Genomic DNA, 230,686 nt, shown 5'->3' on the forward strand with positions numbered 1-230,686 from the left:
AGATCGCACCGGCCTGGCCGTTGGCATAGGTGGGGTTGTTGTAGCTGTCGAGCACCTGCAACTCGTACCGTTCCTGCAGGAAGATGCCGCTGTTGCCCCGCTGCTGGCCTTCGAATCCGCGGGTCGCGGTGGGCGTGCGCCACTCGACGTGCAACTGAATGTCGCAGAAGCGCTGTTTGGTGCGGATGCCCTTGCTGCCCGGCACCACGGTCATCGCGCCGTCGGCGACGAGCCAGGGCGCGCGTCCGCCCTGCTCCGACTCCCAGGCCGACAGATCCTTGCCGTCGAACAGCACGATCGCATCGGAGGGCGCGCTGCCCGGGGGCGTGGCCACGACCGCGGGCACGGGCTTCCACACTTCGGTCTTGGCCGGATCGCGTGCGGGGTCACCGTCGGCCTGCGCGAACGCAGGCGCCGCGACCAGCAGGCAGGCCGCCATCAGCAAGGGTCTGGTCATCGTGTTTCCAGGAAAGGAAGGAATGGCGAAGCGAGGCGTTCCATCAGCTGGTTGCCCAGGCCGGTGTGCCGGGAACATAGGTCACCTCTTCGAAGCGGCCCGGTACGGCGACATAACGCAGCACTTCGGTCGCGCCGACCTTGGAGGTGAAGAAGCCGAAGATGGTCAGCTGCTTGAGCATCGTGAAGGGATGCGGCATCGCGTCCGCCGCTTCGGCGGTGCCGATGTCGGTCACGTCGACGACGTGTGTCCTGGCTTCCGCATCCAGGGCGCGCAGCAACTCGGTGCGGGCCTGTGGCGTGAGCGACACGAATCGACCGCCGGCACGTTTGTCGATCTCGGCCAGGCCGGCGCGGAACGTCGACTGTTGCCGGGGGGTGTAGCAGTCGGTGACGAATTTCGCCATGAACGCGCCGGCGCCGGCGTCCTTGGCCCCCGGCGTCTTGGTCCGCGGCAGGATGGTCTCGGCGATCTCGTCCAGCATGCCGATATCGACGGCGGAAAAAAGGGCCTTCGCCCCGGCGGCCGGCGCCTGTGCAGAGGCGAGCGCGGGCAGGCCGACCATGGCCGCGCCCGTGGCGGCGAAGATCATCTTCAGCAGTTCGCGACGTTCCATCACAGGTTCCCCGCTTTCAGTTCGCGCACGGCATGATCGGCGGCACGCGCGGTCAGCGCCATGTAGGTCAGCGAGGGATTCACGCAGGCGCTGGAGGTCATGCAGGCGCCGTCGGTCACGTAGACGTTCGGCGCGTCCCACACCTGGTTGTACTGGTTCAGCACGGAGTTCTTGCGGTCCCGGCCCATGCGCGCGGTGCCCATCTCGTGGATGCCCTTGCCCGGCGCGTAGTCGGCATCGTGCATCTTCACCTCTTTGACGCCGGCCGCCTCCAGCATCTCGGCGGCATCGGCGGCCATGTCCTTGCGCATGGCCTTTTCGTTCTCGCGCATGGCGACGTCCATCGCCAGCACCGGCAGCCCCCATTTATCCTTGCGCTGCGGGTCCAGGCGAATCGCGTTGTCGTGGTGCGGCAGCATTTCGCCGAAGCCGGTCATGCCGATGCGCCAATCGCCCGGCACGGTCAGCGCCTCCTTCAGGTCGGCGCCGATGTTCAGCTCGGCGATCTCGCGCGACCAGCCGGTGCGGCTAGCGCCGCCCTGGTAGCCGAAGCCGCGCAGGTAGCCGCGCTTGTCTCCGGCGACGTTGCGGAACCGGGGGATGTAGAAGCCGCAGGGACGACGGCCGAAGTAGTACTTGTCGTCATAGCCTTCGACCCGGCCGGAGGCGCCGGCGCCGAAATGATGGTCCATCACGTTGTGCCCGAGTTCGCCGGACGAGGACCCCAGGCCGCCGTCCCAGACGTCGGTGGCCGAGTTCATCAGCAGCCAGGTCGAATTGAAGGAGGACGCGTTGAGGAAGATGACATTGGCCGTGTACTGGTAGGTCTGTCCGCTCTCGGCGTCGATGATCTCCACGCCGCGCGCACGCTTGCGATCCTTGTCGTAAAGCACCTCCTTGACGATCGAGAATGGCCGCAAGGTCAGGTTGCCCGTCTTCATCGCCGCCGGCAGCGTTGCCGCCTGGGTCGAGAAATAGGCGCCGAAGGGACAGCCCAGGATGCACTTGTTGCGGTACTGGCAGTTGACCCGGCCCTGCTCGACCTTGGGCTGGGTGATGTTCGCGGTGCGCGAGTGGATCAGGTGCCTGGTGCCGCCAAAGGCCTTCTTGATCCGCGTGGCGACGTCCTTCTCGACGATGTTCAACGGGATCGGCGGCAGGAACTCGCCGTCCGGCAACACGTCCAGTCCCTCGCGCGTGCCGGCGATGCCGGCGAACTTCTCCACGTGGTCGTACCACGGCGCGATGTCGGCGTAACGGATCGGCCAATCGGTGGCGATGCCGTCCTTGAGGTTCGCCTCGAAATCCAGGTCCGACAGGCGATAGCTCTGCCGTCCCCACATCAGCGAGCGACCGCCCACGTGATAGCCGCGGAACCAGTCGAATCGCTTGATCTCGGTGTAGGGCGATTCCTGTTCGTTGGCCCACATGCCCTGCAGGTTCTCGACCAGGGCGTAGTCGCGCATCAGCACCGGATAAGCGGCCTTCATCGCCTGGGTCGGACGGTTGCGGTGCGGAAAATCCCACGCCTCCTTCATCGCGTTGACGTAGTCCTTGACGTGCTCGATATTGCGGCCGCGTTCCAGCATCAGGACCTTGAGCCCCTTCTCGGTCAGCTCCTTCGCCGCCCAACCGCCACTGATTCCCGAGCCGACGACGATGGCGTCGTAATGATTGTCTGCCATGGGTTCTACTTCACCTGGGTGGATAGCGTTTCAGACGTCGCAGAGGCGGATCGCCTCGCGCAGCGAGCCGACGGGATCCGGCGTGGTAGGAATGAATTCCTGCGCCAGATAGCCATCGAAACCGGTATCGCGAATCGCGCGACAGATGGCGGGATAGTGGAGCTCCTGAGCGTCCCCGATCTCGTGCCGGCCCGGTACGCCGGCGGTGTGGTAATGCTTGAAGCACGCGTGATGCTTGCCGATGGTGGCGATGATGTCGCCCTCCATGATCTGCATGTGGTAGATGTCGTACAGCAGGCCGAAATGGTCCGAGCCGATCCGCCGGCACAGCTCGACGCCCCAGGCAGAGTGGTCGCACAGGTAGTCGGGATGATCGACCTTGGAGTTCAGCAGCTCCATCACCAGCACGACGCCGCGCTTCTCGGCATGGCCGAGGATGCGCTTGAGCCCGACTTCGGCGTGGGCCATGCCGTCCTGCGGATCCATGCCATTGCGGTTGCCGGAAAAGCAGATGAGGTTGCGATAGCCGGCATCGGCCACCAGATCGATGTGCCGCGTATAGCGCTCGACCAGTTCGTCGTGGAACTGGCTGCCGGCAAAGCCTTTGTCCAGGCCGAGTTCCGCGCCGTTGCACATCGCGCTGTACACGGCATGCGCCTTCAGCGTGGGCCAATCCGCCGGGCCCACCAGATCGATGGCGGCGAACCCCATGCCCTTCACCACCTGGCACAGCTGTGCGGTCGACAGCTGCGGAAACGTCCAGCGGGCGACGGACTGCTTCAGGTTGCCCTTGAGCGGCGTGGCAATGGCACGCGCCGGCAGCACGCCCGCCGCCCCAAGGCCAAGGCTCCCGGCGACCGCCATGCGCAGCGTGTCTCGCCGCGTGAACCCCGAAGCCGGCGCCGGTCCGTTCGAATGGATAGACATCCACCTTCCGGCCTCCCAACCGGTGTCAAACGCTGATGAATCGCCGCGATTCAATCGATTGCACCATAGAGGAGTGAATCGCTGTTTTGCAAGACGCACTGCACGACGACCCATGCTGCAGGGCACAACGCCTGTGGCGCCGATGGCCGCATCAACGTGATGGAATTCGCGCGGCGCGCTGAAGCTTCGGCTCGCCAGTCAGCCAATCGATCACATTGGCGCGCATGGCAGTGCAACCGAAGACCTATGAATCGAGATCTTGCGCACCAACTTGCCCGATCACAAAGGTCGAAACGGGGTTTGCGATCGACACCGCAGCCTGCCGCAGCGAACAGATCGGCCTCATCGTCTTCGAACGCAATTCACGTCCGCACCGCCCGCCCGACGTCGGCATCGCGACGCCCCCCAGCCGACGCGATGTACGCGGCATTCCAGTACGAGCGCCCTTCGGCAGGCACGACTTCGGATTCGCGGGGCGCAAGGGCCGCATCGGTACGCGAGCTTTCGCGCACCCTGGTGCCCCTCGCCTATCGTGTACGTCCGCTACAGACAGAAGACAGATGTCATGCCGTCAGCAAGGGAAACACCCGCATAAAAGAAAAACCCCGGTAAGCGCACTGGCTTACCGGGGTCCATTTGCATCGCAGGAACTACGAAAAATCAGAACGGGATATCGTCGTCCGCGAAGTCGTCCATCGGCGCGGACTGCTGCGGGGCCGGCTGCTGCCGGCGCGGCGCGTAATCCTGCCCGCCACCACCGCCACCGCCGCCCATGCCGGAGCGCTCCTGGCGCGGCGGCGCCGAGCGCTGCGGACGGTCGCCACCGCCCATGCCGCCACCACCGCCCTCGCCGCGGCCGCCGAGCATCTGCATCTCGTCGGCGACGATGTCGGTGGAGTACTTCTCCACGCCGTCCTGGCCGGTGTACTTGTCGTAGCGGATCGAGCCTTCGACGTAGACCGAACTGCCCTTGCGCAGGTACTCGCCGGCGATCTCACCGAGCTTTCCGAAAAACACCACGCGATGCCACTCGGTGCGTTCCTGCTGGTTGCCGTCCTTGTCCTTGCGCACGCTGGTGGTGGCCAGGCTGATCCGGGTGATGGCCATGCCGGCCTGGGTGTACTTGGTGTCGGGATCGTTGCCGAGGTTGCCGACGAGGATGACTTTGTTGATGCCGCGGGCCATGAGCTGCTTCCGTCTGGGGTCTCCGCGGCCGGGGGCACGCAGAGCGGTAAAGAAGATTTCGGGGAGCAATCCTAACATCGCCGGGATGGGCCGGCCTGCGCCAGGCGCCCGCGGGCATGCCGGAAAACGCCGCATTGGCCTGTCGGAATCCTGCCGGGGCGAGACCCGCAGGGCGCTCCGGACCCAGGCGTGGCAAGCCCTCCGGCCCGGGCCCCGCCCCACCGCGGGACGGATGTGGCCGCGCAGCCTATACTTTGCGCACGTTTCCAGTCCTGTCCGCATGAGCATCGCCGAATCCCCCAGCACCGCCCTGGGCCTGCCCCAGATCCAGATGCTCGCCGCGCCGGACATGGCCGAGGTGGACGCCCTGATCCGCCGTCGCCTGGCCTCGGACGTCGTGCTGATCAACCAGATCGCCGACCACATCGTCTCCGCCGGCGGCAAGCGCCTGCGGCCGATGCTGGTGGTGCTGGCCGGCCGCGCCTGCGGCGCCGGCGGGCCGATGCAGCACCAGTTGGCGGCGATCATCGAATTCATCCACACCTCGACCCTGCTGCACGACGACGTGGTCGACGAGTCGGACCTGCGCCGCGGCCGCAGCACCGCCAACGCGCTGTGGGGCAACGCGCCCAGCGTACTGGTCGGCGACTTCCTGTATTCGCGCAGTTTCCAGCTGATGGTGGAGCTGGACAGCATGGCGGTGATGCGCCTGCTGGCCGACACCACCAACCGCATCGCCGAGGGCGAGGTGCTGCAGCTGCTGCACGTGCACAACCCGGACACCGACGAGGGCGCCTACCTGCGGGTGATCGAGCGCAAGACCGCGGTGCTGTTCGCCGCCGGCACCCGCCTGGGCGCGCTGGCCTCCGGCGCCAGCGAGGCGGTGCAGGCGCGCCTGTACGACTACGGCATGCAACTGGGCTATGCGTTCCAGATCGCCGACGACGTGCTCGACTACACCGCCGATGCTGCCGACCTGGGCAAGAACCTGGGCGACGACCTCGCCGAGGGCAAGGCCACACTGCCGCTGATCCACGCCATGGCGCACGCCGACGACGCCACCCGCGCACGCCTGCGCCAGATCGTCGAACAGGGCGATGCCAGCGCGATGCCGGAAGTGCTCGCCGCGATCGAGGCCAGCGGCGGCATCGACTACAGCCGCCGCCGTGCGGCCGACTACGCCGCCGCCGCCGAGCGCGCGCTGGACGGCCTGCCGGAGAACGAGGCCGTAGCCGCGCTGCGCGGACTGGCCCGCTACGCGGTCTCGCGGAAGCATTGATCCGGCGCGCTGTGCGCGCCGGATTGGGATTGGGGAGTCGGGATTGGGGATTCGCAACGGCGGCTTGGCTGACGCCTGAAGCGCTGCGAGGCTCGCCACACCAACCGGTCAGTTAGGCGGCGCCGACGGACCGCTTTTGCCAATCCCCAATCCCGCCAAGCGCGCAGCGCGAGGCACCTCCCTAATCCCGCCCAAAGCGCTCCTCGAAGAAATCCTCGAGCATCCGGTAGGCGCGCTTGGCTGCGCGCGGGTTGTACTGGCAGCCCGGCGGGCTGTTGGCGTCGGCTTCGGCGAAGCAGTGCACGGCACCGCTGAAGTTGACGAACTGCCAGTCGGCGCCGGCGCGGTTCATCTCCTGCTCGAAGGCAACGATGTCGTCGCGGCTCACGCTCGTGTCGTCGGCGCCGTTGAGCACCAGCACCGGCGCCTTGGCACTGCCTTCAACCGCCGGGGCCGCGGTCGCCAGGCCACCGTGCAGACTCACGATGCCGGCCAGCGGCGCCCCCGCACGGACAAGTTCCAGCACCGTGGTCCCACCAAAGCAGAAGCCGACCGCGCCGATCCGGGTCGGATCCAGCGGCGCCTTGCCGGCCTGCGCCTTCAGCGCCGCCACCGCCGCCAACGCCCGCGCGCGCAGCGTGGCCGGATCCTTCTTCAACGCGCCGGCGAACTGTCCGGCCTCGGTATCGTTGGCCGGTCGCTTGCCCTTGCCGTAGACGTCGGCCACCAGCACCACGTAGTCGTCGCCGGCCAGGTGCTTGGCCTTTTCCACCGCGGAGTCGTTCACACCGCGCCAGTTCGGCACCATCACCAGGCCGGGGCGCTTGTCGTGGTCGGCATCGTCGTAGACCAGCACGCCGCTGAAACTGTCCTTGCCGACCTGCCACTCCACCGGCTTGGCCTGCATCGCCGCCCAGGCCTGCAACGGCAGCGCCAAGGCCAGGCCGAGCAGACCGGTCCACCGCATCATCGAACGTGTGCGCATCGCCCTTCTCCCGTGGGAACCAGCGCGGGAGTGTACGCAAGGCGCCGCCAGCGCGATGTGTGCGCCCACGCGACGCGGCTCAGGCGATGCCCAGCCCCGGAATGGCGCTGATCGCGTCCGGGTCGAACCCGGCCAGCGCGGCGAAATGGCGCCCGCGGGCCACGTAGTCGCGATAGGCACCGAAGCTGGGCGCACCGGGCGACAGCAGCACCACGCCGCCCTGCTCGCCCAGCGCCGCGCGCGCCAGCGCCACCGCCTCCGCCAGGTCGGCCGCGGCATGCAGGCCGAAGCCGGCCTCGGCGGCCAGCGGCGCCAGCAGCGCATGGATGCGCGGGCCATTGGCGCCCATGGTGACGATCTCCAGCGGTGCGCCGTGGCGCATCTGCTCGGCGAAGTCCTGCCAGTCCAGGCCGCGGTCGTGGCCGCCGACCAGCAGCGCGATGCGCCGCCCGCGGAAGCACTCCAGCGCCGCGAGGCTGGCGTGCGGCGTGGTGCTGATCGAGTCGTTCACATAGGTCACGCCGTCGCGCGTGCCCAGGGTCTGCAGCCGGTTCGGCAGCGGTCGGAAGCGATCGGCCGCCGGCGCCAGCGCCGCCGCATCCAGGCCCAACACCTCGATCGCCGCCAGCACCGCGCACAGGTTGCCGCGGTTGTGCCGGCCCGGCAGCGGCGCCTGCGCGCTGTCGTACACCGCGGTGTCGCCGCGATAGACCACTTCGCCGCGCATGTGCCAGCCGTCCTCGCGGTTGAACCAGCGCACCTCACTGTCGGGCAATTGCAGGGCCGCCAGCTGCGAATCGGCGGCATTGAGCAGGGCGATGCGCGGCCGCGCATGGGTGACCAGCTCGAGCTTGTCGGCGATGTAGCGCGCCTGGCTGCCGTGCCAGTCCAGGTGCTCGGGGAACAGGTTCAGCACCAGCGCCAGCTGCGGCCGCGCGCCGCTGCGGGCCACGTCGCCGGTCTGGTAGCTGGACAGTTCGATCGCCCAGTATTGCGGCGGCGGCATCGGCGCCAGCACTTCCAGCAGCGGCACGCCGATGTTGCCGACCAGGCCGGTGCGATGGCCGCCGGCACGCAGCAGGTGCGCCAGCAGCGCGGTGGTGGTGCTCTTGCCCTTGGTGCCGGTGACGCAGACGCTGCCGGGCACCACGCCGTCAGCGCCAGCGTGTTCGGCGAACCACAGCGCGGTGCCGCCGACGAAACGCGTGCCGCGCGCCGCCGCGGCCTGCGCCTCGGGCCGGTACGGACTGATCCCGGGCGACTTGATCACGACATCGAACGCGGCCAGGCGCTCGGCGCTGGCCTCGGTTTCCACCCGCAGCGCAGGATCGCCAAGCATTGCGACCTCCTCGGCTTCGGCCGGCGTGCAGAACAGGGTTAGCGGCGTGGACGCCGCGTTCCGGGTCCCGGGTCCCGGGTCCCGGCTATCGCGCAGCGCGCGGTAGGCAGCACGGCCTTCGCGACCCCAACCCCACAGCGCGACGCGCTGCGACTCAAGCTGCGAAATTCGCACGCACGCGTTCCCACAGGTCGGCCGGGATGCGGTGCTGCGTGTCCAGTTCCAGCAGCGGCTCCACGCGCAGGTCGACGGGGTCGAGCTGCGGCTGGATCTCGCGGATGAAGCGCGCCACCAGCGCGTCCTCCTTCCATTCCGCACGCGCGGCCAGCGCCGCCATCGCCGCCCGCGACTCGCGGCCCTCGCCCACGCACTCGAACGGCTTGTGGTCCTGGAACTCCAGCAGCGCATCGAAGCCACCGGCCTGGCCGGCATCGTCGAGCAGGTTGCGGCCGAAGATCCGCACCAGCCGCGTCTTCGGCATGAACGGCGCCAGCGCCAGGAACACGAAGTGGCACTTCGGGCAGACCCCGCACCAGCGGTGCGCCGGACGCTCGCCGAGGATGTGGAAATTGCGGTTGCAGCTGGAGAAATGCGCGTCGTAGTGGTCGTTTTTAGCGAACTGCCGCGCCACCGCCAGCTCCGACAGCGGGCGCAGCAGCGAGTAGTAGCGCAGGTCCGCGGCCACGTAGCGCTGCACCTGGGTCCCGAACGCCTGCTCGAAGGCCCAGCCCTTGGACCACTGGTGGTTGACCTCGCCGGTGCCGGCGATCTGGCTGCCGTAGCTGGCCGAATGTTCGTTGGAGAACACCACCTGGCCCGCGTCGTGCAGCACCGCGGCGAACACCAGGATCGCCGAGTTCACCGCCGTCACCGGGATATGCCCGTTCCACGCGCCCTGCCGGTTCAGTTCGAACAGCTCAGGCGCCAGCGTGCGGCCGATGTTCAAGGTCGGCAGCCCGGTGCGCTCGGCGCAGGCGCGGATCAACTGCGATCCGCCGATCCAGGTCACCGTCTGCGCCACGCCGGCCGCGCGCAGGGCCTCGATGCTGACCAGCGAATCCTTGCCGCCGCCGATCGCCACCAGGGCCTGGTCGCGCAGCCCCAGCGCCGCCGCGTCGGCGGCACCGGCCTCCGCGGCCGGGAAGCGGATGCGTCCGCGCAGGTCCAGGCCGTTGCGATAGGCGAACTCGCCCAGGCCATGCAGGTACACGCTGTCCAGCAGCGCGGCGGTCTCGGCATCGATGGCGTAATCGTCGATGACGATGCGCGGCGGCACCGCCGCCTTGTAGTAGCTGACGCCGGCGATCAGGTGCAGCAGGCGCAGGGCGCGCTGCGCCGCCTGCGCGCGCGCCGGGTCGAGCGCGAACGGCGCGCCGGGCACGGTGATGGTCTCCACCAGCTCCGGGCCGTCGTCGAACGCATAGACCAGGCGCGCCACGCCGCTGTCGGCATCGAAGCCGCAGCGCACGAAGCGGAAGGTGGCGATCTGCTGTTTGTCGAAAGCGGTCATGGACGTCCTGCAAGCACACGGGTGTGCCGCAGGTAGCGGCGGCACAGAAGAAATTCGATCATCGAAAACGGCAAGGCCGCCCACAGCAGCGGCAGGCAGCCGAACACGAAGGCCATCAGCAGCAGTTGCCAATGCTGTCCGGCCGGCACCGACGCGGCGGAGGCCAGGACGGCCACCAGCACATACAGCGCCAGCGCCGGCAGGTAGGCCAACACGGCCAGCAGCAAGGTGCGCACGGCCAGCGCACCGGCGCTGGCAACGGGCACGCGGCGCGTCCAGCGCAATGCCAGCCACGCGCCGGCCGCCGCCGCGGCCAGCGCCGGCAACGCCCACTTGAGGCTGTCGGTCCACGGCAGCGACGTGCCGGACTGGTCCAGCGCGGTGGCCGCCGCCATCGCCACCGCACCGGCCGCTGCGCTGCCCGCGACGAACTCAGTCCGCGCGCCCATCGATCGCCTCCTCGCGGGGCAACTCGCGCTGGTTGTAGGTGCTGGCCATGCTGTAGCCGTAGGCGCCGGCGTCGGCGATCAGCATCACGTCGTCGGGCGCGGTGCCCGCCGGCAGACGCCGGCGCTTGCCGAACACGTCGCTGGATTCGCAGATCGGCCCGACCACGTCGAACACGGTCTCGGCCGGCTGCTCGAGCCGGCTCAGGTTCGCGACGTCGTGCCAGGCGTCGTACAGCGCCGGGCGGATCAGCGTGTTCATGCCGGCATCCAGGCCGACCCGGCGGATGCCGTCCTTCTCGATCACCTGGGTGGCACGGGCCAGCAGCACGCCGCATTCGGCGACCAGGTAGCGGCCCGGCTCGATCGCCAGGCGGAATGCCGGATGCACCGCCTTGGCCTCGGCCAGGCCCTGCGCGAAGGTGTCCAGGTCGAACGGTTCGTCGTCGGCGCTGTACGGGATCGGCAGGCCGCCGCCGATGTCGATGACCTCGACGCTGCCGATGCGCCGGGCGAATCCGGCCAGTTCGTCGCACATGCGCCGCCAGTGCTGCGCCGTCTCCACGCCGCTGCCCAGGTGCGCGTGCAGGCCGACGATGCGGATGTCCAGCGCGCGCGCGGCCTCGACGAACTCGTCGACGCGGGTCGCCGACAGGCCGAACTTGGAGGCCTTGCCGCCGGTGTTGACCTTCTCGTGGTGGCCGTCGCCGTGCCCCAGGTCGATGCGCAGCCACAGGCTGCGGCCGCGGAACAGCTCCGGCCAGCGCTGCAGCGCCTCGACGTTGTCCACGGTCACGGTCACGCCCAGCGCGAACGCGGCCTCGTACTCGGCCCGGGGCGCGAAGCTGGGGGTAAACAGCACACGGCGCGGCGACAACTCCGGCACGATCTCGAACACCCGGCGCAGCTCGCCGTGCGACACGCACTCCAGGCCGAAGCCCTCCTCGACCAGGGTCTGCAGGATCGCCGGATGCGCATTGGCCTTGATCGCGTAGTAGCGCTGGTCCACCGCGGCGATCGCCTTGAGCGCGCGCGCGCGTTCGCGCAGGGTCGGCAGGTGATAGATGTAGCGCGGCGTGCCGGCCTCGGCCAGGCGCAGCAGATGCGCGCGCTCGCCCTGCCACCACGGCACCGGCCGCGGCCGCACCGTGCCGGCGATCTCGCGCCAGCGCGGGCCGAACACCTCGGTCTCCTCCACCGGCATCGCGCCGCTGTCGATCAGCTCGGCGTGCAGGATCGGCAGCAGCCCGTCGGCATCGGTCTCGTCGATGACGAAGGTCAGGTTCAGGTCGTTGGACGACTGCGAGATCATGTGCACGCGCTCCTTGCCGAACGTGGCCCACACGTCCGAGAGCTTGTGCAGCAGCGAGCGCATGCCGCGCCCGACCAGGGTGATCGCCGCGCACGGCACGATGATCTTGACCCGGCAGATCTCCGCCAGGTCGGCCGACAGCGCCGCCAGCACGTCGGTGTTGACCAGGTTCTCGCTCGGGTCCAGCGACACGGTGACGTTGGTCTCGGCCGAGCCGATCAGGTCCACCGACAACCCGTGCTTCTTGAACAGCGTGAACACATCGGCCAGGAAGCCGACCTGCTGCCACATGCCGATGCCTTCCATCGACACCAGCACGATGCCGTTGCGGCGGCTGATCGCCTTGACCCCGGGCACGGTGCGGGCGTTGCCGTCGATGCTGGTGCCGGGCAACTCCGGGCGCTCGGTGTCCAGGATCGCCATCGGCACGCCGCCGTCGCGGCACGGCTTGATCGAGCGCGGGTGCAGCACCTTGGCGCCGGTGGTGGCGATTTCCTGCGCCTCGTAGTAGTCCAGGCGGGTCAGCAGGCGCGCATCCGGCACCTCGCGCGGATTGGCGCTGAACATGCCCGGCACGTCGGTCCAGATCTCCACCCGACTGGCGCCGAGCAGCGCGCCGAAGTACGCCGCCGAGGTATCCGAGCCGCCGCGGCCGAGGATGGCGGTGCCGCCGTCCTCGTGTCGGGCGATGAAGCCCTGGGTGATCAGCATGCGTGTGGGCTGGGCGACGAAGCGCGCGCGCCAGGCCGGATCGGACTGCCACTGGCACGACACCGACAGGCGCCGCGACCAGGCGCTCTGGTTCGGCTGCGGCGGCAGCGCGTCCAGCCATTGCCGCGCATCCATCCAGCCCATGTCCAGGCCGTTGGCGCGCAGATAGGCCGCACCCAGGGTCGAGGACAGCAGTTCGCCCTGCCCCAGCACCTCGGCCTGCCAGTCCAGCGTGCGCTCGGCCGCGCGCGGATCGGCGAGCAGGCCACGCAACGCCGCCAGGCGTTCGCCCAGCACCGCCTCGGCATCCAACTCCAGTTCGGCCAGGAACTCGCGGTGGCGCTGCTCCAGCGCGGCGACGCGTTGCGCGCTGTCGGCGCTGCCGTCGGCGATCGCGGTCAGTTCATTGGTAACCCCGGACAAGGCCGACACCACCACCAACACCCGCGCGCCGGTCTCGTCCGCGCGTTTTTTCGCCAGCCGTCCAATCGTGTCCCAGCGATGACGACGCGACACCGAAGTGCCGCCGAACTTGAGGACGATCCAACGATCGGCAGGAGAGGAAGCTGACATGGAGTGGGGGTGTCTGGAATGTGGGGAAAACGCCGGCATGCGCGGGCGCAACCCCCGATTCTACTGCCAACCGAGCGCCGATGAGCGAGCGTTGCCACCTGCAACTGGACCTCTTTTCCGCCAGCCGGGACTGGGCAATCCGCTCGGCGCTACGTCGCCAGCCAGGAACGCGAACTCGGGCGCGACGGCCGCGTCGAGCTGCTGGTCGACGGGGAAGCGGTGTGGATCGGCGGACTGGTGCACGCGGTGATCGCTGACAAGATCGCTTGGTAAGCTCCCGCCTCCCCCACCGCAGTCCGGAGTTTCCCGCCATGGCCGCACGCCGTTTCTTCCAGGTCGATGTCTTCTCCGCCCACGCCGGCAACGGCAATCCGTTGGCCGTGGTGCTCGATGCCGATGGCTTGGACGCCGCCACGATGCAGGCCATCGCGCGCTGGACGCGCCTGCCGGAAACCACCTTCGTGTTCGCGCCGACGCGGCCGGACGCCAGCTACGGCCTGCGCATGTTCAGCCCGCAGAAGGAGGTGCCGTTCGCCGGCCACCCCAGCGTCGGCACCGCGCATGTCGCGCTGGAAGCGGGCATCGCCACGCCGCGCGACGGCGTGCTGACCCAGGACGGCATCGCCGGCCTGCTGCCGTTGCGGGTCGATGTGGATGCCGGAGTGCGCAGCATTGCCATCCGCACGCCGCGCGCGCAAGTGGCCGAGATCGCCGATGCCGCGGATCCGCGCCTGCAGTCGGCGCTGCGCGGCTGGACGCTGGGCGCGCTGCCGCCGGTCCGCATGGACGGCGGCCGCTGCTGGTGGCTGGTCGAAGTGGCCGACGAAGCCACGCTGCGTGCGCTGGCACCGGACTGGGACGCGATCGCCGCCCTGGCCGAAAGCACCGCCAGCATGGGCGTGTTCGCCTACGCGCGGGCCAGCGAACCGGCCTACGCGCTGGCCGTACGCGCGTTCGTCGGCAATGGCCGGCGCTTCGAGGACGCCGCCTCCGGCGCGGCCAATGCGGTGCTGGCGGCATGGCTGGATCACAGCAAGGCCCTGCCCGGCCACGGCGGCCGCTACGTCGCCAGCCAGGGCCGCGAGGTCGGCCACGATGCGCTGCTGACCCTGCGCGTGGACGAGGCTGGCGAGGTGTGGTCGGGCGGCCAGGTACAGACGGTGATCGAAGGCCGCATCGACTGGCCCTGATCGCCTGCGTCTGCTGTTCCGCGCCGCGGGCGCGAACGAACGTGCAAAAAGAAAGGGCGCCTCGAAGGAGGCGCCCTGCAGGTCAGTCGGGCAATACGTCGACGCGGACGCGGATGCGGTCGCCCGGAGGCGAGGCGGTGCGGGTGTGGTAGTAGCGACCGCCGTACTCGTAGGTCACGTCGTAGCCGTCGACGCGGTCGTAGCGTTCGGTCCGATACGACACCGGGTCGCATTCGCGGACCACGCCGCCACCATAGCCGCCGCCGTAGCTGCGGGTATTGGTGTCGTAGATCGAGCGACCGGCCAGGCTGCCAAGCATGGTGCCGACCGCGGTGCCGACGAAGCGACCGCTGCCGCCGCCCACGCGGCTGCCCAGCACGGCGCCTGCGATGCCGCCGACCACCGACGAGGCAGTGCGGCCGCCGTCGGTGCCGCGGTAGCCGTAGTCGCTGGCGTAGCTGCCCGAAGCCGGACGGTCGTAACAGCGCTCGGTGGTCTCGCGCGGGCCGTTGACCTGCACCATGATCGGATCGGCGCGTACCACGCGCGCATATTCGTAGGTGCCGGACGCGTAGCCGCGGTCGCGGTAGTCGTCGTAACGGGTGTAACCGTAGTCCTGCGCGGCGGCGGAGCCGATGACGCCGACAGCGAGCGCAGCGGTCAACAGACGGGTCGAGAGCTTGTTCATGGCGATGGTTCCAAGCGCGTGGATCGCGCGATTGCATGCTCGATCCGAGGCGGTGAAACCAGACTGAATAGGGACGGCTGTGGCGCGCACATTTAGTGGCGCGACAGCTATCGGGCAATCAACCCATGCGGGCCGGTGCGAGACGCACGCTGGACTGCGCTGCGGCGGCGCCGCGGGTGCGCTGCACCCACGCGCGGCCCGGCATGCCACCGGGCCGCGCAAGGTTCAGCCCAGTTCGGCTTCCAGGCTGATCGGCACCGCGCTCAACGCCTTGGACACCGGGCAGTTCTGCTTGGCGTCGTCGGCCAGTTCGCGGAAGCGCGCGGCCTCGATGTTCGGCACCACGGCCTTGACCTTCAGGCGGATCTGCGACAACTGCGGACCGCCTTCCATCGACAGGTCGACATCAGCGCGGGTGTCCAGCGCCGTCGGCGGGAAGCCGGCTTCGGTCAGCTTGGCCGACAGCGCCATGGTGAAGCAGCCTGCATGCGCGGCGGCGATCAGTTCTTCGGGGTTGGTGCCCTTCTCGTCGCCGAAACGACTGTTGAATGCGTAGCGGGTGTTTTCCAGCAGGCCGCTCTGCGGCGTGTTCAACCGGCCCTGGCCGGTCTTGAGATCGCCTTCCCAATGCGCGGTGGCGTGACGCGAAATGCCCATGCGAGGCTCCTGTCGGTGAGTGGAGCGCCGACCTTAGGACAGGCGGCGTTACGCACGTGTGCTGCTGTGTGGCCGGCGCGTTCGCCGCGCGCGCAGCGGCAAAAGACCTGCGGCATCCCGCGGATTTGCCGGTGCCGGCGCCGGCCGCCAGCAAAAAAGTCCGTGGTTGCGGCGGATATTCGCGCTTTTTTGCTTCCGGCCTATTGGCGCGGCGTAGCACATGCCCTACATTTCGCCATGCCGACGGGGTCGGCGCGACCCAAACCACCAAATACGGAATCAGGACATCATGGCAAAGACCGCAAAAAAGGCTGCCCCGAAGAAGGCAGTGAAGAAGGTAGCGACCAAGGCTGCCGCCAAGCCGGCCGCTCCCAAGCCGATCAAGGACGTGCTGAGCAAGTCCGCGCTCGTGGCGCACATCGCCGAGACCAGCGGCGTGATCGCCAAGGACGTGCGCGCCGTGATGGCCTCGCTGGAGCACGCCGTGGCCGGTTCGGTCAGCAAGAAGGGCGCGGGCTCGTTCACTCTGCCGGGCCTGCTGAAGATCACCGCCGTCAGCGTGCCGGCCAAGCCGAAGCGCAAGGGCATCAACCCGTTCACCAAGGAAGAGCAGTGGTTCGCTGCCAAGCCGGCCACCACCAAGCTCAAGGTGCGCCCGCTGAAGAAGCTCAAGGACGCCGCGCTCTGAGCAGCGTCGCCTGATCCAGGCAAGCACACCGACGAGACGGCCCCGGCCGTCTCGTTTTTTTTGGGGCCGCCTGCGCAACCGGGTTGACGGCCCGCTAAGGCGGCTGCCGCTATACCGGTGATTCCCTTCGACAGGATCACCTGCATGAAACTACAGGGCTTTCTCGACCAACTGCTGCAATCGGCGCAGGGTGCCGCCGGCCAGGCCATGGGCAAGACCGGCACCACCGCTCCTGCCGCACCGGCGCAGACCGCCGGCGGCCTGGGCGGCCTGCTCAACGCCGACTTCGGCAAGGGAGCCCTCAGCGGCGGCGCGCTGGGCCTGCTGCTCGGCAAGCACCGCACCACGCGCAAGCTGGCGACCTACGGCGGCCTGGCCGCGCTGGGGCTGATGGCCTATCGCGCCTATGGCGACTACCGCCGCCAGCAACTCGGTGCCGCCGCACCCGAACCGCAGACGCTGGACCGCCTGCCGCCGCTGGAAGTCGAGCAGCACAGCCAGGCGGTGCTGCGCGCGCTGGTCGGCGCGGCCAAGGCCGATGGTCATCTGGACGAGCACGAACGCAGCCTGATCGAAGGCGAGTTCGCCCGCCTCCACGGCAACGATGCCGACGTGCAGCAATGGCTGCATGCGGAACTGGAAAAGCCGCTGGATCCGGCCGAGGTGGCGCGCGCATCGACCAGTCCCGAGATGGCCGCGGAAATGTATCTGGCCAGCTTGCTCGCCGCCGACGAACAGGGCTTCATGGAGCGCAGTTACCTGGACGAACTGGCACGGCAACTCGGCATCGACGACGCCCTGAAGCAGCGCCTGCAGGAACAGGCGGCCTCCCTGCACGCGGACTGAGCGAGTGGCCGCCGCGCCCACGCCGTCGCCAGCGCAGCGCCTGCGTCGCGGGCTGCTGCGCCTGGCGCTGCTGGCCGGGCTGGCGGTGACCGCGGCCTGGGCCTGGCAGCATCCGTGGGCGCAGCGCCTGCGCGTCGGCTGGGAGTTGGCGCGGGCACCGGCGCCGACGGCGCTGCACATGCCGGTCGAAGGCGTGGATCCGCGGCGCGTCGCCGCCACCTTCGGTGCGCCACGCGGGCGCGACCGCCAGCATGCCGGCGTGGACATCTTCGCCAAGCGCGGCACGCCGGTGGTGTCGGCGACACGCGGCATCGTCGTCGCCATCGCCGACCGCGGCCTCGGCGGCCGCCAGGTCTGGGTGCTGGGCCCGGCCCGGCAGCGGCATTACTACGCACACCTGGAAACATGGGCGCCGGGGCTGCAGGTCGGCGACCTGGTACAGCCCGGCGACCTGCTCGGCGCGGTCGGCGATAGCGGCAACGCGCGCGGCACCCCGCCACATCTGCATTACGGCATCTATGCCGAGGGCGGCGCCTACGACCCATTGCCGTTGCTGCGCGCCGCACCCTGAACGGAAGCACTGGAACAGAGCGTCGCGGGCAGCAGGCTCGTGGCGGCGGCCGGCCGCGCCTATCTTGGACGCACACCCCGCGTGCGCCACTGCCATGACCGCCTCCCAACGCTACCGCGTCACCGTCACCCCGATCCAGGACGACGGCCTGCCCTGCCAGGGCCGCTGCACCATCGAACTGGAGGCGCGCTGCCGGCAGGACTGGATGCGCCTGCTCGAAGCAGCACAGCGCCAACCCGGACTGCGCGGCGACGAACGGGCCGCACTGATCGTCGGCGCGCAATTGCTGCGCAGCCTGGGCGAGCGCAGCGACAGCGAGGCGCGCGCACTGCTGGCGCCGTTGCAGCCGGCGCTGGACGCCCTGCTGGCCCGGCTGGCGCCTGCGCCTGCTGCGTAAGTATCGGGGCGGGGAATGCAGCGATTCCGCTAATCGCGCATTCACCGCCCACGGTTATGGTGAAACCCTCTTCGTTGCCAAGGCCCGCTCGATGACCTTCCGCCAGCTCACCCTGCGCACCGCAGCGTTGCTGCTGCTTGCCACTGCCGCCCAGGTCCAGGCCGAGCCGACGATCCAGGGCCATCAGGTCAGCGTCGGCGCCGCCGACGTGCAGCACTACCTCGACGGCAGCTTCCCGCAGACGCACAAGGCGCTGGGCGGGCTGATCAAGATGACCGTGCGCGACCCGAAGCTGAGCCTGCCGCCGGGCGATCGCCTGAAGATGCAGTTCGACCTGAGCATGGCCACCGGCGGCGGTGCGGCGACGCCGCTGGGCCAAGTGCTGCTGACCAGCGCCCTGCGCTACGACCAGCAGAGCCAGAGCTTCCACCTGCAATCCCCGACCATCGACGATTTCCGCCCGGCCGCCAATGGCGGCAAGCTCGACGCCAATACCCGCGAGCTGCTCAATGCTTGGCTGGAGGACTACGCGCGCAAGGAGCCGATCTACAAGCTGGATCCGCGTCTGACCGCGATGCTGGGCGACGTGCAGATTCAGTCGGCCGGCGTGGAGAACGGCACCCTGGTGGTGCGTTTCAACCAGGACATCGGCAAGCTGGTGCCGGCGGGCATGCTCCCGGCGCAGTAACCCATGCGCCAGCCAGCGTGCGGCATCCGCCGTCACTAGGCGACGCGCACAGAGAAACGGCGGCCGAGGCCGCCGTTTCTACTTTTGCCCTGTCGTCTTTCGCCTGCGCCGACGTCGCGGCGGCGCAGGCGAATCGCAGCCGACTCAGCCCAGCGCCTTGGCCACGGCCTGCGCGAACGCCGGGATGTCGTCCGGCTTGCGACTGGTGATCAGATTGCCGTCCACTACCACTTCCTGATCCTCCCAACGCCCGCCGGCATTGGACAGGTCGGTCTTCAGCGACGGCCACGAAGTCACCTGGCGATCGCGCACCAGCCCGCTTTCGGCCAGCAGCCAGGGACCATGGCAGATCGCCGCCACCGGCTTGCCGGCGCTGGCGAAGGACTGGATGAAGGCGATCGCGGTCGGCTCCGTGCGCAGACTGTCCGGATTGATCACCCCGCCCGGCAGCACCAGCGCGTCGTAGTCGCCGGCCTGGGCCTGCTGCAGGCGCTTGTCCACCGGCACGCTGTCGCCCCAGTCTTTCTTGTTCCAGCCGCGAATGCTGTCGGCATCGCCCGGCGCGATCACGTCGACCTTCGCGCCCCAGGATTCGAGCAGGCGCTTGGGTTCCTGCAGTTCCGACTGTTCGAAACCGTCGGTGGCCAGGACAGCCACCTGCTTGCCGGCAAGGGAAGGCATTGCGCTCATGGGGTCACTCCTCGAGTAGGGGGGAGTCCCACCGTAGAAACGCGTCGGTGGCAGGGCCGTGAACCGCGTGTCGGCGCGGCGTGCACGGCCTGCACGCTAGGGCGTGTCACCCATTCCCGAGTATGCCGCGTTGGGTCTGGCAGGCGCGCGGCCGGCGTTGCGTGGCGCAGCGCCTGACTGGCCGTCAGGTCAAGCCGCGCGGCGCCGGCAGCGCGCCTGCCAGGCCCAACCCGAAGGGCCGCGGTTGCGCCCCCCATGGCCGCGTCATCGCTCGCGCGTGGACGGACGTCCACTTCCTCCCTCTTCCTTGCCACAGGCGCGCGCAACCGCGGCGCGGCATGCTCGGGGATTGATGACACGCCCTAGCGTTTGGGCTGCAGCATGGTGCCGGTGCAGTTCTTGGCGCCGCAACGGCATTCCCAGATCTTCTTCAACCGCGGCGTGTGCCGCTCGCCCAAGGTGATGCCGTAGTTGTAGGTAAGCTCCTCGCCGGGCTTGATGTCGCGCAGCGCCTCGATCACCACCTTGTCCTTGCGACGGTCCTCGCCTTCGGCCTCGACGATCACCGCTTCGCAGTTCGGCGCGCAGCTGTGGTTGATCCAGCGCGCGTCGTTGCCCTCGTAGTTAGCGTCGATCACGTAGTCGTCGCTGAGGGTGAACAGGAAGGTATGCCCGGTCTCGACGTCGCCGGCCTCGTCGCGGTCGACCTCGGCGTGGGTGCGGCGGCGGCCCTTGTACTCGATGACCCGCTCGCCTTTCTTGAGCGGCAGCACGGCGAACACGCCGTTGCCATGGATGCGGGACTTGCGGGCGGCGATCTTGCGGGGCATGCGGCGATCCGGACAGGAAAGCCTAGATTCTGGCGCACATCGCCCGCGATCCCAAGCCCGCGCCGTCCGGCGCAGCGACCGCAGCCGGCGCAATCCCCGATCACGGCGATCGAAATAAAAGATGAATGGCGCGGTTGGACCCCGCGTCGCAAAAGAGTACAATTTCGGTCCGCATTGAAAAACCACTGTGTCGCCATGCTCCGCGTCACCAAGCTCACCGATTACGCCACCGTCGTGCTGACCGTGCTCGCCGCGCGTCCGAACGAAGTGCTGAGCGCGACCGAACTGGCCGAACAGGCCGGGCTGGAGCCGCCCACCGTCAGCAAACTGCTCAAGCCGCTGGCTCAGGCCGGCCTGGTCGAAGGCCTGCGCGGCGTACGCGGCGGTTACCGGCTGGCGCGGCCGGCCGACGCCATCACCCTGATCCAGATCGTCGAAGCGATGGAAGGCCCGCTGGCGATCACCGAATGCAGCCATCACGGCAGCCAGTGCAGCATCGCCCAGACCTGTGGCGTGCGTTCCAACTGGCGGCTGATCAACGACGTGGTCGCCGATGCGCTGCGCGGCGTGACCCTGGCGCAGATGCTCCACCCCCTCCCCCCCTCCGGCGATCCGAAACGGCGTCCCATCGCCGTGCGGTTCGCGACCACCTGACCTGTAGGCAGCCCCATGGCCACCGAAAACGCTGAAATCCTGGAACGGCTGGGACGTCGCTACGACGCCGGCTTCGTCACCGACATCGAATCCGATTCGTTCCTGCCCGGCCTGAACGAGGACGTCGTGCGCGCCCTGTCCGTGAAGAAGGACGAGCCGGAATGGATGACCGAATGGCGCCTGGCCGCCTACCGGCACTGGCTGAAGATGCCGATGCCGCACTGGGCCAAGCTGGACATCGCGCCGATCGACTTCCAGGCGCTGAGCTACTACTCCGCGCCCAAGGGCCCGAAGTACGCCTCGCTGGACGAGGTGCCGAAGGAACTGCTGGACACCTACGACAAGCTCGGCGTGCCGCTGCACGAGCGCGCCAAGCTGGCCGGCGTGGCGGTGGACGCGGTGTTCGACTCGGTTTCGGTCGGCACCACCTTCCGCAAGGAACTGGCCGAGAAGGGCGTGATCTTCTGCTCGATGTCCGAGGCGATCAAGGAACATCCGGAGCTGGTCAAGCAGTATCTGGGCAGCGTGGTGCCGGTGGGCGACAACTTCTTCGCTGCGCTCAACTCGGCAGTGTTCTCCGACGGCAGCTTCGTGTTCATCCCCAAGGGCGTGCGCTGCCCGATGGAACTGAGCACCTATTTCCGCATCAATGCCGGCCATACCGGCCAGTTCGAGCGCACCCTGATCGTGTGCGAGGACAAGGCCTACGTGTCCTATCTGGAAGGCTGCACCGCGCCGATGCGCGACGAGAACCAGCTGCACGCGGCGGTGGTCGAACTGGTGGCGCTGGAAGACGCGGAGATCAAGTACTCCACCGTGCAGAACTGGTACCCGGGCGACGAGGAAGGCCGCGGCGGCATCTACAACTTCGTGACCAAGCGTGGCGAATGCCGCGGCGCGCGCAGCAAGATCACCTGGACCCAGGTCGAGACCGGCTCGGCGATCACCTGGAAGTATCCCTCGTGCGTGCTGCTGGGCGACGACTCAGTGGGCGAGTTCCACTCGGTCGCGCTGACCCATCACCGCCAGCAGGCCGACACCGGCACCAAGATGATCCACGTCGGCAAGCGCACCAAGAGCAAGATCGTCAGCAAGGGCATCAGCGCCGGCCGCGGGCAGAACACCTATCGCGGCCTGGTCAAGGTGGAGCGCAGCGCCGAAGGCGCGCGCAACTACACCCAATGCGACTCGCTGCTGATCGGCAAGCAGTGCGGCGCGCATACCTTCCCGTACATCGAGGTCAAGCACCCGACCGCAACCGTCGAGCACGAGGCCACCACCTCCAAGATCAGCGACGACCAGCTGTTCTACTGTCGCGCGCGCGGCATCGACCAGGAGAACGCGGTGTCGATGATCGTCGACGGCTTCTGCAAGCAGGTGTTCCGCGAACTGCCGATGGAGTTCGCGGTGGAAGCCAAGAAGCTGCTGGAAGTGTCGCTGGAAGGCAGCGTCGGCTGACAGCGTCGCCCTTCTCCCATCGGGAGAAGGTGGCGCGCAGCGCCGGATGAGGGTACGGGCGCAGCCTCGTGCACCCGAACCCCGCGAGATGCTTCGCACCGACCCTCACCCCAACCCCTCTCCCGGTGGGAGAGGGGCTAATCAAGAATTCTGATGGACTACCCCATGCTCACCATAGAAAACCTCCACGCCTCCGTCGCCGGCAAGGACATCCTCAAGGGCCTGTCGCTGCAGGTGAAGCCCGGCGAAGTGCACGCCATCATGGGCCCCAACGGCGCCGGCAAGTCCACCCTGGGCAATGTGCTGGCCGGCCGCGACGGCTACGCCGTGACCGATGGCAGCGTGCGCTTCGACGGCGCCGACCTGCTCGAACTGGAACCGGAGGAGCGCGCCGCCGCCGGCCTGTTCCTGGCCTTCCAGTACCCGGTGGAAATCCCCGGCGTCAACAACACCTACTTCCTGCGCGCCGCGCTCAACGCGCAGCGCAAGGCGCGCGGCGAGGCCGAGCTGGATTCGATGCAGTTCCTCAAGCTGGTCCGGCAGAAGCTGGCGGTGCTGCACCTGAAGGACGAGCTGCTGCATCGCGGCGTCAACGAGGGCTTCTCCGGCGGCGAAAAGAAGCGCAACGAGATCTTCCAGCTGGCGGTGCTGGAGCCGAAGCTGGCGATCCTCGACGAGACCGACAGCGGCCTGGACATCGACGCGCTCAAGACCGTGGCCGAAGGCGTCAACGCGCTGCGTTCGCCCGAGCGCGCGTTCGTGGTGATCACCCACTACCAGCGCCTGCTCGACTACATCAAGCCGGACGTGGTGCACGTGCTGGCCGACGGCCGCATCGTGCAGACCGGCGGCCCGGAACTGGCGCTGGAGCTGGAAGCGCACGGCTATGCCTGGTTGAAGGAGCGCGTGGCGCCCGAGGCGGCAGTGCAATGAGCGCTCTGCTCGACTCGCTGGCCGCCGCATTCCACGGCGATGGCGCGCGCCGCGCGCCGCTGGAGCAAGCGCTGCGCGACGGCCTGCCCGGCACGCGCAGCGAAGCCTGGAAGTACACCTCGCTGCGCGCGCTGGAACGGCGCAGCTTCGCGCCCGCGCCGCAGACCGCACCGGCGGTGGACGCCTCGCTGCTCGACGGCATCCCGGCGCCGCGCCTGGTGTTCGTCAACGGCCGCGCCAGCGACGCGCTGTCGGACCTGACCGGCCTGCCGGCCGGGGTGGAATTGCAGCGCCTGTCGACGATCCTGCGCAGCGGCGACGATGCGATGCGCTTCCTCGGCCGCCGCTTCGAGCGCAGCGACGAGGTGTTCGCGCAGCTCAACGCTGCCCTCGCCGACGAAGGCTGCGTGCTGCGGGTGGACGCAGGCGTGCATGTGGAACAGCCGCTGCACCTGGTGTTCGTCTCCACCGCCGCCGAGGCCGACCTGGCCTGGCACCACCGCCACCTGATCGAACTGCGCCAGGACGCCACGCTGGCGCTGGTCGAGCATCATCTGCACGCCGGCGATGCCGCGCACCTGAGCAACAGTCTGGCGCACGTGCATCTGGCCGCCGGCGCGCAGCTGAGCCACGCGCGCGTGCAGGACGAGGCGGCCGGCGTCACCGCGCTGCTGCGCACCGACGCGGTGCTGGCGCGCGACGCGCAGTACCGGCGCGTGGACCTGGAACTGGGCGGCGCGCTGGCCCGGCACGAACTCAACGTGCGCCTGGAGGGCGACAACGCCCGGCTGGTCGCCAACGGCGTGCTGCTCGGCAACGGCCGGCGTCAGCTCGATACCCGCCTGGGTATCGAGCACATCGCCCGCGACACCGCCTGCGAGCTATTGTGGCGCGGTGTCGCCACCGGCCGCAGCCGCGTGGCGTTCCATGGCGGCATCCAGATCCGCCACGGCGCCGATGGCACCGACGCGGCGCTGTCGAACAAGAACCTGCTGCTCTCCGCCGACGCCGAGATCGATACCCAGCCGGTGCTGGTGATCGATGCCGACGAGGTCAAGGCCGCGCACGGCGCCACCGTCGGCCAGCTCGATACCAATGCGCTGTTCTACCTGCGCTCGCGCGGGCTGCCGCAGGAACGCGCACAGCAACTGCTGACCGCCGCGTTCTGCCGCGAGCCGCTCCGCGTGCTGGACCCGGCGCTGGGCGAGTTCCTGTTGGCGCGGCTGGAGCGGGCGCTCAGCGCCGCAGGCGTGGCATGAACGGGCCCGCCGCGCACACCGCCACGCCGCAGGCGCCGGACTGGGACGCGGTCCGCCGCGACTTCCCGCTGCTGATGCGGGAAGTGCACGGCAAGCCGCTGGTGTACTTCGACAACGCCAACACCGGGCAGAAGCCGCTGCAGGTGATCGCAGCGACCGACGCCTTCTACCGCCGCCACAACGCCAACGTCAGCCGCGCGGTGCACGCGCTCGGCAGCGAGGCCACCGAGGCCTACGAAGGTGCGCGAACCCGGCTCGCCCGCTTCCTCAACGTGCGCGCCGACGAGCTGGTGCTGTGCAGCGGCGCCACTTTCGCCCTGAACCTGGTGGCGTACTCGTGGGCGCTGCCGCGACTGCGTGCCGGCGACACCATCCTGGTGTCGCGCATGGAGCACCATGCCAACATCGTGCCCTGGCAACTCGTCGCGGAGCGTACCGGTGCCACGGTGAAGGTCGCCGAGATCACCGCCGATGGCGCGCTCGACCTGGACGCGCTGCGCGCGGCGATGACCGCCGACGTCAAGCTGCTGGCCCTTGCCCATGTCTCCAACGTGCTGGGCACGGTCAACCCGGTGCGCGAGATCTGCCGCGAAGCGCGCAAGCGCGGCATCGTCAGCGTCATCGACGGCTCGCAGGCCGCGCCGCACCGGCCACTGGACGTGGCCGCGATCGGCTGCGACTTCTACGCCATCACCGGCCACAAGATGTGCGGCCCGACCGGCACCGGCGCGCTGTGGGCGCGGCGCGAGCATCTGCAGGCGATGCCGCCGTTCCTGGGCGGCGGCGAGATGATCAAGGAAGTCAGCTTCGACGGCACCGTGTTCAACGACCCGCCGCACAAGTTCGAGGCCGGCACCCCCAACATCGCCGGCTTCGTCGGCCTCGGCGCGGCGGTGGACTATCTGCAGACACTCGGGCTGCAGCACGTGGAAGCGCGCGAAACCGAATTGCTCGCGCATCTCACCGAGGAACTGCAGCGGATCGACGGCCTGCGCCTGTTCGGTACCGCGCCGGGCAAGGCCGCGGTGGTCTCGTTCCTGATCGAGGGCGCCCACGCCCACGACCTGGCCACCCTGCTCGATCTGGAAGGCATGGCGGTGCGTTCCGGCCAGCACTGCGCACATCCGCTGCTGCAGTTCTACGGCGTCGCCGCCACCTGCCGCGCCTCGCTGGCGTTCTACAACACGCACGAGGAAATCGAGCGGTTCGTGGCAGCGCTACTGAAAGTGCGCAAGCTGTTGGGCTGAAGCGCCGGGATTGGGCATTCGGGATTCGGGATTGGTAAAAGCGCCGCTTTGACGAATCCCCAATCCCCACTCCCGAATCCCCGCCTCCGGCATAATCGCCCCATGCACACCCTCACCTTCCGCACCGCCACCGTCGACGATCTCGACGCCATCGCCGCCCTGGTCACCTCGGCCTATCGGGGCGACAGCAGCCGCGTCGGCTGGACCACCGAAGCCGACCTGCTCGACGGCAACCGCATCGATCGCGAGGTGCTGCGCGCCGACATCCTGCGCCCGCGCAGCCTGGTGCTGCTGGCCGAGCGCGACGGCGAGCTGATCGCCTGTGCGCACGTCGCCGACGACGACGGCGCCGGCTATTTCGGCATGTTCTCGGTGCAGCCGCAGGCGCAGGGCAGCGGCCTGGGCAAGACCGTGTTGGCCGAGGCCGAGCGCATCGCCTGGCAGGAATGGCGGTTGCCGCTGATGCGGATGACGGTGATCGACCTGCGCGAGGAACTCATCGCCTTCTACGAGCGCCGCGGCTACCGCCGCACCGGGATCAAGAAGCCGTTTCCCTACGGCGATGCGCGCTTCGGCCAGCCCCGCCGCGACGACCTGCGCTTCGAGGTCCTGGAAAAACCACTGGGCGGTGCCGCATGAGCGAGACCTGGACCTTCGTCTGCGCCGATGGCGAACTGCTGCCAGGCGAAATGAAGACGGTGTGGGACGAAGTGACCGACACGCCGATCGTGGTGTTCAACTTCGATGGCCAGTTCTATGCGCTGGAAGACCGCTGCAGCCATGAGGACTACGAACTGTCGCCGGGCACCTTCGACCCCGCCGCCGGCAGCATCGAGTGCGTGCTGCATGGCGCCCGCTTCGACGTGCGCGACGGCCGCGCCCTGTGCGCGCCGGCCTACGGTCCGGTACCGAAGTTTCCGGTGAAGGCCGAACACGGCGGCCTGTGGACCCGCGACGACCGCGGCTGAGGTCGCGCGCTTGTTTACTGTCCGTCGTTAGCCGTCCCTTGCCGGATGATCGCGACACCTGCCGCGGTGCTCCCGTTCGCAATGGCCGGACCTGGTCGGCTGATCGGCCGCGCCCCGACCTCCGACGCCACTGCCGATGGCGGCACGAAGACGCACCGCTGCAACTATCCTGAGCGCCCCGGCGCAAGCCGTCGCTCACAAGGAATGCGCATGCGCCCGCTCGCCCTGGTCTTCGCCGCACTGGCCGCTGTCGTGGCATCGCACGCGTCGGCTGCCACCTGGCAACCGACGCCGGGGCACACCCAGGTACCGATCTGGCCAGGCGAGCCACCCGATGCGGTGGCGCTGTCCGGTCCCGAGACGACGACCACGCGGCCCGCGGTCGGCGGCCGCCCCTGGTTGTCCGTGGAGCGGGTCTCCCAGCCCACGATGATCGTATATCCCCCCAAGGGCCACAACACCGGTGCGGCGGTGGTGGTGTTCCCCGGTGGCGGCTACTGGGTGCTGGCGATGGACCTCGAAGGGACCGAGGTGTGCGACTGGCTCACCGCGCGCGGCATCACCTGCGTGCTGTTGAAGTACCGCGTGCCGGGCGATCGGCAGCAGCCGCAATCGGGCCCCTATCCGAAATCGCCGATGGCGCTGCAGGACGCCCAGCGCACCGTCGGCCTGGTGCGGCAACACGCCGCGCAGTGGCAGATCGATCCGCACAAGATCGGTGTGCTGGGCTTCTCGGCGGGCGGCCACCTGGTGGCGGCGATCAGCACGCATTTCGAGCGACGGCTGTATCCCGCCGTCGATGCCGCGGACGCCCAGAGCTGCCGGCCGGATTTCGCCGTGGCGCTGTATCCGGGGCACCTGTGGATCGACGACGACAAGTTCGAACTCAATCCGGACGTGCCGGTCAGCAAGCACACCCCGCCGACCTTCCTGCTGCAGGCGCAGGACGATCACGTCGATGGCATCAACCAGGCGCTGGTCTACTACATCGCCCTGAAGGACGCCGGGGTGCCGGTGGAAATGCATCTGTATCCCGACGGCGGACACGCGTTCGGACTGCGCCCGACCAAGTTCGCGATCACCCGCTGGCCGGCGCTGGTGGACACCTGGCTGCACACGATCGGGATGACGCCCGACTGAGCGCGGCCGCCAGCAGCACGGCGCCCTGGCGGCGCCGGAGCCGGCTGCGGCACACTGTGCGCCTCCCCCTCGCGAGCGCGCCCATGAAGATCGTCGAAGTCCGCCACCCGCTGGTACAGCACAAGATCGGCCTGTTGCGCGACGCGGCGCTGAGCACCAAGGGCTTCCGCGAGCTGGTCACCGAACTGGGCACCCTGCTCGGCTACGAGGCCACCGCCGATCTGGAGACCGAGACCCACACCATGGCCGGCTGGGCCGGCCCGACCCAGGTGCAGCGCATCGCCGGCGCCAAGATCACCCTGGTGCCAATCCTGCGCGCCGGGCTGGGCATGCTGCCCGGCGTGCTGGCGCTGATTCCTGCGGCACGGGTCAGCGTGGTCGGCCTGCAGCGCGACGAGGAGACGCTGCAACCGGTGCCCTACTTCGAACGCCTCACCGGCCGCTTGGAGGAGCGCGATGCGCTGATTCTGGACCCGATGCTGGCCACCGGCGGCACCCTCATCGCCACCGTGGACATGCTCAAGCGCGCCGGCGCGCGGCGGATCAAGGGCATCTTCCTGGTCGCCGCGCCGGAAGGCCTGCAGGCGCTGCAAGCGGCGCATCCGGACGTGGAGGTGTACACCGCCGCCATCGACGACCATCTCAACGAGAAGGGCTACATCCTGCCGGGCCTGGGCGACGCCGGCGACCGCATCTTCGGCACCCGCCTGGGCTAGGGCGTGTCATCCATCCCCGAGCATGCCGCGCCGCGGTTGCGCGTGCCTGTGGCAAGGAAGAACGAGGAAGCGGACGTGCGTCCACGCCCGAGCGATGACGCAGCAGCGGGCGCGCGCAACCGCGGCCCTTCGGGTTGGGCCTGGCAGGCGCGCGGCATACTCGGGAATGGGTGACACGCCCTAAGCGGCGCCGCCATCGCGCCGCGGCCGCGGATCAGCGCTGCAGCACCTGCAGCGCGGCGCTCACGTACACCAGCGGCGCATTCCAGTTGATCGCCACTTCGTTGGTGGCGTAGCTGCATTCCTTGTCCAGGTACGACAGCGCCGGCAGTGTCGATGTGTAGGCGTGCTTGCACGCATCGGCGTCCTGCTGCCCCGGCTGCGGGCCGCCGACCAGCCATCCCGGCACCGGCGTGGCCACGCCGTCGGCAATGGAGATGCGATGGTGGATGTGCATCGGCGAGCGCGCGCCGATGCCGGTGACGAAGGACATGCCCAGCGGGTTGCGGCCGAGCACGTAGTCCAGCTGCGACTGCGCGGCCTGCAGGTATTCGGGCTTGTGCTGCAACTGGTAGGCCTGCAGCAGCATCATCGCCTGGTTCATCGCCGTGGCGTTGCTGCCCCAGTGGAAGTCGGCCTCGCGCATCGTCACCCGCCAGGCCGAGCCCTGCCACACCTGCACCAGATGATCGGCCAGGCCCTCGATCTCCTCGGCGATGCGCGCCTGGTCGGCGCGCGGGGTCAGCCGTGCGCGGTGCTGCGCCAGCGACATCCACGCCAGCCCGCCGACCTGACGCCAGTCGGGCACGCTGGCCGGCACCTTGCGCGCCATCGCCGCCTCGTAGAACGCATCGTCGGCGGTGGCCAGGTACAGCTCGGTCGCGGCCCAGGCGAACTCGTCGTCGAACTGGGTGTCCTCGTAGGCGCCGGTATGCACGTCGGCCGGTTGCTTGTAGGCCACGTCCGGATGCGCCTGCGCCCAGGCCCAGGCGCGCCGCGAGGCTTCCAGCATGCGCGTGGAGATGCCGCCGAACTGCGCGTCGTACGGTGCGTAGATGCGACTGGCCTGGGCCATCACCGCGGCGAAGTCGAGCGTGGCCGCGGTGCTCTTCTGCACCACGTAGCGCGGCGCGCGCGCCTGGTCCGGCATCTGCATGCCGGCGAAGTCCAGGTTGGTCAGCTTGTGGTACACGCCACCGTCGTGCGGGTCCTGCATCGCCAGCAGCCACTGCAGGTTCCAGTCGACCTCGCGCAGGATATCCGGCACGTCGCCGCCGCTGTTCGGAATGCCTTCGGGATGCTTGGCGAAGTAGGCGGGGAACTGCTCGTAGGCGGCCAGCAGGGTGTAGACGGTGATGCCGGAACTGACCACGTACTTGTTGTAGTCGCCGGCGTCGTACCAGCCCTTGGGCGCGGCGATCACGGTGCCGGCCGGGCGCTCCGGCGACGCCGCCGAGGCATGCACCAGCACGTGGTCGTCGGGGTGGCCGGCGGCGCGCGCGTGGCGGCCGGCGTAGTCGCCGTCCAGCGCGGTGCTGGCGCGGTTGTAGTAGTAGGCCTTGAGCGCGGCGCGCGACAGCGCGTTGTAGGCGTCTTCGCCGATGGCGAAGCTGTCCGACGGCGGCAGGCCGTCGACCTGCAGGCGATAGCGGCCCGGCGTGCGCAGCGCGGAGAAATCGGCGATGCGCACGGTCTGCTGCGCCGGCGGCCACGCCGCGGCGGCGCCGAGGGTGCCGCGCAGCACCACCTCGTCGCTGTCGGCGCGCGCGATCGAGAACGCGTCGCCGTGGCCGTCCGGCACCACCGCCAGCTTGCTCGCGGCAGGCAGGAAGCCGACCTGGTTCAAGCGGATCGGCGATGGCATGGCAGTGTCGGCATGCGAGGTGCAGCCGCCCAGCAGCAGGCAGGCGAGGAACAGGCAGGACAGGGCATGGGGCAGCTTCATGCGCCGATACTGGCGGGCCATGATGACGGCTGCAAGCGCCACGTTGCGGACGCGCCGAGGGCGGCCCAGGACGCGGCGCGGGACGGCCGCATGCGGCGTTCCTGACAGCGCCGTCAGCGAGGCGTCAGCGTGGGGTCGCCATGCGGCGCCTACGGTGAAGACCTGTTCCCGCTGCCGGCGCCGACCCCGTGACCGCCCTGCCCCCACCGCCCGTTTCCCGCCGCCTGGCGCCGCTCGCACCGCTGCTGAGTGTGCTGCTGCTCGGCGGCTGCATGGCCGGCCCGGACTACGTGCGCCCGGCGCCGCCGGCCAGCGCACAGCAGCCGTTCGCCGAGGCCGACGGCCACTGGGCGCCCGCCGCACCGGCCGCGGCCGACCCGGCGGTGGCGTGGTGGACCCGCTATGGCGATCCGCAGCTGAATGCCTTGGTAGAGCAGGCCGATCGCGCCAACCAGACCCTGCGCCAGGCCGAAGCACGCTATCGGCAGGCACAGGCGCTGGTCGGCAGCGCGCGTGCGGCCGAAGCGCCGACGCTGGGCGTGCAGGCCGCGACAACGCGCGAACGCACGGCGACTCCCAAACCCGGCCTGCGCACCACCGATACGCTGGGACTGAGCGCCAGTTGGGAACCGGACTTCTGGGGCCGGATCCGACGCAGCGTCGAACAGGCCGGCGACAACGCCCAGGCCAGCGCCGCCGACCTGGCGCAGGCGCGGCTGTCGCTCCAGGCCGCGGTCGTGGCGGATTACCTGCAGTTGCGCTTCGACGACCAGACCCTGGCGCTGTACCAGCGCACCCTGGCCGGCTATCGCGATGCGCTGCAGCTGACCCAGGCGCGGGTCCGCGCCGGGGTCGCCAGCGCCGCCGATGTGGCCGCGGCCGAGGCCACCCTGCACAGCGCCGAAGCCGCGTCGACCGATCTGGCGCTGTCGCGGCGGCAACTGGACCACGCGCTGGCCGTGCTGCTGGGCCATACCCCCGCCGAGTTCTCGCTGGCGGCCAGCGACGCGCCGCTGCCGGCGCTACCACCGACGCCGGACGCCCTGCCCTCGGTGCTGCTGCAACGGCGCCCGGACATCGCCGGCGCCGAACGGCGCATGGCCGCGGCCAACGCCGGCATCGGCATGGCCGTGGCGGCGTGGTTCCCGACCCTGTCGCTGAGCGCCAGCGGCGGCTACGACGGTGCCGGGCTGGCCTCGCTGCTGAGCGTGCCGAACCGGGTCTGGGCGGTGGGCGCGGCGCTGGCCGGCACGCTGTTCGACGGCGGCGCCCGCCACGCGCAGCGCGCGCAGGCGCAAGCCAGCTTCGATGCGGCCGCAGCCAGCTACCGGCAAACCGTGTTGAGCGCGTTCCAGGGCGTGGAGGACCAACTGGCCGCCACGCGCGAACTGGCGCGCGAGGCGCAGCAACAGCGCAGCGCCGCAGATGCCGCGCAGCAGGCCGAACGCGTGCTGATGGACCAGTACCGCGCCGGCACCACGCTGTACAGCGCGGTGATCACCGCCCAGGCCAACGCGCTGGACGCGCAACGCAGCTTGCTGCAGGTGCAATCGCGCCAGTTCGGTGCCCAGGTCGCGCTGCTGGTCGCGCTGGGCGGCGACTGGGACAGCGCCCGTCTCCCCGCCGTGCGCGGCGCCTCGCCGGGCGCCACGCCGGCTCCCGTCGTCCCGGAGTAACCCATGTCCATCGCCGCTCCCACCCGCCCCGCTGATCCGCCAGCGCGCCATGCCGCGCCGCGGCGACGCTGGCCGTTCGTCGTCGCCGCGTTGCTGGTCGCGCTGCTGCTGGTGCTATGGCTGCGCCCCCGCCACGCGCCCGCCGCGGCCACGCCGCCGGTGCCGGTGACCAGTGCGCCGGTGCTGCGCAAGGACGTGCCGATCCGCCAGACCGGGATCGGCACCGTGCTGCCGATCGCCTCGGTGACCGTGCACTCGCGCATCGACGGGCAACTGATCGACGTGGGCTTCGGCGAGGGCCAGGACGTCAGGGCCGGGCAGGTACTGGCGCGGCTGGATCCGCGCACCTACCAGGCGCAACTGGCCGCGGCCACCGCGCAACTGGCCAAGGACAAGGCGCAGTTGGGCAATGCGCAGGCCGACCTGCAGCGCTACACGCAACTGCTGCAGGACAACGCCACCACCCGCCAGACCCTGGACACGCAGAAGGCGCTGGTGACGCAACTGCGCGCCACCCTGCAGAGCGATGAGGCGGCGATCGACAGCGCGCGGGTGCAACTGGACTTCACCACCATCCGCGCGCCGATCGACGGCCGTGCCGGCGCGCGCCTGGTCGATCCAGGCAACATCGTCCACGCCAGCGACGCCGGCGGCCTGGTGGTGCTGAACCAGATCGACCCGATCGCGGTGCAGTTCACCCTGCCGGAAAGCGCGTTCCAGCAGATCAACCGCGCGCTGCATGCCGCGCCGGCCAGCGTGGGCGTGGACGCGGTCGACCACGGCAGCGGACAGGTGCTGGCGCACGGCACGCTGGCCCTGCTCAACAACCAGATCGACACCAGCACCGGCACCATCGCGATGAAGGCGCACTTCCCCAATCCCGGACACACGCTGTGGCCGGGACAGACGGTGGATGCGCGCATCACCCTGGGCATGCGCGCCGGCGCGCTGGTGGTGCCGAGCGCGGCCGTGCAGCGCAGCCAGGACGGCGAGTTCGTGTACGTGGTCGGCAGCGACGGCAGCGTGCGCGACCAGCCGGTGCAGGTCGTGGACGATGCCAACGGCGAGACGGTGATCGGCCAGGGCCTGCAGGCCGGCCAGCGGGTGGTGGTGGATGGGCAGTACCGGCTGCATCCGGGGGCGAAGGTGGTGGAAGCCAAGCCGGCCAAGCACGCCAGGCCGGCCGCGGCGGGAGCGCACGCGTGAGCGTCTCGGCCGCCTTCATCAAACGCCCCATCGGCACCTCGCTGCTGGCCATGGCGCTGCTGTTGCTGGGCCTGGTGGCCTGGCCGCTGCTGCCGGTGGCGCCGCTGCCGCAGGTCGATTTCCCCACCATCCAGGTCTCGGCCAGCCTGCCCGGCGCCAGCCCGCAGACCATGGCCTCGAACGTGGCGCAGCCGCTGGAGCGGCAGTTGTCGCTGATCCCGGGCCTGAGCCAGATGACCTCGACCAGCGCGCTCGGCTCGACCCAGGTGACGCTGCAGTTCGACCTGGACCGCAACATCGACGCCGCCGCGCTCGACGTGCAGACCGCGATCAACGCCGCGTCCGGGCAGTTGCCGAGCGCGCTGCCGAGCGCGCCGAGCTTCCGCAAGATCAACCCGGCCGAGTCGCCCGCGCTGATCCTGGCGGTGCAGTCGCGGGTGCTGCCGCTGACCCAGGTCAACGACTACGCCGACAACGTGCTGGCGCAGCAGATCTCGCGCATCTCCGGCGTGGGCCTGGTCAACCTGTACGGCGCGCAGAAGCCGGCGGTCCGCGTGCAGGTGGATCCGGCCAAGCTGGCGGCGCTGGGGCTGAGCCTGGAGGACATCCGCGCGGTGATCGCCACCACCACGGTGAACGCGGCCACCGGCTCGATCGACGGCGCGCGCCAGGCCTTCACCGTCTCCACCAACGACCAGTTGCTGCAGAGCCAGGCCTGGAACGACGCCGTGCTGGCCTGGCGCAACGGCGCGCCGATCCGCGTGCGCGACGTCGGCACCGCGGTGGACGGGCCGGAGAACGCCAAGATCGCCGCCTGGGGCTTCGCCGGCGCCGCCGCGCCGGCCGACAGCGGCATCGTCAACGGCCGCGCGATCATGATCGCCATCACCAAGCAGCCCGGCGCCAACGTCATCGACACGGTGGAACAGGTCAAGGCCGCGCTGCCCAAGCTGATGGCGTCGATTCCGCCCAGCGTCAGCGTCAAGATCCTCGCCGACCGCACGCAGAACATCCGCGCCTCGGTCAGGGACGTGGAATTCACCCTATTGCTGTCGATCGTGCTGGTGGTGGCGGTGATCTTCGTGTTCCTGCGCAGCGCCGTGGTCACCCTGATCCCGAGCCTGACCGTGCCGCTGGCCATCCTCGGCACCGCGGCGCTGATGTACGTGCTCGGCTACAGCCTGGACAACCTGTCACTGATGGGCCTGACCATCGCCGTCGGCTTCGTGGTGGACGATGCCATCGTGATGCTGGAGAACATCTACCGGCACATCGAGGACGGCATGGCGCCGCTGCAGGCGGCACTGCAGGGCGCGGCCGAGATCGGCTTCACCCTGGTCTCGATCTCGGTGTCGCTGGTGGCGGTGTTCATCCCGCTGCTGCTGATGGGCGGCATCGTCGGCCGCCTGTTCCGCGAGTTCGCGGTGACGGTGAGCCTGACCATCCTGGTGTCGTTGCTGGTGTCGCTGACCCTGACCCCGATGCTGTGCGCGCGCCTGCTCAAGCCGCACGCCGAGCAGGCGCAAGGGCGTCTGGCGCGCGCGTTCGAGCGCGGCTTCGAGGCGATGCTGGCGGCGTACCGGCGCGGCCTGGAGACGGTGCTGCGGCACCCGCGGCTGACCCTGGCCAGCTTCCTGCTGACCGTGGCCACCAGCGTGGCGCTGTTCGTGGTGATGCCCAAGGGGTTCTTTCCGCAGCAGGACACCGGCTTCATCTCCGGCACCGCCGATTCGGCGCAGGATTCGTCCTCGGCGGCGATGCGCACGCGCATGCTGCAACTGGCCGACATCATCCGCCGCGATCCGGACGTGCTGTCCTTCGGCATGCAGAGCGGCGCCAGCACCTTCAACTCCGGCACCTTCTCGATCGCGCTCAAGCCCAAGGACGACGGCCGCACCGCCAGCGCCGACCAGGTGATCGCGCGGCTGCGCAAGCGCCTGGCGCACGTGCAGGGCGTCACCCTGTTTATGCAGGCCGGGCAGGACATCAACGTCGGCGGCCGCATGGCCCGCACCCAGTACCAGTACACCCTCACCGACGCCAACCTGGACGAACTCAACACCTGGGCGCCGAAGCTGCTGAAGGCGTTCCGGGCCTTGCCGCAACTGACCGACGTCGCCTCCGACCAGCAGAACGCCGCGCCGATCGCCAGCCTGACCATCGACCGCCAGCGCGCGGCCAGCTTCGGCATCACCCCGCAGCAGATCGACGCGACCATCAACGATGCCATCGGCCAGCGCCAGGTCGCGCAGTACTTCACCCAGCTCAACAGCTACCACGTGGTGCTGGAAGTGACGCCGGCGCTGCAGGGCGATCCGTCGCTGTTCCAGCGGCTGTACCTGACCTCGCCGTTGAACGGCAAGCAGGTGCCACTGTCCACCTTCGCCACGCTCGACACCGGCAAGACCGGCTACCTGTCGGTGAGCCACCAGGGCCAGTTCCCGGCGGTGACCATCTCCTTCAACCTGGCGCCGGGCGCGGCGCTGGGCGATGCGGTGGACGCGATCCAGCAGGCCCAGACGCAGCTGCGGGTGCCGGCCACGCTCAGCGGCAGCTTCCAGGGCACGGCGCAGGCGTTCAGCGCCTCGCTGCGCACCCAGCCGTATTTGATCCTGGCGGCGCTGATCGCGGTCTACATCGTGCTCGGCCTGCTCTACGAGAGCTACATCCATCCGCTGACCATCCTCTCCACCCTGCCCTCGGCCGGCGTCGGCGCGCTGCTGATCCTGATGGCCGGCGGCTACGACTTGAGCGTGATCGCGATGATCGGCATCATCCTGCTGATCGGCATCGTCAAGAAGAACGGGATCATGATGGTGGACTTCGCCCTGCATGCCGAACGCGAACGCGGGCTGTCCTCGCGCGATGCGATCTACGAGGCCTGCCTGATGCGCTTCCGGCCGATCATGATGACCACCCTGTGCGCGCTGCTCGGCGGCCTGCCGCTGATGCTCAGCCACGGCGCCGGTTCGGAACTGCGCCGGCCGCTGGGCTATGCGATGGTCGGCGGCTTGCTGCTGTCGCAGCTGCTGACCCTGTTCAGCACGCCGATCGTGTACCTGTACCTGGACCGCCTGCACGGCTGGTACATGCAGCGGCGCCAGGCACGCCGCGCACGCACCGCCGCACCGGGGGCGCTGCAGCCATGAAGGTGCTGATCGTCGAGGACGAGCGCAAGACCGCCGACTACCTGCAGCAGGGGCTGAGCGAACAGGGCTGCACGGTCGACGTGGCCTACGACGGCATCGACGGCCAGCACCTGGCCCTGCACTACGACTTCGACGTGATCGTGCTCGACGCGATGCTGCCGGGCCTGGACGGCTTCGCCATCCTGCGCTCGCTGCGTTCGGTGAAGAGCACGCCGGTGATCATGCTCACCGCGCGCGACAGCGTGGAGGACCGGGTCAAAGGCCTGCGCGAAGGCGCCGACGACTACCTGATCAAGCCCTTCTCCTTCATCGAACTGCTGGCGCGGCTGCAGGTGCTGGCGCGCCGCGGCCGCGCCCAGGAAAGCACCCTGCTGCGCGTGGGCGACCTGCAGATCGACATGATCAGCCGCAAGGCCGTGCGCGGCCGGCAGCGGCTGGACCTGACCGCCAAGGAGTTCGCGCTGCTGGCGACGCTGGCCCGGCACCAGGGCGAGATCCTGTCCAAGACCGCGATTGCGGAAATGGTCTGGGACATGAACTTCGACAGCAACACCAACGTGGTGGAAGTGGCGATCAAGCGCCTGCGCGCCAAGATCGACGTGCCGTTCGACGCGCCGCTGCTGCACACCGTGCGCGGCATGGGCTACGTGCTGGAAGAACGCGAGGACGCGGCCGGGTGAGCGCGCCGGCGCGGCCCTCGATCGCGCTGCGCCTGGCCGGCCTGTTCGCGGCCACCGCGCTGCTCGGCTTCGCCCTGATCGGGCTGGTGTTGCACCAGGTGCTGGAACACGAGTTGCGCCGCCACCAGCGCGAGGAACTGCGTTCGCGCATGGACGCGGTGCAGTACATGCTGGTCAACAGCCGCTCGCCGGACCTGGCCGCGCATGCGCGCACGCGGCTGGCCAGCGTCTCCAGCGCACCGGACCTGCGCTTCTGGCTGTGGAGCGAGGACCCGGCGTTCCGCTACGGGCGTGGCGCCGAAGCGATGGCGCAGGCCACGCGCGGGCGCAGCGGCCTGGTGCGCATCGGCGATCCGCAGGCGCTGGGCATCGCCGACGCGCATCCGCAGGCATGGCAGGCCATCGGCCAGACGCTGCCGGCCACGCCGGTGCGGCCGCCGGTGCAACTGATCGCGGCAATGGACAGCGCGCCGTTCGCGCTGACCCGGCGCCGCTTCGACATCGCCCTGGCGCTGGTCACGCTGGCCGGCACCGCGCTGGTCGGCGCGTTGGGCTATTGGACCGCCAAGCTCGGCCTGCGCCCGGTGCAACGGCTGTCGGCCGATGCCCAGCGCATCGGTCCGCACGACCGGCGGCGCCTGGACCTGCCGCGGTTGCCGCGCGAACTGGAGGACCTGGGCGCGTCGTTGAACGCGGCGTTCGATCGACTCGACGCCGCCTACGCGCAGCAGGAAAGCTTCAATGCCGACGTCGCCCACGAACTGCGCACGCCGCTGGCCAGCCTGATCGGCCAGACCCAGGTGGCGCTGACCCGCCACCGCGACGCCGAGCAGTTGCGCCAGGTGTTGCAGTCGAACCTGGAGGAACTGGAGCGGCTGCGCGCGATCGTCGCCGACATGCTGTTCCTGGCGCGCGCCGAGCAGGGCCAGCGCGCGCGCCAGTGCGAGGATGCGTCGCTGGCCGAGGAGGTCGGCAAGACCGTCGAGTTCTTCGAAGTGCTGCTGGACGAGGCCGGCTTGCGCGTGGAGCTGCGCGGCGATGCGGTCGCCCAGGTCGAGAAGTCGCTGCTGCGGCGCGCGCTGTCCAACCTGCTGCACAACGCGATCCAGCATTCGGCGGGCACCGCGCCGATCGTGGTGGAGATCGTGCAGCGCGGCGGGCAGGCGTTGATCGCCTTCTCCAATCCCAGCGTGGCGCTGGCGCCGGAACATCTGGAGCGCCTGTTCGACCGCTTCTACCGCGGCGACGCTGCCCGCGCCAACAGCCGCGAAAGCCACGGCCTGGGCCTGGCGATCGTCAAGGCGGTGGCGACCATGCACGGCGGGCGCGTGTTCGCGCAGCACCGCGACGGCATCACCACCATCGGCTTTTCGGTGGCGCTGGACGGCGCCACTGCCGGCGCGCTCCCGCACGCCGACTTGCGCTGGTAGCGCCGGAACGCCGCGCTCAGGCGGCGAGCGCGCGCGCCTGCAGCGCCGGCACTTCGTGCGCGGTGACGAAGCGGCCCTTGGGATCGCGCTGCACCTGCGCCAGCGCGCAGTCCGGGTCGTGGGTGAAGAACAGGCGCACGTCGCGCGCCAGCGCGTCTTCCAGGAACGCACGCTTCTCGTCGATCAGCAGCTCGGCGTTGCGGTCGTAGCCCATGGTGATCGGCACGTGCACCCACGACCGGCCCGGGATCAGGTCGGCGCAGAACGCCACCCCGCCGTGCGCCTGGCCGTCCTCGCCGTGGTGGGGGCCGACGATCTCGGCCAGCATCAGCCCCGGCGTGTGGCCGTCGCTGAAACGGAATCGCACCGCCTCGCCGAGGGCGCGCGAGTAGTCGCCCTCGACCAGTTCCAGGCGGCCGCTGGCCTCGAGCAGGCCCGGCAGTTCCGGGATGAAGCTGGCGCGGTCGCGCGGATGCGGGTGCAGCGCGCGCTGCCAGTGCGCCGCACCGACCAGGAACTGCGCGTTGGGGAACAGCAGCTCCGGCGCGGCGCCTTCGCGGTACGGCGCCAGCAGGCCGCCGGCGTGATCGAAGTGCAGATGGCTCAGCACCACCACGTCGATGTCGGTATGCGCAAAGCCCGCAGCCTGCAGCGAATCCAGCAGCACGTGCCGCGCCTCCTGCACGCCGTAGCGCTCGCGCAGCGCCGGCGGGAAGAACGCGCCGATGCCGGTCTCGAACAACACCGTCTTGCCGGCCAGCGGGCTGGCCAGCAGCGCGCGGCAGGCCAGCGCGATGCGGTTGCCGTCGTCGGGCGCGGCCCACTGTTGCCACATCGCCTTGGGCGCGTTGCCGAACATCGCGCCACCGTCAAGTTTCTGCGAGTTGCCTTGGATGGACCAGAGCTTCATGAGCGGGGATTCGGGAGTGGGGAGTGGGGAGTGGGGATTCGCAGAAGCGGGCGTCGCGCGGCTCAGCGCGCCGGCGCGGTCTGCAGCACTTCGGCGCTGCCGACCTCGTTACGCGGGTCGCTGCCGCCGCTGAGCACGTTACGGCGCTTGTCCCATTCCACCGTCTGCAGGTTGCCCCAGACGTGGCTGGACCCGTGGCCATCCTCGGCGCTGTCGCCGGGCAGCTTCAGCGCATGCCCCATCGCTTCCAGGCCCTTGGCCGTGGCCGCGTCGAAGGTGCCGGTCTCGGCCTCGATCACGTCCGGCAGCCACTGGTGGTGGTAGCGCGGCAACGCGGCGACCTGCTGCGCAGTGAGGCCGTCGTCGTAGCCGAGGATACCGAGCAGCACCATGGTGATGATGCGGCTGCCGCCCGGGGTGCCGAGCACGATGGCCTTGTCCGCGTTCTCCATGAAGGTCGGCGACATCGAGCTGAGCGGGCGCTTGCCCGGCTTGGGCGCGTTGGCCGCGTAGCCCATCACCCCGAACGCGTTGGGCGTGCCCGGACGCAGCGCGAAATCGTCCATCTCGTTGTTGAGCAGCACGCCGGTGCCCTTGGGGATCAACCCGGAGCCGTACAGCAGGTTGACCGTCTGGGTCGCGCCGACGCGGTTGCCTTCGCCGTCGATGATGGAGAAATGCGTGGTCTCGTCGTCTTCCAGCGGAGTCGGCTGGCCCGACAGCAGATCGCTGGGCGTAGCCTTGTCCGGGTTGATGGTCGAGCGCAGGCCCACGGCGTAGTCCTTGCTGAGCAGGATGCGCTGCGGCACATGTGTGAAATCCGGGTCGCCCAGGAAGAAGGTGCGGTCGCGGTAGGCGCGGCGCATCGCTTCCACGGTCAGGTGCACGCGGTGCACCGGGTCCATGGTCTTGAGGTCGTAGCCCTCCAGGATCTGCAGCATGCTGGCCAGGGCGATGCCGCCGGAGGACGGCGGCGGCGCGGTGGTGATGGTCCAGCCCTTGTAGTCGAAGCGGATCGGCGTGCGTTCCTTGACCGTGTAGCCGGCCAGTTCCTGCGCGGTCCAGCGGCCGCCGGCCTGCTTGACCCCGGCCAGCAGCTTCTTGGCGGTGGCGCCGCGGTAGAAGCCATCGAAGCCCTTGTCGGCCAGCAACTGCAGCGTGTTGGCCAGTTCCGGCTGCTTGAACACGTCGCCCTCGGCGATCGGCCGGCCGTTGCGCAGGTAGACCTCGCGCGTGCCGGGATAGCGCTCCATCACCTTGCGCCGCGACTGGTAGCCCTCGGCCATGCGCGCGTACACCGGGAAGCCTTCGCGGGCGATGCGGATCGCCGGCGCCAGCGACTGCCGCAGCGGCAGCCGGCCGTGCTTGGTCGCCAGCTCCACCAGCGCCGCCGGCAGCCCGGGGATGCCGGCCGACCACGGGCCGTTGATCGAGCGGTCGCGGTCCAGCTCGCCCTTGGCGTCCAGGAACGCGGCCGGCGTCGCCGATTCCGGCGCGGTCTCGCGCGCGTCCAGCATCACGTCCTTGCCGGTCTTGGCGTCGTGCAGCAGGAAGAAGCCGCCGCCGCCCAGGCCCGAGCTGATCGGCTCGACCACCGACAGCGTCGAGGACACCGCCACTGCGGCGTCGAAGGCATTGCCGCCCTCACGCAGGATCTGCAGGCCGGCCTCGGTGGCCAGACGGTGGCCGCTGGCGATCGCGGCACCGGGCGGATGCGCGGCTGGGGCGGTGGCAGTCGCTTCGGCGACCGGTGCCTCGGCCCACGCCGACGGCGTCAGGACCAGGGCGAGCAGCAGGACACGGCGGACGAGGCTTCTCATGCGGCGGGGGGCTCCAGTGGGTACAACTCGGGGTGGTCGCGCTGCAGGCGCTGCAGCTTGGCCAGCAATTGCGCGTGCGTCTCCGGAATGGCCGGGTCCGGGTCGATGCATTCCACCGGGCACACCACCACGCACTGCGGCTCGTCGAAATGGCCGACGCATTCGGTACAGCGGGCCGGGTCGATCACGTAGATCGTCTCGCCCATGGCGATGGCTTGGTTCGGGCAGGCCGGCTCGCAGACGTCGCAGTTGACGCAGAGCTCGTTGATCTTGAGGGACATGGGGCGCACTTCGGCACTGACCCGGGCAGTTTACCGGATCGGGACGGGACGGCCCCGCGAAGGCGGCGCCATGGCGCGGAACGCTGTATCGCCATTGCCTCGTCGTGAAGGAGCGCGTCTGCCCCGCGATCGACGCCGGACACACGGCGCCTGGCATCGCCGCATCGAAAGATGGCACGCCTGGTCTCGAGGGCCAGGCCCTTCTCCGCTGTGGCGGAGAGACTGGGTTCGCGCCGTGCGGCGCGACATGGCGGGACCGGCGCGCATCGGCGCGCCGGCCCTGCGGGCTTACTTGGCTTCGACGAAGATGTAGTCGGCGCCGGTCGGCTTGACCACGGCTTCGACGCGGGCGCTGTCGGCCGGGGCGCCGATGTAGACCACGCGCACGCCCTTCATGGTGTTCGGCTCGACCTTGGCGAAGGCCGCGGTGATCAGGTCGGCCATCTTGGCCGAGGCCGAGGAGCCGAACGCCAGCATGTTGCCCGGCTGGATGCCGCGGCCGATGGCGGTGGTGGCGCTCTCGACCTGGCGGTCGTACTTGGCCTGGAACTCCGGATCCGACTCCGGCGGCAGGTAGTACAGGAACGGGCTGTTGGTGACGTTGCCCATGTTCTGGATCGCCACTTCCTGCAGGTACTTCTTCCAGCCGGCGTCGTCGTCCTTGGCCGGGGCGGTCAGCGCGGGCTGCGCGTCGGCGGCCGGCTTGGCGGCCTCTTCCTTCTTGCAGGCGGTGAAGCCCAGGGCCAGCGAAGCGATCAGCAACGCGCGTGCGGTGGTGTTCATGGAACGGCTCCCTCTGTGTCGTCAGTGAATGGTGGACGGCTCAGCGCTGCGCGGCGGCCTGGCGGGCCTGGACCAGCGCCTGCACCACCGACGGCGGCACGAAGCCGGAGACATCCCCGCCCAGGCGCGCGATCTCGCGCACCAACGAGGACGAAATGAAGCTGTGTTGCTCGGCCGGGGTGAGGAACAGCGTCTCCACCTCCGGGATCAGATGCCGGTTCATGCTCGCCATCTGGAACTCGTATTCGAAATCGGACACCGCGCGCAGGCCGCGCAGCAGCACGCCGCCGCCGACCGAGCGCACGAAATGCGCCAGCAAGGTGTCGAAGCCCAGCACTTCCACGTTGCGGTGCCCGGCCAGCGCCTCGCGGGCCAGCGACACACGCAGCTCCAACGGCAGTGTCGGACCCTTGGACGGGCTCTGCGCCACGCCCACGATCACCTGCTCGAACAGCGGCGCCGCACGGTTGACCAGGTCGATATGGCCGTTGGTGATCGGATCGAAGGTGCCGGGATAGACGGCGATGCGGCTATGGGCCACGGTCATGCGTCGGGTACCGCGTGAAGGTCGCCGGGAAGTGTAGCAGCGGTGCGCCGGTACAGGGCAGCACGCACCTCGCGGCTGCCGCCCTCGCGGTACAGCGCCCAGGGCGCAGGCGGCGCCGGTCCCTGCCCGGCCGGCGACTCCAGGTACAGCCAGGCGTCGGCAGCCAGCCGCGCCGGCAGGCGTTGCAGCACCGCGTCCCACAGCCCGGCGGCGAACGGCGGGTCGACGAAGGCGATGTCCGCCGGGGCATTGGCCGGCGCCTCGGTCAGCCAACGCAGCGCATCGCCCTGCACCACCTCCACTTGGTCCTGGGCCTGCAGCCGCGTGACCGTGGCGCGCAGCTGTGCCACCTGGCCCGGGTCGCGTTCGACCAGCACCGCGCCAGCCGCGCCGCGCGACACCGCTTCCAGCCCCAGCGCGCCGCTGCCGGCGAACAGGTCCAGCACGCGCGCCCCGGGCAACACCGGTTGCAGCCAGTTGAACAGGGTCTCGCGGACCCGGTCGGAAGTCGGGCGCAGCCCGGCCAGGTCCGGCACCGGCAGCCGCGTGTTGCGCCAGCGCCCGCCGATGATCCGCACCTGCCCGCCGCCGGGACGGCTCATCGGCAGCCCCGCAGGGGCCTGGACAGGCAGGACATGAAACGCAAGGACGGCATCGGCGACGGGCGGCGGAACGGGGTCCGGATCATAGACCAGCGCGCCGACCGGCGTCTGCGCGGCCCGGTGCTTGAAGCCGGCCGCGGCCGCCACCATGTCGGCCGGCAGAGCCGTGCCCTCCTCCGCGCGGCCGCCCATCCTTCATGGAGCACCTACCGATGAGCGTGGAAACCCAAAAAGAAACCCTGGGCTTTCAGACCGAGGTCAAGCAGCTGCTGCAGCTGATGATCCATTCGCTGTATTCCAACAAGGAGATCTTCCTGCGCGAGCTGATCTCCAATGCCTCCGACGCCGCCGACAAGCTGCGCTTCGAGGCGCTGGTCAAGCCGGAACTGCTGGACGGCGACGCGCAGTTGCGCATCCGCATCGGCTTCGACAAGGACGCCGGCACCGTCACCATCGACGACAACGGCATCGGCATGAGCCGCGAGGAGATCGTGGCGCACCTGGGCACCATCGCCAAGTCCGGCACCTCCGAGTTCCTCAAGCACCTGTCCGGCGACCAGAAGAAGGATTCGCACCTGATCGGCCAGTTCGGCGTGGGCTTCTACAGCGCCTTCATCGTCGCCGACCAGGTCGACGTGTACAGCCGCCGCGCCGGGCTGCCGGCCAGCGAAGGCGTGCACTGGTCCTCGCGCGGCGAAGGCGAGTTCGAGGTCGCCACCGTCGAGAAGGCCGAGCGCGGCACCCGCATCGTGCTGCACCTGAAGGACGACGAGAAGGATTTCGCCGACGGCTGGAAGCTGCGCGGCATCGTGCGCAAGTACTCCGACCACATCGCCCTGCCGATCGAACTGCCCAAGGAACATCACGGCGAGGACAAGGACAAGCCGGAAACGCCCGAGTGGGAAACCGTCAACCGCGCCAGCGCGCTGTGGACGCGCCCGCGCAACGAGATCAAGGACGAGGAATACCAGGAGCTGTACAAGCACATCGCCCACGACCACGAGAACCCGGTGACGTGGAGCCACAACAAGGTCGAGGGCAAGCTGGAGTACACCTCGCTGCTGTACGTGCCCGGCCGCGCCCCGTTCGACCTGTACCAGCGCGACGCCTCGCGCGGACTCAAGCTGTACGTGCAGCGCGTCTTCATCATGGACCAGGCCGAGCAGTTCCTGCCGCTGTACCTGCGCTTCATCAAGGGCATCGTCGATTCCAGCGACCTGCCGCTGAATGTCTCGCGCGAGATCCTGCAGTCCGGCCCGGTGATCGACTCGATGAAGTCGGCGCTGACCAAGCGCGCCCTGGACATGCTGGAAAAGCTGGCCAAGGACGACGCCGAGCGCTACCTGGGCGTGTGGAAGAACTTCGGCCAGGTGCTGAAGGAAGGCCCGGCCGAGGACTTCGGCAACCGCGAGAAGATCGCCGGCCTGCTGCGCTTCGCCTCCACCCACGGCAGCGACGGCACGCAGAACGTGTCGCTGGCCGACTACGTGGCGCGGATGCAGGAAGGCCAGGACAAGCTGTACTACCTGACCGGCGAGAGCTACGCGCAGATCAAGGACAGCCCGCACCTGGAGGTGTTCCGCAAGAAGGGCATCGAAGTGCTGCTGCTCACCGACCGCATCGACGAGTGGCTGATGAGCTACCTCACCGAGTTCGATGGCAAGTCCTTCGTCGACGTGGCGCGCGGCGACCTGGACCTGGGCAAGCTCGACAGCGAGGAAGAGAAGCAGGCCAAGGAAGAGGCCGCCAAGGCCAAGCAGGGCCTGGTCGAGCGCATCCAGAACGTGCTGAAGGACGAGGTCTCCGAAGTGCGCGTCTCGCACCGCCTGACCGACTCCCCGGCGATCCTGGCCATCGGCCAGGGCGACCTGGGCCTGCAGATGCGGCAGATCCTGGAAGCCAGCGGCCAGAAGTTGCCGGAGAGCAAGCCAGTGTTCGAGTTCAACCCGGCGCACCCGCTGATCGAGAAGCTGGACGCGGAAGCCGACGGCGAGCGCTTCGGCGATCTGGCGAAGGTGCTGTTCGACCAGGCCGCCCTGGCGGCTGGCGACAGCCTCAAGGACCCGGCGGCGTATGTGCGGCGGCTCAACAAGCTGTTGTTGGAATTGTCGGTGTAGGCCTGAGACGTTTGATTGCGAAAAGAACGAAGCCGGCATCTGCCGGCCTCGGTTTTACATAAGAATAATAATTGCGCAAAACTAAGGCGTGGACGACCACAGCCTTTAACTTCCTCACGATAACCACCCTGGCTTTGCGTAGGGGAGGCAGCCAAGCGAGAGCACAGCCGACATCCATGACAGGCAGCGTAATAAAATACCAAAATAAATATAAACTATTTTCACATCATTTTAAAATAAATATCAATTCTTGTTCATTTTCTTCAACAACATACCACAAGCAACCAGAAGCAAAAAACCAATAGCTGTCGCAGCATTCATTAAAAATAAATCAAGCCAACTTAAAAATACAACATAGCCATGCTGGCTATATTCATAAACCTTGCCAATCGAGTCATTTGCAACCATAGGACTACTTGAAATTATCACTTGAACAACATAAGGCCTGACAAAAAAAATCATAGCCATCCCAGAAAGAAAGCTCGGGATTACTAATACTCTTGCAAACCCATTCTTCATTAATCACCAAACCTATAAATTTGCGTTTCAGTATGCATTGCAGTACCTCCCGCTCCGGCTCCAAGCCCCACAGAAAGTGAGCCGCTATAAATAGTCGGCGAACCTGGAGAAGCATCCGACACTCCCCCTCCTAGCGAAGCATGGCCCAACATACCTCCACCTACATTCGCAGAAGTTCCACCTCCTGCCAGCTGATTAATTGTACTAGCATTAGACCAAGTAACAACCACGCTCAGGTTGGCATCTTCAGATGGTCCCGCTCCATAAGCTGCCGTGGAGTAAGTCCCTACTCCACCATTTGTATCAGCAGCAAATCCTACACCCGCCTCGGTAGCCGCCAAGGCTGAGACAGAGGCATGAATTCCCACTTGCAAAACACCATTTGGAACGCTGACTACATAAGGAAAACCCTTTGCCTTAAGCGGGCTAACGCTTGAACCTTTTGGAACAACGGAAAATCTGGATTGAGCCGCATTGGCTGCCGGCCCTGATGGCGCAACTTTAACTGCCAGCAAATCAACAATCTTAGGACAACGCAAGTAGTCACCGCATCCGTACGGATCACGCCCATCGGGATCACTAAAGAGATAAGGATTACCGAACGCGTACACGTAGCGATTAAAGTGACGGAAATCACTTTTCTGCGGAGCAACGGGATCAACCGACAAAAAAAGCCCGATTGCCGGATCATAGTATCGCTGCTGCATATACGTCAGACCTGTAGCCGCGTCCATGACGTGACCCGTATAGCCAGGCCCATCCATCACCGGCTGACTTACTACACTCCCGTAAGGCTCGTACTCTCTGCGCTCTAAGACGTTACGATCCTTGTCCGTCACCAACACAACAGACCCCAATCCATCCGTATGGATATAGCGGACTGTCTGCGCCGAGACGCCAAAGGCGACGAACAATGAAAGAGCGACCGTAGCCATCAGGCGCAGTGCCGCACGAATCCCCTGGAAATTTGACATCACTCGTCCTTGCGAGTTGGAACCATCGATGCGCGATGTAGAATCTACTTTCTGAATAGAAGTTAGATCATCAGCGCTTCCCCTACCAATATTACGGTGCAACTTATATAACGAAATCTAAGGTGCAGACTCCACCAGAGCACGCTTACTTGTAATTTTAAAAAAAAACCATCATCAGGCGAGTAACGCCCTACCTGGCTGGCCGGCATGAAAACGCAGGATTTTTGTTTCCTGAAGTGGCCTTACATTCCACTGCTCTGACTGCAGCCAGAGCCTCTTCGGATTCCGGCTGAATCCAGAGCGATGAAAATAAATTAACAAAATCTGTCGGACCCTCGCATCCTGACAGCCAACGCTGCCGCGCACCATAAAACTTTAGTTCTGCACGAACCTTATCGCAATTACCTTAACGCGACCTCCGAAGAGGCATACCCCCGGATCAACCACGAGCCCAACATCCATATTTTTCGTATACGCGGTCAACGCCATCGCGATGAGCTCTTGATACGACGGATGATTTTTATCGATTGCCAAATCATTCAGTGCTGCAGAACATCCAGGCGGGCCGTCAATGGACATATGGATCGCCACACCCTCTCCATACCATCCGTTTTCCACATACGTGATTTTAGCCGACGGCATCACTTGCACGGCCCACGCTTCCTGACAAAAACACAGGACTAGGATCAGCGACAGCAGGCTCATCATTCTAATTTTCATTAAAAAACCCTCTTACTCAATACATCATTAAGTTCATAACCACCCAAAGATCACCTTTAGATAGCTACGCTCATATGCTTAATTGATCGACAAGAACTAATCGTTCAATAGCATTTGATACAGCAACGGCACAATATCCACCGCGGGCCGCTGGTCATGCGTCACGTTCGAAGCCGCGGTGCAGTTATCGTCCGCTGTGCACGCAGTCACGCGATAAGAATACGTGCCTGCCGGCCTAGCCAACGAAGTCCAGCTCCCCTGGCTGCCGTCGTACACTGCAGTCCAGGTAACGCCATCCACGCTCTCTTCCAACACATAGCGGGTCGCACCGGAGACCGGGTTCCAGTTCACGTAGTCCTTGACCGATGCAAGCTGGCCCAGTGGCCAGTCGGCTTCGGCCACCAGGCTGCCGCCCAGCAGGATGTAGTCGGTGGACTTGGACTGGCGCTGGTTCTTCTGGAAACGTAATGCACCGGACTGGTCGTACAGCGAGCCGATGTTGCCTGCGCTCTGCAGCGCCAAAGTGCGACGGCCGTTGCCGTCGTAACGATACGTCTCCTTGCCGGTCGCCTGGCGCAGGCGGTTGCCATAGTCAAATACGAGGACCTGGCCATTCTTGTTGCCGAGGTTGCCCTGCGGGTCGTAGCTCATGCCGATGACAGTGCTGCCGCCGCAACTCCCGGTCTTGACGTTGGTGAGCTGCCAGTTGCTGTCGTAGCAGTAATAGTGATCACGGCCCGGCGCGGCGACGTGAGTCAGGTTGTCGAGCACGTCGTAGCTGTAGCTCGCAGGCGTGGAACCGAACATCGCCGACTTGGTGGAAATCAAGCGATCCAAGCCGTCGTAAGTCATGTCGCGGTTACCACGACCACCGCGACCGGTGGCGCCGTCACTGATCGCAGCAACGTTGCCGTTCGCGTCGTAGTCGTAGCCGTCGCTGAGGAACGCAGTGTCGCCGTAGGCATCGCGGCTGGTATCCGGCAATTGACGCGCGTTCTGCGTCATAGTGTGGACGATGCCGTTGCCGTAGGTGAACTGCTTGATCGCACCATTCGGGTAATAGCTCACGCCCATGGCGTAGCTACCGGCCTGGGTGGGCTGCCCCAGGGCATTGGGCGCATAGTCCACTGTCTGCCCAGACGGATAACGATGCGCGGCCAGGTTACCATTGGCATCGTAGGCATAGCCCAGCGCCCAGGTCTCTCCATCGGCCTGGCCCTGGCTTTCGGCGATCAACAGGCGGCGCTTGTTGTAGGCGTAGCTGTTGTAGGTGGCGACGCCGTTGTTGGTGGTCGTGATCTGCTTGACCGCCCCATCCGGCCAATAGGTCCAAGCCTGGTTGCCGTTGCCATCCGGGAAGCTCAGCGTCTTAATGCGATTGCGCACGTCATAGCTGCGATCGACCCGGCGCCCGGAAGCAAATGCTGAATCTGCGTCGCACGACGTGGTGCTGGGCAGCGACAGGCCAGCCGCACTCCAGACCAAGTTACCGGCGGCGTCATAGCCATTGGCGGTGGCGCCGGTTTCCGGTTCCACCGTCTTGCACAGCTGCTGATAGCTGTCGTAGACATAGCTGCGCGTCATCGACACGGTGCCGTTGCCGTCGTGGCGACGGATGAACAGCGGCTTGCCAAACAAGTCTCGACTGATATCCGTGTTGGCACCTTCCGGATGCTGGATCCAGACCGGGTTTGTGTAATCGGGCTTGTCAAAGACTTGGTAACCGGTCACCGTCTGATTGCCGCGCGGATCGGTAACGCGGGTTTGATTACCTGCCAAATACTCTGTCAAAGTGGTCAGCGCCCCACCCTGTTCGATGTTCTGGGAAACCGAGGTCTTGCGCCCCAGTGCATCGTAATTGGTCCAGGTTCCGGTAGTCAGTGCGTCGCTGGTCCCGCGGTACGAGGCGAATGTGGTGCGACCGTCTTGATCGTAGGCGAACCTATGGAGCCGCTGGGTAGCTGCTTCGTTGCCGGCATCGAACTCGCGCGTCAGCAGCGGCTGCCACAATGCGTCGAAGTAGGTCACCTTGCGCCCGTTGCCGGTGGCAACAGTCTGTCGCCAGTGCCCCGCGGCCAGCCCATACTCAGTGACGTTGATCTGCTCGAATGCCTGCGTGGTAGAAGCCCAGGCCACGGTGTCGTTGGCGGGATAGGCGATGCTCGCCAGTCGACCCATCGCGTCATAGCCATAGTTGGTGGTGTAGCCGTTCTCGTCGGTGGTCGCGGTGATCCAGCCGCTGTCGTTGACCGTGGCGGAGTCGGTTGTGCCGTCCGGATAACGGATCGATTGCGGAACGCCGCGCTTCCAACTGGACACGGTAGTCGTGCTGTTGTTGCCATCCTTGACCGTCGCCAGCGTGCCATCGCCGTTATAGCCCAAGGTCAGGCGCAGCTTGCCGAACGACCAGCGCTGGGACGGCATCGCGTTGGTGTCGTAGCTGGTCTGGGACTCCACCAGCCCGGTATCGGTGTTGATGCTCCTGGCGCGCTGCCCGATGATCCACTTACCCAGGTCGTCGTAGTACTCGGTCGCATCCGTGCGCGAATGCCAGGGGCTTGAGCGTGTGACGCTGAGCGTACGTGCAAACGCATCAAAGCCATTGGCAGTCCAGGTATAGGTCGTTCCGTCCTGCTGCACGGTCTTGCTGCGCAGCGGGCGCAGCACGTTGGTCAACGGATTGGGAATCCCGAGCAGCGACTTACCCATTTCGGCCGGGAACGGCTGAGAGGCAACGTCACCATCGGCGAAGTAGGTATTAGTAGTCTTTGAAACCGTATTTCCGCTGGCGTCCAGTACGGTGGTGCTCAAAAGACGGCCGTCGTTGAGACCGTACATGAAGCCGAACTCGTAGGAAGTCGCGGTGCCGTCAGGATTGACGACTTTGACGATCTTGCTTGGAACGCATGTCGGGCACGGATCGGTCGCTTGACCCGACGTGTAGAAATTGTTGGAACGCGGGGCATCCGCCCAATAGTTCCAAACCTGTTGTGGCAGGCCAGGACCGGTGATGGTCTTCGACCCCAGTGCATAGTTATCGAGGTAGCCAGGCACGTATGGGGTTGGCGTTGGCTTCCCAACGTAGTCGCAGGGGTGGATCGGGGTGTGGGTGCGATACTGCCTCGTGTACGTGAAAGCAAACAATCCGACAGCACCCGAAGGATGGTTGATCTGCAGGGATACGGCGCCGTTCATCGCGTCCGGCTCTGAGATGCATTTTTTGGGGCCGCCACCAGCCGGCGGCTCACGCGTGGGCAGCATGTTGCCGCTAGCGATGCTGTAGATCCACTGCGATCCATCCGGCTGGGTCACGGTCTTCAGGCGATAAGCGCCCTGCTGCGACGGGTAGGCAGTGCTGAATTCGTAGCCATACGTCCAGGTCTGGCCACTGGCCTGGATGCTGCTGATCAAATCGCCGTTGTAACTGAGCGCGATCGATCGACCATCGCTTGCTTGGATCGAGGAAAGCTTGTCGCCCGAGTAGCTGTACGTCACCCAGTTGCCGAAGCGATCCTCGATGCGACTGGCCATCAGCGCAATACGCGCCCGAGCAACTACGCTCCCGAACTGGGGCACAGAGTAAGGTTTGATCGGAGTCGCAATGGCATAGTCGAAGTAGTACTTTACCCCCGACGGGGAGATGGCGAGAAACCCCTCCCCTGCGTAGTTGCTGACATTGGTCAGGCAGCCCAAGCGCCATCCATCCCTGGTGATCCAGGGACGAGTTGCGCCGTCGGTGGGGCGCGGCGTCTTGGCTTGATTGTCGACGAGAAGTTCCTGCTCGCCAGCGCCGGGCACATGCAGGTAATAGCCATGCCAAACGTCATCGGCAGTACCGGCATAGGTGATGCCGTTGACCGTCATCGCCGCGTCGGGCCGACTCGGTATTGAGCAGCGCGCGGTAGGCGAACTGCTGGTCGTCACCCATCCCCTCTCAGCCGAAAATTCACCGTATACACGCGGCGTATCGATTTCCCAGTCACCAAACCCTTTAGCCACATATTCCTGGCGCCGATTCATGACTTTGAACTCGCGCCCGATCGCGACCGGCAATGCATTGTTGCCAGGTACATCTACATCTGTAGCACGGAAGCTAACGCTGCGGTCGTACAAACTAATGTTCTCGCCGAAGATGTCACCTTTCAGCGGGCCGACTACTTGCGATGCTTTGATCTTCTTTTCGTATTCCTCGTAGGGTGTTACGTCGTTAGACGCGTGCGCACGCGTGCCCAGGCATAGCAACACCATGCCGATCAACAGCCTTGCCTTGAACATCGCTTGCCTCTTTCCTTCCAGCCCGTTGCCGGCCGAATTCCACGAACGAACGCGATGCTCAAAGGAAGTATCGCGATGACGAGATTGCAAAAAAAATGAAACAAACCGCTCGCGCGAAGCACGAGTGGGGTCGACTGAAGGAAATCCCCTAAAGGTCAGATGACCTCGCCGAATTATCGGATCATTTCAGGGATAGCTGTCAAGAAAATTTTCAGATGTCCGATGAGCGGCGTCGCCTCTTACAGAGGTGAAAGCCGCCAAGCTGCCGACTGAGCAAATCTTGAGTAGCCAGTCATCGCACTGCTTCAAGCTTGGGCGCTGCATGCTTGCCACTTGGCCAGTAAGCGGATGAAATCGACAATTAAGGCCTAACTCCTAGCGTTCTCACAAACAACGTCCGGGCGAAAATCCGAGGCGTCCCAGCGCCGACTTTTCTCGATGACCGCCAACACCACTTCGACACTATCCCTGGACCAGGCCACCGCCCTGGTCGAGCGCATCCTGTCCCACGCCGGTTTCAGCCCAGCCCATGTACACGCCCTCACCAACACCATCGTTGCCGGCGAACGCGACGGCTGCGCCTCGCACGGGCTGTACCGGACGCTGGGTTGCGTGGCGACGCTGCGCAACGGCAAGGTGCTGGGCGACGCAGAGCCGGTCGTGCACGACCATGCGCCCAGCATCGTCCGGGTCGATGCGTGCGGCGGGTTCTCGTTGCTGGCGTTCGAGCGCGGCCTGCCGTTGTTGATCGAAAAGGCGCGCGGCAATGGCCTGGCGGCGCTGGCGATCAACCATTGCGTTCACTTCTCCGCGCTATGGCCAGAGGTGGAACGGCTCACCGAGGCCGGTCTGGTCGCGCTGATCTGCAACCCCAGCCATGCCTGGGTCACGCCGGCCGGCGGTCGCACGCCGCTGCTGGGCACCAATCCGTTGGCGTTCGGCTGGCCACGCGTGGACGCGCCACCCTTCGTGTTCGATTTCGCCACCAGCGCGGTGGCACGCGGCGAGATCGAGCTGCGCCGCCGCGCCGGCCAGCCGATTCCCGAAGGCTGGGGCGTGGATGCGACAGGCGCGCCGACCACCGACCCGGCCGCGGTCGCCGACGGCGGCGCGATGCTGACCTTCGGCGGACACAAGGGCTCGGCGCTGTCGGTAATGATCGAACTGATCGCCGGCCCCTTGATCGGCGACCTCACCAGCGCCGAATCGCTGGCCCACGACGCCGGTGCCGGCGCGGCGCCCTACCACGGCGAACTGATCCTGGCACTGGATCCGGCGCGCTTCCTCGGCGCCGACCGTGCGACGCATCTGGCCCGCGCGGAAGCTTTCTTTGCCGCCTACGAGGCCACCGGGGCGCGCCTGCCGTCGCAACGCCGCTACCAGGCGCGGGCACGCAGCCGCAGCGAAGGTGTGCGGATTCCACAGGCCTTACATCAGGATCTGCTGGCCTTGCTCGATTGAGGGGCGCCGCTAATAGCCCGCTTTGCCGTAGCTCAGCGGGACATGGCGTCGTCGTGTAGGAGCGGCTTCAGCCGCGACGCGGCGTTACCGGTGATGCCTGTCGCGGCTGAAGCCGCTCCTACGAGTGGCCTTCCGTCATCGCTAGGTACGCGGCGCAATCGTGCGATGCGCCGCGCCAGATGCGGCAGCCAACCCGCAATCCGCACGCCGTGACGGCTCGACGCCACCGGTGCGGAAGCGCACCGGCCGAGCGCACCGCGGCGGGCTCCACCCGCCACGGCACCGGCACCCTGCTCGCCTGTGCAAACAGCATTCGGCTCAGAACTTCACGGTCGCGCGCGCCCAGTAGTAGCGGCCAAGCAGATCGTAGGTGGCCACGTCGGTGTTGGCGTTGGTGACGTTGTTGGCGTAGTACAGCGGCGGCTGGCGGTCGGCCAGGTTGTCCACGCCCACTTCGAAGCGCGTGTTCCACGGCTTGACCTGATAGCCCACCTGCACGCTGTGGTAAACGTAGGCACCGATGTCGCGGACCACGGCGGGCTGATCGGCGTCAGCCGACAGGCTCTGCCGCGTGTCGGCGCTGCCGATCTCGGTGCGGCCGATGTAGCGGACGCGCCACGACGCGCTCCAGTCGCCCAGGTTCCAGTTCAGCGTGCCCAGCGCGCGCCAGCGCGGGAAGTTGCCGTAGGCGTAGGTGTACTTGCCGGCGTTGTGGATGGTGACGGTGCTGGGGTCGGTGGTGTCGGGGTTGATGTCGTAGCGGATCACGTAGGTGCCGTTGAGGCCGGCGCTGAAGCTGCCCCAGGCGGTGTCGGGCAGGCGGTAGTTGAGGCTGAAGTCCGCGCCGCTGGCCCACAGCTTGCCCAGGTTCACGGTGGGCTCGGCGATGTAGTTGACGGTGCCGTTGTCGTTGCGGTGGATCAGCGCGCAGAACGCGCTGGCGTCGTTGGCATAGCACTGGTTGAGCACCGTCTGCGCCGAGACCTGGGTGATGGTGTCCTTGAGGTTGATCTTCCACAGGTCCGCGCTCATCGACAGGCCCTCGACCCAACCCGGGTCGTAGACCACGCCGAAGTCGTAGGACATGCCGGTCTCCGGCTTGAGCTGGTAGCCGGCCACGGCCGCGCCGGAGGCCTTGGCGCCGACCTGGTTGTCGGCCTGCTGGTAGCTGCCGTCGGTGGGCACGTTGGCGCAGGCCGCGGCATGGCCGCCGGTGTAGCCGTTGCACGGGTCGGTGACCGACGGCGAGTCGCCGGCCACGCCCGCATACAGTTCGTTGATGTTGGGCGCGCGGAACACCTGCGAGGCGGTGCCGCGCAGCAACAGGTTCTCGATCGGGCGGTACTCCAGCGAGACCTTGCTGTTGGTCTTGCTGCCGACGGTGTCGTAGTCGGAGAAGCGGGTGCCCACGGTCAGGTTGAGCGAGTGCACGCCGGGCAGCCCCGCCAGCAGCGGGAACAGCGCTTCGGCATAGGCTTCCTTGACGCTGAAGCTGCCGCCGAGCACCGACGCGCAGTACTCCAGCACCCCACACATGCCGTTCTCGTCGCCGGTCCACAGCGGATCGGCGGCGGTACTGGTGCTTTCCTTGCGGTAGGACACGCCGGCGGCCAGGCTGACGGTACCGGCCGGCAGCGCGAACAGCTCGCCGTTGGCATTGGCCTCGAACTGCTTGACCGTGTAGACGTTGGTGACGATCGGGTTGACCACCAGCGCCTCAAGCGCGGCCTTGTTGCTGGCGGCGTTGAGGTTGAACACGTCGATCGGGGTGCAGCCGGCGATCACCGCGCCGGCGCTGCCGCACTTGACCGTGCCGTCGGCGGCGAGGAACGACGGCCCCACCGCGGCGTTGAAGCCGGCGTAGTCGAGGAAGCCCTGGTTGATCGACTTCTGCTTGACCTTGCCGTAGTTGAGGCTGGCATCCCACTGCCAGGAACTGTCGCCGAAGCTGCCGCGCAGACCCGGATTGATCTGGAAATTGTAGGTGTCGTACTGGTATTGCCGGTTGCCGAGCACCGTGGCGCGCGTGTTGAAGTTGTTGTACGAGGTGCCGGTGCTGCGGTCGGTGCCGAAGTTGACCCCGAACGGGTTGTAGTAGCTTGCGGAGGAGACCAGGAAGTTGTCGCCGTTGGCGAAGATCGGGATCGGCGCGATGATCGAGGACGAGGTGGTCTTGCTGAAGTAGGTGTTGACGTAGCCTTCCAGATGGTCGTTGAAACGGTAGCTGCCGAGCACGAAGGCGTTGGTGCGTTCCTGCGGGGTCTGCAGCAGGTTGTAGGGCTGGTAGTTGTAGGAATCGGTCGAGGCGACGTAGCAGTGGTACTGGCTGGCGTTGGTCGGGCTGCTGCTGCCGCCGTTGAAGGTGACCCGCGAACAGCCGTTGCTCGCCGCCAGCGCCTTGGCCGCGGCCGAGCCGTCGTTGAAGCTGATGCTGCCGGTCGGGGTGGCCGAGGAGCCCTGCTTCACCCCGACGCCGTCGATCAGCGACAGCGCATCCTTGGAATAGGCGCGCTCGCCGGCCGAGACCGGATCGATGTCGTGGTAGGACAGGCCGGCGACGATGCTGCCGCGCTCGCTGGTCTTGCCGGCGGTCAGCGAGAAGTTGCGGCGGTTGCCGTCGCTGCGCGAGCTGGTGCCGAAGTCGGCGCTGGCCTCGATGCCGTCGAAGCCCTTGCGCAGGATGAAATTGACCACGCCACCGATCGCGTCCGAGCCGTACACCGCCGAGGCGCCGTCGCTGAGCACTTCCACCCGCTCGATCATGGTCGCCGGGATCGCGTTGACGTCGTTGCTGGCCAGGCGCGTGCCGTTGACCAGGACCAGGGTGCGCTTGTCGCCGAGGCCGCGCAGCGAGATCACCGAGGCGCCGGTGCCGCCGCCGTTGTTGGTGTTCGGATTGGTGGCGTTGCCGGCGATCGACGGCAGCTCCTGCACCAGATCGCCGAGCGTGGCCTTGCCGGTGGCCTCGATCTGCGCGCGGCTGATGGTCACGACCGGGTTGGCGGTCTCGGTGTCGACGCGGCGCAGGCGCGAGCCGGTGACCACGATGCTGTCCAGGGTCTGGGGAGCGCTGTCGGCGCTCGCCTCCTGCGCCTGCGCCGTCCCCGCGCTGCCCAGCGACAAGGCGGTGGCGACCGCCAGCGCCAGCGGCGTCGCGGCATGACGGAAGGAGGGGCGTGGCGGCGAAAACGACATGGGCGAGCTCCAGGAGTGATGACGAGACGGGACAGTGAGAAACGCAGGCCGAACGACGCCATGCCGGCGCCATGCCGACGGACGGACCTGCTGGACGGTGGCGCCTGCGCGGCGCCTGCGATGGCATGCCTGCGCCCGGCCTTGACGGCCTGGCGCACCGCGGGGATGGCGATGTCCTGCGCGCACGGCCGGTGCGCGGCTCCCCGCTACTGCGATGACGTCCGACGACGACGGCGGCGCTCCGGTGGCGCGCGCCGGCGCCACGGCCGGTACGACGATGCGATCAGAATTTCATCACGCGGTCACACTGTGCCGTGGATGCATGCCCGCGTCTTGTCGCGATTCGCGGTTTCACGTGCGGAATCATGCATGGTCGGGTGCGAGTCGGCGCCTGTGCGCGACGGCCGTGCTGCGGCATGGCGCCGTGTCGCGCAGACGCCGCCACGACAGGCACACGCTGCAATCGGTCGCACGAGGCGATGCCGATGTTCGTGCCGGGCCGCATCACACCGGAATCAGCCAGCCGCCGAACAGCGGGCCGGCGGTGTCGCCGTGCTGCGGCTCGATGCGCACGGTCAGCGGCTGCGCGTCGCGGGTCAAGGCCGGCGGCAGCGGGTAGTCGCGGTCGACGAAATCGATCACCTGGCCGCGCTCCACCGCCACTTCCACGGCCAGCTTTCCGTTGACCAGGATGTTGAAGCGGCCCTTATCGCTGCCCCAGAAGCGCAGGCGCAGCGCCAGCGGCTGCGCGCTGCCACGCATGCGGAACTCGACGAAGCCCTTGCCGCGCACGTCGCGGCACTGCTGGCGGCGGTAGGCGCCGCCGAAGGACGTGTCGCTGCGCAACTGGTGGGCCTGCTCGGAGGCTTCGTCGCCGAACTGGATCATGTCCACCGCGGTCGCACGCAGGCTGTCCTGCTCGGCCTGGCGGCGCGCCCGTCGCTGCGCTTCCTGCGCCCATTGGGCCGGACCCATGCGCTTGAAGTACAGCGCGCTGCGCCGCTCGTACTGCGCATAGAACGGCACGAAGGTCAGGCCAGTCGGCTGCGTGCTGCTGGCCAGGAAATGGCCGGGTTGCGGCAGCTCGGCGAAGCCGCGCAGCGGATCGGCCGCGGCCACCAGCGCCGGGTCCGGCGCGTCGTAGGGCGTGCTCACCGGGCCCAGGTCGGCGGCCAGCGCCAGCGGCCCGCGCATCACCACCACCGTGTCCGCATCGCCGGCCGCGTGCTCCAGCCGCAGCGGTGTGGCCAGGTCCAGGTCGATGACGTCGCCGGCGCGCCAGTCGCGCTCCAGCGTCAGGTAGCCGTCGGCCAGCGCCGCGCGTGCGGGCTTGCCGTTGACGCGCAGGGTGTAGCGGCCCTGGCACCAGGCCGGCACCCGCAACAGCAGCCGCCGCGGCGCGCGTGCGCCGGCGCGCAGCATCTGCAGGCGCACCTTGCCGTTGTCGGGCACGCCGCTGTCCAGTTCCAGCGCTAGGTCGCGCTCGCTCCAGTCCAGCCGCGAGGGGATGTAGAGATTCACGTACAGCGACGTGGCGTCCTGCCAATAGATCGCATCGCCGAACTGCGCATGCGCTTCCATGCCGCTGCCGACGCAGCACCAGAACGAATCGAACTTGTCGGAGAAACCGCGTTCGCCGCCGCTGATCATCGGCGTCATGTAGGTGAACATGCCGGTGGCCGGATGCTGCGCGGCCATGGTGTGGTTGTGCAGCGTGCGCTCGTAGTAGTCGAAGTAGCGCGCCTGCGGCGTCCACTGATACAGGTGCCGGGTCAGCTTGAGCATGTTGTAGCTGTTGCAGTGCTCGCAGGTCTGCTCGGTGAGGAACGCGGCGATGGTGTCCGGCTCCTGGAAATACTCGCGGTCGGCGTTGCCGCCGATCACGTAGCTGTAGTGCGCGGTCACCGTCTCCCAGAAGAAGCGCGCCGCCGCGGCCGCATCGGCGTCGCCGGCGACCTCGAACTGGCGCGCCTCGCCGATGAACTTGGGCACCTGGGTGTTGGCGTGGATGTGCGGCAGCGCGTCGCGCCCGGCCGCGGCCGGGTCGATCACCTTCTCGTGGCGCAGGCGCTTGCCGATGGCGATCCAGCGCGCATCGCCGGTACGCGCGCCCAGCTCGATGTAGGACTCGTTGAGGCCGCCGAACTCGGTGTCCAGCAGGGTCTGCATCTGCGCATGGTCGAGCGCGTCGAACACCCCGCCCAGATAGCCGGCCAGCGGCAGCAGCACCTGCAGCGCTTGTGCGTTGCCGGCCAGTTCGTGCGCGTCGAGCAAGCCGGCGAACAGTTTGTGCACCGTGTACAGCGGCGACCAGCTGCCGTTGAGATTGAACTTGCTGCCCTTGATGACGCCGCGGCGCACTTCCTCGAACACCACCTTGCCGCTGTCGATGGCGCCTTTGTCGTTCTTGCGGGTGAGCCCGCCGACGTAACCGTCCGCGTCCTTGGCCTGCGCGCGCGCCAGTTCGGCGACGATGTAGTCGATGCGCTCGCGCAGCACGGGATCGCGCGTCTGCGCATGCATCTTCGCCAGCGCGCTGAGGTAGTGGCCCAGCGTGTGGCCGGCAATGGTGTCGCCCTCCCAGCCGCCGTAGACCGCGCCCTTCGGCGGCAGGCCGGCGTTCTGCAGGAAGTTGTGCAGCAGACGGTCCGGCTCCAGTTCCAGCAGGTAGCGACGGTTGGTCTGCAGCGAATCCAGGAACAGCGACGGCTTCAGCGTGACCTGCTGCAAGGGCAGCGCCTGCACCCGCCCGGGCGTGGACGCGGCGGCGTCGAGCGGGAAGCGCAGCATCCCGGCCGCCACCGCCAGCGCGCTCCACTGCAGGAAGCGGCGCCGCGAGGGATCCAGTGCGGCGCCGGCCGCCTCCCCGGTGACATGCGCGCACGCGGCGCCATGCCGATGCATGCCCTGCCCGCTCATGGCCGGCTTCCCGCGTGCGACGCGGCATGCGGGAAAGAAACGCATCGAGGCATGGACTGCTCCTGTGTGAGATGTCGGGACGCCGACTCCGCAGGGCAACGACCAGCGGATCCATGGCCACTGTGTCATCCGGGTGACAGCGCGTCTTGTCCCCACTGATGCGTGCAGATGCGGATTTCTGCCGAATCGCCGCTTCGGCCGGCCGCAGGCGACCAAGCACTGCGCACGCCGCAGGCGAACGCGGCCGACACACCAGTGCCCTGCGTCTCATGAGCCACCTACACGACACGTCGCGTCATGCAGCCATCAGGAAAACTGCGACGGTGTCGCGGCGAATGCACAGGCATCCGCCGCGACGCCGCCGGCCAGTCATTGCCGGTCGATCAGCGTGGCCGCGCCGTGACCTCTGGCACCGCGTCGGTCAGGTCGGCGCCATAGTCGGGATTGGTCACCGTGTCCGCATCCACGTAACCGTAGAACACGCCCTTGCTCGCCGAAGCGCCGCGCTGCTCGACGTCGCCACGCATCTGCGCGGCGCCGGACAGCGTGAACCCACCGAATGCCCCTGCCGGCTTGAACACCGTCTGCAGCTGGGCGCGATCCTTGATCGTCACTCCGTCTTGCAGCACGCTCAAGCCGCCGACCACGGCGCCGTCCTGCACCTGCCCGCCCAGGATCGTCGCGTGATCCTCGATCCGCGCATCGCCCAGCACCTTGCCGCCAAGCACCCGCGCCTGCGGGCCGACATAGGCCGTCGACGCGACATACGCATGCTGCGCGACCCAGCCACCGCCGTTGGGGTGGCGACTGCCGACGCGCGTCGGGGTCGGCGCACCGGGCTGGCCGCCTGACGGATAGGCGTTCTCCAAGGTGACGCGCCACGGATAGCGGTAGACCGAATAGTAGGACTGATCCCACTTGATCTTCTGCATCTTGCTCGGCGTACCCATGACCACCAGATACAGGTCGCTGTCATCGCTGCGCACCTGGAACGACAGCGCGGCATCGGCGCCACGCTGCAATGCGCTGTAGCGCGGCTTGCCGTTCGCATCGATCGCGACCAGGCCCCAGCGCCAATCCGAGTCCGGCACGCCGATCGTCTCGGGATCGTTCGCCAGCCCCGGCAACGTGTCGACCGCCGATCGCTGCTGCACGTTGCCATGGAACTTCACCACGACCGCATCCGCCCCCTCGGCGGGAACCAGCCGGACCAGGTTGTACCCCCAACGCTGCGGCGCCCAGTCGAACGGTACCTGGTAGCCGCCGGCCTGGCCCTGCACCGGATCCAGTTGGGTCAGGCGCAATGCACGATCGCGATTGGTCTCGTCGGATGGGTTTTCCGGATCGAACGCGGTATTGCTGCCGTATTGCTGGCGCATCACGGCGCCATGGTCGCGACCATCGGGGTCGATGTAGTCCCACTGCACGTTGTGCATGGCCCAGTCGCCGAACACGTCGTTGAGCTGCGACTGGCTCCAGCCCATGTTGTCGCGGAGGATCGTGAACGGGTCGGCATCGGCCTGGCCGGCATCGCCGGCCTTGGGCGCCTTGCTCCACAGATCGTTGACGATCGCGTAGCCGAAGCGATCCTTGAGGTACTCCATGAACTGCCAGTTGCAGTAGCGGTCGCGCGTCGAGCCAAGGTAGAGATGCGGGTAGTTCACCAGCATTTCCGAGCATTGCACATCGTCGTGGAAATACTGATGCGCCATCCAGTTGGCATGGGATTCCCAGATCCAGCCCACGTACGGCGAGTCACGCAAGCCGCCGGTACTGCCCTGCAACCCATGGGTGAGTTCATGCGCCAGGCCCCAGTGATATCCCAACTGATCCGGATTGATCCACATGCCCATGCCGCCGCTGGCGGAGGTACCGCCGTTCAGGGCGAAGTCGTGGTCCAGGTAGACGCTGACCTTGTACTTCTTTCCCGTATTGCAGTAAGGCTCGGGAAACCCGACGCGCCCCATGTAGTCATCCCAGATCAACTCCAGTTCCTTGGCTGCCGAGGTCACGTCGTCCTGCGAAACGGTTTGTCCGTCCTTCCAGCGGAAAGCGAAGTGTCGGGTTTCGTAGCGGACCGCCGGCATGTCGGTGTCGTCGGGATTGGCGATCCATTGGCCGGCGGTGCAGACGGCCGCAGCCGCCGCATGCGCATGCTGCGCAGCCAGCACCAGAATGGCCGACAGGCACACCGTGGAGACCATACGCATGAATCGAGAAGCAGCAATTTTCACGGCTCTAAACTCCTCTTGTCCGACGACATTGGATGGATAGGACGATCGACGCGCGATCCGCCGCAACAGCTCCGGTGATGGATGCATGCCGCCACCCCGACGGCATGCCGGTACAAGAACGCTTCCGGCGGAACCCCGACAACATCCGGCGCGTCAGCCACGCGCGCATCGGCGACGCGTCGCCAGACTAGTCCAGTAAAACGCAATGCACCCGACGGTTCTCTTCATGGAATCGGGATAATTCCGCACAGAGTCCGAAAATCAAACGATCGTCACGACAGGAACATGATGCGGCCGGCAACCGGCCGAGGTCAGCGGCAGGCGTTGCAACTGCAACGCCTGCCAAGGTCGGCGAGGTTGGCTCGGTCAGCATGCGCGCCTCGCCTCAACGTGCATCGCAATGCTGCGCATCGGCGGTGCCGGCCTGCGGCAGACGCTGCGGCTGCGGCGCCAGCATTTCCCACTCCTGCACAGCTAACGCGGCGTAGCGCTCGCCACCGCCGGAAGCATCCAGCACCGCGCGCACGCAGCGCGTGGTCACCGGCGCGAAGCGCAGTGTCTGCCAATGGCCGGCAACAGGCGTGTGCGTGCTCTGCGCCAGCGGCCACCAGCGCCCATCGCGGCGGTATTCCAGCCGCCAGCGCGCCGGCGGCGCCACGCCGGTGTCCGCGCCCGGCGGATGATCGGCCCAGAACAGGATGCGGCTGCGCTGCAGCGTCACCGGTTGCGCCCAGCTGTATTGCAGCCACTGCTGCGGCGGGTTGTGCGCGGTCCAGCTACCCCATAGCTGCGGCGGCAAGGGATTGCGCTTGACCCGACCGTCGTTGAGCGCGGCGATCCAGTACTGGTGCGGGATGTCCGGGCCGTTGGACGCGCTGGCCTGCGCATAGCGGGCGACGTTGCGCTGCGGCGGCAACGGCGGCTGCAGCCGCCGCGTGGCCACCACCGGCAGGATCCGCGCCGGCTGCCGGGTGTCGTCCCACTGCAATCGGTCGATCGCCACGCTGCGGCGGAAATGCCCGCCGCCCTTCGCATCGGCGGTGTGGTAGACCAGATACCACTGACCCTTGAATTCGACGATGCCCGGGTGCGAGGTGGTCGAGGACACCGGCGGCAGGAGGACCCCGCGGTAGGTCCACGGCCCCAGCGGCGACGGCGCGCTGCCGTAGGCGATGCAGGCGTGGTACAGCGTCGGCGTGCAGTCCGAATCAGGCCCGGCGCGGTTGCCGGCGTAGGCCATGTAGTAGGTATCGCCGCGCTTGAACAGCCAGGGTGCCTCGAAATAGCCGTCCAGCGTGGTCACCGCCACCGCCTGCCCATTCGGCGTGACCATGTCGCGCTCCAGCTCGATGCCGAACAGCTTGCCGAAGGTGCCCCAGTACAGGTACACGCGGCCGTCGTCGTCGACCAGCACGGTCGGGTCGATGTTCTGGATCGCATTGGGCACCGGCAGCGATTGCGACAGGATCGGTCCCTGCGGATGCGCGTCGCGCCACGGCCCCAGCGGGCTGTCGGCCACCGCCACGCCGATCGCGAACGGATCGGCATTGCGCGAGTGCGCCTCCTGCACCGGCGCATACAGGTAGTAGCGTTTGTCTGGACCCTGCACGATCTGCGCGGCATAGGCGTGGCCGGGCGCCGCCCAGGCGAACACCTGCTGCGGGCGTAGCAGCGTCGGGTAATGGGTCCAGTTGCCGCGGCCGACGTCGTCGGTGACCAGCAGTTGCCAGCGGTCGATCACGAAGTCGTTTTGCTCCGGCGCAGCATCGTCGCGGCCGGCGATGATGTAGAGCTTGCCGTCGGCGACCAGCGGCGCGGGATCGGCCGAATAATCGCGGCCATCGGCCAGGATCGGATTGCCAGGCGCATGCACCTGCCGCGACCACGGCACCGCCGGTGCGGCGGCTGCGGTCAGGCCGATGCAAGCAGCGCATGCCGCAAGCAGCCAAGCGACTGTATTGCGTACGGGCTGCCCGCTCATGGCGCTGCCTCCGCCTCGATCACCAGTTCCAACCGCACCGGCAGCGTTCCGGTGCCATCGCGGCCCTGCGCCTGCCCGACCACGCTCGTGCGACCGGGCGTCGCATAGGAAGCCGGCGCCAGGGGCGACCACTGCACCGGCACGCGCTCGCGCGAGCCGTCGTTGTACTGCACGGAAACCCGCTCCGGCAGCGCCGGCGCTTGCCCGGCGCGCACGTGCAGTGGCGGCGGCGCCTGCACCGTGGTGAGCTGGCCCGGCGCGGTCGCGCGGACCCAGACGCTGGCGCTCACCGGCACGCCGCCATCGGCCAGGCCCTGCACCTGCACGCGGCCTTCCCCGGCCAGTGCGGCCGCATCCGGTGCCGACCAGCGCACCCCCAGCCAGGCCCAGCTGCCGTCGGCGAAGGTGCCGGCAATGCGATCCGGCAACGCCGGCACCTGCCCGGGCGCGATGCGCACGTCCACCGGTTCGGTCGCCACCGCGCGCTCGGCGAATACCTGCCATTCGTCCAGGCCGACCGCGTAGTGGCCCTCGCCCTGCGCCGCGGTCTGCAGCACCGCACGCAAGGCCGTGGTCACCACCGGCGCGAATGCCACCCGGCTCGGTGCGCCGTCGCCATGCACCGGATAGCCGCCGCGCACGGCAATGTCGCGCCACTGCGTACCGTCGAGGTACTGCAAGGTCCACGCGCGCGGCAACGCCACCCCGCCCTGCGGCTGGTCGTCCCAGAAATACAGCGCCGCCGCGCTCAGCCGCTGCGCTTGCGGCCATTGGTACTGCACCCAGACCGAGGCAGGCTGCGCGCGGCCCCAACTGCCCCAGCGGCGGTCGGCGGCCGGCACCTGGTCCGGCGCCGGCAGCAGCCCATCGTTGAGCGCCTGCAGACGGTGGTGGCCGGCGGTGAACTGCGCGCTCGGTGTGGCCTCGCCTTGCACCTGCAGCGTCTGCCCGGCCGGCGTCGGCGCAGCGACCACCGCGATCTCGGCGTGCCCCCGCAAGGCGCCATCGTCGGCCTGCAATTGCAAGGTGTAGGCACCGGGCGCAGTGAAGCGCACCTCGGTCGTGGCCGCCTGCGGCTGCTCGAACAGCGCCGCGCCGCCCGGCGGCGCCTGCAACGTACGCCAGTGCAGCGCCAGCGTGCCGTTCGGCAGCGCGTCGTCGCCGACCCGACCGACCAGGCGCACCACGCCGCCCGCGGCACTGCCGTCTTCCTGCCAGGCCTCGACCTGCGGCGCCTGGTTGCCGTGCGCGGCCGGCACCGCGGCACCGCTGGCATAGGCCTGGATCTCCTTGATCCCGGTGCGCAACGCGCCGGCATGCGTCACCTGCACCCGCCAGTGCTGCGCGCGCAGCGGTGGGAAGCGGATGCGGTTGCGGTTGCCTTGCGCGATCGGCATATCGCGCACCTGGCCCGGAACGGTCTTCCAGGCGTTGCCATCGCGATACTGCAGCACGTACAGCCACGGCGGCGCGTAGCCGGCGCGCGTGCCCGACGCAAAGCCGTGCTGTTCGCCCGGTGGCGATGAACTGCGATAGAAGTACACGCGCACGTCGTCGAGGGTCTGTGGCCGATGCAGATCCAGTTCCAGCCAGTCGCTGGCGGCGGGCGAACCGGCCGTGCCCCAGAACGGCTCGTTGGCGGTGCTGCCATCGACCGCCGCCGTGGCCGGAAACCCATCGGTCGTGTAGCTGGCGCTGACCGCCGCACCCTGCGCCAGGTTGCGCGCGCCGGGCGGCAGCGCGATGTCGAGCCCGGCGTCGGCGAGGACCGCCCCGATTCGCGCCGCGCCTGGAAAGCGCACCTGCTGCGGCACCTGCAGCGCCAGCCGGTGCGTGGCCAGCACGCGCAGCGACGCTGCATCGGCATTGACCGCGTCCGGCAAGGCCTGCACGCGACCGCTGGCCGGGTCGTACAGCACGTGCGCCAGGCGATCGATGGTGAAGGCCAGGCGCCCGTCCAGGTACAGCGAATAGCCCTTCGGCGCGGCGCCGCCGTAGCGGCGACCGTCGCGGTCCCAGACGATGCTCAGGTCGCGGTCGCGATAGCGCAGGCGGTCGGCGGCGAAATGGTCCCAGCCGATGTCGATCGGATACAGCTCGATCAGGGCATCGCTGCGCGGCCGCAGGCCCATCGCATCCTCGATCACGGTGAAGTTGGTGGCGCCGAGCTGGGTGTGGTGGATCCACGAGCGATAGCCGATGCGGCCGCCATCGGCGGCGCTGCCCTGCGCCCAGAATTCGTTCTGGTCCGGGTAGCGGTTGTCGCCGTCGATGTAGTGCGCCCACGCGTTCCAGTACAGCAGCTTGCGGTAGCTGGACGCGTCCAGGTACGGGCTGGGGTAATCGCGCAACACGCTGCCGAGCAGACGGAACGCCACGGTGGAATTGATCACCGAGAAATTGTTGCTGCCGCCCTCGCCGCGCGCCTGCTGGTCGGCCTGGTTGGCGGTGTAGAACGGAAACAGCGGGAACTGCCGGGCGTCGGCGAACAGGCGCAGCGCGCGCACGTACTTGGGATCGTCGTCGGCATCGCCGTGCCTGGGCATCAGGCCGACGCTGAAGGGGTAGTAGTTGTTGGTTTCCTTCCAGTCCACCGGCAGGCGCGGTCCGTCGGCCTGGCGCTGCTTGAGCAGGTCGCCGTGCAGGCCCATGCCGTCGGCCTGCGCGCTGCGGTCCTGCCACAGCACCTCGAGCACGGCGCGACGGATCTTCGCCGCCAACGCCTGCATGCGCACCGCGGTGGCGGCGTCGCCGGCCAGCTGCGCGGCCTGCGCGGCGGCCAGCGCATTGGCGTACACGTACGCGCTCTCGCTGCGGTCCATGCGCGGCGCGCCATGGCGCTTGGCCCAGTCGAAGGAGACCGCGTCGGCATCGTTGCCGGTCATCGCCGCCCAGTCGTATTCGATCAGGCCGTTGCCGTTGCGGTCGTAGGCGCGCAGCAGCGCCTCCACGTCGTCGCTGGCGTAGCGCGCCAGTTGCCCGGCGATCGCCGGCGGCCCGCCATGCACCTGGTAGGCGCGCCAGGCCGCTGCACTGAGGTACTGCGCGTAGGAGTTGGACCAGTTCTCCGGCGCGCCGGGGTTGTCCACGTACTTGCCGCCGCCGGCGGTCTCGCCGGCACCGAGCCAGGAGCCGTACGCGTAGAGTGGATCGCGCAGGTACTTGAGGTCGTCGATGAACATGCCGGTGGTGAGCACGATGGCGTTGTCGTAGCCGAGCACGCCTTCGATCGCCACCGGGAACTGGTAGTCGTTGCCGGGCACCGCCGCGTCGAGGAAATTGAAGCGCAGCAGCCACCAGCGGTAGAACAGGGTCTTGTCGAGATTGTCCTCGGGCGTGTCCAGGTACGGCAGGTTGTCGGCCCACCAGCGGTTGTAGGCGACGACGTGCTCGCGATAGGCCTGCTGCGGCGACTGCGCGGCGATGCGCCGGTACTCCTGCAGCGACGCCGGCAGTTCGCGTGCGACCAGCCCCAGTTGCACCTTCAGGGTCGGCGCAGGCGCGCGTGCCGGCACCACCAGCGGCCGCACGATGCTCGCGCCATCGACGGCGAAACCATCGCCGGACAGCCGCGGGAACAGCGTGGTGATGGCGTTGTGGGTGACGAAGGCGCCGGTCAGTTCGGCGCCTTGCGCATGCGTGGCCATCGGCGAGACCGCGCGCAGGGTCAGCGTGTGCGCCACGCCGTCGGTACTGGACACGGTGGCCTCGGCCACCGCCACGTTCTGCTCGCTGATGAACTTGACCAGTTGCAGGCGCACGCCAGCGCCGGCATACACGCTGCTGAAATAGCTCGGCGTCTGCCGCCGCTGCGCACTGTCCTCGATCAGGGCGATCGGCACGCCGTCGCGCTCCAGTTGCAGACGGAACAGCGCGTCGTGTCCGGTCTTGTGCACATAGGCCACGTCGCCGACGAAGCCGGGCTCCTCCGGCCGGTGCGTGTACAGGTAGGCGGCGCGGCCGCGGGTGAACAGCCAATTGTTGCTGTCGCCGAAACCGCCGCCGGTGCCCTGCCGCACCAGCAGGCGATCGATCCAGAAATCGCGACCGGGCGCGCTGCCGGCGCCCGCCGCCAGATCGGCGGCGAACACCCGCTGCAACTGGCCCTGTCCCTGCCCCGGCGCGAACGCCACGCCGCTGTCCGGCAACGGGTGCGCAGCGCCTTTGAAGCGCGGCATGCCGATCGCGGCGTTGCTCGGCTGCAGGCCTTCGCCGTCGCTGTCGAGCGGGTCGCCAGCGTCGGCCGCTGCCGACACCGCAGCGGCCACGAACAGCAGGCTGCCAAGCAGGGCGATGGCGCCACGCCGCACGCGCGACGCGGCGCCACCGGGTGCAGGCGTACGAATCAAAACTCGGTCCTGATCCGCGCCCAGAAGTAACGCCCGAGCGTGTCGTAGGTATACGCATCGGTATTGGCCGCACTGGCGTAGCCGTAGTACTGCGGCGGCTTGCGGTTGCCGACGTTGTTGGCGCCGGCCGACAGCGTGGTGTGCAGGCTCTCGAACTTCCGGCTCAGCGAGACATCGTGGTAGGTCACCGTGCCGACCTTGAAGTAGACGCAGCTGCCGTCGGCGGCGGTGTTGATGCAATAGTCCTCGTAGGCGCTGCCGACCGTGGTCGGGCCGATCAGGCGCGTGTTCCAGCTGGCATGCCATGGGCCGTTGTCCCAGCCCAAGTTGAAGTTGGCGCGCCAGCGCGGCATGTTGCCGTAGCTGGAGGTCTCGCCGACGTAGTTGTGGCTGTCGCCGCTGAACGTGTAGCTGGACAGGAACGTGGCGTCCACGCCGGCCTGGAAGTTGCCCCAGGCGGTATCGCGCAGCGCGTACTTGATGCCGATGTCGTCGCCGCGGATGTCGACCTTGCCGCTGTTGATCGCGAACGGCACGGTGACGCTGACCAGTTGCCCGGTGGGGCCACGCTTGATCAGCGGGCAGTAGGCGCTCTGGCCGTCGTAGCAGTTCTGCAGCACCTGGTCCAGGCCGGTACCGTTGATCATGTCGTCCAGGGAGACGCGCCAGCTGTCCAGGTTCAGCGACAGGCCCTCGGCCCAGCCCGGGTCGTACACCGCGCCGATGTTGTAGGAGCGCCCCTGCTCGGGCTTGATCGCGAAGCCGGCGTTGGCCGAGCCGGTGGTGAGCACGGTGAACGAGGAGGTGTTGACGAAGCTGCCGTTGGTCGGCACGTTGGCGCAGGCCGCGGGATTGCCGCCGCCGGTGTAGCCGTTGCACGGATCGGTGTAGGTGCCGACGTCGTCGACCACGCCGTTGTACGGCGAGCCGTACAGGTCGCCCAGCGCCGGTGCACGGAACACCTGCGAACCGGTGGCGCGGATCAGCAGGTTGTCGATCGGCCGCCATTCCAGCGCGACCTTGCTGTTGGTGGTGCTGCCCCAGTAGTCGTAGCGCGAGTAGCGCGTGCCCAGGTTGAGGTTCAGCGCCTGCGCACCGGTCACACCCTTGAGCAGCGGCACCAGCACTTCGGCATACGCCTCCTTGATGGTCTCGTCGTGGCCCTGGTTCATGATGCAGCCGTCGTTGTAGTCGCAGTTGCCGTCCGCATCGGCGGCCGCCACCGGGTTGCTGGTGCCCTGCGAGAAGCCGTTCCTGCGGAACGACAGGCCGAACGCGGCCTGCACCGCGCCGGCCGGCATCGCGAACAGGTCGCCGTTGACGCTGGCCTCGGCGAATTTCATCGTGCTCTCGTCGATCAGGTCGACCGCGCTCTGGGTGGCCTTGATGCCGGCGATGGTGGCCGGATCGTCCGGATTGAACACGTTGATCGGGGTACAGCCGGCGATCACGTTGCCGGGCGTGCCGCATTTGATGGTGCCGTCGCTGTCGCGGAACGAGGCGCCCACCGCGTTGTTCAGTGCCGAGGTGATGGAGAAGCCGTTGCGCACCAGGGTGTCCTTGTAGTGCGCGTAGCCGGCCGCCGCATCCCACTGCCAGCTGCTGTCGCCGAACTTGCCGCGCAGCCCGGCGACGATGTTGGTCTGGTACATCGTCGAGGTGTAGACGCGGGTATTGGCCGGCACCGAACGCAATAGGTAGCGGGTGAGCTGGCTGCCGAAGGGGTTGTAGTAGTTCTGCGCGGCGTTGGGCAACTCCAGGCCGTAGGCGGTGAGCTGCGAGGTGGTCTCGCTGCGAGTCCAGAACATGTCCAGGTAGCCCTGCACGTTCGGGGTGAAATCGAAACTGGCGTGCGCGGAGGCGTTGGTGCGCTGTACGGGGGTGACCAGGTACTGGCCGGTGTAGGCGTCGTAGCCTTCCACCGCCTGATTGTAGGTGTGGAAGTCACCCGCATTCACCTGGCCCGGCGCCAGGTTGGCATTGGGCGTCAGCACGCTGCCATTGCTGAGGAAGGCGCGCGTGCCATTACCGCGGCGCTCCACCACCTGGCCGTTGAGGTAGTTCTGCGCGGTGCGCGCGTAGTCGCGGTCGCTGTCGTACAGCGCGTTCATCGAACTGCGGCTCACGCCGAGGATCAGCCCGCCGCGCTCCCAGGTCTTGCCCCACTCCAGGCCGAGCGAGCGCCGGTTGCCGTCGCCGTGGGTGCTCAGGCCGTAGTCGGCGGTGGCGGCGAAGCCGTCGTACTTGTCCTTGAGGATGATGTTGATGACGCCGGCGATGGCGTCGGAACCGTACACCGAGGAGGCGCCGTCGGTGAGCACCTCGATGCGCTCGACCATCGCCGCCGGAATCGCGTTGACGTCCACGCCGGGCGCGGCGGCGACGCTGCTGGCCGGCCCGGCCATGCGGTGGCCGTTGACCAGCACCAGGGTGCGCTCGGGCCCGAGGTTGCGCAGCGACACCAGCGCACGGCCGTGGCTGAAGCCGGAGTTGAGCGCGACGTTGGGCATATTGCCCGCCATCGCCGGCAGCTGCTGCAGCAACTGGCCGAGCGTGTCCTGGCCGCTGTCCTCGATGCGCTGGCGGTCGATGGTGATGACCGGGCTGGCGGTCTCCGCATCGACGCGGCGCAGGTGGCTGCCGGTGACGCTGATCCGTTCCAGCGTGGTCGCCTGGGTGTCCTGGGTCGGCGCATCCTGCGCCTGCGCCGCCGGCGCGAGCAGGGCCAGCGCGGTACAGATCGCCGCGGCCAATGGACCGGGCTGCGGCGCGGCGCGCCAGGAACACGGGAGCAGCGGCGCAACGCGTTCGAGCAAAGACGGCATCGGAATCTCCTGAGCGGCGGCCTGGCGATCGCCGGAGCGCCGCCCTTCCCCAGGCGGCCGCTCCGTCACCAGCGCGTGTGGCGGATACGAAAACGGACGTGTCCACGCATGCGCCGCCGGACGGGACGATCCCGACGCCGCCTGCACGGCGACGCGCACGACTCATGCGCTGCGTCCCCGGTGGCGTGCAGGAATCTCCCCCTGGACATTCACTGCACGGCCACAATGTGCGCGTAGGCTGCGTGCGGCGTCTTGTCGTATTTATCGGGAAAACGTGCGGAATACCGCACTGCCCCGCCCGCGACCGGGACGTTTCCGACTTTTTCGCCACTCAGCCGTAGACGGCCGAAATCGACACCATCGCCGCGCTGCCGGCCGGGACCAGCACGCGCTCGTTGCGCGGCCCGGACAGCGCCGCCGGCTGCCCGTCCAGCCGCACCTCCTGCAGGCGGGTGCCGGCCGGCACCCGCAGGGTCAGCCAGGTGCGCGCCGGCCGCTGCGCCGGCAAGCGCACGCTGCCCTCGATGCGGCGCTGCGCCGGATCGGCGCGCAAGCGCAGCGACACCGCACCCCAGCGGGTCGGCGCGGCGTCGATCGCGATCGTCTCGCCGCTGCCCAGCCAGTCGCGCGGCACCGCCCGCGCCAGGAACAGTTCCTCGCCGGCGCTGTCCTCGAACACCAGCATCCAGCGCAGCAGCAGCGGAATGGTCATCTGCGCGGGGATGCAGAACAGCGGCATGCCGCCGGTGATGCCGGTGACCTCGCCCGCGGTCCAACTGCCGCGGGTATGTACGTGGTAGCGGTGCGCGTACAGGAACAGCAGGTATTCCTCGATCCGGTCCAGGCGCAACAACTGCTGCGCGTAGCCATAGGAGATGAAGCCGAGCAGGTCGCGCGCCTCCGGCGCCGGCGCGGTGATGTTGCCGACCACGCCGAGGCTGGTGCCGCCGTGGCCGCGCACGCAGTCGATGACTAGGTTCGCCAGGTCGTCGGGCAGCACGTCGGCCTGCAGCAGTTCGGCGTAGGCGCGATGCGGCCAGCCCTGCTCGCTGGGGTGCTCCTGCTGCAGCGACTGGCGGAAGGTGAGCTTCACTCCGGGCAACGGGCCGATATAGGGCGGCTGCAGATCGCGGCGCACGTTGCCGCGCAGGGCGCGCAGCAGTTGTGCCGACAGTTGCTGCGCGCGGCGCTGCCACTGCGCCGCGGCGGCCTGCCCGCCAGGCCCGGCGATGCCGCTCCACACCAAGGCCAGGTCCTGCCAGCCGCGCACCGCCAGCGCGCTGTTGGCGTAGTACGGCTTCCACCACACCTGCGGATCGGGGAACAGGCAGGCATCGGATTCGTTCCAGCCGTGGATCAGGCCGTGCCCTGGCGCCGACGCCGGCAGACGCAGGCTGGCGTCGTGCAGTTCGGCCAGCACCTGCGCGGTGGCGGCGATCTTGTCGCGGTGCTTGCGCAGCAGCGCAGCATCGCCGGTGTAGCGCAGATAGCGCGCCAGCAGCGACAGGGTCAGTCCGAACTGGCCGGTCTCCGCGCCGCGCATGTTGACCATGCCGTCGGCCTGCACGAAATCGCTGAAATAGCCGTCCAGCACCGCCGCCGCCTGGGCGAAGCGGCCCCACTCGAGGTTGGCGTACAGCGAACTGGTGAAGGTGTCCTGGAAGCCGTCGTACTCGTTGCCGTAGTAGTCGCGATCCACCGCGCCGTACTTGGGATAGGTGCCGCCCGGACGCACCACCAGCTCGCGGGCGAAGGCGAAGTGCGCCATGTCGCGCCAGCTCGGGTCCGGGGTCTGCGCCTGCACGGTGTCGGCGAGTTGCGCCTGCCAATAACCGGCGAAGGCCAGCAGGCCGCGGTAGAAGTCCTCGGCGCTGCGCGGGCCGCGCCGCGGCGGGTAGTCGGGATAGCTGTAGCCGTACACCACCTTGCTGACCTTGCCGTGTTCGACCAGCGCGCTGCGGTGCCAGGTCTGCACCACGAAGCGGTCCTCGGCCAGTACGTCCGCGAACAGCAGGATGTCGTAGTAGCGGCCCTCGCCGGCCGGCACCACCTTGCGCACCGCCGGCATCCAGCCGCCGAGCAGGCCTTCGCTGCGGCGCCGCACCAGTTCGTCCTTGCCCAGCTCGGGAAACGACTGGATGGCGCGATAACAGCGGGTGCGCCCGTCCGGGTACACCGGCATGGTGTCGGCGCATTCGCGGGTGCCGACGAAGGTGGTCCACGGCAGGCGCCCGTTGTAGTCCTTGGGATCCAGTTGCGAGGCCGGTGGCGGCGCGACGTCGCGCACCTCATCGGCCCGCGGGTCGCCGTCGCGCAGCAGGCGATCGGCGAGCAGGTCGGCGTCGGCCATCGCCACCTCGGCCAGGGCCATGCCGAAGTACGGCGCCTGCGCGGCCGGGAACACCGCTTCGGTGCGCTTGCCCAGCACCAGCGCCCCGCCCGGCCCGCGCAGGGTCAGATCGCCATCGGGCTGGCGCAGGTCTTCGTACACCTCCCAGGTCGCGCCGGCCTCGACGAAACGGCACTGCAAGGTATGCCCGGCGAGCGCATCGGCCACCAATGGCTGCAGTTGCGGCGGCGCTGTCGCACGCGTGGCGCTGGCCGCCGCCGGTGCCGCGGCGGCACGCCCGGCCAGTGCTTCCACGCCGGCGACCGCACCGACCGCCAGGCCCTGACGCAGGAAATCTCTCCGATCCATCTACCGTCCCCGATGCAATGCGATCGTTGCATCGTGCGCTGCGCACGCCGCAGCGTCTTGTGTGCTGTGCCGAGGATCGGTGCGGAAAATCGCATAGCCGCGTGGTCGCGGCGGTGCTGCGCTGCGGGAATGCGATGGACCGGGGCGGCTTAGGCGAGCACGTCGAGCAGGCTGCCAATAGTGTCGTCGGCCGCGCGCAAGACCCGCGCATTTGCCTGGAACGCGGTGCGCTCGGTCAGGGTGCCGACCATGTCGTCGACCAGATCGCTGCCCTGCCCGTCGGCCTGCTGCACCTGGCCTACAACGCCGCCACCGGCGGTGGCCTGGTTCACCGGCACGGAACGCTGGAAGCCATCGGTGGAGAGATTGGCGATGTTGTTGGCGCGCACCTGCAGCCCGGACGTCGCGGCGCGCATGCCGGACAGCGCGATCGAGGAACTGGGAGCGATGGCGGTCATGGCGGGCCAGGGTGCAGGGAGACTTGCCGGGATATCGGCTGGTTTGGCGAGGTCTTTAGTTTGGGGATTTGGGAGTGGGGATTTGGGATTCGCAAGAGCGGATGCGTCAGCGCTGATAGCGAAAGCGCCTCTCCCCTAGGGGCGACGGGGCACGGCTTGCGCGCCACTGGCGCGCAAGCCCTGGAGCGCCCGCGCCGCAAGCGCGGGCCGGGGCGCGGAGCGGGGGTTGGGGTGAGGGTACGTGAGCACCGCGCCGCTTCCGGACTCATTGCACCACCCGCACCCTCATCCGCCCCTGCGGGGCACCTTCTCCCACAGGGAGAAGGAATCATCGCGGGAGACCAAAGCCCCTCTCCCACCGGGAGAGGGGTTGGGGTGAGGGTCCGGGAGCACCGCGCCGCTTCCAGACTCATTGCACCACCCGCACCCTCATCCGCCCCTGCGGGGCACCTTCTCCCACAGGGGGAAGGAATCATCGCGGGAGACCAAAGCCCCTCTCCCACCGGGATAGGGGGCGGGGTGAGGGTCCGGGAGCACCGTGCCGCTTCCGGATTCATTGCACCACCTGCACCCTCATCCGCCCCTGCGGGGCACCTTCTCCCACAGGGAGAAGGAATCATCGCGGGAGACCAAAGCCCCTCTCCCACCGGGAGAGGGGTTGGGGTGAGGGTCCGGGAGTACCGCGCCGCTTCCGGACTCGGTGCAGCACCCGCACCCTCATCCGCCCCTGCGGGGCACCTTCTCCCGGAGGGAGAAGGGAAAAGCCGAGCCCTGAAGGAGCAGGGATCCCACGCCTTTGCCAATCCCCAATCCCAACTCCCCAATCCCGCCCCCTACAGCCGATTCCACGCCGGCGTCGGCTCTCCAAGCAGATGCCGCACGAAGAAGTCGTACTGCCGCCGCTGGACGTAATCGATGGGACCGGTGGAGCGGCCGACGGTGTGCTCGCCGCCAGGCACGACCAATAGGTCGAAATCCTTGCCGGCCTTGATCAAGGCGTCCACCACCTGCGCGGTCGAGGCCGGGTCGACGTTGCTGTCCTGCTCGCCGACGATCAGCAGCAGGTCGCCGCGCAACTTGGCCGCGTTGTCCACGCCGGAGGCAAGCGCATAGCTGGCGTCCACCGGCCAGCCCATCCATTGCTCGTTCCAGCTGATCTTGTCCATGCGGTTGTCGTAGCACCCGGCATAGGCCACGCCCACTTTGTAGAAGTCCGGGTGCCGCTCCAGCGCGCCCAGCGTGCTCTGCCCACCGGCCGACGCGCCGTAGATGCCGACACGGCCGATGTCGTAGGACGGATCCTGCGCCGCCAGCGCCTTGTGCCAGGCGATGCGGTCGGGGAAGCCGGAATCGCCGAGGTTCTTCCAGGCCACGTCGTGGAAGGCCTTGGAGCGGTTGGCGGTGCCCATGCCGTCGATCATCACCACGATGAAGCCCAAGTCGGCCTGCGCCTGCATGCCGATCTGCTTGTCGCCGCCGGAGTGGTAGCCGAACGGCCAGAAGGTCTTGGGCACGAAGGAATCGTGCGGGCCGGCGTAGATGTTCTCGATCACCGGGTACTTCTTGTGCGGGTCGTAGTCGCGCGGCCGCACCACCATGCCCCAGATCTCGGTCTTGCCGTCGCGGCCCTTGGCCACGAAGGTCTGCGGCGCGCGCCAGCCGGCGGCCTGCAGCTTGCGGATGTCACCGCGCTCCACCACCTGCAGCAGCTTGCCGTCGATGGCATGCAGCTCCATCACCGGCGCCATGTCCGGACGCGAGTACACGTCCACGTAATGGCGGCCGTCGGCGGCGATGGCCACGTCGTGGTCGGCATCGGCCTCGGTCAGCCGGGTCAGGTGGCTGCCGTCGAAATCCACCGCGAACAATTGCCGATAATAGGGATCCTTGCCCGCATCCATGCCGCTGGCGGTGAACCAGATGCGCCGCTGCGCATCGTCCACGCGCAGCACGTCGCGCACGATCCACTCGCCCTTGGTGATCTGCGCCTTGATGCGGCCGTTGCTGCCGTCGAACAGGTACAGGTGGCGCCAGCCGTCGCGCTCGGAGATCCAAAGGATCTCCTTGCCCAGGCCATCGACATCGTGGTGGTAGCTGCGGTCGGCGTAGACGAAGGTCTTCGCGTCCTCGCCCACCGCCACGTGCGCCTTGCCCGTGGCCGCGTCCACCGCGATCGCGCGCATGCGCTGGAAACCGCGTTGCACGTAATCGAACACGAAACTGGCGCTGTCGCGGCGCCACTGGATCGGCGAGAGCTGGTAGGGGTTGGCGAACAAGGCATCGTCGATGGCCAGCCGCTTGGGCGCGCCGCCGTTTGCCAGCGCGCCGAGGTCGAACAGCACCGGCCGCTCGATGTCCACCGCGTCGCCGGGCTTGGGATACAGTTGGGTGCGCACTACCGGCTGGCCGCCGCTAGGCGGTGCCGCCTCCACCCGGGTGACGCGGCGGGCGAAGCCGGGCCGCACCCGGTACAGCGCCAGCCGCTGCGAATCCGGCGCCCAGGCGATGGTTTCCGGATCGTAGAAATCGTCGCTGCGGCCATCGTCGGCCAGGCGCAGCGTGTGCCCGTCGGCCAGCGCACGCAGCATCACCGCGTTGCCGTCGACATAGGCCTCCCAACGTCCGTCAGGCGAGCGCCGCGGAGTGGCGTCGGCCGGCACGCTGAGGTCGCGCACCACGCCAAAGCCCCGCGGTCGCGGCTGCGGGCCGCTATCGGCGCGGGCGCAGACGTAGGTGGTGAGGGTGCAGCGCCACGGCGCTTCGTCGAGCTCGAAGGCGATCGCCGCCTGCGGCTGGCCGCCCTCGGCGGCATAGGCGAAGCGTGCGAACGGCAGGCGTAGCGCCGAATAGGCGGTGCCGGTCGCCGCGCTCAGCGCGCGCGCCACTCGCTGCTGGTCGAACGCCGGCTGCTTGCGCTGGCTGGCCACGTCCTCGCCCACGAAGGCGAAGCCGCCCGGCACGGTCTTGCGGTAGTAGAACGCGCCGTCGTCGCGCCATTGCGCTGGCCAGGTCACGTTCTCGGTCAGGCCGATCCAGGCCTCGCGCAGGCCCAGCGAACGCTGGTAGTCGGCGACGCTGGGCGCGGCCTGTGCGGCGCCGGCGCAGCACGCCAGGGCGACGATGAGAGAGGCGACGAACTTGTTCATGCGGTTTCCGAGAGTTTCGATGGCACGCTTCTTTTTTTGTAGGAGCGGCTTCAGCCGCGACCGGGCGTTACCAGGAAAGCCTATCGCGGCTAATCCCACAAAAGGGGACAAGAGCCGCTCCTACGTACATCCACAACGGGCTATTCCCCATCATCCTCTTCCAACGCCAACTCCTCAGAGCGCAGACCGCTGCGCGCACCCCAGTGATAGCAACCCAACGCGATCGCCGCCACGCACAGCGTGTCCCAGGGATGCGTGATCCAGCCGCTGCCGCCGAAGGTGCCCAGGCGCGACACCACCAGCACCAGGGCAAAGAACACGATCAGCCACAGCACGCCGCGCACCTGCCGCCACAGCCGCGCACGGCCGGCGGCGTTGGGTAGCCGATACAGCACGTACAGCACGAACATCGCGATCTGCAGACCGAGCAACCACGACAGCGTGCTCCAGGTCGACCAGTACACGATCAGGCCCGCGACGATGAACGACAGTGGGCCGAGCAGCGCCATGCCGCGCAGCCGGAACGGCCGCGGCAGCTCCGGCGCACTGCGCCGCAACGCGGCCACGGTCACCGGCGCCACCGCATAGCTGAGCACCAGCGCCGCCGACACCACCTGGATCAGGGTCTCCCACGACGGGAACGGCAGAGTCCAGAACACCGACAGCCCCAGGCTCAGCCACAGCGCCGGGCGCGGGATGCCGGAGGCGGCATCGACGCGCGTCAGCACCGGCAGGAAGCCGCCGCTGCGCGCCCAGCCGTACACCACCCGCGGCGTGGCGTTCATGTAGATGTTGCCGGTGCCGCTGGGCGAGATCATCGCGTCGCAGATCACCAATGCCGCCAGCCAACCCATGCCCAGCGCCAGGGCGATGTCGTGGTATGGCAGCGAGAACGCCTTGTCGATGCCGCCCCAGCCGTTGGCCAGGTGCTGCGCCGGCACCCCGCCGAGGAAGGCGAGCTGCAGCAGCACGTAGATCACCGTGGACAGCGCCACCGACAGGATCAGCGCGATCGGGATATTGCGCTGCGGATCGCGCACCTCGCTGGCCACCGACACGATCGGGGTCAGCCCGAGGTAGGCGAAGATGATGCCGCCGGCGGAGATCGCCGCCTCCACTCCGGCCGCGCCGAACGGCGCGAAGCCCTGCACGTGCAGGTTGCGCGCATCGAAGTGCGCCATCAGCAGCACGATCACCAGCACCGGCACCAGGAACTTGAACACGCTGACGATGTTGTTGGCGGTGGCGAAGGTCTTGACGCTGTAGTAGTTGAGCAGGAAGAACGCGACAAGCAGCGCCAGTTGCAGCAGCCAGCCGGCGACGCTGGGATGGGTGCTGCCGGCCTGGTTGAGCCAGGGGAACCACGCCGCGGCATATTGCCGCGCTGCTTCCACTTCGATCGCGATCAGGCTGGAGAAGGCGATCAGGGTGATGAAGCCCATCAGCCAGCCGAGCAGCACGCCATGCGAGTACTCCGGGTAGCGCACCACGCCGCCGGCGCGTGGCAGCGCCGCGCCGAGTTCGCAGTACACCAGGCCCAGCAGCAGCACCGCCACGCCGCCGGCGATCCACGACACGATGCCGGCCGGCCCGGCGATCGCCGAGACGTGGCTGGCGGAGAACAGCCAACCGGAACCGAAGATCGAGCCCAGACCGATGAAGGTCAGATCGGTGAGGCTCAAGCGCTTGTGGAACTTGCCTTGTGCGGCCATGGCGTCTCCCGCTGGATTGGTGTCACTGGCGAATCAACGATCTGCGATGCTTCCTACCCTCACCCCAACCCCTCTCCCGGAGGGAGAGGGGCTCACGCAAGCCAGCCGAAGCCAGCTCTCCCTTCTCCCTCCGGGAGAAGGTGCCCCGCAGGGGCGGATGAGGGTACGGGCGCAGCCTCGTGCAGCTGAAACACCGCATGCGCTTCGCGCCCGACCCTCACCCCAACCCCTCTCCCGGAGGGAGAGGGGCTATTGCTTCGCCGCCTCCCGCGCCCAAGGCGACTTCCCACCCTCGGCGATGAAGCGATCGATGCGCTGCTCCAGCACCGGCAGCGGCACCGAGCCGGTTTCCAGCACCGCATCGTGGAACGCGCGCAGGTCGAACTTCTCGCCCAGCGCCTGTTCCGCCTTGCGCCGCAGCTCCAAGATCTTCAGCTCGCCCAGGTAGTACGACAGCGCCTGTCCGGGCCAGGCGATGTAGCGGTCGACCTCGGTGGTCACCTCGTGCTCGCTGAGCGCGGTGTTGTCGCGCAGGAACGCCTGCGCCTGCTCGCGCGTCCAGCCCTTGTGGTGGATGCCGGTGTCGATCACCAGCCGGCACGCGCGCCACATCTGGTAGGTCAGGTAGCCGAAGCGGTCGTACGGGGTGTCGTACATCCCCATCTCCTGCCCCAGGTACTCCGAGTACACCGCCCAGCCCTCGCCATAGGCGGAGATGTAGCTATAGCGACGGAAGTCCGGCAGGCCTTGCTGCTCGGCCGCAAGCGGCATCTGCAGCGCATGGCCGGGCGAGGATTCGTGCAGGGTCAGCGCGGTGAGGTTGTACAGCGGCCGCGACGGCAGGTCATAGGTGTTGACCAGGTAGATACCCGGGCCGCCACGGCCGCCGGTGTAGAACGGCGCCAGATCCGCCGGCACCGGCTCGATCGCGAAGCGCTGCCGCGGCAGCCGGCCGATGTAGTCGCCGATCTTGCCGTCCACGCGCTTGGCGATCCAGGCCGCGTCCTTGAGCAGTTCCTCCGGAGTCTTGGCGTAGAACTTCGGATCGGTGCGCAGGTAGTGCAGGAACGCCGGGAACGTCTGCTGCCCCGGCGGGGTCTTGAAGCCGCTGTCGGCGATCGCCTGGTCCATCTCCTTGCGCAGCCGCGCCACTTCCTTCAGGCCCACCGCGTGGATCTGCTCGGGGCTGAGGTCGAGCGTGGTGTATTCGCGGATCTGCGCACGGTAGTACGCGGCGCCGTCGGGCAGCGATTCGGCGGCCAGCGCCGGGCGCGCCTTGGGCAGGTATTCCTCGCGCATGAAACGCAGCAGCTTGGCGTAGGCCGGCGCCACCTGCTGGGCGATCGCCGTGCGCGCCTGCGCGCGCAACTGCGCCTGCAGCGGCGCAGGGATCGTCGTCGGCATCTGCTTGAACGGGGTGTAGAACAGATTGCTCTCGCCGGTCGCCTGCGCGACCTCGGCGATCGACTGGTCGCGGCCCTGCAGGGTCACCGCCGGCTGCGCGAAACCACGTGCCAGGCCGGCGCGCATGTTGGCGATCTGTTCGTCGAAGTAGCGCGGGATGTCGGCAAGCTGCCCCAGGTAGCGCTGGTACTCCTCGCGATTACGCAGAGTGGCGCGCGCGGTGAAGCCCAGGTCGCTCCAGAACGCGCTGTCGCTGTTGAACGGCATTTCCCAGACGCGGAACCGCTGCTGGTCGAGCAGCACCTGCAGTTGCTGGCGATAGACCTGATAGTTCACCTGGTCCTGCGCCGACAATTGCGCCGGGTCGATCGCGTCCAGCTCGTGCAGCACCTGCTGCCAGTACGCGGTGCGCTGCGCCTGGGTGGCCGGATCGACCTTGGGCAGGTGATCGGCGGCCTGCCCTTGCGCATCTTCGTCGTCGGCACCGGCGAACTGCTCCTGGCGCCATTTCCACTCGCGCTGGTACAGCGCCTTGAAGCGCGCGTCGGTATCGCCGGCGGTTGCCGCGGCGGCCGGCGTGGAGGCCTGTGCCGGCGCGGCGCCGGCAGCGCCCTGCCAGGCCAGGGTGCAGGCGATGGCCAGGGCCAGCGCCGTGCGCAATCGGGAACGGGACATCATCGTGGGGTCTCCGGAGTGGCGGGGGCGCCGGCCTGGACCTGGGCGATCCAGGCGTCGATGCGCGCGTCCAGCAGGTCCAGCGGCATCGCGCCGCCGCCGAGCACGGCATCGTGGAAGGCGCGGATGTCGAAGCGCTCGCCCAGCGCGCGCCTGGCCTTCTCGCGCAGCGCCAGGATGTCCAGTTCGCCGAGCTTGTAGCCCAGCGCCTGGCCCGGCCAGACGATGTAGCGGTCGGTCTCGGACTGGATGCTGGGTTCGTCGTCGGACGGATGCGCGTGGAAGAAGTCGATCATCTGCTGCCGGGTCCAGCGCTTGTAGTGCACGCCGGTGTCCAGTACCAACCGGTTGGCGCGCAGCAGTTCGCCGGCCAGGCGGCCGTAGTCGCTGTACGGATCGCGGTAGAAGCCCACTTCCTTGCCCAGCCGCTCGGCGTACAGCGCCCAACCTTCCACGTAGGCGTTGTAGCTGGATTGCTGGCGGAACGGCGGCAACGGCAGGCTCTGCGCCAGCGAGATCTGCAGATGATGGCCGGGCACGCCCTCGTGATACGCGGTGGCCTCGATGTTGACCAGGGTGCGGTGCGCGTAGTCGCTGGTGTTGACCATCACCAGCCCGGGCTTGCTGCCCTGCGCATCGCTCTGCCAGTACTCGGCACCGGGCGCGGTGGCGCGGAACGCGGGCATCGCGCGCACCTCCAGCGACGTCTTCGGCAAGGTGCCGAACAGCTTGGGCAGTTGCGGTTGCATCTGCGCGATGTCGTCGCGGTAGCGCTGCAGGATCTGCTCGGGCGAGCTGGCGAAGAAGCGGCGCTGCTGCGCCACCGCCTGGCGCAACGCCGGCAGATCGGCGTAGCCGAGCTGCTTGGCGATGGCGCCCATCTCGCCTTCGATGCGCGCGACCTCGGCCAGGCCAGTCTGGTGGATCTGCTCGGGCGACTGGTCGGTGGTGGTCTGGGTGTGGATCGCAAAGCGGTAGCGGCGCTCTCCATCGGGCAGCGACCACAGGCCTTCATGGGCGCGGCCCTGCGGCGCGTATTCGTTGGCGACGAAATCGGCCAGCTTGCGATAGGCCGGGCGCACCTGCTGGTCGATCGCCGCGATCATCGCCGCGCGCAGGCGCGGCCGCTCCGCCTCCGGCACCGCCGCCGGGAACTGCTGCAGCGGCGCCGCGAACGGACTGTCGGCGCCGGCCGGCGCGGCGATCTCGCGCACCTGCGCGGGAATGCGTTCGAGCAGGTACTTCGGCTGCACCAGCCCATCCTTGGCGCCGGCGCGCGACAGCGCCACCACCTGGTCGAGCAGCGCCGGGATCGCCTGCAGGCGCTTGATGTAGTCCTCGTAGTCCTTGACGCTGGCGAACGGAAACGCCTGCGCGTAGCCCGGCAGCGCCACCTGGATGCCGCCGACCGGCTCCAGCGGCATCTCGTCGTTCTTCAGCGCGATCGCCTCGAGCCGGTCGCGCAACTGGCGCTGCATCATCTGCAGGCTCAACCGCTCCTGCGCCGACAGCGCCTTGGCATCGATCGCATCGAAGCGCGCCAGGAACCCGGCGGTGGCCTGGCGTTCGGCCTCCAGCGCTGCAAGCGAATAGTCGCTCCAGCGATCGTTGTAGCGGCTGTCGCCGATGATGCTGGCGAACTCGGGATGGTGGGCGAGCTGGTACTGCCATTGCGCATCGAGCAGCGCGGCGAAGGCCTGCGCTGGCGGCACCGCGGCCTTGGCCGGTGCCGCCGCGGCCGACGCAGAGGACGTCGGCGCTGCGGACGGTTGGCAGCCCGCCAGCAGGCTCAGCAGCAGCACGCCGGCGGCGGGCAGAGGCATGCGTCTCATCGATGGACTCCGCAGGGCGGCACGCGCCCGTGGCACGCCGCGGCGGCCGCCGCGCAAGGGTCGTGGGCGGCCGCCCTGCGCATCAGGCGAACGGCCGGTCGATCGCCGGCGACGGCGGGGTGAACCACTGCGCGCCGTCTTCGGTGACGTAGAAATGATCCTCCAGGCGCACGCCGAACTCGCCCGGCACCACGATCATCGGCTCGTTGCTGCAGCACATGCCCGGCGCCAGCGCCAGCGCATTGCCGCGCACCAGGTACGGCGCCTCGTGGATGCTCATGCCGCAGCCGTGGCCGGTGCGGTGCGGCAGCCCCGGCAACTGGTAGTCCGGGCCGAGCCCGGCGCGCTGCAACACCTTGCGTGCGGCCTCGTCCACCACCGCGCAGGCCACGCCCGGCCGCACCGCGGCGAAGGCCGCCGCCTGCGCCTCGTGCTCCAGTTGCCAGATGCGCCGCTGCTTCTCGCTGGGCTCGCCGAAGATGTAGGTGCGGGTGATGTCGGAGTGGTAGCCCTGCACGGTGCAGCCGGTGTCGATCAGCACCAGTTCGCCCGGGCGCAGCGCCTGTACGCCGGGAATGCCGTGCGGATACGCGGTGGCGTGGCCGAACTGCACGATGCAGAAGGTCGAGCCGTTGTCGGCGCCGAGCGCACGGTGCGCCTGGTCGATGAAACGGGTCAGTTCCGCGGTGGTGATGCCTTCGCGGATCAGCCCGGCGGCCAGCCGCTGCACGTGCAGGGTCATGTCGCAGGCCTGCTGCATCAGCGCCAGTTCCGCCGGCGACTTGCGCATGCGGCAGCCGTCGACGATGGCCGCGGCATCGCGGATCGCGATGCGGCCCAGCACCGCGGCCAAGCCGGTATGCACCGCGAAGGCTACGCCCGGGTCCAGCGCCAGGCTCTGCGCGTCCAGCTCCAGCAAGGCCTCGGCGACCAGCGCGTGCGGGTCCTCGTGTTCCTGCCACAGGCGCTTGCGCACCGGCACCGACAGCACCGCGTCCAGCGAGCCTTCCTCGAACGCCGGGCAGATCAGCAGCGGATCGCCTTCGGCGGTGAGCAGCATCGCCACCAGGCGCTCGCTGGCGCCCCACGGCACGCCGGTGAAGTAGCGCAGCGAGGCACCGGCGCCGATCAGCAGCGCGTCGGCGCCGTGCGCGCGCATCAGCGCACGCGCGTTGGCCAGGCGTTGCCGGTACTCCGGCTCCTGGATCGCCGGCGCCCGCTGCGGCCACGGCGCCAGTTGCGCATGCGCCTGCTCCAGGGTCAGCCCGCCGATCTGGGACTGCTCGCTCATGCGCTGCGCTCCACGTCGGCGGTGCTCCAGCAGCCATCGATCAACCGCTGCACGCCGCCGGGATTACGGTCGCGCAGCAATGCCGGCAACAGCGCGTCGGGCACGCCGTCGTAGCTGTGCAGCGCGGCGAAGCGACGGATCGCCGCGGGCATGCCGACCGCGGTGAAGCCAGGATGGCCGGTGCTCGGGTACGGGCCGCCATGATTCATCGCCGGGCTCACCGCCACGCCGGTCGGCATCTTGTTGCAGATCAGCCGCCCCACCCGCGGACGCAGCGCCGCGGCCAGCACGGCGAAGGCCGGATCGTCGCTGCCATCGGCGGCGCGATAGAGGGTCCCGGTGAGATTGCCTTCGAAGCTGCGCGCCAGGGCGGTCAACTGCCCCACCCCACCGCCGCGGACGATCAGGCTGACCGGCCCGAACGCCTCGGTCTGCAGCGCCTCGGGCTGCTGCAGGAACGCCTCGGCCGACACCTCCAGCAGGGTCGGCGCATGCCGATAGCCCGGCCCGGCATCGGCCTCGCCACCGGCCAGCACCGCGGCGCCGGCATCGCGCAGCGTGCCCACGCTGCGCTGCAGGTGCTCCAGCACCCCGCGCGAGAACAGCAGCGCCGGCGCGGCCGCGGCGAAATGCGCGGTGGCCGCGGCGACGAAGGCATCGCCGGCCTCGCCCTCGGGCACCACCACGATGCCCGGGTTGGTGCAGAACTGGCCGCTGCCCATGGTGCAGGAGGCGAAGAACTCCTGCGCCAGTGCCGCGCCGCGTTCGGCCAGCACACCCGGCAGCAGGAAGACCGGATTGACGCTGGAAAGCTCGACATAGGCCGGCACCCCGGCACGGTCGGCGGCGGCCTTCAGCGCCAGCCCGCCGGCGCGGCTGCCGGTGAAGCCGATCGCGCCCAGCCGCGGATCGCCGGCCAGTTCCAGGCCCAGCGTGGTGTCGAAGTGGTACAGCAACTGCACCGTCGCCGCCGGCAGGTCGTTGGCCAGCAGCGCCTGGTGCGCGAGCTGCGCCAGACGCTGGCTGGTGGCCGGATGCGAAGGGTGCGCCTTGGCGATGACCGGATTGCGCGCGACGATGGCCGAGGCGAAATCGCTGCCGGCCACCGCGTTGAACGCGAACGGGAAATTGTTCGGGCCGAACACCAGCACCGGCTTGTGCAGCGGTCCCAGCTGCGCGCGCAGGCCGGCCGCAGTGTCGATCACCGGCTGCGCCCAGCTGTGGCTGCGCGCCGCCTGCGCGGCCTGGCGCAACTGCCCGCTGGCGCGCGGCAGTTCCACCTTGGCCAGGCGCGGCTCCACCGGCAGGCCGGTTTCGGCATGCGCCAGCGCCACCAGGCGCTCGACGTCGGCGTCGATCGCGTCCGCATACGCATCCAGGAACGCGGCGATGCGTTCCGGCGCGGCCGCGGCCAGCGCGTCGGCGCTCAGCGCCGCCGCGCTCAGCGCCGCTTCCAGGTCGGCGGCGCCGCTGATCGGGAACGACGGGCCGAATTCGCTCCCGTCGCGCGGATCCTCGGCGCGGAAGCTGCCGCGCTCTTCCAGCGAGGCCTGCCAGTGGCCGGCCAGCAACAGCGGTTGCATGCTCATCTCAGTGCCCGGGATGGGTGGCGATGGCGTGGTCGATGACCTTCAGCGCGGCCTCGCGCTCGGCGCCTTCCAGTACCAGCCGCGGTGCGCGCACGCGCTCGCTGCCCAGGCCGACCTTCTCCTGCACCAGCTTGATCAGCTGCACGAACTTGGGCACGGTGTCCAGGCGCAGCAGCGGCAGGAACCAGTCGTACAGCGCCTTGGCCGCCGGGTAGCCGCCGTCGCGGGCCAGTTCGAACAGCTTCACCGACTCCTTCGGATAGGCATTGACCAGGCCGGCGATCCAGCCCTTGGCGCCCATGCTCAGGCCTTCGACGATCGCATCGTCCATGCCCACCAGCAGCACCAGGCGGTCGCCGAGCAGTTCGCCCAGCGCGGCGAAGCGGCGCACGTCGCCGGAGGATTCCTTGACCGCCTGCAGGTTCGGGAATTCGGCAGCCAGCTCGGCGATCTGCGCCGGGCTGAAATCGGTCTTGTAGGCGATCGGGTTGTTGTACAGGATCGCCGGCAGGTCGGTGGCGGCGATCACCGCGCGCATGTGCGCACCCATCTCGCGCCAGTCGGTGGAATACACGTACGGCGGCAGCACCATGAGGCCACCGCAGCCGATCTGCTTGGCCGCCTGCGCCAGGCGCACGGCCTCGTCGGTGGACAGCGCGGCGATGCCCGGCACCACCGGGATGCGGCCATCGACCGCCTGCACCAGGGTCTTCAGGATCGCCAGCTTGTCGTCGAAGCTCAGCGTGGCCGCTTCGCCCAGCGAACCCAGCGGCACGATCGCGGTGCAGCCGGCGTCGATCATCAGCTGCGCATGCTTGGCCAGGAACGCATGGTCGATGCTGCCGTCGGCGTTGAACGGGGTGGTGATGGCCGGCAGCACGCCGTACCAGAAGGAAGCCTTGCTCATGGATGTACACCTTGTGGAGAGTTGCGAAGGGATGCCGCGCGCGACGGCGCGGCGCAAGCGGTGTCCGGACCGGAGTCCGGACAGGGATGGGCCAGCGCGTCCAACCGCGCCGGGAACAGCGGCGGCCGGCGGCCGTCGTCGGAGAAATCGTCGGCGCGCACGGCCAGGCCAAGTTCGGTCAGCGCACTGCCGCAGATGCGGCCCTGGCAGGCGCCCATGCCGCAGCGCGAGGCCAGCTTGGCATCGCGCAGGTCGGCGTGGCCCTGCAGCGCGGCCAGCGGCACGTCTTCGCAGCGGCACACCAGCGTATCCGGCGCGGCCAACGCATGGATGCGCGGATCCAGCGCGAACTGCCGCTGCAGCAGCGCGGCGAAGGCGCGCGCGCGTCGCCGCTGCGGCTGCAGCGCCTGCGCATCGGCGTCCTGGCCGGCGGCCAGGTGGCCGGCAATGGCGCCTTCCACCCGCGCGCAATCGCGCCCGCCGATGCCCAGCGCCTCGCCGGCGGCGTACACGCCGTCGATGCTGGTACGCAACTGCGCATCCACCGCCACGCACGGATGCGTGCCACTGCGGCCCAGACGGCAGCCCAGCAGTTGCGCCAGTTCCACGTTCGGCACCAGGCCGTAGCCCACCGCCAGTTGATCGCAGGCGAGACGGCGGCGACCGCGCGGGCCGTCGATCTCCACCTCCTGCACGCGGCCCTCGCCATGTGCGGCCAGTACCACGCTGCCGGCGTGGTAGCCGACCCCGGCCAGTTGCGTGCGCAGCGCCAGCGCCTGCAGCGCCTTGTCCGGCCAGCGCAACGGCAGTTGGGCGGCGAATGCGGCCAACGCACGCCATGGCGCCTGTTCGACGATGCCCAGCACCTGCGCGCCGTGGCGATGCAGGGTCGACGCCGAGGCCAGCAGCAGCGGCCCGCTGCCGGCGACCAGCACGCGCCGTCCGCGCAGCGGCCAGCCCTGCTTGGCCAGCGCTTGGGCGCCGCCGGCGCCGGTCACCCCGGGCAGGGTCCAGCCCGGGAACGGCAACAGCAATTCGCGCGCGCCGGTGGCCAGCACCAGCGCGTCGTAGCCCAACCAGCGCGGACCATCCGGGCCATCGGTAAGCAACTGCCGGTCCTGCGCCAGCAGCACCTGGGTCTGCGGCAGGAAGGTCACCGCACTGGCCGCCAGTTGCGCCAGCGCGCGCGCGGCCAGGCGTGGCGGCGCGTGGGCGACATCGTGGCGCCAGATCTGGCCGCCGGCACGCGCCTGCAGATCGACCAGGCCGACCCGGCGGCCGTGCCCGGCCGCGGCCAGCGCCGCCGCCAGCCCGGCCGGACCGGCGCCGATCACCAGCACCTCGTAGTGGGCGCGCGACTCAGCCATCGGTCCACACCTGCATGCCGTCGCGCGCCGGCGTGATGCAGGCGCGCAACTGACCGACGCGGTCGATGCGTACCCGGCACTCGGCGCACACGCCCATGCCGCACAGCGGCGCGCGCGGCTGGCCGCTGCGCGAGCGGCGGAAATGCGTGGCGACCTGCGCCACTGCCGCGGCCACACTGCTGCCGTCGACCACTTCGACGTCGCGTCCGTCGACCTGCAGGCGCAGCATCCGCGCGCTCATGCCAGCGCCCGCGCCGGCGCGTACGGCGCCGGGTCGATGGCCGTGGGCCGCTGCAGCAATTGGTCCAGCAGCAGGCGCGCACTGCCCAGCGCGGTGGTCACGCCCAGGCCCTCGTGGCCGGCCGCGACCCACACGTCGCGCCGCTCCGGCACTGCGCCCAGGTAAGGCCGCCCGTCCGGCGTGGCCGGACGCAGGCCGGTCCACACCCGGATCGCCTGCAGTTGCCGCAGGCCGGGCAGGAACACGAAGGCGCGCTCCAGCATCCGCTGCAGCATCGGCATGGACACCGCGCGGTCGGTCGCGTCGAATTCGCGAGAGGAGCCGATCAGGATCTGCCCGGTCGGCCGCGGCTGCACGTTGAACGCCACGCTGCTGCCGTCGCTGCCATGCGCGCTGTCGGCGTAGCTCAATTCCAGCAATTGATGGGCGACGAAGCCCGGATAGCGGTCGGTGATCACCAGTTGCCCCTTGCGCGAGCGCATCGGCAGTTCCGGCAGCAGCTCCGGCACGGCGCAGCCGGTGGCGACCAGCACCGGGCCATGCAGCGCACTGCCGTCGTCCAGGCGCACGCCGGCATCGAGCAGCGCGGTGGCGCGGCGTCCGGCGTACAGCTGCGCGCCAGCGGCGCAGGCGCGCTCGACCAGGTAGCGCGCCATCCGCGGCGGATACACCACCGCCTCGGCGGCCACGCGCATGCCGCCGGCCAGGCCCGGCACCAGGGCCGGCTCCAATTGATACAACCGCTGCGCATCGAGCGCTTCGGCCTGCACGCCGGCAACGGCCAGGCGCTGGATCTTGGCCGGAATCGCCTCCAGCTCGCGCGCCTCGCGCGCCACCCACAGCGTGCCGCAGCGGCTGAACTCCGCCTCCGGCAGCGGCGCGAATTCTTCCCACAGGCGCAGCGAATACGCCGACAGCGCCAGTTCCGCCGGATCGTCGTCCATCGCCACCAGGTGGCCCATCGCCGCGGCAGTGGAGCCGCCGCCGATGCTGCCCGACTCGACGATCGCCACGCGCAGGCCGGCGGCCGCCGCCGCATCTGCACAGGCCGCGCCGACGATGCCGGCGCCGACGACGATCAGGTCGAAACCGCTCATGCGGCGCCGATGCCCCAGGCGAACGGATCCTGCGGATCGATCAGCAATTGCGAACGCGCGGTGATGTAGGCCTGCCCGGTGATGCGCGGCAGCACCCCGCGGGTGCCGGCCGCATAGCTGCCCTCGAACACACTGCCGAGGATGCCCTGCTGGCGCCACACCTGGCCCGCCGCCAGCTTGCCGTCGGCGGCCAGGCACGCCAGCTTGGCGCTGGTGCCGGTGCCGCACGGCGAACGGTCGTAGGCCAGGCCCGGGCACAGCACGAAGTTGCGCGCATCGGCGCTGGCGTCCGGCGCCGGCCCGTTGATCTCGATGTGGTCGATCTCACCGCCGTCGGCGCCGCGGATGCCCGCCGCCTCCAGCGCCAGCCGCACCGCCTCGGTATAGGCCGTCAGCGCGCGCTGGTGGCGCAGTTCCAGCGCGCACGGGGTCTGTTCGGTGATGAAGAACCAGTTGCCGCCCCAGGCGACGTCGCCGCGCACGCGCCCGTACTCGGGCACCTGCACGTCGACGCCGGTGGCATGGCGATAGCTCTCGACGTTGTCGACCGACACGCGGCCGTCGGCGTGCAGTTCCACGCCGACCGTGCCCACCGGCGTCTCGATCCGGTGCGTGCCCGGGCTCAGCCGTCCCAGTTCGGCCAGCGTGCGCACCAGGCCGATGGTGCCGTGGCCGCACATGCCCAGGTAACCGACGTTGTTGAAGAAGATCACTGCCGCGCAGGCGTCGGCGGCCACCGGCGGCAGCAGCAAGGCGCCGACCATGGTGTCCGAGCCGCGCGGCTCGCAGGCGATGGCGCTGCGCCAACGGTCGAAGCGCGTGCGGAACAGCTCGCGGCGCTCGGCCAGGGAACCGGTTCCCAGATCGGGGAAGCCGGAGACGACGACACGGGTGGGTTCGCCGGCGCTGTGCGAGTCGATGACATCGAGTGTATGCATGGGGCCATGCTCACATTCGGCACCGCCGCCGGCTAGCAGCGTTTGCCTGTCGCCAATGCGGAAGTTCGCACAACCCGGCGACGCCCGACGGCGCCGACTTAGGCTAGCATCGGCATTCAGGGGGACGCGCGGCGGCGCGCCCGCACCGCCGCCCACTCCCGCAGGTGAACGCCATGGACACTCTGATTTCGGCACTGGAACTGCAGACGCTGTTCGACGCCTTGCCGGACGTGGTGTTCTTCGTGAAGGACCGCGACGGCCGCTACACCCACGTCAACCTGACCCTAGTGCGGCGGCTGGGCAAGAAGTACCGCGCCGACCTGATCGGCAAGTCGGCCGCAGACGTGTTTCCGCTGCCGCTGGGCGGCAGCTACCTGATGCAGGACCGGCGCGTGCTGTGCGGTGAGGTGATCGAGAACCAGCTCGAAGTGCACCTGTTCCCGAACCGCACCCCGGGCTGGTGCCTGACCTTCAAGCGCCCGCTGTGCGAGGGCGAGGAGGTGATCGGCGTGGTCGGCATCTCCCGCGACCTGGGCCAGCCGGACAGCCGCCATTCCGCCTACGAGCGCATCAGCCGCGCCATGGAGCACATGCAGGCGCACTACGGCGACAACCTGCGCGTGCAGACCCTGGCCGACCTGGCCGAGCTGTCGGTGGCGCAACTGGAGCGGCACTTCCGCCGCGTGTTCCAGCTGACCCCGCAGCAACTGCTGACCAAGATGCGCATCGAAGCGGCGATGCGCCTGCTGCACGGCGACGACAGCATCGCCAGCATCGGCCAACTGTGCGGCTTTGCCGACCAGAGCGCCTTCGCCCGCCAGTTCAAGGCCACCGTCGGCATGACCCCGCGCGACTACCGGTCGATGAAGGGCAAGCTGTGAAGAGACGGGATTGGGGATTCGGGAATGGGGATTCGTTTCCGAGCTGAATGCGCGCGTTGAGATCGTGACGCTGGATATGCAAGAGCCCCTCTCCCTCCGGGAGAGGGGTTGGGGTGAGGGTCCGGCGCAGCCGATCGCATCGAAATGCCATGACACATCCGCACCTACGCTACAACCTTGCTGCACTAGGGATGCCCGGTCGCAGTTGGTCCGGTGATTGGATAGGCGCCGCGCCAACGCGTGCATACACGTTGGTGAGGGACGAATTCCACCCAGGCATCCCGGCTCGCCCCCGCTGCACAGGCCGCTCAGGTCGCAAGTGGTAGCATTCCGCGTTTCCGGTCCACGCGTCATCCATGGTCAGCCTATTCCGCCGTAACAAGCCCCAGGACAACGCCGGCGAGAGCCGCACGCAGCGCTACAGCATCGAGGAACTGGCCGCCGCCTTCCCCAAGCCGGCAAGCGCCGAACCCGCTGCGACTGCGCCGTCGGTGCCGCCTGCCGCTGAGGCGGCGCCTGCCGCCCCAGCACCCGTTCCTACTCCGGAGCCAGCACCCGCGCCGGTCGCCGAACACCCCGTCCAGGCGCCGGCCCCGGTCGCTGTCCCGCAGCCGCAACCGACGCCGCTGCCGCCCGCAGCGCCCACACCGCCGCCGCAGGCCTATGTGCCACCGCCAGCCGCCGCGCCGGCACCGAGCGTGCCGCACCCGACGCCCGCCCCCGCCCAGCAGCCCGCTGCGGTACCCGCGCCGACACCTAACGCCGCGTCCGTGCCCGCCGCCGACGCCGACCTGGTACGCAGCGACGCCCTGCCCGCCGCGCCGGCCGGCAAGCCCGGCTGGCGCGAGCGCCTGCGCAACAGCAGTTTCGCGCGCAGCGTCGGCAGCCTGTTCTCGCGCAATCCCAAGCTCGACGACGACCTGCTCGACGAGATCGAGACAGCGCTGATCACCGCCGACGTCGGCATCCCCGCCACCACCGCGCTGATCGAAAACCTGCGCAAGCGCATGAAGGCGCGCGAGTTCGTCGACGCCAGGGCGCTGCAGCAAGCGCTACGCGCCGACCTGCTGGCGATCCTGCAGCCGGTGGCCAAGCCGCTGCAGATCGATCGCAACGCCAAGCCCTTCGTGGTGCTGACCGTCGGCGTCAACGGCGTCGGCAAGACCACCACCATCGGCAAGCTGGCCAAGCGCTTCAAGGACGAAGGCCACAGCCTGATGCTGGCTGCCGGCGACACCTTCCGCGCCGCGGCGGTGGCGCAGTTGCAGGCCTGGGGCGAGCGCAACGGTGTGAGCGTGATCGCACAGGGCCAGAACGCCGACGCCGCCTCGGTGGCCTTCGATGCGCTGCAGGCCGGCAAGGCGCGCGGCATCGAGGTGCTGATCGCCGACACCGCCGGCCGCCTGCACACCCAGACCGGGCTGATGAACGAACTGGGCAAGATCCGTCGCGTGCTCGGCAAGCTCGACGCCAGCGCGCCGCACGAGGTGCTGATGGTCATCGACGGCACCACCGGCCAGAACGCGCTGTCGCAGCTGCGCCAGTTCCATGCAGCGGTCGGCGTCACCGGCCTGGTGGTGACCAAGCTCGACGGCACCGCCAAGGGCGGCGTGGTGTTCGCCCTGGCCCGCGAGTTCGGCATCCCGATCCGCTTCGCCGGCATCGGCGAACGCCCCGAAGACCTGCGCGTGTTCGACGCCGAAGCCTTCGTCGACGCGTTGCTGCCAGAAGCGCTCGGCGGCTGACCGCTGAAGCCCCTCTCCCTCCGGGAGAGGGGTTGGGGTGAGGGTGCGGCGCGAAGCGACTCGCGGCATCAAGTTCACCAGGCTTCGCCCGTACCCTCATCCGCCCCTTCGGGGCACCTTCTCCCGAAGGGAGAAGGAACAGCACAACCCCTCATCCGCCCCTGCGGGGCACCTTCTCCCGCAGGGAGAAGGAACCAGTCAGCCAGCATGCGCCAGCACTCCGACACCTTCCCCGCCCGCCTGCTCGCCTGGTTCGATCGCCACGGCCGCCACGACCTGCCCTGGCAGCATCCGCGCAGTCCGTACCGGGTGTGGCTGTCGGAAATCATGCTGCAGCAGACCCAGGTGGCGGTGGTCATCCCCTACTTCCTGCGCTTCCTGCAGCACTTCCCGACCCTGCCGGCGCTGGCCGCCGCCGACAACGATGCGGTGATGGCGCAATGGGCCGGGCTCGGCTACTACGCCCGCGCGCGCAACCTGCATGCCGCCGCCAAGCGCTGCGTGGAACTGCACGGCGGCGAGCTGCCGCGCGATTTCGATGCCCTGCATGCGCTGCCCGGCATCGGCCGCAGCACCGCCGGCGCGATCCTCAGCCAGGCCTGGAACGACCGCTTCCCGATCCTCGACGGCAACGTCAAGCGCGTACTGACCCGCTACCACGGCATCGCCGGCTACCCCGGCCTGCCGGCGGTGGAAAAGCCGCTGTGGGCGCTCGCGCAGTCGCATGTGGACGCGGTGCCCGACGGGCGCATGGCCGACTACACCCAGGCGCAGATGGATTTCGGCGCCACCCTGTGCACCCGCGCCAACCCGGCATGCGTGCTGTGTCCGCTGCAGGACGACTGCGTGGCGCGTCGCGACGGCCTGGTCGAGGCGCTGCCCACGCCCAAGCCGGGCAAGACCCTGCCCGAGCGCGAAGCGCTGGCCCTGCTGCTGGAGAACGCCGCCGGCGAACTGCTGCTGCAGCGGCGTCCGCCGACCGGCATCTGGGCCTCGCTGTGGACGCTGCCGCAGGCCGACACCGACAGCGAACTGCGCGCCTGGTATGCGCGCTGGATGCGCGGGCGCGCCTACGACGACGCCGAAGCGCTGCCGCCGATCGTGCACACTTTCAGCCATTACCGCCTGCATCTGCAGCCACTGCGCCTGCGCAAGGTCGCCATGGGCGATGCGCTGGGCGACAATGACGACCTGCGCTGGGTGGCGCGCGCCGACCTGTCGACGCTGGGCCTGCCCGCACCGATCCGCAAACTGCTCGACGGCCTCTGACGCACCAGCGCGGGGCCGTGCGCGCATCGCCAGGAATTGCCATGTCCCGCACCGTCTTCTGCCAGTACCAGCAACGCGACACCGAAGGGCTCGACTACGTGCCGTATCCCGGCGAGCTCGGCAAGCGCGTGTTCGCGCATATCGGCAAGGCCGGCTGGCAGGCGTGGCTGGCGCACCAGACCATGCTGATCAACGAGAACCGGCTGTCGCCGCGCGATCCCAAGCACCGCGCGTTCCTGGAAGCGGAACTGGAGAAGTTCCTGTTCCAGGGCGGCGCCGACAAGCCCGACGGCTACGTGGCACCCGATCAGGCGTCCTGAGCGGCGCCGCGTCGTGACGTCACGCGCATGCACCACGCTAAGACTCCGCCAAGCGCCGGCTTTCGTCGCGCCTTACGCGATCTCGTAAGAGCGGCTTCAGCCGCGACAAGGCCTTACCAGGAACGCCCGTCGCGGCTGAAGCCGCTCCTACGCGTGCGCCCTGCGGCTATTTGGCCTTGCCGCACACCGCAGTGCAGCCGCACCTAACGCGACAGGGCGCAACCTGTAACGCCAGGCAGTGGCGGTGCAACATCGCACTCGCCCCGCCGCCGCCTCGCGAATCCCAAATCCCGATTCCCGAATCCCGATTCCCGGCACTGCCTCAGCTCCCCGGCGCCTGCTGCGCCCGCTCCTGCACCTTGGCCTCGCGCAGTTCCTTCTCCGAGGTGCGCAGCGCCTTGACGTCCAGCGGCCGGATGCTGTCGATGCGGCACGGCAGGCGAATCGCGGCCGGACCGCCGCCGAGCACCAGCACGTCGTCGAACTTCGCCGAGACCTGGCTGCCGAAATGGGTGATGGCGATGCTGGGGGCGAAATCCAGATCCTGGCAGGTGCCGGCGAATTCCAGCAGATAGGCCTGGTTCGGACGCGTCCACACCGCCAGCGCGCTGTCGCCTAGCGCGGTCCAGCCGCTGAGCTGGTTGAAGTACTGGAAGTCGCGCACCGGCGCACCGGCGTGGGCGCGGTACAGGGTGAGACGCTCGTCGTCGCTGAGGCGGTTGGTCGCGCAGCCGGCCAGTACGGCCGTGGCGACGAGGGAGGACAGCAGCAGGCGTTTCATGGCAATGCTCCTGGTGGTGTGGAGCGCATCATGCGCCCGCCACCGTGCACGCTGCCGTGTACGCACGCAGAGTCGTTCAGCGACAAGGCAGCCAACGATCGCGGCGCGATGGCACCACTTACTGCGAGGGACTGCGCGCCGACTCGCAGAAGCGCTGCCGGTACTCCAGCGCCTTGGGCATCAGCGCCTGCAGGTTCTGGATGCGGGTACCCGGATTGGGATGGGTGGAGGCGAACTCCGGCGGCGCCTGGCCGCCGCTGCTGGCGCTCATCCGTTCCCACAACGGCACCGCCTCGCGCGGGTCGAAACAGGCCGCGGCGGCGAGCATCAGCCCGACTTCGTCGGCCTGGGTCTCGTGGCTGCGCGCGTACGGCAGCAGGTAGCCGTACCCCATCGCCGCCATCGCCATCTGCTGCTGTTGCGGATCCAGCCCGCCGGCGGCGCCGGCCATCTGCCCGATCTGGGTCAGCTTCTGCTGGGCCATGCGCTGCGCGCCATGCCGCAACAGCGCATGCGCGATCTCGTGGCCCATCACCACCGCCATCGCATCGGCGTTCTTGGCCACCGGCAGCAGCCCGGTGTAGACCGCCATCTTGCCGCCGGGCAGGCAGAACGCATTGGCCTGTTCGGACTCGATCACGTTGACGTCCCAGTCGAAGCCGCGCGCGTAATGCTTGGCCTGCATGCCGTGCTCGGCGGCCAGCGCGTCCTCGACCACATCGACCTTCGCGATCAACCGCTGCGCGATCGCACGCACCTGCTGCGCTACCTGCGACTGCGGATCGACCGGATGTTCCTGCGCCAGGATCTCCTGGTACGCCTGCAGACCCAGTGCCTTCTCGTCCTCCACGTTCAACGAGCGGTCGATCAGCACCTGCTCGCCGGTGTACGGGTCCTCGCTGCGGTTGGAGAACCAGTAGTACCCGGCATACACGGCAAAGCCCAGCAGCACCAGCCAGCGCACCCCGCCCAGCGGCCCACGGCGGCCACCGCCCGGTTCGCCGCCCTGGCGGCCGAAGACTTGGTTCATCGGGTTCCCCTCGTTGACTGGTGAGGCAATATAGGGCGTTTGATCCATCCCCGAGCATGCCGCGCCGCGGTTGCGCGTGCTTGTGGCAAGGAAGAGCGAGGAAGTGGACGTCGGTCCACGCCCGAGCGATGACGCGGCCACGAGCGCGCGCAACCGCGGCCCTTCGGGTTGGGCCTGGCAGGCGCGCCGCCGACGCCGCGCGGCTTGACCTGACGCCCAGTCAGGCACTGCGCCACGCAACACCGGCGGCGCGCCTGCCAGACCCAACGCGGCGTACTCGGGGATGGATGAAACGCCCTCGCGCCGGCACCGGCGCGGCGGCGTCAAATGCCGCGCACCAGGCGGAAGCCGACGCGCGCGCTGGTGCTGTCCGAATCCTGCATCAGCCGCCAGGCCGCGCGGGTCTGCTCCGGCGCATTGGCCCAGTTGCCGCCGCGCACCACCCGCGAGCGGCAGCCCGGGTTGTACCAGGCCGCACCATCGGCGGGCGCACGGCGGTAGCTGGCATGCCAGCAGTCGGCGACCCATTCGCTGAGGTTGCCGGCCATGTCGTGCAGGCCCCAGGCGTTGGCGGAAAAACTGGCCACCGGCGCGGGCCCCCAGAACCCGTCGGTGTAGCCGACGAAGGCGTTGCGCCAGTGCCGACCGCTGGGCGAGACGTCGCCGCCGCCGGTGAAGTTGCCGCTGCCGCGCGGCGGCGTGCCGGCGTTGCCCCAGGGATAGCGGCCGCGGCCGCCGGCGCGCAGGGCGTATTCGAACTCGGCCTCGCTGGGCAGCCGGTAGTGCCGCCCGGTCTGCTGCGACAGCCAGGCCGCGTAGGCTTCGGCGTCGCGCACGCTGACGTGCATCACCGGGCTGTTGGGCGCCGCCCGCGCGCCCTGGTAATCGGACTGCCAGTCCACCCCGTTGCGGCGCACGAAGTTGCCACTGCGCTCGTCGTAGACCGTGGAATGGCCACGCCGGGTGGCGCGCGGACGCGCATTGGTCGCCTCCACGAAGCGGCGGAACTCGGCCACCGTGACCTCGGTGATCGACATGGCGAAACCGCGGTCGAAGCGCACGTAATGCTGCGGCATCTCCGCCGGCGAGGCGCCGGGTTCGGTCTCGGCCGCGCCCATGCGAAAGCCGCCGTGCGGCACCACGATCATCTGCGGGCCGCGCCCACCGTCGTGCATGCCGTCGGTGAACACCTGGCCGGGACGGAAACTGCCGTAATGGGTGGCCAGGTCGATGCGTTCGCGCAGCATCGCCGCCACCGGATCGCCGGGATCGGCGATGCGCAGCACGTCGCCCAGGCGCTCGCGCGCCGACTTCAACCCGGCCGGTGTGGCCAGATCGCGCAGGCCGGCATCGCGCAAGGCGGCGATGCGCGCCACCCGCACCTGCTCCACGCGCACGCGCGCATCGCGCACCGTGGGCGCGTCCTCGCGCACCCGCGCCGCACGCGCCAGCCAGCTGCCGGCAGCGGCGAAATCCGAGGCCGCCGCCGCCGTCTCGGCGCGGCGGATCAGCGCGCTCTCCACCGCCGCCACGCCCTGCCGCGCGCGCGCATCGTCCGCATCCAGCAGCAGCGCCTCGCGGAAATTGGCCAGGGCGCCGTTGCCGTCCTCGCCCAGGCGGCCACCACGCAGGTCGTCCTCGCCGGCGCGGTTGTAGGCCAGCACCCGCGAGGCGGTCTCCACCCGCTGCTGCAGGCGCCGCACCGCCGGATCGTCCGCATCCAGCCACAGCGCCACCATCGCGATGCGCGCAGCCTGCTCCAGCGTGCGCTCGGACCGCTCCGGATCGCCCAGCGCCTGCGCGCCCAGCTGCAGCAGGCGTCGCCGCGCCTTGCGCAGGCCGTCCTGGGCGACGCGATCGTTCGGCGCCAGGCTGCGGATCGCCAGGTACAGCGGAATCGCCGACTGCGCGTCCTCGAACAGGCGATCGGCGGCCAGCGCGCGCGCCGCCTCGCGCCGCGCCTGCGGCAGGCCGCCGCGGGTCAAGGTCGGCAACGGCGGCTGCCAGCGCGCCACGGTCTCGGCTGCGTCTTCGCCGCCGATGGTCACGCTGGGCGCCTGCACCGGCCTGGCCGGCGCCGACCGCGCCGGCACGGCGGCAGCGGCGGCCGCAGGCGCGGGATCGGCGGCCGGCGCCGGCGGCTGCCGCGCACAGCCGACCAGCACTGCCGCCAGCATGCTCCAGACCATCACAACGCCGCTGCTGCGCACCTTTCCTCCGAACCATGGTCCTAGGGCGTGTCACCAATTCCCGAGTATGCCGCGTTGGGCCCGCGCGCCTGTCAGGCCCAACCCGAAGGGCCGCGATTGCTCGGGGATTGATGACACGCCCTTGCGACGCCGCCCCACCCGGCGCGCCGTGCGGCCGGCGGAGCGACGTTAGGCTATTCTCGCCTGCCTGAGCAAACCCTGCAGTCAACGGAAATCACGTGCCTTACTGGATCAAGCAACCCGCCGAGCTGAGCGAACGGCTGGCGCAGCGGCCGGCCCGCATCGGCCTGGATACCGAATTCGTCCGCGAACGGACCTACTGGCCGCAACTGGCGCTGGTGCAGATGGCGGTGGGCGACGACATCCTGCTGATCGACCCACTGATCCCGGGCATGCCGCAGGCGCTGGCGCCGTGGCTGAGCGATCCGGGCATCCTCAAGATCATGCACAGCGCCAGCGAAGACCTGGTCGCCTTCAAGTGCGCCTGCGGCACCCTGCCGCGGCCGCTGTTCGACACCCAGATCGCCGCCGGCCTGGCCGGGCTTGGCGCCGGCATGGGCTACCAGAAGCTGGTGCTGGAGATCACCGGCGTGCACCTGGCCAAGGGCGAGACCCGCTCGGACTGGCTACGCCGCCCGCTGTCGCCGGCGCAGCTGGAATACGCCGCCGACGACGTGCGCCATCTGTTCGCGCTGCACGACCACCTGCAGGCGCGGTTGCAGACCCTGCAGCGCAGCGACTGGCTGCACGAGGACGGCGAACGCCTGCTCGGCACCGTCGAGCACGACGATGGCGAGCGCTGGCCGCACCTGAGCATGCGCTCGGCGCAATTCATGGACCGCCCCGCGCAACTGCGCCTGCTGCGCCTGTTGCGCTGGCGCGACGCCCAGGCCCGGCACAGCGACAAGCCGCGCAGCTGGATCCTGGACAACGAACTGGCCGCCACCCTGGCGCGGTTCCCGCCACAGGACCAGCCGGCCATGCTGGCGCTGTTCGACAAGCACCCCAAGGCGCCACGCAAGCTCAGCGATGCGCTGTGGCAGGCGCTGACCACGCCGCTGGCCGACGAAGCCGACGCGCCGCAGGCGCTGGCCGCCAGCGACGACAACAAGGCAGCGCTGAAGCGACTGCAGGACGCGGTGGCCGCACGCAGCGCCGAACTCGGCCTGCCCGACGGCCTGCTGGCCTCGCGCAAGCACCTGGAAGCCCTGCTGGAAAGCGCGCAATGGCCCACGCCGCTGGCCGGCTGGCGCCGACGCGAACTGGAGCCGCACCTGCAGCCGCTGCTCGCCAGCGCACGTTGAACGCCTGCGGCCGCGCGGCCAGGCCGCGATCGCCCCGCCATGCACGCCCACGCCATCGGGCATAAAAAAAGGCCAGGAAATCCTGGCCTTTTTTCGTCCGCTCAATACTTGACGAGCGGGAACTTCAGATCCGGATGGCGCGCCTTCCATTCGTTGTAGGCGGCGGTGCCTTCCCAGGCGGCGAACGCCTTCGGCGTGCGGCCGCGGCCGGACCAGGTTTCGCCGGTGTGCGGCAGCTGGTACTTCGGCTTGACCTCGCTGCGGCCACCGGCGGACTTGCTGCTGGCCGGCTTGGACGCCGCGCTGGTCACGTAGGCCGCGATCTCGTTGCGCTGCTTGGCGCTGAAGAACTCGGCGAACTGCTCCAGCAGCGACAGCACGTTGGCGTGCGCCGCATTGGTTTCGCCCTCGCGCGCCTGCCGCTCCTGCTCTTCCAGCTTGCGCATTTCTTCCTGCAGCTTGGCCTTGGCTTCGGCGATCTGTTGCAAGTTGCGAACTTCCGTCATGTGTAAAAGACCCGTCTTTAGTAAAAGGTATGAAGCGGACGGTTTATTTCGTCCGGAACGAAATCACCGCGGGAGATTTCGGCCGCCGAGTATATCGACTCAATGCGCGCGCTGTAGACAGAATGCTGAGCGCGTTCCCGCTTCCCTTCGGCCGGCCCCCTGCCCGGCGCCGGGGATGTTGCATTGCCCCCCTTGGCACGCGGCCCCGTGCCCAGTTACACTACGCGTCTGATGTGGGGCGGTAGCTCAGCTGGGAGAGCGTCGCGTTCGCAATGCGAAGGTCGAGGGTTCGATCCCCTTCCGCTCCACCATCTTTCCGTCCTCGACGGTGCAACAAGGCCAGACAGCCACCAGGCTCTCTGGCCTTTTTGTTGGCCGCTCCTGAAGCTGAGCGCATCCGACCAGGACGGTCCGGTCATGCGATGCCCAGTGGCGATGGCGTGATCGGAGGCCCTCGGCTTCCGTACTGACGGGGCGGGAAGCGGTCGCAGTGCGCGCTCCCCACCGCATCATCGGTCAGTTGTTGTCGTCCTGCGCGGCCTCGTCCTGTCCGGAGCGCGGGCCGCGCTCGTGCGCCTCGCGCAGCTTCTGGTCTTCCAGGCCGGGCCGCTGCTTGGCGGTATCGTCCTGGGCACGGTCCTGCCGGCCCTCGTGGATGCCCTGCTGCTTGCCGGACTGGGTGGTCTCGTCTTTTGCCATGGTCTGCACCTCGCTGGGGCGGATGCCCGCTCGCCGCCACCCTAGCGAGGCCGCCGTGATGCACGGATCACGGCGTGCCAGGCATCACGCCGCCAGCGCGCGTGCGCCGGCCTCGGCGATGTCGTCGCTGCGCAGCAGCCGCGCGCGGTCGAGCAGGATCACCAAGCGGTCCTCCAGCTTGCCCATGCCCTGCAGCAGGTCGCGGCGGATATCGCTGCCGAAGGCCGGCGGCGCCTCGATCTGCTGTGGCGGCAATTCCAGCACCTCGTTGACCGCGTCCACCAGCAGGCCGAAGGACTGCGCCGCGCCCCCCTCTTCGCTGGTGGCGGTGGCGATGACGATGCAACTGCGGCGGGTGACCTGGCTGGGCCCGCGGCCGAGCCGCGACTGCAGATCCACCACCGGCACCACCGCGCCGCGCAGGTTGATCACGCCGCACACGCAGGCCGGCATGGTCGGCACCGGCGTGGGTGGGCGGTACTCGATGATTTCGTGGATACCGGCGATGTTGAGCCCGAACAGTTCGCGATCCAGTTGAAAGGTCAGGAACTGCCAGGCGTTCTGCTGCGCGAGCCCGGTGACGGCATCGATGCGATCGTTGTGCATGGTCTTCCCCTTCAGAAGTTGACGAACTGGCCTTCGTCCGGCGCATCCGCCAGCGCGTAGGCCGGCACCTGGCGTGCACGCGGGCGCAAGGCCTTGCCGGCGTTGCGCAGCGGGCGCGTGGCCGCCGGCCTGGGCGCCACCGGCGCGGCGCGGCGTGGCGCGGCCAGGTCCTGCTCGCGGTTGAGGCGGAAGAAGCCCATCGCCTGCTGCAGCGATTCGGCCTGGGTGCTCATCTGTTCGGCGGTCGCCGCCAATTGCTCGGAGGCCGCCGCGTTCTGCTGCGTGGCCTGGCTGAGCTGGGCCACCGCCAGGTTGATCTGGGTGACGCCGGAGGACTGCTCCTGCGAGGCCGAGGCGATCTCCTGCACCAGATCCGAGGTCTTCTTGATGCTGGGCACGATGGTGCCGAGCAGGTTGCCGGCGCGATCGGCCAGGCCGACGCTGCTGGCGGCGACCTCGCCGATCTCCTGCGCGGCCACCTGGCTGCGCTCGGCCAGCTTGCGCACTTCCGCCGCGACCACGGCGAAACCCTTGCCGTGCTCGCCGGCGCGCGCGGCCTCGATCGCCGCGTTCAACGCCAGCAGGTTGGTCTGGTAGGCGATGTCGTCGATGATGCCGATCTTCTGCGCGATCTGCTTCATCGCATGGGTCGAGGCCAGCACCGCTTCGCCGCCCTCCACCGCTTCCTTGGCCGCCTGCGCCGACATGCCCTCGGTGACCTTGGCGTTGTCCGTGTTCTGCGCAATGGACGCGGTCATCTGTTCCAGCGAGGCGCTGGTCTCCTCCACGCCGGAGGCCTGCTCGGTGGCCGCCTGGCTCAGCGACTGCGCGGTGGCGCTGACTTCCTCGGACGAACCGGCCAGCGATTGCGCGCTGGCGTTGACCTCGCCCACGACATCCGCCAGACGCTCGACCATCGCCTGCAGCGCCACCATCGCGCTGGTGGTGTCGTTGGGGCGGGTCGGCACCTGCACGGTGAGATCGCCACGCGCGATCCGCGAGGCCACTTCCATCACCGTGCTCGGCTCGCCGCCGAGTTCGCTCATCAGCGAACGCGCGATCAGAAAACCGATAAACGACGCGCACAGCGCCGCGACCAGACTGCCGACGATCAGGGTGAGGTTGGTGCGCTGCTGCAGCTGCTCCGCCTCGGAGGCGCGCACAGCCAGCAGTTCGCTTTCTGCGCGGCGCACTTCGGCCATGCGATCACGCATCGTATCCATGTAGGCCTTGCCCTTGGAGGCACGCACCGCGGCGGCCAACGCCTCCATCGTCGCCTGGCCGTCGTTGACGTTCTTGCGCAGCGCGATCTGCGGATGCACTGCCTGGCTGAGCCATTGCGCCTGGGTCTGCTTCAGCGCGTTCAGGCGCTCCTGCTGCTTGGGATTGTCCGCGGTCAGTTCCTGCGCCGTGCGCAGGTGGCTGTCGAAGCTGGCGACACCGTCGCGATAGGGCTGCAGGAAGGTGTCCTCGCCGGTCAGCGAGAAGCCGCGCGTGCCGGTCTCGATGTTGATCAGGCTGCTGAGCGCAGCATCGACTTCGGCGATCACCTTGTAGGTGTGGGTGTTCCAGTAATTGGCCTGCGACAACGCGGAGACGTTGAAGTAAGCGACGCCGGCCAGCGCCAGCAGGATGCACAGGACCACGGCGAAGCCGCCGTAGAGTTTGGTTGCGACTTTCAGATTCTTCAGCATGGCACTCTCCCGACACTGGGGCAGTTGTGACAACGACATCGACATGGAACTGGCGGCGCGACCTGCGCCGCCAGGGAATGGATCAGGCGCGGCCCAGCAGCGCTTCGTTGCGGTCGCGATTGCCTGCACCGGGACGGCGCGCGGCCGCGGAGGGCGCACGCGTCGCCCAGCGCGAGCCGGCCGCACGCAGCGACAGCGGCGCCTCGCCTTCGTCCGGCATATGCGTGGCACGCCGCGTGGCAGCGGACAACTGGAAGAACGCCATGCTGTCCTGCAACTGCACGGCCTGCGTGCTCATCGATTCGGCGGTGGCCGCCAGCTCTTCGGAGGCGGTCGCGTTCTGCTGGGTGATCTGGCTCAGTTGCACAACCGCCACATTGATCTGTGCGACGCCGGAGGACTGCTCCTGCGAGGCGGCGGTGATTTCCTGCACCAGATCCGAAGTCTTCTTGATGCTGGGCACGATGGTCTCCAGCAGCTGCCCGGCGCGTTCGGCCAGTTCCACGCTGGAGCCGGCCACCTCGCCGATCTCCTGCGCGGCCACCTGGCTACGCTCGGCAAGCTTGCGCACCTCCGCGGCGACCACGGCGAAGCCCTTGCCGTGCTCGCCGGCACGTGCGGCCTCGATCGCCGCGTTTAGTGCCAGCAGGTTGGTCTGGTAGGCGATGTCGTCGATGATGCCGATCTTGTCCGCGATCTGCTTCATCGCCGCCACCGTGGCCACCACCGCCTGGCCGCCTTCCAGCGTCTCGCGGGCGGCTTGCGCGGCCATGCCGTCGGTGACCTTGGCGTTGTCGGTGTTCTGCGCAATGGAAGCGGTCATCTGCTCCAGCGAGGCGCTGGTCTCCTCCACGCCGGCGGCCTGCTCGGTCGAGGCCTGGCTCAACGACTGCGCGGTGGCGCTGACTTCTTCCGAGGCGCCAGCCAGGCTCTGCGCACTGGCGTTGACCTCGCCGACCACCTGCTGCAGCTTCTCGACCATGCGCTGCATCGCCAGCAGCAGCTGCGCGGTCTCGTCGCGACCGCGCACGTCGATCGACATGCTCAGGTCGCCCTCGGACAGCGCATTGGCCACGCTGACCGCCTTGTCGATCGGCCGGGTCACGCTGCGGCTGATGAACACGCCCAGGCCCACGCCGAGCAGGACGCCGCCGATCACGATGGCCAGCAGCGTGTGGGTGCTGCTGGCGTAGATCTCGTCGGTGGCGTCGTTGGCCTTGGACGCATTCGCCTCCTTGATCTCGCTCAGTTCCGACATCAGCGCATCCAGTTCGTCGGAGCTGCTGCGCACGCCCTTGGACAGGTCCGCCAACTGCGCATTGCCTTGCGGCAGCGGCTCGCGCATCACCGAGTCGACGAACTGGCCGCGCCGCTCCAGATAGGTCTTCCACACCTGGTCGAAGCGGGCCAGCTTGGCCAGCGTGTCCGGGTCGTCGAACGAGGCCCTGGCCTTGTCCATGTGCTCGACCACCTTGGCGGTGTACTTGTCGAGGCTGGCGACATGCTTGGCGCGATCTTCCTCCGTGCTGGCCAACTGCAGGTTGGCGCGCGAACGGCCGGCGTTGATCAGATTGATGTTGGCCTCTTTCAGGTGCGACAGGCCGAGCAACTCGCGCTCGTACAGCACCGTGGCGTAATCGTTGATGCGACCCGAGTTGCGGATGCCGATCCAGCCGATACAGGCGCCGATCGCCGCCACGATCAGGAATGCCCCCGTCAGCCTGACCCCGATTTTCATATTGCCCAACATGGTGTACCTCGATTCTTTGTCTGCGTCCGGTTGCGCCAGCAGCGCTTCCGGCCGTCTTCCGCAGCGCCCCGCGGAGTGGACACACTCGCTCGTTCGTGAGCGAGGACGCTGCGCCGCAACGTCTGTGCGTGAGAGCTATCGGCGTCATTGATGGCGCCTTTAAAAGGCGTGAAAACTGCAGAATTCCGCATATCGGCCGCACGGCGGCGGCGCTGACTGAATGCGCAACAGGCGTTGCGCCGCAGCACTCGACGCATGTGAAGAAGCTCGCCGGGCGCCGACGGCGTGGATGCCGCAGTTTTTCTGCAATGGCAGATGACCCCTGTTTTGCACCAAGGGCGAAGTGGGATGCCAACCCCTTTAATTTGTAGACAGAATGTGAAAGCAGCGCCGATATGCCCGCCATCGCCGTGCGCGAGCGCGTCCATGGCCCAGCGCCTTCACACCATCGGCAGTGCCGCGACCGTTTGCCGTTGCGCCGCAGTGCCGCCACGCAACAGCCGCTGCGCGCGCGCGAGTTCCTCGGCCTCCATGTCCTGCAGCGGCTCGAAGCGCTCGCCGGCCCAGCTCGCCATCGGCACGCCGTCGCGGTACAGCACGCGCGCCCCCGCGACCCGCGGCACCCGCGTGCCGGACAGCACGCTGCCGAGCAGATTGGCCGGATCGGCGGCGGCCACGCACACCCAGGTGCCGTCGCCGGGCTCGCGGCGCAGTTGCCGCAGCAGGCCGATCGCCTCGGGCAGAGCGAACTGTTCGCCGGACAGGCCATCGATGAAGCGTCCGCCACGGATCTCGCCGCGCGCCTCCAGGCGCTGGTAGACCCGCAACACTTCGCGCCACGGCGGCAACCAAGCCGCCTCGCGCTCGAGCAGGCGCCAGCAGACCACGCCGTAGCGGCGCAGCAGGGTCCGTGCGACGTGCTCGACCGCCTCGCTGCGTGCGGCCGGGTCGTCGGCCTCGGGGCCGGCCCGCAACAGCGCCCAGCGCCCGGCGTCCTGGATGCCGCCGTACAGCGCCATACGCGGCCGCCGCCGCGACAGCGCCGACGGCCGCTTCGATGCCGGCACCAGCAAGGCGCGCAGGCCGGCGTAGCTGTCGCAATGGACCCGGCCGGCGGCGACCAGTTCGGCCAGCGCCGCCTCCAGTTCGGTGGACAGCAGGCGGGTGGCTTCGGCGATCTCGTCGAAGAAGGAGGCACCGTGCGCCTCGAGATGCTCGGCGACCTTGCGCGCGCGCGAGCCCAGCGCGCCGGCTTCCGGAGCGGGCGACAGCCGCGACCACTGCCCGGCGCTGCGCCGCGGCAGCAACAGGATCGGCGTGCTGCGCAGCGTCGGCGCGGCGCCGCCGGCGCCGGGGCGCAGCCGCGTCCACAGCGTGCGGCCGGCGCTGCAGGCCTCGTCCAGCCAGGCCGGGCGGTAGTCGCGCACCCGCGCCGGCAACAGCTCCGCCTCCCACAGCGGCGCCGCGGCCTCCACGCCCTCCAGTTGCGCCAGCACCGCGGCCAACGCCTCGGCGCTCTCCACCTGGCCCTGCGTATCCAGGTGCTGCCAGCGGAACAGGAAGCGCGCGTAGTCGCGCGGCGCCACCGGCTCGATCTCGCGACGCAGGCGGCCGAGGGTGTAGCGGTGGATCCGCGCCAGCAGGTGGCGCTCGCACCACTCCTCGGCATCGGCGTCGGCGCTGAACCGTCCGCCCAGCACATAGCCGTCCTGTTGCAGCGCCAGCAACCCGGCCTGCACCTCGCGCAGCGGCAGCTGCAGCGGCGCCGCCAACGCCTCGGCGGTGACCGGCCCTAGGCCGGCCAAGCGCCAGCGCAGCAACTCGCGCAACGCGCTGCCGCGGTCCCAGTCGGCGACCGCGTAGCCCTCGGGCACGGCGATGACCGGTTGCGCGCTGGCCTGCGGGTACAGCGGCGCCACTGCCGCCAGTGCTTCGGCCGCCACCCACAGCGCCGCAGCGGCGCCGTCGACGCCGTGCAGGCAGGTGGCGCGCGCATCGGCGGCCAGTTCACCCAACCAGTGTCGCCACTGCGGCTGCGCGGCGGCCTCGTCCGCGCTCACCACGCCGAGCGTGAGCAGCGCCTCGTGCATCTCGTCGCGGCTGCGCGGCTGCGGCCAGGCCTCCTCGCGCACGGCGGCGATCGCCTGCGGGTCCAACTGGCCGAGATCGTCGGCGCTGTCCGGATCCTTGTAGCGGCGGCTGTGCACCGCCTGGGTTCGCCGTTCTTCCAGCGGGGCATCGTCGAGAAAGGCATAGGGCCGCGCATCCAGCGCCTCGGCCGCCAGCGGCGACGGCGCGGTCAGTTCGCGCGCCAGCACGCGCACCTCGCCGGCCTCGATGCCGCGCAGCAGCTGCAGCCAGCCGGCGCTGTCCATCGCCTCGTCCAGGCAGTCGCGCAGGGTCTGCGCCACCAGCGGGTGCTCGGGAATCTCGCGCTCGCCGACCAGGTTTTCCGCACAGGCCACCTGATCGGGGAACACCGTGGCCAGCAGATCCTCGGACTTCATCCGCTGCAGTTGCGGTGCGACCTTGCGCCCGCCGGTGAAGCGCGGCAGCGCCAGCGCGTTGGTGGCGTTCCAGCGCCAGCGCACGCCGAACAGCGGCGCGTCCAGCAGCGCCTGCACCAGCACGTCCAGCGCCGATGCGGCGCGCAGGTAGCGCGCCACCTCGTCCAGGGCGAAGCTGTGCCGGGTCGACAGCGACAGCACGATCGCGTCCTCGGTCGCGGCCGCCTGCAACTCGAAATTGAAGGTGCGGCAGAAGCGCTTGCGCAGGGCCAGGCCCCAGGCGCGGTTGATGCGGCTGCCGTAGACGCTGTGGATCACCAGTTGGGTGCCGCCGGTGGCGTCGAAGAAGCGCTCCAGCACGATGCACTGCTGGGTCGGCAAGGCGCCCAGCGCCGCATGCGCGCGGCCCAGGTAGTCGACGATCTGCTGCGCGGCGGCGGCGTCCAGCGCCAGCGGACCGCACAGCCACTGCAGTGCCTGCGCCGTCCCGCCCTGCTCCAGCACCTGCTCGACTTCGGCGCGCAGCCGCGACACGCCCAGCGACAGCGCGTCGCTGCGCCCGGGCGCTTCGCCGATCCAGAACGGGATGTTGGGCGGCGCGCCGCGCGCGTCCTCCACCCGCACCCGCCCCGCTTCCACGCGCAGGATGCGGTAGCTGGCGTTGCCGAGCTGGAACACGTCGCCGCCCAGGCTCTCCACCGCGAAATCCTCGTTGACCGTGCCGATGGTCTGCGCCTGCGGCTCCAGCACCACGCTGTAGTCGCCAGTCTCGGGAATGGTGCCGCCGGAGGTGAGTGCCGCCATCCGCGCACCGCGACGCTGGCGCACGCGGCGATGCACCGCATCGCGATGCAGGTAGCCGGCGCGCGGCCCCAGCCGCGTGCTGAAGCCTTCGCTGAGCATGCGCAGCACCGCGTCGAACTGCGCGCGCGGCAAGGCCGCATACGGCCAGGCGCCACGCACCAGCGCGTACAGCGCGTCTTCCTCCCACTCCTGGCAGGCCACCTCGGCGACGAGTTGCTGGGCGAGCACGTCCAGCGGCGCGTCGAGCATGCGCAGCGCATCCAGTTCGCCGCGGCGCACGCAGTCCAGCAGGGCCGCGCATTCGACCAGGTCGTCACGCGACTGCGGAAACAGCCGCGCCTTCGGCGTGCCGCCCACCGCATGCCCGGAGCGTCCCGCGCGCTGCAGGAACGCGGCGATCGAACGCGGCGAACCGAGCTGGCAGACCAGGTCGACGTCGCCGATGTCCAGGCCCAGCTCCAGCGACGCCGTGGCCACCAGCACCTGCAGCTCGCCAGCCTTGAGCCGGCGCTCGGCGAGCAGCCGGGTCTCGCGTGCCAGGCTGCCGTGATGCGCCGCCACCGCCTGCGTGCCGAGCAGTTCACCCAGGTGCCGGGCGGTGCGCTCGGCCATGCGCCGGGTATTGACGAACACCAGGGTGGTGCGGTGCGCGCGCACCAGCTCGGCCAGGCGCGTATACGCCTGCTGCCACTGGTCGGCGGACATAGTCACGCTGAGCGGCGTCGGCGGCACCTCCAGCGCCAGGTCGCGGGCGCGCGCATAGCCGATGTCGACGATGGCGCAGTCCGCCTCGCCGTCGTGCACCGCCGCGCTGCCGACCAGGAAGCGCGCGACCGCATCGATCGGCTTCTGCGTCGCCGACAGGCCGATGCGCAGCGGCGGCACCTCGCAAAGCTGCTGCAGGCGCTGCAGCGACAGCGCCAGATGGCTGCCGCGCTTGTTCGCCGCCAGCGCATGGATCTCGTCGACGATCACCGTGCGCACATGGCGCAGCGTCTCGCGCCCGGACACCGACCCGAGCAGCACGTACAGCGACTCCGGCGTGGTCACCAGCACGTGCGGCGGACGCCGCCGCGCCTGCGCGCGCTCGCGCTGCGGCGTGTCGCCGGTGCGCACCGCGGTGCGAATGTGCACATCCGGCAAACCCAACGCCGCCAGTTCGGCGCGAATGCCCTGCAGCGGCGCCTCCAGATTGAGCTGGATGTCGTTTGAAAGCGCTTTCAGTGGCGAGACGTACAGCACCTGGGTGCGGTCCTGCAGGCCGCCTTCGCGCAGACCTTCGCGCACCAGCGCATCCAGCGCGGCAAGAAACGCGGTGAGGGTCTTGCCGGAACCGGTCGGCGCGGCGACCAGCGTGTGTCGTCCGGCCTGGATCGCCGGCCACGCCGCCGCCTGCGCCGGCGTGGGCGCAGCGAAACGCTGTTCGAACCAGCGGGAAACGGCAGGATGAAAGCGCGTTTGCGCCAAGGACATGCGATCTCCTATTGCGCCGGCGTGCGGCGCGCCGGCGATGCCACCCGTGCGCACTGTCCACGCGACTGTCTCGCGCCATCGCCTCGACAATGAAAATGGTGACGTTATCCAAGCGATCAAGCGCATTTGCACGCGAGCCCTTTTTTTAGGGGCTTTTCCATTAAGCGTTCATCGAACGACATAATGTCTACAACTCGCTCCGCGCAGCGCGGTTATGTTGTCGACGGCATCACGTATCTCGGCCTAGCGTTTGCGAAACACACGCGAGCTTCGCTTCTGGGAACGGAATGCGGCACGGCAACACCAGCGAAAAACGGCATCGCCCATCACGTGCGCGGGACGCTCCACGACCTGCGCACGCGACTGCGGCGGCGTGCGTTCGCGTCGCCTCCGCACCGTTCCCCTTCGATGTCGCACTGCCGTCGCCTTGTCGCGTACGGCAGCGGGTGGCGGCGGCATCTGCCATCGGGTCCTGCATTGCTGGGCTGCGTATGCGTTGTATCACTCCATCCGCCATCGCCAAGGAGCATCACCAATGGCACAGAGCAGACCGTACCTCACCACCAGTAACGACCCGAGCCAGCAGCGCAACCGCGACGCGCCACAATCGCTCGGCGTCGCGCCGGCCGTCTTCGAAGGCCACGACCCGGCCGCGATCGCACGTGCACTCAAGCAGTCGGCCGACCTGCATGCACGCCGCCGCACCGGTCCGTATCGCTCGGCCATGTCGATGCTGACCTTCTACATCAATCGGGCCGGCGATCAGCTGCCGGCGCAGCGCCGCCAGATCCTGGAGCAGGCCAAGGACGAGTTGCGCAGCCTGTATGGCAAACCACGCAAAGGTGACGCAAGCGACAGAACGTAGACGATTGTGCAGCGTGATGGAGCGATCAGTTCCGTACGCTGCCTACGCCACGCGCGCGCCGCCCGATTGCCGTCCTCCAACGCATTGCACATGATGCGGACATGGCCAAGGCATCCGACATTTCGGATCTCATCCAGCACACCGCCGCCGCGACGCAAGACGACGCGGCGCTGCTGTCGCGCATCATCCTGGCGCAGGGCGAGATCGCGGCGGCCGGCAGCGATCCGTTGCAGGTGGTGGATGTCGTCACCCACCGCGCGCAGGAGCTGACACGCTCCAACGGCGCCGTGGTGGAGATGTGCGACGGCAACGACATGCTGTACTGGTCGGCCAGCGGCGTCGCCGAGCGCCACCTCGGCCTGCGCCTGCCCAGCAATGGCAGCTTGTCCGGCCTGTGCATGCGCAGCGGCCAGGTATTGCGCTGCGACGATTCGGAAATCGATCCACGGGTGGATCGCGCAGCCTGTCGTCGCATCGGCCTGCGCTCGATGCTGGTGGTGCCGCTGCGCTACGGCGACCGCAGCATCGGCGTGCTCAAGGTACTGGCGCCACAACCCGACGCCTACAGTGCACAGGACGTGCGCACGCTGGAACTGCTGGCGACCCTGGTCGGGGCGACGCTGGCGCTGGCCATGGACCGCGCCGCGCTGCAGACCGACATCGCGCGCCGCCAGGACGTGGAGAAACACGCATTTCGCGAGAAGGCGGCGATCGCCACCCGCATCCGCGAAACCATCGCCGATGCGCGCCTGCAGATCGTGACCCAGCCGGTGCTGGCCCTGGCATCGCAGCACATCGTTGGCGTGGAAGCGCTATCGCGCTTTCCGGCCAATCCGGCGATGCCGCCGCTGCGCTGGTTCGACGACGCAAGCCGGGTCGGGCTGGGGCTGGAGCTGGAACTGGCCGCTGCGTGCAAGGCACTGGAACTGTTGGCGCAGTTGCCGGCGCCGCTGTACCTGGCGATCAACGTGTCCGCGCCCACGCTGCTGCATCCGCGACTGCAGGCGCTGCTGCACGGCCACGACCTGTCGCGGATCGTGCTGGAAATCACCGAGCAACTGCAGGCGCCGGACTATCCGCGCCTGTCCGAGCACATCGGCCTGCTGCAGCGGCAGGGCCTGCGCATCGCCCTGGACGACGCCGGCACCGGCTTCGCCAGCCTGCGCCACCTGCTGCACCTGGCGCCGGACATCATCAAGCTGGACCTGACCCTGACCCGCGGCATCGACGCCGAGCCGCGTCGGCAGCGGCTGGCGATGGCGATCCTGTCCTTCGCCGCGGAAACCAATGCCGACGTGGTCGTCGAAGGCATCGAGACCGAGAGCGAACTGGCGACGCTGCAGGCGCTGGGCGCGCGCTACGGCCAGGGCTACCAGCTCGCCCATCCCGGGCCCCTGTCGGCGCACCTGGCGCGCTATCCGGCGATCGGCGACGGCAGCGGCTGAAGCGCGCGCGATCGAGCGTTGCGTTCCGGCCACGCCCGCCACGGACATCCTGTGTAGGAGCGGCTTCAGCCGCGACCTGGCATCACCGGTGGCGCGCTGTCGCGGCTGAAGCCGCTCAGACGATGCCCCGCCCCCACCCTGATCCACACGAACGTCGACCAACACGGCACGTTCGCCAGTTGCTGCGCCTGCGCAAACGCCAGGCAAGAAAAAAGCGGGCCGAAGCCCGCTTTTTCCTGGAACGGCAGTGGACGCGCGCGGCTTATTCGGCCGACACGCCCTCGCCTTCCTCGACGGCCTTCATCGACAGGCGGATGCGGCCCTGCTTGTCGACTTCCAGCACCTTGACCTTGACCACGTCGCCTTCCTTCAGCTTGTCGCCGACCTTCTCCACGCGCTCGCTGGAGATCTGCGAGACGTGCACCAGGCCGTCCTTGCCCGGCAGGATGGTCACGAACGCGCCGAAGTCCATGATCTTGGCGACCTTGCCTTCATAGATGCGGCCCGGCTCGACGTCCGAGGTGATCTGCTCGATGCGCGCCTTGGCGGCCTGCGCAGCGATCGCGTTGACCGAGGCGATGACGATGGTGCCATCGTCCTGGATGTCGATCTGGGTGCCGGTTTCCTTGGTGATGGCCTGGATGGTGGAACCACCCTTGCCGATCACTTCGCGGATCTTGTCCGGGTGGATCTTGATCGTCAGCAGGCGCGGCGCGTAGTCGCTCAGCTCCGCACGCGGGGTGGTCAGCGCGCTGGCCATCTCGCCGAGGATGTGCAGTCGGCCGGCCTTGGCCTGCGCCAGGGCCTGCTTCATGATCTCTTCGGTGATGCCTTCGATCTTGATGTCCATCTGCAGCGCGGACACGCCCTCGGCGGTACCGGCGACCTTGAAGTCCATGTCGCCCAGGTGATCTTCATCGCCCAGGATGTCCGACAGCACCACGAAGTCGTTGCCTTCCTTCACCAGGCCCATGGCGATACCGGCCACCGGCGCCTTCACCGGCACGCCCGCGTCCATCAGCGCCAGCGACGAACCGCAAACCGAGGCCATCGACGAGGAACCGTTGGATTCGGTGATTTCCGAGACCACGCGGATGGTGTACGGGAACTCTTCCATGGTCGGCATCACTGCCAGCACGCCGCGCTTGGCGAGGCGGCCGTGGCCGATCTCGCGACGCTTGGGCGCGCCGAAGCGGCCGCACTCGCCCACCGAGTACGGGGGGAAGTTGTAATGGAACAGGAAGTTTTCCTTGTACTCGCCGGAGACCGCGTCGATCACCTGGCCGTCGCGGGCGGTGCCCAGCGTGGTGACCACGATCGCCTGGGTCTCGCCGCGGGTGAACAGCGCCGAGCCGTGGGTACGCGGCAGCACGCCGGCCTTCACGCTGATCGGGCGCACGGTGTCCAGCGCACGGCCGTCGATGCGCACCTTGGTGCTCAGCACCGAACCGCGCATGGTCTGGTATTCCAGCTCGCCGAACTCCTTGGACAGGTCGGCAGCGACCCAGCCTTCGGCAGCGGCGCGCGGCGCCAGCTGCGCCATCACGTCCTTCTTGATCGCCGAGATCGCATCGCGGCGCTGCAGCTTGTCGCGTACCTGGAAGGCCGACGCCAGCTGATCGCCAACCGCTTCCTTCAGCGCGGCGATCATGGCCTCGTTCTTGGCCGGGGCGACCCAGTCGGACGGCTTGGTGCCGGCTTCGACGGTCAGCTCGTTGATGATGTTGATGACCTTCTGCATCTCGCGATGACCGAAGGTAACCGCGCCCAGCATCACTTCTTCCGACAGCAGCGCGGCTTCGGATTCGACCATCAGCACCGCGTTGGCGGTACCGGCGACGACCAGCTCCAGCTGCGAGTCCTTCAGCTCCGACACGGTCGGGTTGAGGATGTATTCGCCGTTCTTGTAACCGACCTTGGCGGCGCCGATCGGGCCGTTGAACGGGGTGCCGGCCAGCGACAGCGCGGCCGAGGCGCCGATCAGCGCGGCGATGTCGCCGTCGATGTCCGGGTTCATCGACATCACCGTGGCGATGATCTGCACTTCGTTCTTGTAATCCTCCGGGAACAGCGGACGGATCGGACGGTCGATCAGCCGCGAAATCAGCGTCTCCTTCTCGGTCGCACGACCCTCGCGCTTGAAGAAGCCGCCGGGGATGCGGCCGCCGGCGTAGAACTTCTCCTGATAGTCGACCGTCAGCGGGAAGAAGTCCTGACCTTCGCGCGCGCTCTTGGCGGCGACGGCGGTGACCAGCAGTACGGTGTCGTCCATCTTGACGATGACGGCACCGCCGGCCTGGCGTGCGATCTCGCCGGTTTCGAGGGTGACGGTGTGCTTGCCGTACTGGAAGGTTTTGGTGATTTTTGCCACGGGGTTTCCTTGGATGATGCTGTCTGCAAATGGACCGCTGACGGCCCATGCCGCTGGCGGGTGGCCGGGAGAATCCGGCCGGTGGCGCGGAGCAATCTCCGCACCACGGTACTACCCAAAACAAAACCGCGGCGCATCACTGCGCCGCGGTGGGGTTCGTTTGCCTCAGCGACGCAGGCCGAGCTTCTCGATCAGCGCCTTGTAGCGCTCGCCATCCTTCTTCTTCAGATAGTCGAGCAGGCTGCGGCGGCGGTTGACCATCTGCAGCAGGCCACGGCGGCTGTGGTGGTCCTTCTTGTGGGTCTTGAAGTGGCCGGTCAGCAGTTCGATGCGGGCGGTCAGCAGGGCGACCTGGACTTCCGGCGAACCGGTATCGGCAGCGCCGCGCTTGTTTTCTTCGATGACTTTCTGGGTGTCGATGGACATGGGATGTTTTCTCTGAGATGCGGGGCCGGCAGGAACGTGCAGAGGACGCACCGCCTGGCTCGCCGATTGCGAAGGATTGCGCCGGAGCGCAGCGTGCCGGAAAGGCCGCGAAATTGTACCGGTCCCGGCCTGCAGGAACAAGGCGTTAAGACGGCGTCATGACTGAACGACGGTCAGGTAACACCCGGCGCGACCGCTGCGCGGTCACGGATTGAACATGCGCTGCGGCGCCAACAGCCCGCTCGCATCGACCTGGCCCAGGCCCAGCGGGACGCCCTCGGCGTCGAACACCGCGGCCAGGCCGGGCGCCCAGGCCGGATCGCGCAGCCGCTGGCCCATGCGGAAACGCTGCGCCGCAGCAGGCTCCAGGCGCACCGGCGGGAAATCGGCCAGGCCGGCGGCCAGCGGCAGCACCAGCGCCTCCAGTGCCGCCGGATCCTGCGCGGCCAACTGCTGCAGGTGCTCCAGGGTGACCATCTGCGGGTTGCGGAACGGCTCCACCCACAGCCGCCGCAGCGCGGCGATGTGCGCGCCGCAGCCCAGCGCCTCGCCCAGGTCGCGGGCCAGACTGCGGATGTAGGTGCCGGACCCGCAGGCCACGTGCAGGCGCAGACGATCGCCGGCGTGGGCGAGTACGTCGATCGCATGCACCTCGACCTCGCGCTCCGGCGCCTCGATCGCCTCGCCGCGGCGCGCCTTGACGTACAGCGGCTCGCCGCCCTGCTTGAGCGCGGAATAGATCGGCGCGCGCTGGCGGATGCGCCCGCGCAGCGGTGCCAGCGCCGCCTCCAGGGCGGCCGCGTCCAGCGGCGGCACCGGCCGGGTCCGCAGCACCGTACCCTCGGCATCGTCGCTGTCGGTGGTGACGCCGAGCACGACCTCCGCTTCGTAGGCCTTGGCCGAGCCGAGCAGCAGCCCGGCCAGCTTGGTCGCCTCGCCGAAGCACAGCGGCAGCAGCCCGGTGGCGAGCGGGTCCAGGCTGCCGGTGTGGCCGCCCTTCTCGGCACGGAACAGCCGCCGCGCCGCCTGCAGCGCCGCGTTGGAACTCATGCCGATCGGCTTGTCGAGCAGCACGATGCCATCGAGGCGACGGAAGACGATACGGGGCAGACGCGGACCGAAGACAGGCATGGGATGCGGACGGAGATTTGGGATTGGGGATTCGGGATGGGCGAATCCGGCATCTGCCGGGCGCGTGCGACCGACACAGGCAGATAGCGAAGGCACGCACAACAGCGGGCCGGTTGCGGATGAGGCAGCGCCGCGATCGCGGCCGAGACGAAACGTCCGCGCTCGACGCGTCCGTTCAAACAGTGGGCGCCGATGCCGGGGCATCGGCGGCGGGCTCAGTCCTTGCGCGGCGATGCTTCGCCGTCGTCGGCGGCACGGCTGTCGTCGTCCTGATCCTGCTGCAACTCCGGCATGTCGCGCAGCAGATTGTCGATGCGCTCGCCGCGATCGACCGAATCGTCGTAGTGGAAATGCAGCTCGGGCACATGGCGCAGCTTCATCGCCCGGGCCAGTTCGCTGCGCAGCTGCGGCGCCAGTTCCTTCAGGCCCTTGACCGCCTCGGCCGAGCGCTCCTGCATCAGCGCGGTGACGAACACCTTGGCATGGGCCAGATCGCGGGTGACTTCGACGTCGGACACGCTGACCGACGGCAGGCCGTGATCGCGCACGGCCGCATGCACGATCGTGCCGAGGTCGCGACGGATCTGCGCGGACACGCGATCGGTACGGTGAAAGGATTTGGTGGGCATATCGAAAATCTCGTTGTTCGGAACAAAGGAGCCGGGAAGGAGCTGGGACGAGCGACGCGCCTGCAGCGCCCCGCTCTTCCCATTCCCCAATCCCGATTCCCGAATCCCGGCTTCTTACAGCGTGCGCTGCACTTCGATGCGCTCGAAGCACTCGATCTGGTCGCCGGCCTTGACGTCGTTGTAGGCCTTCACGCCGATACCGCACTCGGTGCCGTTGCGCACTTCGTCGACGTTCTCCTTGAAGCGACGCAGCGATTCCAGCTCGCCCTCGAACACCACGGTGTTGTCGCGCAGCACGCGGATCGGCTTGTTGCGCTTGACCACGCCCTCCACAACCATACAGCCGGCGACGGCGCCGAACTTGGAGCTGCGGAACACGTCGCGCACCTGGGCGACACCGATGATCTCTTCGCGGATCTCCACGCCCAGCAGACCGGACGCCACCTGCTTCACCTGGTCGATCACGTCGTAGATGATCGAGAAGTAACGCAGGTCGATGCCGTTGGTCTCGATGATGCGACGCGCCGAGGCGTCGGCACGCACGTTGAAGCCGATCACCGTGGCCTTGGACGCCAGCGCCGAATTCGCATCGGACTCGGTGATGCCGCCCACACCGGAGTGGATCACGTTGATGCGGATCTGCTCGTTGGACAGCGCGGTCAGCGACTGCTTCAGCGCTTCCACCGAACCCTGCACGTCGGCCTTGATCACCAGGTTCAGCGACAGCTGGCCTTCGCCCTTGCCGAGCTGCGACATGATGTCTTCCATGCGGCTGCCCGCCGAGGACACCAGGCGCGACTCGCGGCGCTTGGTCTCGCGCTGCTGCGCCACGTCCTTGGCCAGGCGCTCGTCGTCGACGACCACGAAGTCGTCGCCGGCATCCGGCACGCCGGACAGGCCGAGCACCTGCACCGGGATCGACGGACCCGCGGAATCGGGCTGCTTGCCGGTCTCGTCGAACAGCGCACGCACGCGGCCGTACTGGATGCCGCACACCAGGTAGTCGCCCTTCTTCAGCGCACCCTGCTGCACCAGCACCGTCGCCACCGGGCCGCGGCCCTTGTCCAGCGAGGACTCGATCACCACGCCGCTGGCACGGCCTTCGGCCACCGCCCGCAGTTCCAGCACTTCGGCCTGCAGCGAGATCGCGTCCAGCAGCACATCGATGCCCTGGCCGGTCTTGGCCGAGAGTTCGACGAACTGGGTGTCGCCACCGAATTCTTCGGCGACCACGTCCTGCGCGAGCAGTTCGTTCTTGACCCGCAGCGGATCGGCACCGGACTTGTCGATCTTGTTGACCGCCACGATCAGCGGCACGCCGGCCGCCTTCGCATGCTTGACCGCCTCGACCGTCTGCGGCATCACGCCGTCGTCGGCCGCGACCACCAGCACCACGATGTCGGTGAGCTTGGCGCCGCGCGCGCGCATCGAGGTGAACGCGGCATGGCCCGGGGTATCCAGGAAGCTGATGACGCCGCGGTCGGTTTCGACGTGGTAGGCGCCGATGTGCTGGGTGATGCCGCCGGCTTCGCCCGAGGCGACCTTGGTGCGGCGGATGTAGTCCAGCAACGAGGTCTTGCCGTGGTCGACGTGGCCCATGATGGTGACCACCGGCGGCCGCGACAGCTTCTCGCCCTGCGCGTCCTCGGTGTGCGCCAGCAGCGCGTCCTCGGCGTCGGCGCTGCCTGCGCGCACCGGCTTGTGGCCGAGCTCTTCGGTGATCAGCGCCGCGGTGTCGTGGTCGATGGACTGGGTGATGGTGGCCATCACGCCCATCTTGAACAGCGCCTTGACCACGTCGCCGCCCTTCAGCGCGAGCTTCTGCGCCAGGTCGGCCACGGTGATGGTGTCGCCGATCGCCACTTCGCGCACCACCGGTGCGGTGGGACGCTCGAAGCCGTGCGCGCCGCCGCCGCTGCGCAACGGTTCGGCCTGGCGACGGCCGCCGCTGTGGCTGCCGCCGCGCGGCTTGCCGCGCACGTTGGAACGGCGCGCGCGATCGGCCGCGGACAGGTGCAGCTGGCCGGCGAAGCGGCTGGTGCTGTCGTCGTCCTCGACCCCGGCGACCATCACGTGCGAGCCGCGGGTCTTGTGCTTGTTGTTGGCATTGTTGCGGTCGTCGCTGCGCGGCGCCGCCGGCTTGGCCGGATGCGCTGCACCGGCCGGACGCGGCGCGCCACCAGCCGGGCGCGGCGCGACGGCCGGACGAGCCGGGCGCGGCGCCGCAGCGGCGTTCTGAGGCGCCGACGCAGCCGCGGCCGGCGGCGCCGACTCGGCGTCCAGCGCGGCCTGCGCGGCGCGTTGCTCGGCCTCGGCGCGCTCGCGCGCGTCCTGCTCGGCCTTGCGCTTGCGCTCGATTTCCTCGGCGCGCGCACGGTCCTGCTCGGCCAGCTTCTGCTGTTCGGCCAGGTTGCGCTGCTTGGATTCCTCCAGCTTGCGCAGGATCTCGGCGCGCTCGTCATCCACCCGTCCGCCCGCGGACGGCGCCGCACGCTCGGCGGCCAAGTCCTCGGCCGACTTCACGTAGGTGCGCTTCTGCCGGACCTCGACGTTGACCGTGGTCTTGCTGCGCCCGGCGCTGACCGTCACTTCCTGCAGCTTGCGCCGGTTCAGGGTGATCTTCTTCGGCGCCGCCTGGGCCTCTTCCTCGACCGGCTTGTCGGTCTTGCCGTGGGTACGGCGCAGGAAGCCCAGCAGCTTCATCTTTTCGGTGCTGGTGACGACTTGGTCGGGACCGCTGAACTTCATCCCGGCGTCGGCCAGTTGAACCAGCAGTTTCTCGACCGGCGTGTTCACCAGTTCGGCCAGCTTGCGGATGGTGGTTTGCTGCGACATTCGGATCCTATGATCTGGTTGGCGCCCCCTCGCCGCGTGCGAAGGTAGCGCGGATTCTAAGCCCTGATCGGGTCAGGGCGGCATTCATCGCTGACTCATTCGCCGCGCTCCAGGCGGGCGATCTCCTCGGCGCGGGCGGCCAGGATCAGGGCCGCGGCGCGGTCCTTGTCCAGGTCCTCGATGCCGAACTCGAGGATTTCGTCGGCAGCCAGATCCGACAGGTCCTCGCTGGTACGCACACCATGGCCGGCCAGCGCGTAAGCGGTGGCTTCGTCCATGCCCGGCAGCGACAGCAGGTCCGCCGCCGGCACACCATCCTCGTCGCTCTCCTCGGCGGCCAGCGCCTCGTTGAGCAGCGCGTCGCGGGCACGAGCACGCAGTTCCTCGACGATGTCCTCGTCGAAACCTTCCACCGCCAGCAGCTCGCCGACCGGCACGTAGGCGATTTCCTCGACCGAGTTGAAGCCCTCGGCGACCAGGATCGCGGCGATTTCTTCGTCCACTTCCAGCTTGTCCATGAACAACTGGCGGGCGACGGCCTGCTCGGCCTCGGACTTGGCCGCGACCTGCTCGGCGGTCATCACGTTGAGCTGCCAGCCGGTCAGGCGGCTGGCCAGGCGCACGTTCTGGCCGCCCTTGCCGATCGCCTGGGCCAGGCGATCTTCCGCCACCGCCAGGTCCATCGAGTGCTTTTCTTCATCGACGATGATCGACTGCACCTCGGCCGGCGCCATCGCATTGATGACGAAGTTGGCCGGGTTGTCGTTCCACAGCACGATGTCCACGCGCTCGCCGTTGAGCTCGTTGGACACCGCCTGCACGCGCGAACCACGCATGCCGATGCAGGCGCCGATCGGATCGGTGCGGGTGTCGTGCGCCAGCACCGCGATCTTGGCGCGGTCGCCCGGATCGCGCGCGCAGGCCTTGATCTCGACCAGGCCCTGGCCCACTTCCGGCACTTCCAGCTTGAACAGCTCGATCATGAATTCCGGCGCGGCGCGGCTGATGAACAGCTGCGGGCCACGCGGCTCCGAACGCACTTCGGCCAGATAGCCGCGCACGCGATCGCCGGCGCGCAGCACGTCGCGCGGAATGCCCTTGTCCTTGGGGATGAAGGCCTCGGCGTTGCCGCCCAGGTCCACGTAGATGTTGCCGCGCTCGGCGCGCTTGACCACGCCGGTGACCAGTTCGCCGACGCGATCCTTCCACGCGTCCACCACCTGCTGCCGCTCGGCCTCGCGCACGCGCTGCACGATCACCTGCTTGGCGGCCTGCGCGGCGATGCGGCCGAAGTCCGGATTCTCGATCTGCTCTTCGATGTAGTCGCCGACGTCCACGCCCTCGGCCTCGTCGACCGCGTCCATCAGGCGGATCTGCCGGTCGGGCGATTCCATCACCACGTCGTCGGCCACCACTTCCCAACGGCGGTAGGTTTCGTAATTGCCGTCCTTGTGGTCGATGGTGACGCGCGTCAGCACGTCCTGGTCGGGGTAGCGCTTCTTCGCCGCCGACGCCAATGCGGCCTCGATCGCGTCGAAGATCACTTCGCGCGGCACGCCCTTTTCGTTGGCCACCGCGTCGACTACCAGCAACAGTTCCTTGCTCATTCTTTCGCTCCGCGCGCAGCCTCGTCGGCCGCCGGTTCGTTGGATGGTTTCTTATTGGATTTTGCGTTCTTGCCGGCCGGCTTCGGACCCTTGCCCGGCTTGGTCGGGGCCAGGCCCAACGCGGCCCAGTCGGGCATGATCCGCGCCTTGTCGATGTTGTCGAAGTCCACTGCCAGTTCGGCGCCGTCGACCTCGAAGTTGATCCGGCCGGCATCCGCGTCGGCCTGCACGATGCGCCCCTGCAGGCGCCGACGGCCCTGCTGCGGCAACTTCAACACCACCTTGGCCGATTCGCCCAGGTGGCGGGAAAACTGTTCGGCGCTGAACAGCGGCCGGTCCACGCCCGGCGAGGACACTTCCAGCGTGTAGTTGCCGCTGATCGGGTCTTCCACGTCCAGTTGCGCCGAGACCTCGCGGCTGACCCGCTCGCAATCGTCGATGTTGACGATGCGCTCGGGCTGCTCGGCCAGCGGCACGTCGATATACAGGCGCAGCGTGGCGCCGCCAGGGGCCGGCAGATATTCGGCGCCCAGCAGTTCCAAACCCAACGCGTCCACGGTCGGGCCCAGCAACGTCGCGATTTCGTTTGCCTTGTCGCTCACAGCCTGCCTTGCATCTGAAGGGTTGAAGAGTCGGTTGCGTGATATTTCCCGGACCCCGGAAACGACAAAGGGCCCTCTGGGCCCCTTGTCCGGTACGACTCCGGTCACGCTGGATTCCGGTTGCGACGACGGGAACATGCGTCATCGCGAAGCCCAAACTTCCCTGCCGCAGACAACCGATGAACTGGTTGCCGCTGCAGACAAATATGGTAGCGGGGGCAGGATTTGAACCTGCGACCTTCGGGTTATGAGCCCGACGAGCTGCCAGACTGCTCCACCCCGCAGCAGAAGCGGAATTATGAAGAATCAGTGCGTCAATTGCAAGCCCTGATTTTCATCTCGATGCGGTAGCGACGCTGCCGTTCGAAGGACGCCATGATAACCGCACGCGATGGAAAACGAAACACCAATCGCATCGCCGAATGCAAAAAAGCCAACGCCGCCTTGCGGCGGCGTTGGCGTAAAACAGCGGGAAAACCGCCCTTTCGCGATCAGGCCAGGTGCGCGAAGGCGCGCTGGCACCACGCCATCAGCGGGCTCCAGGCCAGGCCGAAGGCCAGCAGGCCGAGCGCGTTGACGCCCAGCGCCACACTCAGCACGCGGTCGTCGTTGGCCGGCAGCGGCGTGCCGACCGGCTCGTCGAAGTACATCACCTTGATCACGCGCAGGTAGTAGAAGGCACCGATCACCGCGCACAGCACCGACAGCACGGCCAGGCCGGTCCACCACAGATTCTGGTCGGGCACTGCGACCACCGCGCCCAGCACCGCCAGCTTGGCCCAGAAGCCCAGGAACGGCGGCACGCCGGCCAGCGAGGCCATGATGCACAGCACCAGCAACGCCATCCACGGGTTGCGCGCGTTCAGGCCCTTGAAGTCGTCGATGTTCTCGGCTTCGAAGCCCTTGCGCGACAGCGCGATGATCGCGCCGAACGAAGCCGTGGACATCACCGCGTAGCAGATCGCGTAGAACAGCGCCGCCGCGTAGCCGCGCTCGCCACCACCGGCCACGCCCAGCAGCAGGAAGCCGATGTGCGAGACCGTGGAGTACGCCAGCATGCGCTTGAGGTTGCTCTGCGCCACCGCCATCAGGTTGCCGACCACCAGCGACAGCGCCGCCAGGCCGCCGATGACCCAGTGCCACTGCGCCGCCAGCGGGCCCACGCCCACTTCCAGCAGGCGGTAGGCCATGCCGAACGCGGCCAGCTTGGACGCCGAGCTGATGAACAGCGCGATCGGCGCCGGGGCGCCCTGGTAGACGTCCGGCAGCCACATGTGGAACGGCGCGGCGCCGAGCTTGAAGGCGACGCCGGCGATCATGAACACCGTACCGGTGAGCAGCAGCATGTGCTCGCGGCCGTTGCCGATCGCTTCGTGGATGCCGCTCAGGCTCAGCGTGCCGGTGGCGCCGTAGATCAGCGACATGCCGTACAGCAGCAGGCCGGAGGCCAGCGAACCGAGCACGATGTACTTCATCGCCGCTTCGGTGGCCATGCCGTTGTCGCGGTTGGAGGCGACCAGCGCGTAGGAGCACAGCGCCAGCAGTTCCAGGCCCAGGTAGACCATCAGCAGGCTGCCGGCCGAGACCAGGATCATCATGCCGACCGTGGCGAACAGCACCAGCACCGGGATCTCGCCCTGGTACAGCTTGCGCTCGCGCAGGTAGCTCCAGCCATAGATCAGGGTCAGCGCGCTGAGGCCGACGATCACCGTCTTCATCACGTCGGCGGCGGCGTCGCGCACGAACATGCCGTTGAACACCTCGCCCTGCCCGCCCACGCCGGCCAGCAGCATCGCGAACACCGCGACCAGGATCGCCACCGAGACGATGTGGGTCCAGGCCTTGTTGCGCTCGCTGATGAACAGATCGAGCATCAGCAGGAAGAAGGCACCGGCCGTCAGCACCAGCTCGGGCAGCAGGGGCGGCAGGTCGACGGTGGTCAGAGGCAGAAGCGCAGGGGTGGTCATCATCAAATCTCTGGAATCAATACGCTCGACGGCCGCTTACAGCTTGCTGGTGGCGATCTGCGCCGCCAGCTTCGCGATCGAGGGCTCCATCAGGTCGGTCAACGGCTTCGGATACAGGCCCAGGGCCAGCACGCCGAGCGCGAACACGCCCAGCACCAGCGCCTCGCGGCCGTTGATGTCCTTCAGCTCGGCCACGTGCGCATTGGCGACTTCGCCGAAGAACACGCGCTTGTACAGCCACAGGGTGTAGGCGGCGCCGATCACCAGCGTGGTAGCCGCCGCGAAGGCCTGCAGCGGATGCGACTGGAAGCTGGCCAGAATGACCATGAACTCACCGACGAAGCCGCTGGTGCCAGGCAGGCCGGCGTTGGCCATGAAAAACAGCATCGCGAACGCGGCAAACCACGGCATCACGTTGGCCACGCCGCCGTAGTCGGCGATGCGGCGGGTGTGCATGCGGTCGTACAGCACGCCGACGCAGGAGAACATGGCGCCGGACACGAAACCGTGCGAGATCATCTGCACCATCGAGCCCTGCAGCGCCAGCCGGGCGGCATCGCCACTACCGGAGGCGACCAGCGCGAAGGCGACGAAGGTACCGAGGGTAACGAAGCCCATGTGCGCGATCGACGAGTACGCGATCAGCTTCTTCATATCCTCCTGGACCAGCGCGACCAGGCCGACGTAGATCACCGCGATCAGCGACAGCGCGATCACCAGCCACGCCCATTCGTTGCTGGCGTCGGGCAGGATCGGCAGGTTGAAGCGCAGGAAACCGTAACCGCCGATCTTCAGCGCGATCGCCGCCAGGATCACCGAACCGGCGGTCGGCGCTTCCACGTGCGCGTCCGGCAGCCAGGTGTGCACCGGGAACATCGGCACCTTGACTGCGAAGGCGACCAGGAAGGCGAAGAACAGCCAGGTCTGTTCCTTCGAGGTCAGCGACAGCTGGTACAGGTCGGCGAGCTGGAAGCTGCCGCCCTTCAGGTACAGGTAGATCAACCCGACCAGCATCAGCACCGAGCCGAGGAAGGTGTACAGGAAGAACTTGACCGCGGCGTAGATGCGGCGCGGGCCGCCCCAGATGCCGATGATCAGGAACATCGGGATCAGCATCGCCTCGAAGAACACGTAGAACAGCATCGCGTCGGTGGCGGAGAAGATGCCGACGGTGACGCCTTCCAGGATCAGGAACGCGGCCACGTACTGGTTGACGCGCTTGTCGATCGAGGTCCACGCGCCGATCAGCGCCAGCACCGTGACCAGCGTGGTCAGCACGATCAGCGCCACCGCGATGCCGTCGGCGCCGAGGTTGTAGCCGATGTCGTACGCCGGGATCCAGGCGTGGGTCTCGACGAACTGCAGCGCGTCGCTGGCGTAGTCGAAACCGGTGAGCAGCGGCAGGCTGAGCGCGAAGGTCAGCAACGCCACCAGCAGCGACGCCCAGCGCGCCGCACGCGCATCACGCAGGGCGAGCACCAGGGCGCCGCCGATGATCGGCAGCCAGATCAGGATGGAGAGTAGAGGCCAGTTCGACACGTGTTCTTATTCCGTACAGGTCAACGCCAGAAATGCATCAGCACGCCCAGCAGGGCAATGAGACCGACGATCATCGCGAAGGCGTAGTGATAGAGGAAACCGGATTGCGTGCGACGCAGCAGGTTGGCCGCCAGGTCGATCACGCGTGCGGTGCCGTTGACCATGACGCCCTCCACGACATGCGTATCCACCGCGCGCGACACCTTGCCCAGGCGCACGCCGCCGCCGGCGAAACCGCCGATCCAGAGCTTGTCGAAACCGTACTTGTTCTCGAGGATCCACACCGGCAGCGAGAAGGTCTTGCGCGCCTTCGCCGCCAGTTCCGGCTTCCACAGGTACAGGATCCACGCCAGGGCGAAACCGGCCAGGGTGAGGAAGAACGGTGGCTGGGTCAGGCCGTGCAGCGCGAACGCGACCGGGCCGTGGAACTCCTCGGCCAGGGCGCCGACGGTGTCGCGTGCCGGATCGTAGAAATCGACGATGCCGGTGAAGAAGCTGACCGCCTGGCCCTTGATCGCCGCCGCGGCATGGTGCCCCGCCCAGTCGGTGCCGAACAGCATCGGGCCGATGGTGAAGAAGCCGATCGCGATCGACGGGATCGCCAGCAGGATCAGCGGCACCGTCACCACCCACGGCGACTCGTGCGGTTCGTGCGCGCCATGATGGCCGTGGTGGTCGTCATGCGCATGCGCGTCGTGCGCATCGTGTGCGTGGGACTGCGCCTCTGCATCGGTGTGGGCGCTGTCGTGGTGGGCGTGCACGTCGTGCGCATGCGCATCGCGGAAGCGCTCCTGGCCGTGGAAGGTCAGGAACAGCAAGCGGAAGCTGTAGAAGCTGGTGATCAGCACGCCACCCAGCACCGCCCAGTAGCCGTAGCTGGCGATGCTCCAGAACGGCGCACCCTCGGCGTGGTGCTGGGCCGCCTCGATGATGGTGTCCTTGGAATAGAAGCCGGCAAAGAACGGGGTGCCGACCAGCGCCAGGGTGCCGATCACGCTGGTCCAGTAGGTGATCGGCATGTACTTGCGCAGGCCGCCCATCTTGCGCATGTCCTGCTCATGGTGCATGCCGATGATCACCGAGCCGGCCGCCAGGAACAGCAGCGCCTTGAAGAAGGCGTGGGTCATCAGGTGGAACACCGCCGCCGAGTACGCCGACACGCCCAACGCCACGGTCATGTAGCCCAGCTGCGACAGCGTCGAGTAGGCGACCACGCGCTTGATGTCGTTCTGCACGATGCCGATCAGGCCGGTGAAGAACGCGGTGGTGGCACCGATGAACAGCACGAAGTTCAGCGCGGTCTGCGACAACTCGAACAGCGGCGACATGCGCGCCACCATGAAGATGCCGGCGGTGACCATGGTCGCGGCATGGATCAGCGCCGAGATCGGGGTCGGGCCTTCCATCGAGTCCGGCAGCCACACATGCAGCGGAACCTGCGCCGACTTGCCCATAGCGCCGATGAACAGGCAGATGCAGATCATCGTCGGCACCGACCATACCCACGGATCGGTGAGATGGATGACGTTCTCTGCGAACGGGATGGTGATGGCGCCGGTCCACACGGTGATGGTGCCGCCGACCATGGTCGTGGCGTTCGAGAACACCAGCGAATAATCGAGCGTGCCAAACACATACAGCACCAGGGCGATGCCGAGCAGGAAGCCGAAATCGCCGACGCGGTTGACCAGGAACGCCTTCATGTTGGCGAACACCGCGGTCGGGCGCTTGAACCAGAACCCGATCAGCAGGTACGACACCAGGCCCACCGCTTCCCAGCCGAAGAACAGCTGCAGGAAGTTGTTGCTCATCACCAGGCTCAGCATCGAGAAGGTGAACAGCGAGATGTAGCTGAAGAAGCGCTGGTAGCCCGGATCGTCGGCCATGTAGCCGATGGTGTAGATGTGCACCAGCAGCGACACGAAGGTCACCACCACCATCATCATCGCGGTCAGGCGGTCGACCATGAAGCCGACGTGGGCCGAATAGTGGCCGACCTCGAAGAAGGTGTAGAGGTTCTGGTTGAACGGCGACGCGCCCTGCCCGACCAACTGGTACAGGGTCCAGCACGACAGCGCGCAACTGACCGCCACGCCGAGGATGGTGGCGAACTGTGCGCCCTTGCGACCGACCTGACGGCCGAACAGGCCGGCGATGATGCTGCCGACCAGCGGGGCCAGCACCACCGCGATCAGCAGACTCTTGGAGAGCGTAATTTCCATCTGCAGGTCAGCCCTTCAGCGAATCGACTTCGGCCACGTTGATCGTGTGGCGGGTACGGAACAGCGTCACCAGGATCGCGAGGCCGATGGCGGCTTCGGCCGCGGCCACGGTCAGGATGAAGAACACGAACAACTGGCCGGCGGCGTCGCCGAGCTCGCGCGAGAAGGCGACGAAGTTGATGTTGACCGACAGCAGCATCAGCTCGATCGACATCAGCAGCACGATGACGTTCTTGCGGTTGAGGAAGATGCCGGCCAGGGCGATGCAGAACAGCACCGCGCCGAGCGCCAGCAGATGGCCTAGGGAAATCATGGCTGGCCCTCCTGCGATGCCGGCGGAGTGTGGAGCGTGGGCTTCTCGGCGTCCATCTTGACGATGCGCAGGCGGTCGCTGGCCTTGACCCGCGACTGCTCGCCCGGGTTCTGGGTCTTGATGCCGGTGCGCTTGCGCAGGGTCAGCATCACCGCGGCGACGACCGCCACGGTCAGGATGATCGCGGCGAACTCGAACGGCAGCAGGAACTGGGTGAACAGGGTCTTGGCCAGCCAGGTGATGTTGGAGGTGTCGGCGGCCTGGGCCGCGGCGTTGTCGGCCGGGAACGGCGCCGCACTGCGCGCCTTCACGCCGATCAGGGTGACCATCTGCACCAGCATCGCCACCGCGACCACCAGGCCGACCGGCAGGTAGCGCACCCAGCCTTCGCGCATGCGGGCGGTGTCGATGTCCAGCATCATCACCACGAACAGGAACAGCACCATCACCGCGCCGACGTAGACCAGCACCAGGGTCACGCCGAGGAATTCGGCGCCCACCAGCAGCCACACGCAGGCAATGGAGAAGAACGTCAGGATCAGGCACAGCACCGCGTACACGGGGTTGCGCACGCTGATCACCGCGCCGGCGGCGACCGCGGCGATGGTGGCGAAGATCCAGAAAGCGATATTGACCCAATCCATTTCGGAACCTCAGCGGAAGGGAGCGTCGGCAGCACGGCGCTCGGCGATCTCGGCCTCGAGCCGGTCTCCGATCGCCAGCAACTGCGGCTTGGTGACGATGTTCTCGCCGCGCTTCTCGAAGTGGTACTCCAGCACCTGGGTCTCCACGATCGAATCCACCGGGCAGCTTTCCTCGCAGAAGCCGCAGTAGATGCACTTGAACAGGTCGATGTCGTAGCGGGTGGTGCGGCGGGTGCCGTCCTCGCGCTTGGTCGAGTCGATGGTGATCGCCAGCGCCGGGCACACCGCCTCGCACAGCTTGCAGGCGATGCAGCGTTCTTCGCCGTTGGGATAGCGGCGCAGCGCGTGCAGGCCGCGGAAGCGCGGCGACTGCGGGAACTTCTCCATCGGGTACAGCACGGTGTACTTGGGACGGAACGTGTACTTCAAGGTCAGCCACAGGCCGCCGAGCAGCTCGAGCAGCAACAGGCTCTTGAAGTAATGGGTGACTTTATTCATCGCTTACACACCCCTGTGGATCACACCGTAGAACACCATCAATGCCGTCACCGCGATCCACACGATCGTCAACGGAATGAACACCTTCCAGCCCAGGCGCATGATCTGGTCGTAGCGGTAGCGCGGGAAGCTGGCGCGGAACCAGATGTACGCGCTGGCGAAGAACAGCACCTTCATCAGCAGCCACGGCCAGCCGCCGGTCCAGATCCAGTTGACCCACGGCGACACGTCCGCGGTGACCCAGCCCTGGATCGGGCTCAGCCAGCCGCCCAGGAAGAAGATCGAGACCAGGAAGCTGACCAGGATCATGTTGGCGTATTCGGCCAGGAAGAACAGCGCGAACGCACCGCCCGAATACTCGACCATGTGGCCGGCGACGATTTCCGACTCGCCTTCGACCACGTCGAACGGCGCGCGGTTGGTCTCGGCCACGCCGGACACCCAGTACACGATGAACAGTGGGAACAGCGGGATCAGGAACCAGCTGAAGAACCCGGAGCTGCCGGCCTGCGCCTGCACGATCGTGCTCAGGTTCAGGCTGCCGGCGGCGATCATCACACCGACCAGGGCGAAGCCCATCGCGATCTCGTAGCTGACCACCTGCGCCGCCGAGCGCATCGCGCCGAGGAAGGCGTACTTGGAGTTGGACGCCCAGCCGGCGAGGATGATGCCGTACACGCCCAGCGAGGTCATCGCCAGCAGGTACAGCAGGCCGGCGTTGGCGTTGGACAGCACCAGCTTGGCGTCGAACGGCACCACCGCCCAGGCGGCGAAGGCCGGCGCCAGGGTGATCAGCGGCGCGATCACGAACATCGCCTTGTGCGAGCTGCTGGGCTGGATGATTTCCTTGAACAGCAGCTTGAACACGTCGGCGAAGGCCTGGAAGATGCCCATGCCCACGTACATCGGCCCGTGGCGCACGTGCATCCAGCCGATCAGCTTGCGCTCCCAGACCACGTAGAACGCCACCGAGATGATCACCGGCATGGCGATCAGCAGGATCTTCAGCACGATCCACAGGACCACGCCGAGGGCGCCCAGGCCGAGGAACCACTGGTGCAGCGGGTCGACCACGTTCAACAGCATCTCGTTCATGCAGCCACCACCGTCACCCGACCGGCGCCCAGCGGCGCGGTCGCGCCGTGGCCCGTTTCGATCCAGGCCGCGCCCGGCGCGACCCGCTTGTCCGTCGCCAGCGGCAACGTGGCGCTACCCGCCGCGGTGCCGACCTTGACCATCTGTCCGTCGCTCAGGCCCAAGCGCGCCGCCTCGTCCGGATGCAGCGCGATGCCCGGCGCGCGGTTCAGCGGATGCTGCTGCAGCGCCTGCGCGCGGCGCACCACCGCATCGGTGCGGTAGATCGCCGGACTGGCGGCCAGTTCCAGGCCCTCGTCCTGGCGCGCCGGCTGCGCCGAGCTTGCCGCGGCAACCTCGCGCGGCTGCAGGCCATCGCGCAGCCCGGCCAGGTCGATGAACTCGAAGCCGGGCAGGCCCAGCTCGCCGCCGAGCGCGCGCAGCACGCGCCAGCCCTCGCGGGCCTCGCCCGGCAGCTTGCCACCGGCGCGGGTGCGCTGGTCGCTGCCGTTGAGGTTGGTCAACGTCGCCTCGATTTCCGGCAGCGCGCCGATCGGCAGGATCACGTCGGCCACGTCACGGGTGGAGGCGCAGGCGAAGTGGCTGAACGCCACCACCTTGGCACCGGCCAGAGCGCTGCGCGCGGCCGCGGCGTCGGCGAAGTCCAGCCCCGGCTCCAGGCCGTAAAGCACATAGGCGCTGCGCGGTTCGGCCAGCATCGCCGCGGCGTTGCGGCCGCGCGGCAACACGCCGTAGCGCGACAGGCCGAGCGCGTTGGCGCCCTGCGGGATGCGGCACAGCGCCGCGCCGGTGGCGGCGGCGAAGTCGCGCGCACCCGCACGCAGTGCGGCGGCCTGCGGATGGTTCTCCACCAGCGCGCCGACGATCAGCACCGCACGGCCGGCACCCTGCACCGCTTCGCGCAGCGCGCCATCGGCCAACGCTTCGGCGAACTTCGACGGCGCCACGATCTGGCGGCCGGCCTGGTCGAAGGCCACATCGAAATCGACCGGATTGATCGAATACACCTTGGTCTGGCGCTGCATCCGCGCCTTGCGCAGGCGTGCATGCAGCAGCGGCAGTTCATGGCGCAGGTTGCTGCCCAGGATCACCACCACGTCGGCCTGCTCGATCTCCGCCAGCGGCAGCGCGAACGGCTCGACCAGCGCGGCATCGGAGAAGTCGCGGTTGTACACGCGGTGATCGAGGTTGCCGCTGTCCAGGCCCTCGGCCAGGCGCGCCAGCAGCGCGCCCTCCTCGTTGGAGGTGGACGGATGCGCGAGCACGCCCAGCGCGTCGCCACGGTTGGCCTTGAGGATCTCGCTCGCGGCGGAAAGCCCTTCGGCCCACGACACCTCGCGCCACTGCCCGTCGACCTTGCGCATCGGCCGCAGTGCGCGGTCCTCGGCGTACAGGCCCTGGTGCGAGTAGCGGTCGCGGTCGGACAGCCAGCACTCGTTGACCGCTTCGTTGTCGCGCGGCACGGTGCGCAGCACTTCGCCGCGGCGCACGTGCAGGAACAGGTTGGAGCCCATCGCGTCGTGGTAGCCCAGCGACTCGCGCGCCACCAGTTCCCAGGGGCGCGCACGGAACTGGAACACCTTGTTGGTCAGCGCGCCCACCGGGCACACGTCGACCACGTTGCCGGACAGCTCGGTGGTCAGCGGCTTGCCGTCGTAGGTGCCGATCTGCAGGTTCTCGCCGCGGTACATGCCGCCCAGCTCGTAGGTGCCGGCGATGTCAGCGGTGAAGCGCACGCAGCGCGTGCACTGGATGCAGCGGGTCATCTCGGTGGCGACCAGCGGCCCGATGTCCTCGTCCGGCACCACGCGCTTGCGCTCGTTGAAGCGGCTGACCGAGCGGCCATAGCCCAGCGACACGTCCTGCAACTCGCACTCGCCGCCCTGATCGCAGATCGGGCAGTCCAGCGGATGGTTGATCAGCAGGAATTCCATGACGCTGCGCTGGTACTTCAGCGCCTTGTCGCTGCGCGTCTGCACCTTCATGCCGTCCATGACCGGCGTGGCGCAGGCCGGCGACGGCTTGGGCGACTTCTCGACGTCGACCAGGCACATGCGGCAGTTGGCCGCGATCGGCAGCTTCTCGTGGTAGCAGAAGCGCGGGATCGGAATGCCGGCCTTGTCGGCGGCCTGGATGATCATCGAGCCCTTCGGCACGACCAGCGACTGGCCGTCGATCTCGACGGTCACATGGCCTTCCGGCACGACCGCGGGGGTCGCGCCGGGATTGTTGGGTTGCGCGCTCATGCGGCGGCTGCCTCCACCTTCTTGCCGTCAACCATCGAATGACCGTTGACGATGTAGTACTCGAATTCGTCCCAGAACTGGCGCAGGAAGCCCTGGATCGGCCAGGCCGCCGCCTCGCCGAAGGCGCAGATGGTGTGGCCTTCGATCTGCCCGGCGACGGTGCGCAGCTGGTGCAGGTCTTCCATCGTCGCCTTGCCGGCGACGATGCGCTCCAGCACGCGGTGCATCCAGCCGGTGCCTTCGCGGCACGGGGTGCACTGGCCGCAGGACTCCTTGTGGAAGAACTGCGAGATGCGGCAGGCGAACTTCACGCAGCACACGCTGTCGTCCAGCACCACGATCGCGCCCGAGCCCAGGCCGGTGCCCAGCGCGCGCAGGGTGTCGTAGTCCATCTGCAGGCCCTTGAGCTGCTCAGCCTTCAGCACCGGCATCGACACGCCGCCCGGGATCGCGCCCTTGAGGGTGCGGCCCGGCTTCAGCCCGCCGGCCATTTCCAGCAGTTCGTCGAAGGTGGTGCCCAGCGGCACCTCGAAGTTGCCGCCCTTCTGCACGCATCCGGAGACCGAAAAGATCTTCGGGCCGCCGTTCTTGGTCTTGCTCAGCCCCAGGAACCATTCCGGGCCGTTGCGGATGATCGCCGGCACCGAGGCGTAGGTCTCGGTGTTGTTGATCGTCGACGGCTTGCCGTACAGGCCGAAGTTGGCCGGGAACGGCGGCTTGTAGCGCGGCTGGCCCTTCTTGCCTTCCAGCGACTCCATCAGCGCGGTCTCTTCGCCGCAGATGTAGGCGCCGGCGCCCAGCGCGCCATAGATGTCGATGTCGATGCCGCTGCCGAGGATGTCCTTGCCCAGCCAGCCATTGGCGTAGGCATCGGCCAGGGCCTGTTCGAAGTTCTCGAACGGCTCGTGGTGGAACTCGCCGCGCAGGTAGTTGTAGCCCACGGTGGAGCCGGTGGCGTAGCAGGCGATGGCCATGCCCTCCACCACCGAATGCGGGTTGTAGCGCAGGATGTCGCGGTCCTTGCAGGTACCCGGCTCGGACTCGTCCGAGTTGCACAGGATGTACTTCTGCGGCGCGCCCTTGGGCATGAACGACCACTTCAGGCCGGTCGGGAAGCCGGCGCCGCCACGGCCGCGCAGGTTCGACTGCTTGACCATCTCGATCACCTGCTCCGGCGGGATCTTCTCTTCGAGGATCTTGCGCAGCGCAGCGTAGCCACCGGTCTTCAGGTAGCTTTCGTAGGACCACGGGGTGTCGTAGTGCAGCGTGGTGTACACCACCTGGTGCGGCTGCGGCGCGGGGCCGACCGGACCGGTGGGAGCGTGGGGATGCTGTGCCATTGCCGTTACTCCAACCCGTCCAGCAATTCGTCGACCTTGTCCTTGGTCAGATGCTCGTGGTAGTGGCCGTTGATGACCATCATCGGCGCGCCTGCGCAACCGGCCAGGCATTCTTCCTCGCGCTTGAGGTAGACGCGGCCGTCGGCGGTGGACTGGCCCAGCTTGCAGCCGAGCTTCTTCTCGGCGTGCGCGACCAGGTCCTCGGCACCGTTGAGCCAGCAGCTGATGTTGGTGCAGAACGCGACGTTGTTGCGGCCGACCTTCTCGGTCTCGAACATCGAGTAGAAGCTGGCGACCTCGTAGGCCCACACCGGCGGCAGTTCCAGGTACTTGGCCACGCCGGCGATCAACTCGTCGGTCAGCCAGCCCTGGTTCTGTTCCTGCGCCGCGTGCAAGCCCTGCAGCACCGCCGAGCGCTTGCGGTCCGGCGGGAACTTGGCCAGCCAGTGATCGATGTGCGCGCGCGTCTTGTCGCTCAGCACCACCATCGGATCGACGTCGCGCGCCGCTTCGAAATTACCTGTCGCCTTCATCGGTCGACCTCACCAAACACCAGATCATAGGTACCAATCATCGCCACCACGTCGGCCAGCATGTGGCCGCGCACGATCGCGTCCATCGACGACAGATGGGCGAAGCCCGGCGCGCGCAGGTGCACGCGGAACGGCTTGTTGGCGCCGTCGGACATCAGGTAGCAGCCGAACTCGCCCTTCGGCGCTTCGACCGCGCAGTAGGTCTCGCCGGCCGGCACGCAGTAGCCTTCGCTGAACAGCTTGAAGTGGTGGATCAGCGCTTCCATGTCGTCCTTCATATCGGCGCGCTTGGGCGGCGCCACCTTGAAGTTCTCGACCATGACCGGGCCCGGGTTGGCCTTCAGCCACTGCACGCACTGCTTGATGATGCGGTTGGACTCGCGCATCTCGGCCACGCGCACCAGGTAGCGGTCGTAGCAGTCGCCGTTAGTGCCGAGCGGGATGTCGAAATCGACGCTGTCATACTTGGCGTAGGGCTGCTTCTTGCGCAGATCCCAGGCGATGCCCGAGCCGCGCAGCATCACGCCGGTCATGCCCCAGCCGTAGGCCTGCTCCGGCGTGACCACGCCGATGCCGACGGTGCGCTGCTTCCAGATGCGGTTGTCGGTGAGCAGCGTTTCGTACTCGTCGACGCGGCCCGGGAAGGTATTGGTGAAGTCTTCCAGGAAGTCGAGCATCGAGCCTTCGCGCGCGGCATTGAGCCGCTTCAGCGCATTGCCCTTGTGCCAGCGCGATTCCTGGTACTTCGGCATGCGGTCCGGCAGGTCGCGGTAGACGCCGCCCGGACGGTAGTAGGTCGCGTGCATGCGCGCGCCCGACACCGCCTCGTACACGTCCATCAGCTCTTCGCGCTCGCGGAACGCGTACAGCATCACCGCCATCGCGCCCAGATCCAGGCCGTTGGAGCCGACCCACATCAGGTGGTTCAGGATGCGGGTGATCTCGTCGAACATGGTGCGGATGTACTGCGCACGCTCCGGCGCCTCGATCCCCATCAGGGTCTCGATCGCACGCACGTAGGCGTGCTCGTTGCACATCATCGACACGTAGTCCAGGCGATCCATGTAGCCGATCGACTGGTTGAACGGCTTGGACTCGGCCAGCTTCTCGGTGCCACGGTGCAGCAGGCCGATGTGCGGATCGGCGCGGACCACGGTCTCGCCGTCCATCTCGAGGATCAGGCGCAGCACGCCGTGCGCGGCCGGATGCTGCGGGCCGAAGTTCATCGTGTAGTTGCGGATCTCCTGCTTGGCTTCGGCAGGATTGCTGGCGAACCCGTCGTGCGCCTGGTGGTACTCGCTCACTTGGCGGACTCCTTCTGTGCTTCGCCCGCCGCGGTCTGGTAGCGCGCATCGTCGCGGATCACACGCGGCACGCCCACGCGCGGCTCCACCGAGGTCACCGGCTCGTAGATCACGCGCTGCTTCTCTTCGTCGTAGCGCACTTCGACGTTGCCGATCAGCGGGAAATCCTTGCGGAACGGATGACCGACGAAGCCGTAGTCGGTGAGGATGCGGCGCAGGTCCGGGTGACCGGAGAACACCACGCCGAACAGGTCGAACGCCTCGCGCTCGAACCAGTTCGCGCCCGGCCAGATGTCGGTGACCGAGGCCACCACCGGCAGGTCTTCGTTCGGCGCGTAGCAACGCACGCGCAGGCGCTGGTTGTGGCGGTAGGAGATCAACTGCGCCAGCACGGCGTAGCGCTGCTGAGGGACCGGCAACGGCTGCGCGCCGCCGGCGGCCTCGCCACTGGGAAACTCGCCCCAGGCGAAACGGCCCACGGCCTTGCCTTCGACGCCGCGGCTGAAGCCGTGCGAGGACACGTCCGAGGTATCCCACTCGTCGCTGCCGTAGCCCAGGTAGTCCACGCCGCACAGGTCGGACAGCTGTTCGAAACCGAACTCGTCGCGCAGCGCCAGGCAGGTGGCGTGCCAGGCGTCGGCCGGCACTTCCAGGGTGACTTCGCCGCGCGGAAGGGCCACGAAGACCTGGCTGCCGGGGAAACGGGCGCCGAGTCGGTCGCTAAAGGAAGATGCTTGCTCTGCCATGGGGGCTTGGCGTGCTCTCGAGGAAAGAGGAATCAGCGCGCGATGGTCTGGGTTCGCCAGATCTTCTTCTGCAACTGCAAGATGCCGTAGACCAGGGCCTCGGCGGTCGGCGGGCAACCGGGGACATAGACGTCCACCGGCACGATGCGGTCGCAACCGCGCACCACCGAATACGAGTAATGGTAGTAGCCGCCGCCGTTGGCGCAGCTGCCCATCGAGATGACCCACTTCGGGTCCGGCATCTGGTCGTAGACCTTGCGCAGCGCCGGGGCCATCTTGTTGACCAGGGTGCCGGCGACGATCATCACGTCGGACTGGCGCGGCGACGGGCGGAACACCACGCCGTAGCGGTCCAGGTCCAGGCGCGCGGCGCCGGCGTGCATCATCTCGACCGCGCAGCAGGCCAGGCCGAAGGTCATCGGCCACATCGAGCCGGTGCGCGCCCAGTTCAGCAGCGCGTCGACGCTGGTGGTGACGTAGCCCTTTTCCAGCAGCGGGTTCTCGCCTTCGGGACGCAGGATGTCGTCCACCCGCCCTTCCGGGATCGGGTTGGTCATCAGGCGATCCAGGGTCTGAATCACTCCCATTCCAGCGCTCCCTTCTTCCACACGTAGACAAAACCGAGGAACAACATGCCGACGAACAGGCCCATGGTGACCAGGGAGCGAGCGCCCAGGTCCATGAACACCTGCGTCCACGGCACGATGAAGATGATTTCCAGATCGAAGACGATGAACTGGATGGCGATCAGGTAGTAGCGCACGTCGAACTTCATGCGCGCGTCCTCGAAGGCCTCGAAGCCGCACTCGTACGGCGAGAGCTTCTTCAGGTCGGGACGCCGGGGACCGAGGAAGCGCCCCACCAGCATCAGCGCGACGCCGATACCGGTGGCCACGATCAGAAACAGCAGGGTCGGCAAATATTCGGCCAGCACTCGCAATTCTCTCTTGCCTGTGCCCGCGCGCGTGCCGCGCAGGCATGGGATAGACGATTCTCCGGGCAGAGGCGTGACGCCCTTGCGCAGAAACCGTAGCCAAACAATGGTGCCCAAGAGGGGACTCGAACCCCTACGACCTAAGTCGCTACCACCTCAAGGTAGTGCGTCTACCAATTCCGCCACCTGGGCTTGCGTAAAACCTGCGCGGCAATCCCGCCGCGCAGCATATTGTAACCGTCTTCAGTCTTTCTGCGACGGGGCAGGCGACTTTTCTTGCGCTTTTTCCGGCGCCTGCTGGGCAGCCGGGGCGGCGGCGGGCGCCGCCGGAGCCGCGGCGGCGGCCGACGGCGCCTGCGGGACCGACAACTCGCCGGCCGGCGCGGCCGGCGCCGGGGTGGCGGACTGCGACATCACGCCCAGGTTGGCGTCGGCCGGACGCGCACTGTGGCCGGCGTACCAGGCCATGAACAGGCTGATGGCGAAGAACACCACCGCCAGCCACTTGGTCGACTTGGACAGGAAGTTGGACGCGCCGCGCGATCCGAACACCGTGCCGGACGCGCCGGCGCCGAACCCGGAACCCGCCGCCGCACCGGCGCCGCGCTGCATCAGGATCAGCGCGATCATCGCGATCGCCACCAGCACGTAGACCACATTGAGGATGACCATCAGCATTTCGAAATCCGTCCGGACAGTACGACTTGGGGGACGAACGGCCGCCATCGGCAGCCGTTCGCTCAACAGGCGGCCGCCGCTCGCACGATGGCCAGAAATTCCGCGGCGACCAGCGAGGCGCCGCCTACCAGCCCGCCATCGACATCCGGCTGTGCGAACAGCTCGGCCGCGTTGTCGGGCTTGACGCTGCCGCCATACAGGATCGGCAACGAATCCGCGATTCTAGCATCGCGGGCCGCCACTTCGCCACGGATGAACGCATGCACCGCCTGCGCCTGCGCCGGGCTGGCGGTGCGGCCGGTGCCGATCGCCCAGACCGGCTCGTAGGCCACCACGGCCCGGGCGAAGCCCTCGGCGCCGACCAGCTCCAGCACCGGCGCCAGTTGCGCGGCGATGACCGCCTCGGTGCGCCCGGCCTCGCGCTGCTCCAGGGTCTCGCCCACGCACAGGATCGGGACCAGCCCGGCGTGCAGGGCGGCGGCGAACTTGCGCGCGACCAGTTCGCTGCTCTCCTGATGGTACTGGCGCCGCTCCGAATGCCCGACCAGACCGTAGTCGGCGCCCACGTCGACCAGCATCGCCGCCGACACCTCGCCGGTATAGGCGCCCTTCTCGTTGCTGCTGACGTCCTGCGCGCCGAAGCGCAGCAGCCGGTCCTCGAAATGCTCGATCAGGTCGCCCAGGTACGGCAGCGGCGGCAAAATCACCACCTCCACCTCGTGCTCGGCCGCGTGCAGCCCGGCGACGATCTCCCGCACCAGGGCGGCAGCGAAGTGGCGGGTTCCATGCAATTTCCAGTTTCCGGCTACGATCTTGCGTCGCATCGGCGCATCTCCGGCGAAAAAGTGCCGAGAGGATAGCCGATGCGCCGCCAAGGGCAGGCATCGTCCCCACCGCCCCGCCCTCCCCCGCCGCCTGCTCCATGCCAGAGACCGCCATGACCCAGTTCCCCGGCTACGCCCTGATCACCGGCGCCTCCAGCGGCATCGGCCGCGAGATCGCCCGCGAATACGCCCGCCGCGGCGTGCCGCTGATCCTGACCGCGCGCCGCGAGGCACAGTTGCAGGCGCTGGCCGCCGAACTGCGGCCGCAGGTGCCGGTGGAGGTGCTGGTCGCCGACCTGGCCGATCCGGCCGCGCCGGCCGCACTGGTGGCCGAGATCGAACGGCGCGGGCTGGCAGTGCGGATCCTGGTCAACAACGCCGGCTACGGCGTGCCCGGCCGCTACATCGCCCAGGACTGGGCGGTGCACGCGGCGTTCCTGCAGGTGATGGTCGGCGCCGTGTGCGAACTGACCTGGCGGCTGCTGCCGGCGCTGCGCGCCAGCGGCCACGGCCGCATCCTCAATGTCGCCTCGTTCGCCGCCCTGGTCCCCGGCGCCGACGGCCACACCCTGTACGCGGCGGCGAAGAGCTTCATGCTGCGCTTCAGCGAATCGCTGGCCCTGGAGAACGCCGACCGCGGGGTCGGCGTCTGCGCGCTGTGCCCCGGCTTCACCTGGTCCGAGTTCCACGACGTCACCGGCAACCGTGAACAGATGAACGCGCTACCGCGCTGGATCTGGCTGCAGACCGCCGCGGTGGCCCGCGCCGGCATCGACGGCGCCGAACGCGGCAAGGTGCGGGTGGTCCCCGGCGCGGTCTACCGCGCCCTGCTCGGCCTGACCGCGCTACTGCCCAATGCCTTGTTGCTGCGGCTGATGGGCCGCGGCTCGGGACGGATCAGAAATGCTGGGATTGGGGATTAGGGAGCCGGGATTGGCAAAAGCGGGATAGCCGCGATCTGCCACCCCGCGCGGGATCCGCTCTTGCGAATCCCCAATCCCCACTCCCGACTCCCCGCCTCACTTCAGCTTGATTTCGCGCAACCGCTCTTCCAGATACCCCTGCGCGGTGATCGGCTCGGGATAGCGGCTGGGGTTGTCGGCGCTGACGCAGGACGGCAGCACGTCGATCACGAAGTCCGGGTTCGGGTGCAGGAAGAACGGCACCGAGTAGCGCGGCTGGCGTGCCTGCTCGCCCGGCGGGTTGACCACGCGGTGGGTGGTCGAGGGATACACGTGGTTGGTCAGGCGCTGCAGCATGTCGCCGATGTTGACCACGATGGTGTCGGCATCGGAGGTGAACGGCACCCACTCGCCCTGCTTGGACTTCACTTCCAGACCGGCGGCGCTGGCGCCGACCAGCAGGGTGATCAGGTTGATGTCCTCGTGGGCGCCGGCGCGCACGTTGGGAATGTCGTCGGCGGTGATCGGCGGGTAATGGATCGGGCGCAGGATCGAATTGCCCGAATCGGTCTTGTCGACGAAGTAGTGCTCGGGCAGGCCGATGTGCAGGGCCAGCGCCGACAGCACGCGCGCACCGAGCTGGTCCAGCGCCTGGTACAGGCCGTAGCCGTGGGTGCGGAAACCGGGCACCTCGCTCGGCCACAGGTTCGGCGGCATCACCGCGCGGTACGGGGAGTCGTCGGCGATCTCGCGGCCGATGTGCCAGAACTCCTTCAGGTCGAAATGCTTGGAGTCCTTGGCGGTCTCCACGCCGAAGGCGGTGTAGCCGCGCGCGCCGCCGCTGCCGGGCAGGTGGTATTTGCGCTTGGTCTCTTCGGGCAGGGCGAAGAACGCCTTGAACACGTCGTAGGCCGCGTCGATCTGCGCCTGGGCGATACCGTGGTTGCGGATGCCGGCGAAGCCCCACTCGCGGTAGGCCGCGCCCAGTTCGGCGACGAAGGCGTCGCGGTCGCGCGCACTGGAAGGATCGCTGAAGCGGGTGATGTCGAGGGTGGGAATGCGCGCAGTCATGGCAGGAACCGTCATCTCGTGAAGGGGACAAACGCCGCGCTCAGCGCAGCAGGCGATACAGCAGGTAGAACGTGACCGCCTTGGCGACGATCACGAAGAGGGCAATGGCGATCGACTCACGCCGCGTCACGGACCGCCTCGGCCAGCGCGTCCAGGGTCTGCCGCATCAGCGCGGCATCGTCGGCCTCGACCGTGACCCGCACCACCGGCTCGGTGCCGGAGGCGCGCAGGAAGGCACGTCCGCGCCCCTGCACCGCCGCCTGCGCCGCGGCCAGCGCGGCCTTCACGGTGTCGGCCTCGAGCGGGCGCACGCCCGGCTGCAGGCGCACGTTGACGGTCTGCTGCGGCACCCTCTGCAGCCCGGCCAGCGCCTGCCGCAGGGTCTGCCGCGAGCGCTTGAGCACTTCCAGCACCTGCAGCGCGCTGACGATGGCGTCGCCGGTGGTGGCGCGATCCAGGCACAGCATGTGCCCGGAAGCCTCGCCGCCAAGCACCCCGCCCTGTTCGACCAGCGCCTGGTGCACGTGGCGGTCGCCGACCTTGGCGCGCAGGAACGGCACCTGCAACGCGGCCAGCGCCCGTTCCAGGCCGTAGTTGGTCATCAGCGTGCCGACCACCGGGCCGTGCAAGCGGCCACTGGCCTGCCAGCCGCAGGCCAGCACGTACAGCAGGCCGTCGCCATCGACCGGGTTGCCCTGGTCGTCGGCCATCAGCACCCGGTCGCCGTCGCCGTCGAAGGCGATGCCCAGGTGCGCGCCATGGTCGCGCACGTTGGCGGCAAGATTGTCGATGTGCATCGAACCGACGCCGGCGTTGATGTTGAGCCCGTCCGGCGCCGCGCCGATCGCGATCACCTCCGCACCCAGTTCGCGGAACAGCAGCGGCGCGATGTGGTAGGTCGCGCCGTGCGCGCAGTCCAGCACCAGCTTCAGCCCGCGCAGGTCGAAACCGCGCGGCACGCTGGCCTTGCAGAACTCGATGTAGCGGCCGATCGCCTCGCGCGCGCGCATCGCCTTGCCCAGGCGCTCGGACTCGACCGTGGCGAACGGCGCGTCCAGCGCGGCCTCGATCGCCTGCTCGGTGGCGTCGTCGAGCTTCTCGCCGTGGGCGGAAAAGAACTTGATGCCGTTGTCGTAGTGCGGATTGTGCGAGGCGCTGATGACGATGCCGGCATCGGCGCCGAGGGTGAGCGTGAGAAACGCCACCGCCGGGGTCGGCATCGGCCCGAGCAACTGCACGTTGGCGCCGGCCGCGACCAACCCAGCCTCCAGCGCCGACTCGAACATGTAGCCGGAGATGCGCGTGTCCTTGCCGATCACCACGGTCGGCCGTGCGGTACCGCCGGCGACCAGCACGCGACCCAGCGCATTGCCCAGGCGCATCACGAAATCGGCGGAAATCGCGCCCTGCCCGACCCGGCCACGGATGCCGTCGGTGCCGAAGTATTTGCGTTGGCTCATCGGAACGGGATTCGGGATTCGGAATTCGGGATTCGTTCAACGCACGGGATCCGAGCGAACTCAGCGAACCGGGCACGCGCAGCGCCACGATTCCCGCATCCCGCATCCCGAATCCCGGCGCTGGTCATGCCAGCGCTTCCGTCTTCGCCGGGGTCGGCTGCCGCATCATCAGCGCCAGCAGTTCGGACAGGCGGTCGCGCAGTTCGCGGCGGTCGCAGATCTGGTCGATGGCGCCGTGCTCGAGCAGGAACTCCGAGCGCTGGAAGCCTTCCGGCAGGGTCTCGCGCACCGTCTGCTCGATCACCCGTGGGCCGGCGAAGCCGATCAGCGCGTACGGCTCGGCGATGTTGATGTCGCCGAGCATGGCGAAGCTGGCCGACACGCCACCGGTGGTGGGATGGGTCAGCACCGATACGTACGGCAGGCCGGCTTCGCGCAGGCGACCGAGCGCGGCCGAGGTCTTGGCCATCTGCATCAGCGAGAACAGGCCTTCCTGCATGCGCGCGCCGCCGCTGGCAGAGAAGCACACGAACGGCGCGCCGATCTTCAGCGCGGTCTCCGCGGCCAGGGCGAAACGCTCGCCGACCACCGAGCCCATCGAACCGCCCATGAAGGCGAAATCGAACGAGGCCGCGACCAGCGGCTGGCCCTTGAGCAAGCCCTGCATCGCCACCAGCGCGTCGTATTCGCCGGTGCTCTTCTGCGAGGCCTTGATGCGCTCGCCGTACTTCTTCTGGTCCTTGAACTTGAGCGCGTCGGTCGGGCCCAGGCGCGCACCGATCTCGGTCGGCGCGGTGTCGGCGTCAAACAACGCAGCCAGGCGCGCGCGCGCGCGGATCGCCATGTGGTGGCCGCACTTCGGGCACACCTCCAGGTTCTCCTCCAGCTCCGGCCGGTACAGCACGGCGCTGCAGTTGGGGCACTTCTCCCACAAACCTTCAGGAACGCTGCGCTTCTTGCTGGGCGTGTTGTCGGTGCGAATGCCCGAAGGCATCAATTTGCTGAGCCAACTCATGCGATGTGACGATCCATTGGGCGGCCGCGAGAGCCGCAGAGGGGCGACAGTCTAACTCGGTCCCCCGCTGGCCTGCAGACGGTGGCGCATGGAGCGGCCAGGCCGGCAGGCATCGGCGCGGATCGCCAGCCGGGCGCCCTGTCGCGCCTCACCCACCGCGTGACCTGCGGCGTCGCCGCAGCCACCCTGGGCAGGCGACGACCGGACCGGACCAGCGGCCGTGTGCGCCATCCGAGCCGCCATGCGTGCGCCGCAGGATTCGCATGGACAGCGGGATGCGGCATCGCCGCAAACGCGAACGCCCGCGCAAGGCGGGCGTTCGCATACAGACCAGGCGTGGCTCAGCCCGCGTCCAGTGCCTGCCGCAGCGGCGTCAGGAACGCCAGGGCGGCGTCGCGCGCGGCCTGCGGACTGGTCGCCTCGGCCAGCGCCGCGACCAGCGCGCTGCCGACCACCACCCCGTCGGCGTCGACCGCCATGGCCTTGGCGCTGGCGGCGTCCTTGATGCCAAAGCCGGCCACAACCGGCACCGCGCAGCGCGCGCGCAGCTGGCGCAGGCGATCGCCGGCGGCGCGGGTATCCAGGCGGTCGGCGCCGGTCACGCCGGCGAAGCTGACGTAGTACAGATAACCACGCGCTGCATCGCACAACAGGTCGATGCGCGCATCGCTGGTGGTCGGCGAGGCCAGCACGATCAGGTCCAGCCCGGTCTCGGCGAAGATGGCCAGAGTTTCGGCCGATTCCTCCGGCGGCAGATCGACCAGCAGCACGCCGTCCACGCCGGCAGCCACCGCTTCCTCGGCGAAGCGCGCCGTGCCGTGGATCTCGACCGGGTTGAGGTAGCCCATCAGCACCACCGGGGTGGTCGCGTCGTCGCGGCGGAACGCGCTGACCGTCTCCAGCACGTAGCGCAGGCCGGCGCCGCGCGCCAGCGCGCGCTCGGAGCTGCGCTGGATGGTCGGGCCGTCGGCCATCGGGTCGGAGAACGGCACGCCCAGCTCGATCACATCGGCACCGGCCTCGACCAGCGCGTGCATCGCCGGCACGGTCGCATCCAGCGACGGATCACCGGCGGTGAGGAAGGGGATCAGGGCCTTGCGGCGTCGGGAATCGAGTCGGGCGAATGTATCGGCGATGCGCTTCATGTGGGACCTATGCGCCCCTCTCCCGGAGGAAGAGGGGTTGCGGTGAGGGTAAGGAAACGTGAGTGCACGGGGCTGCGCCCGTATCCTCATCCGGCGCTTCGCGCCACCTTCTCCCGCAGGAGAAGGGCAAAGCGTTACAGCGTCAGCCCTTCGCGCGCGGCGATGGTGTGCACGTCCTTGTCGCCGCGGCCGGACAGGTTGCACAGCACCAGCGCGTCCTTGGGCAACTCGCGCGCCAGCTTGATCGACTGCGCCACGGCGTGGCTGGACTCCAGCGCGGCGAGGATGCCCTCGGTATGCGCCAGCAGGTGGAACGCCGCCAGCGCCTCGTCGTCGGTGATGCCCTGGTAGATGGCGCGGCCGCTGTCGGCCAGGAACGCGTGCTCCGGGCCCACGCCCGGGTAGTCCAGGCCGGCGGACACCGAATGGGTCTCGACGATCTGCCCGTCGTCGTCGCAGATCACGTAGGTGCGGTTGCCGTGCAGCACGCCCGGGCGGCCGGCGGCGATCGAGGCGGCATGGCGGCCGCTGCCGATGCCGTCGCCGGCGGCCTCGGCGCCGTAGATCTTCACCGAGGCATCGTTGAGGAAGGCATGGAACAGGCCGATGGCGTTGCTGCCGCCACCCACGCAGGCGCTGATCGCGTCCGGCAGGCGGCCGTAGTCGCGCAGCATCTGTTCGCGCGCCTCGCGGCCGACGATGGCGTTGAAGTCGCGCACCATGCGCGGGTACGGATCGGGGCCGGCGACGGTGCCGATGATGTAGAAGGTGTCCTGCACGTTGGTCACCCAGTCGCGCATCGCCTCGTTGAGCGCGTCCTTGAGCGTGGCCGAGCCGGAGTGCACCGGCACCACCGTGGCGCCGAGCAGCTTCATCCGGTAGACGTTGATCTTCTGCCGCTCGATGTCGGTGGCGCCCATGTACACCACGCATTCCAGGCCCAGCCGCGCGGCCACGGTGGCGCTGGCCACGCCGTGCTGGCCGGCGCCGGTCTCGGCGATGATGCGGGTCTTGCCCATGCGGCTGGCCAGCAGCGCCTGGCCGATGGTGTTGTTGATCTTGTGCGCGCCGGTGTGGTTCAGGTCCTCGCGCTTGAGCAGGATCTGCGCGCCGCCGACTTCGCGGCTGAGCCGCTCGGCGTGGTAGATCGGGCTGGGGCGGCCGACATAGTGGATCAGGTCCTTGTCGTAGGCGGCGATGAAGGCCGGATCCTGGCGCGCGGCGTCGTAGGCGGCGGCCAGTTCCTGCAGCGGGCCGATCAGGGTCTCGGCGACGAAGCGACCGCCGTAGCGGCCGAAATGGCCGGCGGCGTCGGGATAGGCATGGAAGTCGCTGACGGGGACAGAGGACATGGCGCAACCGGGATCAACAGGACAGGCAAGCACTTTAGCGCACACGTTCTCGCAGAAAAACCGATAAAGTCTGCACGGATCCGTCAGGAAAACTCACATGACCAGCACGCGCCGCCTGCCCTCGCTCAACGCCATGCGCGCGTTCGAGGCCGCCGCGCGGCTGCGCAGCGTCGGCGCCGCGGCGGCGGAACTGCATGTCACCCACGGCGCGGTCAGCCGCCAGGTGCGGCTGCTGGAACAGGAACTGGGACTGCCGCTGCTGCAGCGCGACGGCCGCGGCATCCGCCCGACCGCCGCCGGCACGCGCCTGTGCGACGCCGCCGGCGCGGCGTTCGCACAGTTGCACGAGGCGGTGGCGGAGCTGCGCCGCCCGGCGCGCCCGGCCGCGCTGGTGCTGGGCTGTCCGGGCAGCATCCTGGCCCGCTGGATGATCCCGCGACTGCAGGCGCTGCAGCGCGACCTGCCAACGCTGACCCTGCACCTGTCCGCGCACGAGGGCGACTTCGCCGCCGACCTGGACGGCCTGGATGCCGCGCTGCTGCTGGGCCAGGCGCCGTGGCCGGCGGACTGGCAGGTCCGCGTACTGGCGCCGGAGCGGATCGGCCCGGTGCTCAGCCCCACCCTGCCGCAGGCACCGGCACTGGCCACGGCCGCGCCGGCGGCGCTGCAGGAACTGCCACTGCTGCATACGGTGTCGCGGCCGCAGGCGTGGCCGGCCTGGGCCGAGGCGCAGGGACTGGCACCGGCGCAATTGCGCTACGGCACCGGCTTCGAGCACCTGTACTACCTGCTGGAAGCGGCGCTGGCGGGGATCGGCGTGGCGATCGCGCCGCAACCGCTGGTCGCCGATGATCTGGCCAATGGCCGCCTACTGGCGCCTTGGGGTTTCGTCGAAACCGGCGGACAGTGGGCGCTGTGCACGCGCCGCGATGTCCAGGATCGGCGGGTCGACGCGCTGGCACAGTGGCTGACGCAGGAACTGCAGCGCTGACGTCGCCGCAGCGCAGGCCGCGTCGCCACAGCCTGCCAACCTTTCAGCCGCGACGTGGCGACGCGCTCAGCAGTTGGTGTTCAACTCGTGACAGTCGGCGCGGCGCACTTCCTCGACGAACTTGCGCATCTTGTGGCCGTCCTTGATCCCGGGCTGGCTTTCGATGCCGCTGGACACGTCCACGCCCCACGGCAGGGTGCCGATGATCGCGTCGAACACGTTGTCGCCAGTGATGCCGCCGGCGAGCAGGAACGGCCGGTGCAGGCCGGTCGGCAACCGCGACCAGTCAAAGGTCTTGCCCGAGCCGCCGCTCTCGCCGGGGGCGTGGCTGTCGAACAGGAAGCCGGCGGCATTGGGAAACTGCAGCTGCAGGGTGCGCGCGTTGATCTCGCCGCCGCCCATCGGTATCGCCTTCAGGTACGGCAGGTTGAAGCTGCGGCAGAAGCCGTCGTCCTCGTCGCCGTGGAACTGCAGCAGGGTCGGACGCACCGTGCGCAGCACCTCGCGCACCTCGTCCTTGGGGTTGTCGCGGAACAACGCCACCACGTCCACCATCGGCGCGGCGGCCTGGCGCATGGCCCGCGCCTCGGCCGGCGCCACCCGCCGCGGGCTGCCATGGGCGAACACGAACCCGATCGAATCCACGCCCAACTCGCCTGCCAGGCGGATGTCGCCGGCGCGGGTCATGCCGCAGAACTTGATGCGGGTGCGATACAACGTGCGATTCATAGCGTGACCTCGTCCGGAAGCGTCCAGTGGGCGGGATAGAGGGGACCGACGAAGACCAGGCCCTGCGGCGGCGCCGTGGGACCGGCGACGCGGCGGTCGCGTCCCGCGAGCAACTCGCCAATCCAGGACGCCGGCTTTTCGCCCGTCCCCACCATGACAAGGGAACCAACGATATTGCGCACCATGTGATGAAGGAATGCATTGGCCTGGACCTGGATCTCGACCAGCTCGCCGCTGCGGCTCACCGCGATCGACTGCAGCTCGCGACGCGCATGCAGCGCCTGGCACTGCACGCTGCGGAAAGCGCTGAAGTCCTGCTCGCCCAGCAAGGCCTGCGCCGCCGCGTGCATGGCCTCGGCCTGCAGCGGCCGCCGCTCCCAGCTCAGGGTCTGCCGGTACAGCGCCGGGCGTACCTGGCGGTTGAGCAGGCGGTAGCGGTAGCGGCGCGCGCGGGCGGAGAAGCGCGCGTGGAAGTCGTCGGCCACCGGCACGCACCAGCGCACGCACACCGAGGGCGGCAGCCGCGCGGTGGCGCCCAGCATCCAGCCGCGCGCCGGGCGCGGCGCGGCGCAATCGAAATGCACCACCTGACATTCGCCGTGCACGCCGGCATCGGTGCGACCGGCGCAGACCACGCTCACCGGGGCGTCGGCCACCGACGACAGCGCCGCCTGCAGCGTCGCCTGCACGCTGGGGCCGCCGCTCTCGCCGAGCTGCTGCCACCCCTGGAACTCGCTGCCGTCGTATTCCACGCCTAGTGCGTAGCGCATGGCGACCTCCGCTGCAGTGCGCCATCGAGGTGGACGTGTTGTGCGGTCGCCTCGCGCAAGGACGAGCGCAGCGTGGCTGTTAACAAGCAGACGCGGCGGAAGTACCCCTGCCAGGCCGGGAGCGCGCGCGCAACTGCGCTCGCCCGCCGCTGACGGGCGTGCTGCCGCAAGGCCGTCCCGATCCAGGCCGGACGGCCGCGGCGAGCGCGCCGCGCGCCGCCTGCCGCCATCAGTCCAGCCGTCCCAGCAATTGCAGCGCCTCGGCGCGCGCGGCCGGGTCGCCGCTGGCCGCGACCTCGGTCAGCAAGGTGCGTGCGGTCTCGTTGTCGCCCAGATCCATGTACGCCACCGCCAGCTCCAGCCGCTCGCGGCCCGCCGGCGGATACGGCGACGACGCTTCGGCCGCTGCGGGTGCTGCAGGTGCGGGCGCAGGTACGACGGGCTGGTGCCAGGTCGGCTCCTGCCGGCCGGCGCCGGCATCGGTGTCGACATGGGCGTCGACGTTCGGCACCGCGGACAGCGGCGACGGCTGCGGCCAGGCCGCCTCGGCCGCGGACTCGGCGGCCGGTGCGGGCTCCGGACGGGCGTCGGCTGTGTCGATGGAATGGACCTCGTCGTTGCCCGCGGACAGCGGCGCATCGGCCGGCGCATGGCGCACCGACTGCTGCGCCAGCACGCGCTCGAAGGCGTCGTCGTCGAGCGCGACGTGGTGATCGGCGTGATCGGCGTGATCGTCGGCAGCGTGGTCGGCGTGATCGGGGCGCTCCCACTCCGCCAATGCCTCCTCGTCGCGGGCGGCCGTGGCGTCCTCGGCCAGCGGCTCGGCGGGTTCCAGCGGCGGCAGTTCCGGCGCATCGACGTCGCGGTGCGCGACCACCGGCACCGTGGCGCCCGCCGCCAGCGCGGCGTCGTCATCGCGCGGCAACGGCGGCAGCGGCGAAGGCTTGCGCCGGCGCGACAGCAACCAGGCGCCGATGCCCAGCACCAGCAGGCTCACCCCGCCCCACAGCCACAGCGGGAAACCCGCATTGGCCGGCGCCGGCGCGGCGGCGGCCGGCGCCGCCTGCCCGGACTGGGCCAGGCGCTTCTGCGCCGCGGCCAGGTCGCTGTCCTTCAGCGCGATCAGTTGCTGCTGCTGGGACTTGAGCTTTTCGAGCTGTTCCACCCGCGAGCGCAGTTCCTGGACCTCGGCATCGCGTGCCGCGAGGTCTTCGCGCGCCTGCTGCAATTGTTGGGCTGCCACCATGTCTCCTTCGTCGCCGGCACCGGTGCCGGACTTGGTTCCCGCCTCGCGGCGCGTCGCCGGCACTGCCGGCGCGATCTCCAGCCGTGCGCCGGCCGCGGCCGCCGCCGGCGCTGCGGCGGCCGGCTTGGCTGCGGCCTGTGCTGTCGCCGTGTCCTGCTGCGCCTGTGCGGGTTGCGGCACCGGCGCGCGCGCCTGACGCCATTGCGCCGCCTGCTCGCGCACCACCGCCTCGGCGGCGGCGGCATCCAGGCTGGCCAGATCCTCCTCGCGCGGGGTCCGCAACACCGCGCCCTGCTTGAGCAGGTTGAGGTTGCCGCGGATGAAGGCGTCGGGATTGGCGCGGAGCAGCGCGACCATGGTCTGGTCCAGCGAATGGCCGTTGCCGCGCGCGAGCTGCCCGGCGATCTGCGACAGGGTCTGCCCGGCGCGCACCGGCGCCAGCGCATCGCCGGGCACGGCCGCGGGGGCCGGCGCCGGACGCGGCGCGGCGGCCGGCCTGGCGTTCGGCGTCGCCGACGTGGCGGCGCCCGCCGGGGCTGGCGCCGCCGTGGAGGCATCGCGGGCGATGCGGTCGGACGGCTGCGCCGCGGCCGGTGCATCGATCGCCGGCGCGTCGATCGCCGCGGCGGTGTTGGGCGCGTCGATCAGCGCGGAGTATTCGCGGATCAGCCGGCCCTGGCCCCAATCGACCTCGATCAGGAAGCTCAGCGACGGCACCTCGACCGGCATGCGGCTGCTGACCTGGATCACCGCGCGGCCCTTGCGGGTCTGGGTGAAGCGGAACTGCAGATCGCTGACCAGGCCCTGCGGGCGCTCCAGCCCGACCCGCGCGAAGGTCGCCGGCGAGGCCAGCGCGACCCGCGCCCGCTCCAGTTCGCCCGGCTCGTTGGAGATTACCGGGATCTCGGCCAGGAACGGCTCGCCCGGCTTGGACAGCACGCGGATATCGCCCAGGCCCAGCGCCAGCGCGGCCTGGCTGCAGGCCAGCAACAGCAGCGCGGCGGCCGCGCGACTGACGTGGCGCAGCCCGCGCGCGGCGGGCACCGCATCGCCGCTGCGGCGACGGAACAAACGTGGTTGTAGGCGCATCCCGCCCCTGCCCCTTGGAGTCATGTACATCAATATATATGAAGCGGAGAGTGGGGATTTGGGATTGGGGATTCGTTGTGGGTGCAGCATTGGCAGGGAGTGCGCTTGCGCGGGGGTACGCGAGCGCCCCCTTTGCGGGATCAGGGACCGACAAGCCCTGCAGTGCCGCTCGTCCTGTAGGAGCGGCTTCAGCCGCGATGGCTTTACCGGGAACGCTCCGTCGCGGCCGAAGCCGCTCCTACGAGGGCGCCCGTCATCATCGCGTCCACATGCGCTAGCGCAGCCCCTCTTTGCAGCACAACACGGACGCCAGACACGACAACGGCCAGGGCATGCGCCACTGGCCGTTGTATGTCTGCCGGGACATCGCGCACTACGCAGCCCTGGAACAGCCGGCGCTGCGCCGCGCTTTGCGAATCCCCAATCCCGACTCCCGAATCACGCCTCCTGAGCGACCAGCTCGGCCAACTGCACCGCATTGAGCGCGGCACCCTTGCGGATGTTGTCGGCCACCACCCACAGGTTGAGGCCGCGCGGGTGCGAGAAGTCCTCGCGGATGCGGCCGACGAACACCGGATCCTTGCCGGAGGCGTGGGTCACCGGGGTCGGGTAGCCGCCGGCCTTGTGCTCGTCGACCACTTCCACCCCGGGCGCCTGACCCAACAGCGCGCGCGCCTGCTCGACGGTGATCTTGCGCTTGGTCTCGATGTTGACCGCCTCCGAATGGCCGAAGAACACCGGCACGCGCACCGCGGTGGGATTCACCAGAATGCTGCTGTCCTCGAGGATCTTCTGCGTCTCCCACACCAGCTTCATCTCTTCCTTGGTGTAACCGTTGGGCTGGAAGTCGTCGATGTGCGGGATCAGGTTGAAGGCGATCTGCGCCTGGAACTTCTGCGGCTCGATGTCCTGGAACGCCAGCAGTTGTGCGGTCTGCTTGCCCAGTTCCTCCATGCCCGAGCGGCCGGCGCCGGACACCGACTGGTAGGTGGCCACGTTGATGCGCTCGATGCCGTATTCCTTGTGGATCGGCGCCAGCACCGGCATCAACTGCATGGTCGAGCAGTTGGGGTTGGCGACGATGCCGCGCGGGCGGTTCTTCAGCGCGTGCGGATTGACTTCCGACACCACCAGCGGCACGTCGTCGTCGTAGCGGAAGGTCGAGGAGTTGTCGATCACCACCGCGCCGGCCGCCGCGAACTTCGGCGCGTATTCCTTGGAAATGCCGCCACCGGCGGAGAACAGCGCGATGTCCACGCCGGTCGGGTCGAAGGTGGCCAGGTCGAGCACGGTGACCTTGTGGCCGTTGAACTCGACCTGGCCGCCGGCCGAGCGCTCGGAGGCCAGCGGGTACAGCGTGGCGATGGGGAAGCCGCGCTCGGCGAGGATGCTCAGCATGGTTTCGCCGACGGCACCGGTGGCGCCGACGACGGCGACGTTGAAACGACGGGTTGCATTGCTCATGGAAGGATTCGATCCGCAGGAAGAAAAAAGGGGAGGAACAGCCGCACTGCCGCTTGGATTCGGGGAACCTGCCGTGCGCGCCGCGCACAGGGCCGCAGGCTCCCTATCGTTTTTTGTCCGCGATCGCCCGCGCGCCGCCCGCCGCGGCGATCGCGTCCAGGTTCAGCGCATTGGGCGGGCGCCCGGCATCGGCGCCGATGCCCAGCGCGGCCAGCAGGTTGTCCACCGCCAATGACACCATCGCGCGGCGCGTGGCCACGCTGGCGCTGCCGATGTGCGGGGTCAGCACCACGTTGCGCAGCGCCAGCAGTTCCGGACGGATCGCCGGCTCGCCTTCGAATACGTCCAGCCCGGCCGCGGCCAGGCGCCCGTTGGACAGCGCGTCGGCCAGGGCGATCTCGTCGACCAGGCCGCCGCGGGCGATGTTCACCAGCGTCGCGGTCGGCTGCATCTTCGCCAGCGCGGCGGCATCGATGAGGTGGTGCGATTGCGCGCTGTACGGCAGCACCAGCAGCAGGTGGTCGGCGCGCGCCAGCAGTTCGTCGAAACCGACGTACTCGGCGCGATGCGCATGCTCAACGTCGGCCGGCAGACGGCTGCGGTTGTGGTACAGCACGCGCATCGAGAAGCCGGCGGCGCGGCGCGCGATGGCCTGGCCGATGCGGCCCATGCCGAGGATGCCGAGGGTGCTGCCGTGGACATCGGCGCCGAGCATCGTCTGGAACGACCACTGCTGCCACTGCCCCGCGCGCAGCCAGCGCTCGGCCTCGCCGACGCGCCGCGCGGCGGCCATCAGCAAGGCGAAACCGAGATCGGCGGTGGTCTCGGTGAGCACGTCGGGGGTGTTGGTGGCGACGATGCCGGCCGCACTGAGCGCGTCCAGGTCCAGATTGTTGTAGCCGACCCCGACGTTGGCGATGGCGCGCAGCCACGGCGCGCCGGCGATCTCGGCGGCGCCGATGCGTTCGTTGAGGGTGACCAGGGCGCCGTCCAGCGGCGCCAGCGCCTTCGCCAGGTCCTGCGGCGAATAGCGGGTCACGTCCGCGGTGGTGGTCAGCGCGCAATGCGCGCCCAGCCGTGCGACGACGTCGTCGAACAGCGGTTGGCTGACCCACACCCGCGGCCGCGACTCAGCCATCGCCACCGCCAGGGATGCGCGGCGTCACCGTGCCGACGTCGCCGCACTGCGCGCGGTGGCGCAGCGCCTGGTCCATCAGCACCAGCGCCATCATCGCCTCGGCGATCGGGGTGGCGCGGATGCCGACGCAGGGGTCGTGGCGGCCGGTGGTGATCACGTCCACCGCCTGGCCGTCCACGTCCACCGTGGCGCCGGGCAGGCGCAGGCTGGAAGTGGGCTTGAACGCCACCGAGACGACGATGGGCTGGCCGGTGGCGATGCCGCCGAGCACGCCGCCGGCGTGGTTGGACTGGAAGCCGTCCGGCGCGATCAGGTCGCGGTGGTCGGTGCCCTTCTGGGTGACCGCGGCGAAGCCGTCGCCGATCTCCACGCCCTTGACAGCGTTGATGCTCATCATCGCCGCGGCCAGTTCACCGTCGAGCTTGCCGTAGATGGGCTCGCCCCAGCCCGCCGGCACGCCATCGGCGACCACGGTGACCCGCGCGCCGATCGAATCGCCGGACTTGCGCAGCGCATCCATGTACGCCTCCAGTTCCGCTACCTGCGGCGCATGCGGCCAGAAGAACGCGTTGTCCTCCACCGCCTCCCAGGCGAAGCCCTGCGGCAGCAGCGGCCCGAGCTGCGACAGGTAGCCGCGCACGCGCACGCCGTAGCGCTGCGCCAGCCACTTCTTGGCGATCACGCCGGCGGCCACGCGCATGGTGGTCTCGCGCGCGGACGAACGCCCGCCGCCGCGCGGATCGCGGATGCCGTACTTCTGCCAGTAGCTGTAGTCGGCATGGCCCGGACGGAACTGCCGGGCGATGTCGGTGTAGTCCTTGCTGCGCTGGTCGGTGTTGCGGATCAGCAGGCCGATCGGGGTGCCGGTGGTGCGGCCCTCGTAGACCCCGGACAGGATCTCGATCTCGTCGGCCTCGCGCCGCGCCGAGGTGTGCCGGCTTTTGCCGGTGGCGCGGCGCTGCAGATCGTGGGCGAATTCGCTGGCGTCCAGTTCCAGCCCCGGCGGGCAGCCATCGACCACGCAGCCGATCGCCGGCCCGTGCGATTCGCCGAAGGTGGTGACGGTCAGCAGCTTGCCGAAACTGTTCGCGCTCATGTCGCTTGCGTCACCGGTCCGCGGCCAGCGCGGCGATGCGCTCATGGTGTGCGAGCAGTTCGCTGCGCTCCACCGCGAAGATGCCCATCTGCCCGACCTTGAACTCGACCCAGGCGAAATCCACTTCCGGCAGCAGCTGCGCCAGCGCGCGTTCGGACTCGCCGACCTCGCAGATCAGCAGGCCGTCCTCGCTCAGGTGCGCCGGCGCGTCGCGCAGGATCTTCAGCGCCAGGTCCAGGCCGTCGTCGCCCGCGCGCAGGCCCAGCTCCGGCTCGTGCGCATACTCGGGCGGCAACGCGTCGGTCTCGGCATGGGTGACGTAGGGCGGATTGGTCACGATCAGTTCGTAGCGGCGTCCGCCCAGCCCGGCGAACAGGTCGGACTTGACCAGTTCGACGTTGTCGGCCAGCAGCCGCTCCTTGTTCTCCGCGGCCAGGCTCAGCGCGTCGTCGCTGATGTCGACCGCATCCACCCGCCAGTTCGGGTTGTAGTGGGCCATGGCGATGGCGATGCAGCCCGAACCGGTGCACAGGTCCAGCGCGCGCTCGACCGGGCGGCCAGCCAGCCACGGCTCGAAGCCGGCCTCGATCAGCTCGGCGATCGGCGAGCGCGGCACCAGCGCGCGCGCGTCGCTCTTGAAGCTGAGCCCGGCGAACCAGGCCTCGCCGGTGAGATAGGCGGCGGGGATGCGCTCGGCGATGCGGCGCTCGAACAGCGCCAGCACCTGCGCCTTCTCCGGCGTGGTGAGCCGCGCGCTGCCGTAGGCCGGGCCGAGGTCGTGCGGCAGGTGCAGCGCGTGCAGCACCAGTTGCGTGGCCTCGTCCAGGGCGTTGTCGTAGCTGTGGCCGAAGCTCAACCCGGCGGCGTTGAAACGGCTGGTGCCGTAGCGGATCAGGTCGATGATCGTGTGGAGTTCGGCGGCCGCGTCGGCAGTCATGGCAACAGGCAAGGCAATGTGGCCCCCGATTATAGAGGCCCGGCCGCTATGATGAGCGTTCGTTGCATGGGAAATCAGTATGTTCAACCGCACCTTCGGCATCGTCCTGGTGGTTGCCCTGGCCGCCGGCCTGGGGCTGCTGCTGGCCCAGAAGTACTTCGGCGGCAGCGCCGCCCCGGCCTGGCCGGAGACCCACACGGTGCGCATGTACCCGCAGCCGCGGCCCCTGCCCGACTTCCACCTGCGCCAGACCGACGGCACGCCGCTGGTGCCGGGCGAGCTCAAGGGCCACTGGACCCTGGTGTTCCTGGGCTTCACCGCCTGCCCGGACGTGTGCCCGACCACCCTGGCCGACCTGGCGCGCGCGCAGAAGCAATGGCAGACGCTGCCGGACACGCTGCGCCCGCGCGTGCTGTTCGTCTCGGTCGACCCGCAGCGCGACACCCTGCCGCGGCTGGGCGAGTACGCCCACGCCTTCCACAAGGACACCATCGCCGCCACCGCCGACGTGCCCGAACTGGAGCGCTTCGCCACCGCGCTGGGCTTCGTGTTCCAGAAGGTGCCGGGCAAGCACTACGCCGAGAACCCGAACGACTACAGCATGGACCACTCCGCCGCGATCGCGGTGCTCGACCCGCAGGGCCGCCAGGCCGGGCTGATCCGCCCGCCGTTCGATGCCGCCGCGATCGCCGCCGACCTGCAGGCGCTGACCAAGGCCACCGCCCCATGAGCCTGACCACCCGCCTGACCTACGTGCTGCCGCACCGGCTGCTGTCCTCGCTGGCACGGCGCCTGGCGTACTCGTCGCGGCCCGGCCTGAAGCAGTGGCTGATCGACACGGTGGTGCGCCGCTTCGGCGTGGACCTGAGCGAAGCCGCGCAACCGGATGCGCGCGCCTACCCGACCTTCAATGCCTTCTTCACCCGTGCGCTGAAGCCCGGCGCACGCGTCGCCGATCCCGATCCGCAGGCGCTGCTGATGCCGGCCGATGGCCGTATCAGCCAGCTCGGCCGGATCGAGGACGGGCGCATCTTCCAGGCCAAGGGGCAGTCGTTCACCGCCGCCGAACTGCTCGGCGACGACACCGCAGCGGCGCCGTTCGCCAACGGCCTGTACGCCACGGTGTACCTGTCGCCGCGCGACTACCACCGCGTGCACATGCCCTGGACCGGCACCCTGCGCGAAACCGTGCACGTGCCCGGCCGGCTGTTCAGCGTCGGCACCGACGCGGTGCGCAACGTGCCGCGCCTGTTCGCGCGCAACGAGCGCCTGGTCTGCCATTTCGACACCGACTTCGGCCCGATGGTCTCGGTGATGGTCGGTGCGCTGCTGGTGTCCGGCGTGGAAACGGTGTGGAGCGGCGTGGAGATCCCGCGCTACGCCGACCGCATCACCCGCAAGGATTGGCGCGGCAAGGGCATCACCCTGCAGCGGTTCGAGGAGATGGCGCGTTTCAACTACGGCTCGACGGTGATCGTGCTGCTGCCGCCCGGCGTGGCCGCGTTCGATCCGGCGCTGAAGGCGGAATCGCCGGTGCGGCTGGGCCAGGCGCTGGCGCGATTGGTGCGCTGAGACGTACAGGGCCGCGCTACGGCCCCTTGTGGGGTGTGTTTTGTGGGAGGGACTTCATTCCCGACGCATGGACGGTGACGGGCCGCAGGCTCTCAATGGATGGCAGAAACGCCATCCGTCAGACACTGCGGCTGCCGCACCCTCATCCGGCGCTGCGCGCCACCTTCTCCCAGTGGGAGAAGGAATGGGATCGCGCCTGGGTCTTGCAGCCGGTGGTGAAGCACAGTCCCCCACTGTGGGGGGACTTCAGTCCCGACGCATTGACGGTGACGGGCCGCAGTCTCTCAATGGATGGCCGAAACGCCATCCATCCGACACTGCGGCCACCGCACCCTCATCCGGCGCTGCGCGCCACCTTCCGCCGAAAAGGGGGCCATGGTCCCGGGGGGAGAAGGAGCCGGCCTACTTCTCGCAGCCCACCAGCTTCAGCGATTGCCCAGGCTTCAGTGCATAGCCCGGGGCGCGCAGGCCGTTGGCCTTGGCCAGTTCCTTCAGATCGCAGTCGTGACGGTCGGCGATCCGGCCCAGGGTGTCGCCCTTGGCCACGCGATAGTTGCGCACCTGCTTCTGCTTGGGCTTGGCCGGCGCGGGACGGCCGGTGGCCACCGTGGTCGGCACGCCGGCGACCGGGCTGACGTCGCCCACCGCCACGTTGCCGGTGAGATCGGCGGCCGGCGCCGGGCTGCTGCTGCGCACCGCGGCGGTGACGTCGGCGGTGATCAGCGCGCGCGCCAGGTCGGCGCGCGGGCCGCTGACGCAATAGCGGTTGTACAGGCCGACGATCTTGGTGTTGGCGTTGATGGTCACCCCGGCCGGGATCCAGCCGTCCGGCTCGTAGCGCGGATTGAGGTTGCGCAGCGCGCGCATGTAGCCGTCGCGGGTGCCGTCGCTGCCCAGGCAGATGGTCAGTTCGTAGATGGTGGTGGACTTGGCCAGACGCAGCGTGGCCGGCTGCGCATTGATCTTGGGGAAGGCCACGCCGTACTGCTGCGGGTGCAGGAAGATCCACGCCGCGGCGATCACCATCGGCACGTAGTCCTTGGTCTCGGCCGGGAACTGGTTGTACACCGACGCATCCCAGAAGCTGCGGCCCTGCATCTGGTTGAACACGCGCGCCGCGCGACCTTCGCCGCCGTTGTAGCCGGCCAGGGCCAGTTCCACGCTGCGGTTGAGTTCGGCCATGCGCTCGTTGATGTAGACGGCGCTGGCCTCGGCGGCGCTGCGCGCGTCGTAGCGGGTATCGAAGCCGGTGCCGTCCGGGCCCAGGCCGAAGCGGCGCCCGGTGGCCGGCATGAACTGCATCAGCCCGGCGGCGCCGACCCGCGAATTGGCGTGCACGCGGCCGTTGGACTCCTTGGCGATGATGCCGAACAGCAGCGCTTCCGGCAGGCCGCGCTTCTCCCACTCCGGCCACATGATCGCGCGCAGGTTCTGGTAGTTCTCGTAGCTGCTCATCAGCGACGGGCGCATGTCGGTGAGCCAGCGGCGGATGCCGGCCTGCACCGCCGGGTTGTACTCCACCATCGAATCGAAGGCGTGGCGCTTGTCGTTGAGCAGGCGCGCCGCGCGCGCCGCTTCCGGCACGTCGGCGGCGAGCGGGCTGATGTGGTCGGGATCGGCCTGCAGCGGCGCGGAGTCGTCGTCGGTGGCATCGGCATCGCTGGCCTGGCCCTGCGCGTCGGCCTTGGCCTTCAGCAGGCGCTTGTACGCGCCCAGATAGGTACCGACCTCGCAGCCGCGCTGCTTGATGCAGGCCTGGATCACGTCCTCGATGTCCTCCAGCGCGGCGTCGCTTTCCTGGGTGCCCTTGGGGTCGCTGTTGCCGACCAGCACCAGGGCGTCGTTGTAGCGCTTCTCGGCGGCGGCAAGGCGCTGGTCGAGGACGGCGATGGCGGCCTGGTCGCGGGCGGACACGCGGGCTTGGGCGGCAGGAGCGGTGCAGGTCAGCGCCACGGCAGCCGCGACGGGCCACGCGTGGGAGAAGCGGAACGGAAGGGGCATGGTGGGACGCGGCGACGGAAAGGCCGCAGGGTAGCCCCCGCCGTCGCATCGCGGCAAGGTCGCCGCGGCCACGGCCGGGCCCGCGGCGGGCCAAGGTTCATCGCCGGCGGCCATCCCGCGCCGCAACATGGCGCCGCATACGCCGGCCGCTGCGACGCTGGTTCAGATGCACGGCGGTCAGGCGGCACCAGCGAACGGCCAAACCATGCAAAGGCGACCTCGCAGTCGGCGCCGCCTCTGCAGGGCAGCGCGGCGCGCCCCGGAGCACCCTGCGCGCGTTCGGCCAGGCCGCAGACGCTCTAGAATCCCGGCATCTCATTGCGGACCCCGATATGGACCCGATCCTGCTAGGCAAAGGCGTGACCGACGACATCGCGGTGCTGCTGCAACCGCGCCTGGGCAATCGCCATGGCCTGGTCGCCGGCGCCACCGGTACCGGCAAGACCGTGACCCTGATGACCCTGGCCGAAGGCTTTTCGCGCATCGGCGTGCCGGTGTTCCTGGCCGACGTCAAGGGCGACGTGGCCGGCCTGGCTATGCCCGGCGACGGCAGCGAGAAGGTGCTGCAGCGCGCCCGGGAGATCGGCGTGGCCGACTACGCCCCGGCCGCCAACCCGGTGGTGTTCTGGGATCTGTACGGCCAGCTCGGCCACCCGGTGCGCACCACCGTCAGCGAGATGGGCCCCACCCTGCTGGCGCGCGTGCTGGAACTCAACGACACCCAGACCGGCGTGCTCGACATCGTGTTCAAGCTGGCCGACGACCGTGGCCTGCTACTGCTCGACCTGGACGACCTGCGCGCGCTGCTGGCGCTGGTGGTGGAAGAGCGCAAGGACATCTCCACCGAATACGGCCTGGTCAGCGCGCAGTCGGTGGCCGCGATCCAGCGCGCGCTGCTGCGCCTAGCGCAGGACGGCGGCGAGGGCTTCTTCGGCGAACCGGCGCTGGACCTGGCCGAGCTGATGCGGGTGGATCACGACGGCCGCGGCGTGATCGGCATCCTCGCTGCCGCGCAACTGGTGCTCAAGCCGCGGCTGTACTCGACCTTCCTGCTGTGGCTGCTGTCGGAACTGTTCGAACGGCTGCCGGAAGTGGGCGACCTGGACAAGCCCAAGCTGGTGTTCGTGTTCGACGAAGCGCACCTGCTGTTCGACGATGCGCCGCCGGCGCTGGTGCAGCGCATCGAGCAGGTGGTGCGGCTGATCCGCTCCAAGGGCGTGGGCGTGTACTTCTGCTCGCAGTTCCCGGACGACGTGCCCGACAGCATCCTCGGCCAGCTCGGCAATCGCGTGCAGCACGCGCTGCGCGCCTATACGCCACGCGACCAGAAGGCGGTGCGCACCGCCGCCGAAACCTTCGTGGCCAATCCCAAGCTTGACGTGGCCAAGGCCATCTCGCAACTCGGCACCGGCGAGGCACTGGTGTCCACGCTGCAGGACAAGGGCGTGCCGACACCGGTGCAGCAGACCCTGATCGCGCCGCCGCGCTGCCGCATGGGCGCGATCACCGAGGCCGAGCGCACGCAGGTGCGCGCCGGCAGCCCGGTCGGCACGCGCTACGACACCCCGGTCAATCGCGAATCGGCGGCGGAACTGCTGGCGCGCCGCGTCGAGCAGAGCGCCGACCGCAGCGCCGCGCCGCCGGCGCGCACCCGCGAACAGGACGAGGCGCAGGACAGCGGCTTCGGCCAGGCGGTCAAGGACGCGGTATTCGGCACCAAGCGCCGCCAGGGCATGCTGGAGGCGATGGCCAAGCAGACCTCGCGCACCATCGGCAACCGCATCGGCCAGCAGATCGTGCGCGGCATCTTCGGCAGCATCTTCGGCGGCAAGCGCTGAGCGCGGCGCGCGTGATATGCGCGCCGGCGTCCAGGTCACGGGCATCCCGTCAGAACGGCTTCAGCGCATCTGCAAAGCGCGCTTTGCCGCGGCCAGCGCGTATGTCATCGCACTCGTAGGAGCGGCTTTAGCCGCGACCGGGCTTTCCCGGTAATGCCGGTCGCGGCTGAAGCCGCTCCTACGGCATCCGCGTCATCCCGCAGCGCCAGCGCTATCCCAACAGCCAGTGCAGCTTGGCGTACTGCAGCAGCATGATGGTCTTGGCGTCGGCGATCTCGCCGGTGTCGATCATCGCCAGCGCCGCATCGAGCGCCAGCTCCAGCACCTCGATTTCTTCGCCCTCGGCAGCCACGCCGCCGCCGGCGCCGACCTTGTCGCGGTCCACGTATTCGCCCACGAAGAAATACAGCCGCTCGGTCACCGAGCCCGGACTCATGAACGCCTCGAACACCTTGCGCACATTCTCGATCCGGTAGCCGGTCTCTTCTTCGGTTTCCTTGCGGATGCAGGTCTCCGGATCGTGGCGATCGAGCAGGCCGGCGCAGGCCTCGATCAGCATGCCGTCGGGGTTGCCGTTGAGCAGGGTCGGCAAGCGGAACTGGCGGGTCAGCATCACCGTGCCCTTGGCGCGGCTGTACAGCAGGATGGTCGCGCCATTGCCGCGGTCGTAGGCCTCGCGCGTGAGCGCCTGCCAGCTGCCGTCGTGGCGCTGGAAATCGAAACTGACCTTGCGCAGCACGTACCAGTTGTCCGACAGCACTTCGATATTGGTGACGCGCACGCGCGGATTTTCGGAAACGAAGGAAGGGTCCAAGCGAAACTCCTGTAAGGGAAAGGCGAGGCGGCAGGCACGATGCCCGACACGCGCACTCGCCGCGTGACCATGCAGTGTAGCCAGCGCACGCAGCGCCGCTGCGACAGGGGTGGCGCTTTGCGCAGCAGGCCGCGCTCCACGTGCCACAATCCGCCATGGCGACCGCACGGCCGCCACGGCCAGCGCCCAATTGCACCCGTCGCGACAGACCCGCACAATCGTCGCACTTCGTAGACAGGGGGCGTCATGGAAGACCGTCGGCGCGCGGGCGCAAGCCGCGCACAGCACAACACACCCGAACCGTTCTGGGCGCGCACCCGCGCCATCGCGCTGTATCCGCTACGCGGCGGCGCGCTGTACGCGCTGATCGCACTGACCCTGTGCAGCCTGCTGGGAATGCTGCCCGGCATCGGCTGGATCCTGGGCATCATCACCACCCTGGCGATCTACAAATACGCCTTCGAGATCCTGCGGCATACCGCCGACGGCTACCTGGACGCGCCGGAACGCGGTTTCGATGTCGGCGACGGCGTGGTGCTGCGGCTGCTGGCGATGATGATCCTGCTCGGCATGGCGGTGTTCGCCGCGCTGCTGCTGGCCGGGCCGGTCGGCGGCCTGCTGATGCTGCTGGCGGTGGTGCTGCTGCAGCCGGGCATCCTGATTTCCCTGGCGATGGACGGCAGCCTGCGCCGCGCGCTGAACCCGGCCGTGTCGATCGGCCTGGCGCTGCGCATCGGCTGGCCGTACCTGGCCGCGTTCGGCCTGCTGTTCGTGATCCAGGCCAGCGCGCTGAGCGCCGCCGCCTGGCTGCAGCGCGCCCTGCCGCCGCTGGTCGCCGACCTGGCGGTCACCGTGGTGACGATCTGGGGCCTGTTCGCGGCCTTCCACCTGTTGGGCTACCTGGTCTACCAGTATCACGCCGTGCTGGGCTACGAACCGGCCGCCGATGCCGCCAACGCCTTCGCCCGCCACGACCCGGACCAGCGCGTGCTCGACGAGGCCGAACAACTCGTGCGCGACGGCCACACCGACGACGCGCTGCAGGTGCTGCGCAGCGAAGTACGCACCCGCGCGGTGAGCCTGGGCGTGCACGAGCTGTACCAGCGCCTGTTGCGCGGCAGTGCGCGCCACGACGAACGCCGCGAGCATACCCGCCAGTACATCCACCGACTGCTGCAGGAAAAGCAGGAGCGGCGCGCGTTGGCCTTGCAGCGCGAGGCGCTGGATGCCGATCCCGACTTCGCGCCGCTGCTGCCGGAACAGGCCACGCTGCTGGCCGAACGCGCGCAACTGGCCGGGCAGTTCCGGCTCGCCGCCGACGGCCTGCAGGCCGCGCTGCGTGCCTGGCCGACCGCACCGGAACACAGCGCCTGGTCGCTGCAGGCCGCCTTGCTGCTGGCCGAACGCTTCGGCGAGGACGCGCAGGCGCGCCGCCTGCTGGAGGACGCGCTGACCCGCTGCGACGACGACGTGCAGCGCGGCAAGCTGCAGGCGGCCTTGCGCGCGGTGACGATCGCGCCGGTCTAGCGCGCGTCTCTAGCGCGCGTCGTGCGCGGAGCGGGACGCGTCGCGTGCCCCCCGCGCGCGCCAGGCAGCGCGCTCAGGCGTTGGCGAGCAGGAACCGGGCCTTGTCCGCCTGCGGCAGGTCCGGATAGCGCACGATCAGCGCCTCCAGCACACGCCGCCACTCCGCCGTGGCCTGGCGTTCGCCATGGCCCAGCGCGAGCCGGAACCAGGCCTGCGCCTGCTGCTCGCGCGGCGAGACCGCATCCTGCGCCAGCAGCGCCTCCGCCTCGGCCAGCAAGCCCAGCGCCATCCAGCGCGCGAACAGCGCCGTGCGCGTCGGCGGGTCCAGGTCGCCGGCCGCCGCCAGCACTCCCGCCTGCTGCCGCGCCTCGTGCACGGACGGCGCCGCCAGCCGCAACAGCTCCAGCGCCCGCAGCCGCGCCGTCGCGGCCTGGCCGGCATTGGCCGCCAGACGGTAACGGGCCATTGCCACATCGAAGCGCTGTGGCGCTTCGGCGGCCAGCGCGTCCAGCAGCGCCCCGGCCTGGACGTGTTCCATCCGCCCCAGGTGCGCTTGCGCACGCGCCCAGCGGTCGTCGGCCACTGCGCCGCCATCGTCGCGCAGGAAGGCCTCGCGGGTCTGCCCGGTCGCCACCAGCACTGCGCCGAGCAGCGCGCCGACCACCAGGCCGCCGGCATGCGCGTCGAAGCCGATGCCCGCGTCTCCGTTGAACAGCAGGTTGTACAGCTCCCAGCCGAGCCACAGCGGCAGCAGCGCGATGGCCGGCGCGCGCACGTAGTCGAACAGCACCGCCGCCCAATAGAAGAAGCGCACCGGGCGCCGCCCCCAGACCACACAGAACGCACCCATCAGCGCGGCGATGGCACCGGACGCGCCGAGACCGCCTCCGGCTTCGCCCCAGCGCCACCACAGGCTGGCCGCGCTGGCGCCGAACGCACCGAGCAGGTACACCGCCAGGAACCGCCAGCCGCCGATCGCGCCCTCCAGCAGGGTACCCAGCGCCAGCAGGAACAGCATGTTGCCGATCAGGTGCATGGCGTCGGCATGCAGGAACGTAGAACCGAGCATGCGCGCCGGCGCCCATTCCGAGCTGCGCTGCACATGGCGCAGGGTGAACACGCGCTGCAGCAACGCGTCGTAGCGCGCGCGCAGCGACGTCCATGCCTGCCGTGCATCGGCGTCCGCGAATGCGCTGCCGTCGCGCATGGCCTGCACGAAGCGCACGTCGTGCAAGGTGGCGGCGCAGACGAAGGCCAACCGCTCCTTCGCCGGCACTTGCTGCAGTTGCGCAAGCGGCTCGCGCTGACCGCTGCGGTCCAGATAGCGCGCATAGGCCGGCGCTTCCAGCGCGCCGAGTCCGGAGTCGAGGTAGTAGCGAAACGCCTGCCGCAGCGGCGCCGTGTCGTGACGCTGCCAGCCGACGTAGACCGCGACGTTGAGCAGGATCAGCAGCAGCGTGACCAGCGGAAAATTCTCCCGCGACAGCGGCTTGTGCAGCGGCAGGATCAGCATTCAACGGAGGTCCATCGGCGGGGCGGCGCCAGCTTCGGGCATCGCCTGCGGGTGCGCAAGCCGCAGGCACGCGCTAGCATCGCCACCCCGCTCCACCGCAGTCGCACCGATGAGCCGCTGGCGTCCCCCTGCCGAGAAAAGCACCGCCCTGATCACTCCGGAAGGCCATGCCCGGCTCAAGGCCGAGCTGGAGGAGCTGTGGCGGGTGCGCCGCCCCGAGGTGGTCAAGGCGCTGGCCGCGGCCGCGGCCGAGGGCGACCGCTCGGAGAACGCCGAGTACACCTACCGCAAGAAGCAACTGGGCGAGATCGACCGCCGCGTGCGCTACCTGAGCAAGCGCCTGGAAGCGCTGCGCGTGGTTGCCGAGGCGCCGTCGGACCCGCAGGCGGTGTTCTTCGGTGCGCACATCGAACTGGAGGACGCCGACAGCGGCGAACTGCGCCGCTACCGCATCGTCGGCCCCGACGAGACCGACGCGGCGCGCGGCTGGATCAGCATCGATTCGCCGCTGGCGCGGGCGCTGCTGAAGAAACGCGTCGACGACGAAGTGGAAGCGCAACTGCCCGGCGGCCGTCACAGCTTCGTGGTGGTGGCGGTGGACTACGCCGCGCCGTGAGCGCGCGGCGCCGTGGCGCCACGCACGCCATCGCCTGCGGCCTCAGAGCACCCGCAGGTCCAGCGCCTTTGCTGGCGACGCCTGCACCGGCAGCGCATCGCCGAACAGGTCGTGCTCGTCGCTGTCGGTGATGTCCACCTGCACCAAGTCGCCAGGCTTCAGCCCCAGCTCGCCGCCGTTCTGGATATGCACCAGGCCGTCGATCTCCGGCGCATCGGCCTTGGAGCGCGCCACGGCGATGCCATCCTCCAGCAGGTCGACCAGGCACTCCTGCACCGTGCCGATCTTGGCTTCCAGGCGAGCGGCGGAAATCGCCGCCTGCCGTTCCATGAAGCGCGCCAGCCGCTCCTGCTTGAGTGCTTCCGGCACCGGATCCGGCAGCGCGTTGGCGCTAGCGCCGTCCACCGGCGAATAGGCGAATGCGCCGACGCGGTCCAGCTGCGCGGCGTCGAGGAATTCCAGCAACTGCTCGAACTCGGCGTCGGTCTCGCCAGGGAAACCGACGATGAAGGTCGAACGCAGCGTGATCTCTGGGCACAGCGCGCGCCAGCGCTGCACGCGCTCCAGGGTGCGTTCGACCGCGCCGGGCCGCTTCATCAGCTTGAGGATGCGCGGGCTGGCGTGCTGGAACGGGATGTCCAGATACGGCAGCAGCTTGCCCTCGGCCATCAGCGGGATCACGTCGTCGACGTGCGGGTACGGGTACACGTAGTGCAGGCGCGCCCACGCCCCCAGTTCCGACAGGCCCTCGCACAGCGCCTTCATCCGCGTCTGGTAGGCGCGGCCGCGCCACTCGCGCTCGGCGTACTTCAGGTCCACGCCGTAGGCCGAGGTGTCCTGCGACACCACCAGCAGCTCGCGCACCCCGCCCTTGACCAGGCGCTCGGCCTCGCGCAGCACCTCGTCGACCGGGCGCGACACCAGGTCGCCGCGCATCGAGGGAATGATGCAGAAGCTGCAACGGTGATTGCAGCCTTCGGAGATCTTCAGATAGGCGTAATGCCGCGGCGTCAGCTTGACGCCGATGTCGTCTTCGTTGCTGCCACGGCCGCGCGGCAGCAGGTCCACGAACGGATCGTGGCGCGGCGGCAGCGCCGCATGCACCGCTTCCATCACGCTCTGGTAGTCCTGCGGGCCGGACACCGCCAGCACGTCCGGATAGGCCGCACGGATCTGCTCCGAGCGCTTGCCCAGGCAACCGGTGACGATGACCTTGCCGTTCTCGGCCATGGCCTCGCCGATCGCCTCCATCGACTCGGCCACCGCCGAATCGATGAAACCGCAGGTATTGACCACCACCACGTCGGCCGCGTCGTAGCTGGGCACGATCGCATAGCCCTCCACGCGCAGCTGGGTGAGGATGCGTTCGGAATCGACAAGGGCCTTCGGGCAGCCGAGGCTGACGAAGCCGACTTTGGGGGTCGCAAGAGACATTGGGGCCGGGGTCCGGGGGCCTGGGAGAAAAACAGCGCGCGAAGTATACCGGGCCGTGGCCGCCGGCGCGGCCGAGGCCCGGTGTGCGCCCGCTCACCCCGGCTTAGCCCGGGCGATGGATAATCGGCCGCTTCCCCCACCCCACAGGACGCCGCTCATGGGCCACTGGACCACACTCGACACCGCTCACGGCCAGGTTTCCGCCTGGCACGCCCTGCCCGAAGGCACGCCGCGCGGCGGCCTGGTCGTCATCCAGGAGATCTTCGGGGTGACCGACTACATCCGCGAGGTCGCCGACCGCTACGCCGCGCACGGCTACGAAGTGCTGGCGCCGGCGCTGTTCGATCCGGTCGAGAAGGACGCGCAACTGGCGTACGACCAGGACGGCGTGCGCAAGGGCCTGGAACTGGTCGGTGCGCTCGGCTTCGACCGCGCCCTGGACATCGTGCAGGCGGCCGCGCAGGCGCTGGCGCCGGCCGGCAAGGTCGGCACCCTGGGCTACTGCTGGGGCGGCAGCGTCGCGCTGCTGGCGGCGCTGCGCCTGGGCCTGCCTTCGGTGAGCTACTACGGCGGCCGCAACACCCAGTTCCTGGACGAGACGCCGAAGGCGCCGGTGCTGTTCCACTTCGGCGCGCAGGACGGCAGCATCCCGGCCGACTCGATCCAGCAGCACCGCGAAAAGCTGCCGCAGATGCAGACCTTCGTGTACCCGGCCGGCCACGGCTTCGACCGCCACGTCGACCCGAACCACTACGATGCCGACAGTGCCGAGCTCGCCCGCGAACGCAGCCTGGCGTTCCTCGCCGAGCACCTGGGCTGAGCCGCGGCATGGCCGAGTTCGTCCTGGACCCGCGGCTGCAGGCCGACAGCGCGTTCGTCGCCGACGGGCCGCTGTCGCAGGTGCGGCTGATGGACGACGCACGCTTCCCCTGGCTGCTGCTGGTGCCGCGGGTGGCCGCGGCCAGCGAGTGGATCGACCTGGACGGCGGCCAGCAGCGCCTGCTGCTGGCCGAGATCAACCAACTCTCGCAACTGCTGCGCCAGGAACCGGGCGTGCACAAGCTCAACATCGGCGCGCTGGGCAACGTGGTGCAGCAACTGCACGTGCACGTGCTGGGACGGCATCCCGGCGATGCCGCCTGGCCTGGCCCGGTGTGGGGCAGCGGCACGGCACAGCGGCTGCCGGCCGAGGAACTGCAGGCGCGTGTTGCGGCATGGCGCCAGCGGCTACGATAGGCGCCCTTTTTGCGGAAGCCGCGCCTCCATGAAATCCAATGTGATCGCCGCCATCGTGCTGATCGTGATCGGCCTGGTGTTCCTGGCCAACAACCTGGGCTGGACCAATCTGAGCCTGGGCCGGCTGATCGCCACCTGGTGGCCGGCGATCCTGGTCGCGGTCGGCGTCGGCATGTTGTTCGGCCGCGGCAAGTAGGTGGGGCCGGGATTGGGGATTCGGGAGTGGGGATTCGCGAAAGCGATCTCCCACTCTTAACTGCTGCATTGCGCTAGCCACTTCGAGAGCGGCCCCTGCAAACGCAGGGGTGCCGTGTCGCGACCGCGGGCTCAGCGGCGGACGTTGACCACGCGGGTGCCGGCGATCAGGTCGTGCAGGCAGCGCTTGTCCTGGCGGAAGATGAACAGCGCGTCCACCAGGGCGTAGATGCCGCCCACGATCGGCACCAGCGAGATCGCCTGGGTCGGCAGATAGCGCAGCGCGATCAGGCGCCAGAACGGCGGCTGCCCACCCTCCAGGTCGGCGATGCGGATCCACAGCAGCTTCTTGCCCCAGGTCTGCCCGCTCTTGGCCAGCGGGTAGCCCTGCACCAGCAGGAAGATCAGCATGCCCAGCACGCCATAGCCGAGCGTGGTCAGAAACGACACCTGTACGCCGCTGCGCGCGGCCTCCATGACCTTGCCGAAGTAGCCGGTCAGTGCCGCCACCGGCAGGAACGTCGCCAGCGAGATCACGCCGTCGATCAGCGCCGCGCCGAGGCGCTCGCCGCGGCCGGCGAGGACCTCGCCGTCGGCGGCGCCGGGCAGCGCGGGCGGCAACGCCGCGTCGGGGGCCTGGTAGGGATTGGGGTCGTTCATTGCGCGCTCCTTGTGCTGTCGGAAAACGGGGTTGGAAAGGTCAGGTCTTGGGCAGCGTCACGCCGGTCTGGCCCTGGTACTTGCCGCCGCGATCCTTGTAGCTGGTCTCGCAGACGTCGTCGGCATCGGACTGGAAGAACAACATCTGCGCCACGCCTTCGTTGGCGTAGATGCGCGCCGGCAGCGGCGTGGTGTTGCTGAATTCCAGGGTCACGTGCCCCTCCCACTCCGGTTCCAGCGGGGTGACGTTGACGATGATGCCGCAGCGCGCATAGGTGCTCTTGCCCAGGCACACCACCAGGGTGTCGCGCGGGATGCGGAAGAATTCCACCGTGCGCGCCAGCGCGAAGCTGTTGGGCGGAATGATGCACTCGTCGGCCTCGATGTCGACGAAGCTCTTGGGGTCGAAGTGCTTGGGGTCGACGATGGTCGAGTTGATGTTGGTGAACACCTTGAACTCGCGCGAGCAGCGCACGTCGTAGCCGTAGCTGGAGGTGCCGTAGCTGACGATGCGCTGGCCGTCGACCTGCTTGACCTGGCCCGGTTCGTAGGGCGCGATCATGCCGTGCTGTTCGGACATGCGGCGAATCCAGCGGTCGCTCTTGATGCTCATGGGGCTTCCTGATGCGGTGGCGGCAGGCCGCAGCCTGCGCGCCGGGACCCGGCCGGCGAACGGGGCCGGCCGTAATGACCGGCGATTCTAGCCGGTCGCGGGGCGTTCGCGGCAGGCGCCGCGCGCCGCTCAGCGCAATGCCGCGGAGATCGGGATGGCGGCGCGGGGGCGCTTGCGCAGTTCCTCGGTCAGGCGCTGCGCGGTGGCCAGATAGGCCTGCGCCGCAGCCGACTCAGGCGCCGCGGCCACCAGCGGAGTGCCGGCGTCGCCCTGCTCGCGGATCGCGATCGCCAGCGGCAGCGAACCCAGCAACGGCACGCCGTACTGCTGCGCCATGCGCTGGCCGCCGCCCTCGCCGAACAGATGCTCGACATGGCCGCAGTGGCTGCAGGTGTGCACCGCCATGTTCTCGACGATGCCCAGCACTGGCACCTCGACCTTCTCGAACATCTTCAACGCCTTCTTCGCATCCAGCGTGGCGATGTCCTGCGGGGTGGTGACGATCACCGCGCCGGCCACCGGGATCTTCTGCGCCAGGGTCAGCTGGATGTCGCCGGTGCCGGGCGGCAGGTCGATCAGCAGGTAGTCCAGGTCGTCCCACAGGGTGTCGGCGAACAGTTGGGTCAGCGCCGAGGTCGCCATCGGCCCGCGCCAGATCATCGGCGTGTCCTGGTCCACCAGCAGCCCGATCGACATCGCCTCGATGCCGAAAGCGCGCATCGGCTCGATGCTCTTGTCGTCCGGGCTGTCCGGGCGCCCGCTCAGGCCGAGCATGGCCGGCACGCTGGGGCCGTAGACGTCGGCATCCAGCACGCCGACGCGTGCGCCCTGGCGCTGCAGGGCCAGCGCCAGGTTCACCGCGGTGGTGGACTTGCCTACCCCGCCCTTGCCGGAACCGACGGCGATGACGTTGCGGATGCGGGGATGCGGGGCGAGCTTGGGCTGGACGGCATGGGCAGGGAGACGCGGGCGTTCGGTCATCGGAAACTCAATAGAGAAGCGTCGGCAGCGCACGCGAGGCGGGCGCGGGACGAAAAGGACACATGGACCGCGAACGGGGCCGCGAACCGCGGCAGCGTCGCGGGCCGCACAGACACATGACTATACAAGTGTGCCGGTGCGGGGTCCCGCACCGCGGGCGACGCGAGCGCTGGCGACTTTGCGCAAATCGCGCCCGGCATCGACGGCAACCTGCTTTTCTCCTCTCGGCAACCCTCGCCAGGGTCACCCGCGACACGGACGCCGGGATCGAGGCGCACCACGCCGCTGACGGGACAGTCCGCAGTCCCACGCCCCACGATGGAGAAACGTACTCACCGAAATGGTGCGCAGGCGCCTGTGCCGCGCCGGCAGGCAGTCTCTCCATCCCAGTTGGCGCAAGCCTTCCAACGCCTGGCCGCCGCCGACGCCACGCCAGTCAGCAACCTGTACAAGCAACGCCCCGTAATGGTGCAAAGCAGCGCGAAATTTGTCTACGCGGGCGCTAGGACCCGGCGTTTGCCGACGTTTCCTGCCCGATCGCCGCACTTTTCGCTTGTAGACGAAAAAAGTGACAGCCACGTACAAACTTCGTTAAGTCCGTGTTACGTTTGGGTTGGTCGCAGGATGCGACCCCACTTTCAAGGCACATGTCGCGGCACGAGGCCCCTCGCCTTATCGATTGATTTTCGGGGATAGAGAAAGATGACTGCTCGTCATACTCGTAGTTTCAAGCACAGCCACCTGAGTGCCGCACTGGCCTCCGCCATGCTTGTTCCGGCCGCGTTCGCCGCCTTCGCGCAGGACGCCACGACCGATGACAAGACCGACAAGGCGACGAATCTCGACAAGATCACCGTCACCGGCTCGCTGATTCCGCAGACCGAGATCGAGGTCGCCACTCCGGTCACCACGATCAGCGCTCAAGAGATCAAGGCGCGCGGCTTCAGCACCGTCGCCGACGTGCTGCAGAAGAGCTCGTTCGCCACCGGCGGCGTGCAGGGCGGGCAGAGCTCGGGCACCTTCACCCAGGGCGCGAAGACGGTGAGCCTGTTCGGCCTGCCGCCGGGCTACGTGAAGTACCTGATCGACGGCCGTCCGATGTCGAACTATCCGGCGCTGTACAACGGTAGCGACACGTTCAACAACATCAGCGGCATTCCGATCGACCTGGTCGACCGCATCGAAATCCTGCCGGGCGGCCAGTCGTCGCTGTACGGCTCCGACGCGATCGCCGGCGTGATCAACGTCATCCTCAAGAAGAAGATGGACGGCGCGGTGTTCAGCATCCGCGGCGGCGGCTTCTCCGAGGGCGGCGGCAGCAACTTCCGCACCACCTTCGCCGACGGCTGGACCTCGGCCGATGGGCGCACCAGCATCCTGGGCGGCGTGCAGTACGAAGAGAAGGATCCGATCTGGGCCTACCAGCGCGACCAGACCAAGCAGTTCAATACCCAGGGCACCACCCCCCAGCTGGCGAGCCGCGATTTCCTGGTCTACAGCCCGTTCACCAGCTACAAGTTCTTGGATCCAGCCAGGTGCGGCAATGTGTCCGGCCTGTTCGGCGGTACCGAGGGGTTGCAGCAGCGTCCAGGCTTCGGCGACACCTACTACTGCGGTTCCAAGTTCACGCCGGGCTACCGCACCCTGGACAGCGGCACCAAGTCGCTGCAGGCCTATATCCATGGTACCCATGACCTGAACGACAACGTCCAGTTGTATGGCGATGTGCTCTACAGCCACGAAGAGGTCAAGTACAACTCCGGCTCCAACTACATCTGGTGGGGCACCGCCGCTGATTTCGGCTACTACTACGATCCGAAGGTGGGCGACCTACTGAACCTGCAGCGCTCGTTCGCCCCGGAAGAAATGGGCATCAACGGCATCAAGGACACGATGAGCCGCGACAAGAGCGACTCGGTGCGCGTGACCTTTGGCGCCCAGGGCCAGCTCGGCCAGTCGAACTGGGACTACGATGCCGGCGTCACCTACACCCAGTACAAGTTGGAGGAGCGCCAGCTGGTCCGCTACAAGAACGCGATCGACCAGTTCTTCGTGAACCGTGTGCTGGGTCCGCAGCTCGGCCTGGATCCGCTGTACGGCGCCTACCCGGTGTATTCGCCGAACTATGCGGCGTTCTACTCGCCGATCAGTCAGGCGGACTTCGCCAGCTTCACCGGCCAGGCCACCAACAAGAGCAAGACCTCCGACGGCATGTTCCGCGTGCAGGCCACTAATACCAAGCTGTTCAGCCTGCCCGGCGGCGACGCCGGCCTGGCCGTGGTCGGCGAATACGGCAAGCAGAAGTGGGACTACGCGCCGGATCCGGTGATCCTCAATGGCGAAGTCTGGGGCCTGACCTCGGTGGCCGGCGGCGGCCAGCGCGACCGCTACGCGCTGACCTCGGAACTGCGCATGCCGGTGTTCGATCCCCTGACCATCACCCTGTCCGGGCGCTACGACGCGTACAAGGCCAGCGGTCGCACCATCGACAAGCCGACTTACGGCATTTCGCTGGAATACCGTCCGTTCGAGACCCTGCTGCTGCGCGGCAAGTACGGCACCGCGTTCCGCGCACCGACCCTGTCCGATCTGTACCAGGGCCAGAGCGGCTACTACAACAGCGTCGTCGACTACTACCAGTGCGCGCAGCGCGGCTACCTGCCGGGCAATACCGACAACTGCCCGCAGGCGTACTCCAGCCGTCAGTTCCGCGGTACGCAGTCCGGCAGCCTGGACCTGAAGCCGATCAATGCGGATGTGTGGAGCGCCGGCTTCGTGTGGTCGCCGGTGGACCGCATGGCGCTGACCGTCGACTACCTCAACTGGGACATCAATGATGAAGTGACCCAGCAGAGCGCCGATGGCTTGAGCCTGCAAGACTACCGCTGCCGCGCCGGCATCGACGATGCCAATTCTGCACTGTGTGAGCAGACAGCGTCGCAGGTGACACGCAATGCGGCCGGCCAGATCACCAACATCTACACGCCAAAGATCAACGTCTCCAACCAGAAGCTGGAGGCGGTCACCGCCTCGTTCCGCTACGGCTACGACCTGGGCCGTTGGGGCGATCTCAGCACCATCGCCAGCTACAGCGAGAACCTGCGCCATAAGTCCGTGCGCTACAAGGGCGACACGCCGGTGGATCTGCTGAACGATCCGTACTGGAGCACCGATCCGAAGCGCAAGGCCGACGCCTCGCTGACCTGGGACATCGGCAAGTTCTCGACCACCTGGTACGCGAACTGGTTCGACAAGACTCCAAACTATGCCCCGACGGTCAGCATCAAGGGGTACGGCGCCGATGGCGCAGGCAAGCTGCCTTCGCACATCACCCATAACGCCAGTGTCACCTACAAGGCGTTCGAGGGCATGGAGCTGTCGCTGATGGTGACCAACGTGTTCAACAAGATGCCCCCGCTCGACCCGACCTACCTGGGCAGCGCGCAGTGGGCGTACAACAACTACAACTTCGACGTGTACGGCCGTGCCTACTACCTGGAAATGCGTTACTCGTTCGGCAAGTAAGCCGACGCGCAGGTAGACATGGAGCCCACCCGCAAGGGTGGGCTTTTTTTTGCCTCGCCTTCGCGGCCTGCGCAGCCGTCCAGGTCAGCGCAGACGCCAATCCCTCTTGCGCGTTAGACAAGCTCCGTAAGGCTCGCGCGGTTTGCGCACGGCAGCGTTCCGATATCGTGTCAGCCAGCACCAATCGCCCATGATGTAATCGCGCCCAGCCGATCCATCGTCGCCGACGCGGAGCATCCGCGTCGGCATCCCCTGATGGCGCACTACGTTTCATGGAGCAGCCAATGCCACGTCGCGACTTCGATCCCGCCACCTTCGCCGCGGATGGGCGGCCGGCCACGCAGGCACGGCTGTTCGACGCGGACACGCCGCCGCCGTGGCACGGCGTCGTCGCCGGCGCCGCGTTGGGCGGCGCGGTCACCGTGCTGACCTACGGCACGGATGCGATCGGCGATGGCCCGCCGCGCCATGTCCATCCGTACGACGAGACCTTCGTGGTCCTGGTCGGACGTGCGCGTTTCTTCGTCGGCGACAGCACGCTCGAGGCCGCGGCTGGAGAGGTGGTCTTCGGCCCCGCCGGCGTGCCGCACCGATTCGAGAACCTGGGTCCCGGCCGCCTGCAGACGATGGACATCCATCATTCGCCGACCTGGATTCAGACCGATCTGGACTAGGCGACGCCGGCCAGGCGCATTGCGGCAGCGTCGCCACAGTCAGGACGCAATGCAAAACGCGTATTGGTCGTCACGCGCCACGAATGCAGCGCGCGTAGGCGCGCGCGCCGGATGCGGCCGCCAGCGCGACAGCTCATGGAATCGGCGGGGATCAGCCTAGCGGCTGGCCCAGGCTTTTACGGATAGAACGCCGCCAACAACGCCTTCAGTTCCTGCAGATCCTCGCCGTAGCGCTGCCAGCGGCCCATGTAGGAACGCGTCATCGACGTGCGCACCTGCACCACGCTGGCGGTGGCCACCGGCGCCTGGTTCTGCTCGAAGTGCAGGCAGGCCTCGTCCCAGGGCAGGCCGCAGAAGTCCAGCAGCCGCCGAGTGGTCGGCTCCTGCGCGGTCACCAGGTCCTCGTAGTCGACCTGCAGGATGCGCTGCGGCAGCATCTCGTTCCAGTGCGCCATCAGCCGGTCGAACATCAGGAAGTAGCGGCCGACGTCCATCAGGTCGAAGGAATAGTCGTAGTACGGCGACGACAGCGCGAACAGCTGGCGGAAGTTGCTCAGGCAGGTGTCCATCGGATCGCGCCGCAGGCACACGATCTTCGCCTTCGGCAAGGCGCGCGCGATGTGGCCGGCATAGAGGAAGTTGTGCGGCAGCTTGTCCACGAAGCGCGGCTTCAGTGCGGTGCCCGGGCGCGTGGATTCGACATAGCCGCGGCCGAGCGCACGCCAGTCCAGTCCCTGCACCTGGCTCAGCGTGGCTTCGTCGAGGATCTCCGGCGACGGCGTGCCGGTCAGGCGCTTGAGCACCACCGAAAAGTTCTGCAGCTCGCCCGCCGAGTGCACCTGCGGATGGCTGGACAGGATCCGGTCCACCAGCGTGGTGCCGCTGCGCGGCATGCCGATCACGAAGATCGGTTCCTCGCTCTCGAAACCCGCCACCGGCGCGTCGTCGGCGCGGAAGCTCCGATGCAGGGCCTCGAACAGGCGCGCATCGCGTTCGGAGGTGTAGCCGCGCGCCCGCTTGTGCACCGACTTGCCCTGCACATAGCCGCGAAAGGCCGCGCGGTAATCGCCGAGGTCCTCGTGCTCCTTGGCCAGCGCCAGGTTCAGGTACAGCACCGCGTCGGGATCGTCGCCGGCCGACGCCAGTGCGGCCTCGAGCAGCGCCAGGTTGTTCTCCTCCGGCGTCCACTTGCGCAGTTGCGACAGCGACAGATACACCTTCCAGTAGCGCGGCTCCAGCGCCAGACAGGCGCGGTACTCGGCCTCGGCCTCCTGCAGCCTGCCGGAGAACAGCAGCGAGGTTCCCAGGTTGTAGCGGAAGCTGGCCTGCTGCGGCGCGGCCTGCACCGCACGCGCGAACGCCTGCAGCGACGCGGCATGTTCGTTGACCTGGCTGTAGACCACGCCCAGCGTGTCCAGGGTATGCGCATCGGTGGGCTGCAGCGCCATCGCGTGATCGGCGAACCGGTGCGCATCCTGCAGGAACCGTCCCATCGCCAGCACCCGCGCCAGTTGCGCCGCGTAGTCGGCGCGCTCGGGATTCAGGGTCGCCGCCTGGTGCAGGTGCATGGCCGCGACCTGCATCTGCTGCAGTTCCAGCGCCGCCACGCCGGCGACGAAATGCACGCCCGGATGCTGCGGCAAGGCCTGCAGCAGATGCTGCGCGATCCGCAGCGCGTGCGGCCAGTCGCTGCGGTTGAGCGCCGCGATGGCCTGGTTGTAGAGCTGAACCTGTTCGCTCATGGATGCGCCCGACTCTCCCCTGGAAGGCTGGCCGCGGCGGCATGCAGGCACGCACGGCAGTCTCCGATTATGACCGCAGCGCAGCATTCGCGTGCATGTGCGGCATCTTCCGCCCGCGACTGACGCGTGCAGCCGCAGCGGTGCGAAACGACACCTGCGCAGGTCCAGACACCTCACGACAAGGGGTTGTGCCACACGTGGCCCAAGCGAGCGACACGCCGAGGCTCCCTTTACAGCAAGCCCGCTTCAAAAACATGTCATGTAACGCAAATTTTTCGTTACTTTTCCGATTCGTTCATGCTACGGTCAAGAAACGTGAAACGGACCTCACACTCTCTACACGTACCTGTCCAGGAAGGGACCCGGGTACTGCACATGCATCAAGGGGAAATTTGTCAATGTCAGTCAAAGCACCGACTCCCAAGCGGAGTCTTCTGGTCGTTGCTGTGTCCGCCATTCTGGCCCTGCCTGTCGCACCGGCGCTGGCGCAAAGCCAGAACCCGAGCCAGGAATCTGAAACGGAACAACTGACCGAGGCCACCGGCGCCAAGGCGCATACGCTGGACAAGGTGACCGTGACCGGCTCGCGCATCCAGCGCACCGAGGTCGAGGGTCCCTCGCCCGTCACCATCATTTCCGCCACCCAGATCGAGCGCGAAGGCTTCAACACCGTCTTCGACGCGCTGAGCACGCTCACCCAGGCGTCCGGCTCCACCCAGAACGAGCTGTTCCAGGGCGGCTTCACCCCCAACGCCAGCGTGATCAACCTGCGCGGGCTCGGCCCCGGCCGCACCCTGCTGCTGATCAACGGCCGCCGCGCCGCGGACTACCCGCTGCCCTACAACGGCCAGAGCAACTTCGCCAACTTCGGCAACATCCCGGCCGCGGCGGTCGACCGCATCGAGATCCTCGCCGGCGGCGCCTCGGCCATCTACGGCTCCGACGCGGTCGCCGGCGTAGTCAACATCATCCTCAAGACCAACTACGAGGGCGACCTGGTCAAGCTGCGCGGCAGCACCCTGACCCGCGGCGGCGGCGACACGGGCGACTTCCAGTGGATCGGCGGCAAGACCGGCGACCGCTGGAGCCTGACCTACGCCTTCGAGTACACCGCTGGCGAGCCGCTGTACGGCTACCAGCGCGACTTCATGGATTCGACGCTGGACAATCCGTTGCCGCCGGACTTCGTCGGCATCCAGCCGACCGGCACCATGCGCGTGCGCCGCCGTACCGGCTCGACCACCAACTCCTACTTCGCGCCGCCGGCCGGCGCCTGCGAACAGCTGGGCGACGAGTGGGTGCGCTGGAACTACCGCAGCGCCAGCGCCGCCGGCGCCATCACCAACCTCGGCCAGGCCTGCGGCACCTTCAAGGATCCGGCCTACCAGACCATCCGCAACGAGAACAACGACCTGTCCGGCTACGCCTACGGCACCTTCGATTTCGACGGCGGCATGCAGGGCTGGGCCAGCCTGCAGGCCTGGTCGTCCGAGTCCAAGTACACCTCGGGCACCCAGTTCTGGTCCGGCCGCACCAGCGGTGCGCTGTGGTTCGATCCCGGCTTCAACGCGCTGGTCGACGCGCAGCGCGTGTTCGCCCCGCAGGAAGCCGGCGGCGTCGACCACCTGATGGCGCGCAACAAGGAGAAGTCCTACGACTTCGCCGCCGGCCTGCGCGGCAAGTGGGGCGAGCGCTTCGACTGGGATCTGACCCTGTCGCGCGCCGAGTACAAGGTCAAGGTCGACCGGCCGCGCCTGGTGGCGTCGGCGGTCAACGATTACTTTCTCGGCCAGCAGCTGGGCACCCGCGTGGTCGGCGGCGTCTCCTATCCGGTGTATCGCCTGAACCAGCAGCGCTACTACAGCGCACTGACCCCGGACGAGTTCGCGGCGCTGAGCACCACGGTCAAGACCGACGCCAACTCGCACGTCAACCAGGGCAGCTTCGTCCTCTCCGGCGACCTGTTCGAGCTGCCGGCCGGCGCGCTGGGCTTCGCCGGCATCGTCGAAGCCTCGCAGCAGGAGTACAAGCTCAACGCCGACCCGCGCATCCTGCCCGACTACACCGGCGCCGACCGTCCGTACAACCTCACCGGCACCGGCGGCGGCGGCAAGCGCGACCGCTATGCGCTGGGCGTGGAGCTGTCGATTCCGATCCTCAGTTCGCTGAAGGCGCACCTGGCCGGACGCCTGGACAAGTACGACGACGTCACCGCGGTGGACGACGCCAAGACCTGGAATGCCGGCCTGGAATGGCGTCCGTTGGACAACCTGCTGTTCCGAGGCTCCTACTCCACCAGCTTCCGCGCGCCGGACCTGCATTACGTGTTCGCCGATCGCAGCGGCACATTCTCCAGCATCTTCGACACCCGTCGCTGCCTGGAAAGCGGCCGCGCCGCGGCGCAGTGCCCGGCCTCGGACACCACGGTGAACTACACCGCCTATGGCGTGCGCCAGGGCACCACCGCCCTGTCCGAGGAAACCGGCACTTCGTGGACCGCCGGCTTCGTGTGGGACGTGATCGACGGCCTGTCGGTCACCGCCGACTACTACGACATTCGCCTGAAGAACGTGGTGGCCGACATCACCTCCACCTACATCCTCGACGGCGAAGCCGGCTGCGTGACCGGACTGACCCGCAACCGCAACCCGTTCACCCTGGGTGCGCCGGGCTCGGCGTTCTGCAACGACATGCTGTCGCGGGTCAGCCGCCTCAGCGCGCCGGGCACGCCGAACGACGGCCAGATCACCGAGATCCGTCGCGGTCCGATCAACCGCGCCTTCCTCGGCACCAAGGGCATCGATGCATCGCTGGACTACCGCCTCGACACCGACCGGTTGGGCGACTTCCGCTTCCAGGTGGGCTACTCGCACACCCTCGAGCAGAAGTCGGCCGAGTTCAAGGGCGACCCGGTGCTCGACTACCGCGACGACCTGGGCAACTTCGACTTCCGCAGCCGCATCCGCACCACCGCGACCTGGCAGAAGAACGACTGGCAGGCAGCGGTGTTCATGATCCGCTACGGCAGCCTACCGAACTGGCAGGAGAGCGGCCGCATCGCGCCGTACTTCATCTGGAACGCGAACGTGGGCAAGAAGCTGACCGACAAGCTGACGGTCAACTTCTACGTCAACAACGTGTTCGACAAGACCCACCCGAAGGACAGCGGCTACAACACGTATCCGTACTTCTGGCGCGCCTACAGCCCGTATGGCCGCGAAGTGGCGGCGGAGTTCCAGTACCGCTTCCGCTGAGCCGCGCCACCCGCAAGGAAGGTCAGCGAGAGCCCGGCATCCGGGCTCTCGCTGTGTGCAATCATGCAGAGGGATTCTCGTGAAACGACGCGTTGCTTTCTGTGCGTTGGGCCTGTGCCTGCTCGGCGGTATCGCCGCAGCCGCTCCTTCGCCCATTGCGGATTTCGTCAAGCGCCCCACCTACAGCGCGGTGAAGATTTCGCCTGACGGCCAATACCTGGCGCTGACCGTCGACCGCGGCGAGCAGGACGTGCTGACCGTGCTCGGCACGCGCGACCTCAAGCCGATCAAGGTCAACGTGCTGCCGGACGGCAAGAGCGTGGGCGCGTTCTACTGGACCAGCCGCAAGCGGCTGCTGTTCACCGCGGTCAAGAAGGTCGGTTCGTTCGAGCGGCCGATGGGCACCGGCGAGTGGTTCGCCGTCGACGCCGACGGCGGCCAGCCGCGCACCCTGATCGAATACGGCACGCAGGGCGTCACCCAGCGCGGCAAGAGCGTGGGCCGCGAATCCTTCGCCCTGCTCGACACGCTGCGCGACGACGAGCAGAACGTGGTCATGCAGGTGCGCTACCCGCGCTCCTCGGAAGGCGCCGGTACCGAAGTGGTGATGATCGACACGCTCAGCGGGCGGCGCAAACCATTGGGCCGCGCGCCGAAGGCGAACTGCTCCATCGCCCTGGACGCCGCCAAGCAGCCGGCCTTCGCCACCTGCCAGAGCGACAAGGATGAGGACACCGGCTACGACAGCCACAGCGAGGTGTACGCGCTGAAGAACGGCACGTGGGAACTGATCAATGCCAGCAAGGCCGACGGCGCGCGCCTGGACATCGCCTGGTCCACCGCCAACGGCCGCGTCTACGCCACCCGCGACGACGGCAAGGCGCCCGGTGCGTTCGGCTATCTGGATCCGCAGAGCGGGCGTTTCGTTTCGCTGTTCCAGGATCCCACCAGCGAGGTCGCGCGCGCCATCAACGCCACCGACGGCTCGGACACCGCGCTGGCGGTGGTCACCGAGGCCGGCGCGCCGCAGGTCAAGCTGATCGACGAGGCGCATCCGGATGCGGCGCTGTACGCCAGCCTGGCCGCGGCCTTTCCCGGCCAGTACGTCGACTTCGCCAGCGCCACCCGCAACGGCGACACGATCGTGGTTAGCGTGCGCAGCGACCAGAATCCGGGCGAGCTGTACCTGTACGAACGTGCCACCGGCAAGGCCCGCTTCCTGATGAAGAGCCGGCCGTGGATCGACGCGGCGAAGATGGCCACGATCATGCCGATCCAGTTCACCGCCCGCGACGGGCTGCGCATCCACGGCTACCTCACCGTGCCGGCCGGCGCGCAGGCCAGGCAACTGCCGCTGATCGTCAACGTGCACGGCGGGCCGATGGGGCCGCGCGACACCTGGGGCTTCCATTCCGAGGCGCAACTGTTCGCCAGCCGCGGCTACGCCACCCTGCAACTCAACTATCGCGGCTCCGGCGGCTTCGGCAAGGCGTTCATGGACCGCGCCTACGGGCAGTGGGACGGCGGCATCCTCAACGACATCGTCGACGGCACCCAGTACGCCATCCAGCAGGGCCTGGTCGACAAATCGCGCATCTGCATCTACGGCGGCAGCTTCGGCGGCTACGCGGCGATGATGGCGCCGGTGCGCGCGCCGGGCCTGTTCCGCTGCGCGTTCGGCTACGTCGGCATGTACGACGCCAAGCTCCAGTTGCGGCTCAGCGACACCAGCAAGAGCGAGAGCGGCAGGCGCTACCTGCTGCGCGCGTTCGGCAGCAGCAGCGCCGAGCAGGAGCGGATGTCGCCGATCAACCACGTGCAGGCGCTGACGCTGCCGATCTACCTCGCCGCCGGCGCCCGCGACGATCGCTGCCCGCCGGAACACACCGAGGCACTGGCCAAGGCATTGCAGGACGGCGGGCATCCGCCCGAAGGCGTGATCGTGCAATCCGGCGAAGGCCACGGCTTCTACAAGGAAGACAACAACCTCAACCTCTACACCAGGATGCTGGCGTTCTTCGACGCGCATCTGAGCGGTTCCGCGGCACCATCCGACGCATCCGCACAGGCCGGCGCGCCCTGAACCGGAGCCCAGACAACGCCACGGCGCGCCGTCGTGGCCTGCGCGGCGCGCTGCACGCGCTGCGCCTTTCCCTCGCCCTGGTCGCCATGCCAGGGCTTTTTTTTGCCATGCCGCCGGGGGTGGGTCGCCGCTCAGCCGCGCAACAGCGCCATCGCTGCGTTGTGGCCGGGCGCGCCGGTCACGCCGCCGCCGGGATGGGTGCCGGAGCCGCACAGGAACAAGCCGGGAATCGCGCCGCGGTACGCCGCCTGGCCGAGCATCGGGCGCGCACTGAACAACTGGTTGAGGCTCAGCGCGCCATGGAAGATGTCGCCGCCGATCAGCCCGAAGGTACGTTCCAGGTCCAGCGGACTCAGCACCTGCCGGCCCAGCACCGAGGCGGCGAAGCCCGGCGCGTAGCGTTCGACGGTGGCGATCATCAGGTCGGCGACCTCGTCGCGGTGCGTGTCCCAACTGCGCCCGTCCGGCAACTGCGGCGCCACGTGCTGGCAGAACAGGCTGGCCACGTGCTGGCCAGGCGGTGCCAGGCTGTCGTCCAGCGTGCTGGGAACCAGCAGTTCGACGATCGGTTCGCGCGACCAGCCGTGCCGGCGCGCGTCGAGGTACGCGCGGTCCATGTAGTCCAGGCTCGGCGCCAGCACGATGCCGGCGGTGAGGTGGTCGCCCGGTCCCGGCAGCGCACTGAAGCTGGGCAACTGCGACAGCGCCACGTTCATGCGGAACGTGCCCGAACCGCAGCGCCAGTGCGCCATCCGCTCACGGGTGGCGGCCGGCACGTGCGCCGGATCGAGCAGGCGTTCGTACAGCAGCTTGGGGTTGACGTTGGCGACCACGTGCCGCGCCAGCACCCGCTCGCCCTGCTCGGTGACCACGCCGACCGCGCGCCCGCCCTCGACCAGGATCTCGCGCACGCCGGCATCGGTGCGGATGCGTGCGCCGGCCGCGGTCGCGGCGCGGGCCATGGCCTGGGTGATCGCGCCCATGCCGCCCAGCGCATGGCCCCAGGCGCCCTTCACCCCATTGCTCTCGCCGAACACGTGGTGCAGCAGCACGTAGGCCGATCCCGGCGTGTACGGGCTGGCGTAGTTGCCGACGATGCCGTCGAAGCCGAACAGCGCCTGCGCCGCATCGCTCTCGAACCAGCGCTGCAGATACTCGGCGGCGGAGATGGTGAACAGGTCCAGCAGGTCCTGGCGCAGCTCCGCATCCAGCGCATGCAGGCGGCGGCCGAGGCGGCCGGCGCGCAGCAGTTCGGGCAGCGCCTGCAGCCAGCCGCCGTCGGTGACGTTGGGCGGCGGCTGCAGCGCCAGCGCGCGCAGCACGTCGGCGATGCCCTCCAGCCGCGCCTCGTAGGCCGGCAGGCGCGCGGCATCGCGCGCGGAGAACTTGGCCAGTTCGGCCTGGGTGTGGCCGGCGCCGGTCAATAGATAACGCCCGTCCGGCAGCGGCAGGAAGTTGTTGCGCCGGCGCGGCACGATGCGCAGGCCGTGCCCGGCCAGGTCGAGATCGGCGATCACCTTGGGCTGCAGCAACGACACCGTGTAGGACGCCACCGAGTTGCGGAAGCCGGGGTGGAACTCCTCGGTGACCGCGGCGCCGCCGACCACACCGCGCCGCTCCAGCACGGTCACCTTCCAGCCGGCCCGCGCCAGGTAGGCGGCGCAGACCAGGCCGTTGTGGCCTGCCCCCACGATCAGGGCATCGCATGGCGGTTCGCGGGTCATGGCCGCATGGTAAGCCAGTGCCGGCGTGCCTGCCGACCGGCAGGCGGGGATGCCCTCTCATGGTCCAATGCCGGGGCCGCCCATGACCTTCGACACCCCTGAAACCTCCCGCGGCGGCGTAGAGTCTCGCCACGGCCCGAGCGGGCCATCCTTTTATCCACGTTGGCCTGGAGCCTGCCTGTGACCCTTCGCAATCCCAAGATGCTGCTGTTGACCCTGGCCGTGAGCACCGCGCTGAGCGGCTGCGGCAAGCACGACGATGCCGCCCCCGCAGCCGATGCCGCCAAGCCCGAAACCGCCGCCCCGGCCGCCGCTGCGGCGCCGGCCGAGCTCAAGCTCGACACCAGCAAGCTGCCGGCCTACAACGCGTTCAGCGTCAACGACCTGGACGCCAGCAAGAACGCCTGCGACGACTTCAACGGCTACGTCAACGGCAAGTGGCTGGCCGCCAACGAAATTCCCAAGGACCGCAGCAGCTGGGGCGCATTCTCGATCCTGGACGAGCGCTCGGTGGCCGTGCAGCACCAGCTGGCCGAACAGGCCGCCGCCGCGGCCAACCCGCAGGGCGTGGAAAAGATCGTCGGCGACTTCTGGTCCTCGGGCATGGACGAAGCCAAGATCAACGCCCAGGGCATCGAGCCGCTGAAGGCCGACCTGGCCGCGATCGACGGCCTCAAGGATGGCCCGGCGATCGCCGAGTACCTGCGCCAGAGCGCGGCCAAGGGCGAGAACGGCCTGTTCGGCTTCGGTGCCGAGGCCGACTTCAAGAACTCGACGATGAACATGGCCTACGCCATGCAGGGCGGCCTCGGCCTGCCCGACCGCAGCTACTACGTCGACGCCGACAAGCAGGACAAGCTCAAGGCCTACCAGGCGCACGTGGCCAAGGTGCTGGAACTGGCCGGCGTGCCGGCCGCCGACGCGGCCAAGCAGGCGCAGGACGTGGTGGCGCTGGAAACCCGCCTGGCCAAGGTGTCCAAGTCCAGCGAGCAGCTCTCGCGCGACGCCGAACTGGCCTACAACCCGGTCACCCCGGCCGATGCCGACAAGCTGACCCCGAACTTCCCCTGGACCAAGTTCTTCGAGTCGCAGGGCGTGGCCGTGCCGGAGAAGTTCTCGCTGGCGATCCCGGCCTTCCACCAGGAAGTGAGCAAGGCGCTGGGCGACACCGACCCGTCGGTGTGGCGCGCCTACCTGCGCTTCCACACTGTGGACAGCGCCTCGCCGTACCTGAGCGATGCCTTCGCGCAGGAAAACTTCGCCTTCTACGGCAAGGAACTCAACGGCCAGGCGGAGATGAAGCCGCGCTGGAAGCGCGTGCTCGGCAGCATCGAGAACGGCGCCGGCGAGGCGATGGGCCAGATGTACGTCAAGGTCGCCTTCTCGGCCGACGACAAGGCCAAGATGCAGCAACTGGTGCAGAACCTGAGCCAGGCGCTGAAGGCGCGCCTGGAGAAGCTGACCTGGATGAGCGACGAGACCAAGGCCAAGGCCCTGGAGAAGTGGAAGACCTTCACCCCGAAGATCGGCTACCCGGACAAGTGGCGCGACTACGCCAGCCTGAGCACCCAGCGCGACAGCTACCTGGACAACGTGCGCGCCGCCACCGCGTTCAACTACAAGTACAACCTGGGCAAGATCGGCAAGCCGGTGGACAAGACCGAGTGGGGCATGACCCCGCAGACGGTCAACGCCTACTACAACCCGCTGCAGAACGAGATCGTGTTCCCGGCGGCGATCCTGCAGCCGCCGTTCTTCGACCCCAAGGCCGACGACGCGTTCAACTACGGCGGCATCGGCGCAGTGATCGGCCACGAGATGACCCACGGCTACGACGACCAGGGCGCGCGCTTCGGGCCGACCGGCAACTTCGAGAACTGGTGGACCCCGGCCGACGCCAAGAAGTTCTCCGCGCTCACCGGCAAGCTGGTGCAGCAGTTCGACGGGTACGAGGTCGACGGCAAGCACGTCAACGGCAAGCTGACCCTGGGCGAGAACATCGCCGACCTGGGCGGCATCACCACCGCCTACGACGCCATGAAGAAGGCCACCGAGGGCAAGGACGACCCGAAGGTCGGCGGCATGACCCGCGACCAGAACTTCTTCATCAACTGGGCCACCGTGTGGCGCACCAAGTACACCCCGCAGAACGCGATGGTGCGCCTGACCACCGACCCGCACGCCCCGGCGCAGTTCCGCGCGATCGGCGCGCCGTCGAACCTGGAGGCCTTCGCCACCGCGTTCCAGTGCAAGCCGGGCACGCCGATGGTGCGCAGCGGCGACAAGCGCGTGGTGATCTGGTAAGCGACAGCGTCACCGTCGTCTCGCGAAAAGGCCCGGCATGTCCGGGCCTTTTCTTTGCGTGGCTGCCGGCCTGCGACAGCGGCGGCGCTGCGCCGCCCGCCCTGCCCAACCACCGGCGCCCGTGGTTACCGGCGTCTCTCGCTGAATCCGGTTGGGACCTGCACGCGCGTCATCGCCACAGTTGCACACCGCGGCTTGTTAAACTCCGCCGACTTTAATCCTGACCGGATGCGTTCCCGATGCCCAATGCCCGTCCGCTTGCCCTCGCCGTCGCCCTCGGCCTGATCGCCCTCGCCTCCGCCGCCGATGCCGCGCCCAAGAAGAAGCGCGCCGCCGCGCCCAAGGCCCCGCCGATCAGCGCCGCCTGCAGCGACTTCTACGACGATGCCAACGCCGACTGGCTGAAGCAGAACCCGGTGCCGCAGACCGGCGCGGTCACCGCGCTGGGCCAGCTCGCCGAGCGTGCGCAGCAACAGCAGCGCGACCTGCTCGACGCCTCCATGCAGTCGCCGCAGAACGCGGTGCAGAAGGCGCTGGGCGACTTCTGGGCCAGCGGCCTGGACGAGGCCGCGGTGGAGAAGGACGGCTCCAACCCGATCGCGCCGCTGCTCGGCCGCATCGATGCGATCAAGAAGGCCAAGGACGTACCGGCCTCGATCGCCGCGCTGCACCAGATCGGCATCCCGGTCGCGTTCAACTTCGGCGCCGACGTCGACCTGAAGGCGCTGGACCGCCACATCGGCTACTTCATGCAGGGCGGCATGGGCCTGCCCGACCCGGCCTTCTACACCCGCACCGACGCCGACACCATGGCGCTGATGGGCCGCTACCGTACCTACGTCAAGCAGATCCTGACCCTGACCGGCACCCCGGCCGACCGGCTCGAGGCCGACGCCCAGTCGGTGCTGCAGATCGAGACCGCGCTGGCGCGCAGCGCCAAGTCGCTGGCCGGCATCAACAACCCGTTCAACAACTACGCGCCGATCTCGACCAAGGAGTTGAACAAGCAGTACCGCAACCTGCAGCTCGACGCCTTCCTCAAGGCGCAGGGCGTCAACGACGACCTGGTGTCGATGGCCGACCCGGACATGTTCAAGCAGCTCGACGGCATGATCGTCAGCATCAAGCCCGAGCAGTGGAAGGCCTACCTGCGCTGGCGCGTGGGCGATGCGATGGCGCCGTACCTGTCCAAGAGCTTCCGCGACGCCAGCTTCGAGTTCCGCGGCCGCGTGCTGCAGGGCCAGGTCGCGCCGCCGCCGCGCTGGGCGCAGGTGCTGGACGCGATCAACGTCGCCGCCGGCCCGATGCTGGGCCGCGAGTACGTGGCGCGCTACCTGTCGGCCGACACCCGCCGCCAGGCCGAGACCATCGCCGGCCAGATCCGGGACGCGCAGATCGCCGCGGTCAAGCGCAGCACCTGGCTGAGCGAGCCGGCGCGCACCGAGGCACAGGCCAAGCTGGCCGCGCTGAAGATCGAGATCGGTGCACCGCGCCGCGACCTCGACTACACCCTGCAGCCGATGGGCCGCGGCAGCTTCGGCGGCAACATGCTGATCGCCTCCACCTGGCGCCACCGCGAGGAGATGAAGCGCATCGGCAAGGGCAACGCCGACCGCCGCTGGGACGTGCTGCCGCAGCAGCCGGCGCTGACCTACGACCTCGCGCAGAACCGTCTGATCGTCACCGCCGCGGTGCTGCAGCCGCCCGTGTATGCGGCCGGCAGCGACGGCGCGGCGCTGTACGGCGCCTACGGCGCGATGGTCGCGCACGAACTGATCGGCGCCATCGACAGCAAGGGCAGCCTGGTCGACGCGCAGGGCCAGTTGCGCAACTGGTGGACGCCGGAAGACAAGAGCGCCTGGAACGCGCTGGCCGCCCGTACCGCCGCCCAGTACGGCGCCTACGACTTCCCCGGCGTGAAGGGCGCCAAGGTCAACGGCCCGCTGACCCAGGACGAGGACCTGACCGACATCGGCAGCGTCGAACTGGCCTGGCAGGCCTACAGCGCGGCGCAGCCGGCGGCCAGCGAGGCCGGCAAGCAGGCGTTCTACAAGGCCTGGGCCGGCCTGTGGGCGCAGCAGCTGTCGCCGACCGACGCCGTGCAGCGGGTCACCGCCGACGTGCACGCACCGGGCCGCTGGCGCACCAACGGCGCGCTGGCCAACCTGCCCGCCTTCGCCGCGACCTTCACCTGCAAGCCGGGCCAGCCGATGGTGCGCAGCGAGGCCGAACAGATCCACCTGTGGCCGTGAACCGGTGTCGGCGCTAGCCGCCGGCCAGGCACACAGCACGACGGCGCGGGCAACCGCGCCGTCGTGCGTTCAGGGGTGGGGAAAATGCATCGGCTACTGTGCCGGCGATGCACAGCAGGCAGCAACGGCCTTGCGGTGAAAAATTGATTGCCCCTCTCCTACCGGGGCGACAGGGCACGGCGTGCGCGCCACTGGCGCGCGTGCCCTGGAGCGCCCGCGTCGCAAGCGCGGGCCGGGGCGCGAAGCGGGGGTTGGGTTGAGGGTACTGCGCGCGTAGCGCATGCGCCGCGCCGGCAATGCGAGGCTTCGCCCGTACCCTCATCCGCCCCTGCGGGGCACCTTCCCCCGCAAAAGGGGGCCATGGTCCCGACGGGAGAAGGGAAAAGCCGATTGCCCCGCGCGCGCCGCGTGGAGTTGCACTTGCCTATGCGGTCGCTGCGCTCAGCGCACGATGCGCGGGCGCGGCGGCTTGCGCTTGCCGAACGGCGGCTGGCCGCGCCAGTAGCGGATCATCAGCCAGCCGAACAGCATGCCGCCCAGATGCGCGAAATGCGCCACGCCCGGCTGCCAGCCGGTAAAGCCCAGCAGCAGTTCCAGCGCACCGAACACGATGACGAAGGTCCGCGCCTTCATCGGGATCGGCGGGAACAGCAGTACCACCCGCTGGTTCGGGAACAGCATGCCGAAGGCCAGCAGCAGGCCGAAGATGCCGCCGGAGGCGCCCAGCGTCGGATACGGCTCGCTGCCGTTGCTGAGCATCCACCAGCCGACCAGCAACTGACACAGGCCGGCACCGACCACGCAGACCAGGTAGTAGGTCAGGAAGCGCTTGTTGCCCCAGGTCTGCTCCAGCGGCCCGCCGAACATGTACAGCGCCAGCATGTTGAACAACAGGTGCGAGAAACTGCCATGCAGGAAGCCGTAGGTCAGCAACTGCCAGAGCTGGAAGTTCTCCCCCGGCGAGAACGCATCGAAGGCACCGATCGGCCACAGCATGAAGGGCGAGAACGTGTCCGTGCCGAGCAGCATCTGCAGCAGGAACACCACGACGTTGCCGATCAGCAGCGCTTGGGTGACGGGCGGAAGTCTGGGAAACATGGTCGGGTCCGTGGCAACTGTCCCCATCATAGCCGCTCGCCGGAGACTCCTTGCCGAAACATCGCCTGCGCTTCGCACCCCGACGCTCACCCCAACTCCTCGCCCGGAGGGAAAGGGGCTTGTACTCCCTTCTCCCGTCGGGAGAAGGTGCCCCGAAGGGGCGGATGAGGGTACGGGCGAAGCCTCGTGCAGTTGAAACACCGCATGCGCTTCGCGCCCGACCCTCACCCCAACCCCTCTCCCGGAGGGAGAGGGGCTTGTATCCCCCTTTCTCCCGTCGGGAGAAGGTGCCCCGAAGGGGCGGATGAGGGTACGGGCGCAGCCTCGCGCAGCTGAAACACCGCATGCGCTTCGCGCCCGACCCTCACCCCAACCCCTCTCCCGGAGGGAGAGGGGCTTGTATCCCCCTTTCTCCCGTCGGGAGAAGGTGCCCCGAAGGGGCGGATGAGGGTACGGGCGAAGCCTCGTGCAGTTGAAACACCGCATGCGCTTCGCGCCCGACCCTCACCCCAACCCCTCTCCCGGAGGGAGAGGGGCTTGTATCCCCCTTTCTCCCGCCGGGAGAAGGTGCCCCGAAGGGGCGGATGAGGGTACGGGCGAAGCCTCGTGCAGTTGAAACATCGCTTGCGCTTCGCGCCCGACCCTCACCCCAACCCCTCGCCCGGGAGGGAGAGGGACTTGTACCCCTTCTCCCGTCGGGAGAAGGTGCCCCGAAGGGGCGGATGAGGGTACGGGCGCAGCCTCGCGCAGCTGAAACACCGCATGCGCTTCGCGCCCGACCCTCACCCCAACCCCTCTCCCGGAGGGAAAGGGGCTATAAGCCACCACCTGAATCCGGCCTCTTTCTCCCGTATGGGGGACCGGACGCCGCAGTTCTCGTGAGTGTCGCTACCGCGGCCCCCACACCTCGGCATCGAGATCGCGCACCGGCGCCGGCGCACGCTTCACCCGTCCACTCTGCACCACCACGCCTTCGGCGCGCAGGCGTCGGCATTGTTCGCGGTAGCCAGGCGAGCCTTCCGGAAAGGCGATGCGGCCGTCGCTGCGCAGCACCCGGTGCCAGGGCAGCGTGGCGTCGGCGTTGCCGCCGAGCAGGCGTGCGACCAGGCGCGCGCGTCCCGGCAAGCCGGCCAGCATCGCCACTTCGCCATAGCCGCGCACTTGCCCCTGTGGAATCGCCCGGATCGTTACCAGGATCCGCGCATGCGCCTCGGCCGCCGTCATCGTCGCGACCGGCGCCGAGGCATCCGCTGCGGGCAACCGCCGTGCACTCATGCCGGCTGCGCCCGCACGGGACGCGACACCAGCAGCACTCCGACCAGCACCAGCACGGTGCCGGCGATCTGCCACGGCCCCATCGCCTCGCCCAGCAGCAACACGCTGAGCACGATGGTCGAGACCGGGCCGAGCATGCCGATCTGCGACGCCAGCGCAGAGCCGATGCGCTGCACCGCCAGCATCGTCGCCAGCACCGGCACCGCCGTGCACAGCGTGCCGTTGAGCAGCGACAGCGCATAGACCGGCGCCGGCAAGGCCAGCGCGTGCAGCGGCCGCAGCAGCAGGAACTGGGCGATGCACAGCGCGCAGGCAACCAGGCTGGCATAGGCGGTCAGTCGCACCGCGCCGACCCGCGCCACCAGTTGGCCACTGCCGACCAGATACGCCGCATAGGCCAGTGCGCTGCCGAACACCAGTAGGCTGCCCCAGGCGGTGCGCGCGCCGCCGATGCGCAGGTCGTGACCGAACGCCAGCAGCACGCCCAGATAGCTCAGCGCCAGCGCCCACAACTGGCGCCGCTGCGGCCGTCGCCGCCACAGCAGCACGCCGATCAGCAGCACCAGGGTCGGAGTGAGGTACAGGATCAGCCGCTCCAGGGTCGCGGTGATGTAGGCCAGGCCGAGGAAGTCCAGGAAACTGGCCAGGTAATAGCCGAGCACGCCCAGCGCGACGATGCGCCAGCGATCACCCGGCTGCAGCGGTGGCGCACGCCGCGCCGCCCACAGCGCCATCGCCGCGAAGCACGGCAGCGCCACCAGCATGCGCAAGGCCAGCAGGGTTACCGCATCGACGCCGTAGCGGTAGCCGAGCTTGACGATGATGGCCTTGCCGGAAAACGCGATCGCGCCGCCGGCGGCGAGCAACACGCCGCCCAGGCTGGCCTGTGTGGCGACGGGGGCGACGGCAGTGGGCGCGCCGGGCACGCTCATCGCGCAGCGCCGCGGCAAGGAGAAGAGGACACGTGCATGCCGCCATTCTACGGCGCTACGGTCGGCCAGCCGTCGGATCGCCGCCGCCTCAGCGCCTCACCTCCTCAGCGCATCAGCACCACTTCCTCGGCCGAGGTCGGATGGATCGCCACGGTGTCTTCCAGTTGCTGCTTGGTCACGCCCAGCTTCAACGCCACCGCGAAGCCCTGCAGGATCTCGTCGGCGCCATCGCCGAGCAGGTGGATGCCGACCACGCGCTCCTCCGCGCCGACGCACACCAGCTTGAACAGGCTGCGCTGCGGCGAGTCGGCCAGCGCCTGCAGCATCGGCCGGAAGTTGCTGCGGTACACGGTGACCGCGTCGGCGCCATAGCGCTCGCGCGCCTGCTCCTCGCCCAGCCCCACCTGGCCGAGCGGCGGGTGCGAGAACACCACGCTGGGCACGTTCTCGTAGTCCAGCCGCGCCTGCGGCCGGTCGCCGAACACGCGGTCCATCAGCTTGCGCCCGGCGGCGATCGCCACCGGGGTCAGGCCGACCTTGCCGGCCACGTCGCCGATCGCATACAGCCCCGGCACGTCGGTGTTCTGGTACGCGTCCACCACGATCTCGTGCTTGTCGCCCAGGCGCACGCCCAGCGCTTCCAGGCCGAGGTCGCGCGTGTTGGGACGGCGGCCGATCGCGAAGAACACCCGATCGACGGTCTCGCCAGCCTGTCCCTGCGCGTCGACCACGCACAGGTCCTCGCCGTTGCGACGCAGGGCGCTGGCGCGGTAGCCGAAATGCAGGCGCACGCCCTGGTGGCGCAGATTGTCGGCGAGCTGCCGCGCCAGTTCCGCGTCGAACCGCTCCAGCAGACGCTCGCCCTGCACGTACAACTCCACGCGACTGCCCAGCGCCTGCAGCAGTCCGGCCAGTTCCACCGCAATGTAGCCACCACCGACGATGGCCACGCGCGGTGGTGCCTCGCACAGATTGAAGAAATCGTCGGAGATCAGGCCCAGTTCGGCGCCTTCGATGTTCGGTCGCGCCGCATGCGCGCCCGTGGCGATCACCACGTGATTGGCGCTGACCCGCACGCCATCGTCGCATTCGACGGTGTGCGCATCGATCAGTCGCCCGCGCCGTGGGATCAGCACCACGCCATCGGCATCCAGGCGCCGCCGGTAGCTGGCGTGGATGTTGCCGATGTAGCCCTGGCGATGCGCCACCAGTTCCGCCCACGACAGCGTGGCCTCGGGAATGGCGAACCCGACCGCGCGCGCCAGGTCGATGCGTTCGACCAGGTCCGCTGCCAGCCACATCGCCTTCTTCGGCACGCAGCCGACGTTGACGCAGGTGCCGCCGAGCGCACTCGGCTCCAGGATCGCCACCCGCGCGCCATGGCTGGCGGCGCGGAACGCGGTGGCCAGGCCGCCGGAACCGCCGCCCAGCACCAGCAGGTCGTAATCGCGGATCGGCGCGCTCACGGCGCACGCTCGGCGCGCGGCGGGGTGGCATCGCTGGCGGGCATGCGTCCGCCTCTGACATCGTCCATCGGTGGTCCTGTCGCTCACATCGGTCGCCGCGGAGCATGCCATGGCCAACCGCGCGGCAGATGTGAGGACGCCGCCGCGCCTGCGCTCAGACCGCGTGGCGGCGCATGGGCTGCCAGCGCAGATAGCTGGCCGAACGCCACAGCCACTCCACCGGGCCGAAGCGGAACCGCTGCAGCCACCAGTGCGACAGCGCCACCTGCAGTGCGAACAGCACGACCGCGAACGGGATCTGCCAGGCACGCGGCAATTGCTCGAAGTAGCCGAAGCCATAGCCGTAGAACAGCGTCGTGCACACCAGCGACTGCAGCAGATAGTTGCTCAACGCCATGCGCCCGGCCGGCGCCAGCCACTGCAGCGCGGGCGCGGCGCGCACCAGCCAGGCCGCATAGCCCAGCGCCATCAGGCCGCCGGCGACACTGGCCAGGGCATAAGCGCAGGTCAGGCGCAGATCCAGCCGCGCCGGGTCCATCCACGGCTCCAGCCGGAAGCTCAGCAGCATCAGCGCCAGGCCCAGCGGCAGCACGCCCCAGCGCAGCACGGCGAGCAACCGCAGGAAGCGCTGCGGCTGCGCAGCCAGGCCGCTGCGCACGCACCAGGCGCCGAGCAGGAACATGCCGAAGATGGTCGGCGCATTGAACAGCAATGCACTCAGCGATTCGACCAGGTCGCGCGCGCGCTGCGCGGTGGCCTGGACATAGCTGCCGTGGCCGAACACCTCACGCTGCTGCGCCAGCGCCGCAGCGCTGTGCTGCGCCTGCTCGGCCATGTCGCGGTGCCACTGCGCCGCACCGTGCGGGTCGGCCTGCGCGGCCGTGGCGGCCGCGCCGATCAACAGCCACAGCGCCGGCGCGAACAGATACACCACCAGCGCCATGCCGGGCAGCCAGCGCGTGGGCGCCTCGCGGAACGCCAGCAGCATGAACGCCAGCAGCGCGTAGCTGACCAGGATGTCGCCGGACCACAGCAGCAGTGCATGCAGCAGGCCGATCAGCAACAGCCCCGCACTGCGGCGCAGGAAGAAACCGCCGAACGGCCGCCGCGCGGTCTCGGCGCGCTGCGCCATCACCGCGAAGCCCATGCCGAACAGCAGCGAGAACAAGGTGTAGAACTTGCCCTGCACCAGGATGTAGACGAGCGCGTCGGCGATGCGGTCGGCGCCGCGCAGCGCCGGATCCAGGCCGGTCATCGCCGCGTCCAGCGGACCGACGAAGCCCTCGATGTTCATCAGCAGGATGCCCAACAGGGCGAAGCCGCGCAGCACGTCCAGGGTGGCGATGCGCTCGGCGGGCGCGACGGGCTGCAACACGGGGGCGGAAGTGGCCAAGGCGGCACCGGACGGAAGGCCGGCGATGTCCCTCGCCGCGATCAGGAGAGCCGCCGGCGTCCGCGGCGGCGCGACGGCACCGCTGCGCGCGGCGCCAGGGCCGACGGCACCGGCGCGACCGGTGCCGCGGCCAGGACCATCAGTGCTGGTGGCCGCCGTCGCCGTGCACGTGGCCGTGCTCGATCTCTTCGGCGCTGGCCTCGCGCACGTCGACGATCTCCACGTCGAAGTGCAGGTCCTTGCCGGCCATCGGATGGTTGAGGTCGACGTCGACCACGCTCATGCCGACCTTCTGCACGGTCACCGCGCGCGGGCCGAAGTTGGTCTGCAGCACCACCTGGCTCCCCGGCTGCAGCTTGGCCGCGCCGAAATGCTTCTTCGGCACGCGCTGGCTCAGGCCCTCGCGGTATTCGCCGTACGCGTCCTTGGCGGCCACGTCGACGCCGAAGCTGTCGCCGGCGGCCTTGTCCATCATCGCGTTCTCCAGGCCCGGGATGATATTGCCGTGACCGACCAGGATCACCAGCGGATCACGGTCCTTGGAGCTTTCGATCGGCTCTTGACCGACTTCCGAAACGGTGTAGTGGAAACGGACGACGCGGTCTTTTTCGATCTTCATGTGCACTCTGCGCTGTGGCTGCCGGGGGCAGACGGGATGGGCGGCTTGTCGGCCGCCGGGAGCGCCGCCATGATGGCGGCCTTCTGAGGTCGCGCATTATCCCGGCTCCATGCACAACACGCCAGTTTCGCCGCGCGGCCGCCGCGCGTTTCCGTGGTGGCTTCCGCTGCTGTGCGCCGCCGCGCTGGCGGCCTGTGGACGCCACGAGGTCCGCCACACCCGGCCGGCGCCGGTGGCGGTGCGCGAGTGGCCGCAGGTGCAACCGGCCGACCCGGGCGCGGCCAATGCGGTGCTGATGCGCGCGCTGGGCCTGGTCGGCACCCCCTATCGCTACGGCGGCAATACCCCCGAGTCCGGGTTCGACTGCAGCGGCCTGGTCGCCTACGTCTATCGCGACATGCTCGACCTGCGGCTGCCGCGCACCTCGCGCGAGCTGGCCGCGGTGCAGGGACCGAAGATCGACCCGCAGCGCCTGAGCACCGGCGACCTGGTGTTCTTCGGGAGCGCAGGGAATGTGACGCACGTCGGAATTTATGTCGGCGAAGGGCGTTTCGTTCACGCCCCCAGCACGGGCGGGACAGTGCGCCTGGATTCCCTGGATGGCGCCTACTGGCGGGACCATTACACCGGTGCAAAGCGGGTTTTGCGCTGATGTGTGATTTCGCCCACATTCATAATTACGAAAATTTAACCTTATTTGAACTTCCTATTTCTGTCTACAAGGCATGATCCCCCATCGTTTTATTTTGTGATCCAAGCGTGACGACCGAAGCCCAGACCTCTCCAGGCAAGACCGCCGTTCCCCGCCGGACCGCTTTCCGCCTCTTTTGCACCGCCTCGCTCTGTTTCACGGCCCTCCCGGCCCTGGCCCAGTCCGCTCCCGCCGACACCGTCGTCCCGGAAGCGATCGCGACCGTCGCCCCCGCTCCCGCACCGGTGAGCACCGTGGCGAACACCGCTGCAGCGAGCACGCCGATCGCCACCGCCTCGGCCAAGCCGGCCGCCGCACAGGCGCCCGGGCCGTCGCGCAGCAAGGCCGACGCCGCCGCCACCGCCACGCTGGCCGCCCTGCTGCCGCACCTGGCCGCCAACGACACCATTCCGCTGATGGACCGCTCTGCGATGTTCGCCGGCGACATCAGCCGCCTGCTGGCCAACTACGACGTGTCCCAGCCGGTCCCGCGCGAAGGCGTGGTGCCGGGCGGCGACAAGGTCCAGTCGGTGCTCAAGCGCGCCATGGCGCTGCTGGGCACCCCGTACCGCTGGGGCGGCGAGGACACCGAGGGCTTCGACTGCAGCGGTCTGGTCGGCTACGTGTTTCGCACCGCGCTGGGCATCGAGCTGCCGCGCGTGTCGCGCGAGATGGCCCGCGAGGCCAACGCCCAGCTGATCAAGGACCGCGACGCGCTGGCGCCGGGCGATCTGGTGTTCTTCGGCCGCAAGGGCCGCGTCGACCACGTCGGCCTGTACGTCGGCGAGGGCCGTTTCCTGCACGCCCCCAGCCGTGGCAAGGACGTGCGCGTGGACACGCTGACCTCCGGCTACTGGGGCGAGAAGTTCGTGCAGGCGCGCCGCGTGGCGATGTAAGCCACTTCGGCTGCAGACACCAAGAAAGGCCGCTGGCGACAGCGGCCTTTTTTATTGCGTGCGGCCGGGTGTTGCCGCTGCGGTTCGCGCCGCCCGCCTGGAGCGTCATCGCGACCGTCCGCATTGCCCGCCGGCACGCTACGCTGGTCCGCCTCGATCGCGTCACCGGGACTTCGATGACACCATGCCCCTCGCCTGCCCCGCGGCCCTGCCGTGCCGATGAGCACCGCGGCCGGGCCGCGTCCTGGCCGCGCCGACAGGTGCTGCGCTGATGCCGGACATGCCGCCCCTGCCCACGCCCGCACAGGCGCTGGCGATCGCGCACTCGCTGCTGTCCACGCGCTACGCCGATGCCGCCTTCGGCTTCGCCGCCGGCTCGATCCTGCGCGGCGAAGGCACGCATCTGTCCGACATCGATCTGGTGGTGGTCTACGACAGCCTGCCGGCCGCACGCCGCGAGTCGTTCATGGCCGAGGGCGTGCCGGTCGAAGCCTTCGTGCACGATCCGGGCACGCTGGCCTGGTTCGTCGATGACGACGCGGCCCGCGGCCGCCCCAGCCTGCTGCACATGATCGCCGAGGGCACCCTCGTCGGCACCGCGACCGAGTCCGCACGCACCCTGCAAGGCCAGATCGCCGCGCGGCTGCAGGCCGGGCCGCCGCCGCTGACGCAGGCGCAACGGGACGCGCTGCGCTACGAGATCACCGACCTGGTCGACGACCTGTGCGGCGAGCGCAGCGCCGCCGAGATCGTCGCGATCGGCGCCCTGCTGCATCCGCACCTGGCGGAACTGGCGCTGCGCGGACGCGGCCACTGGTACGGCAGCGGCAAGTGGGTCCCGCGCCTGCTGGCACGCATGGACCCTGCCCTGGGCGCGCGCTTCGACCAGGCCTTCGCCGCACTGTTCGCCAGCGCCGACCGCGCGCCGGTGCTGGCGCTGGCACAACAGGAACTGGCCGTGCACGGCGGCCGCCTGTTCGACGGCGATTGCCGCACCGCGCCTGCGGACTGGCGCGCCTGAGCCAGCGCGCGGGCGCGTGCTCAGCCCTGGTAGTGGGCGATGGTGTCCTCGATGCCCTTGCTCAGTTCCATCACCTTCTGCGCGTACTCGGCCAGGCGATGGTCTTCCGGCGTGTCCGGATGCCAGGCCGGTACCGCGGTGGGGCGGCCTTCGACGCCGTCCAGGGCCACGAACACGATGATGCAATGCGTGCACAGGCGCGGCTCGCCGCCCATCGGATCGCGTGCGCGCACCTCGATGGCGAAATGCATGCTGCTGGTGCCGGTGTGGACCAGCTTGGCGCTGACCGTGACCATGTCGCTGATGCGGATCGGCGAGACGAAGCGAATGCCGCCCACCGCCACGGTCACGCTGTAGTGGCCGCTCCAGCCCACCGCAGCGGCGTAGCCGACCTGGTCGATCCACTTCATCACCACGCCGCCGTGGACCTTGCCGCCGTAGTTGACGTCGATCGGCTCGGCCAGGAAGCGGAAGGTCAGTTCGCGTTGGGTGCCGCTCATCGGGAGTCCATGCAGGGGAAGGAGGCGGCAGTCTGCCATGCGCCGACGCCGCCAATCGCAACGGCGCCGCAATGACCTGTCGGCGCGGCCGCACTGGCGGCACGCGTGGGTCGGCTACGTCGCGGTCAGCGCCAGGTTGTCGCGCTTGCGGATGCACAGCCACGGGAAATGCGGCTGGCGCCAGCGCAGCGCGCGCAGGCAGCGCGCGGACAGGCGGCGCGGGTCGAACAGCCGGCGCAGCACGATGCCGTCCAGCGCCGCGTCGATGTGCTGGTGGTATTGCTGCGCCAGCTCGGCGCAACCCAGGTCGCTGAAGTAACGCAGGCTGCGCGCGGCGCTGGCCCGGGCCTGGTCGGCGTCGGCGTAGAACGGGCTATCGAGGATGTGCAGTTCGCCATCGTGCTGCAGCAACTCCAGCAGACGCGCGATCAACGCACGCGGATCGGCGAAGTACTGGAGGCAGGCCGGCACCACCACCACATCGAACCGTTGCGCCGGCAGCGGCAGGCGCAGGATATCGCCGGCGACGAAGCTCAACCGCGGCGCGTCGGCGAACACCCGCGCCGCCTGCGCCAATTCGGTGCGATTGACGTCGACGCCGCAGACCTCGCGCTGCAGGTCGCTGGCCAGGCGATGCGACAGCCAGCCGTTGCCGCAGCCCAGCTCCAGCAGCGGACCGTCCCCGCCGCGCGCGCGCAGATGGCGCAACAGGCGCCGGCAGGATTCGGCGCGCACCCGCCATTCGTGGCTGGCGCCCAGCGCACCGGGCGGCTGCGGCAGCGTGCGCACCTGCGCGTCGCTGTAGAGCCGGCTTTCGCGGCGGCGCACGTCCAGGTAGCGCTGCTCGAACGGGTCGTCCGGCAACGCGTCGTGCACCAGCACGCCCTCGTGGAGCGTCAGCCCGGGCAACCGCAACAACTGCGCGCGCAGGCTATCGGCAGGCGCGCTCACGGGAGCATCAACGCACCTGGCCGGAACTATCGACCGGCGGATCTTCCAGGCCGACATTGCTCGGCGCCGCCTCGTACACGCTGCGGTCGAGCAGGCCGGTTTCCTTGGCCACCAGCACCGGCACCAGCATCTGCCCGGTCACGTTGGTCATGGTCCGCATCATGTCCAGCACGCGGTCGATGGCGTACAGGTAGCCGATCACCTCCAGCGGCAGGTTGGCCGCGCTCAGCACCACCGTGGCCATCACCACCGCGGTGCCGGGCACGCCGGCGGTACCGAAACTGCCCAGCACCGAGGCGATCAACACCACGAAGTACTGATTGGCGGTCAGCGGCACGCCGGTGTATTGGGCGATGAACACCGCGCACAGCGCCGGGAAGATCGCGCCGCAGCCGTCCATCTTGATGCTGGCGCCCAGCGGCACCGCGAACGCCGCGTAGTCCTTGTTGACGCCGAGGTTGTGGGTGATCGAGCGCAGCGCCACCGGCATCGCGGCGAAGCTGGAGGAACTGACGAAGGCCACCTGCATGCCCGGCGCGGCGCCGCGGAAGAACTTCCACGGGTTCAGCCCGTGCACCAGCAACAGGCCGCTGTAGACCACCACGATGTGGATCGCGCAGGCCAGGTACAGCGCCAGCACGAAATTGCCGAACGGCAGCAGCTTGCCGAAGCCGTAGCCGCCGACCAGCGCGGCGATCAGGCCGAAGGTGCCGAGCGGAGTCATCTCCAGCACGAAGCGGGTGACCTGGATCATGATCTCGCTCATCTGCGTGGTGAGCTTGCGCGCCTCGGCCACGCGCTCGCCGAGCTTGACCATGGCAAAGCCCAGCAGCGCGGCGAAGAAGATCACCGGCAGGATCGACCCGCGCCCGGCCGCCAGCACGGTCTCGCCGGCGGCATTGGTCTTGGTGCCGATGCCGGTGAGCGCATAGAACGGGTTGGACGGCACCACGTCCAGCAGTACCTGCACCGGGCTGGGCACATCGCCCGGTTTCCAGGCGCTGTCCACCCGCAGGCCCAGATGACCGGCGCCCGGCTGCAGCACGGTGCCCACGGCCAGGCCGACGCCGACCGCCAGCGCCGCGGTGACCACGAACCACAGGAACGTGCGCCCGCCCAGCTTGGCCACCGACTGTTGCCCGTGCAGCGACGAGATCGCGTTGATGACGGCGAAGAACACCAGCGGCACCGCGATCATCTTGATCAGGGTGACGTACAGGTCGCCCAGCGGCTTGAACCAGGTTTCCGCGGTCGGCCCCAGCGCCCAGCCGGCCAGCGCGCCCAGCACGAAGCCGGCGACCACGCGCTGCCAGAACGGAATGCGTAACCAGGCCGTCACCAGTTTCATCGACGCTGTCCAGAAATCTCGGGGGGTTTCGCACGATAGCGCACCCCGGCGGCAACGACGACGCCATGGCTGGAAAGGCGCGATGTCATCGGCGTGCCTTGTCGCAGCCGGCATAATGCGGGGGACTTCGTGTTCAGGACCCGTTCCGCGTATGCGCCTTCCCGTTTCCGCCCTCGCCGCCGCCTCCACCCTGCTGCTGGGCGCCTGCGCCAGCACGCCGCACGCGCCGGCCGCCAGCGCCAACGTCGCGCCGATCGTCGTTCCCGCCGTGGCCCACCCGGCCGGCGAGACCCCGGCATGGTGGTACCGCAGCGGCGCCGCCAAGGCCGCCAACAACGGTGCCATGCGCGGCAAGGCCAAGAACGTCATCCTGTTCCTGGGCGACGGCATGAGCCTGACCACGGTCGCCGCCGCACGCATCCTCGACGGCCAGCGCAAGGGCGCCTCCGGCGAGGAGAACCAGTTGTCCTGGGAGGCATTTCCCGCCACCGCACTGAGCAAGACCTACAACACCGATTCGCAAACGCCGGACTCGGCCGGCACCATGACCTCGATCACCACCGGGGTGAAGACCCACATGGGCGCGATCGGCGTGTCCGCCGGCAAGCGCGACGCCTGCGCCGACAGCCTCGGCAAGCAGTTGCTGAGCTGGCTGGAGCTGGCCGACAGCGCCGGTATGGGCACCGGCATCGTCACCACCACCCGGCTGACCCACGCCACCCCGGCCGCGACCTATGCGCACGTGCCGGAGCGCAACTGGGAGAGCGATGCCGACCTGCCGGAGAAGGCGGTGACCGAGGGCTGCCGCGACATCGCCCAGCAGATGGTCGGCGCACGCTTCGGGCGCGGCCCGCAGGTGATGCTGGCCGGCGGCCGCGGCCAGTTCACCACCGTCGAACAGCGCGACCCCGAGTACGACGACAAGGTCGGCCTGCGCCTGGACGGCCGCGACCTGGTCGGCGAATGGCGCCAGCGCCATCCGCAGGGCGCCTACGTGTGGACCCGCGGGCAACTGGAAGCGGCGCAGAACGCACCGGCGCTGCTGGGCCTGTTCGAGCCGGACCACATGCAGTTCGACCACGACCGCGACCGCAGCGCCAACGGCGACCCGAGCCTGGCCGAGATGACCCGCGCCGCGATCCGCACCCTGTCGCAGGACAAGAACGGTTACGTGCTGATGGTCGAAGGCGGACGCATCGACCACGCGCACCACGCCGGCAACGCCTACCGCGCGCTGGACGAGACCATCGCCCTGTCGCAGGCGGTGCAGGCCGCGGCGGACGCGACCTCGGCCGAGGACACGCTGATCATCGTCACCGCCGACCACTCGCACACGCTGAACTTCGTCGGCTACCCGCAGCGCGGCAACCCGATCCTGGGCAAGGTGCGCGGCACCAGCGGCGAGGACGCCAACACCGGCGACCTGGCACTGGACGGCAACGGCCAGCCCTACGCCACGCTCAGCTACGCCAACGGCCCCGGCTACACCGGCGCCAGCAACCAGCAGCCGGCGGGGGTCAAGACCTTCCCGCATGCGCCGAGCAACTTCGAGCCGGCCAACGGCCGTCCGGACCTGACCCATGTCGACACCGAAAGCCCGGACTTCATGCAGGAAGCGCTGGTGCCGACCAAGGCCGAGACCCATGGCGGCGACGACGTCGGCATCTGGGCGCGCGGCCCCGGCAGCAACGCCTTCCGCGGCAGCCTGGAAGAGAACGTGATCTACCACGTGATCGTGCAGGCCACGCCGACGCTGCGTGCGCGGCTGTGCCAGGCCGGTACCTGCAACGGCGACGGCGTGCCGGTGGAGCTGCCCAAGCCGGCGGCGTTCATGACCAGCGCCGCGACCGCGCAATGAGGCGGCTTCGGCCGCACGGCGGCAGCCTGCGCGCGGCCGTTGCACTATTCGCTGCGCTGGCCGCGCTCGGTACCGTGCCAGCGATCGCGGCGCAACCGGCCGCCGACGCCTGCCGGCTGGGCGACCCGAACAGCGATCGGCCGGTGGTGCCGGGCTGCCGGCTCGGTGCCGACGAACGCCTGGTCCTGACGCCGCAGGCGCTGCGGCGCCTGCACTTCGATCGCGACGGCCTGGCGCTGCTGAGCGTCGGCGCACGGTTCTACTACGTGCGCGCCGATGGCCGCAGCCTGCCGGTGATCACCTGGGACAACGGCGCGGATGGTTTCACTGAAGGCCTGACCCGCGGCATCGTGCACGGCCGCATCGGCTTCTACGATCGGCAACTGCGCGAGGTGATCGCGCCGGTCCACGACTTCGCTTGGCCGTTCGAGCACGGCGTCGCCGAGGTCTGCGACGGCTGCAGCGCGGGTACGCCCGATGGCGACGGGCACACGCCGATGCAGGGCGGCCGCTGGTACTCCATCGATCGCCACAACCGCGAAGTGCCGGCGCCGAAGCGCTGAGCAGATGACCGTATGCGGCATGGCGGCGTTGTCACGGAGAACGTCGCCAAGGCCGGTCTTCTGCAACGCATTTCTTGCTGCAACGCCCGCGATGTCGGGGGAAGCGCATCGTCCGCGAGGTGAGAATCCCCGCGTCGGGACTGAAGTCCCTCCCACAGGGGGCTAACGGACGTTTGCGCTGCCTAAGGCGCCGTAGCGCGCTGGCCGCAGGCCGGGCTTGGCATGCTGGCGGCCGACACCGAGCAGGCGCCCTGCTGAGCAGGCCATCGGGATAGTCCCAAGTGCCGAGAATTGCTCTTATGGGAGGGACTTCAGTCCCGACGCATTGAACTGAAAGGCATGGGGACTGAAGTCCCTCGCACAGAGGGCTCACTCACGTTGCGCGGCTTCAAGCGCCATCGCGCGCTGGCCGCTGGCCGCTGGCCGGGGGTCGCGTGCTGGCGGTCGACATCGAGCGGGCACCGGGCTCAACAAGCAGCCTGGATAGTCCCGAGTGCCGACAATTGCTCTTGTGGGAGGGACTTCAGTCCCGACGCATTGAACTGAAAGGTGTCGGAACTGCAGTCCTCCCACAACGCTGTTCGGACTCAAAGACGTCGCCATGCCACGCTTCGCGCTGACGTGCGCTTGCGTCTACAGTGACGCGATGCCGCCGCATGCCTCTCCGTCCCCGTTGTCCGCACTCGCCGTCGCACTGCCCGATCCGGCGCCGGCGCCACTGTTGCTCGGCCTCAGCGGCGGCCTGGACTCGACCGTGCTGCTGCACCTGCTGACACAGCAGCCATCGTACCGCCGCGCCGGCCTGCGCGCGCTGCACGTGCACCACGGCCTGCATCCCGACGCCGACGCCTGGGCCGCGCAGTGCGCGCAGCTGTGCGCGGCACTGGCGGTGCCGCTGCAGGTGGTGCGGGTCCAGGTACCACGCGACAGCGGCGATGGCCTGGAAGCAGCGGCGCGGCAGGCGCGGCGCCACGCCTTTGCGCAGGCGCTGCAGCCCGGCGAATGGCTGGCGCTGGCCCAACACCGTGACGACCAGGCCGAGACCTTCCTGCTACGTGCGTTGCGCGCGTCCGGCCCGGATGGCCTGGCGGCGATGCAGGCGCTGTCCGACTTCGCCGGCAGCCGCCTGTGGCGGCCGCTGCTGGCGCAACCACGCAGCGTGCTGCACGCCTATGCGCAACAGCACGGCCTGCAGTGGATCGACGACCCCAGCAATGCCGATCCCGGCTTCGATCGCAATTTCCTGCGCCTGCAGGTGCTGCCGCTGCTGCGCCAGCGCTGGCCGCATGCCGACGCCGCCCTCGCCCGCAGCGCGCAACTGTGCGCCGACGCCGGCGCACTGCTGGACGCGGACGACCGCACGGCGCTCGACGCGCTGCAGGACGCCCCAGGCGCCCCGCTTCCGCTCGCCCCGCTCCGCGCCCTGCCCGCCGCGCGGCGCGCGCGCGTGCTGCGACGCTGGGTCGCGCAGGCCGGGCTGCCGCCATTGCCGGCGGCCGGCCTGGCCGCGATCGAACGCGATCTACTGAACGCGCGTGCCGATGCCGCGGCGCAGTTCGCATGGCATGGCGCCTGCGTGCGCAGTTGGAGCGACAGGCTCCATGCCGAGCGCGACCTCGCGCCATGGCCTGCGGACTGGCAGGCGCAGTGGGACGGCCGCGCACCGCTGACGCTGCCCGATGGCCGCCGATTGCACCTGCTCGCCGAGACCACACTGGCCTTCGACACGCCGCTGCTGGTGCGCGCACGCCGCGGCGGCGAACGCCTGCGCCTGCCCGGGCGGACGCAGTCGCAGGCACTGAAGCACCTGCTGCAGACGCAGGCGCTGCCGCCCTGGCAGCGCGCACGGCTGCCGCTACTGTTCGACGCCACGCAGCTACTGGCCGCCGGGCCGGACCTGCTGGCCGCGCCGTTGCACACCTGGCTGCAGGCGCACGCCGCATGCCTGGCGCTGGATCCGCTGCCAGCGCCGGCACGCGCGTCGCATTGACCCTGCTGCCGCCGCCGCGCACACTTTCGCCATGCCCAAGAAGTCCCAAGACGATACCTCCCCGGTCGCCCGCTTCGAGCAATCGCTCGAGGAGCTGGAAGTACTGGTGGAGAAGATGGAAGCCGGCGACCTGAGCCTGGAACAGTCGCTGAGCGCCTACGAGCGCGGCGTGGGCCTGTACCGGCAATGCCAGCAGGCGCTGGAGCAGGCCGAACTGCGCGTGCGCCTGCTCAGCGATCCCGAGCAGCCCGACAGCGCCGAACCCTTCGATCCCGTACCGCCCCATGGCGGCTGACGCGGCGTTCGCGCACTGGCGCGAACGGGTGGAAGCCGGCCTGCAGGCGCAGTTGCCGGCGGCGACGCTGGCGCCGCAACGCCTGCACGCGGCGATGCGCCACGCCACCCTGGGCGGCGGCAAGCGCATGCGCCCGCTGCTGGTCTACGCCAGCGGCGCGCTGTTCGGTGCCGACGATGCGCAGCTGGATGCACCGGCGCTGGCGGTGGAACTGATCCATGCGTATTCGCTGGTCCACGACGACCTGCCGGCGATGGACGACGACGCCCTGCGCCGCGGCCAGCCGACCGTGCACATCGCCTTCGACGAAGCCACCGCGATCCTCGCCGGCGACGCGCTGCAGAGCCTGGCGTTCGCGCTGCTGGCCAATGCCGAGGCGGCGGCGACGCTGCGCGTGCAGTGGCTGCAGACCCTGGCCGAGGCCGCCGGCGCGGCCGGCATGTGCGGCGGCCAGGCATTGGACATCGACGCCACCGGCCGCGTACAGGCGCTGCCCGACCTGCAACGCATGCATGCGCTCAAGACAGGTGCGCTGATCCGCGCCAGCGTGCGTCTGGGCGCGCTCGGCGGCGGCGCCGACGCCGACGCGCTCGCGCAGCTGGACACCTTCGCCACCGCGCTGGGCCTGGCCTTCCAGGTGCGCGACGACATCCTCGACGTGGAAGCCAGCTCCGAACAGCTCGGCAAGACCGCCGGCAAGGACGCGGCGCAGGCCAAATCCACCTACCCTGCCCTGCTGGGCATGGACGGCGCCAAGGCCAAGCTGGCCGAACTGGCGCAGGCGATGCAGGACAGCCTGCACGGCTACGGCACCGCCGCCGATGCGCTGGCGGCGCTGGCACGGCTCGCGGTCGATCGCGCGCACTGATCGCAGCGCTCGACGCATGCGATTGCCGCGACCCGGCCGCATGCGTCGTTGCCGCGCAGGCGATGCGCCGCATCCGCGAAACCAGGGATTGATGATGCCGCTGGCAGCATGCAGCCCTTGATGACCAGAAGCGCTGTCGTAGGAGCGGCTTCAGCCGCGACACACGTCATCGGGAGCGCCTGTCGCGGCTGAAGCCGCTTCTACAGGGGCTTGAGGTGAGGTGTCTGGGGGCAATGTGGGAGGGACTTCAGTCCCGACTGCTTTCACTGCCCGATCGTCCGCTACTTCGGTCATCGCGGATGCATGACAGTTGACTCCCGCACCAGGCAACCAGGCGCGTCTCGCGCCACGGCAAACCCGCGTTGTCGCAAAAATCCCGAAGCCGCTCGCACCACTGCAGATCGCGCTGACGCCAGCGGCAGCGAAGGAAGATCCCCTGACCCTCGTCGCCTTCGGCAAACCTCGCCACCAGCGCGATCTCCGCGCCCTGCACACATAGCGCGCAGCGCGAGCGTCATTGCCGCATGGCCAATCGCAACGCCGCCCTCGATCGAGCGCATACGACTGCAGCACTGCCGCTGCAGCGCGCCAGTCACGCGCGGTGATGTGCGAACGCATGGCCGATATTGAGACCGGGCGCGCGCTTCGCTGGACGAAATCGGAGACAAACGCACCGGCGCCGCGCACACGCGCATCACCGGGCTAGTTTGCTTCGGCCCCTGTCCATGGGGCGCCCACTTTCGACGGAGAGAGACTGCATGAAACACGCATCCCGGATCTCGGCAGCGATCGGCTTCAGCCTGGTCGGCATCATCTCGGCGGCTACCGCGCAATCGCAACTCACGCGCGCACCTGCGTCACTGCAGGTCGAACTGACGCCGGTCGCCGACGCCGACGGCCAGCAGCGCGGCCAGATGGCGGTGACCGTCCGCAACACCGGCGAGCAGGTCGCGCGCGTGCCCAAGTGGGAACTGCCGCTGGGCGATCTCGACAACGCGCTGTTCCAGGTCCAGCGCGACGGCAAGCCGGTGGATTACGTCGGACGCCTGGTCAAGCGCGCCGCACCGCGCGCCGAGGACATGGTGGTGCTGCAGCCCGGCGAAGTGAAGCAGGCGCAGATCGACCTGAGTCGCACCTACGACCTGACCCGCAGCGGCAACTACAGCATCCGTCTCGACACGCCGCTGCAGGGCGCCGCGTTCTCCGATGGCGCGCGCATGTTGCGCGCCGACGGCGCGCCGCAGACCCTGACCAGTGCGCCGCTGACGGTGTGGCTGGACGGCGGCCGCGGCCATGCGGTGCGCAACGACCTGCTGGTCGGCCCGCAGGCAGTGGTCAACGGCGTCAACTACGCCTCGTGCAGCACCAGCCAGATCAGCACCATCGGCAGCGCGGTGAACGCAGCGCGCACCTACTCGCAGAACGCCAAGACCTACCTCAACGGCGGCAGCACCGGCGCGCGCTACACCACCTGGTTCGGCGCCTACAACGCCAGCCGCTACAGCACCGCCACCTCCAACTTCGTCAACATCGATTCGGCGATCGACCAGAACAACGGGCAGATCACCATCAACTGCGGCTGCAGCGACAGCTCCTACGCCTACGTGTATCCGAATCAGCCGTACCAGATCTACGTCTGCAATGCGTTCTGGAGCGCGCCGCTGACCGGCACCGACTCCAAGGCCGGCACCCTGATCCACGAAATGAGCCACTTCAGCGTGGTCGCCGGCACCCAGGACACCGCGTACGGGCAGAGCGCGGCCAAGAGCCTGGCCCAGAGCGATCCGGCGCGCGCGGTGAAGAACGCCGACAGCCACGAGTACTTCGCCGAGAACAATCCGTCGCAGAACTGAGTCCGGCACGCCGGTGATGTCCCGGGCGCCGACCTACCGTCGGCGCCCGGTTCGCGTGCGGCCCAGGCCGCACGCGTTGTGACCACGTGGTGTCCTAGGCCACCAATCCCTCCAACCTGGACAGCCCCGCACTGCCGGGAAACACCTGGGTGTCCAGCGCGCGCTCGGACACGCCCAGATGCGCGCCGAGCACATGCCGGAACAGGCTGCGCAGGTCGCTGGTGGCGCGCAGGTCGCGGCCCTCGTTCAAGGCACGCGGCGACAGGCCGGGCCAGTCCCCGGCAATGCGCCCACCGCGCACCGCGCCGCCGGCCAGGAAGGCCACGCCGCCGGTGCCATGGTCGGTGCCGCCGGTGCCGTTCACCGCCGCGGTACGGCCGAATTCGGTCACCACCGCGACCACGCTGCGCGACCAGCAGGCCTGCGCACCATCGTGGAACGCGCGCAGCCCCGCATCCAGTTCGCCCAGCTTGCGCTGCAGCACCGCGGCCTGGTTGCCGTGGGTATCCCAGCCGGCATCCTCGACGAACCCGATCCGCGGCCCGTCGGGCTTGGCCATGAAGCTGGCCGCCGCGCTCATCGCCTGCGGCAGTTGCCCGCCCTTGACGCTGTCCACCTGCATGCCCTGCTCGCGCAACGCGCGCGCAAAGCCGCCGGCCAGTTGCGGATCGGCGGCGTACAGCGGCTGCAGGCGCTGCAGCAGGATCGGGTTGACCGCGCTCGGCAGAGGCGGCGACCAGCTGTTCACCGCGCCCGGGCCGCGCATGATCAGCGGCGTCACCGCGCTCACCGACACCGCCTCGGCGCCATGCAGGGCCAGCGCGCAGCGGTTGAGCCAGCCGCTGGAGGCGCCGCTGGGCCGCGCGGTGCCGTTCTCCAGGCAATCCTGCGCCTCGAAGTGCGAGCGCTGGCGGTACGGCGGCGCCACCGCCACCACCGGCAACCATTGCTTGCGCGCATACAGTTCGTGCGCGAACGCCAGCGCCGGATGCAACGCGAAGCCGCCATCCAGGGCCAGGGTCTGCGGCGGCGCCAGCGCGCCGCGCAGGCGCGCGTAGTCGGGGTCGGCGGTCGGCACCAGCGCGTGCAGTCCATCCAGCGCACCGCGCAGCAGCACCACCAGCAGGCGTGTGTCGGCACCCGGCGCAGCCAGGCCGCTGCCGGACCACAGGCTCAACACGGTGGCCGCACCGCTGGCGGCGAGGAAACGGCGGCGAGTCAGTTGCATCGGAGATTCTCCCATTGCGGATCGGACCGCGCGCCGCTCAGACGCGCCATTGGAAGGCCGGACTGGCCAACAGCACCGCAACGCCTTCGCGCGGCGACTCGGCGCGGCGCACCGCGGTCAGCGTGTCCGCATCCGGCCCGTCGCCGAACGCGGACGCGGCCAGCGCCAGCGGATCGCCCGGTGCCAGCCCGGCCAGCGCCTCGGCGGCCTGCACGCGCTTCCACAGCGCGTCGGCGCCGTTCCATTCCGCCGCCACGTCGGCGTAGCCGGCCGGCGAGCGCGGAGTGAACGGCGGCTGCCCCATCCGCGCCAGCAGGGTCAGCACCGTCTTCTGCGACTGCGGCGCCGCCGGCCAGTCGCCGCCGGCGCGCAGCGCCGACACCACGAAATCCTGCGGCGGCTTGAACTTGCGCGCCTGCACGTCCCACGCCTCCGGGCTGTCGATCAGGGCGCCATAGACGTGGCGCAGGTCGCCGTCGCTGCGCAACCAGGCGTCGGTCATGCGCTGCACCAGCGCCGGCGGCGGATCGTCGCGGACGAAATGCCGGGCCAGCTTGCGCGAGACGTGCTGCGCGGTGGCCGGGTGCCGCGCCAGCGCCGCCAGGATCGCCTCGCCCTGCGCCATGCCGTCCTCGGCATAGCGCCGGCCAAGCACCAGCCGGCCGCCGGCGGCATGCGCCGGCGCGCGGAACACGAACGCCCGCTCGGGCGCGCCCTGCTCGAAATCGCGCGGCGCCGGCACGCCCCAGCCGGTGATCGCGCGCGCCAGTTCGGTGACGTCGGCCTGGGTGTAGCCGCCGTCCACGCCCAGCGTGTGCAGTTCCAGGATTTCGCGCGCCAGATTCTCGTTGAGCCCCAGGCGACGCGCAGGGCGCTCGGGATCCATGCGCATGGCCCGGCGCTGCGCGCGTTGCGCCAGCAGCGAGTCGGGGCCGACCGAGTTGGCGTTGTCCAGGTAGCGCAGCATCGCCGGGTGCCGCTCCACCGCCAGCAGCAGATCGGCGAAGCGGCCCATGCAGTGCGGGCGGATCGCCTCGCGCTCCATCGGCGCCGCGTACAGCGCGGCCGCGCGCTTGTCGACCGAGACCGCGAAATGATTGGACCAGAACTGCACCAGGCGCTCGGCGAACCCGGCCGGGCTGGCGACCGCGACTCGGTAGCGCGCCGCCAGCTCCTGCGCCTGTGCCTGCCGGTACAGCCCGCGCACGGCCTGCTGCGCCTGCTGGGCGGCCTGCTGCGGATCGCCGGCTGCCTGCCGCCGCGCCTGGCGGCGTTCGCGCTGGTAATCGGCCTCGCGACGCATGTAGGCCAGGCTGTCGGGCAGGCCCTGCAGCTCCGGCGCCAGCGGCGGCGACTGCAGTTGCGCGGCCAGCCAGGCGCGCGGCTCGCCCATGGCGGCCAGGTCGCCGGGACGGGCGCCCAGGCCGAAGCGGTTGGCGGCGCTCAAGCTCTCGCGGCGGATCATGCGGCGCTCCGATGGTGGCGACAGCCTTGCAAACGCGCCGGTCGGGCCGCGGTTGACCGGCAAATGCCGGCGTCGCGCTTGGCCGTCATGCGGTCCCCCGCCGGAGCAGCGCGCGGGCACAAAAAAGGCCCGGCGCAGCGGCCGGGCCTTCGGGGATGCGTCGCAGGTGCGCTTACTTGATCAGACGCAGCGCGAACGGGTAGCGGTAGGCGACGCCTTCGTTGGCCTTGATGCCGGCCAGGATGCAGAACACCAGGTTCACCACCCATACCAGCGGCGCCAGCAAGCCGCCGATGATGATCACGGTGAGCACCGCGCAGATCAGGTAGGCAATGGCGATGGTGATCTGGAAATTCAGCGCTTCCTTGGCCTGGTCGTTGAGGAAGGACTTGGCCGGGTTGTCCTTGTTCACCAGCCAGATGATCAGCGGCACGATGAAACCCAGCAAGAGCCCCGACAGATGGGTGATCAGCGCGACCGTGCGGTCTTCCTGCGGCCCTGCCGAGGCCGGCGGCGGCGGCGGGGCGGTGACGTTGTCGAATTCGCTCATCGGTATTCCGTTCCTTTGGTGGTGAGGGGACAAGACGTTTGGCGCGTCACTCTCGGCGGCCGGCGCAGCGCTGTCAAGCGAGGCCGGCAAGACGGGAAGACGCCTCGACGGGCTCAAGGATCGCCCCCAGGCAACCGCGGCGCTAATCCGTCGCCCATACGGCAGCGGATCGCGCTAGCGGCGACCGAGCATGGCCTTGGCCGCAGCGTGCAGGCTGACGCCCATCGCCACAAGCAGCATCAGGATCAGCAGCCACCCGAACACGAGCACGGCACCGAAGATCAGCACAGCCGGCGCCAGCAAGACCGCACTCAGCAGCGACAGGCCGAAGCCCATCCGCATGGCCTGGCGCGCGTGTTCGGCGGCAAACGGCTGCCTGCCCCGCATCGCCCACCATTGCACGCCCGGCAACAGCCACAGCAACAGCAGCCACCACAGCGCGTAGCCCAGGTGCACATTGCAGGCGGCGAACAAGCCGATCCACATCGACAGATGCGCAAATGCCGCCAGCACGCGCTCCCACGCGGGCGCGGGGCCGTCGGTGCTCGTGTTCTCGGTGTCGGTTACCTGCATGCCTGTGCGTCCTTGCGCGCTGCCTGCGTTGCGGCACTCAGTCGTTGCCCGCCACCGTCATCCGGCCGATCAGCACCGCGCCGATGTGCACGTGCGAGCGCACATCGATGTCGGCGCCCACCGCCTCGATGTCCTGGAACATCTGCCGCAGGTTGCCGGCGATGGTGATCTCGTCCACCGGATAGGCGATTTCGCCGTTCTCGATCCAGAACCCGCCGGCGCCGCGCGAGTAGTCGCCGGTGACCGGATTGACGCCGTTGCCCATCAGGTCGGTGACCAGCAGGCCGCGCGGCATGCCCTTGAGGATGGCCTGCAGATCCTCTGCGTTGGCCGCCACCTGCAGGTTATGCACCCCGCCGGCATTGGCGGTGGTCTGCAGGCCAAGCTTGCGCGCCGAGTAGCTGCCCAGCACGTAACGCTGCAAAACGCCGTCGCGCACCAGCGGCGCGTCGCGGGTGGCCACGCCCTCGCCGTCGAAGGCGGCCGAGCGCAGGCCGCGGCGCAGATGCGGCAATTCGTCGATCGCGAACCAGTCGGGGAACAGGCGGGTGCCGGCGCTGTCGAGCAGGAAGCTGGTGCGGCGATACAACGCGCCGCCGGACACCGCGCCGAGCAGATGCCCGACCAACGAGCGCGCCACCTCCGGCGCGAACAGCACCGGCACCTCGCCGGTCGGCAGCGAACGCGGCTGCAGCCGCGCCACGGTGCGCTCGGCGGCGCGGCGGCCGATCGCCGACGCACGCTCCAGGTCCTCGCGCGCCAGCGCGCTGCTGTACCAGCCGTCGCGCTGCATGCCGTCGCCCTGCCCGGCGATCAGCGTGCAGGCGATCGAATGGTGGGTGCTGCGCTCGCAGCCGACGAAGCCGTGCGAATTGGCGTAGACCGACAGGCTCTCGCTGCTGCCGGCCGAGGCGCCGTCGGAATTGCTGATCCGCGCATCGGCGTCGCGACCGGCGGCTTCGCAGGCCAGCGCCAGGTCGATCGCCTCCTCGGCCTGCAGCGGCCACGGATGCCAACGGTCGTAATCGGGCTGCTCGCGGGCCATCAGCGCCGCCTCGGCCAGGCCGGCGGCCACATCGTCCTCGGTGTAGCGGGCGATCGCGCAGGCCTGGGCCACGGTGGCCTCCAGGCTGGACTCGTGCAGGTCGGCGGTGCTGGCGCTGCCCTTGCGCTGGCCGAAGTAGACGGTGACGCCGATGCCGCGGTCGCGGGTGGACTCCACGGTCTCCACCGCGCCCAGGCGCACGTTGACGTCCAGGCCGCGGTCTTCGCTGCAGCTGACCTCGGCCTGGCTGGCGCCGAGCGCGCGGGCGCGCGCCAGCAGCCGCTCGGCGATGTCGGACAGGCGCTCCAGGCGCTGCTGGCTGTCGTCGCGGTGCAAATCGGGGGTGATCGCGTTCAATGCTTTATCCTTATTGTGCGAATCCCTTCGCCCCTGTCCGGCCGTCCTGGCCGGATGTGTTGATTTGATTTCCAGCCCGATCGAGTAGTACGAGCATGCGCGGACGCGACGAAGACACCGGTGAATTCCGCGGCGAAAGCCGCAGCCAGCAACGCCGCGAGGCGCTGGAAGTGCTGAGCCTGGGCGAGAAGCTGGTGGCGCTGACCCCGGCGCAGCTGGCCAAGCTGCCGGTGCCCGAGTCGCTGATCCCGCACATCGAGGAAGCCAAGCGCATCACCGCGCACATCGCGCACAAGCGGCAACTGGCGTTCCTGGCCAAGCAGATGCGGCGCGAGGACGAGGCGGTGCTGGAGGCGATCCGCGAGGCCATGGACGTCAACAGCGACAGCGCGCGCCGCGAAGTGGCGGCCATGCACCGGGTCGAGGACTGGCGCGAGCGGCTGCTTGCCGACGGCGACAGCGCGCTGACCGAACTGCTGAACGACCACCCCGACGCCGACCGCCAGCGCCTGCGCCAACTGATCCGCAACGCGAAGGAAGAACGGCTCAAGAACAAGCCGCCGCATGCCTATCGCGAGTTGTTCCGGGAACTGCGCGAGCTGATCCTGGGTGCCGCGTCGGCAATGGGAAATGGAGAATCGGGAGTCGAACAAGCCGATGACGACGAGGCGCTCGACGACACGCGCGACTGAGGCGCGGAAACGTCGGCTGCCGCGCACGGCCGCCGACACATTCCCGGCCCCGTAGCGGGTGCGGCGCGCGATGAACCCATCCGCCAGACCGGCAACGCCACAGCGCACCGCGGCGCCCGCTTTACCGAATCCCGATTCCCGAATCCCCACTCCCGGCTCCTAGGCCGTCCCGCCCACGGTCAGTCCGTCGATCAGCAGCGACGGCTGGCCCACGCCCACCGGCACGCTCTGCCCATCCTTGCCGCAGACGCCGACGCCTTCATCCAGCGCCAGGTCGTGGCCGATCATGCGCACCTTCTGCATGGTCTCCGGGCCGTTACCGATCAGGGTGGCGCCCTTCACCGGCGCGGTGACCTTGCCATCCTCGATCAGGTAGGCCTCGGTGGCCGAGAACACGTACTTGCCGCTGGTGATGTCGACCTGACCGCCGCCGAAGTTGACCGCGTACAGGCCCTTCTTCACCGAGCGGATCATCTCCTGCGGGTCGTGCTGGCCGGCGCGCATGTAGGTGTTGGTCATGCGCGGCATCGGCAGATGCGCGAACGATTCGCGGCGGCCGTTGCCGGTCGGCGCCACGCCCATCAGCCGCGCGTTGAGCGTGTCCTGCATGTAGCCGACCAGCACACCGTCCTCGATCAGGGTGGTGCAATTGGTCGCGGTCCCCTCGTCGTCAACGTTGAGCGAACCGCGGCGGCCGTCCAGGGTGCCGTCGTCGACGATGGTGACGCCGGGCGAGGCCACGCGCTGGCCGATGCGGCCGGCGTAGACGCTGGTGCCCTTGCGGTTGAAGTCGCCCTCCAGGCCATGGCCGACCGCCTCGTGCAGCAGCACGCCGGGCCAGCCCGGGCCGAGCACCACCTGCATCACCCCGGCCGGTGCCGGCACCGCCTCCAGGTTCACCAGCGCCTGGCGCAGCGCCTCGCGGGCGAAGGCTTCCGGGCGGCCGTCGGCGAACAGCGTGTCGTAGTCGTAGCGACCACCACCGCCGGCATAGCCGGACTCGCGGCGGCCCTGCTGTTCGACGATCACCTGCACGTTCAAGCGCACCAGCGGGCGCACGTCGGCGGCGAGCACGCCGTCGCTGCGCGCCACCAGCACGGTGTCCACCGCGCCGGACAGGCTCACCATCACCTGCTGCACGCGCGGATCGGCGGCGCGCAGGTACTGGTCCAGCCGCCGCAACAGCTCCACCTTGTGCGCGTTGTCCATCGCGTCCACCGGATCCAGCGCCGGGTACAGCGCACGGCCGCCGCCGCGCTGCAGCGCCTGCGCCGGCTGCGCGCCGCCGTCGCGGGAGATGGCCCGCGCCGACTGCGCGGCGGCCAGCAGCGCATCGCGGTGGATGTCGTCGGAATAGGCGAAGCCGGTCTTCTCGCCGGAGATCGCGCGCACCCCCACGCCCTGCTCGATGGAGTGGGCGCCGTCCTTGACGATGCCGTCCTCCACGCTCCAGCTCTCGCGCCGGGAATGCTGGAAATACAGGTCGCCGAAGTCGATGCCGGGGCCGAGCAGCGTGCCGAAGGCGCGCTCCAGGCTGGGGGCATCCAGGCCGGCGGGAAGCAACAGGCGGGTTTCGGCAAGACTCAGGGCGTGATCGTTCATGGGCTCAACATGGGGGACGAAGGCGCGCAGCGCAAGCGGCAGACTCCGCAGCACGCGCGACCGCCACCAATCCCCAATTCCGGGCTTTCAACAGCCGCAGGCTGGTCATCCCCGATCCCCGCCCGCTCAGGGCGTACCGGCCGGCGCCGGCTGGCGCGCGGATTCGCGCTCGATCACGTCCACCTTGGGATCCTTCCACGGTCCGGTGACCCGGTAGGTGCGCGCGCCGATGTTACCCAGCGGCTTGCCCAGCACCGCGTTGGCGGCCGCGCCGACCGCCGCACCGACCGGTCCGCCCGCCACCGCGCCGACCACGGTCAGCAGGTTGCCGGACTTGGGATTGACGTCGATGGTCTGGTCGAACTGCTGGGCGCGCAGGTCGGCCTCGCCACGCACCTTGATCTCCGCGGCCGGGCCATCGATGACCATGCCCTCGCTGCGCGCCACGCCGTCGCCGAAGCGGATCTGGCCGTCGATGCGGTTGAAGGCGAAGCCCTTGGAGAAGAAATCGCGGAAATCGAACATCAGCCGCCGCGGCAACTGCGCCACGCTGAGCAGGCCGAGCACGCGCCCGGCCCCCGGATTCAGTTCCAGCAGCTGGCCGTTGCGCGCGGCGACGTCGAGCTGGCCCTGCACCGTGGCCAGTTGCAGGCCGGACGGCGTGCCCGGCCAGGCCGCGCTGAGCGTCAGCTGACCTTCGCCGCCACGCACCTGCCCGCCGAAGTCCAGGTTCTGCATCAGCTCGCCCAGGTCGCGGCTGTCGACGCTGGCGTTGAGTTGGGTACGGGCGGTGGCGCCCTTGCCGCGCCAGTCGCCGCTGATGTCGATCTTCTGCTTGTCCGAGCGCAGGTGCAGTTGGTCCACCTGCATGCCGTCGGCGAGCTTGCGCGTGCGCAGCGAGGCCGCACCGAGGGTCATCGCACCGAAGCGCAGGTCGTCCACGTCCAGCGCCAGCGCCGGGATCGCCGCCGGGTCCAGGCTGTCGGCGAACGGGCCGGCCGGGACCGGGCCGGCGCTGCCGGCGACCCCGCTGTCGGCAGGCGTGGCGACCACCGCCGTCGGCGTGCCGTCCGCCGTCGGCAACGTGGCCGTGGCCGAGCGCCAGTGCACCCGCGCCAGGCGCCCGCCGAGCACGCCGCCGTCCTTGGTCGGCACGCTGAGGTCGCCGGCCAGGGCCGGGCCGTCCAGGTGCACGTCGATACTGTCGGCCTGCGGCAGCAGGCGCAGGCGGGTGTTGTCGAACACCCCGCCGAGCAACAGCAGATGGTCGGCGAGGATCTCGATGCGACGCAGCGGCATCGGGTCTTCGCCGCCATTGGCCGCGGCGGCGTTCGGATCCGGGCGGCTGACCACGCCGATCCAGTCGATGGCGTTCAACGCGGCGGTGCGCCCGCTCACCACCAGGCCGCTGGCGGGCGGATCGTCGGCGACGTGGTCGCTGCCCATCACCACGCGCACGCCGGTCTTGCCGTCCTGGCTGCGCGCGGCCAGCGCCATCAACTTGCCGAAGGCCACCTCGATGCGGCCGCTGCCGACCGGCAGCGGCACGTTGACCGAAGTGGCCAGCGGTGTCGCCGGCGCCTTGTCCATCGGCGCCGGCATCAACAGCTCGGTGCCGACCAGGTCAGAGCGCAGTTGCAGCCGGGTCGGCGGCTGCGCGCCACCGTCGGGAGTCTTGGGCAGGCCGACGCCGATGTTCCAGCGCGAGCGGCCCTGCACGTAGGGCTTGAGCCAGGCCATTTCCGGCACCCGGTCGAGCAGTTCGTTCGCATCCAGCGTCGCGCTCAGCGCGGCCTCGAAGGCCTGTTGCGGATCCTGCACACCGTCGCCGGCGCGCAGCGCCAGTTCGCCCTGGTGGCCCTGGTAGGACACGCTCAGCTTCTGCGCGGCGAATCCGGTGTCGCTGTAGTTGGCGCTGCCGCGCATGTCGTCGAAGGCCAGGTCCCAGCGCTTGTCGGCGATGTGCGCGCCGAGCAGGTCGACCGTGCCGCGCAGGTGGTGGGTGCCGATGTCGGCACGCAGCGGCTGCAGCAGGTCGAAGGTGACGTCGGCCGGGCCCGAGGCGCTGAGCGCATCCAGGGTGTCGCCGTAACGGGCGCGCAGCGGGCTCTGCCGCAGCATCGCCAGCAGCTTGCCGGTCTCGGCGCGGGTGCTGGCCAGCACGCTGAGCTGGCCTTCCTTGTAGTCGGGCAGCGCCGCCGACAGTTGCTCCACCGGCACCCCGCCCATGCTGCCGCGGCCGTGCACCTCGAAGCCGTTGCCGATGAAGGCGACGCTGGCGTCCACGTTCTCCACCGCCGGCCAGTCGTGCTGGAAGCGCACCTTGGCGTCCTCCAGCCGCGCGGTCGCCTCGAAGCGCCCGTTGTGGTCGGCGAACGGCCAGTCGTCCAGATCGCCGGACACCAGCGCATGGCCGTCGCGCAGGCGCCCGCCCTGCAGCGCGGCGTCGAGCCAGTCGGTGGCGGCCTTGCTCATCTTGGAATGGACCCAGAACGTCTTCGCCGCCACCACCGGCGCGTCCTGCAGATCGGCGGCCAGGTCGATCCACGGCCGCGAGCCATCGCCCTGGAAGCGCAGCCCGCCGCGCACGTCGGCGCCGTAGTCGCTGCCCTGCACGCGCAGCCCCGGGGTCGCCACGCGCAGGCCGTCGCCGTCGCGGAACGCCACGATGCGCCCGGCCAGTTGCACCTGGTGAACCACGCCGAAGCCGCTGGGCCAGTCGACGCGCACCGGACTGCCGGCCTCCAGCGCCAGTTCGCCGGCCTGGGCATCGCCGTCGAAGCGGCCGCGCAGCCCACTCACCCCGGGCGCGCCCCCGGCCGGCGCGAACGCCAGCTCGGTCAGGCGGCCCTGGCCGTACAGCGCACCGCCGGGCACCCCGCTCACCGCCACCTGGGTCAGTTGCAGGCGCGGCCGCGCCACCGCCAACCAACTGCGCAAGCTTGGTGAGAGGCGGTCGCTGAGCCCGGCCACGGCGATCAGCGGCGCCACGTCGAGCTGGTCGCCATACAGGGCGAAGCGGCGCCCGCCGGCCACGGTCAGCCCGTCCAGGCGTTGCAGCGGCTGTCCGGCCTGGCCGAACTGCAGCTGCGGCGCATCCAGCCGCCAGCCGCCGTCGATCTGGCGCCAGCGCGCCTTCGCGCGGAAAGTGGTGAAGGCCAGTTGCGGCCGGGTACGGCCGTCGGCCAGCGGCGCGCCGCGCAGGCGCAGCTCGCGCAGCGTGGCATCCACGGTCACTCCGGCGACCCGGCGCTGCTGCAGATCCAGCCAGGCCTGGACTTCGCCGACACCGCCCTGCAGTTCGATGCCGGCCGCATGCAGCAGGCCGGCCCAGCCGGCCAGCTCCGCCGGGCGCACCGCCAGGTAGGCCTGGCCGTCGCCGCTGTGGCGGTCCAGGTCCAGCACCGCCGTCAGCGGCGCCTGTTGCAGATCGCTCCAGCCCTGCACGCCCACCTGCAGGCGCTCGCCGTTCACGCGCATCCGCAGGTCGATCTTCGGTACCTGCGCCTCCAGGCCCAGCGACGGGGCATGCACACGCAGGCGGCCATCGATAACCTGCAGTTCGCCCAACCCTTCCAGCGCATCCAGCGGATCGCCGCCCTGCCCCGAGGTCGGCAGGCCCTGCACGCTCCAGTTGCCGTCGTCGGCGCGCAGCAGGGTCAGCGCCAGGCCGCGCAGGCGCAGCTCGGTGAACGAGCGCCCCGGCAGCAGTCCCGCATACATCGACACCAGCACTTCGGCCTGGCCGATGCGCACGCCGTCGCCGGCACCGATGCGCAGGCCGTCCAGGCGCAGCAGCGGGCCGCGCCGGGTCCAGGCCGTCTCCAGCCGGTCGAAGCGGATCGGCCGCCCGGCACGCTCGCTCAGCCACGCCGCCACCTGCTGCGGATGCCGCTCGACGAACGGCAGCGCCTGGCTCAACGCGCCCACCGCCAGCGCCACGCACACCAGCCCGATCGCCACCGCGTAGAACGCGAAACGGCGAGCCAGGCGCAGGCGGCGGCGCAGGGGGGTGTGCATCAGGGGCGGGGATTGGGGATTCGGGATTGGGGATTCGCAACAGCAGATCGCGAACCGCCTACTACCACGTGAAATTCAGCCAGAAAATCCCAGGATGAGTCAGCGCCGACAGCGCGCTTTTCCACCAATCCCCAATCCCCAATCCCGACTCCCTGCCTCACAACAGCACCACGTCGAACTGCTCCTGCAGGTATTGTTCGTCGGCCTGGAAGCGGATGGTCTTGCCGAGGAACTCCTCCAGTTCGGCCACCGCTGCCGATTCCTCGTCGGTGATGCGTGCCACCACCTTGGTCGAGGCGATCACCAGCAGCCGCGCCGCGTCGAACTGGCGCACCGCGCGGGTGATCTCGCGGAAGATCTCGTAGGTCACGGTCTCGGCGGTCTTGATCGAGCCGCGGCCGCTGCATTCCGGGCACGGCTCGGACAACTGCCGCTCCAGGCTCTCCACGGTGCGCTTGCGGGTCATCTCCACCAGGCCCAGCGGCGAGAACTCGTACACCGTGGTCTTGGCATGGTCGCGCGAGAGCGCCTTCTCCAACGTGCGCAGCACCTGGCGGCGATGCTCGGCATCGTCCATGTCGATGAAATCGATGATGATGATGCCGCCGAGGTTGCGCAGCCGCAGCTGCCGCGCCACCGCCTGCGCCGCCTCCAGGTTGGTGCGGAACACCGTCTCCTCGAGGTTGCGCTGGCCCAGGAACGAGCCGGTGTTGACGTCGATGGTGGTCATCGCCTCGGTCTGGTCGATGACCAGGTAGCCGCCGGACTTCAGCGGCACCTGCTTGTCCAGTGCGCGCGCGATCTCGTCCTCGACCCCGTACAGGTCGAAGATCGGGCGGTCGCCGGTGTACAGCTCCAGGCGCTCGGCCAGCACCGGCATGTACTTGGCGACGAAGGCCTGCAGCCGCTCGAAGGTCTCGTGCGAATCGACCTTGACCTTTTCCACGTCCTTGCGGATCAGGTCGCGCACCGCGCGCAGCGGCAGGCTCAGGTCCTCGTAGATGATGCTGGCCGGGGCGCCGTCGCGGCCGCGCCGCTCGACCACGTTCCAGACCCGCGACAGGTAGGCGATGTCCTCGGCCAGGGCCTCGGCCGGCTGGCCCTCGGCATTGGTGCGGATGATGTAGCCGAAGCCGCCGTGGCTGGCCGCCAGGTCGGCGACCAGGGTCTTCAGGCGCAGCCGTTCGGCCTCGTCCTCGATCCGCGCCGAGACCCCGATCACCCGCGACTGCGGCAGCAGCACCAGGTAGCGCGAGGGAATGCTGATCTGCGTGGTCAGCCGCGCGCCCTTGCTGCCGATCGGGTCCTTGACCACCTGCACCACGATGTCCTGGCCGTCGCGCAGCAGTTCCACGATCGGCACTGCGGCCGAGACCGGCAGCGGCGTCGCTTCCTCGGTGTCGCCGTTGCCGACCGGCGCCGGCCGCACCACGTCGTTGGCGTGCAGGAACGCGGCGCGCTCCAGCCCGACCTCGACGAAGGCCGCCTGCATGCCGGGCATCACCCGCTGCACCCGGCCCTTGTAGATGTTGCCGACCACCCCGCGACGCCAGCCGCGCTCGATGTGCAGCTCCTGCAGCATGCCGTTCTCGATGACCGCCACCCGGGTCTCGCGTGGTGTGACGTTGACCAGGATCTCTTGCGACATCACAGCACTCCGAAGGTGCGCAGCAGGTGGTGGGTCTGGTGCAGGGGCAGGCCCATCACCCCGGAATAACTGCCGTCGAGACGGCTGACGAAGCGCTCGGCCCCGCCCTGGATCGCATAGGCGCCGGCCCGCCCCATCGGCTCGCCGCTGGCCACGTAGTCGGCGATGTCGCGCGCGGACAGGTCGGCGAAGGTCACCGCCGTCGGCACCAGCACCAGTTCCTCGCGGCCGGCGGCGACCAGTGCCACTGCGGTCATCGCCTGGTGGGTGCGCCCGGACAAGGCCGCCAGCATCGTTGCGGCGTCCTCGGCGTCGGTCGGCTTGCCGAATACGCGGTCGTCCAGCACCACTTCGGTGTCGGCGCCGAGCACCACCGCGTCGGCGGCGTCGGCCAGTTGCGCCAAGCCGGCGCGGGCCTTGTCCAGCGCAACGCGGCGCACATAGGCCTGCGCCGACTCATCCGCCGCGCGCACTTCCGGCACCTCGAGATCGAGGATCCGGAATTGCACGCCGAGGCGGGTCAGCAGTTCGTTTCTGCGAGGGGAACGGGACGCGAGATACAGCATGGCCGAAGGATAACCCGAGCGGACTGACTGAACGATCGCCAATGACGGGACGATCGCGTCGACCCCGAAGAAGATCACGACGCGTTCATCGTCGCAGCAACACCCTCGCCCAATCTTCACAAGGAGAACATCGATGCGCGCATTGTCCGTCCGCCCGCTGCTGCTGGCCCTGTCCCTCGCCCTAGGAGGCACGATGACCGCCCACGCCCAATCCGCCGCGCCCGGCTACGCCGTGCCCGCCGACGGCACCCTGCTCAACATCGCCGCGCAGGCCGAGGCCAAGCGCGCGCCCGACGTCGCCGCCATCTCGGCCGGCGTGGTCACCCAGGCCACCGACAGCGCCGCGGCGATGCGCCAGAACGCCGAGCAGATGACCAAGGTGCTGGCCGCGATCCGCGCCGCCGGCATCGCCGACAAGGACGTGCAGACCAGCGGCGTCAGCCTCAACCCGCAGTACAAGTATGTCGAGAACCAGGCGCCGCAGATCACCGGCTACCAGGCCAACAACTCGGTGAACCTCAAGGTGCGCGACATCGCCAAGCTCGGCAAGGTGCTCGATGCGCTGGCCGCGCAGGGCGCCAACCAGATCAACGGCCCGACCTTCGAGATCGACGATCCGGAACCGCTGTACGACCAGGCCCGCGTCGATGCGCTGAAGAAGGCGCAGGCGCGCGCGCAGAGCTACGCCAAGGCGCTGGGCCTGCGTGTGCGGCGCATCGTCAGCATTTCCGAGGGCGGCGGCGGCGGGGTGCGTCCGCCCATGCCGATGATGCGCGCGATGGCGATGAAGGCCGAGGCCGACACGCCGGTCGCCCCGGGCGAGAGCAGCGTCTCGGTCAACCTGGACGTGGTATTCGAACTGGGCAAGTAAGCGACTGCCCGGACCACACCTCACGACGGCGCCTGCGGGCGCCGTCGTCGTCTCCGGATTCGGCAGCGCCGCCGCCCTCATTGCCGCACCCAGCGCCAGTCGCGGCCACCCTCTTGCCAAAGCGCCCACGACCGGCGCACTGTCGAAACGCGAACGGGCGCGATGACCCCATCCGCCGCGCCCGTGCGTTCAGAGTGGCGAACGAACCGTCGCGAGCAACCGCCAGGCGGGTGCCGTCCGCGCCCGCCTGGCGGTTGCGCAGCAGGTTGGTTCGCCGCTCTTAGCCGTACCGCAGTCCACGACACTCCTATCGCAGAGGTGGATCCATGGTTCGCACGCAACTCCCCGCCCCGTCCTTCCGCATCGACCTGTCCCGGGTCCTGGCCTACAGCACCGCGCTCGCCTTGCACCTGCTGGCCGCCCTGTTGCTGCTGCTTCCGCTCTCGCACGTGACCGCGCCACCGGAACCGGCGCAGGTGCAGCCGCGCTGGCAGCAACCCGTGGTGGTCCCGGTCACTCCGCCGCCGACCATGCCGGTGACCGAGAAACAGACGCCGCCGCAACCGCGCACCCCGACCGCGGTGCCCGTGCCCGTGCCGGTGCCGACCCCGACGCCGGTCGACAGCAGCCCGGTTGCCCTGGACACCGCGCCCAGCGTCGACCCCGCACCCAGCATCGCCGCGCCGAGCCTGCCGCCGGCCAGCGTGAGCGCGCCGGTGGAGGGCATGCAGTTGCAGTACCTGCGTGCACCGGCCCCGCCGTATCCACGCGACGGGCTGCGCGACCGCCTGCAGGGCAGCGTGCTGCTGCGGGTGCTGGTCGGCACGGACGGGCAACCGCTGCAGGTCAGCGTCGAGAAGAGCAGCGGCCACCGGGTGCTGGACCAGGCGGCGCGCGATCAGGTGCTCAAGCGCTGGGCGTTCAAGCCGGCGCTGCAGAACGGCACGCCGGTGCAGGCGTATGGGTTGGTGCCGATCGATTTTTCGCTCGATCGCTGAGGCGCTGTGACACGACCGGCCGCCATCGCCGGCCGGTCGTGTTAATCCAAAATTCACGCATTATTCACGATAGATACACCTAGATGAGAGACAGCCGGCCACCAAGACGTCGGCACTTTCGTCAGAAAGTCACAACCTGCGTTTCCAGTTAGGAGAGAAACTGTGAACACCCCGACCCAACGGCGTGCAACCCGCCGTACCCTGCTGTGTGCCTCCGTCGCCGGCGTTCTCGCCACCCTCGCAGGCCCTGCCGCCTTCGCCCAGGAAGCGGCCACCAATCTCGACCGCATCACCGTCACCGGTTCCAACATCCCGCGCACCAATACCGAGACCCCGGCACCGGTGCAGGTGGTGAGCCGCCAGGAAATCGACCGCAGCGGCAAGACCTCGCTGGGCGAGTACCTGCAGACCCTGACCGCCAATGGCGCTGGTGCGGTTCCGAAGAGCTTCGGCCAAGGTTTCGCCGGCGGCGGCTCCGGCATTTCGCTGCGCGGCCTGGGTGCCGGTTCCACCCTGGTACTGCTGAACGGCCGACGCATGGCCACCTACGGCCTGGCCGACGACGGACAGAAGGTCTTCACCGACCTGAGCACGATCCCGCTGGACGCGGTCGAGCGGGTCGAAGTGCTGAAGGACGGTGCCTCGGCGATCTACGGCTCCGACGCCATCGCCGGTGTGGTCAACATCATCCTGCGCAGCGACTTCCAGGGCGCGATCCTGCGCGGCTCCTACGGCATCTCCGGCGATGGCGACGGCGATGCGCGCAAGGCGACCCTGACCGCCGGTACCGGCGACCTGTCCCGCGACGGCTGGAACGCATTCTTCAGCCTGGACGTGGGCAAGACCGACGCGATCAAGATCGGCGACCGCAAGGATCGCAAGTGGATCGGCACCGGCGACATCCGCCGCTGGGGCTACGCGGCGCAGGACGCGCAGTTTCTCGGCGGCGCCTACCGCAGCGGCGGCACCAACATCGGCAGCCTGAACGGCCCGAACGGCTCGGTGTTCGACACCAGCGGGCAACTGGTCGCGCTGCCCGGCTGCGCCGGCCTGACCACCATCCCGGGGCAGAACGAGGCTACCTCGCAGGCGCAGGGTTGCCTGTGGGATCCGGTGCAGCAGTTCCGCGACCTGTCACCCGAAGAGAAGTACGTCAACGTGTTCGGCCGCGCCAGCTTCGCCTTCGGCGAGGGCGGCGAGATCTACACCGAGATCGGCTACTCGAAGAAGAACACGGTCTTTTCCAATACCCCCTCCAACGTGTCCGGCGGCTGGGGCTACCCGGGCGGCCCGGTCAACGCCAACAGCGGCCCCGGTGCCACCGTGCTCTACGCCGGCCATCCGGACAACCCGCTGCCCTACGACGCGCGCGTGCGCTACAGCGCCTGGGACGTGGGTCCGCGCGTCACCGACAACACCAACGAGTTCAACCGCTTCCTGGTCGGCGTGAAGGGCAACTGGGGCGACTGGAGCTACGACACCGGCTATTTGCACTCCGGCACCGTCCTGACCAGCACGCGCACCGGCTTCCTGCGCTATAGCGCGGTGCGTTGCGTGCTGGGCAATCCGGCCTGCCCGGCCGGCACCTGGCGCATCGGCGACAACGCCAACCTGAACTCGCAGGCGCTCTACGACTACATCTCGCCGACCATCAACGCGCGTGCCAAGTCTGGCCTGGACATGTTCAACTTCACCGTCTCGCGCAGCCTGGCCGACCTCAAGGGCGGACCGCTGGGCCTGGCGCTGGGCGCGGAATGGCGCAAGACCAGCAACAGCCTGACCCCGCAGACCTACACCGACATCGGCGACATCATCGGCCTGGGCTATTCGGCCTACGACGGCACCCAGAACGTCTATGCCGGCTACGTCGAATTGTCCGCACCGGTGCTGGAACAACTGGAACTGTCGGCGGCACTGCGCTACGACAAGTACGACGGCGGCGACGGCAAGGCCACGCCGAAGCTTGGCGTGAAGTGGACCCCGGCCGAGTGGATCGCGCTGCGCGCCAGCTATGCGGAAGGCTTCCGGGCGCCGAACCCGGCCGAAAACGGCAACGGCGGCCTGGCCGCGTTTTCCAATGCGGCCGATCCGGTGCGCTGCGCGATCAGTGCCAGCGAGTGCGGGACGCGTTCGGTGGCGATCATCACCCGCCCGAACCCGGCGCTGAAGCCCGAGGAATCCAAGAGCTACTCGGTGGGCTTCGTGCTGCAGCCGACATCGACGACCTCGCTGACCGTGGACGGCTGGGAGATCAAACGCACCAACGAGATCGCCCCGAGCAGTACCCGCGATGCGATCCTTGCCGGCAACGTGCTGCGCGACAGCAACAACATCGGCGGCGTCCCCAACAGCGGCACCATCCTGGCAGTCAACACCGGTTACGTGAACGCGAACTCCTCGCGCGTGCGCGGCATCGACACCGACATCCGCCAGACCTTCGCGATCGGCCCGGGCCAGTTGGAGCTGGACGCGCAGTGGAGCCACCTGCTCAAGTTCGAGCGCACCGAAGGCGGCAGCACCGTCGACTACGTGGGCACGCACGGCAACTGCGACGTGACCAACTGCATCGGCACGCCGCAGGACCGCATCAACTTCGGCACCACCTGGAAGCAGGGCAGCTGGAGCGTGAGCGGCGTGGTGAACTACATCGACAGCATCGAGAACAAGGACAGCCGCGGCGGCGAGTACCAGGCGTTCTACGCCGACGGCACGCCGGTCAAGAAGATCGCCTCGTTCACCACCTTCGATCTGTCGGGCCGCTGGAACATCACCGAGGCGTTCGAACTGAGCGCGTCGGTGGAGAACGTGTTCGACCGGATCGCGCCGCTGGATCCGACCACCTACGGTGCGGTCAACTACAACCCGCTGCACGTCAGCGGTGCGATCGGCCGCTACTTCACGGTGGGCGCGAAGTACACGTTCAACTGATGGCCGAGGTCGCACTGCAGTAACGAAAAGCCCGGGCGAAAGCCCGGGCTTTTTTTCTGCATGAGCGGCTCACACGCATCGGTAGTCACGCGCACGGTGCCGCCGCGCGAGCGCTCGCAGTCCGCGATCAGCGATCAGCGATCAGCGACCAATGATCAGCGATCAGGCGCGGTGGTAGGGATGATTGGCCAGCATCGCCGCAGCGCGGTACAGCTGCTCGGCCACCACCAGCCGGACCAGCATGTGCGGCAGGGTCAGCGGCCCCAGCGACCAGGATTCGCTGGCAACCGCCAGCACTTCCGGCGAATGGCCCTCGGGCCCGCCGATCAGAAAGGCCAGATCGCGCCCCTGCCCACGCCAGTGCTCCATGCGTTGCGCCAGTTGCTCGGAACTGTGCTGCTTGCCCGGCACGTCCAGCGCCACCACCAACGCGTTCTTCGGCAGCGCGGCCAGGACCCGGCGGCCCTCGTCCTCGATGGCGCGTTGCGCATCGCGGCCCTTGCCGCGCAGGCCAGGCTCGATCTCGACCAGGTCCAGCGGCAGCCAGTGCGAGAGCCGCTTGCGATACTCGGCGAAGCCCTGCGCCACCCAGGCCGGAGCACGCTCGCCGGTGGCGATGAGGCGCGCCTTCATCGCCGCGCGCGCCGAGGGCGCATCACCAGCGCTGGTCCAGAAGCATGGCGTCGTACATCGCGTCGTCCAGTTCCTGCTCGGCCAGCCGCGCTCGCTCGCGCTCACGCTTCAACCATTGCTTGAGCGTATCGGCGCTCCGCACGGCAGCGCGATCGTCTGCACAGGAGCGGATCTCCTCCTGCACTTGCCGCTTGATCTGCGCCAACAGCGCATCCAGACGCTGCGGTTGCGGGGCGCGACCGTCGTAAAGACCGTAACGCCCCATGAAGTCATCGACCAGCCCGGCCAATGTCTGCTCGACCTGCTGCAGTTGCGTGGCGAACAGGCTGTTGTAATCGCGGATGCGCTCCTCCGCCATCGCCGCGATGCCGGCCTGATCCAACTGACCGATCTCCAGTTGCAGTTCCAGCAACGCCAGCAGATCGTCGTCCTGATAGGCCTGGTTGAGGCGCTGCATCAAGGCGGTCTTGCGCGCGCGCTGCTGCGGATCGGGTTCGCGGTCCGGATGCAGCGCAGCCACCAGGTTGCGATACAGCGCGCGCCGTGCCTGTTGCGGGTCGGCAGCGACCTGCGTGGCCTTGCCGGCACCGGCACGGCGGCGCCTGTCGCGCTGCTGGGCGCGCCCGGCCGCATGCGCCTGCTGTGCGTGCAGACGCTCCTGGACCTGCGCATACAACGCCTCGGGGGACTGGATGTGCGCCAGTTCTTCTTCGGTCAGCCCGAACTCCTCGCCGACCACCGACTTCAACAGCGCCTCGGATTCGGCCTGTCCCTGCTCGAAGCCGATCGGGCTATGGCGATCGTAGATGTCCTTCAGCGCGTCGTTGTCGCCGTCCTCGATCAACAGCGCGGCCAGTTCGCAGATGCACTCGGACAGATCGGCGCGATCGCGCTTGCTCAACTTGTAGGCCGCATGCGCCGCATCCAGTTCCCGCAGCAACTGCCCCTGCGCAGCGTCGCGCTCTCGCAGCAAGGGATCGACCTGCTCGTGGAAACGCTGCTCCCACCGCGGCAATGCGTCCTGCCACGCATGCAACTGGGCGCGGGCGCGCTCCAGACGCTTGATCAGGGAATCGAACCGCTTGCGCGCCGGCGTCGCGCGTGTCGATGCGACGGCGCCGACGCGGCCACGGACCGGCAACGCATCGCCGGCCGTGGTGCACGAGGGGTCCTGCCGCTTAGGCATCGCGTGCCGTGTCGTCGCCGTCGTCGTCGCCTGGCGGCTGGTCGCCGACCGTCCACAGCCGCTCCAGCGCATAGAACTCGCGCACCCGCGGCAGCATCACGTGCACCACCACGTCGCCGAGATCGACCAGCACCCACTCGGCCTCGCGCTCGCCTTCCACGCCCAGCGGCATCACGTCCAGGCGCTTGGCGAACTTGATCACTTCGTCGGCGATCGACTTGACGTGGCGGGTGGAGGTACCGGACACGATGACCAGGTAATCGGTGACGCTGGACTTGCCGCGCACGTCGATTTCCGCGATGTCCTTGGCCTTGAGTTCCTCGACCGCCTCGCGGACGTGGGCGAGCAGGACCGGCAGCGGCGGCGGCGGATTGGGGACTTGGGTCTTGATGACGTGGGCTTGACTGGACAAAGCGGCGAACTCGATGGAATGGGGCGAATTATAGGCGACCCCGGCAGGGCACGTATTCAGCCAGCGGGGGCGGCGCCGGGCGCATACAGGCCATGGTCGCGGATGTAGGCGGCCACCGGCGCCGGCAGCAAGGCCGCCCAGTCCTCGCCGGCGGCGATGCGCGCGCGCACCAGGCTGGCCGATTCGCTGCGCAGCGGTTGCCGCAGGCACCACAGCCGCCCGCCCGGCGCGCGGGTCAGCGCCTGCGGCGTGTCGGCCCAGCGCCCGGCCACCGCCTGCGCCAGTTCCGCCGGCACCGCCCGCTCCCAGCCACTGCCGGCGCGGTCGGCGACGATCAGATGCGCGGCCTCGAGCAGCGCCCGCCATTCGCGCCAGCCGCTGAAGCCGACGAAGCTGTCGCTGCCGATCAGCAGCGCCAGCGGCGCGTCGGCACCGAGCTCGGCCCGCAGTTCGCGCACCGTGTCGATGCTGTAGGACGCCACGCCGGGCCGGGCCTGCGCGCGGCGCAGCTCGTGCAGGTCCAGCAGCAGCCCGGGCGTGTCGGCGATCGCCAGCGCCAGCATCGCGCAGCGCTGCTGCGCATCGGCGCCGGGCGCCGGGCGGTGCGGCGGATCGGCCGCCGGCATCAGCCGCACCGGCACCCCGAACGCATCCCGCGCCGCCCGCGCGATCGCCAGGTGGCCGTTGTGGATGGGATCGAAGGTGCCGCCGTAGACGAGGGTGAGAGGCCGGGATTCGGGATTCGGGATTCGGGATGAACCAGCCGCCTGCGCGGGATCGCCGCTGTTGCCAATCCCCAATCCCGACTCCCCAATCCCAGCCGTCATACCACCAACAACCGCACCGCCCGCGCCTCGGCGATCGCCAGCAGCAGGCGCTCCAGGGCGATCCAGGCGTCGCCGTCGGCGCGGCCCTTGGCGATGCGGTCGATGCGACCGGCCTCGGCGGCGAAGCGTTCCCAGCGGCGCGGTTCGGCGTGCCGCTGCAGGGCGCGCTTGAACGGCGCCTGCCGCGATTCCCAGATGCCCTGCCCTTTCATCTCCGCCGCCAGGTTGCCCCCGGCGGCCTGCACCTTGGCCAGGGCGGCGGTGCGCAGCAGTTCCTTGATCAGGATCGGCAGCAGCGCGGCCACTGCCTCGCCCTCGGCGCGCAGGCCGGCAAGCATGCGCCGCACCGCCGGCGCCTGGCCGCCGAGGGTGGCCTCGGCCAGGCGGAACACGTCGTAGCGCGCGGCATCGGCGACCAGCGACTCCATCGCCGCCACGTCCAGGCCCTGGCCGTCGGCCAGCAGCGCCAGCTTGTCGATCTCCTGCGCCGCCGCCAGCAGGTTGCCTTCCACCCGCTCGGCCAGGCGTTGCACCGCGCCGGCATCGGCGCGCAGGCCCTTGCTGCGCAGGCGCCGCTCGATCCAGTCGCCCAGTTCGTGCGGCTTGATCGCCCAGGCCACGGCGATGGTGCCGATGCGCCCGACGGCGTCGGCCCACTTGCCCTGGTGCGCCTTGCTCCACTCGTTGCAGGTGATCAGCAGCACCACGTCCGGCGGCGGGTCGGCGCAGAACGCAGCGATGACCTCGCCGCCCTCCTTGCCGGGCTTGCCGCTGGGCAGGCGAAGCTCGATCAGGCGTTGCGCGCTGAACAGGCTGGGCGCATTGAAACTGGAATACAGCTGGCCCCAGTCGAAATCGCGGCCGTCGGCATCGAACACCTCGCGCTCACTGATGCCGGCGGCGCGCGCGCGCGCGCGCACCGCGTCGGCCGCCTCGAGCACGCGCAGGGTTTCCGGTCCGGCGATCAGGTAGACCGGCTGCAGCGGCTGCGATGCCGGCTGGGTGGCGAGTTGTTCGGGACGCAGTTCCATGGCGACAGCCTACGCTGCGGCGGCCGCATGCGGCGAGCGCCGCGCGCCCGCGCGGGGCGGCGGCGATGGCAGCGGACGGACGCTCAAGGCTGCGGCGTGGTCGCCGGCTTGCCGTCGACCGGCTTCCCTTCGACCGGCGTGCCGTCGGTGGACGGCGGCGCGGCGTTGACGTCCTTGCCGTCGCGCACCTGCGCCCGCACCACGCTGTCGATCCGGCGCAGCATCGACGCCGACATCTCGCGGCGCAGTTCGTCGGCGAGGATCTCGCGCTCGGTGGAGGTACCGGTGGCGTCGGTCGGCGGCGACACGTAGTCGCGCGACAGTTCGATCACCTGCTGCGGCACCAGCACGCTGCCGTCGGCGCGCAGGAATACGAAGATCGCCGCGTAGCGCAGGCTGTATTCCTGGGCACGGCCCTCGGCGTCGAGCGCGATCGGCAGGTCGCCCCAGCGCTCGGACAGCACTTCCAGGCGGGCCACGCCGGTATTGACGTCCTTGGGTGC

180 protein-coding genes, 3 tRNA genes and 2 pseudogenes (2 of these 185 only partly in view) are annotated in these 230,686 nt (G+C 69.0%); 61 read left to right on the forward strand and 124 right to left on the reverse strand.

The genetic code is table 11. The features are described 5' to 3' along the window. The 5 genes from QN245_RS13510 to QN245_RS13530 form a co-directional block, all read right to left on the reverse strand. Positions 1-457: the 5' portion of a 3-keto-disaccharide hydrolase gene (locus QN245_RS13510; protein WP_317843423.1), read on the reverse strand. Its footprint begins 287 nt before the window's first position; the window shows 457 of its 744 coding nt (coding positions 1-457); it begins with the start codon at positions 455-457; its stop codon lies beyond the left edge, outside the window. Between the two features lie 43 nt (positions 458-500). Continuing rightward, positions 501-1,073 (reverse strand): gluconate 2-dehydrogenase subunit 3 family protein, encoded by a 573-nt coding sequence (locus QN245_RS13515; protein ID WP_317843424.1) that lies wholly within the window; start codon positions 1,071-1,073, stop codon positions 501-503. After that, complete coding sequence (locus QN245_RS13520) at positions 1,073-2,758, reverse strand: GMC oxidoreductase (protein WP_160970060.1); 1,686 nt, start codon at positions 2,756-2,758, stop codon at positions 1,073-1,075. Before QN245_RS13520 ends, QN245_RS13515 begins: the two co-directional genes overlap by 1 nt. A gap of 30 nt (positions 2,759-2,788) precedes the next feature. Then, positions 2,789-3,685 (reverse strand): hydroxypyruvate isomerase family protein, encoded by an 897-nt coding sequence (locus QN245_RS13525; protein ID WP_317843425.1) that lies wholly within the window; start codon positions 3,683-3,685, stop codon positions 2,789-2,791. Positions 3,686-4,345: 660 nt separating this feature from the next. Then, on the reverse strand, positions 4,346-4,870 hold the full coding sequence (locus QN245_RS13530; protein WP_160970056.1) for a single-stranded DNA-binding protein: 525 nt from the start codon (positions 4,868-4,870) through the stop codon (positions 4,346-4,348). A gap of 280 nt (positions 4,871-5,150) precedes the next feature. On the opposite strand from QN245_RS13530, the gene QN245_RS13535 reads away from it, so the two are divergent. After that, the gene (locus QN245_RS13535) at positions 5,151-6,149 is read left to right on the forward strand and encodes a polyprenyl synthetase family protein (RefSeq protein ID WP_317843426.1); all 999 of its coding nucleotides are present in this window, start codon (positions 5,151-5,153) and stop codon (positions 6,147-6,149) included. A gap of 181 nt (positions 6,150-6,330) precedes the next feature. Here QN245_RS13535 and QN245_RS13540 read toward each other — a convergent pair whose 3' ends face one another. From QN245_RS13540 to QN245_RS13560, 5 genes are all read right to left on the reverse strand, one after another. Then, positions 6,331-7,134, reverse strand: coding sequence for a dienelactone hydrolase family protein (locus QN245_RS13540; protein WP_317843427.1), 804 nt, complete (start codon positions 7,132-7,134; stop codon positions 6,331-6,333). Between the two features lie 79 nt (positions 7,135-7,213). Then, positions 7,214-8,647, reverse strand: coding sequence for a UDP-N-acetylmuramoyl-L-alanine--D-glutamate ligase (murD, locus tag QN245_RS13545; protein ID WP_317843428.1), 1,434 nt, complete (start codon positions 8,645-8,647; stop codon positions 7,214-7,216). Continuing rightward, complete coding sequence (murL, locus tag QN245_RS13550; RefSeq protein ID WP_184448698.1) at positions 8,628-9,983, reverse strand: UDP-N-acetyl-alpha-D-muramoyl-L-alanyl-L-glutamate epimerase; 1,356 nt, start codon at positions 9,981-9,983, stop codon at positions 8,628-8,630. Before murL ends, murD begins: the two co-directional genes overlap by 20 nt. Next, the gene (locus QN245_RS13555; RefSeq protein ID WP_160970046.1) at positions 9,980-10,432 is read right to left on the reverse strand and encodes a hypothetical protein; all 453 of its coding nucleotides are present in this window, start codon (positions 10,430-10,432) and stop codon (positions 9,980-9,982) included. The genes murL and QN245_RS13555 overlap by 4 nt, the downstream gene beginning before the upstream one ends. After that, complete coding sequence (locus tag QN245_RS13560) at positions 10,416-13,025, reverse strand: bifunctional aspartate kinase/diaminopimelate decarboxylase (protein ID WP_317843429.1); 2,610 nt, start codon at positions 13,023-13,025, stop codon at positions 10,416-10,418. Before QN245_RS13560 ends, QN245_RS13555 begins: the two co-directional genes overlap by 17 nt. Positions 13,026-13,336: 311 nt before the next feature. Between QN245_RS13560 and QN245_RS13570 the strand changes: the two genes are divergently transcribed. Then, on the forward strand, positions 13,337-14,215 hold the full coding sequence (locus QN245_RS13570; RefSeq protein ID WP_184643604.1) for a PhzF family phenazine biosynthesis protein: 879 nt from the start codon (positions 13,337-13,339) through the stop codon (positions 14,213-14,215). An 82-nt stretch (positions 14,216-14,297) separates the two neighbouring features. Here QN245_RS13570 and QN245_RS13575 read toward each other — a convergent pair whose 3' ends face one another. Both QN245_RS13575 and QN245_RS13580 read right to left on the reverse strand, forming a co-directional pair. Continuing rightward, a complete protein-coding gene (locus QN245_RS13575; protein WP_184448702.1) occupies positions 14,298-14,903 on the reverse strand; it encodes a glycine zipper 2TM domain-containing protein in 606 nt (201 codons plus the stop codon). 225 nt (positions 14,904-15,128) lie between these two features. After that, positions 15,129-15,560 (reverse strand): OsmC family protein, encoded by a 432-nt coding sequence (locus QN245_RS13580; RefSeq protein WP_160962704.1) that lies wholly within the window; start codon positions 15,558-15,560, stop codon positions 15,129-15,131. 289 nt (positions 15,561-15,849) lie between these two features. Here QN245_RS13580 and QN245_RS13585 point away from each other — a divergent pair, with 289 nt between their 5' ends. From QN245_RS13585 to QN245_RS13605, 5 genes are all read left to right on the forward strand, one after another. After that, positions 15,850-16,248, forward strand: coding sequence for an HU family DNA-binding protein (locus QN245_RS13585; protein ID WP_026143706.1), 399 nt, complete (start codon positions 15,850-15,852; stop codon positions 16,246-16,248). 144 nt (positions 16,249-16,392) lie between these two features. After that, on the forward strand, positions 16,393-17,094 hold the full coding sequence (locus QN245_RS13590) for a tellurite resistance TerB family protein (protein WP_317843430.1): 702 nt from the start codon (positions 16,393-16,395) through the stop codon (positions 17,092-17,094). A gap of 4 nt (positions 17,095-17,098) precedes the next feature. Beyond that, positions 17,099-17,665, forward strand: a complete 567-nt coding sequence (locus QN245_RS13595; protein WP_317843431.1) for a M23 family metallopeptidase — start codon at positions 17,099-17,101, stop codon at positions 17,663-17,665. A gap of 94 nt (positions 17,666-17,759) precedes the next feature. Next, positions 17,760-18,062, forward strand: coding sequence for a DUF3861 family protein (locus tag QN245_RS13600; protein WP_160970034.1), 303 nt, complete (start codon positions 17,760-17,762; stop codon positions 18,060-18,062). Between the two features lie 91 nt (positions 18,063-18,153). Next, positions 18,154-18,750: a DUF1439 domain-containing protein gene (locus QN245_RS13605; RefSeq protein ID WP_160970032.1), complete on the forward strand. Its 597-nt coding sequence runs from the start codon at positions 18,154-18,156 to the stop codon at positions 18,748-18,750. Positions 18,751-18,894: 144 nt separating this feature from the next. On the opposite strand, the gene QN245_RS13610 is transcribed toward QN245_RS13605, so the two are convergent. Both QN245_RS13610 and QN245_RS13615 read right to left on the reverse strand, forming a co-directional pair. Further along, complete coding sequence (locus tag QN245_RS13610; RefSeq protein ID WP_184643612.1) at positions 18,895-19,440, reverse strand: type 1 glutamine amidotransferase domain-containing protein; 546 nt, start codon at positions 19,438-19,440, stop codon at positions 18,895-18,897. 362 nt (positions 19,441-19,802) lie between these two features. Beyond that, positions 19,803-20,270: an SET domain-containing protein gene (locus QN245_RS13615; RefSeq protein WP_160970028.1), complete on the reverse strand. Its 468-nt coding sequence runs from the start codon at positions 20,268-20,270 to the stop codon at positions 19,803-19,805. A 195-nt stretch (positions 20,271-20,465) separates the two neighbouring features. Between QN245_RS13615 and QN245_RS13620 the strand changes: the two genes are divergently transcribed. From QN245_RS13620 to upp, 9 genes are all read left to right on the forward strand, one after another. Then, on the forward strand, positions 20,466-20,924 hold the full coding sequence (locus tag QN245_RS13620; RefSeq protein ID WP_017913833.1) for an SUF system Fe-S cluster assembly regulator: 459 nt from the start codon (positions 20,466-20,468) through the stop codon (positions 20,922-20,924). Positions 20,925-20,939: 15 nt separating this feature from the next. Next, the gene (sufB, locus tag QN245_RS13625; protein ID WP_160970026.1) at positions 20,940-22,382 is read left to right on the forward strand and encodes a Fe-S cluster assembly protein SufB; all 1,443 of its coding nucleotides are present in this window, start codon (positions 20,940-20,942) and stop codon (positions 22,380-22,382) included. Between the two features lie 165 nt (positions 22,383-22,547). After that, on the forward strand, positions 22,548-23,315 hold the full coding sequence (gene sufC / locus QN245_RS13630; RefSeq protein ID WP_184448706.1) for a Fe-S cluster assembly ATPase SufC: 768 nt from the start codon (positions 22,548-22,550) through the stop codon (positions 23,313-23,315). Further along, positions 23,312-24,574 carry a Fe-S cluster assembly protein SufD gene (sufD, locus tag QN245_RS13635; RefSeq protein ID WP_184448707.1) on the forward strand — a complete coding sequence of 421 codons (1,263 nt, stop codon included), beginning with the start codon at positions 23,312-23,314 and terminating at the stop codon, positions 24,572-24,574. The genes sufC and sufD overlap by 4 nt, the downstream gene beginning before the upstream one ends. Continuing rightward, a complete protein-coding gene (locus QN245_RS13640) occupies positions 24,571-25,821 on the forward strand; it encodes a cysteine desulfurase (protein WP_184448708.1) in 1,251 nt (416 codons plus the stop codon). Before sufD ends, QN245_RS13640 begins: the two co-directional genes overlap by 4 nt. Positions 25,822-25,923: 102 nt before the next feature. Further along, positions 25,924-26,460, forward strand: a complete 537-nt coding sequence (locus QN245_RS13645; RefSeq protein ID WP_160970018.1) for a GNAT family N-acetyltransferase — start codon at positions 25,924-25,926, stop codon at positions 26,458-26,460. Then, entirely contained in the window at positions 26,457-26,789 is a 333-nt protein-coding gene (locus QN245_RS13650) for a non-heme iron oxygenase ferredoxin subunit (RefSeq protein WP_167087568.1), read from the forward strand. The genes QN245_RS13645 and QN245_RS13650 overlap by 4 nt, the downstream gene beginning before the upstream one ends. Before the next feature lie 210 nt (positions 26,790-26,999). Then, positions 27,000-27,929, forward strand: coding sequence for an alpha/beta hydrolase (locus QN245_RS13655; RefSeq protein ID WP_317843432.1), 930 nt, complete (start codon positions 27,000-27,002; stop codon positions 27,927-27,929). Positions 27,930-28,012: 83 nt separating this feature from the next. After that, entirely contained in the window at positions 28,013-28,645 is a 633-nt protein-coding gene (gene upp / locus QN245_RS13660; RefSeq protein WP_184448710.1) for a uracil phosphoribosyltransferase, read from the forward strand. Positions 28,646-28,859: 214 nt separating this feature from the next. Here upp and QN245_RS13665 read toward each other — a convergent pair whose 3' ends face one another. After that, entirely contained in the window at positions 28,860-30,590 is a 1,731-nt protein-coding gene (locus tag QN245_RS13665) for a glycoside hydrolase family 9 protein (RefSeq protein ID WP_317843433.1), read from the reverse strand. Positions 30,591-30,778: 188 nt separating this feature from the next. On the opposite strand from QN245_RS13665, the gene QN245_RS13670 reads away from it, so the two are divergent. The 5 genes from QN245_RS13670 to QN245_RS13690 are packed head-to-tail and all read left to right on the forward strand — an operon-like array spanning position 30,779 to position 38,731. Further along, positions 30,779-32,266, forward strand: coding sequence for an efflux transporter outer membrane subunit (locus tag QN245_RS13670; protein WP_317843434.1), 1,488 nt, complete (start codon positions 30,779-30,781; stop codon positions 32,264-32,266). Between the two features lie 3 nt (positions 32,267-32,269). Next, a complete protein-coding gene (locus QN245_RS13675; protein WP_317843435.1) occupies positions 32,270-33,472 on the forward strand; it encodes an efflux RND transporter periplasmic adaptor subunit in 1,203 nt (400 codons plus the stop codon). After that, entirely contained in the window at positions 33,469-36,621 is a 3,153-nt protein-coding gene (locus QN245_RS13680) for an efflux RND transporter permease subunit (RefSeq protein WP_317843436.1), read from the forward strand. The genes QN245_RS13675 and QN245_RS13680 overlap by 4 nt, the downstream gene beginning before the upstream one ends. Next, complete coding sequence (locus QN245_RS13685; protein ID WP_184448713.1) at positions 36,618-37,301, forward strand: heavy metal response regulator transcription factor; 684 nt, start codon at positions 36,618-36,620, stop codon at positions 37,299-37,301. Before QN245_RS13680 ends, QN245_RS13685 begins: the two co-directional genes overlap by 4 nt. Next, on the forward strand, positions 37,298-38,731 hold the full coding sequence (locus tag QN245_RS13690) for a heavy metal sensor histidine kinase (protein WP_184448714.1): 1,434 nt from the start codon (positions 37,298-37,300) through the stop codon (positions 38,729-38,731). Before QN245_RS13685 ends, QN245_RS13690 begins: the two co-directional genes overlap by 4 nt. 16 nt (positions 38,732-38,747) lie before the next feature. Here QN245_RS13690 and QN245_RS13695 read toward each other — a convergent pair whose 3' ends face one another. The 6 genes from QN245_RS13695 to rsmD form a co-directional block, all read right to left on the reverse strand. Further along, positions 38,748-39,641, reverse strand: coding sequence for an MBL fold metallo-hydrolase (locus tag QN245_RS13695; protein WP_184448715.1), 894 nt, complete (start codon positions 39,639-39,641; stop codon positions 38,748-38,750). Positions 39,642-39,703: 62 nt separating this feature from the next. Beyond that, positions 39,704-41,461 carry a gamma-glutamyltransferase gene (ggt, locus tag QN245_RS13700; RefSeq protein WP_184448716.1) on the reverse strand — a complete coding sequence of 586 codons (1,758 nt, stop codon included), beginning with the start codon at positions 41,459-41,461 and terminating at the stop codon, positions 39,704-39,706. Then, positions 41,458-41,742 carry a YfhL family 4Fe-4S dicluster ferredoxin gene (locus tag QN245_RS13705; protein WP_184448717.1) on the reverse strand — a complete coding sequence of 95 codons (285 nt, stop codon included), beginning with the start codon at positions 41,740-41,742 and terminating at the stop codon, positions 41,458-41,460. Before QN245_RS13705 ends, ggt begins: the two co-directional genes overlap by 4 nt. 288 nt (positions 41,743-42,030) lie before the next feature. Then, positions 42,031-42,525, reverse strand: a complete 495-nt coding sequence (locus QN245_RS13710; protein WP_160970243.1) for a hypothetical protein — start codon at positions 42,523-42,525, stop codon at positions 42,031-42,033. Positions 42,526-42,565: 40 nt separating this feature from the next. Beyond that, positions 42,566-43,072 carry a pantetheine-phosphate adenylyltransferase gene (coaD, locus tag QN245_RS13715; RefSeq protein ID WP_019801822.1) on the reverse strand — a complete coding sequence of 169 codons (507 nt, stop codon included), beginning with the start codon at positions 43,070-43,072 and terminating at the stop codon, positions 42,566-42,568. Beyond that, complete coding sequence (rsmD, locus tag QN245_RS13720; RefSeq protein WP_184448718.1) at positions 43,069-43,674, reverse strand: 16S rRNA (guanine(966)-N(2))-methyltransferase RsmD; 606 nt, start codon at positions 43,672-43,674, stop codon at positions 43,069-43,071. The genes coaD and rsmD overlap by 4 nt, the downstream gene beginning before the upstream one ends. 33 nt (positions 43,675-43,707) lie before the next feature. Between rsmD and QN245_RS13725 the strand changes: the two genes are divergently transcribed. Then, positions 43,708-43,890, forward strand: coding sequence for a hypothetical protein (locus QN245_RS13725; protein WP_160970239.1), 183 nt, complete (start codon positions 43,708-43,710; stop codon positions 43,888-43,890). After that, the gene (gene htpG / locus QN245_RS13730; protein ID WP_184448719.1) at positions 43,887-45,791 is read left to right on the forward strand and encodes a molecular chaperone HtpG; all 1,905 of its coding nucleotides are present in this window, start codon (positions 43,887-43,889) and stop codon (positions 45,789-45,791) included. The genes QN245_RS13725 and htpG overlap by 4 nt, the downstream gene beginning before the upstream one ends. Before the next feature lie 243 nt (positions 45,792-46,034). Here htpG and QN245_RS13735 read toward each other — a convergent pair whose 3' ends face one another. The 4 genes from QN245_RS13735 to QN245_RS13750 form a co-directional block, all read right to left on the reverse strand. Beyond that, complete coding sequence (locus tag QN245_RS13735) at positions 46,035-46,310, reverse strand: hypothetical protein (RefSeq protein WP_317843437.1); 276 nt, start codon at positions 46,308-46,310, stop codon at positions 46,035-46,037. Next, entirely contained in the window at positions 46,310-47,284 is a 975-nt protein-coding gene (locus QN245_RS13740; RefSeq protein ID WP_317843438.1) for an RHS repeat domain-containing protein, read from the reverse strand. The genes QN245_RS13735 and QN245_RS13740 overlap by 1 nt, the downstream gene beginning before the upstream one ends. A 375-nt stretch (positions 47,285-47,659) precedes the next feature. Next, complete coding sequence (locus QN245_RS13745; RefSeq protein WP_317843439.1) at positions 47,660-47,992, reverse strand: hypothetical protein; 333 nt, start codon at positions 47,990-47,992, stop codon at positions 47,660-47,662. Between the two features lie 108 nt (positions 47,993-48,100). Then, positions 48,101-52,279 (reverse strand): RHS repeat domain-containing protein, encoded by a 4,179-nt coding sequence (locus QN245_RS13750; protein ID WP_317843440.1) that lies wholly within the window; start codon positions 52,277-52,279, stop codon positions 48,101-48,103. A 438-nt stretch (positions 52,280-52,717) separates the two neighbouring features. On the opposite strand from QN245_RS13750, the gene QN245_RS13755 reads away from it, so the two are divergent. Next, on the forward strand, positions 52,718-53,740 hold the full coding sequence (locus tag QN245_RS13755) for an Ldh family oxidoreductase (RefSeq protein ID WP_317843441.1): 1,023 nt from the start codon (positions 52,718-52,720) through the stop codon (positions 53,738-53,740). Between the two features lie 318 nt (positions 53,741-54,058). Here the strand turns inward: QN245_RS13755 and QN245_RS13760 are convergent, their stop codons facing one another. The 19 genes from QN245_RS13760 to QN245_RS13850 form a co-directional block, all read right to left on the reverse strand. Further along, positions 54,059-56,935 (reverse strand): TonB-dependent receptor, encoded by a 2,877-nt coding sequence (locus QN245_RS13760; protein ID WP_167087562.1) that lies wholly within the window; start codon positions 56,933-56,935, stop codon positions 54,059-54,061. Between the two features lie 504 nt (positions 56,936-57,439). Continuing rightward, positions 57,440-59,854: a beta-L-arabinofuranosidase domain-containing protein gene (locus tag QN245_RS13765; RefSeq protein WP_317843442.1), complete on the reverse strand. Its 2,415-nt coding sequence runs from the start codon at positions 59,852-59,854 to the stop codon at positions 57,440-57,442. A 383-nt stretch (positions 59,855-60,237) separates the two neighbouring features. After that, positions 60,238-62,064, reverse strand: coding sequence for an Svx/AvrXca family virulence/avirulence protein (locus QN245_RS13770; RefSeq protein WP_317843443.1), 1,827 nt, complete (start codon positions 62,062-62,064; stop codon positions 60,238-60,240). A 409-nt stretch (positions 62,065-62,473) separates the two neighbouring features. After that, positions 62,474-64,069, reverse strand: coding sequence for a family 43 glycosylhydrolase (locus QN245_RS13775; RefSeq protein ID WP_317843444.1), 1,596 nt, complete (start codon positions 64,067-64,069; stop codon positions 62,474-62,476). Continuing rightward, positions 64,066-68,415 carry an Ig-like domain-containing protein gene (locus QN245_RS13780; RefSeq protein ID WP_425612958.1) on the reverse strand — a complete coding sequence of 1,450 codons (4,350 nt, stop codon included), beginning with the start codon at positions 68,413-68,415 and terminating at the stop codon, positions 64,066-64,068. The genes QN245_RS13775 and QN245_RS13780 overlap by 4 nt, the downstream gene beginning before the upstream one ends. Beyond that, complete coding sequence (locus QN245_RS13785; protein WP_184448723.1) at positions 68,415-71,243, reverse strand: TonB-dependent receptor domain-containing protein; 2,829 nt, start codon at positions 71,241-71,243, stop codon at positions 68,415-68,417. Before QN245_RS13785 ends, QN245_RS13780 begins: the two co-directional genes overlap by 1 nt. Before the next feature lie 331 nt (positions 71,244-71,574). Continuing rightward, complete coding sequence (locus QN245_RS13790; RefSeq protein ID WP_317843445.1) at positions 71,575-73,941, reverse strand: glucosidase family protein; 2,367 nt, start codon at positions 73,939-73,941, stop codon at positions 71,575-71,577. A 149-nt stretch (positions 73,942-74,090) separates the two neighbouring features. Then, on the reverse strand, positions 74,091-74,399 hold the full coding sequence (locus QN245_RS13795) for a flagellar basal body protein (RefSeq protein ID WP_160970223.1): 309 nt from the start codon (positions 74,397-74,399) through the stop codon (positions 74,091-74,093). 833 nt (positions 74,400-75,232) lie between these two features. Beyond that, entirely contained in the window at positions 75,233-77,545 is a 2,313-nt protein-coding gene (locus QN245_RS13800; protein WP_317843446.1) for a S9 family peptidase, read from the reverse strand. A gap of 140 nt (positions 77,546-77,685) precedes the next feature. Next, on the reverse strand, positions 77,686-79,257 hold the full coding sequence (locus QN245_RS13805; protein ID WP_184643648.1) for an APC family permease: 1,572 nt from the start codon (positions 79,255-79,257) through the stop codon (positions 77,686-77,688). A gap of 249 nt (positions 79,258-79,506) precedes the next feature. Beyond that, positions 79,507-81,339, reverse strand: a complete 1,833-nt coding sequence (locus QN245_RS13810; RefSeq protein WP_317843447.1) for a DUF885 domain-containing protein — start codon at positions 81,337-81,339, stop codon at positions 79,507-79,509. Then, entirely contained in the window at positions 81,336-83,168 is a 1,833-nt protein-coding gene (locus tag QN245_RS13815) for a DUF885 domain-containing protein (protein WP_317843448.1), read from the reverse strand. Before QN245_RS13815 ends, QN245_RS13810 begins: the two co-directional genes overlap by 4 nt. Before the next feature lie 82 nt (positions 83,169-83,250). Beyond that, positions 83,251-84,459 (reverse strand): M24 family metallopeptidase, encoded by a 1,209-nt coding sequence (locus QN245_RS13820; RefSeq protein WP_160970908.1) that lies wholly within the window; start codon positions 84,457-84,459, stop codon positions 83,251-83,253. After that, entirely contained in the window at positions 84,456-86,048 is a 1,593-nt protein-coding gene (locus QN245_RS13825) for an aldehyde dehydrogenase family protein (protein WP_317843449.1), read from the reverse strand. Before QN245_RS13825 ends, QN245_RS13820 begins: the two co-directional genes overlap by 4 nt. Position 86,049: 1 nt before the next feature. Then, a complete protein-coding gene (locus tag QN245_RS13830; RefSeq protein ID WP_184448731.1) occupies positions 86,050-86,955 on the reverse strand; it encodes a dihydrodipicolinate synthase family protein in 906 nt (301 codons plus the stop codon). Continuing rightward, positions 86,952-88,322, reverse strand: a complete 1,371-nt coding sequence (locus QN245_RS13835) for an FAD/NAD(P)-binding oxidoreductase (RefSeq protein WP_317843450.1) — start codon at positions 88,320-88,322, stop codon at positions 86,952-86,954. Before QN245_RS13835 ends, QN245_RS13830 begins: the two co-directional genes overlap by 4 nt. Next, a complete protein-coding gene (locus QN245_RS13840) occupies positions 88,315-88,563 on the reverse strand; it encodes a (2Fe-2S)-binding protein (RefSeq protein ID WP_048489457.1) in 249 nt (82 codons plus the stop codon). Before QN245_RS13840 ends, QN245_RS13835 begins: the two co-directional genes overlap by 8 nt. Then, positions 88,560-89,660, reverse strand: coding sequence for an NAD(P)/FAD-dependent oxidoreductase (locus tag QN245_RS13845; RefSeq protein WP_317843451.1), 1,101 nt, complete (start codon positions 89,658-89,660; stop codon positions 88,560-88,562). The genes QN245_RS13840 and QN245_RS13845 overlap by 4 nt, the downstream gene beginning before the upstream one ends. Then, complete coding sequence (locus tag QN245_RS13850) at positions 89,657-90,598, reverse strand: 4-hydroxyproline epimerase (protein WP_167087558.1); 942 nt, start codon at positions 90,596-90,598, stop codon at positions 89,657-89,659. Before QN245_RS13850 ends, QN245_RS13845 begins: the two co-directional genes overlap by 4 nt. A 173-nt stretch (positions 90,599-90,771) precedes the next feature. Between QN245_RS13850 and QN245_RS13855 the strand changes: the two genes are divergently transcribed. The 4 genes from QN245_RS13855 (at position 90,772) to QN245_RS13870 (ending at position 94,813) form a co-directional block, all read left to right on the forward strand. Next, complete coding sequence (locus tag QN245_RS13855) at positions 90,772-91,479, forward strand: AraC family transcriptional regulator (protein WP_017911046.1); 708 nt, start codon at positions 90,772-90,774, stop codon at positions 91,477-91,479. A 356-nt stretch (positions 91,480-91,835) separates the two neighbouring features. Next, a complete protein-coding gene (gene ftsY / locus QN245_RS13860; RefSeq protein ID WP_317843452.1) occupies positions 91,836-93,224 on the forward strand; it encodes a signal recognition particle-docking protein FtsY in 1,389 nt (462 codons plus the stop codon). 207 nt (positions 93,225-93,431) lie between these two features. Beyond that, on the forward strand, positions 93,432-94,493 hold the full coding sequence (gene mutY, locus QN245_RS13865) for an A/G-specific adenine glycosylase (protein ID WP_317843453.1): 1,062 nt from the start codon (positions 93,432-93,434) through the stop codon (positions 94,491-94,493). 41 nt (positions 94,494-94,534) lie between these two features. Continuing rightward, the gene (locus QN245_RS13870; protein ID WP_184448736.1) at positions 94,535-94,813 is read left to right on the forward strand and encodes an oxidative damage protection protein; all 279 of its coding nucleotides are present in this window, start codon (positions 94,535-94,537) and stop codon (positions 94,811-94,813) included. A gap of 322 nt (positions 94,814-95,135) precedes the next feature. On the opposite strand, the gene QN245_RS13875 is transcribed toward QN245_RS13870, so the two are convergent. The 3 genes from QN245_RS13875 to QN245_RS13885 all read right to left on the reverse strand — a co-directional run bounded on the left by QN245_RS13875 (position 95,136) and on the right by QN245_RS13885 (position 98,801). Further along, a complete protein-coding gene (locus QN245_RS13875) occupies positions 95,136-95,594 on the reverse strand; it encodes a DUF6491 family protein (protein ID WP_160969832.1) in 459 nt (152 codons plus the stop codon). A 118-nt stretch (positions 95,595-95,712) separates the two neighbouring features. Next, the gene (locus QN245_RS13880; RefSeq protein WP_317843454.1) at positions 95,713-96,624 is read right to left on the reverse strand and encodes a M48 family metallopeptidase; all 912 of its coding nucleotides are present in this window, start codon (positions 96,622-96,624) and stop codon (positions 95,713-95,715) included. Positions 96,625-96,947: 323 nt separating this feature from the next. Beyond that, on the reverse strand, positions 96,948-98,801 hold the full coding sequence (locus tag QN245_RS13885; protein ID WP_425612959.1) for a formylglycine-generating enzyme family protein: 1,854 nt from the start codon (positions 98,799-98,801) through the stop codon (positions 96,948-96,950). Positions 98,802-99,052: 251 nt separating this feature from the next. On the opposite strand from QN245_RS13885, the gene rnd reads away from it, so the two are divergent. Beyond that, entirely contained in the window at positions 99,053-100,138 is a 1,086-nt protein-coding gene (gene rnd, locus QN245_RS13890; protein ID WP_184449346.1) for a ribonuclease D, read from the forward strand. A 101-nt stretch (positions 100,139-100,239) separates the two neighbouring features. On the opposite strand, the gene QN245_RS13895 is transcribed toward rnd, so the two are convergent. Then, positions 100,240-100,644, reverse strand: a complete 405-nt coding sequence (locus QN245_RS13895) for an H-NS histone family protein (RefSeq protein ID WP_160969838.1) — start codon at positions 100,642-100,644, stop codon at positions 100,240-100,242. Positions 100,645-100,879: 235 nt separating this feature from the next. On the opposite strand from QN245_RS13895, the gene QN245_RS13900 reads away from it, so the two are divergent. Then, positions 100,880-100,955, forward strand: a tRNA-Ala gene (locus tag QN245_RS13900). A gap of 205 nt (positions 100,956-101,160) precedes the next feature. Here QN245_RS13900 and QN245_RS13905 read toward each other — a convergent pair. The 6 genes and pseudogenes from QN245_RS13905 to QN245_RS13925 form a co-directional block, all read right to left on the reverse strand. Then, positions 101,161-101,343 (reverse strand): hypothetical protein, encoded by a 183-nt coding sequence (locus QN245_RS13905; protein ID WP_184643666.1) that lies wholly within the window; start codon positions 101,341-101,343, stop codon positions 101,161-101,163. A gap of 84 nt (positions 101,344-101,427) precedes the next feature. After that, positions 101,428-101,949 (reverse strand): chemotaxis protein CheW, encoded by a 522-nt coding sequence (locus tag QN245_RS13910; protein WP_160969842.1) that lies wholly within the window; start codon positions 101,947-101,949, stop codon positions 101,428-101,430. 11 nt (positions 101,950-101,960) lie between these two features. After that, positions 101,961-102,866 (reverse strand): annotated as a pseudogene (locus tag QN245_RS21525) (methyl-accepting chemotaxis protein); the annotation flags it as partial. 294 nt (positions 102,867-103,160) lie between these two features. After that, positions 103,161-103,688: pseudogene (locus tag QN245_RS21530) on the reverse strand (CHASE3 domain-containing protein); the annotation flags it as partial. A gap of 37 nt (positions 103,689-103,725) precedes the next feature. After that, positions 103,726-105,393 (reverse strand): methyl-accepting chemotaxis protein, encoded by a 1,668-nt coding sequence (locus QN245_RS13920; RefSeq protein ID WP_317843455.1) that lies wholly within the window; start codon positions 105,391-105,393, stop codon positions 103,726-103,728. 440 nt (positions 105,394-105,833) lie between these two features. Next, a complete protein-coding gene (locus tag QN245_RS13925) occupies positions 105,834-110,177 on the reverse strand; it encodes a DEAD/DEAH box helicase (RefSeq protein WP_317843456.1) in 4,344 nt (1,447 codons plus the stop codon). Positions 110,178-110,712: 535 nt separating this feature from the next. Here QN245_RS13925 and QN245_RS13930 point away from each other — a divergent pair. Together QN245_RS13930 and QN245_RS13935 are read left to right on the forward strand one after the other, a co-directional pair. Then, complete coding sequence (locus QN245_RS13930; protein ID WP_160969850.1) at positions 110,713-111,042, forward strand: DUF3175 domain-containing protein; 330 nt, start codon at positions 110,713-110,715, stop codon at positions 111,040-111,042. Positions 111,043-111,143: 101 nt separating this feature from the next. Beyond that, positions 111,144-112,487: a sensor domain-containing phosphodiesterase gene (locus QN245_RS13935; protein ID WP_160969852.1), complete on the forward strand. Its 1,344-nt coding sequence runs from the start codon at positions 111,144-111,146 to the stop codon at positions 112,485-112,487. 262 nt (positions 112,488-112,749) lie between these two features. Here QN245_RS13935 and pnp read toward each other — a convergent pair whose 3' ends face one another. The 25 genes from pnp to tpiA all read right to left on the reverse strand — a co-directional run bounded on the left by pnp (position 112,750) and on the right by tpiA (position 138,971). Beyond that, positions 112,750-114,858, reverse strand: coding sequence for a polyribonucleotide nucleotidyltransferase (gene pnp / locus QN245_RS13940; protein WP_160969854.1), 2,109 nt, complete (start codon positions 114,856-114,858; stop codon positions 112,750-112,752). Positions 114,859-115,023: 165 nt separating this feature from the next. Continuing rightward, complete coding sequence (gene rpsO / locus QN245_RS13945; protein ID WP_003467392.1) at positions 115,024-115,284, reverse strand: 30S ribosomal protein S15; 261 nt, start codon at positions 115,282-115,284, stop codon at positions 115,024-115,026. A 204-nt stretch (positions 115,285-115,488) separates the two neighbouring features. Continuing rightward, the gene (gene truB, locus QN245_RS13950) at positions 115,489-116,415 is read right to left on the reverse strand and encodes a tRNA pseudouridine(55) synthase TruB (protein ID WP_184449336.1); all 927 of its coding nucleotides are present in this window, start codon (positions 116,413-116,415) and stop codon (positions 115,489-115,491) included. 215 nt (positions 116,416-116,630) lie between these two features. Then, positions 116,631-117,044, reverse strand: a complete 414-nt coding sequence (gene rbfA, locus QN245_RS13955) for a 30S ribosome-binding factor RbfA (RefSeq protein WP_160969858.1) — start codon at positions 117,042-117,044, stop codon at positions 116,631-116,633. 114 nt (positions 117,045-117,158) lie between these two features. After that, complete coding sequence (gene infB / locus QN245_RS13960) at positions 117,159-119,879, reverse strand: translation initiation factor IF-2 (protein ID WP_184643676.1); 2,721 nt, start codon at positions 119,877-119,879, stop codon at positions 117,159-117,161. A 95-nt stretch (positions 119,880-119,974) separates the two neighbouring features. Then, positions 119,975-121,486: a transcription termination factor NusA gene (gene nusA, locus QN245_RS13965; RefSeq protein ID WP_160969862.1), complete on the reverse strand. Its 1,512-nt coding sequence runs from the start codon at positions 121,484-121,486 to the stop codon at positions 119,975-119,977. After that, entirely contained in the window at positions 121,483-122,088 is a 606-nt protein-coding gene (rimP, locus tag QN245_RS13970; RefSeq protein ID WP_184449332.1) for a ribosome maturation factor RimP, read from the reverse strand. The genes nusA and rimP overlap by 4 nt, the downstream gene beginning before the upstream one ends. Before the next feature lie 207 nt (positions 122,089-122,295). After that, positions 122,296-122,372, reverse strand: a tRNA-Met gene (locus QN245_RS13975). A gap of 207 nt (positions 122,373-122,579) precedes the next feature. Next, positions 122,580-124,055, reverse strand: coding sequence for an NADH-quinone oxidoreductase subunit NuoN (gene nuoN, locus QN245_RS13980; RefSeq protein WP_167087552.1), 1,476 nt, complete (start codon positions 124,053-124,055; stop codon positions 122,580-122,582). A gap of 36 nt (positions 124,056-124,091) precedes the next feature. Continuing rightward, the gene (locus QN245_RS13985; RefSeq protein WP_184449331.1) at positions 124,092-125,594 is read right to left on the reverse strand and encodes an NADH-quinone oxidoreductase subunit M; all 1,503 of its coding nucleotides are present in this window, start codon (positions 125,592-125,594) and stop codon (positions 124,092-124,094) included. 20 nt (positions 125,595-125,614) lie between these two features. Continuing rightward, positions 125,615-127,816: an NADH-quinone oxidoreductase subunit L gene (gene nuoL, locus QN245_RS13990; RefSeq protein WP_317843457.1), complete on the reverse strand. Its 2,202-nt coding sequence runs from the start codon at positions 127,814-127,816 to the stop codon at positions 125,615-125,617. A 7-nt stretch (positions 127,817-127,823) separates the two neighbouring features. Beyond that, positions 127,824-128,129, reverse strand: coding sequence for an NADH-quinone oxidoreductase subunit NuoK (gene nuoK / locus QN245_RS13995; protein ID WP_017908131.1), 306 nt, complete (start codon positions 128,127-128,129; stop codon positions 127,824-127,826). Further along, on the reverse strand, positions 128,126-128,773 hold the full coding sequence (locus QN245_RS14000; RefSeq protein WP_160969870.1) for an NADH-quinone oxidoreductase subunit J: 648 nt from the start codon (positions 128,771-128,773) through the stop codon (positions 128,126-128,128). The genes nuoK and QN245_RS14000 overlap by 4 nt, the downstream gene beginning before the upstream one ends. 9 nt (positions 128,774-128,782) lie before the next feature. Continuing rightward, complete coding sequence (gene nuoI, locus QN245_RS14005) at positions 128,783-129,271, reverse strand: NADH-quinone oxidoreductase subunit NuoI (protein WP_010343013.1); 489 nt, start codon at positions 129,269-129,271, stop codon at positions 128,783-128,785. A gap of 3 nt (positions 129,272-129,274) precedes the next feature. Further along, positions 129,275-130,366: an NADH-quinone oxidoreductase subunit NuoH gene (gene nuoH / locus QN245_RS14010; protein ID WP_184643684.1), complete on the reverse strand. Its 1,092-nt coding sequence runs from the start codon at positions 130,364-130,366 to the stop codon at positions 129,275-129,277. Further along, positions 130,363-132,612, reverse strand: coding sequence for an NADH-quinone oxidoreductase subunit NuoG (gene nuoG / locus QN245_RS14015; RefSeq protein ID WP_317843458.1), 2,250 nt, complete (start codon positions 132,610-132,612; stop codon positions 130,363-130,365). Before nuoG ends, nuoH begins: the two co-directional genes overlap by 4 nt. Next, on the reverse strand, positions 132,609-133,952 hold the full coding sequence (nuoF, locus tag QN245_RS14020; RefSeq protein WP_184643688.1) for an NADH-quinone oxidoreductase subunit NuoF: 1,344 nt from the start codon (positions 133,950-133,952) through the stop codon (positions 132,609-132,611). The genes nuoG and nuoF overlap by 4 nt, the downstream gene beginning before the upstream one ends. A 5-nt stretch (positions 133,953-133,957) precedes the next feature. Continuing rightward, on the reverse strand, positions 133,958-134,485 hold the full coding sequence (gene nuoE, locus QN245_RS14025; RefSeq protein ID WP_048489486.1) for an NADH-quinone oxidoreductase subunit NuoE: 528 nt from the start codon (positions 134,483-134,485) through the stop codon (positions 133,958-133,960). Next, positions 134,482-135,789, reverse strand: coding sequence for an NADH-quinone oxidoreductase subunit D (locus QN245_RS14030; RefSeq protein WP_160969878.1), 1,308 nt, complete (start codon positions 135,787-135,789; stop codon positions 134,482-134,484). Before QN245_RS14030 ends, nuoE begins: the two co-directional genes overlap by 4 nt. Further along, entirely contained in the window at positions 135,786-136,535 is a 750-nt protein-coding gene (locus tag QN245_RS14035) for an NADH-quinone oxidoreductase subunit C (RefSeq protein WP_184449321.1), read from the reverse strand. The genes QN245_RS14030 and QN245_RS14035 overlap by 4 nt, the downstream gene beginning before the upstream one ends. A 32-nt stretch (positions 136,536-136,567) precedes the next feature. Next, complete coding sequence (locus tag QN245_RS14040) at positions 136,568-137,122, reverse strand: NuoB/complex I 20 kDa subunit family protein (protein ID WP_010343006.1); 555 nt, start codon at positions 137,120-137,122, stop codon at positions 136,568-136,570. Then, the gene (locus QN245_RS14045; protein ID WP_010343005.1) at positions 137,113-137,469 is read right to left on the reverse strand and encodes an NADH-quinone oxidoreductase subunit A; all 357 of its coding nucleotides are present in this window, start codon (positions 137,467-137,469) and stop codon (positions 137,113-137,115) included. The genes QN245_RS14040 and QN245_RS14045 overlap by 10 nt, the downstream gene beginning before the upstream one ends. A gap of 107 nt (positions 137,470-137,576) precedes the next feature. Beyond that, positions 137,577-137,661: transfer RNA gene (locus QN245_RS14050), tRNA-Leu, on the reverse strand. Between the two features lie 51 nt (positions 137,662-137,712). Further along, on the reverse strand, positions 137,713-138,147 hold the full coding sequence (gene secG / locus QN245_RS14055) for a preprotein translocase subunit SecG (RefSeq protein WP_184449389.1): 435 nt from the start codon (positions 138,145-138,147) through the stop codon (positions 137,713-137,715). A gap of 62 nt (positions 138,148-138,209) precedes the next feature. Then, positions 138,210-138,971, reverse strand: a complete 762-nt coding sequence (gene tpiA / locus QN245_RS14060; protein WP_317843459.1) for a triose-phosphate isomerase — start codon at positions 138,969-138,971, stop codon at positions 138,210-138,212. 113 nt (positions 138,972-139,084) lie between these two features. Here tpiA and QN245_RS14065 point away from each other — a divergent pair, with 113 nt between their 5' ends. Continuing rightward, a complete protein-coding gene (locus QN245_RS14065; protein ID WP_317843460.1) occupies positions 139,085-139,894 on the forward strand; it encodes an SDR family NAD(P)-dependent oxidoreductase in 810 nt (269 codons plus the stop codon). Positions 139,895-139,990: 96 nt separating this feature from the next. Here QN245_RS14065 and QN245_RS14070 read toward each other — a convergent pair whose 3' ends face one another. The 5 genes from QN245_RS14070 to trpB all read right to left on the reverse strand — a co-directional run bounded on the left by QN245_RS14070 (position 139,991) and on the right by trpB (position 145,916). Beyond that, positions 139,991-140,944, reverse strand: coding sequence for an isopenicillin N synthase family dioxygenase (locus QN245_RS14070; protein WP_184449317.1), 954 nt, complete (start codon positions 140,942-140,944; stop codon positions 139,991-139,993). 116 nt (positions 140,945-141,060) lie between these two features. Continuing rightward, positions 141,061-142,404: a phosphoglucosamine mutase gene (glmM, locus tag QN245_RS14075; RefSeq protein ID WP_317843461.1), complete on the reverse strand. Its 1,344-nt coding sequence runs from the start codon at positions 142,402-142,404 to the stop codon at positions 141,061-141,063. 124 nt (positions 142,405-142,528) lie between these two features. After that, on the reverse strand, positions 142,529-143,419 hold the full coding sequence (accD, locus tag QN245_RS14080) for an acetyl-CoA carboxylase, carboxyltransferase subunit beta (protein ID WP_184449314.1): 891 nt from the start codon (positions 143,417-143,419) through the stop codon (positions 142,529-142,531). A gap of 341 nt (positions 143,420-143,760) precedes the next feature. Continuing rightward, entirely contained in the window at positions 143,761-144,564 is an 804-nt protein-coding gene (gene trpA, locus QN245_RS14085) for a tryptophan synthase subunit alpha (protein ID WP_317843462.1), read from the reverse strand. A 134-nt stretch (positions 144,565-144,698) separates the two neighbouring features. Further along, a complete protein-coding gene (trpB, locus tag QN245_RS14090) occupies positions 144,699-145,916 on the reverse strand; it encodes a tryptophan synthase subunit beta (RefSeq protein WP_184449310.1) in 1,218 nt (405 codons plus the stop codon). A 97-nt stretch (positions 145,917-146,013) separates the two neighbouring features. Between trpB and QN245_RS14095 the strand changes: the two genes are divergently transcribed. Then, positions 146,014-146,907 carry a LysR family transcriptional regulator gene (locus QN245_RS14095; RefSeq protein ID WP_317843463.1) on the forward strand — a complete coding sequence of 298 codons (894 nt, stop codon included), beginning with the start codon at positions 146,014-146,016 and terminating at the stop codon, positions 146,905-146,907. Positions 146,908-146,973: 66 nt separating this feature from the next. Here QN245_RS14095 and QN245_RS14100 read toward each other — a convergent pair whose 3' ends face one another. From QN245_RS14100 to prmB, 7 genes are all read right to left on the reverse strand, one after another. Next, positions 146,974-147,636: a phosphoribosylanthranilate isomerase gene (locus QN245_RS14100; RefSeq protein WP_160970546.1), complete on the reverse strand. Its 663-nt coding sequence runs from the start codon at positions 147,634-147,636 to the stop codon at positions 146,974-146,976. Then, complete coding sequence (gene truA, locus QN245_RS14105) at positions 147,633-148,406, reverse strand: tRNA pseudouridine(38-40) synthase TruA (protein ID WP_317843464.1); 774 nt, start codon at positions 148,404-148,406, stop codon at positions 147,633-147,635. Before truA ends, QN245_RS14100 begins: the two co-directional genes overlap by 4 nt. 229 nt (positions 148,407-148,635) lie before the next feature. Next, entirely contained in the window at positions 148,636-150,696 is a 2,061-nt protein-coding gene (locus tag QN245_RS14110; RefSeq protein ID WP_486684787.1) for a motility hub landmark protein FimV, read from the reverse strand. A 483-nt stretch (positions 150,697-151,179) separates the two neighbouring features. Next, positions 151,180-152,205, reverse strand: a complete 1,026-nt coding sequence (locus tag QN245_RS14115; RefSeq protein WP_184643706.1) for an aspartate-semialdehyde dehydrogenase — start codon at positions 152,203-152,205, stop codon at positions 151,180-151,182. A 103-nt stretch (positions 152,206-152,308) separates the two neighbouring features. After that, positions 152,309-153,343, reverse strand: coding sequence for a 2-hydroxyacid dehydrogenase (locus QN245_RS14120; RefSeq protein WP_317843466.1), 1,035 nt, complete (start codon positions 153,341-153,343; stop codon positions 152,309-152,311). Beyond that, a complete protein-coding gene (gene aroC / locus QN245_RS14125; protein ID WP_317843467.1) occupies positions 153,336-154,439 on the reverse strand; it encodes a chorismate synthase in 1,104 nt (367 codons plus the stop codon). The genes QN245_RS14120 and aroC overlap by 8 nt, the downstream gene beginning before the upstream one ends. Before the next feature lie 10 nt (positions 154,440-154,449). Then, complete coding sequence (prmB, locus tag QN245_RS14130; RefSeq protein ID WP_317843468.1) at positions 154,450-155,376, reverse strand: 50S ribosomal protein L3 N(5)-glutamine methyltransferase; 927 nt, start codon at positions 155,374-155,376, stop codon at positions 154,450-154,452. A gap of 79 nt (positions 155,377-155,455) precedes the next feature. Between prmB and QN245_RS14135 the strand changes: the two genes are divergently transcribed. Then, on the forward strand, positions 155,456-156,106 hold the full coding sequence (locus tag QN245_RS14135) for an SCO family protein (RefSeq protein ID WP_317843469.1): 651 nt from the start codon (positions 155,456-155,458) through the stop codon (positions 156,104-156,106). Continuing rightward, positions 156,103-156,948, forward strand: coding sequence for an archaetidylserine decarboxylase (gene asd, locus QN245_RS14140; RefSeq protein ID WP_317843470.1), 846 nt, complete (start codon positions 156,103-156,105; stop codon positions 156,946-156,948). Before QN245_RS14135 ends, asd begins: the two co-directional genes overlap by 4 nt. A gap of 402 nt (positions 156,949-157,350) precedes the next feature. On the opposite strand, the gene QN245_RS14145 is transcribed toward asd, so the two are convergent. Next, positions 157,351-158,949 carry a transglycosylase SLT domain-containing protein gene (locus tag QN245_RS14145; protein WP_160970557.1) on the reverse strand — a complete coding sequence of 533 codons (1,599 nt, stop codon included), beginning with the start codon at positions 158,947-158,949 and terminating at the stop codon, positions 157,351-157,353. Between the two features lie 332 nt (positions 158,950-159,281). Here QN245_RS14145 and QN245_RS14150 point away from each other — a divergent pair, with 332 nt between their 5' ends. Then, positions 159,282-160,787: a helicase HerA-like domain-containing protein gene (locus tag QN245_RS14150; RefSeq protein ID WP_317845419.1), complete on the forward strand. Its 1,506-nt coding sequence runs from the start codon at positions 159,282-159,284 to the stop codon at positions 160,785-160,787. A 211-nt stretch (positions 160,788-160,998) separates the two neighbouring features. Here the strand turns inward: QN245_RS14150 and nudK are convergent, their stop codons facing one another. Next, the gene (gene nudK, locus QN245_RS14155; RefSeq protein WP_317843471.1) at positions 160,999-161,601 is read right to left on the reverse strand and encodes a GDP-mannose pyrophosphatase NudK; all 603 of its coding nucleotides are present in this window, start codon (positions 161,599-161,601) and stop codon (positions 160,999-161,001) included. A 246-nt stretch (positions 161,602-161,847) separates the two neighbouring features. On the opposite strand from nudK, the gene QN245_RS14160 reads away from it, so the two are divergent. Further along, a complete protein-coding gene (locus tag QN245_RS14160) occupies positions 161,848-163,128 on the forward strand; it encodes a tetratricopeptide repeat protein (RefSeq protein ID WP_317843472.1) in 1,281 nt (426 codons plus the stop codon). Positions 163,129-163,201: 73 nt separating this feature from the next. On the opposite strand, the gene QN245_RS14165 is transcribed toward QN245_RS14160, so the two are convergent. Further along, entirely contained in the window at positions 163,202-164,641 is a 1,440-nt protein-coding gene (locus QN245_RS14165; RefSeq protein WP_317843473.1) for a rhomboid family intramembrane serine protease, read from the reverse strand. A 109-nt stretch (positions 164,642-164,750) separates the two neighbouring features. Here QN245_RS14165 and greB point away from each other — a divergent pair, with 109 nt between their 5' ends. After that, a complete protein-coding gene (gene greB / locus QN245_RS14170; protein WP_017911327.1) occupies positions 164,751-165,257 on the forward strand; it encodes a transcription elongation factor GreB in 507 nt (168 codons plus the stop codon). Between the two features lie 42 nt (positions 165,258-165,299). Here the strand turns inward: greB and rimO are convergent, their stop codons facing one another. Further along, positions 165,300-166,691 (reverse strand): 30S ribosomal protein S12 methylthiotransferase RimO, encoded by a 1,392-nt coding sequence (gene rimO / locus QN245_RS14175; protein ID WP_317843474.1) that lies wholly within the window; start codon positions 166,689-166,691, stop codon positions 165,300-165,302. Positions 166,692-166,848: 157 nt separating this feature from the next. Here rimO and QN245_RS14180 point away from each other — a divergent pair, with 157 nt between their 5' ends. Genes QN245_RS14180 through QN245_RS14190 form a run of 3 tightly spaced genes read left to right on the forward strand, consistent with a single transcriptional unit; the run spans position 166,849 to position 168,123 of the window. After that, complete coding sequence (locus QN245_RS14180; protein WP_184449285.1) at positions 166,849-167,511, forward strand: dienelactone hydrolase family protein; 663 nt, start codon at positions 166,849-166,851, stop codon at positions 167,509-167,511. Positions 167,512-167,519: 8 nt separating this feature from the next. Continuing rightward, the gene (locus QN245_RS14185; RefSeq protein WP_184449283.1) at positions 167,520-167,927 is read left to right on the forward strand and encodes an HIT domain-containing protein; all 408 of its coding nucleotides are present in this window, start codon (positions 167,520-167,522) and stop codon (positions 167,925-167,927) included. A gap of 28 nt (positions 167,928-167,955) precedes the next feature. Further along, a complete protein-coding gene (locus tag QN245_RS14190) occupies positions 167,956-168,123 on the forward strand; it encodes a LiaI-LiaF-like domain-containing protein (RefSeq protein ID WP_003467495.1) in 168 nt (55 codons plus the stop codon). Positions 168,124-168,254: 131 nt separating this feature from the next. On the opposite strand, the gene QN245_RS14195 is transcribed toward QN245_RS14190, so the two are convergent. The 3 genes from QN245_RS14195 to apbC all read right to left on the reverse strand — a co-directional run bounded on the left by QN245_RS14195 (position 168,255) and on the right by apbC (position 170,376). After that, on the reverse strand, positions 168,255-168,782 hold the full coding sequence (locus QN245_RS14195; RefSeq protein ID WP_160968361.1) for an RDD family protein: 528 nt from the start codon (positions 168,780-168,782) through the stop codon (positions 168,255-168,257). Positions 168,783-168,822: 40 nt separating this feature from the next. Beyond that, positions 168,823-169,395: a dCTP deaminase gene (gene dcd, locus QN245_RS14200; protein ID WP_010340509.1), complete on the reverse strand. Its 573-nt coding sequence runs from the start codon at positions 169,393-169,395 to the stop codon at positions 168,823-168,825. Between the two features lie 129 nt (positions 169,396-169,524). After that, on the reverse strand, positions 169,525-170,376 hold the full coding sequence (gene apbC / locus QN245_RS14205; protein WP_184449281.1) for an iron-sulfur cluster carrier protein ApbC: 852 nt from the start codon (positions 170,374-170,376) through the stop codon (positions 169,525-169,527). Positions 170,377-171,141: 765 nt separating this feature from the next. Between apbC and QN245_RS14210 the strand changes: the two genes are divergently transcribed. Both QN245_RS14210 and QN245_RS14215 read left to right on the forward strand, forming a co-directional pair. Further along, positions 171,142-173,901 (forward strand): TonB-dependent receptor plug domain-containing protein, encoded by a 2,760-nt coding sequence (locus tag QN245_RS14210; RefSeq protein WP_317845368.1) that lies wholly within the window; start codon positions 171,142-171,144, stop codon positions 173,899-173,901. A 284-nt stretch (positions 173,902-174,185) separates the two neighbouring features. After that, positions 174,186-174,575: a cupin domain-containing protein gene (locus QN245_RS14215; protein ID WP_184449277.1), complete on the forward strand. Its 390-nt coding sequence runs from the start codon at positions 174,186-174,188 to the stop codon at positions 174,573-174,575. 176 nt (positions 174,576-174,751) lie between these two features. On the opposite strand, the gene QN245_RS14220 is transcribed toward QN245_RS14215, so the two are convergent. Continuing rightward, a complete protein-coding gene (locus tag QN245_RS14220) occupies positions 174,752-176,317 on the reverse strand; it encodes a tetratricopeptide repeat-containing sulfotransferase family protein (RefSeq protein ID WP_317843475.1) in 1,566 nt (521 codons plus the stop codon). 446 nt (positions 176,318-176,763) lie between these two features. Here QN245_RS14220 and QN245_RS14225 point away from each other — a divergent pair, with 446 nt between their 5' ends. After that, positions 176,764-179,571 (forward strand): TonB-dependent receptor plug domain-containing protein, encoded by a 2,808-nt coding sequence (locus QN245_RS14225; protein ID WP_317843476.1) that lies wholly within the window; start codon positions 176,764-176,766, stop codon positions 179,569-179,571. Between the two features lie 79 nt (positions 179,572-179,650). Further along, the gene (locus QN245_RS14230) at positions 179,651-181,654 is read left to right on the forward strand and encodes an alpha/beta hydrolase family protein (RefSeq protein ID WP_317843477.1); all 2,004 of its coding nucleotides are present in this window, start codon (positions 179,651-179,653) and stop codon (positions 181,652-181,654) included. Positions 181,655-181,785: 131 nt separating this feature from the next. On the opposite strand, the gene QN245_RS14235 is transcribed toward QN245_RS14230, so the two are convergent. Continuing rightward, positions 181,786-183,378 carry a phytoene desaturase family protein gene (locus QN245_RS14235; RefSeq protein WP_317843478.1) on the reverse strand — a complete coding sequence of 531 codons (1,593 nt, stop codon included), beginning with the start codon at positions 183,376-183,378 and terminating at the stop codon, positions 181,786-181,788. A 201-nt stretch (positions 183,379-183,579) separates the two neighbouring features. Between QN245_RS14235 and QN245_RS14240 the strand changes: the two genes are divergently transcribed. Next, on the forward strand, positions 183,580-185,682 hold the full coding sequence (locus QN245_RS14240) for a M13 family metallopeptidase (RefSeq protein WP_317845369.1): 2,103 nt from the start codon (positions 183,580-183,582) through the stop codon (positions 185,680-185,682). Between the two features lie 239 nt (positions 185,683-185,921). Continuing rightward, on the forward strand, positions 185,922-187,934 hold the full coding sequence (locus tag QN245_RS14245) for a M13 family metallopeptidase (protein ID WP_167087538.1): 2,013 nt from the start codon (positions 185,922-185,924) through the stop codon (positions 187,932-187,934). Between the two features lie 441 nt (positions 187,935-188,375). Here the strand turns inward: QN245_RS14245 and QN245_RS14250 are convergent, their stop codons facing one another. The 6 genes from QN245_RS14250 to QN245_RS14275 all read right to left on the reverse strand — a co-directional run bounded on the left by QN245_RS14250 (position 188,376) and on the right by QN245_RS14275 (position 194,717). Further along, complete coding sequence (locus QN245_RS14250) at positions 188,376-189,032, reverse strand: rhomboid family intramembrane serine protease (protein WP_160968345.1); 657 nt, start codon at positions 189,030-189,032, stop codon at positions 188,376-188,378. An 888-nt stretch (positions 189,033-189,920) separates the two neighbouring features. Further along, positions 189,921-190,307 carry an MGMT family protein gene (locus QN245_RS14255; RefSeq protein ID WP_317843479.1) on the reverse strand — a complete coding sequence of 129 codons (387 nt, stop codon included), beginning with the start codon at positions 190,305-190,307 and terminating at the stop codon, positions 189,921-189,923. Then, entirely contained in the window at positions 190,304-191,239 is a 936-nt protein-coding gene (locus QN245_RS14260; RefSeq protein ID WP_317843480.1) for a DMT family transporter, read from the reverse strand. The genes QN245_RS14255 and QN245_RS14260 overlap by 4 nt, the downstream gene beginning before the upstream one ends. Positions 191,240-191,343: 104 nt before the next feature. Next, positions 191,344-192,705, reverse strand: a complete 1,362-nt coding sequence (gene gorA / locus QN245_RS14265; RefSeq protein WP_317843481.1) for a glutathione-disulfide reductase — start codon at positions 192,703-192,705, stop codon at positions 191,344-191,346. 154 nt (positions 192,706-192,859) lie between these two features. Continuing rightward, the gene (locus tag QN245_RS14270; RefSeq protein WP_317845370.1) at positions 192,860-194,080 is read right to left on the reverse strand and encodes a DUF418 domain-containing protein; all 1,221 of its coding nucleotides are present in this window, start codon (positions 194,078-194,080) and stop codon (positions 192,860-192,862) included. A 157-nt stretch (positions 194,081-194,237) separates the two neighbouring features. Beyond that, complete coding sequence (locus QN245_RS14275; RefSeq protein WP_160968337.1) at positions 194,238-194,717, reverse strand: FKBP-type peptidyl-prolyl cis-trans isomerase; 480 nt, start codon at positions 194,715-194,717, stop codon at positions 194,238-194,240. Positions 194,718-194,826: 109 nt separating this feature from the next. Here QN245_RS14275 and QN245_RS14280 point away from each other — a divergent pair, with 109 nt between their 5' ends. From QN245_RS14280 to QN245_RS14290, 3 genes are all read left to right on the forward strand, one after another. Then, positions 194,827-195,369, forward strand: a complete 543-nt coding sequence (locus QN245_RS14280; RefSeq protein WP_167087536.1) for a C40 family peptidase — start codon at positions 194,827-194,829, stop codon at positions 195,367-195,369. 107 nt (positions 195,370-195,476) lie between these two features. Continuing rightward, positions 195,477-196,304, forward strand: coding sequence for a C40 family peptidase (locus QN245_RS14285; RefSeq protein ID WP_425612868.1), 828 nt, complete (start codon positions 195,477-195,479; stop codon positions 196,302-196,304). Positions 196,305-196,584: 280 nt separating this feature from the next. Continuing rightward, the gene (locus tag QN245_RS14290; protein WP_317843482.1) at positions 196,585-197,325 is read left to right on the forward strand and encodes a nucleotidyltransferase domain-containing protein; all 741 of its coding nucleotides are present in this window, start codon (positions 196,585-196,587) and stop codon (positions 197,323-197,325) included. 20 nt (positions 197,326-197,345) lie between these two features. Here the strand turns inward: QN245_RS14290 and QN245_RS14295 are convergent, their stop codons facing one another. From QN245_RS14295 to QN245_RS14305, 3 genes are all read right to left on the reverse strand, one after another. Beyond that, positions 197,346-197,825, reverse strand: coding sequence for an acyl-CoA thioesterase (locus QN245_RS14295; RefSeq protein WP_160968332.1), 480 nt, complete (start codon positions 197,823-197,825; stop codon positions 197,346-197,348). Between the two features lie 114 nt (positions 197,826-197,939). Then, positions 197,940-198,776, reverse strand: coding sequence for a class I SAM-dependent methyltransferase (locus QN245_RS14300; protein ID WP_317843483.1), 837 nt, complete (start codon positions 198,774-198,776; stop codon positions 197,940-197,942). Between the two features lie 7 nt (positions 198,777-198,783). Continuing rightward, on the reverse strand, positions 198,784-200,124 hold the full coding sequence (locus QN245_RS14305) for a dicarboxylate/amino acid:cation symporter (protein ID WP_160968328.1): 1,341 nt from the start codon (positions 200,122-200,124) through the stop codon (positions 198,784-198,786). A 151-nt stretch (positions 200,125-200,275) separates the two neighbouring features. On the opposite strand from QN245_RS14305, the gene QN245_RS14310 reads away from it, so the two are divergent. From QN245_RS14310 to QN245_RS14335, 6 genes are all read left to right on the forward strand, one after another. After that, positions 200,276-201,982: an alkaline phosphatase family protein gene (locus QN245_RS14310; protein ID WP_317843484.1), complete on the forward strand. Its 1,707-nt coding sequence runs from the start codon at positions 200,276-200,278 to the stop codon at positions 201,980-201,982. Beyond that, on the forward strand, positions 201,979-202,545 hold the full coding sequence (locus tag QN245_RS14315) for a WG repeat-containing protein (RefSeq protein ID WP_317843485.1): 567 nt from the start codon (positions 201,979-201,981) through the stop codon (positions 202,543-202,545). The genes QN245_RS14310 and QN245_RS14315 overlap by 4 nt, the downstream gene beginning before the upstream one ends. A 646-nt stretch (positions 202,546-203,191) precedes the next feature. Continuing rightward, on the forward strand, positions 203,192-204,535 hold the full coding sequence (gene tilS / locus QN245_RS14320) for a tRNA lysidine(34) synthetase TilS (protein WP_425612869.1): 1,344 nt from the start codon (positions 203,192-203,194) through the stop codon (positions 204,533-204,535). A gap of 31 nt (positions 204,536-204,566) precedes the next feature. Further along, positions 204,567-204,830, forward strand: a complete 264-nt coding sequence (locus QN245_RS14325; RefSeq protein ID WP_160968322.1) for an exodeoxyribonuclease VII small subunit — start codon at positions 204,567-204,569, stop codon at positions 204,828-204,830. Further along, entirely contained in the window at positions 204,820-205,698 is an 879-nt protein-coding gene (locus QN245_RS14330; protein ID WP_184449251.1) for a polyprenyl synthetase family protein, read from the forward strand. Before QN245_RS14325 ends, QN245_RS14330 begins: the two co-directional genes overlap by 11 nt. Positions 205,699-206,456: 758 nt before the next feature. Next, positions 206,457-207,551: a M35 family metalloendopeptidase gene (locus QN245_RS14335; RefSeq protein ID WP_317843487.1), complete on the forward strand. Its 1,095-nt coding sequence runs from the start codon at positions 206,457-206,459 to the stop codon at positions 207,549-207,551. Positions 207,552-207,645: 94 nt separating this feature from the next. Here QN245_RS14335 and QN245_RS14340 read toward each other — a convergent pair whose 3' ends face one another. From QN245_RS14340 to pmbA, 5 genes are all read right to left on the reverse strand, one after another. Further along, the gene (locus tag QN245_RS14340; protein ID WP_317843488.1) at positions 207,646-208,779 is read right to left on the reverse strand and encodes a DUF1501 domain-containing protein; all 1,134 of its coding nucleotides are present in this window, start codon (positions 208,777-208,779) and stop codon (positions 207,646-207,648) included. Between the two features lie 37 nt (positions 208,780-208,816). Beyond that, positions 208,817-210,244, reverse strand: a complete 1,428-nt coding sequence (locus QN245_RS14345; RefSeq protein WP_317843489.1) for a DUF1800 domain-containing protein — start codon at positions 210,242-210,244, stop codon at positions 208,817-208,819. 172 nt (positions 210,245-210,416) lie between these two features. After that, positions 210,417-210,794, reverse strand: a complete 378-nt coding sequence (locus QN245_RS14350) for a DUF4870 domain-containing protein (RefSeq protein ID WP_317843490.1) — start codon at positions 210,792-210,794, stop codon at positions 210,417-210,419. A gap of 174 nt (positions 210,795-210,968) precedes the next feature. Continuing rightward, positions 210,969-211,367 carry a magnetosome magnetite crystal formation protein family gene (locus tag QN245_RS14355; RefSeq protein ID WP_184643759.1) on the reverse strand — a complete coding sequence of 133 codons (399 nt, stop codon included), beginning with the start codon at positions 211,365-211,367 and terminating at the stop codon, positions 210,969-210,971. 37 nt (positions 211,368-211,404) lie between these two features. Further along, positions 211,405-212,769, reverse strand: a complete 1,365-nt coding sequence (gene pmbA, locus QN245_RS14360) for a metalloprotease PmbA (RefSeq protein WP_160968308.1) — start codon at positions 212,767-212,769, stop codon at positions 211,405-211,407. A 95-nt stretch (positions 212,770-212,864) separates the two neighbouring features. On the opposite strand from pmbA, the gene yjgA reads away from it, so the two are divergent. After that, the gene (gene yjgA, locus QN245_RS14365; RefSeq protein ID WP_184449241.1) at positions 212,865-213,461 is read left to right on the forward strand and encodes a ribosome biogenesis factor YjgA; all 597 of its coding nucleotides are present in this window, start codon (positions 212,865-212,867) and stop codon (positions 213,459-213,461) included. A gap of 159 nt (positions 213,462-213,620) precedes the next feature. Here the strand turns inward: yjgA and tldD are convergent, their stop codons facing one another. The 4 genes from tldD to QN245_RS14385 all read right to left on the reverse strand — a co-directional run bounded on the left by tldD (position 213,621) and on the right by QN245_RS14385 (position 221,297). After that, positions 213,621-215,063, reverse strand: a complete 1,443-nt coding sequence (gene tldD / locus QN245_RS14370; RefSeq protein WP_160968304.1) for a metalloprotease TldD — start codon at positions 215,061-215,063, stop codon at positions 213,621-213,623. A gap of 126 nt (positions 215,064-215,189) precedes the next feature. Next, on the reverse strand, positions 215,190-219,083 hold the full coding sequence (locus tag QN245_RS14375) for a YhdP family protein (protein WP_184449239.1): 3,894 nt from the start codon (positions 219,081-219,083) through the stop codon (positions 215,190-215,192). Positions 219,084-219,240: 157 nt separating this feature from the next. Further along, positions 219,241-220,731 carry a ribonuclease G gene (gene rng / locus QN245_RS14380; RefSeq protein WP_160968300.1) on the reverse strand — a complete coding sequence of 497 codons (1,491 nt, stop codon included), beginning with the start codon at positions 220,729-220,731 and terminating at the stop codon, positions 219,241-219,243. After that, the gene (locus tag QN245_RS14385) at positions 220,731-221,297 is read right to left on the reverse strand and encodes a Maf family nucleotide pyrophosphatase (protein ID WP_317845372.1); all 567 of its coding nucleotides are present in this window, start codon (positions 221,295-221,297) and stop codon (positions 220,731-220,733) included. The genes rng and QN245_RS14385 overlap by 1 nt, the downstream gene beginning before the upstream one ends. 133 nt (positions 221,298-221,430) lie before the next feature. On the opposite strand from QN245_RS14385, the gene QN245_RS14390 reads away from it, so the two are divergent. The 3 genes from QN245_RS14390 to QN245_RS14400 all read left to right on the forward strand — a co-directional run bounded on the left by QN245_RS14390 (position 221,431) and on the right by QN245_RS14400 (position 226,094). After that, on the forward strand, positions 221,431-222,168 hold the full coding sequence (locus tag QN245_RS14390; RefSeq protein WP_160968296.1) for an SIMPL domain-containing protein: 738 nt from the start codon (positions 221,431-221,433) through the stop codon (positions 222,166-222,168). A gap of 326 nt (positions 222,169-222,494) precedes the next feature. Beyond that, positions 222,495-223,166, forward strand: a complete 672-nt coding sequence (locus QN245_RS14395) for an energy transducer TonB (protein WP_184643763.1) — start codon at positions 222,495-222,497, stop codon at positions 223,164-223,166. Positions 223,167-223,328: 162 nt separating this feature from the next. Next, on the forward strand, positions 223,329-226,094 hold the full coding sequence (locus QN245_RS14400; protein WP_160968292.1) for a TonB-dependent receptor: 2,766 nt from the start codon (positions 223,329-223,331) through the stop codon (positions 226,092-226,094). A 162-nt stretch (positions 226,095-226,256) separates the two neighbouring features. Here the strand turns inward: QN245_RS14400 and rlmH are convergent, their stop codons facing one another. The 6 genes from rlmH to QN245_RS14430 form a co-directional block, all read right to left on the reverse strand. Next, entirely contained in the window at positions 226,257-226,727 is a 471-nt protein-coding gene (gene rlmH, locus QN245_RS14405) for a 23S rRNA (pseudouridine(1915)-N(3))-methyltransferase RlmH (RefSeq protein ID WP_010340439.1), read from the reverse strand. 22 nt (positions 226,728-226,749) lie between these two features. Continuing rightward, positions 226,750-227,913, reverse strand: coding sequence for a J domain-containing protein (locus QN245_RS14410; protein WP_317843491.1), 1,164 nt, complete (start codon positions 227,911-227,913; stop codon positions 226,750-226,752). After that, positions 227,906-228,325 carry a ribosome silencing factor gene (gene rsfS / locus QN245_RS14415; RefSeq protein ID WP_160968290.1) on the reverse strand — a complete coding sequence of 140 codons (420 nt, stop codon included), beginning with the start codon at positions 228,323-228,325 and terminating at the stop codon, positions 227,906-227,908. The genes QN245_RS14410 and rsfS overlap by 8 nt, the downstream gene beginning before the upstream one ends. 56 nt (positions 228,326-228,381) lie before the next feature. Continuing rightward, positions 228,382-229,152 (reverse strand): nicotinate-nucleotide adenylyltransferase, encoded by a 771-nt coding sequence (gene nadD / locus QN245_RS14420; protein WP_317843492.1) that lies wholly within the window; start codon positions 229,150-229,152, stop codon positions 228,382-228,384. After that, the gene (holA, locus tag QN245_RS14425; protein WP_160968288.1) at positions 229,149-230,183 is read right to left on the reverse strand and encodes a DNA polymerase III subunit delta; all 1,035 of its coding nucleotides are present in this window, start codon (positions 230,181-230,183) and stop codon (positions 229,149-229,151) included. The genes nadD and holA overlap by 4 nt, the downstream gene beginning before the upstream one ends. A gap of 83 nt (positions 230,184-230,266) precedes the next feature. Beyond that, positions 230,267-230,686: the 3' portion of an LPS-assembly lipoprotein LptE gene (locus tag QN245_RS14430; protein ID WP_160968286.1), read on the reverse strand. 180 nt of this gene lie beyond the right edge of the window; the window shows 420 of its 600 coding nt (coding positions 181-600); the start codon falls outside the window, past its right edge; its stop codon occupies positions 230,267-230,269.

It is taken from the genome of Xanthomonas rydalmerensis, assembly GCF_033170385.1.
GTDB classification, from domain to species: domain Bacteria; phylum Pseudomonadota; class Gammaproteobacteria; order Xanthomonadales; family Xanthomonadaceae; genus Xanthomonas_A; species Xanthomonas_A rydalmerensis.

Excerpts from the sequence above, each read along its gene's own strand:
- QN245_RS13515 (WP_317843424.1), bottom strand. The coding sequence starts at position 1,073 with ATGGAACGTCGCGAACTGCTGAAGATGATCTTCGCCGCCACGGGCGCG.
- QN245_RS13520 (WP_160970060.1), bottom strand. The coding sequence starts at position 2,758 with ATGGCAGACAATCATTACGACGCCATCGTCGTCGGCTCGGGAATCAGT.
- QN245_RS13525 (WP_317843425.1), bottom strand. The coding sequence starts at position 3,685 with ATGTCTATCCATTCGAACGGACCGGCGCCGGCTTCGGGGTTCACGCGG.
- QN245_RS13530 (WP_160970056.1), bottom strand. The coding sequence starts at position 4,870 with ATGGCCCGCGGCATCAACAAAGTCATCCTCGTCGGCAACCTCGGCAAC.
- QN245_RS13535 (WP_317843426.1), top strand. The coding sequence starts at position 5,151 with ATGAGCATCGCCGAATCCCCCAGCACCGCCCTGGGCCTGCCCCAGATC.
- QN245_RS13540 (WP_317843427.1), bottom strand. The coding sequence starts at position 7,134 with ATGCGCACACGTTCGATGATGCGGTGGACCGGTCTGCTCGGCCTGGCC.
- murL (WP_184448698.1), bottom strand. The coding sequence starts at position 9,983 with ATGACCGCTTTCGACAAACAGCAGATCGCCACCTTCCGCTTCGTGCGC.
- QN245_RS13555 (WP_160970046.1), bottom strand. The coding sequence starts at position 10,432 with ATGGGCGCGCGGACTGAGTTCGTCGCGGGCAGCGCAGCGGCCGGTGCG.
- QN245_RS13560 (WP_317843429.1), bottom strand. The coding sequence starts at position 13,025 with ATGTCAGCTTCCTCTCCTGCCGATCGTTGGATCGTCCTCAAGTTCGGC.
- QN245_RS13570 (WP_184643604.1), top strand. The coding sequence starts at position 13,337 with ATGGCCGCACGCCGTTTCTTCCAGGTCGATGTCTTCTCCGCCCACGCC.
- QN245_RS13575 (WP_184448702.1), bottom strand. The coding sequence starts at position 14,903 with ATGAACAAGCTCTCGACCCGTCTGTTGACCGCTGCGCTCGCTGTCGGC.
- QN245_RS13580 (WP_160962704.1), bottom strand. The coding sequence starts at position 15,560 with ATGGGCATTTCGCGTCACGCCACCGCGCATTGGGAAGGCGATCTCAAG.
- QN245_RS13585 (WP_026143706.1), top strand. The coding sequence starts at position 15,850 with ATGGCAAAGACCGCAAAAAAGGCTGCCCCGAAGAAGGCAGTGAAGAAG.
- QN245_RS13590 (WP_317843430.1), top strand. The coding sequence starts at position 16,393 with ATGAAACTACAGGGCTTTCTCGACCAACTGCTGCAATCGGCGCAGGGT.
- QN245_RS13600 (WP_160970034.1), top strand. The coding sequence starts at position 17,760 with ATGACCGCCTCCCAACGCTACCGCGTCACCGTCACCCCGATCCAGGAC.
- QN245_RS13605 (WP_160970032.1), top strand. The coding sequence starts at position 18,154 with ATGACCTTCCGCCAGCTCACCCTGCGCACCGCAGCGTTGCTGCTGCTT.
- QN245_RS13610 (WP_184643612.1), bottom strand. The coding sequence starts at position 19,440 with ATGAGCGCAATGCCTTCCCTTGCCGGCAAGCAGGTGGCTGTCCTGGCC.
- QN245_RS13615 (WP_160970028.1), bottom strand. The coding sequence starts at position 20,270 with ATGCCCCGCAAGATCGCCGCCCGCAAGTCCCGCATCCATGGCAACGGC.
- QN245_RS13620 (WP_017913833.1), top strand. The coding sequence starts at position 20,466 with ATGCTCCGCGTCACCAAGCTCACCGATTACGCCACCGTCGTGCTGACC.
- sufB (WP_160970026.1), top strand. The coding sequence starts at position 20,940 with ATGGCCACCGAAAACGCTGAAATCCTGGAACGGCTGGGACGTCGCTAC.
- sufC (WP_184448706.1), top strand. The coding sequence starts at position 22,548 with ATGCTCACCATAGAAAACCTCCACGCCTCCGTCGCCGGCAAGGACATC.
- sufD (WP_184448707.1), top strand. The coding sequence starts at position 23,312 with ATGAGCGCTCTGCTCGACTCGCTGGCCGCCGCATTCCACGGCGATGGC.
- QN245_RS13640 (WP_184448708.1), top strand. The coding sequence starts at position 24,571 with ATGAACGGGCCCGCCGCGCACACCGCCACGCCGCAGGCGCCGGACTGG.
- QN245_RS13645 (WP_160970018.1), top strand. The coding sequence starts at position 25,924 with ATGCACACCCTCACCTTCCGCACCGCCACCGTCGACGATCTCGACGCC.
- QN245_RS13650 (WP_167087568.1), top strand. The coding sequence starts at position 26,457 with ATGAGCGAGACCTGGACCTTCGTCTGCGCCGATGGCGAACTGCTGCCA.
- QN245_RS13655 (WP_317843432.1), top strand. The coding sequence starts at position 27,000 with ATGCGCCCGCTCGCCCTGGTCTTCGCCGCACTGGCCGCTGTCGTGGCA.
- upp (WP_184448710.1), top strand. The coding sequence starts at position 28,013 with ATGAAGATCGTCGAAGTCCGCCACCCGCTGGTACAGCACAAGATCGGC.
- QN245_RS13665 (WP_317843433.1), bottom strand. The coding sequence starts at position 30,590 with ATGAAGCTGCCCCATGCCCTGTCCTGCCTGTTCCTCGCCTGCCTGCTG.
- QN245_RS13675 (WP_317843435.1), top strand. The coding sequence starts at position 32,270 with ATGTCCATCGCCGCTCCCACCCGCCCCGCTGATCCGCCAGCGCGCCAT.
- QN245_RS13685 (WP_184448713.1), top strand. The coding sequence starts at position 36,618 with ATGAAGGTGCTGATCGTCGAGGACGAGCGCAAGACCGCCGACTACCTG.
- QN245_RS13695 (WP_184448715.1), bottom strand. The coding sequence starts at position 39,641 with ATGAAGCTCTGGTCCATCCAAGGCAACTCGCAGAAACTTGACGGTGGC.
- ggt (WP_184448716.1), bottom strand. The coding sequence starts at position 41,461 with ATGAGAAGCCTCGTCCGCCGTGTCCTGCTGCTCGCCCTGGTCCTGACG.
- QN245_RS13705 (WP_184448717.1), bottom strand. The coding sequence starts at position 41,742 with ATGTCCCTCAAGATCAACGAGCTCTGCGTCAACTGCGACGTCTGCGAG.
- QN245_RS13710 (WP_160970243.1), bottom strand. The coding sequence starts at position 42,525 with ATGAACACCACCGCACGCGCGTTGCTGATCGCTTCGCTGGCCCTGGGC.
- coaD (WP_019801822.1), bottom strand. The coding sequence starts at position 43,072 with ATGACCGTGGCCCATAGCCGCATCGCCGTCTATCCCGGCACCTTCGAT.
- rsmD (WP_184448718.1), bottom strand. The coding sequence starts at position 43,674 with ATGAGCCGTCCCGGCGGCGGGCAGGTGCGGATCATCGGCGGGCGCTGG.
- QN245_RS13725 (WP_160970239.1), top strand. The coding sequence starts at position 43,708 with ATGAAACGCAAGGACGGCATCGGCGACGGGCGGCGGAACGGGGTCCGG.
- htpG (WP_184448719.1), top strand. The coding sequence starts at position 43,887 with ATGAGCGTGGAAACCCAAAAAGAAACCCTGGGCTTTCAGACCGAGGTC.
- QN245_RS13735 (WP_317843437.1), bottom strand. The coding sequence starts at position 46,310 with ATGAAGAATGGGTTTGCAAGAGTATTAGTAATCCCGAGCTTTCTTTCT.
- QN245_RS13740 (WP_317843438.1), bottom strand. The coding sequence starts at position 47,284 with ATGTCAAATTTCCAGGGGATTCGTGCGGCACTGCGCCTGATGGCTACG.
- QN245_RS13745 (WP_317843439.1), bottom strand. The coding sequence starts at position 47,992 with ATGATGAGCCTGCTGTCGCTGATCCTAGTCCTGTGTTTTTGTCAGGAA.
- QN245_RS13750 (WP_317843440.1), bottom strand. The coding sequence starts at position 52,279 with ATGTTCAAGGCAAGGCTGTTGATCGGCATGGTGTTGCTATGCCTGGGC.
- QN245_RS13755 (WP_317843441.1), top strand. The coding sequence starts at position 52,718 with ATGACCGCCAACACCACTTCGACACTATCCCTGGACCAGGCCACCGCC.
- QN245_RS13760 (WP_167087562.1), bottom strand. The coding sequence starts at position 56,935 with ATGTCGTTTTCGCCGCCACGCCCCTCCTTCCGTCATGCCGCGACGCCG.
- QN245_RS13765 (WP_317843442.1), bottom strand. The coding sequence starts at position 59,854 with ATGAGCGGGCAGGGCATGCATCGGCATGGCGCCGCGTGCGCGCATGTC.
- QN245_RS13770 (WP_317843443.1), bottom strand. The coding sequence starts at position 62,064 with ATGCGTATGGTCTCCACGGTGTGCCTGTCGGCCATTCTGGTGCTGGCT.
- QN245_RS13775 (WP_317843444.1), bottom strand. The coding sequence starts at position 64,069 with ATGAGCGGGCAGCCCGTACGCAATACAGTCGCTTGGCTGCTTGCGGCA.
- QN245_RS13785 (WP_184448723.1), bottom strand. The coding sequence starts at position 71,243 with ATGCCGTCTTTGCTCGAACGCGTTGCGCCGCTGCTCCCGTGTTCCTGG.
- QN245_RS13790 (WP_317843445.1), bottom strand. The coding sequence starts at position 73,941 with ATGGATCGGAGAGATTTCCTGCGTCAGGGCCTGGCGGTCGGTGCGGTC.
- QN245_RS13795 (WP_160970223.1), bottom strand. The coding sequence starts at position 74,399 with ATGACCGCCATCGCTCCCAGTTCCTCGATCGCGCTGTCCGGCATGCGC.
- QN245_RS13800 (WP_317843446.1), bottom strand. The coding sequence starts at position 77,545 with ATGAACAAGTTCGTCGCCTCTCTCATCGTCGCCCTGGCGTGCTGCGCC.
- QN245_RS13805 (WP_184643648.1), bottom strand. The coding sequence starts at position 79,257 with ATGGCCGCACAAGGCAAGTTCCACAAGCGCTTGAGCCTCACCGATCTG.
- QN245_RS13810 (WP_317843447.1), bottom strand. The coding sequence starts at position 81,339 with ATGATGTCCCGTTCCCGATTGCGCACGGCGCTGGCCCTGGCCATCGCC.
- QN245_RS13815 (WP_317843448.1), bottom strand. The coding sequence starts at position 83,168 with ATGAGACGCATGCCTCTGCCCGCCGCCGGCGTGCTGCTGCTGAGCCTG.
- QN245_RS13820 (WP_160970908.1), bottom strand. The coding sequence starts at position 84,459 with ATGAGCGAGCAGTCCCAGATCGGCGGGCTGACCCTGGAGCAGGCGCAT.
- QN245_RS13825 (WP_317843449.1), bottom strand. The coding sequence starts at position 86,048 with ATGAGCATGCAACCGCTGTTGCTGGCCGGCCACTGGCAGGCCTCGCTG.
- QN245_RS13830 (WP_184448731.1), bottom strand. The coding sequence starts at position 86,955 with ATGAGCAAGGCTTCCTTCTGGTACGGCGTGCTGCCGGCCATCACCACC.
- QN245_RS13835 (WP_317843450.1), bottom strand. The coding sequence starts at position 88,322 with ATGGCTGAGTCGCGCGCCCACTACGAGGTGCTGGTGATCGGCGCCGGT.
- QN245_RS13840 (WP_048489457.1), bottom strand. The coding sequence starts at position 88,563 with ATGAGCGCGCGGATGCTGCGCCTGCAGGTCGACGGACGCGACGTCGAA.
- QN245_RS13845 (WP_317843451.1), bottom strand. The coding sequence starts at position 89,660 with ATGAGCGGTTTCGACCTGATCGTCGTCGGCGCCGGCATCGTCGGCGCG.
- QN245_RS13850 (WP_167087558.1), bottom strand. The coding sequence starts at position 90,598 with ATGCATACACTCGATGTCATCGACTCGCACAGCGCCGGCGAACCCACC.
- QN245_RS13855 (WP_017911046.1), top strand. The coding sequence starts at position 90,772 with ATGGACACTCTGATTTCGGCACTGGAACTGCAGACGCTGTTCGACGCC.
- ftsY (WP_317843452.1), top strand. The coding sequence starts at position 91,836 with ATGGTCAGCCTATTCCGCCGTAACAAGCCCCAGGACAACGCCGGCGAG.
- mutY (WP_317843453.1), top strand. The coding sequence starts at position 93,432 with ATGCGCCAGCACTCCGACACCTTCCCCGCCCGCCTGCTCGCCTGGTTC.
- QN245_RS13870 (WP_184448736.1), top strand. The coding sequence starts at position 94,535 with ATGTCCCGCACCGTCTTCTGCCAGTACCAGCAACGCGACACCGAAGGG.
- QN245_RS13875 (WP_160969832.1), bottom strand. The coding sequence starts at position 95,594 with ATGAAACGCCTGCTGCTGTCCTCCCTCGTCGCCACGGCCGTACTGGCC.
- QN245_RS13880 (WP_317843454.1), bottom strand. The coding sequence starts at position 96,624 with ATGAACCAAGTCTTCGGCCGCCAGGGCGGCGAACCGGGCGGTGGCCGC.
- QN245_RS13885 (WP_425612959.1), bottom strand. The coding sequence starts at position 98,801 with ATGCTGGCGGCAGTGCTGGTCGGCTGTGCGCGGCAGCCGCCGGCGCCG.
- QN245_RS13895 (WP_160969838.1), bottom strand. The coding sequence starts at position 100,644 with ATGACGGAAGTTCGCAACTTGCAACAGATCGCCGAAGCCAAGGCCAAG.
- QN245_RS13905 (WP_184643666.1), bottom strand. The coding sequence starts at position 101,343 with ATGGCAAAAGACGAGACCACCCAGTCCGGCAAGCAGCAGGGCATCCAC.
- QN245_RS13910 (WP_160969842.1), bottom strand. The coding sequence starts at position 101,949 with ATGCACAACGATCGCATCGATGCCGTCACCGGGCTCGCGCAGCAGAAC.
- QN245_RS13920 (WP_317843455.1), bottom strand. The coding sequence starts at position 105,393 with ATGTTGGGCAATATGAAAATCGGGGTCAGGCTGACGGGGGCATTCCTG.
- QN245_RS13925 (WP_317843456.1), bottom strand. The coding sequence starts at position 110,177 with ATGTCCTTGGCGCAAACGCGCTTTCATCCTGCCGTTTCCCGCTGGTTC.
- QN245_RS13930 (WP_160969850.1), top strand. The coding sequence starts at position 110,713 with ATGGCACAGAGCAGACCGTACCTCACCACCAGTAACGACCCGAGCCAG.
- QN245_RS13935 (WP_160969852.1), top strand. The coding sequence starts at position 111,144 with ATGGCCAAGGCATCCGACATTTCGGATCTCATCCAGCACACCGCCGCC.
- rpsO (WP_003467392.1), bottom strand. The coding sequence starts at position 115,284 with ATGTCCATCGACACCCAGAAAGTCATCGAAGAAAACAAGCGCGGCGCT.
- truB (WP_184449336.1), bottom strand. The coding sequence starts at position 116,415 with ATGCCTGTCTTCGGTCCGCGTCTGCCCCGTATCGTCTTCCGTCGCCTC.
- rbfA (WP_160969858.1), bottom strand. The coding sequence starts at position 117,044 with ATGCCCACCAAATCCTTTCACCGTACCGATCGCGTGTCCGCGCAGATC.
- infB (WP_184643676.1), bottom strand. The coding sequence starts at position 119,879 with ATGTCGCAGCAAACCACCATCCGCAAGCTGGCCGAACTGGTGAACACG.
- nusA (WP_160969862.1), bottom strand. The coding sequence starts at position 121,486 with ATGAGCAAGGAACTGTTGCTGGTAGTCGACGCGGTGGCCAACGAAAAG.
- nuoN (WP_167087552.1), bottom strand. The coding sequence starts at position 124,055 with ATGACCACCCCTGCGCTTCTGCCTCTGACCACCGTCGACCTGCCGCCC.
- nuoL (WP_317843457.1), bottom strand. The coding sequence starts at position 127,816 with ATGGAAATTACGCTCTCCAAGAGTCTGCTGATCGCGGTGGTGCTGGCC.
- nuoK (WP_017908131.1), bottom strand. The coding sequence starts at position 128,129 with ATGATTTCCCTAGGCCATCTGCTGGCGCTCGGCGCGGTGCTGTTCTGC.
- QN245_RS14000 (WP_160969870.1), bottom strand. The coding sequence starts at position 128,773 with ATGGATTGGGTCAATATCGCTTTCTGGATCTTCGCCACCATCGCCGCG.
- nuoI (WP_010343013.1), bottom strand. The coding sequence starts at position 129,271 with ATGAATAAAGTCACCCATTACTTCAAGAGCCTGTTGCTGCTCGAGCTG.
- nuoH (WP_184643684.1), bottom strand. The coding sequence starts at position 130,366 with ATGAACGAGATGCTGTTGAACGTGGTCGACCCGCTGCACCAGTGGTTC.
- nuoG (WP_317843458.1), bottom strand. The coding sequence starts at position 132,612 with ATGAGCGCGCAACCCAACAATCCCGGCGCGACCCCCGCGGTCGTGCCG.
- nuoF (WP_184643688.1), bottom strand. The coding sequence starts at position 133,952 with ATGGCACAGCATCCCCACGCTCCCACCGGTCCGGTCGGCCCCGCGCCG.
- nuoE (WP_048489486.1), bottom strand. The coding sequence starts at position 134,485 with ATGAAGGCGACAGGTAATTTCGAAGCGGCGCGCGACGTCGATCCGATG.
- QN245_RS14035 (WP_184449321.1), bottom strand. The coding sequence starts at position 136,535 with ATGGCAGAGCAAGCATCTTCCTTTAGCGACCGACTCGGCGCCCGTTTC.
- QN245_RS14040 (WP_010343006.1), bottom strand. The coding sequence starts at position 137,122 with ATGGGAGTGATTCAGACCCTGGATCGCCTGATGACCAACCCGATCCCG.
- secG (WP_184449389.1), bottom strand. The coding sequence starts at position 138,147 with ATGCTGATGGTCATCCTCAATGTGGTCTACGTGCTGGTGGCGATCGCG.
- tpiA (WP_317843459.1), bottom strand. The coding sequence starts at position 138,971 with ATGCGACGCAAGATCGTAGCCGGAAACTGGAAATTGCATGGAACCCGC.
- QN245_RS14065 (WP_317843460.1), top strand. The coding sequence starts at position 139,085 with ATGACCCAGTTCCCCGGCTACGCCCTGATCACCGGCGCCTCCAGCGGC.
- QN245_RS14070 (WP_184449317.1), bottom strand. The coding sequence starts at position 140,944 with ATGACTGCGCGCATTCCCACCCTCGACATCACCCGCTTCAGCGATCCT.
- glmM (WP_317843461.1), bottom strand. The coding sequence starts at position 142,404 with ATGAGCCAACGCAAATACTTCGGCACCGACGGCATCCGTGGCCGGGTC.
- accD (WP_184449314.1), bottom strand. The coding sequence starts at position 143,419 with ATGAGTTGGCTCAGCAAATTGATGCCTTCGGGCATTCGCACCGACAAC.
- trpA (WP_317843462.1), bottom strand. The coding sequence starts at position 144,564 with ATGAAGCGCATCGCCGATACATTCGCCCGACTCGATTCCCGACGCCGC.
- trpB (WP_184449310.1), bottom strand. The coding sequence starts at position 145,916 with ATGTCCTCTGTCCCCGTCAGCGACTTCCATGCCTATCCCGACGCCGCC.
- QN245_RS14095 (WP_317843463.1), top strand. The coding sequence starts at position 146,014 with ATGACCAGCACGCGCCGCCTGCCCTCGCTCAACGCCATGCGCGCGTTC.
- QN245_RS14100 (WP_160970546.1), bottom strand. The coding sequence starts at position 147,636 with ATGAATCGCACGTTGTATCGCACCCGCATCAAGTTCTGCGGCATGACC.
- truA (WP_317843464.1), bottom strand. The coding sequence starts at position 148,406 with ATGCGCTACGCACTAGGCGTGGAATACGACGGCAGCGAGTTCCAGGGG.
- QN245_RS14115 (WP_184643706.1), bottom strand. The coding sequence starts at position 152,205 with ATGAGCAATGCAACCCGTCGTTTCAACGTCGCCGTCGTCGGCGCCACC.
- QN245_RS14120 (WP_317843466.1), bottom strand. The coding sequence starts at position 153,343 with ATGGCTGAGTCGCGGCCGCGGGTGTGGGTCAGCCAACCGCTGTTCGAC.
- aroC (WP_317843467.1), bottom strand. The coding sequence starts at position 154,439 with ATGAGCGCGAACAGTTTCGGCAAGCTGCTGACCGTCACCACCTTCGGC.
- prmB (WP_317843468.1), bottom strand. The coding sequence starts at position 155,376 with ATGACTGCCGACGCGGCCGCCGAACTCCACACGATCATCGACCTGATC.
- QN245_RS14135 (WP_317843469.1), top strand. The coding sequence starts at position 155,456 with ATGTTCAACCGCACCTTCGGCATCGTCCTGGTGGTTGCCCTGGCCGCC.
- asd (WP_317843470.1), top strand. The coding sequence starts at position 156,103 with ATGAGCCTGACCACCCGCCTGACCTACGTGCTGCCGCACCGGCTGCTG.
- QN245_RS14145 (WP_160970557.1), bottom strand. The coding sequence starts at position 158,949 with ATGCCCCTTCCGTTCCGCTTCTCCCACGCGTGGCCCGTCGCGGCTGCC.
- QN245_RS14150 (WP_317845419.1), top strand. The coding sequence starts at position 159,282 with ATGGACCCGATCCTGCTAGGCAAAGGCGTGACCGACGACATCGCGGTG.
- QN245_RS14160 (WP_317843472.1), top strand. The coding sequence starts at position 161,848 with ATGGAAGACCGTCGGCGCGCGGGCGCAAGCCGCGCACAGCACAACACA.
- QN245_RS14165 (WP_317843473.1), bottom strand. The coding sequence starts at position 164,641 with ATGCTGATCCTGCCGCTGCACAAGCCGCTGTCGCGGGAGAATTTTCCG.
- greB (WP_017911327.1), top strand. The coding sequence starts at position 164,751 with ATGAGCCGCTGGCGTCCCCCTGCCGAGAAAAGCACCGCCCTGATCACT.
- rimO (WP_317843474.1), bottom strand. The coding sequence starts at position 166,691 with ATGTCTCTTGCGACCCCCAAAGTCGGCTTCGTCAGCCTCGGCTGCCCG.
- QN245_RS14180 (WP_184449285.1), top strand. The coding sequence starts at position 166,849 with ATGGGCCACTGGACCACACTCGACACCGCTCACGGCCAGGTTTCCGCC.
- QN245_RS14185 (WP_184449283.1), top strand. The coding sequence starts at position 167,520 with ATGGCCGAGTTCGTCCTGGACCCGCGGCTGCAGGCCGACAGCGCGTTC.
- QN245_RS14190 (WP_003467495.1), top strand. The coding sequence starts at position 167,956 with ATGAAATCCAATGTGATCGCCGCCATCGTGCTGATCGTGATCGGCCTG.
- QN245_RS14195 (WP_160968361.1), bottom strand. The coding sequence starts at position 168,782 with ATGAACGACCCCAATCCCTACCAGGCCCCCGACGCGGCGTTGCCGCCC.
- dcd (WP_010340509.1), bottom strand. The coding sequence starts at position 169,395 with ATGAGCATCAAGAGCGACCGCTGGATTCGCCGCATGTCCGAACAGCAC.
- apbC (WP_184449281.1), bottom strand. The coding sequence starts at position 170,376 with ATGACCGAACGCCCGCGTCTCCCTGCCCATGCCGTCCAGCCCAAGCTC.
- QN245_RS14210 (WP_317845368.1), top strand. The coding sequence starts at position 171,142 with ATGCTTGTTCCGGCCGCGTTCGCCGCCTTCGCGCAGGACGCCACGACC.
- QN245_RS14215 (WP_184449277.1), top strand. The coding sequence starts at position 174,186 with ATGCCACGTCGCGACTTCGATCCCGCCACCTTCGCCGCGGATGGGCGG.
- QN245_RS14220 (WP_317843475.1), bottom strand. The coding sequence starts at position 176,317 with ATGAGCGAACAGGTTCAGCTCTACAACCAGGCCATCGCGGCGCTCAAC.
- QN245_RS14235 (WP_317843478.1), bottom strand. The coding sequence starts at position 183,378 with ATGACCCGCGAACCGCCATGCGATGCCCTGATCGTGGGGGCAGGCCAC.
- QN245_RS14240 (WP_317845369.1), top strand. The coding sequence starts at position 183,580 with ATGCTGCTGTTGACCCTGGCCGTGAGCACCGCGCTGAGCGGCTGCGGC.
- QN245_RS14245 (WP_167087538.1), top strand. The coding sequence starts at position 185,922 with ATGCCCAATGCCCGTCCGCTTGCCCTCGCCGTCGCCCTCGGCCTGATC.
- QN245_RS14250 (WP_160968345.1), bottom strand. The coding sequence starts at position 189,032 with ATGTTTCCCAGACTTCCGCCCGTCACCCAAGCGCTGCTGATCGGCAAC.
- QN245_RS14255 (WP_317843479.1), bottom strand. The coding sequence starts at position 190,307 with ATGAGTGCACGGCGGTTGCCCGCAGCGGATGCCTCGGCGCCGGTCGCG.
- QN245_RS14260 (WP_317843480.1), bottom strand. The coding sequence starts at position 191,239 with ATGAGCGTGCCCGGCGCGCCCACTGCCGTCGCCCCCGTCGCCACACAG.
- QN245_RS14275 (WP_160968337.1), bottom strand. The coding sequence starts at position 194,717 with ATGAAGATCGAAAAAGACCGCGTCGTCCGTTTCCACTACACCGTTTCG.
- QN245_RS14280 (WP_167087536.1), top strand. The coding sequence starts at position 194,827 with ATGCACAACACGCCAGTTTCGCCGCGCGGCCGCCGCGCGTTTCCGTGG.
- QN245_RS14290 (WP_317843482.1), top strand. The coding sequence starts at position 196,585 with ATGCCGCCCCTGCCCACGCCCGCACAGGCGCTGGCGATCGCGCACTCG.
- QN245_RS14295 (WP_160968332.1), bottom strand. The coding sequence starts at position 197,825 with ATGAGCGGCACCCAACGCGAACTGACCTTCCGCTTCCTGGCCGAGCCG.
- QN245_RS14305 (WP_160968328.1), bottom strand. The coding sequence starts at position 200,124 with ATGAAACTGGTGACGGCCTGGTTACGCATTCCGTTCTGGCAGCGCGTG.
- QN245_RS14310 (WP_317843484.1), top strand. The coding sequence starts at position 200,276 with ATGCGCCTTCCCGTTTCCGCCCTCGCCGCCGCCTCCACCCTGCTGCTG.
- QN245_RS14315 (WP_317843485.1), top strand. The coding sequence starts at position 201,979 with ATGAGGCGGCTTCGGCCGCACGGCGGCAGCCTGCGCGCGGCCGTTGCA.
- tilS (WP_425612869.1), top strand. The coding sequence starts at position 203,192 with ATGCCGCCGCATGCCTCTCCGTCCCCGTTGTCCGCACTCGCCGTCGCA.
- QN245_RS14325 (WP_160968322.1), top strand. The coding sequence starts at position 204,567 with ATGCCCAAGAAGTCCCAAGACGATACCTCCCCGGTCGCCCGCTTCGAG.
- QN245_RS14330 (WP_184449251.1), top strand. The coding sequence starts at position 204,820 with ATGGCGGCTGACGCGGCGTTCGCGCACTGGCGCGAACGGGTGGAAGCC.
- QN245_RS14335 (WP_317843487.1), top strand. The coding sequence starts at position 206,457 with ATGAAACACGCATCCCGGATCTCGGCAGCGATCGGCTTCAGCCTGGTC.
- QN245_RS14340 (WP_317843488.1), bottom strand. The coding sequence starts at position 208,779 with ATGCAACTGACTCGCCGCCGTTTCCTCGCCGCCAGCGGTGCGGCCACC.
- QN245_RS14345 (WP_317843489.1), bottom strand. The coding sequence starts at position 210,244 with ATGATCCGCCGCGAGAGCTTGAGCGCCGCCAACCGCTTCGGCCTGGGC.
- QN245_RS14350 (WP_317843490.1), bottom strand. The coding sequence starts at position 210,794 with ATGAGCGAATTCGACAACGTCACCGCCCCGCCGCCGCCGCCGGCCTCG.
- QN245_RS14355 (WP_184643759.1), bottom strand. The coding sequence starts at position 211,367 with ATGCAGGTAACCGACACCGAGAACACGAGCACCGACGGCCCCGCGCCC.
- yjgA (WP_184449241.1), top strand. The coding sequence starts at position 212,865 with ATGCGCGGACGCGACGAAGACACCGGTGAATTCCGCGGCGAAAGCCGC.
- tldD (WP_160968304.1), bottom strand. The coding sequence starts at position 215,063 with ATGAACGATCACGCCCTGAGTCTTGCCGAAACCCGCCTGTTGCTTCCC.
- QN245_RS14375 (WP_184449239.1), bottom strand. The coding sequence starts at position 219,083 with ATGCACACCCCCCTGCGCCGCCGCCTGCGCCTGGCTCGCCGTTTCGCG.
- rng (WP_160968300.1), bottom strand. The coding sequence starts at position 220,731 with ATGTCGCAAGAGATCCTGGTCAACGTCACACCACGCGAGACCCGGGTG.
- QN245_RS14385 (WP_317845372.1), bottom strand. The coding sequence starts at position 221,297 with ATGCTGTATCTCGCGTCCCGTTCCCCTCGCAGAAACGAACTGCTGACC.
- QN245_RS14390 (WP_160968296.1), top strand. The coding sequence starts at position 221,431 with ATGCGCGCATTGTCCGTCCGCCCGCTGCTGCTGGCCCTGTCCCTCGCC.
- QN245_RS14395 (WP_184643763.1), top strand. The coding sequence starts at position 222,495 with ATGGTTCGCACGCAACTCCCCGCCCCGTCCTTCCGCATCGACCTGTCC.
- rlmH (WP_010340439.1), bottom strand. The coding sequence starts at position 226,727 with ATGAAGGCGCGCCTCATCGCCACCGGCGAGCGTGCTCCGGCCTGGGTG.
- QN245_RS14410 (WP_317843491.1), bottom strand. The coding sequence starts at position 227,913 with ATGCCTAAGCGGCAGGACCCCTCGTGCACCACGGCCGGCGATGCGTTG.
- nadD (WP_317843492.1), bottom strand. The coding sequence starts at position 229,152 with ATGACGGCTGGGATTGGGGAGTCGGGATTGGGGATTGGCAACAGCGGC.
- holA (WP_160968288.1), bottom strand. The coding sequence starts at position 230,183 with ATGGAACTGCGTCCCGAACAACTCGCCACCCAGCCGGCATCGCAGCCG.